Origin of the sequence: Brevundimonas sp. SGAir0440 (assembly GCF_005484585.1) — a bacterium.
In the GTDB taxonomy this organism is placed as follows: domain Bacteria; phylum Pseudomonadota; class Alphaproteobacteria; order Caulobacterales; family Caulobacteraceae; genus Brevundimonas.
Genome location: NZ_CP039435.1, coordinates 2,694,040 through 2,918,159 on the forward strand (window position 1 = coordinate 2,694,040; position 224,120 = coordinate 2,918,159).

A 224,120-nucleotide genomic window follows, 5' to 3' on the forward strand; every position below is an offset into this window, starting at 1 on the left:
GGCTGTTGCCCGTCATCGCGACCGATCTGGGCGTCTCTATTCCATCGGCCGGTCTGCTGATCAGCGCCTACGCTCTGGGCGTCGTCCTGGGCGCGCCCTTGATGACCCTGGCCACGGGCCGTGTTCCGCGCCGCGCCCTGCTCATCGGGCTCGCCGGCATCTTCACGATTGGCAATGCGCTGTCTGCGCTGGCTGACAACTACGCCCTGCTGATGATCGCGCGGATCATCACGTCGCTGAACCATGGCGCCTTCTTTGGCGTCGGCGCCATCGTCGCCGCCGGGCTGGTGCCGCCGGACCGCAAGGCCGGGGCGGTGGCTGCCATGTTCATGGGCTTGACCATCGCCAATGTCTTGGGCGTGCCTCTGGCCACCTGGGCCGGGGAAACCTTGGGCTGGCGGGCCAGCTTCTGGGGCATTGCGATGATCGGCGTCATGGTGATGGCGGCCCTCGCCCTGACCCTGCCGAAAGCCGCCGCACCTGCCGCCGGCGACATGTTGGCTGAACTGCGCGTGCTTGGCCGCAGACGCGTCCTGTCGGCCTTGGCCCTGACAGTTATCGGTTCCAGCGCCATGTTCACCGTCTTCACCTACATCACGCCGATCCTACGCGAACAGACCGGCGCGTCGCTGGGTTTCATCACCGCGATGCTCGTCCTCTATGGGCTTGGCCTGACCGTCGGCAACTGGATCGGCGGCAAGTTTGCTGACCGTTCCGTCGATCGCACGCTGATTGTCACCCTCGCTGGCCTGTCGCTGGTCCTGCTGACCTTCGCCGTTGCCATGCCGTTCGCCAGCGTAAGCGCCGTTCTCATCTTCCTTTGGGGCATCGCCAGCTTCGCGCTCGTGCCGCCGCTTCAGGTTCGTGTGATGGATGCAGCGCGTGACGCCCCGAACCTGGCTTCGGCTGTCAACATCGGCGCCTTCAATCTCGGCAACGCCATCGGGGCCGCTCTGGGCGGCGCCGTCATCGCCGGCGGCCTCGGCTACCCAGCCGTCGCTCTGGCCGGCGCCGGCGCGTCCGCCCTTGGTCTGCTGATGATCATGCTGATGTCACGCCGACCAGCTGTTTTGGTCGCAGCCGAGTAGGCAGCTCCGTCAGTCAGCCGTTGTCATTGCCGGCGCTTTGGCAGCGGTGTTCGAGCGATAGTCGGCGGACGTCGGCGGCGTTTTGAAAGACGGCGCGGCTGATGAAGGCGCCCATGTCGCGCCAAGCATTGGATATGGTCTGGAAGGTCTGTTCGTCGGTCTGGCTGGCGGCCAGGGCTTCGTTCCAGCGCGACGTCAGCGCATTGATCTCGTCGAGCATCAAAAGCCGCCCGCAGGCCAGGGTCATCCGGTAGCTTGCGCTTCCTTGGCTCATTGTCAGAACTCCTCCCAGCCGGCCGTGTCCGCCTCCTCCACGACGGCCAGGGCGGCCGAGCCGGAGGATCGCAGGACGGCCGGACGCATGGGCCGAGGCGCGCTCGGCTTGCGCGGCGCCGGCGCGGCGAGGGCTCGGCTGCTGAGCGCGGTTTCGCGCGTCAGGCTGAAGCGCTGGACCAGATCCGACAGCTGACGGCTTTCAGAGGTCAGGCTGTGGCTGGCCGCCGTCGACTGTTCGACCATGGCGGCGTTCTGCTGGGTCACCTGGTCCATCTGGTTGACGGCGGTGTTGACCTCTTCCAGCGCCGTCGATTGCTCGCGCGTCGAGGCCGTAATCTCGTTCATCAGCTCGTCGATTTCGGCGACGCGCTTGACGATGGACGACAGCGCCTCGCCCGTTTCTGCGACCAGGGTGACGCCGGACTTCACCTGGACGGACGAGGTGGTGATCAGCGACTTGATCTCCTTGGCCGCCTCGGCGGAGCGCTGCGCCAGGGCTCGAACCTCGGAGGCCACCACGGCGAATCCTCGCCCGGCGTCGCCTGCGCGCGCGGCCTCGACGCCCGCATTCAAGGCCAGAAGGTTGGTCTGGAAGGCGATCTCGTCGATGACGCCGATGATCTGATTGATCTGAGACGACGACTGTTCGATCGCGGTCATGGCCTCGACGGCGCGGCTGACCACCTCGCGCGACTGCTCGGCGGATTGACGCGAGGTTTCGACGACCGCGGCGGCGCGACTGGCGCCTTCGGCCGCCCGCTTCACCGTGGCGGTGATCTCGTCCAGCGCGGCCGCCGTTTCCTCCAGCGTCGCCGCCTGATGCTCGGTGCGCCGCGACAGGTCGTCGGCGGCTTCGCTGATTTCGGCGGCGCCCAGTTGCATGGCGCCCGTATTGCCGGCGATCTCGGCCATGGCGTCGTCCAGACGCTGCATGGCGGTGTTGAAGTCGGTCTTCAGCCGCGCGTAGCCGCCGGTGAAGTCCGACGCGATGCGAGTCCGAAGGTCGCCCTGCGCCAGAGCCGCCAGAGCCGCCGCCGTGTCCTCCACCACCCGCGTCTGTTCGGCCTCGGCCTCGGCACGCTTCTGGTCCGCCTCCAGGCGCTTGGCCTCGGAGGCTTCCAAATACAGCGAAATGACGAAATCCATGTCGAGCATGGCGGCCTTGACCACACTGGCCAGCGTCGCCGCCAAGGCCTTGCCGTCGTCGCGCTTTGAAAACAGCGACCGCGTCTTGGCGTGGGATGTGATGATCGCCTCGATCAGCCCTTCCAGGACCAGAGCGTAGCCGCCGATGTACCAGCGCGGCTCCAGCCCTATCCGGGCGTGGGTCTGGCCGATGCGGCGCACGCCCTCGACATAGGCCGGATCAAAGGCGCCCGAGGCGATCAGGCCCCAGTGTCGCGCCTGGGCGTCCTTGGCTCCAGCGATCTGGCTTTCCGCACCGAAGAAGCGGGCCACGTCCGGCGTCGCACGAACCTGGGCGTAAAAGGCTTCAAGGCTGGGCTGAAGCGCCGCCTCGATGACGGGTCTGGCGTCAGCAAGACGGGACCTCGCGGCCTTGTCCAGCTTCAAGAAGCGAAGTCTTTGGTCCAGATTCATTGCGTCCGACATGACGGCCCCCTTGCATGGCGGTAAGTTGGACGAGGTTCGATCTAAAAGCCGGTTGAAGTCTTTTCAGCCTGTAGACTGTTTCACAGCGGAAGCATTGTTTGCGCCGGTCTGGCGTCAGGTCGCGGCGTGACCGACGTCCTTCGCCATGGCCTGCAGCAGCGGGATCAGCTGGGCGGCGGTCTTCAGACCCTCGCTGGTCAACAGTCCGGCAAGACGCCCGTATTGCGACCGCCGATCGTCCAGAACAGCGCGGCCTGCCTCGGTGATTTCCAGCATGGTGACGCGCCGGTCGTTCGGATGGGGCGAACGCTTGACCAGATCGGCGCGAACCAGATGATCGACCAGACGCGACAGCGAGGCCGGCGCCGCCTGAAGCGTCGACCCGAGAGCGCATTGTTTGACGCCGCGACGGCCCTCGCCGGCGATCAGGCTCAAGGCGCGGACGGCGGCATTGCTTTGACCATCGGCGCGCAGGACGCGATCAAGCTGGCGATCGAGTTCGAGCAAGGCGGTGTCGAGCGCATACAACGCCATCGCGGGATCATCGAACGCCCGCACGGTGAACTCGTCCATCGTCCCCCGAACACCCATAAGTCTGGTGTGACAGGATTGGCCGCAACCTGCAAGATAGACGGAGGTCAACCCTTAGGGCTACCGAACTCCTAACAGCGCATCCAGAAGGAAATGATTTCGTACCGGCGCAATCCTAGATTGCCAAGCAAGCCTTTGGAAACAAGGTGGCGAGGCAACAACCGGAAAGAGCCGATGGCGTCGGTCAGAAGACATCCCGCCCACCCAGTCACGGCGACCCGATCGCTGGGGATGAGCATGGGAGGCGCGCCCGATGCTGAACTTCGAAGAGCCCTCGAAGTCGCCGCTATCCTGGTGACGACCGATCGCCATGGGGTCATCACCGACTGCAACGAGAAGTTCGTGGCGGTCAGCGGTTACAGCCGAGAAGAATTGATCGGCTCGACCCATCGGATCGTGAACTCCGGCCTGCATTCCAAGGCCTTCTTCCAGGATCTGTATCGCACGATCCGCAGCGGCAAGGTGTGGACCGGCACGTTGCGGAACCGCCGCAAGGACGGCAGCCTCTATTGGGTCGATACGACCATCGTGCCGGCGCTCAGCGGTCCCGAGGGTCCGGCGTCCTACACGGCCATCCGTTTCGAGGTGACCGAACATGTGCTGGCTCTGGAGGCCCTTTCGGAAGCGCGGCTGGTCGCGGAACGCGCCGCGGCGCTGCGCGACACCTTCCTCGCGACCATGAGCCATGAGGTCCGCACGCCGTTGAACGGCGTCCTGGGCCTGGCGCAGTCCCTGTCAGGCGCCGATCTGCCCGACGACGCGCGCCAGAAGGTCGATCTGATCATCAAGTCCGGCGAGACGCTGAGGCGCATCCTGGACGATGTGCTGGACCTGTCCAGAATCCAGGCCGGCGAGATGAACCTTGTCGACGAACCCTTTGCGCCGTCCGACACCATCTCCGGCGCGGTCGATCTGATGCGGCCGCTGGCCAGCGAAAAGGGACTTGAGCTGATCTCCCGGTTCGACGGTCTTCCAGCCCATCTCATGGGCGACGGGGCCCGCCTGCGTCAGATCGTGCTGAACCTGGTCTCCAACGCCATCAAGTTCACTGCAGCCGGCCAGGTGCTGGTCGATGCGCGCTACTCGAAGCCGTCCAGGCGTCTTCGCATCCGCGTCGCCGATACCGGCATGGGCTTTGACCGATCGACGGCCAAACTGCTGTTCTCGCCGTTCAGCCAGGCCGACGATTCCATCTCGCGGCGGTTCGGCGGCACGGGTCTTGGCCTCTCCATCAGTCGTCGTCTGGCGGAGCTGATGAGCGGCGGCCTCAGGGTGCGTTCAAAGCCCGGTCGGGGAACGCTCTTCGTTCTCGAATTGCCGATGGGTCCCAGCGGCGAGATCACCCGCGAAAGCGAGAGCCATGTGGAGGCGCTGGATCGACTCTATGGCGCGCGGATCCTCTTGGCGGAGGACAATCTCGTCAACCAGCAGGTCGTCCAGGCGCTTCTCGGCGGCTTCGGCTGTCATATCGATGTCGCCGAAAACGGCCAGGAAGCCGTCGATCTGTGGTCGGCGCACGCCTACGACCTAATCATGATGGACATGCAGATGCCGATCATGGACGGCGTCGAGGCCATCCGCAGCATCCGCAGAGGCGAACAGCAGCGCGAGATCAACAGGCTCCCGATCGCCATGCTGACGGCCAACGCCTCGTCCAACCATCGCGACTTGGCCTCACGCGCCGGCGCCGACGTCGTCATCCCCAAACCCCTGTCCGCCGATCACCTGATCTTCGAATCCGCTCGGCTTCTGAACAACGCCGCTCGCTGTCACTGGATATAGGCTCTGACGGAACAGGCTTCCGGGCTAACGCCCGGAAGCCTGCCTTGCATCAGAAGTAGAAGCGCACGGCCGCGGTGACGGTGCGTCCAGGCAGCGCCTGGGCCAGGACCACGCCGCTGGCGGGCAGGCTGTCGGCCGACACTTCCGTTAGGGCGGTTTCGTCGAACAGGTTGTTGGCGGTCACCGACAGCACTACGCGGTCGATGGGGCGCACCTGGACGAAGGCGTTGACGGTCGCGTAGCCCGGCATCTTCAGCTGGTTGACGTCCTGCGTATAGCTCTCGGTCGTGCCGACGACGCTGGCGCCCACCGTGAACAGGTCCGTCTCGTATTGCGGCATGACCTGGAAGATCAGGTCGGCCTGACGGCGCGGCGAGTTGCCGACCAGGGCCGCGTCCTCGGCCTTGGTGATCTCGGCGCTGGTGACGGTGGCGCTGCCGGTCAGGCTGAACGGACCGTGACGCACGCCGGCCTCGAACTCGGCGCCCTTGGCCTCGTAGCTGCGCTGGACCAGAACCAGACGGGTGACGCCGCCGGCATCCGCGCGAATCTGCTGATTGGTCTCGCTGACCTCGGCCCAGAAGCCCGTGACGTTGGCGAACAGGCCGTTGGCCCGGTACTTCATGCCGATTTCGGCCTGGTTCACCGGATCATAGGCCGCGTCGGCCTGCAGCAGGTCGCCGTCGACATTGCTGATAGCCGGCGAACGCAGGATTTTATCCGCTGCGGCGCGCGCGCCCTCGCTGTAGCGGGCGAAGGTCGAGAAGCTGTCCGAGACGCGGTAGTTGGCGCTGAGCGAATACGAAACATAGTCGTAGTCGTAGTCGACCGGAGTGGCGCTGGCGGCCGGCGCAAAGGCGAAGGTGCGCTCCGCTTCCGAGATGACGCCGTCGTTGTCCACGTCGATGGTGCGGACGTCGGTGAGGCCGTTGGCGACCGTGCGGCCGCTGACGTCGCCGCTGTCGAAACGGATCGACCCGCCCAGCGCCAGCTTGCCCAGCCGGTAGTTCAGCGAGGCGTAGGGCGCCAGCACCTTGTACGTCACATCGGTGCGCGAGTTGGACCCGGCGCCCGAGGGACCGAAGAAGTTGACGACGCCGTCCTGCGTGCGGGGCGTGCCATTCGTATTGACGATATCGACCAGGGCCGAGTTTCCGCCGCCCACGACGTCCTGAAGGAAGGGAATGTACTGACGATCGAACTTCAGATCCTGCTGGGCCGAGTAGACGCCAACGGTGGTCGTCAGGTCGCCGCCACCGATCTTCCAGACGCGGTTGGCGCGCAGGTCGTTGGTGAAGTTGTCCAGGCTGTCGATGTCGGTGTGGACCAGGGTCGAATAGGCCAGCAGGCCGTTGCCGTTCAGGGTCGTCGGGCTTGTGATCGCCTGACCGGCGCGCGGTCCCGTCGCGTAAGCCAGGGTTCCGGGACGACGGCCGAACGCCAGCGGCGCCTGGGCCGCGGGCACCACGGCCAGCGGATAGTTGAACGACTGGTCACCCGACTGCTGCGCGTAGCGCATATGCTCGGAAATCGTCCAGCCGTGCAGGTTGAAGCGGGTCTGGAAGCCCAGCGCGCGCACCTGAACCTGATTGCCGTCCTGCAGATTGACGCGCTTCAGGTTGTTGTCGCCGTCCAGCAGCGGGAAGACCGTAGTGTTGCGCGACGTCAGGGTGTCGCGCGTCATCGAGAAGTTCGGAACGTCGCCATAGTTGGGATCGTCGTTCGTGCCGGACACCAGCAGAGGCGTCGGCCCATAGGCGATGACGGTGTCGTCCAGGATCTTGCCGTACAGACGCACGAAGCCGCCGTCGAAGGTCTTGGTGATGTTCGCCTTGATCTGGCCGCCCTTGTTGCCCGTGAAGCCGGCGTCGCGCGGGCCTTCACCCTCGCGATAGAAGCCGCCGACGTGGAAGCGCACGGTGTCGCTCAGGTGACCACCATAGCTGAAGTCGCCGCGATAGGTGTCGTAATCCAGGCCCGAAGACACCTGGACCGAGCCGCCTTCGACCTCACCCGTCTGCGAGATCAGGTTGATCACGCCGCCCGGCGCGTTCGAGGCGAAGGTCGAGGACGACCCGCCCCGGATGGACTCGATCTGGCCGACGTTGAAGTCGTACCGCATGAAGTAGTCGGACGTCAGGGCCAGGATGTCGCCGAACTCCAGAACTGGCAGACCGTCTTCCTGGAACTGCAGATACTTTGCACCGGTGCTGACCATCGGCAGGCCACGGATTGTATAGTTGCCGTTGGTCTCGCCCGTGCTGGCCTCGGCGCGGATGCCGGGGATGGTGCGGAACAGATCGTTGATCGCGAAGGCCCCGATCTTGGCGATCTCGACATCGTTGATCGAGCTGGTGGAAGTCGCGCTGTCCAGCCTGTCGCGCGCCTTGGCCACGCCCGTCACGATCACGTCGTCATTGGCCCGCGTCCGGCTGGCCTCCCAGGCCGTCTGGTGCTGCGGCGCAGGTTGCGTCTGCGCATGAGCAGGCATGGCGAGGATAAGCGGCGCAAACGCGGCCGTGAGGTACAGGGATTTCAAGGAAGCCTCCAAAGCGTTGTCCGGCAGTACAGAGACTGGACAACTGATTTTCGTTCGGAAATTCTTCCATGCAGTTTCTTGCATGGCTGTTATCAATAAAACACGGAAGTGTTTGATGATTTATAATGCCAGACTACGGATTAATACTGACATAACGACGCTTACGAAGTTCGTATTGTTGCGCCGATTTCTTCTACACTCAACTGGATCGATATCTTAGAACGCGTTCCAGTCGTCATCGGCCGCTTCGCTTGACAGGGCGAGCGCACCGACCGTGCGGATGACTTTGGGCGCCGACCTGGGAGCGGACGCGGTGTCCCGGCGAGGCGCCGGTGCGGCCGAGGTCGTTGCATTCAGCCGGAACCTGGAAACCAGGGTCGCCAGCTCGTCGGCTTCGGTCGCCAGGATGCGCGCCGCCGCCGTCGCCTCTTCCGCCATGGCGGCGTTCTGCTGGGTCATGCGGTCCATGCTGCCAACGGCGCTGTTGACCTGCTTCAGGTTTTCCGACTGGACCTGCGCCCCGTGCGCGATGTCCACGATCAGGGTGTTGGCGTCGCCGATCTTGGCCACGACGCGCGCCAGCATCTCGCTGGTTTCACCGACGCGATCGACGCCCAGCCGCACCTCGTCCGACGACTTGCTGATCAGCTGCTTGATATCCTTGGCGGCGTCGACGGTGCGCTTGGCCAATTCGCGCACCTCGCCGGCGACCACGGCAAAACCGCGTCCCGCATCGCCCGCTCGCGCGGCCTCGACGCCGGCGTTCAAGGCCAGAAGATTGGTCTGCAAGGCGATGGCGTCGATCATGTTGATGATCTCGCCGATCTCTTGCGATCCGGCCTTGATGGCGTCCATGGCGACGATCGCTTCTTCGACGATCGCACGACCGTCCGCGGCGTCGCCATTGGCCAGGGTGATGGCGTTGCGGGCGTTGGCCGCGCTGCGCGCCGTGTCGCCGACCATGTCGGTGACATGGTTGGTGGCGGTGGTGGTCTGCTGCAGGCTAGACGCCTGTTGTTCGGTTCGCAACGACAGGGTTTCGGACGCCGAGCAGATCTGGGTGGCGCCCAGGCGAACGCTCTGTGCCGACCCAGCGACGCTGGCCAGGCTCTCTTCCAGACCCTGCACCGCCACGTTGAAGGCCGTGCGCAGACGCTCATACTCCGGGGCGAACGGCGTGCGAATGGTGTGGGTCAGATCGCCGGCGGCCAGAGCTTCCAGCGCTGTGTCCAGCTCCTCGACGACGTGCCGTTGCGCGGCGTCGGCGACGATCTTCTCGCGCTCGGCGGCGTCCTTGGCCAGATCGGCGGCCGCCTTGGCCCGTTCGGCCTCGGCCTTGGCCAGCGCGGTGTCCCGGAACACCAGAACCGCGCGCGCCATGTCGCCCAGTTCGTCGGCATGGCTGGCGTCGACGACGATGTCATTGTCGCCCTTGGCCAGTTGCCCCATGGCCTCGGTCAGGACCGTGATCGGGCGCGCGATCATGCGGCTGAGCATGGCCGACAGCACCATGGCGATCGTGATCAAAGCGATGCCGCCGACGATCAGGGCGATGATCGCGGTGACGATCGCAGCCTGCTGACGTTCCAGATTCTTCTCGGTGACGGCGGCTTCGGCCTCGCGCAGGTCACGCAGAGGCAGGACGGCGTCGCTGACCAGCACCTTCTTGCCCGCGTCGCGCACCTCTTGCTGGGCCTGCTCGCGCTTGCCGGCGCGAACCTCGGCGATCATGCGATCGCCCCAATCGGCCCTCCAGGCCAGGGTGGCCAGGCGCGATTTTTCAAGCAGCGCCTGCTTTTCGGCGTCGCCCAGCTGGCCCTTCAGCTCGACGACGACCTTGTCGAACTCGTCGCGCCCTTCGTAGTAGGATTTCAGATAGGTCTCGTCGCCGGTGACCAGAAAGCCCCGGAACTGGCTGTTCTGACGCAGGATCGCGGTTTCCAGCGACATCGCCTGCGCCTCGATCGTGCGGCTGAGATTGTTGCTCTCGATGGACGCGCGGATCATCATGATCGTGGCGAAGAACACCGCCATCATGACCGCCGCCGAGACGCAGATCAGGGTGAAGGAAAGCCGCAGCTTCCTCGGAATTCGCATCTTCGACATCATGAGCTCGCCCCCGTTACGCACTTATACTTACCTAGGGGCAGCCAATTACTCAGCTGACGCCACTGCGCACAGCCCGATCCGTGTTCGAGCTACGCAAAACACCCTGTTTTTGCAGGTGACTATCCCCCCCTATGACAGAACGACTAAAAAGATAGTTAAGCTGGCGACGCCCGGCCGTTTACATCGAACGGACCTGAACTTCGTGCGATTCACGCGCTGTTAAGCGAGGTGATCATAGGTAAGTCACCCCTCCCGTCGCCGCTTCAAGCAACGCCGGGCTGCAACTTCCGGGCGAATACTGCTTCACGCCGGGACAGATAAGTAACAGTTCGTTTTATTCGGAATGCGCGACGATGCCATCGGTGACTGGATGATCTGCCCCGTCGCCGACCGTTTCACCCAGGAACTCGCGGCCCAGGCCGACCGCTGCCGCGCCATGGGTTCGCCCTTGGTCGCCGGCGTTCTCGAGGCCGCGAGCCGGCAGCTTTCGCACGCGCCGCTCACCGCCGCACGGCTTTATGACTGGCCGGGAGATCAGGCTGCGGCAGCCCTTGCCCTGCGCTTGAATGGCGCCCTGCACGCCCTGGCGCGCGCGGGTCGGTCCTACGCGTTGACCAGCCTCTATCGTCGCGAACACACCGACTTCGACGCGGCCGTGGCCGACGCCCTGGCCCGGAACGATCGATACATCGCCGACTGGATCCTGCATCCGCCACAGACGAACGAAGTGGCGCGCGCCGCCGCGCTGATGAGCGCGCTGATGGCCGCCCCTCTGGATCGCGCCATGCCCTTCGAGTTGCTCGAGCTCGGGTCCAGCTGCGGCCTGAACCTGAATCTGGATCGCTACGCCTATGCTCTGGGGTCGGCGTCAGCCGGCGATCCTTTCTCGGACGTGCAGATCGAGCCCCTGTGGCAGGGTCCATCGCCCAAGGTCGTCCCGGTCTCCATCGCGGCGGCGCGCGGCGTCGATCTGAATCCGCTGAACGCCGCAGACCCGGCGCATCGCGAACGTCTGCTGGCCTTCGCCTGGGCTGACCAACCGGCGCGCACCCGACGCCTCGAGAACGCCCTGCGCATCGCCGCCGATCACCCTCCGCGCATCGATCAAGGCGACGCCGTGCCCTGGCTGGCCGACCGGCTGGCCGAGCCGCAGGCGGTCGGGCGCTGCCGCGTCGTCATGCACACCATGGTGCTGCAATATCTGAGCGACGACGACCGGCGCCAGATCACGGCGCTCCTCTCGACGGCCGGCCGCCGCGCCGACGCCGACCACCCGCTGCTTTGGATCAGCTTCGAATGGACCCGAGACCGCAGCCACGTCGAGCTGCGCCTGACGGCCTGGCCCACCGGCGAAACTCGCGTCCTAGCCCACTGCCATCCCTACGGCGATGAACTGGAATGGCTGGCGTCATCTGCGTCGGCTCTGGCGGCTTAGGAGCGACCTTTGCCCACATAATATGGCGCCGTCGCAGATCAGGCGACGTATCGGCCACGACTCCCACCGGGCGTTCAAAGCAGTCCTATTTGGCCGAAAAGGCTGAAGTGTCGGGTCGTGATTTCTGTGGCGCGCGGCCAGACTCTCATCGCACGGATCCGAAGCTCCTGCGGCCGAGATAGCGTTCGTGCGGAAGCGAGAAGACCCACACCGTTGCGAATGATCTGACGGCGCATGCCCACGCGTCCATTCCCCGCCAGCAGATCGCAAAAAAGACTAATCCGACATCCCACTCTGTCCATCGGTGTCATTTCGCGCAATCCTAGGCGTCGCTTGCCGCTCCAATGACAACAACAACTGGACCGCCCATGAACCCCGTCGACCGCCGCGCCGCTCTGACCGGTCTCTTGGGAGGCGTCGCCGCCGCGGCTCTGCCCGTGCGTTCAACCTTCGCCCAGACGAACGAGGAGGCCGCGCCCCTGGGTCGGGAATGGGCGTCCATGAAATGGCGTCGCGGGATCGAGGGCCAGCGGATGGCCGATCTGGGGAACGGGACCTTCCTCAATCCCGTCATGTCGGGCGACCACCACCATGTTTGACGGCATCGGCCTGTTGGCCCGGATGCTCATCGTCGCACCGAATAGCACGGCGGGAATCCGGTTCTATCAGGAACCCGCCATGAGCACGGATCCAGTGCTGACCGACTATAACAACCGGCTGGCCCATTTGCTCAAACGCTCGTTCGTCACGCGGCCCGATATGCCCGACGCCTTGGACCCGCCACCCATGCGGCTGCATCTCGACGCCAAGGCGGTCTGGATCAAGTTCCACGATGAATGCGAACGGGCCATCGCGCCGGACGGCGGATTATCGACGATCCGCGCATTCGGGGCTAAACTGGCCGAACATGCCGGGCGGCTGGCGGCGGTGTTGACCCTGTATAGCAATGCCGACGCGATGGAGATTCTCGCCATCGCCATGCAATCCGGCGTCACGCTCGCCACCTATTACGCCAATGAAATGTTGCGGCTGAACGGCGGGGCGACGGTTTCGCGCGAACTGCGCACGGCGCAACGGTTGCTGAACTGGTGGCAGGGCCAGCCGAACCCCGTCCTGCATCTCGCGACGATCTATCAATTCGGCCCGTCAGAACTGCGTGAGGCGAAGGCCGCGCGCGCTGCTGTCACAGTCTTGGACGAAAGCGGCTGGGTCGAACGCTTGCCGCCCAACACAGTTGTTGACGGCAAGCCACGCAAGGAAGTTTGAAGACTGGTCCCATGAGCGACAACAATTCCGGCTGGCCCGCTAAGCCTGCTATTCCTGCCAGACCGGACGGCGGATTAGCGCCGTTAGCGCCATTAGCAGGGGGAAAACCTATCTCGCGTGTGCGGCGCTATCGCGGATATTCAGGCGGTATCTCGCCAAGAATACGGGCTTCGTGCTGTGGATCGTGCCCAATGAAGCGATCTACGCCCAAACGCTCAAGGCGCTGAAAGACCGCCAACATGCTTACCGGCAAACGCTGGACCGCGCGGCGGCTGGTCGCGTGCGAATCATGGAAAAAGGCGACCCGCTCAATCGCGCGGATGTGGACGCCAATCTGTGCGTCATGGTGCTGATGCTCCAATCGGCTGTGAGACGCCAAGAGGATCAACTGAAACTCTTTGGCGACCGTGGCGACGTGCATGGGTTCACGCCGGCCGAAGGCGAGCAAGCGGCGCACAAGGCGCTGAAAGACGCCATTCCGAACCTGTCCATCTACGACCTAGCAGACGGTGGACCGGCTTGGCCGATGGTCAAAGATTCGGTGGGCAATGCTCTGCGCATCATCCGGCCCGTGGTTGTGATGGACGAAGGGCATAGGGCCGTTTCTGATCTGGCGTTCCGCACGCTCTACGGCTTCAACCCGCTGTTCGTGCTGGAACTGAGCGCGACGCCCAAAGACGTGGCAGCCCGTGCCGCCACGGCGACCCGTGAAGCTACGCCGGAACGCAAAGCCAACGTGCTGGTCGAAATTTCCGGGCGCGAACTGGAACGCGAAGGCATGTTAAAGATGCCGCTCAACATCGTGCCCATGGCGGGCAGCGATTGGACGGCGACGCTTCAGGCATCCTTGGCCAAGCTGAATGCTCTGGACGTGACGGCGAAAGCCTATCGCGGCGATGGCGGGCACTATATCCGGCCAATCCTGTTGGTGCAGGCCGAACGAACCGGGGCGGAACAGCGCGACGCTGGCTTTATTCATGCCGACGATGTGAAGGCGTGGCTGGTCGCGGCTGGCCTCGACGAAGCCGAAATTGCCCTGAAAACGTCTGAAGTGAACGACCTGGACAAGCCCGAAAACCGGGACTTGCTGAAACCGTCCTGCCGGGTGCGCGTCATCATCACCAAGGCGGCGCTGGCCGAAGGCTGGGATTGCCCCTTTGCCTATGTGCTGTGCTCCTTGGCGGCATCGGACAATGAAAGCGCGATGACACAGCTTGTCGGGCGAATCTTGCGCCAGCCGCACGCAATCCGCACCGGCGTTGCCGAACTCGACGAATCCTATGTGTTCACGCACCGCGCCGAAACGGCGGCGGTGGTCGGGGCGATCAAGCAAGGGCTGCCCAACGATGGCATGAGCGATCTTGTGCAGGACGTGGTGCTGAAGGACACGGGCGGCAGCACCGTCAGCAAGCGCAAGCTAAACCGGCGCGATGCCTTGCGCACGACCGACATTGCCTTGCCGCAAGTGCTGTGGATCGAACAGGGGCAGAACGCACGCTTGCTTGATGCGGAAAGCGACCTGTTCCCGGCGATTGAATGGGCGAAGTTCGATGCTGACGCCTTTGCCGACACCTTGCCTAAGAATGCCCAAGCCGCCGCAAGCCGCCACCGTATTTGGCGAACGTCTGGCTTCTGGCCATATCGAATTCCGGGTTCGTGGTGATGCTGGCGATTGGACCGCGCCGGATCACATTTGGACAAGCGCGCCGGAAACCGTGCCCCAAGTGCCAAGCAAGAGTGGCGGCGCACTGGAACGCAGCCTGTTTTTGCCCGTCTACGCCAGCGACCTGAACGACGACGAAAAGCAGGTTGCCGTCTATCTCGACGCGGAAGCCGTAATCAAATGGTGGCACCGCAACGGCACGGACAAGGGCAGCTACGCGCTTCGCGGCTGGCGTCGCGGCAACGTCTATCCCGACTTCGTGTTCGCAGCCTTGCGCGATGATGCCAGTGAACGACTGGTCGCTATCGAATCCAAAGGCGACCAACTGGCAGGCAATCTCGACACCGAATACAAACGTGAACTTCTGGAAACGCTCACCAAAGCCTACGGCAAGAACGCTGCCGTCAAGGCGGGCGAACTCCCGATGGCGTCAAAGTCGGTCGAATATGAAGCCGCCGTGGTGTTGTTCAGCGACATGAACACCAAACTGCCCGTGCTGATTAGCGGTCAGCGCGTCTATCGAATCAAGGCAGGTGTCCCGCTGAGCGTCTGCTTTTATGCCGAGAAGTTCCTGCCTATGTCGATCTAATATGTTGGGCACAATGTTGGGCGAGAAGCTGCCTATTCTGAATTCTTCTTGCTTTTTAGCCTCTTGCTGAGGGGGTGTGGCGGACAGAGAGGGATTCGAACCCTCGGTAGGCTTTCACCTACACACGCTTTCCAAGCGTGCGCGATCGACCACTCCGCCACCTGTCCGTTTCACGCTGCGTCTTGCGCGCCGCCGGAGGTCGATCCGGCGGGAGGCGGGCCTGATAGAACACACTCGCCCCCTCGGCAAGCGCCTCTCGCATCCCCATATGGACTTCAACGCCATTTTCCGATGAGGGAGCCGCAAATGCTGTTCAAGAAGACCGCCGAAATGCCCACGCCCGAGACCGCCCTGCCCGGCCGCGCCGAGCCGCTGGACACCGATGTGAACCACTATGTCAGCGGCCATCCGCTGAAGGGGCCCTATCCCGACGGCTTCCAGACCGCCATCTTCGGCATGGGCTGCTTCTGGGGCGTGGAGCGCATCTTCTGGCAGTTGCCGGGCGTGTGGGTGACGTCGGCCGGCTATTCCGGCGGGATCACGCCCAACCCAACCTATGAGGAAACCTGCACCGGCCGGACGGGTCATGCCGAGGTGGTCAAGGTCGTGTTCGACCCGAGCGTCATCACCTACGCCGAACTGCTGAAGACCTTCTGGGAGAACCACGACCCGACCCAGGGCATGCGCCAGGGCAACGACATCGGCACCACCTATCGCTCGGCCATCTACACGCTGAACGCCGAGCAGCAGGCGGAGGCGGAAGCCTCGCGCGACGCCTATCAGGCCGCCCTGACCCAGGCCGGGCGCGGGACGATCACCACCGAGATCCAGCCGGCGGGCGACTATTTCTACGCCGAGGGTTATCACCAGGGCTATCTGGCCAAGAACCCAGCCGGATACTGCGGCATCGGCGGGACCGGCGTGGTCTGCCCGATCGGGGTCGGCGTCGACGCCTGATCCTTGCGACGGCCGCCGGGTTTCAACCGGCGGCCAGTCGGCCTATGGATCGGCGAAAAATGGGAGCGCTCATGTCCGCCTTCGTCCATCCTGACGAGATCCGCAGCCGGTTTTCGGCCGCCCTGTCCGCCATGTACCGGGCCGAGGTGCCGCAATACGGCGACCTGCTGACGCTGGTGGCGGACATCAATGCGCAGACGTTGAAAGCCGATGCCGGCGGTGCAGACCGGCTGGCGGCGTCCGGCGAACTGGCGCGTCTGTCCGAGGAACGCCACGGCGCCATCCGCGTCGGCACGGCCGACGAACTGGCCATGATCGCGCGCGCCTTTGCGGTGATGGGGATGGAGCCGGTCAGCTACTACAACCTGGCCCCCGCCGGGGTGCCGGTCCATTCGACCGCCTTCCGCCCCGTCGATCCGGCCGCGCTCGCGCGCAATCCGTTCCGGGTCTTCACCTCGCTGCTGCGGCTGGAGCTGATCGAGGACGAAGCCTTGCGCGCGGAGGCGGCCGAGACCCTGGCCCGCCGCGACATCTTCACCCCCGGCGCGCGTGAACTGATCGAGACGGCGCAGGTCGCCGGCGGTCTGGACGAGGCTCAGGCCGATCGGTTCGTGTCTGAACTGCTGGAGACCTTCCGCTGGCACGCCCAGGCGACCGTCAGCGCCGAGACCTACGAACGCCTGGTCGCCGCCCACCGTCTGATCGCCGATGTGGTCAGCTTCAAGGGGCCGCACATCAACCACCTGACGCCGCGCACGCTGGATATCGACGCGGCCCAGGCCGCCATGCCCGCACGCGGTATTTCGCCCAAAGAAACCATCGAGGGCCCGCCCGCCCGCGCCTGCCCGATCCTGTTGCGCCAGACCAGCTTCAAGGCGTTGCAGGAGGCGATCACCTTCCCCGGCGCCGACGGCCCCACGGCGGGCGCCCACACCGCCCGCTTCGGCGAAATCGAACAGCGCGGCTGCGCCCTGACCCCTACCGGTCGCGCCCTGTATGACGCGGCGCTGGCGAAGAAGGACTTCTCCGCCCTGCCCGACGACTGGGACGCCCTGCGCCGCGCGGACCTCGCCTGGTTCCGTTATCGCGCGACGCCTGAGGGTCTCGCCGCCCGCACCGAGACCGCCGATCTGGACGCCTTGATCGCGGCGGGCCACGTGGTCGCCGAACCCATCACCTACGAAGACTTCCTGCCCGTCAGCGCCGCGGGCATCTTCCAGTCCAACCTGGGCTCGGAGGCCCGCGAAACCGCCTATGCCGTCGATCCCGCCAAGGCCGATTTCGAACAGGCGCTGGGCCGCCCGGTCCAGGACGAGATGGCCCTGTACCGCGCCGAACAGGAGGCCTCGATCACAGCGACGCTCAAGGCCTTGGGCCTGACGGAGACGGTCTAGTCCGTTTAACCGGATGCGGGGCTGGCGGCGCCCCGCGTCCATCCGGCGTCTTGCCTGATGCGCAGACGCGGATCATAGACGCGGCCGTGAACCCGTCCGCTTCCCCGACCCAGCGCCGTTACGATCTCGACTGGATCCGGGTCGGCGCCTTCGGCCTGCTGATCCTGTATCATGTGGGCCTGGTTTACGGGGTCTATGACTGGCACATCCACAGCGCCCACACCTTCGAGTGGATGCGCGAGGCGATCCTGGTCACCAATCCCTGGCGGCTGACCCTGCTGTTTCTGGTGTCCGGCGCCGCCCTGCGGTTCATGACGTTCCGGCGCACCCCGCGCGAGGTCGCTCGCGCCCGGTTCGAGCGGCTGGTCCCGCCCCTGATCTTCGGCGCCCTGGTTCTGGTGCCGATCCAGTCCTGGATCGAGTCGATGGACAAGGGCGGCTGGCCCGGCGGCGTCGCCGGCTTCGTCGCCTGGCTGGGCCATGAGTTCGGCTGGAGCGGCCTCGCCGACGGCGTGCCGGTCAACCATCTGTGGTTCATCGTCTATATCGCCGTCTACAGCCTGGTCGCCGTGGTGCTGTGGCGCCAGCCCGGTCTGATCGACCGACTGGGGAACGGGCTGGAAAAGGCGCTGACCGGCTCGCGTCTGCTGATCCTGCCGATCCTCTATCTGTTCGCCATCCGCTGGCTGCTCTTTCCCTGGTTCGGCCTGACCAACACCCTGCACAACGACTGGTACAACCACGCCCTGTCGCTGGTCGCCTTCCTGTTCGGCTTCAGCATCGTGGGGCGTGAGAGCCTGTGGCGCACGATGGAGCGCTATCGCTGGATCGCCCTGGCCCTGGCGGCCGTCGCCCTGCCGATCCTGATGGTCCAGGTCTGGCATCCCGGCGCGCGGGCCTTCTGGGGCGTGCCCAAGGCCGCCGTGTACGGCATCGACCAATGGGCGGTGATCGTCGCCATCCTGGGCTTCGGCTATCGCCATCTGCGCGACCGGGGCGGCCCTGCGCTCAACTATCTGACCCAGGCGACCTTCCCCCTCTATCTGGCGCACCAGACGGTGCTGGTCGCGGCCGTCTGGATCATCCGCCCGGCGAACCTTCTCGCGCCGGTCGAACTGCTGTCCCTGATCGCCGTCACCTTCGTCGGCAGTCTGGCGATCTATGAGGTCGTGCGTCGCATACCGGCCATTCGCCCGTTGTGGGGGCTGAAGCCGCTGGACGGCCGGCCCTGGCCGCTGGACCTTCACGCCCTGCTGAAGCCGCAGCTTCGCTATCACCGCCGTCGTCGTCTGCTGGGCGTGGGCGTCGCAGCCCCGCTTCTGGCCCTGACGGTGGTCGCCGTGGCCATCCTGGCCTACCCCGGCTTCAACAATGCGACCCAGTATCTGAGCGAACTGGGCGGGGCGACGGCCGAGGCGCCGATCATCTTCAACGGCGGGGTTTTCGTCGCCGGCGTCATGGCCGGGCTGGCGGGGATCGGCTTCGGCCTGGCCATCTACGCCCTGACCGGCGCGCGGGTCGCGGCCTGGGTCATCGCCATCGTCTTCATCCTGGCCGGCGGCGGCATGTCGGCCTCGACGCTGTGGCCCTGGCCCGATCCGCGCCACATGATCATCAATCTGGCCCTGGGCATCCAGCTGGCGCCGATGCTGCTGCTGTGGGGGCTGGCCAAACGCCGGGACGTGCCGCGCCTGAAGCTCTTCCTCGTCGTCACCTTCGTCGTTATGGCGATCCTGACGGTCCTGACCAAGCACCTCGTCTTCCCCGGCACGGTCAATGACGCCAACGTCGGCTGGTGGGAGCGGCTCTACGCCATCGTCCTGGTCTGCTGGGTGGGGGTTGCAGCCTGGGTCCTGGATCGTAAACTGCTGTCGGTCGCCACGGAGTCGCCGCAGGGTCGCCCGGCTGCCGCCCCGTTCGACGTTCCGGCCTGACCTCACCCCCACATTTTTTGGTTTCATCAACATTGCGTGATTGAAAATCGCGCGAATGTGATCGATTATGCAGGTCGTGTTGCAGTGCAGCACTCCGCGTCGTCCCCAGCCCTCGGGACGACATCCGGTTCACTCGGGGGCGTCCAGAGCGGCATGAACAAGCTGGCGATCCGGCCTGTCGAAAAGGCTGAAATCGAGACGACGATCCACGGCGCGCAAACGCCTAGCTGGTCGTGGCTGCCCGACGAGGCGCCTCTGGCCATGCCGGTCCAGTCCCTGTCTGCGCCCGACGCCGTCGCCGACGTAACGCCCGCGACCTCCCCGCGCACGGTCGCGACGCGTCGCCTGGCCCTGCTGGCCGGCACCATCGTCCTGACCGGCCTGTCCGCCATCACCCCCTTCTACCTCTATGCCCGCAAGGGTTGGGACGGCACCGAGATCCTGGCCTTCAGCCTGTTCATGGTCCTGATCACCGCCATCTCCTGCTGGTTCGTCAGTGGCCTGATGGGCCTGTTCGTCATGCTGCGCGGCAAGGATCAGGCGGACCTCGCCTTCTCGCCGCATCCGCCGATGCCGCGGACTCGCACGGCCCTGCTGATGCCGCTGTACAACGAGGACGCCCGTTCGTCCTTCGCGCGCCTGTCCCAGATCGATTCCTGCCTGGCGCGTCTGGGCGCCTCGTCGGCCTTCGACATCTTCGTGCTCAGCGATTCGACCAAGGAAGACGCCGCCGCCGCCGAGCGTTCGGTCTTCCAGGCGGTCCGCATGGCCGCCAACTCCAAGGCCTTCTACCGTCGCCGCACCGACAACGCCGAGCGCAAGGCCGGCAACCTGGCCGAATGGGTCCGTCGTTTCGGCGGCGCCTATGAGAACATGATCGTCCTGGACGCCGACAGCACCATGGCCGGCGAGACCCTGCTGCGCATGGTCGACGCCATGGAGCGCAATCCCGGCGTCGGCCTGATCCAGACCGCACCGGTCATCATCAAGGCCCGCACCATCTTCGCGCGCGTGTCGCAGTATTCGGTGCGCCTGTACGGCCGCGTCGCCGCGGCCGGCCTGGCCTACTGGACCGGTTCGGAATCCAGCTACTGGGGCCACAACGCCATCATCCGCACGCGCGCCTTCGCCGCCTGCTGCGGCCTGCCGCACCTGAAGGGCAGGAAGCCCTTCGGCGGTCACATCATGAGCCACGACGTCGTCGAGGCCGCCCTGATGCGCCGCGCCGGCTGGGCCGTCCACGTCACCGCCTCGCTGGACGGATCGTGGGAAGAGACCCCGCCGTCGATCACCGACTTCATCCGCCGCGACCACCGCTGGTTCCAGGGCAACCTCCAGCACCTGGGCCTGATCACGGCCAAGGGCCTGTCGCCGATGAGCCGCCTTCAGCTGCTGATGGGCTGCATGGCCTATCTGTCGTCGCCCCTGTGGCTGGCGTCGCTGGTGGTCGGCCTGTTCATCCAGATGTTCTATCCGGTTGACTGGACCAGCTTCTTCTACATCCTGAACCCCCAGTTCACGCCCTTCATGCTGGCCTCCTTCCTGTCCGGCGTGCTGCTGATCGGTCCCAAGTTCATGGGCGCCGCCCTGGTCCTCAGCCGTCCGGCCGAGTTGCGCGCCTTCGGCGGCCGTCGCGCCATCGCCAAGGGCATGGCGGCCGAGATCGCCCTGTCGGCCATCCTGGCCCCCATCCTGATGGTCGCCAACACCAAGGCCTTCATCCAGATCGTTTCGGGCCACGACACCGGCTGGTCGACCCAGCAGCGCGAGGCCGACGGCCTGGCCTGGTCGGACGCTTTCCGCGCCATGCGCTGGCAGATGATCGCCGGCGTCGGCTTCCTGGTCCCGCTGGCCGTTCGTCCCGACCTGGCCACCTGGTTCGCTCCGATCGTCCTTCCGCTGCTGCTGGCCGCGCCGATCACCGTCTGGACCTCGCGCGTCCGCTCGGGCGACAAGCTGGCGGCCAAGGGCTATCTGGTCACCCCGGTTCAGGACGGCGTCAGCGTCTCGCCGGCCGTCCTGCACACGCCGCGCTCGCCGCTGCGTGCGGTCGCCGGCGGCGTCCTGGCCCCCGTCGCTGCGCCTGCGATGGTCCCGGCCCGCGCGCCCGAGCGGTAATCCACCGATGCGTGGCGGCCACAGTGCCGCCACAACCGCTACGGCGGCGCTCGACGAAAACGCCAATCGGCCGCACTCTATCTCCCTGACCTTTGCGGGGAGACGTGATTCCATGGCCAAATCCACCGGTTCCGACGCCAAGCCTGACCTGCGGCTCGTCGCGGCCGAGGCCGAGATCTACGACCTGATGAAAGCGCCTGAAACCACCGCCGATCGCGTCAAACGCCTCCAGCTCGAAGCCCATGCCCTGGCGCTGGAAGAGATCGAAGGTCTGGAAAAGCTGTTGCTGGAGGCGGCCGCCAAGGCCAAGGCCATCGCGGACGGCGGCGACGCCTATCCGGTCGGCGCGCGCGAGATCGCCTCGCGCCTTGCCGCCGATCTGCCGACCAAGGCCGAGACCATCAAGACCATCGTCCACCGCGTGGGCTGAAAACCGAAGCGGGGCCGTCGGAACGACCCGCCCGCCCGTCCGCTTTCCTGAAGACCCCATCTTCAGGAGACGACATCCATGGACGACCGGACCCACGCGCGCGCCGAAGACATCGCCGATCAGGAACGCGCCATCCAGCGCGACATCGACGCCAGGGACAAGGCGTCCGGCGATGACAAACCGTCCGGCGCGATGCAGGCCGGCGCCCGCTCCTACCCCGAACCGCCCTTCCCCAAACAGCATCAGACCAAGCCGGGCGACGAGGCAGCTCTGGATCCCGCGCCTCTGTACGACGCCCCCTTCTGGAAGGGATCGGGCAAGCTGGACGGGTTCGCCGCCCTGATCACCGGCGCGGATTCCGGCATCGGCCGTTCGGTCGCCGTCCTGTTCGCGCGCGAGGGCTGCGACGTCGTCATCTGCCATCTGGACGAAGACGCCGACGCCGAAACCACCAAGGCCGCTGTCGAGGCCGAGGGTCGCCGCGCCGTGGTGCTGAAGGGCGATGTTTCGGACCCCGCTTTCGCCGAGATGGCGGTCAAGGCCACGCTCGACGCCTTCGGCCGGCTGGACGTCCTGGTCCCGAACGCCGCCTTCCAGGAGCACGTCCCCGCCTTCGAGGACCTGACGTACGAGCATTTCGACCGCACGCTGAAAACCAACCTCTACGGCTATTTCAACATGACCAAGGCGGCGGTCCCGCACATGAAGGCCGGCGGCGCCATCGTCATGACCGGCTCGGTCACTGGTCTGATGGGCAACAAGGATCTGCTCGACTATTCGCTGACCAAGGGCGGCATCCACGCCTACGCCCGTTCGCTGGGCACGCATCTGGCGCCGCGCGGCATTCGCGTGAACGTCGTCGCGCCCGGCCCGGTCTGGACCCCGCTGAACCCCGCCGACAAGGATGCCGAGGCGACCTCGAAGTTCGGCGCCGACACGGTGATGAAACGCCCGGCCCAGCCCGAAGAGATCGCGCCCGCCTACGTCTTCTTGGCCTCGCCTCAGATGTCCAGCTTCATCACCGGTGAGATTCTTCCGATCATCGGCGGCTACGCCGGCGGTTGAACCGAAACCGCCGCCCTGCGATCACAGGGCGGCGGCATCGCCTAGGCCAGCACGTCGTCGTAATCCGGATGCCGCTTGTGCCAGGCGACGGCATAGCTGCAACGGGGGAATAGCTTCAGCCCCGTCTGGCGCGCATGATCGGCCAGGGACTGCATGAACCGCCCCGCCGCGCCTGATCCGCGCAGCGACGGCTCGGCTTCGACATGCAGGATGATCCGCGCATCGCCCTTGACGGCATAGTCGGCCCAGACCCGGCCCGCGCCCTTGTCGTCGTCGAACGCCTGTTCGAACCGGTTGTCGCCTTCGACGTCCTTGAACTGTCCCATCGGGTTCTCCTTTGACGGATCAACAGCCAAGGCCGTCGGGACGTTCCGAGTTTCAGATCGGCTTGTCGTTCAGCAGGCTTAGCAGGCCGATCACGCTCTTGACCGTGAACCAGACGCTCAGCAGGAACCAGACCAGCAGGAACAGCAGCAGGAACGGAATGCCGATCAGCACGACCGACGCCAGGGCGCTGACGAAGATCCCGACCCAGGCCGCGATGGTCCACCAGAAGACTGACCAGAACAGCCGGATCTGCGCCTCGATATGCTGGCGCGCCACGCCCGTCGCCGTCCCGCGCGTGACATAGGACACCACCAGCCCGATCAGAACCAGCACATTGGCGCTGGGGATCGACAGGATGAACAGGGCCCAGGCGATCAGCGCTCCGACCTTGCCCTCCGAAGGCTGCCCGGCGATGAAATTGGGTTCGTTCGTCATCTTCGATCTTTCAGAACAGCAGGCTGCGGGGGTGAGGAACGGCCTGCCCGCTCTTCAGTTTCAGCACCCCGAACGCGCCGCGCGCCAGAACCCAGATCGCCAGGGCGAACAGCACCAGCACGCCGATGTTGACCACGATCAGAAGAGCCCCGACGACCGCCGCCCCGACCGCGCCCACGATGGTGCGCTGCTGATAGAGGGCGTGGCTGTGCTCCAGCGGATCCGTCGACCCATCACGCCGCATCACCGCCAGCAGGGCCACCAGGCACGACACGCCCAGAGTCGGCACCGCCAGCAGGATCAGCACATAGACCGCATACAGCCGCATCGGCACGACCGGTCCTTCACGACCCGAATCCTGAAGTTTGGGGGCGGTCTCTGCCGTCAGACGCTGGCGCACCGCGCGCACGGCCGGCGCCGACTCGGCCTCGACGGGCTTCGGCTCGGACCGGGGCGGAAACGGCGCCGTCGGCCGGGTCGTCGGGCCAGACCGGTCGAAGGGCCCGGGCTCGGGTGGGTCGAAGAGGTCCGGTTCACGCTCGTCTGTGGGAAACGGCTCCGGTTGCCGCTCGCGCGCACGGCCCGCCAGCGACGCGGGCGAGACAAAGCCGACCTCGGCGTCATGATCGTGGTCGTGATCGCGGGGCGCTGCTGGGTCTTTCGGATCGCCGGGTTCGGCCATGAACAACGCTTCTGTCACGCCGGACGCCCGGCTGGAATCTGCCGACGACAATGGCGGTCGGGCCGTTCGGACGCAACCTAGCTTTCGTCATCCTCCGGACCGCGAAGCGGAACCGGGGGACCCAGCGGCGCGCGAGAGCGCGAACCTGTCGCGGATACTCTGCTCGAAGCATTTGTCCAGCGGACCCATCGCCTTCGGCGCCGCTGGGTCCCCCGGTCTGCGCCGCAAGCGGCTTGCCGGAGGATGACGAAAGAGCGGAAACCCTTACCGTCCCAGTACGATCTCGCAGCCCGGCGCCGCGACCGCCGCCAGGGCGCCCGGCTTTTCGATCCGCACCGTGGCCCGCTGCACGCGGCCGTCCTCCAGGCACGCCCGCGCCAGCCGTTCGGCGAAGGTCTCGACCAGCCCCACATGCCCCTCGGCGGCGATGGCGCGCGCGGCGTCGGCCACGGTCTCATAGTTGATGGTGTCGCCCAGCCGTTCGATCGGACGCGGCGCCAGCTCCAGCGTCACATCGATCACCAGCCGCTGCAGCCGCCCCTGCTCGTGGTCATAGACCCCGATCCCGGCCTCGACCTCCAGCCCGCGCACGAACACGCTCAGCCGCTCGAAACGCAGCGCATCGTCCGCCGCAACCGGCGTCGCCAGAGGAGAGGAAACCACGCGCTACTCCTGGATGTCGGGGGTGCGCCAGGCCAGATGCTGGCCCCCGTCGACGGCGATCATCTGGCCCGTGACCATCCGGGCGTCAATCAGCCACAGCACCGCCTCGGCCACCGCCTCGGGGCTGCCGGGCGTTTCCAGCAGGGTGGCGCGCGCCTCGGCGGCGAACTCTTCGGGCGTCTGGTGGATGGACGGCAGGGTCGGCCCCGGCCCCACCCCATTGACCCGGATGCCCGGCGCCAGCGCCTGGGCCAGCGTCTGGGTCGCCCACCACAGGCCGTTGCGCGACAGGCTGTAGGAGAAGAAGCGCGGATCCGGCTTCAGCACCTTCTGGTCCAGCAGATTGACGATGGCGCCCTCGACAGCCTGGGCGGCGAACGCCTCGGCCAACACGATCGGCGCCCTCAGATTGGTCTCGATATGCAGGTCCCAGCTGTCGCGCGTCAGTTCGCCGATCCGGTCGTCCTCGAACACCGAGGCGTTGTTGACCAGCACGCTGACCGGCCCCAGCGCCTCGACCGCCGCAGGGATCAGCGCCCGCACCCTGGCCTCGTCCGTCAGGTCCGCCTGCAACAGGCACGCGCGCCGCCCCAGACCCGCGATCTCGTCGGCCAAAGTCCGGGCGTCGTCGCCCGACGCATGATGATGGATCGCCACGTCGAAACCGGCCTGGGCCAGCTTCAGACAGATGGCCCGCCCGATCCGCCGCGCCCCGCCCGTGACCAGGGCGACGCCCCGCTCAGAGCGAGCAGCCGCCTCAGTCAACCCGACCGAACTCGAACACGTTGAACGCCGCCAGAACGGCGATGAAGCCGAAGATGATGCCGAGAGCCAGCATGGAATGCTCCTGTTGTGGGTCCTGGCTTAGAGCGGGATGGGGCGGGGTTCAAGCGGGTCGACGGGCAGACGCGATCTTCGTGGCAACGCGCGACGCAAAAGAAAAGGCGGCCGGAACGCTTCCGGCCGCCGCAGGTGAGGTTTGAAGTCAGGCCGGGCGTCGACGGCAAGCCGCGACGCCCGCTCCGACATCCATCAGAAGGTGTAGCGAACACCCAGATAGGCACGACGCGGTTGAACCCACGCATTGGCTTCACCGAAGGCGTACTGACCGCTGCCCGCGACCAGCTTCTGCTCGGCGGTGGCGGCCTGGTTGTCCAGGATGTTGAAGATGTCCAGGAACAGTTCGGCGTTTCCGATCGGCAGCGGCCGCTGATAACGGAAGCGCATGTCGAAGGTGTAATACGACGGACCCGTCGCCGAACCGACGTTGTTCGGCAGCACGAAGGTGTCCTGCACACCGCCCGACGTCGAGCCGTTGTCCATCAGCGGCAGATAGCGACCGCTGATCAACTGCGCCGGCGTATAGAGCGCGCCGCTGTTCCAGTTGAAGACGCCCGACACCTGAAGACCGAAGTTAAAGTCGTACGAGGCATACGCCTTGAACTGGTGTTCGATGTTGCCGGGTTGCGGTCCGTACATATTGGGCGCGCGGGGGTCGAGCGCGATCCAGTCGCCCTGGAAGTCGGCGTTGGAGTCGGAGTTCGAATTCCCTTCGGCTTTGTTGTACGTGTAGGACGCCTGCCCCTGCCAGTTGTCGGTCTTGAACTTGGTGACCGTGACTTCGAAGCCGGTGTAGTTGCGCTCTCCGCCCGGCAGCGTGCCGATGACGTAGTTCGAGTTCGGCTTGGACGCGTAGCCGAAGTACGAATACGGCAGATAGTAGAACGATCCCGGATAGGCGTAACCGAAGGGCGCAGTGGCGGCCGTCAGCGTCGGGTCGGAATACAGCGTCAGATCGAAGTCTTCCAGAATGTCGCGCGTCTCACGACGCGTGACCGTCGCGGTCAGGCCAACGCTGGAGCCCAAGGTGGTCGATGCGCCCAGCATGAACTCATCGGTGTAAGGCGTCTTGGTCGCTGGCGAGAACAGGGCGTCCGGCGTGGTCGCGCCGCCACGGGTGCGGAAGGTGACCCAGGTGCCGTTGATGTTGATCTGCTCTTCATCGACCGGACCGGTCAGGGCGCCTGCGAAGTCCGACATGTTGTTACGGATGGGATCGTAATAGCGGCCCGCGAAACCGAACACCTTCGAACGACCGTCTCCGAGCACGTCATAGACGACACTCAGACGCGGCGCATATTCCCAGTCGAAGGTCGCCGTCTTGGAGCCGTCGGAGGCGAAATGCTCCCACTTCTCGGCCCGAACGCCAGCATTGACGGTCAGTTGGTTGAGGGTCCAGGTGTCCTGCAGATACAGGCTCTGACCTTCGCTCTTGACGGAATACGGCGCGCTGATGGTGCGCAGGGCCCGATAGACGTTGACGTTGCCGTAGGGCGCGCCGGCCGTATTGGTGAAGCGATAGGCGTTCAACTCAGCCTGGGTGACAGTGCCGTCCAGGTTGGTATCGACCGCCGCACGCGCCGTGGCGTTCCCCTGAATGGCGGCCAGAACCCGCGCATTGTCGGCCTGCACGATCGCACGACCAGTCCATGCGTTCGCGCCGCTGGCTGTCGTGTAATCGAGATAGGTCGTGCCAGAATAGATCGGGGCCAGCGACTGATAGGTCACGCCGCCTGGGACGGTACTGTCTTCCTCATACACGTTCTCGGTGTTGATATAGCCGCCTTTGAAGGTGTGGCTGCCAAAAGCGGTGTCGAGATAGTATTCGAAGTTCAGGCCGAACTCGTCGCGGTTGCGATGCGTCTCCACGTTCTGCCCCACGCCGCCAAGCTGGCGCTGAGCCAAGGTCGATCCGGCCGCGTTCCGGAAGGTGACCGTGTCGGCGACGGACTGGTCCGCTGCTGTCGTCGTAACCTCGCCTTCGTGACGGAACCAGTAGGCGCCCAGTTGTAGGTCGCCCCACGTCCGGCCGTATTCTACCTTATAGTTCTTGCCGCCCTGCTCCTGTGCCCGATCCCGGTTATTCAGGGTGGCGGACGAGTTGGAGCCGCTGATGCTGGTCGGATCATCGAAATAGCTGGCCGTCAGACGGTCGTCGTCCGTGATCTGCCAGGTCAGCTTGCCGAAGGTGTATTCGCCGTCATTGGTGACGGTGCGCAGCACATTGCCGCTGTTGACGTCCAGAACCTCATCTTCACGGTGCTTCTTCTGGTACGAACCATAGAACCACAGACGATCGCGGATGATCGGCCCGCCCAGGGTCGCGGCTGTGTCATAGGTAGAGAAACCGCCCGAAGTGGTATGCTCGTCCTTGGCCACCAATCCATCGTTCTGGAAGTAGTAGTTTAGCGAACCGTGGAACTCGTTGCCGCCGGACTTGGTGACGACGCGCGAGATCAGACCGGACCCACCAGCATATTCGGCGGGCACGCCGCTGACGATGACCTGTTGTTCCTGAATGATTTCCGAGTTGAAGTTGGTTCCGAACGTCCCGGTCGACGGGTCGGTCACGTCGACGCCGTCCAGATAGTAGACGTTATCGGTCGAAGTGCCGGTCGCACCGCCGATGTCCGAATAGTTGATGCCGGAGCGCGAGGACGGGTTGCCGCCGCTTGAGGGCTTAACGCCGGGAACCAGTTGCAGATAGCTTTGATAGCTGCGCCCCGTCGGCAGCGACTCGACCACGCCGAGGGTCAACGTCGTTCCAACCGTCGCAGAGGTGACGTCCACCGAGGCCAGCGACGTGCCGGTCACGACGATATCGCCCAGGGTCGAGACGTCGCCCCCTTTAAGGACATAACCGAGAGAGCGCTCTTGACCGCTGACAACGGCGACATTGTTCGCAGTGAAGGCATCATAGCCCGGCGCGACGACATTGACGGAGTAGTTGATTGCAGGATCCAGGCCCGAAAGGCGCACGAAACCGGCAGAGTCCGTCACTCCGCTTCGCGTCACCAAACTGACGGAAGAATTAACGGTCACCGTTGCGCCAGCCACGGGCTGACCACCCGCCTGGATGGAAATGCGAAGCGCGCCCGTCTGAGACTGCGCGTGCGCCACGCTTGGCAGGGCGACCAGCGACATGACGGGAATCGCGGCCAGCAAGGCGCCGCCTACGACGGTGCTGGCCAAAAGGCGTTGACGGATACTGCGACTATTCAAAACGAACCCCTCCTTGAAAAGAGCCCGACGACCGATCGACATCCCCATGCCGATGGCCCCCGGCGCACACCCAGGGCGGGTGTGTGAAAGGGAGCCTAAGCAGACGCGCCGTATTCGCCACGATTATTACAACGCCGTCATAAAACAGCGTCACGCCGTGCCAATATTGCCACGCATAAGACACACTTCGGATTGCGACGTTATAACAGATCGATTTTATGAGGTCGTTTGAGACCCCAGATGGATACGCTAGTGCTCAAACACGTCGAATTTCCACAGTGTTGACCCACCAATGACCTGGCGCATTCACGTCGAACCCTTCACCCGCCCCCTCTTCTTCGCCTGGTCGCGGATGACGCGGGGCAAGACGTTGGGCGTGCGGGCGGTGGCGGTGGATGCGCGCGGGCGGGTGCTGATGGTGCGGCACACCTATCTCAAGGGCTGGTGGCTGCCGGGCGGCGGGGTGGATCGGGGCGAAACCACGCACGCCGCCGTGGTGCGCGAACTGCGTGAAGAGGCCGGTCTGGTCACGCGCGGGGCGCCGCGCCTGATCTCGATCCATTCAAACGAGCGCTTCTTTCCCGGCGATCACGTCGCCGTCTTCCGCATCGACGCCTTCGATGTAGGCGAGCGCACCAGTCACGGCGAGATCGCCGAGATCGGCTGGTTCTCGCCCTCCGCCCTGCCCGACGACGTGAACCGTGGCTGTCGCGCGCGTTTGGCCGAAATCTTCGACGGCGCCCCGATCGATCCGGATTGGTGAGACGGAAACCACCCGTGGCTGCGTTTTAGAATGGTCAAGCCTGTTCGGAAGGATCGCACTATGCCTCTCTCGCGTCGCCTGGCCCTTATCGGCCTGGCCGTCAGCGCCACCCTTCCCGCCCACGCCCTCGCCCAGACCCGCAGCGATCGTCGACAGCGTCGCATGGCGCCCACCGGACCGGCTGTCGCGCCCGCCCACACCTTCACCTTCGGTCCCGACCCGCTTCAGGCCTATGACCTCTATGCGGACAGAGGGACGGGACCGATCCTGATGTTCGTCCACGGCGGCGGCTGGTCACGGGGCGAACGGACCAATGTCGCCGCCCTGCCTGACTATGCTCAGCGCCACGGCTTTACTCTGGCCTCGACCAGCTATCGGCTGGCGCCCGCCGTCAGCGCGCGCGAGTCGGCCTTGGATGTCGCCGCCGCCGTCGCCGATCTGAAGCGCCGCCTGCCCGGACGGCCGATCTATCTGCTGGGCCATTCGGCCGGGGCCCATCTGGCCGCGCTGATCGGAATCGATCCCGAATACCTCGGCGCAGTTGGGGCGAAGCCGTCGGATCTGGCGGGGGTGATCCTGCTGGACGGGGCCGGCTATGACGCCACGGCGCCACGCGGGACCGGCCCGGTCGACCAGTGGCTGGGCCGAACCTATGATCAGGCCTTCGGCGATCAGGCCGCCGCCTTGTCGCCTACTCTGCTTATCCGCCCCGGCGTAACCTACCCGCCCTTCCTCATCTTCCACGTCGCCCGGCGGCAGGATTCAACGACCCAGAGTCGCGGCCTGGCTGAGGCTCTGATCCGGGTCGGCGGCCGCGCAGAGGTCGTCGCCGCACCGGACGACAGCCACATGACCATCAAACGCGACTTCGGCGTCGCCGGCGATCCCGAAGGCGAACGCGCCGCCCGCTTCATCCGGGGGTAACAATCGGCGAGCGCCATGCTAGCCAAGGGCCATGAACCCGTCCCTGCTCGCCATTCTCGTCGTCATCCTGGCCGGCGGCGCCACCGCGCTTCAGGCGCCGACCAACGCCAAGCTGGCGACCGCCGTGGCCTCGCCGGTCAACGCGGCCTTCATCTCGTTTGCGGTCGGCACGACGGTGCTGGGGATATTGGCGGCCATCCTGCACACCCGGCCGGACATGGCCGCGACGCGGGCGCTGCCCTGGTACGCCTGGCTGGGCGGGGCCTACGGCGCCTGTTTCGTGGTCGCGGCCGCTTGGGGCGTGCCGCGCCTGGGCGTGGCCATGACCATCACCCTGATGGTCGGGGGCCAGTTGCTGCTCAGCCTGGCGCTGGATCATTTCGGGGCGCTGGGCGTGCCGCGCCAGCCGCTGAACATCGGCCGCGTCGCCGGGGTGGGGCTTGTTCTGGCCGGCGTCCTTCTGGTCCGGCGCTCTTGACCCTATATCGGGCGCGATGACCGAGGAGACGCCTGATTCCCAACTGAAAGCCGCCGCCCTGATCGCCGACGAGGCGCGCCGGGCGCCGGATAAGCCGGGCGTCTATCGCATGTATGGCGAGGATGGGTCGTGCCTGTACGTCGGCAAGGCCAAGTCGCTGAAGAAGCGCATCATCCAGTATGCGCAGGGGCGTTTTCACACCCAGCGCATCGGCCTGATGGTGTCGCAGACCCGGTCGATGGAGCTGGTGGTCACCGCCACCGAGACCGAAGCCCTGCTGCTGGAATCCAACTTCATCAAGAAGCTGAAGCCCCGCTTCAACGTGGTGCTGCGCGACGACAAGTCCTTCGCCGAACTGATGATCCGCCGCGACCACCGCGCGCCCCAGGTCAGAAAGCATCGCGGCGCCCACACGACGCCCGGCGACTATTTCGGCCCCTTCGCCTCGACCTGGGCGGTCAACCGCACGCTGAACACCCTGCAGAAGGCCTTCCTGCTGCGCTCCTGTTCCGACAGCGTCTATGAGACCCGCACCCGCCCCTGCATGCTGCACCAGATCAAGCGCTGTTCGGCGCCGTGCACCGGCCTGATCAGCCTTGAGGACTACGGCGAACTGGTCACCGAGGCCGAACAGTTCCTGCGCGGCAAGTCCCGCGCCGTCATCGGCCGCCTGTCCAAGGAGATGCAGGCGGCGTCCGACGAGATGGACTTCGAACAGGCCGCCCGCGTGCGCGACCGCATCCGCGCCCTGTCGGCCATATCGATGGAGAACTCGGTCAGCGCCGACAGCGTAGCCGAAGGCGACGTCTTCGCCCTGCATTCCGACGGGGGCCAGGCCTGCGTCCAGGTCTTCTTCTATCGCGCCGGCCAGAACTGGGGCGGCCGCGCCTATTTCCCGCGCGTGGACAAGACCGACACCGATCCCGAGATCCTGGCCGCCTTCCTGGGCCAGTTCTACGAGGACAAGCCGATCCCGCGCCTGATCCTGTCCAACGTGCGCCCGCACGAGCTGGAACTGCTGGAAGAGGCCTTCTCGATGAAGGCGGATCGCAAGGTCGAGATCGTCCGCCCGATGCGCGGCGAGAAGCTGGCGCTGGTCGACCACGCCCTGACCAATGCGCGCGAGGCCCTGGGCCGTCGCCTGGCCGAAAGCTCGGCGCAGGGCAAGATCCTGGACGAGGTGTGCGAGGCCTTCGGGCTGGAGAGCCGCCCCGAACGGATCGAAATCTACGACAACGCCCACATTCAAGGAACGAACGCGGTGGGCGGCATGGTCGTCGCCGGCCCCGAAGGCTTCCAGAAGTCGCAGTATCGCAAGTTCAACATCCGGGGCGAGGATCTGACGCCCGGCGACGACTACGGCATGATGCGCGAGGTGATGCGTCGTCGCTTCTCACGCCTGGTCAAGGACGAGGAAGAGGGCGAAGACGTCGTCCGCCCCGACCTGCTGCTGATCGACGGCGGCGCGGGACAGTTGGCCGAGGTGCTGGCGGTCATGGCCGACCTGGGCGGACTGGATGACATCACCGTCGTCGGCGTGGCCAAGGGGCCCGATCGCGACGCCGGCATGGAGAAGTTCTTCATGCCCGGCAAGGCGCCCTTCATGCTGCCGCTGAAGTCGCCAGCCCTTTACTACCTACAGCGGCTGCGCGACGAGGCCCACCGCTTCGCCAACGGCGCCCACGCCAAGCGCCGCTCTATGGACATCAAGAAGAATCCGCTGGACGAGATTGAAGGCGTCGGCCCCGGCCGCAAGAAGGCCCTGCTGCACGCCTTCGGCTCGGCCAAGGGCGTCAGCCGCGCCTCCCTGGCCGATTTGGTCAAGGTTGACGGCATCAATCAGCCCCTCGCCGAACGCATCCACGCCTTCTTCCGTAAAAGCTGAGCCGGAGCTAAGACACCGACCATGAGCGACATCGAAGACGAACTGACCGCCGGCTATCGCCGCTTCCGCGCCGAGCACTGGCCGACGGCCCGCGCCGAGTACGAAACCCTGGCGACCAAGGGCCAGAAGCCGCACACCCTGATCGTGGCCTGTTCCGACAGCCGCGCCGATCCGGCCCTGATCTTCGACGCCAAGCCGGGCGAACTGTTCGTCGTGCGCAACGTCGCCAACCTGGTCCCGCCCTATGAGCCGGACGGCAAGCTGCACGGCGTGTCGGCGGCGCTGGAGTTCGGGGTCAAGGTGCTGGGCGTCAAGCGGATCGTGGTCATGGGCCACGCCCACTGCGGCGGGGTCAACGCCATGATCAACGGCGCCCCTGAAATCGTCGCCGACTTCGTCGCCCCCTGGATCGCGCAAGGGACGCCCGTCGTCCAGCATGTCGCCGAAACCGTCGCCCCCGACCAACTGGAGCGCGCGGCCGAAGAAGCCATCGTGCGGCTGTCAATCCGGAACTTGCGCACCTTCCCCTGGATCGCCGAGCGCGAAGCCAAGGGCGAACTTCAGCTCAGCGGCCTGCACTTCGGCATCGCCGAGGGCGCGCTGACGGCCCTGACCGACAAGCCCCGGTTCGAACCGTTGGATTGAGCGGCGAACCGTGCCACACCCGGCGCGTTGCAACGGACATGACGATGACCTCCGCCCACCGCGCCAACCCCATCCCCAACATCCTGACCGGGCTGCGTCTGGCGGCCGGTGTGGTGATGTTCGCCATGATGGCCGGGGCCGCCCCCGGGGCTCTGGAGGCCTGGCTGTCGCCGGAAACGCAAGGGAAGTTCAGCGTCTGGGCGTTCTGGATCTTCGTCATCGCCGCCTCGACCGACTGGGTCGACGGCTATCTGGCCCGGCGCTGGAACGCGACCACGCGCTGGGGCGCCATTCTGGATCCCATCGCCGACAAGGTGTTGGTGACCGGGGCCATCCTGGGCGTCCTTGCCTCGGGATCCCTGCCCGGCATCGCCCTGCCCTGCGGCCTGATCCTGTTCCGCGAATTCGCCGTCTCCGCCCTGCGCGAGACGATGGCCGGCCGCATCGAACTGCCCGTCACCCTGGCCGCCAAATGGAAGACCACGGTGCAGATGGTGGCGCTCGCCGCGCTTCAGCTGACCCTGCTGTGGGGCGCCCTGGGCCTGCAGAACGACGACGGATCGCCGCTGGCCTGGCAGCCGGCGTTCGAATCCTTCGCCATCTTCCTGATCTGGTTCGCCGCCATCATCACCCTGTGGACCGGCTGGCAGTATTTCAGCGAAGCCCGTCGCCAGATGCGCGACCTTTAGGGCCGCAGCGTCAGCCCGGCCGGCGTGGCGGAAAAGGCGGAAAGCCGGCCCAGATAGCTCATGCCCAGCAGGGAGTATTCCAGCCCCTGCTCCACCACCAGGGCCTCGACCCGGTCCACCCGCGCGCCCGCGACCGAGATCGTCTTCAGCTGGACCGGCGCCGCGCGCACGACGCCCGATGCGGTCTGGACCTTGCCGGTGAACGCTTCGGGCTCGGGATCGACGCCCAACCGCAGGGCGTCGGCGCGCGTCAGGGCGACCACGCTGGCGCCGGTGTCCACCAGCACCCGCACCGCCTTGCCGTCGATATTGGCCTCGGCCCAGTAGTGGCCGTCCGCGCCCTTGACCACCTGGGCGTCGGTTCCGGAGGCGCCCACCGCCGCCTCGACCACGGGCGTCGCCGCCTGGGCCATGCCGTCGCCTTCCAGATGGCGGATCGTCAGCGCCGTGCCGAACGACGCCATGAGCGCGAAGCCGAGGACCACGACAGACTGGGTATCGATGCGAACCATGCCTCTGTCCTAAAGGCGCGGCGTTGGGATGGGGTGAAACGACGTGGCTGACGAAAGCTTAAGCCGCGAACCGCGCTAGCCCAGCTTGACCGGATCGATCTGACTGCGGCGCGACGGCAGGTCGGCCATGACCGCCGCGCGCTCGGCGTCGCTCAGCGCCCGCCAGCCGGCGATCTCCTTCAGCGTGCGAAAACAGCCCAGACACAGGCCGCTCTCGCCATCGACCGCGCACACCATGACGCAGGGCGTGGCGATGGCCTTGGGCGGTCCGGGCCGGCTCGGGGTCGTCGCGCTCATTGTGACACAGTGGCGAAAATCACTCCGACTCCTGACGAATAAAGTTGCAAATTCACGAAACTGTCTTATATTGGCTGATGACGCGAAACGACTGACGGTGGAATCCCATTGGTACGACGCGTCTCTTTTCATCGTTCTGCGAAAGGAGACGCCAAGATGAACGATAAGGAGCGTAACCTCCAACACGCCATGATGTCCTTCGCCCTTTGGGGCGGGATGCTGGTCAACAGTCGGCATATGCCGTCGAACTCGGGCCGGGTGGTCAGCCATCCGTCCAACTTCGTACCCTACACGATCAAGAAACGTTGACGGCCCGCTCGGCCCTCAGCCTGAAGAAGCCCCGGTCCCGCCGGGGCTTTTGCAATTCCGGGCTTGCCTGACGCGGCGTTGGCGGTCGATGACGGACGTGAAAACGGAGACGATGCATGGGCCTGATCACCGAAGAGAAGCGGGGCGCGATCCTGATCTGGACGCTGGATCGCGAGGCGCGGCTGAACGCCCTGCCCGATCTGGGGGACGGCGACGAGGTCGCGGCGGCGTGCGAGCGGGTCAATGCTGATCCGTCGATCCGCTGCGTGGTCCTGACCGGCGCCGGGCGGGCGTTCTCGGCCGGCGGCGATCTGACGGCGATGCGGGACGGGCGCGACCTGTTCGAGGGCTCGGGCGCCGCCATCCGCGAACGCTATCGCCGCGTCGTCCACCGGATCGTGCGGTCTCTGTATGGGCTGGAGGTTCCGCTGATCGCCGCCGTCAACGGGCCGGCGATGGGGCTGGGCTGCGATATCGCGGGGCTCGGGGACATCCGCATCGCGTCTGAGCGCGCCAGCTTCGGCGTGCCTTTCCTGAAGCTGGGCATCATTCCAGGCGACGGCGGGTCCTGGCTGCTGCCGCGCAACATCGGTTACGCCCGCGCCGCCGAGCTGCTGTTCACGGCCCGCTCCATCGATGCCGCGACGGCGGCCGAATGGGGGCTGGTCAACCGCGTGGTCGCGCATGAGGACCTCATGACCGAGGCCCTGGCTGTCGCCGCCCAGGTCGCGGCCCAGCCGCCCCAGGCCCTGCGCATGGCCAAGACCCTGCTGCGTCAGGGTCGCGACACCACCTTCGACCAGATGCTGGAGATGTCGGCGGCGATGCAGGCGCTGGCCCACCTGACCGAGGACCATCAGGAAGGCGTCGCCGCCGTGCTGGAAAAGCGGCCGGGCGACTTCACCGGCCGCTGATCCGCCGTCCTATTTCGTCTTCATGGCCTCGCTGGGCCCGACGCCGGCGGCGACCGCGCGTTTGGCCCCGGCGGTCTCGCCCGGCTTCATGAACTTGACCAGCACCCGCTGTCCGATCAGCAGGGGCGCATCGCCGGCCGAGGCGACCACTTCCACCACCCGCTCGTCGCTGCGCTGCGAGGGGTCGTCAGAGGCCAGTTTGCGCGCGCCGAACACGGCGGCCCGACGCATGACGGCGCCGATATAGACCTTGCTGGCGTCGCCCTCAGGGCTGATCTCGACGGCCTGGCCGTCGGTCAGGTTCGGCAGGTCGCTCTCGACCACCTCGGCGCGGACGATGCGCGGCGCGTCGGGTTCCAGATCGAACATATTAGAGACGTTCAGGGTCGAGGCGCCGGCGCCGGGGTTGGCGTAACGGCGCACGATCCGGCCGTTGGTCGGGGCGCGGATGACCGTCAGTTCCTGATTGTAGCGGGCCTGATCCAGCTGAGCGCGCGCGGTCTGGACGGCGGCGACCTGCGACCCCAGGCGGGCCTGGGCGGTGGCGATGGCGTCTTGGGCCTGGTCCATGCGCTGGGCGGCGACGAAGTTGGTGGCGACGAGGCGTTGCAGACGCTCCTGCTCGCGCTGGGCGGTGCGGATGTCCACGCGGATCTGGGCCAGTTGGCTTTCGGCCTGGCTGACGGCGGCGGCGGCGGCCTGAACCGCCAGACGCGCCTCGTCGTCTTCCTGACGGGCCAGGATCTGACCGGCGACGACGCGATCGCCTTCCTGAACCAGAACATCACGGACGATGCCGCCGCGACGCGCCGCGATCTGGATGATGCCGCCCTCGACGTCGACCTTGCCGTTGGCGATGGCGGCATAGGGGCTGTCGACCTTGGTCGCCGCCGCCTTCTCCTGCTCGGCCTTCTTGGTCTTGGCGGCGGACTGGAACAGCATGAAGCCGACCGCCAGCACGATCACCAGCAGCAGGCCGATCCAGGTGCGTTTTTTCTTCAGAAAGCCGGGCATTGGCGTGTCGTCCTAAGGGAAATCGTCGTGTCGGTTAGTGGGACGCCAGGATGGCGTTCGGATCGGGGATGCGGCGCTGGTCGTCCAGGATTTTGCCGTCCTCGATGTGGATGACCCGGTCGGCCCAGGCCTCCAGGCGTGGATCATGGGTCACGCAGATGACGGCGGCGCCGTGTTCGGTGGCGGCGCGGCGCAGCAGCTTGATGACCACCTGGCCGTTCTCGCCGTCCAGGGCGGAGGTGGGTTCGTCGGCGAACAGGATCTTCGGGTCCTTGGCCAGAGCGCGGGCGATGGCGACGCGCTGCTTTTCACCACCCGACAAAGCCGCCGGCCGCTGGTGCAGACGGTGGCCCAGGCCGACCTCTTCAAGGGCGATCGTGGCGCGCTTCTTGGCCTGGCCCGCAGTCAGCCCCTGAAACTTCAGCACCGTCTCGACCTGCTGAAGCGCCGTCAGCGCGGGAAACAGGTTGAAGCCCTGGAAGATGAAGCCGCAGTTATCCAGGCGGAATTTATCGATCCGGCCCGAGGACAGCTTCCACAGATCGTCGACGTCCAACGCGTCCACCCGGCCCTCTTCAGGCTTCAGCAGGCCCGACAGGGCTGCGATCAGGGTGGACTTGCCCGAGCCGGAAGGACCCATGACCATGGTCAGGTCGCCATGCCGCGCATCGAAATCGACGCCTTTCAGCACATCCACCCAGGTCTTGCCGGACTTGAACCGCTTGACCAGGCTTTTGGCCTCGATGGCGAAGTCGCCGTGCTTGCCGTGAACCTTTGTATGAACGTTCATCGCAGCAGGTCCGCCGGTTGGCTGTTCTTGAGGATGCCCAGCGACAGCAGGCCGGACACCATGGCGATGGCGATCAGGCCGATGCCGACGATGATCAGCAGCGACAGCGGCAAGGCGATGATCACCGCCCCCATCATCGCCAGCAGCGACACCAGCCAGGTCAGGACAATGGCCGCGATGACGCCGACGACGCCGACCCAGAAGCTCAGCTCGACCACGATCCGACGCAACGACCCCATGCTGACGCCCAGGGCCCGCAGAGAGGCGAACTCCTTGATGTTGGCCATGATGGCGCCGCGCAGGGTCTGCCAGGTGATGGCCACGCCGATGATGATCCCCAAGACGACGCAGCCGCCGATGATGATGACCAGGATGCCTTCCTCGAACATGGCGCCGGCGTTGGCGTCGGCCAGTTGCTGCTTGGTCCAGGCCTTCCACTGACCGGCGCCCATGGCGTTCAGCTGGGCCACCACGATGGGCGCGCGGGCCGGATCACGCAGCTTGACCATCAGCGGACCGACGCGCGGACCCGTGTCGGCCTGGCCCAGCATCCGCAGGGTGTCGCGCGACATGACCACGCCCGGCTGCATCATATTGGGATAGCCGCGCGTCACGCCGACGACGGTGACGGTCTGGCCGTTATACAGGGCCTTGTCGCCCAGCTTCACGCCCAGGGTCGTCAGGGCCGTCTCGTCGACCGCCACGGTGTAGGGTTGGCGCAACGCATCGACCAGTTCCTGCGAATAGTCGGTCGGGATGGTCACCGAGCCAGGACGGGTGTCGATGATGCTGGCCTGGACGAACTTCTGACGCGGCGCGCCCTGCGACGCATTGTCCGCCTGGCTCTTGGTCGGATCGACGTTCTTGATGTTCTGGAAGGTTCCGCCGGCGCCGTCCAGAGGCATGACCTCGACCACCTCGGGGTGATTGTAGGCCAGGGGGATGAATCGGCGCGGCACGCCCGACGGCCCGCCGATCAGGCTCTTGGCGCCGGGCTGCATGATGAAGATGTCGGCGTTCGACCGTTCGATGGTGGCAGTGAATCCCTTGCCGATGCCGATGAAGACGCCGGTCATCGCCAGGACCAGAAGCCCGGACAGGGCCAGGGCCATGACCGCCGCCATATAGCGACGCCACTCGAACAGCAGTGTTGATAGCGCAAGCGACATTGTCGTCGATAAACCCCCGGTACTTGCGCCTATCTGACCGTGCGCCCCCTCACCGCCAAGTTAAATCGGGGTAAGGCTTGTGAACCCTTGTCATTGCGGGTTCGAAATCAGGGGATTAAGGGCCTTACAGCCTCTTGGCGCCCGCCCTTCGTCGGCGCTAGTTACAACATAACAGATGGGACAGGCCGTCCCACGCTCTGGGAAACACGCCTTCATGTCCTTGCCCTCGCTTCGTCTCACCGCCTCTCTGGCCGCGCTCGGCGCCGCCACCGCCGTCCTGTCCGCGCCTGCGACCTCCGCGCGCGCCGACGAGGGCATGTGGACCTTCGACAACTTCCCCATCGCCACGGTGAACGAGAAGTACGGCACCAACATCGATCAGGCCTGGCTGGATCGCGTGCGCAACGCCGCCGTCCGCCTGCAGGGCTGCTCGGCCTCGCTGGTGTCGAACGAAGGCCTGGTGCTGACCAACCACCACTGCGTCGTGTCGTGCGTTCAGGACCTGTCCACGGCCCAGAACGACTACGTCAAGAACGGCTGGATGCCCGCCACCCGCGAGGAAGAGAAGAAGTGCCCCGGCCAGACGGCCGAGATCCTGACCGACATCGTCGACGTCACCGACCGCGTGACCGGCGCCGGCGCCGGTCTTGAGGGCGCCGCCTTCGTCCAGGCCCGCGCCGCCGAGATCGACAAAATCCAGAAGGAGACCTGCGGCGACGATCAGAAGCTGACCTGCCAGGTCATCAGCTTCTACCGCGGCGGCCAGTACAAGCTCTACAAGTTCCGCAAGTATGACGACGTGCGCCTGGTCTTCGCGCCCGAGTTCCAGGCGGCCTTCTTCGGCGGCGACCCGGACAACTTCAACTTCCCGCGCTACGCCCTGGATGCCGGCTTCCTGCGCATCTACGAGGACGGCAAGCCGGTCGCCACGCCGAACCACCTGACCTGGAACGCCAATGCGCCCAAGGAAGGCGACGTCACCTTCGTCGCCGGCAACCCCGGCTCGACCCAGCGCCTGCTGACCGTGGCCCAGCTGGAAACCCTGCGCGACCAGCAACTGCCCATCAGCCTGATCCAGACCTCCGAACTGCGCGGTCGCCTGCTGGAGTATTCGACCACCAACGAAGAGGCCAAGCGCGTCTCGGTCGATCCGATCTTCGGCCTGGAGAACGGCTTCAAGGTCAACTACGGCCAGCAAGGCGCCCTGACCGATCCGGCCTTCATGGCCACCAAGCGCCGTGAAGAGCAGGAGCTGCGCGAGCGCGTCGCCGCCGACCCGGCCCTGGCCCAGCGCATCGGCGATCCGTGGGCCGATCTGGAACGCGCCTCGACCGCCCAACGCGACCTGTATCTGCCCTATCGCCAGCTGGAATCGGCGGCCGGTCAGCGTTCGTCGCTGTACAGCTACGCCAAGGCCATCGTCCGCGCCTCCAAGGAACGCGCCAAGCCCGTCGCTGAACGCCGCGCCGGCTATTCGGACGCCGACATCGCCTCGCTGGGCCGTCGCCTGGCGACCGAGACGCCGATCTCGAACGACCTGGAGAAGATCTATCTCGACTTCTGGCTGTCCAAGACCCGCGAATATCTGACGGTCGACAATGCGAACGTTAAGGCGCTGCTGGGCAAGGAAAGCCCCGAGCAGATCGCGGAGCGTCTGGTAGACGGCACGCGTCTGGCCGATCCCGCCTTCCGCGCCCAGGCCCTGGCCATGACGCCGGAGCAACTGGCCGCCTCGGGCGATCCGCTGATCCAGTTCGTCCTGGCCAATGACGATGCGGCCCAGGCCGTGCGCACCCAGTGGGAATCGGCCGTGTCCGGCCCGACCAGCCGCGCCGGCGAAAAGATCGCCCAGGCCCGGTTCGCGGTTTACGGCACTAACCTGTACCCCGACGCGACCTTCTCGCTGCGCCTGTCCTACGGCCAGGTGAAGGGCTGGACCTATCGTGGCGTGACCGTCGAACCCTTCACCCAGATCGGCGGCCTGTATGAGCGCAACACCGGCGCCGAGCCCTTCAACGCGGCCGAGGACTGGCTGGCGGCCGAGGGCAAGGTCAACAAATCGACCGTCTATGATTTCGTCTCGACCAACGACATCATCGGCGGCAACTCGGGCTCGCCCGTGATCAACGCCAAGGGCGAAGTCATCGGCGCCGCCTTCGACGGCAACATCCACTCACTGGGCGGCAGCTTCGGTTACGACCCCGAGCTGAACCGCACGGTGACGGTCTCGACCGCCGCCATCACCGAGGCCCTGCGCACCGTCTACAACCAGCCGCGCCTGCTGCGCGAACTGGGCGTGCGTCGCTAAGCTGAAAATCCTTCTCCCCTCGGGGGAGAAGGTGGCTCGCGCAAGCGAGACGGATGAGGGGGCTGGTTGACCCAGGCCCCCTTTTTCCATTTTGAATGCGGACAGAGCCCCCTCATCCGAGCCCTTTGGGCTCACCTTCTCCCCCGAGGGGAGAAGGATCAGGAGTTTTCAATGCGCCCTCTTCTCCTCGCCTCCGCCGCCGTTCTCGCTTTCGCCGCCGCCAGCTCGGCCAGCGCCGAGGAAGGCATGTGGACCTACGACAACTTCCCCATCGCCCGCGCCAACCAGACGCTGGGCACGAATATCGACCAGGCCTTCCTGGATCGGGTGCGGCTGTCGTCGGTAAAGTTCGGCGGCTGTTCGGCGGGCGTGGTGTCGGGCCAAGGCTTGGTCATGACCAACAACCACTGCGTCGCCACCTGCGTGGCCAACCTGTCCACGCCGCAACAGCAGTACGGCGAGACGGGCTTTACGCCCAGGACGCGCGAGGAAGAGCGCAAATGCCCCGGCGCCACGGCCGAGATCCTGACCGACATCTCCGACGTCACCGAGCGGATGCACAAGGCCGGCGAAGGGCTTGAGGGCCAGACCTTCACCCAGGCGCGCGAGGCCGAGGCCGGCCGGATCGAGACCGAAGCTTGCGGGAACGATCCCAAAATCCGCTGCCAGGTCGTCAGCCTGTACCGGGGCGGCCAGTTCAAACTCTACAAATACCGCAAATACAGCGATGTGCGCCTGGCCTGGGCGCCGGAAGACCGCGCCGCCACCTTCGGCGGCGATCTGGACAACTTCTCCTTCCCCCGCTTCGCCATCGATGCCGCCTTCATCCGTCTGTATGAGGACGGCAAGCCGGTCGAGACGCCCATCCACTTCGCCTGGAACGCCGACAAGCCCACCGAGGGCGAGGCCGTCTTCATCACCGGCAATCCCGGCGCGACCCAGCGGCTGCTGACGATGGACCAGCTGGCGACAATCCGCGACGTGGTCCTGCCGCTGGATCAGCTGATCGCCTCGGAGCTGCGCGGTCGTCTGATCCGCTATTCCGAAGAGGGCGAGGATCAGGCTTTCATCGCCATGGATCCGATCGTGGGCGTGGAGAACACCTACAAGCGCGGTCTTGGCCGGATGCGCGCCCTGACCGACGCCCAGTTCATCCAGGCCAAGGCGGCGGCCGAGGTCGATTTCATGCAACGCTACGCCGCCGCCAACGGCAATGGTCCCGATCCCTGGGGTGCGCTGGAAGCAGTCCAGCCCATCGCGCGCGAACTCTATGCGCCGACCGCCCTGCTGGAAGGCGGCACGGGCCTGGGCACCACCTCGGTCGCGGGCGGATCGCAGCTGTTCCAGTGGGCCAAGGCCATCGTGCGCGGCGCGCAGGAGCGGGCCAAGCCGTCGGATCAGCGTCTGGCCGAGTTCGCCGACAGCCGCCTGCCGGGCGTCGAATCCAGCCTGTTCGCCGAGCGGCCCACCTATCCCGCGCTGGAGCAGATCCGGCTGGAATGGTGGCTGTCCAAGACGCGCGAATGGCTGACGGTCGACAGCCCCCATGTCCGCACCCTGCTGGGCAAGGAAAGCCCTGAAGCGCTGTCGGCCCGCGTCGTCGCCGGCACTAAGCTGGCCGATCCGGCCGTGCGTCGCGCCCTGTGGACCGGCGGTCTGGCGGCGGTTCAGGCATCGGACGATCCGATGATCCAATATGTGCTGTCGATCGACGCCGACGCCCGCGCCGTCCGCACGGAATGGGAGAACAAGGTCAAGGCCCCGACCGACCGCGCCTCCGAACAGCTGGCCGCCGCCCGCTTCGCCGCCTATGGCGACGCCGTCTATCCCGACGCCACCGGCACCCTGCGCCTGACCTATGGCAAGGTCGAAGGCTCCGACGTGCCGGGCCAGCGCTTCGGCGCCTTCACCACCTTCGCCGGCCTGTGGGACCGCGCGACGGGGGCCGAGCCGTTCAAGGTCGCGCCCAAGCTGATGGCCGCCAAGGACCGGATCGATCCGAACGCGGTGATGGACATGGCCGTCTCGACCGACACGATCGGCGGTTCGTCCGGCTCGCCCGCGGTCAACGCCCGAGGCGAGATCATCGGGGCCAACTTCGATTCCACCGTCCTGACCCAGCGCAACGCCTACGGCTACGACCGCAACACGAACCGCAGCGTGATCGTCACCACCCAGGCCGTCACCGTGGCCCTGCGCGATGTCTATGGGATGGATCATCTGCTGGCGGAGCTGGGCGTCAGCCGGTGACGCCGATCGCCATACGCGCGGCGACGTCCGACGACGTCGCCGCGCTGCATCCCTTGATCGAGCGCGCCTATCGCGGCGACACCGCCAAGGCCGGCTGGACGCATGAGGCCGACCTGCTGTTCGATGATCGCACCAGCGCGTCGGAGCTGTCGGCCCTGATCGGCGATCCTGACCGGGTCATCCTGCTGGCCCATCGCGAGAACGCGCTGATCGGCTGCGTCCAGGTCGCCCGCGCCGGCGACGACCTGGCCTATCTCGGCATGCTGACCGTCGAGCCGACCTTGCAGGCGTCCGGCCTCGGCCGTCGTCTGCTCGCGGCCGCCGAAAGCGAAGCGGTCGCGCGTTTCGGCGCGCGCCGCATGGAGATGACGGTCATCCACCGACGGGCCGAACTGATCGCCTGGTACGAGCGACGCGGTTACGCCCCCACCGGCGAAACCCGCCCCTTCCCCGTCGATCCGCCCCGGCCCGAGCTGGATTTCATGGTGCTGGAAAAAGCGCTCTAGCCGCCCCTTGTAAAACGGACAGTCGTGTCCATTTACGCGCCTCACCATGACGCGCCCTGCCGAAAAACCTGTCCGCAAGGACGCCGCTCTGAACCGAGCGGCGGTGCTGGAGGCCGCGCGCGCGGTCTTCGCCGACCAGGGGCTGGACGCGCCGCTGGATCTGATCGCCGAGCGGGCCGGGGTGGGGCGCGGCACCCTGTATCGGCACTTCTCCGACCGGACGGAACTGGCTCTGGCGGTTCTGGAGGCCGACGTCGCGGACCTGGGTCGACGCACCGCCGAACAGGGCGATGATCCACAGGCTTTCTTTTGGTTTCTGGACCGGCTGGCCGAGGACATGGTGCGCAATGCGGGACTGGCCGGCGTCGTGCGGAACGTGCGGTCGCCAGATGCGCTTACACCGTTGCGGCAGAGCTTGATGGAGGCGGGCGCCGCACCGCTGAAGCGGGCCCAGGCCGCCGGCCTGGTGAGGGAGGATCTGCGGCCGATGGACATCCGTCTGATCGCCACCCTGCTGGGCGCCGGTTTTCAGGGCGCAGACGAAGCCGAGCGCCAGGCTGTATCGCTGCGCACCCGCGCGCTTGTTCTTGACGGCCTGAGACCGCGCGGAGGGCCGCGCTGATGGCCCGCAACAACTGGCACCTGCCCTGGGAACAGTATGTCGAGACGCTGAAGCCGCACGAGCGGCCGATGATGCCCGGCTCGCCCGCCACGCCCGATCACTCCTGGCCGATGCGAATCCAGTACGCCCTGACCGGCCTGCTGGTCGCCATGGTCGGATCGCTCGGCAACGCCGCCGTCACCGCCAATATCCAGAACCTGCAAGGCTCGCTGGGGATCACGATCACCGAGGCCGCCTGGCTGCCGGTCGTCTTCGTCATGACCAACGCCTGCATGAACCTGATCCTGGTCAAGTTCCGGATGCAGTACGGCCTGCGCCTGTTCACCCAGATCTTCCTGGGCGCCTTCGTGCTGGTCTGCGCCGCCCACCTGTTCGTCGACAACTATCAATCGACCCTGCTGGTCCGGGCCATCGCCGGCATGGCGGGCGCGGGTCTTTCCAGCCTGGGCTTTCTTTATATCATCCAAGCCTTTCCGGCGGCGCATAGGCTCAAAGGGCTGATCATCGGCATCGGCCTGGCCAGTTTCGCCGTGCCGATTTCGCGCCTCGTCATGCCCGGCCTGCTGCAGCTGGGGGACTGGCGCGCCTTCTATCTGTTCGAGCTGGGCCTGTGCCTGGTCGCCTGGGGCGCGGTGCAGGTGGTCAAGCTGCCGCCGTCCGAGCGGCTGCGGGTGTTCGACCGGCTGGACTTTTTGACCTTCGCCCTGTTCGCGCCGGGGGTGGCCCTGCTGTGCGCTTCGCTGGGCCTGGGGCGGATCGTTTGGTGGACGCAGGCCGCCTGGATCGGCTGGGCCCTGATCGGGTCCATCATCCTGCTGACCGCCGCCTTCCTGGTCGAGCACAATCGCAAGAACCCGCTGATCAACACCCGCTGGCTGACGGGACCGGACTTGCTGCGCCTGTTCGGGGCGATCCTGCTGATCCGCATCGTGCTGTCGGAACAGACCTCCGGCGCGGTGGGCTTCCTGACCGTCGTCGGCCTGGGACCGGATCAGCTTCACGGCCTGTTCGTCGTCATCCTGCTGTCGATGATCGCCGGCACCCTGGTCAGCGCCTTCACCCTGAACATGGAGAAGCTGAACAAGCCGATCGCCATCGCCCTGGCGCTGATCGCCGTCGGCGCCTGGATCGACAGCCATTCGACCGTGCTGACGCGCCCGGCGCAGCTGTATTTCAGCCAGGCCCTGATCGCCTTCGCCTCGGCCATGTTCATCGGCCCGGCGCTGATGATCGGCATCGTCAAGGTGCTGACCCAAGGCAAGCAGAACCTGATTAGCTTCATCGTCATGTTCAGCGTGCTTCAGAACGTCGGCGGTCTGGCAGGTTCCGCCCTGACCGGAACGCTTCAGATCATCCGCGAGAAATATCATTCCAACCAGCTGGCGGCCGGGATTTCGGCGCTGGATCCGCAGGTCGCCTTGCGGCTGCGCCAACTATCGGGAGCCTATGCCTCGACAATAACGGACCCCGCACTGGCGAACGCCGAAGGCGCCGTCCTGCTGGGCCGACAGGTGACGCAGCAGGCCAATGTGCTGGCCTACAACGACGTCTTTCTGGTCATCGCCGTGATCGCGGCCCTGGGCTCCGCCTGGGTGACCGTCACCCACCTGCGGCCGCGCTGGAAGGCGCGCCGCGACGCCAAGACCAACAATGCAGACGCTGCGGTCCAAAGCGCCGCCGTCGCCGCCGCAGACTGAACCGAGACCCACAATGACCGACGCCGCCCAGACTGCCCCTACCCCGCCCGCCCACGCCTCTTCCGCTCCCGCCGCCCCGCAGGCGCCCGCCGCCGCTCCGCCCGCGCCGAAGAAGAACGTCATGTGGACCGTCATCGCCGCCGGGGTCGCCCTGCTGGGCGTTCTGATGGTGCTGTACGCTTGGCAGCTGCCGCCCTTCCGAGGCGCGATCCAGCGTACCGACAACGCCTATGTGCGCGGCCAGGTGACGATCATCAGCCCGCAGGTGAACGGCTATGTCACGGCCGTGCCGGTCCAGGACTTCCAGACCGTCCAAAAGGGGCAGCTGCTAGCCCAGGTGGACGACCGCATCTATCGCCAGCGGCTGGAGCAGGCTGAGGCCAGCCTGCATTCGGCCCAGGCGGCCCTGTCCAACTCGGCCCAGACCCAGGCGTCGGCGCGCGGATCGGTGGCCCAGCAGCGCGCCTCCATCGCCGCCGCCGAAGCCACGCTGACACGGGCTCAGGCTGACGCCAACCGCGCCCGCACCCTGAAGGCCGGCGGCTGGGTCGCCCAGGCCAATGTGGACGTCGCCGAAGCCGCCCTGCGCAGCGCCCAGGCCCAGGTCGCCCAGGCCCGCGCCGCCGAAGGCATCGCCCAGACCGGGGTCACCTCCGCCGTCGTCGGCCGCGACAGCCTGGCCGCCGCCGTCGAGAACGCCCAGGCCGCCGTGCGCCTGGCCCAGATCGACTTGGCCAACACCCGCATCGTCGCCCCCCGCGCCGGTCGCCTCGGCGAGATCGGCGTGCGCCAGGGCCAGTATGTGACCGCGGGGACCCAACTGATGGGTCTGGTGCCGGACGTGGTCTGGGTCACGGCCAATATGAAGGAGACGCAGATGAGGAATATCCGCGTCGGCCAGCCGGTCGAGATCACCGTCGACGCCCTGCGCGGCCAGACCCTGCGCGGCCATGTCGAAAGGATCGCCCCCGCCGCCGGGTCGGAGTTCAGCGTCATCCGTCCCGACAACGCCACCGGCAACTTCACCAAGGTGGCCCAGCGCATCCCGGTCCGCATCCGCATCGACCCGAACCAGCCCGCCGCCGAGCGTCTGGCCCCGGGCATGTCGGTGGTGGCGAAGGTGAATACGGCCGGCTGACGGAACACGCCGCTCTGCATCGCGCTACCTCTCCCAGCAAGGGAGAGCACCATGGACCGCGAACAGACCAAGGGTCGTGAAGAGAACGGCGCCGATCCGGCCGGCAAGCCGGACGCCCTGACCTCCGACAAGGCGACGAAGGCGGTCGGTCAGGCCGAGCGCCAAAGCGCGGGGCCGGACGGTCCGGACGCCGCTGAGATCGGCGACACCTTCAAGCGCAAGCCCTGACGCCGGATCAGGCCGATCGCGGCGACAGGCTGGCGGCAAGCAGATGCACGTCGTGCGCCCGCATCCGCTCGAAGTTTCCCAACCCCAGGGCCAGGGCGCGCATGATCTCCGTTTGGCGCGTATGTTCGGGATGAGCGGGCAAGGACGGCTCCGCCCGCGCCAGTTCCGCATCCAGTTCGGCCATCATATGGGCCAGGATTCCGTCGTTCATCTGATCCTCCATCACGCCGCCGACCGCCGCAAACGGTTAGAGCATGAATAGAACAAATCCGGAACACGCTGGCCCGAGAAGGCTGTGGATGGTGCGGTCGGACTGCAATATGCGTCCGGCTGACCCTGGCGTTTAATCCACCTTAACCACAAGGATTCACCATAGCGGTCTCACTGTTGCGGGGCCGCGTTCCATGTCCGAGCTTAAGACCGACGTCATTCACCGTGGCGATTGCATCGAAGTGCTGAAAAGCCTGCCCGACGCCTCGGTGGATATGGTCTTCGCCGATCCGCCCTATAATCTGCAGCTGGGCGGCGACCTGCTGCGCCCGGACAATTCCAAGGTCGATGCGGTCGACGACGACTGGGACAAGTTCGCCAGCTTCGCCGACTATGACGCCTTCACCCGCGCCTGGCTGGCGGAATGCCGCCGCGTCCTGAAGCCCGAGGGCTCGATCTGGGTGATCGGCAGCTACCATAACGTCTTCCGCCTGGGATCGGCGATCCAGGATCTGGGCTTCTGGGTGCTGAACGACATCATCTGGCGCAAGTCCAACCCGATGCCGAACTTCAAGGGCACCCGGTTCACCAACGCCCATGAGACCCTGATCTGGGCCGCCAAGTCGCGGGATCAGAAGCGCTACACCTTCAACTATGACGCGCTGAAGGCCTTCAACGAAGACACCCAGATGCGCTCGGACTGGACCTTCGCTCTGTGCACGGGCGAGGAGCGAATCAAGGACGCCGACGGCAAGAAGGCCCACCCGACCCAGAAACCCGAAGCTCTGCTGCACCGCGTCCTGCTGTCGGCGACGCGCCCCGGCGACGTGATCCTGGACCCCTTCTTCGGCACCGGCACCACCGGCGCCGCCGCAAAACGCCTCGGCCGCCACTACATCGGCATCGAGCGTGACGAGACCTATGCCGAGGTCGCCCAAACCCGCATCGCTTCGGTCATCCCTGCCCGCCCCGAAGATCTGATGGTCACAGGCTCCAAGCGCGCCGAGCCCAAGGTGCCGTTCGGCGCCCTGGTCGAGGCCGGCCTGCTGCAACCCGGCGACCGCCTGTATTGCCCCAAGGGCGAGCGCGAGGCGCGGGTTCGCGCGGACGGTTCGCTGGTTCACGGCTCGCTCAGCGGCTCGATCCACAAACTGGGCGCGCTGCTGGAGAATGCGCCGGCCTGCAACGGCTGGACCTATTGGCGCTTCAAGACCGACCAGGGCTTGAAGTCCATCGACGCCCTGCGCTCTGAGGTTCGCGCCGCGATGTGAGCCGCTGCGACCGCGCATCGCACGAGCCACATCAATCACTTAGCTGGCAATGCGTCGCCAATACGTACGATTTCGCACACTCAATATGGGTCAGCGTCGCTGTAACCCCGCGAAACCTATGTGAAAATTCATCAGCTGCGACGGAACTTCGCAGTTGCGAGACCATTGATGTCAACGGCCCGCCAGGATGCGGTGTCGGAGCACATCATCATGAAAATCGCGCAGATCACCCCTCTGTATGAGGCCGTGCCTCCTAAGCTGTACGGCGGCACGGAGCGTGTGGTGGCGCATCTGACCGACGCCCTGGTCGATCTGGGTCATGACGTGACCCTGTTCGCCAGCGCCGATGCCCAGACCAAGGCCCGTCTGGTGCCCGTGCGTGACCAGGCCATCCGTTTGGATCCGGCGCCGCTGAAATCCGACCTCGCCGCCCACCTGTCGATGCTGGGCGAAGTGCTGGACCGCGCCGACGAGTTCGACGTGATCCACTTTCACACCGACATGGTCCACTTCCCGCTGTTCCAGAAATATGCGGACAAGACTTTGACGACCCTGCACGGCCGCCTGGACATGAAGGACCTGCCCGGCGTCTATGCGCGCTGGAGCGAGTTCGGACTGGTCTCCATCTCCGACGATCAGCGCAAGCCGCTGCATTTCGCCAACTGGAAGGCTACCGTTCATCACGGCATGCCCGGCGAACAATACATCTTCTCGCCAATGTCGGAGGGCTATCTGGCCTTCTTGGGTCGCATCTCGCCCGAGAAGCGCCCCGACCGCGCCATCGAGATCGCCACCAAACTGGGCAAGCGCCTGAAGATGGCTGCAAAGGTGGACGCCGCCGACAAACGTTATTGGGAGGAGACGATCCGCCCGCTGGTCGAGGGCAATCCGCTGATCGAGTTCATCGGGGAGATAGGCGACCATCAGAAGTCCGCCTTCCTCGGCGGCGCCGAAGCCCTGCTCTTCCCCATCGACTGGCCGGAGCCGTTCGGTCTGGTGATGATCGAGGCCATGGCCTGCGGCACCCCGGTGATCGCCTTCCGCTGCGGCTCGACGCCAGAGGTAATCGAGGACGGCGCTACCGGCTTCCTGGTCGACACTATGGAACAGGCCATCGCCGCCGCCGGACGCGCGCATCTGCTGGACCGCGAGGCCATCCGCGCGCGCTTCGATCTGCGGTTTTCCGCCACCGCCATGGCGCGTCGTTACTTAGACGTCTACGGCGACCTGCTGGCGCGCCGTCCGTTCGCAGAGGCTGCGCTGGATGACGTGGTCACCCCGCTGCGTCCGCGTGAAGAGCGCAGCTTCGCCGCCACCGCCTAAAACCAGCTCAGTCGGGACATCGTTGCAATCTTGAGTTGGTAACGGCGTTCACCCAAAAGTTAAGCTTATCCATTACGGTCGTCCCAAATCGGGGCGACCACTATGCAATGGACAGCGATGAGGCGGCTGGCGCATCTGCGCCGGAATACCGCAGGCAACATTGCGACCTTCTTCGCCCTGTCCGCCATGGGCCTGACACTGATGGTCGGCCTGGCCATCGACATCAATCGCTATGTCTCGGTCAGGAACCAAGTGCAGGAAGCCCTCGATGCAGCAGCGTTGGGCGCTGCGGCGTCCCGCGCCCAGACGGTCAAGGAGCTGGAAGCGGTCAGCGGTCCCTATCTGGAGGCCAATCTGAAGACCGGCCAATTGATCGACGGCTGGAAGACCGGCACCCAATATGTCGATGGCAAAATCGTCAGGGTGACCTTCAAGGGCGGGGTCAAACCCATCTTCGCGGGTCTGGCCGGCGTCAAACAGTTCGACATCAACGCCCTGTCCGAGGCGACGCGTGGCGTGGCGCAAAAGATCGAGACCGTTCTGGTGCTCGATAACACCTGGTCCATGAGTGAAAAGGACAGTCGGTCGATCAAGCGGATCGATGCGCTGAAGACCTCGGCCAGTTTGCTGGTCAACGAGTTGATGGCGACCGAAAGCGATGAGGTCTCGATCGGCGTCGTGCCTTATGCGGACTACGTCAATGTCGGGATTGCCAATCGCAAGGCCCCGTGGATTTCCGTGCCCGACGACTACGTTCAGGAGCGCACCTGTACGACCAAGACGACCTACAGCGGCGGCACGCCCTATCCTTGCACCACCGTGCGCGACGGCGTCAGCGAGATCGGCACCTGCTACAAGGATCAGGTGGTCAAGACGGTCACCGTCCCGCCCTATGCTTGCAACGTCAGCTACAAGTGGTTCGGCTGCGTCTACTCACGCAATGTCGGCACAACGCGGTTGAACGACCAGTCGCCAGCGACGCCCTACAAGGGTTTCCTGACGACAGGCCAGAGTTGCCTGAATGCGGTCAGCCCCCTGTCCAAGAGCAAATCCAGCGTCCTGAACGCGATCAAAAACCTTGTCATCAATGTCGGCGGCTACAAGCCCGAGACGCACATTCCATCCGGCCTGATCTGGGGCATCAATCTGCTGTCGCCCACCGCGCCGTTCCAGGAAGCCGGGGCCTACGATCCCGCAAACCGCACGCCGCGCAAAATACTGGTGCTTATGACCGACGGTGTGAACACCCTGCGCTACCGCTCGTCCGACGGCGCGCACGTCGCCACGGTCAAACCCAATGAGCTGGCGGCGACGGATTCCGATCTCGATTCGATCTGCACCTACGCCAAGTCGAGCAAGATCGAGGTCTTCACCGTGGGCCTCAACGTTCCCACGCAAAACGGACGCAATCTGCTCAGGACCTGCGCGACCGATTCCGACCACGCCTTCCTGGCCGAGGACAGCGCAGCCCTAGAGGCCGCATTCCGTGAGATCGCGCGCTCCATCGGCGTCGTACGGCTGATCAAGTAATTGTCTCGGGCCGTTTAGCGATGAAAAAGCACAGGTTCGCCTGAACCCGTCGGCGACTCGCCCATTAAAGTCTGCAAGCGGCCCCTGAGCGCCGCATTCGGGTGCGACACGTTCGGCCAAGGCCTCACAACGACGGGGAAGAGACCGCATGGACGACGCCTATTCCACTCAACTGACCGCCGGTGAATCGGTCGAGGCCACGGGTCTCGAGCAGCTGATGGCGCTGAAGGAAGGCGATACCTTCCTGGTCGCCGACGGATGGGGCGATATGAAGGGCGGCGCCGACGGCCTGTTCGCGGGCGACACCCGCGTCCTGTCGCGCTGGGCCATGACCGTCGGCCTGCTGAAGCCGTCACGCCTGTCGTCCGGCGTCAGCCAGGACAACGTCTTCTTCTCCTGCCACACCACCAACCGTCCCCTGCCCCCGATGGGGGGCCGGTCAGCTCCGGCCGGGGTCCTGCATATCGAGCGCCGGCGGTTTCTGTGGAACCGGCGGATGTTCGAGCGCATCCGCATGGTCAACCACGGGGTTGAGGACATCCTGCTGCCGCTGGCCTTCGATTTCGGCGCGGACTTCTTCGATATCTTCCAGGTGCGCGGCACGCCGCGAGCCAAGCGTGGGACCATACACACGCCGACCACCGATGGCCGCCGCGTCACCTTCCGCTACACCGGCCTGGACGACGTGGACCGGTCCAGCTGCATCGCCTTTTCCGAACCGCCCGCGCGCCTGACACATCAACGCGCCGAGTTCATGTTCAGCCTACCCAAGGGCCGCTCGCTGGATCTGTTCATCGAATGCGGCGTCGATGCCTGCGAGACGCCGGACGCCGATCGCTGGCGCCAGAACGCCATCCAGGCCCGCCTGGCCATGCGCGCCAAACGCCGGCGCGGCGCCTCGGTGCGCGGCCCGCGCAGCCCGCGCTTCAACGACTGGCTGGACCAGTCGCGCGCCGACATGGCGCTGTTGACCACAGACCTGCCGACCGGACCCTATCCCTATGCAGGCACGCCGTGGTTCTCGACCCCGTTCGGTCGCGACGGCATCATCTCGGCCTGGCAAATGCTGTGGCTGGATCCGTCGCTGGCCAAGGGCGTGCTGACCTATCTGGCCTCGCGCCAGGCGACCGAGACCTCGCTCTATCGGGACAGCCAGCCCGGCAAGATCATGCACGAGACCCGCGGCGGCGAGATGAGCGCCCTGCACGAGGTGCCGTTCGGCCTCTACTATGGCGGGGTCGACACCACCTGCCTGTTCGTGGCCTTGGCCGGCGCCTACGCCAACCGCACCGGCGATCTGGATCTGATCCGCAAGCTCTGGCCCAATCTGATCGCGGCCGCCGACTGGATGCGCGACTATGGCGACAGCAACAATGACGGCCTGATCGACTATCAGCGCGGCGCCGACACCGGCCTATCCAACCAGGGCTGGAAGGATTCCGAAGACAGCATCTTCCACGCCGACGGTCGCTTCCCCAAGGGTCCGATCGCGCTTTTGGAGGTTCAGGGCTACGCCTTCGCCGCCTGGAAGGCGCTGGGCGATCTGGGCGAGCGCCTGCACGACGACCGCACGACCGAATGGCGGATGCGCGCCGAGCAGGTCCGCTCGCTGGTCGAGGAAAAGTTCTGGATGGAGGACGAGGGCTTCTACGCCGTGGCCCTCGACGGCGACGGCCAGCAATGTCGCGCCATCGCCTCCAACGCCGGGCACCTGCTGTTCACCGGCCTGCCGTCGCTGGAACGTGCGCGGCGCGTCACAAAACGCCTGCTGACCGCCGAGTTCCGCACCGGCTGGGGCATCCGCACGCTGGAGGTTGGACAGGCCCGCTTCAATCCGATGAGCTATCACAACGGCTCGGTCTGGCCGCACGACACCGCCATGGCCGCCGCCGGCATGGCGGCTTACGGCGAGCGCGATGCGGTCGCGGAAATCCTGGCCGAGATCTACGCTGCCGCCGCCCACTTCCACCTGCGGCTGCCCGAACTGTTCTGCGGCTTCCCGCGTGAGCCGGGCGAGCCGCCCATCGCCTATCCAGTCGCCTGTCTGCCTCAGGCCTGGGCGGCGGGATCGGTCTTCCTGATGCTTCAGGCGACGCTGGGCCTGTCGATCGACGCCTGGACCGAGACGGTCGATCTGGCCGATCCGGTCCTGCCGGCCGGTCTGGATCGTCTGAAGATCACCGGCCTGGAAGTCGGCGGCGCCGTCGTGGATCTGAACATCCAGCACGCCGACGGTCGCGCGGTGGTCATCCCGCATCACAAGCGGGGCAAGGTTTCGATCCGCACGTTGCGGTAAGATTCAGCCGAACAGATCAGGCGCGCTCGCTCGGTCCAGCGCCTTGGCGAAGACCGTCGGCAGGGCGGCCCGCGCCGCCTCGATCGGCATCCAGCGATAGGGACCGCCCGCATCGACGCGCGCGGTCATCACCGTCAGCGTCAGGTTAAAGTGGGTGAAGACGTGCTCCACCGTCCCCGCCTCGCGCCAGTCGGCTTCGGTCGGCGCCGCTGCTGAGGGCTCGCCCGTCGCCCAGTCGCTGGTCGGCAGGCCCAGCATTCCGCCCAGCAGCCCCTTTTCGGGTCGCGTCTCGACCGCGACACGCCCCTGGTCGTCAACCAGCACATAGGCGATGCCCCGCCGATGCGGCCGCTCCGCCTTCTTCGTCTTCATCGGGAACCGGGCCGGGTCGCCCGTGGCCAGACCCAGGCATTCGGTGGCTACTGGACAGGTCCCGCACGACGGCGACTTGGGCCGGCAAACCGTCGCGCCCAGGTCCATCAACGCCTGCGCCCAGTCTCCGGGCCGCTCGTCGGTGACGAAAAGACCGGCCAACCGCCTCAGCTCGGGCCGGGCGGCGGGGACCGGCGTCTCGACCGCGAACAGACGCGCCATGACCCGCTCGACATTGCCGTCCACGACATTGGCCGCCCGGTCGAAGGCGATGGAGGCGACGGCTGCGGCCGTATAGGCGCCCACGCCCGGCAGCGCGAGCAGCGCCGCCTCGGTGTCCGGGAACACGCCGTCATGCTCGCCCGCCACCGCCCGCGCGCAGGCCAGCAGATTGCGGGCACGCGCATAGTAGCCCAGCCCCGCCCAGGCCCCCATCACCTCCGCATCCTCGGCCGCCGCCAGGTCCGAGACCGTCGGCCAGCGCGTGGTGAAGGCGTGGAAATACGGCGTCGCATGCGGCACGGTCGTCTGCTGAAGCATGACCTCCGACAGCCAGACACGGTACGGCTCGGTCCGCGGCGCGCCGACGGCGGCTCGCCACGGCAGGCTGCGCGCATGGGCGTCGTACCAGGCCAGCAGCCGGGAGCGGATCAGGTCTATGTCGGGAGAGACGTCAGGCATCGGTCGGGCTATATAGACCCATGCGCCGCACCCTGCCCACAGACGCCGAGGTCCGCGAGATCCTGTCTCGCCGCCGCACCCGTCCGGTCCCCCGACCGGCGCCGCGCGCGGGCAAGGCGCTGACGCCCCTGATCAAGAAGCTGGACGAGCAGTTCGGACGCGGGGCCGGTGCGCTGGAGCCTCGCTGGCGCGAGATCGTCGGCGATCGCCTGGCCCGCGTCACACGCCCGCAGAAACTGACCAAGGGCAAGGGCGGTTCACCTGGCGTGCTGGAGCTGCGCGTCGCCGGCGCCGCCGCCCTGTTGATCCAGCACCAGTCCGAGGACATCTTGGCCCGCGTCAACCTGTTCCTGGGCGCCGGGACGGTGGATCGGCTGCGCATCGCCCAGGGTCCGGTCGCCCCTTTGAAGGAAGCCGCCGCCCGTCCCAAACGCAGCGCCAAGCCGCCGCCCCTCCCCGCCCAGACCGAGGCCGACCTCGCCGCCTCCATCGCCGCAGCCCCCGACGATCTACGCGCCGCCCTGGCGCGCCTCGGCCGCGTCGCCCTGTCGCGCTCCGACATCGACAGCGACTGACCCCTGCGCCTCGGTTGGCAGGTCTTGTCGCCTGCTGTAGGTAGGACGGGAAAGATTAGAACTCCGCACGGCATATCCCGGTCGCGCGCCTGGATTCCGAGCCCGATGAAGCAACAAGACGACTGGCGACTTACCGATCTTGTCGAACACGAGATCGGTCGCGGCGACCCGTTCGCCGCCGCCGTGCGCGGCACACGCATGCCAATGGTCATCACCAATCCGCGCCTGCCCGACAATCCGATCGTCTTCGTCAACAAGGCCTTCCAGGATCTGACCGGCTATGAGCGCGATGAGATCGTCGGCCAGAACTGCCGTTTCCTGCAGGGACCCAAGTCCGACAAGGTGGCCGTGGCCAAGATCCGCGAGGCGATCGAGGCCGGCGAAGACATCCACATCGATCTGCTGAACTATCGCAAGGACGGCAGCACCTTCTGGAACGCCCTGTTCATCAGCCCCGTGCGTAACGCCGAGGGCGAGATCGAGTATTTCTTCGCCTCGCAACTGAACGTCACCGAACGCGTCGAGGCCCAGGTTCTGGTCGAAAAGCAGAAGGCCGTCGTCGAGCGCGAGGTCGCCGCCCGCACCGCCGACCTGCAGGAAGCCCTGACCGCCAAGACCCTGCTGCTTCATGAGGTCGATCACCGGGTCAAGAACAACCTGACCATGATCGGATCGCTGCTGCGGCTGCAGTCGCGCTCCCTGTCCGATCCCGCCCTGACCGCGACCCTGGATTCCATGCTGGAGCGGGTGGACGCCCTGGCGACCGTTCACCGCAAGCTCTATCAGTCCGAGGACGTCACACAGTTCGATGTCGGCGCCTTCACCAACACCCTGGTCGCCGATGTGATTGGATCAACCGGACGCAGCGACATCGAGGTCTCCGTCGATGTCGAGCCGATGTTCATCCCTTCGACCCACGCCTCGTCGATCGGCCTGATCATCAACGAACTGCTGACCAATGCGATCAAGCACGCCTTCGCCGATGATCGCGGCGGCCGATTGATCGTCTCGGCCAAGAAGACGGAACAAGGCGGCCAGGTCGTTGTTCAAGACGACGGCCCCGGCATTCCCGGCGCCGCGCATCAGGGATTGGGCAAGACCTTGATCGGTCGTCTTTCAAAGCAGATCGGCGGCAAGACGCTGTGGCTTCCGGCAGACCCCGGAACACGCGCGGTCGTCGAATTTCCCGTGAGCGGCTAGTTGCGCGCGGCCGGGCCCCACTTCGACATCCTGGTCGTCGAGGACGAGGCCCTGCTTGTGATGGACCTCGAGGCGATGCTTGAGGACGAAGGCCACCGGCTGGTCGGCGAGGCCATGTCCCTGAGCGAGGTGGAGTCGCTGTCGCTCGACACGCCGCCCGACATCGCCTTCGTCGACATCCAGCTGGCCGACGATTCCAGCGGTCTGGACGTGTGTCGCCTGATCAAGGACCGCTGGCCGTCCACCGCCGTCGTCTTTTTAACGGCCAACCCTAAGATGATCCCCGAGGACTTCCTGGGCGCGCATGGCGTGATCCCCAAGCCCTTCTCGCGTTCCGGCCTGCTGTCGGCGATGCGCTTCATCCAGCAGGGCCTAAGCGATCCGCCGCCGCGCCAGGACAGACCGCAAAGTTTCATCCCCGCGCCGGCGATCGATCGGGCCTGGGCGCGCGGATAAGGCGCTGTTGACAAAACTTCGCCGCACCTGTTCCAGACTAGTTCAGGGTTGCGCCATTCCCGGGGAATCGCGCGACCATCGCCAACGATCCGATCCGAGGAACCTTCATGGCCGACACTGAATCCCGCTTCGCCCGCATGAGCCGTCGTGCGGCCATCACCGGCGCCGCACTGGCGACCATGGCTCTGGCGGCCTGCGGCGGCGGCGCCAAGGGTGCGGCCGAGGGCGACATGGGTCTGGGCGCGCCCGAGGGCGCCAAGGTCACTGTGGTCGAATACGCCTCGGTCACCTGCCCCCACTGCGCCCTGTGGCAGAAGAACACCTGGCCGGCGTTCAAGGCCAAATACGTCGACACCAACAAGGTCCGCTACGTCTTCCGCGAACTGCCGACCCCGCCGGTCGATGCCGCCACCGCCGGCTTCCTGGTCGCGCGCTGCGCCGGTCCGGACAAGTATTTCGACGTCGTTCACCAGTTGATGGCGACCCAGCAGGAGATGCTGACGTCCTCGCCGCGCGATTGGCTGCTGCGCACCGCCCAGGCCGCCGGCCTGTCCGAGCAGCAGTTCAACGACTGCGTCACCGACAAGGACGCCGTCGCCGCCATGGAGAAGCGCGTTCAGGCCGCCCGCGCCCAGGGCGTGACCGGCACCCCCGCCTTCTATGTCAATGAGACGCAGGTCATCTCGCCCGGCGGCGAAGGCGCCAGCCTGGCCGACCTGTCCACCGCCATCGACGCGGCCCTGGCCAAGTAACCGAGGCCTAATCAGATGATGCGACGCGCCTTCATCGCCGCCGGTTTCGCCCTCGCCGCCCTGTCCGGCGGTTTGGCGACGCCGGCGCTCGCCGCCGATGCGCCCCCGCCCGTCACGGCTCAGGATCATATCCTGGGTCGGGCGAATGCGCCGGTGACGGTGATCGAATACGCGTCCTTCACCTGCTCGCACTGCGCGGACTTCCACAACACCGTGCTGCCGGCCTTCAAGGCCAAATACATCGACACCGGCAAGGTCCGGCTGGTTCACCGCAACCTGCCGACCCCGCCCGCCAATGTCGCCGCCGCCGCAGCTGCGGTCGCCCTGTGCGCCGCACCCGAACGCTATTTCGACGTGGCGGCCGTCTTCATGCGCGATCAGGCCAACCTGCAGACCACCGGCGCCCAGCCCTGGTTCGCGGCCGGCATCGCCGCCAGCGGCAAGACCCGCGAGCAGATCGAAGCCTGCCTGAACGGCCCGACCATCCGTACGGCCCTCGACGCTCAGATCGAAGGCGCGCGCGCCGCAGGCGTCACCGGCACGCCCACCTTCTTCGTCAACGGGACGATGGTGATGGAGCATTCGCTGGAGGCCCTGTCGGCCGCCGTCGATCCGCTGCTTCGGTAGTCCGTCGGGACGATGCAGTTCCAGCGCCTCCGGCTCGTCGGCTTCAAGTCGTTCGTCGATCCGGCGGAGGTGCACATCGAATCCGGCCTGACCGGCGTCGTCGGCCCCAACGGCTGCGGCAAGTCCAACGTCCTTGAAAGCCTGCGCTGGGTCATGGGGGCCAACTCGGCCAAGGCCATGCGCGGTCAGGGCATGGACGATGTGATCTTCGCCGGGGCCGCCGGGCGTCCTCCGCGCAGCCACGCCGAAGTCAGCCTGACCATCGACAACGCGGCTCGCCGCGCGCCCCAGCCCTTCACCGACAGCCCCGTGCTGGAGGTGTCGCGCCGCATCGACCGGGGCCAGGGCTCGACCTATCGCATCAACGGCAAGGAGGTGCGGGCGCGCGACGTCCAGCTGCTGTTCGCCGACGCCTCGACCGGCGCCAACTCCCCCGCCCTGGTGCGTCAGGGCCAGATCTCGGAACTGATCGCAGCCAAGCCGCAGAACCGCCGCCGCATTTTGGAAGAGGCGGGCGGCGTCGCCGGTCTGCACACCCGTCGGCACGAGGCCGAGCTGCGCCTCAAGGCCGCCGAGACCAATCTGGACCGGCTGGATGACATCGGCCGTGAGCTGGAGACGGCGCTGAACCGGCTGAAGCGCGAAGCCCGCCAGGCCGAGAAATACAAGAAGATCTCGGCCGAGATCCGCGCCCTTCAGGCCGCCCTGCTCTATGTGCGCTGGAACGACGCGCGTCTGGCCGCAGAGGCCGCCGCCGCCGAACTGCGCGAGGCCGACGTCGCTGTCGCCGAAACCACGACCGCCGCCGCCGCCGCCCAGACGGCCGCCCTGTCCGCCCAGGAAGCCCTGAAGCCCGCGCGGGAGGAGGACGCCGTCGCCTCCGCCCTGCTGCACCGCGCCAGCCTGGAGCGCGATCGGCTGGACATGGCCGAACAGGCGGCCCGCGCGGAAGTGGATCGCCTGAAGGCCGAGGCCGCCCGCATCGCCGCCGACGCAGCGCGCGAGGAGGGCATGGCCGCCGACGCCCGGCGCGAGCTGGAGCGGCTGGACCATGAACTGACCCGGCTGAAGGCCGAGATCGCCGCCGCCCCCGAACGCGGCCCCGAACTGGACAAGGCTCTGGCCGCCGCCGAGGACGCCCGCAAGGCCGCCGACGGCGAGGTCGAACGGCTGGCGGGGATGCTAGCCGCCGTCGAGGCCCGCGCCAACGCCGAGACGGCCCGCAAGCGCGACGCCGAGGCGCGACTGACCCGCGTCACCGCCCAGCACGATCAGGCCCGACGCGAACGCGAGGCTTTGGGGCCGCTGGAAACGCCCGAGCTGGAAACCGCCCGCCAGGCGCTGGAAGCGGCGCAGGCCGACCTTAGCGCTGCGCGCGACGCCGTCGAGGCGGCTGAGGCCACGCGCGGCGATCTGGCCCGCGCCGAACAGGAGGCCCGCACCGCCGCCCGCGCCGCAGAGGACCGGTTGGGCCGGCTCCAGACCGAGGCGCGCGGCCTGGCCCAACTGCTGGTCAACGGCAAGCGCGACCATCCCCCCGCTCTGGACAAGGTGCGGGCCGACAAGGGGTTCGAGGCCGCCCTCGCCGCTGCCTTGGGCGACGATCTGGACGCGGCGCTGGACGCCAAGGCCGCCGCCTACTGGGGCGGGGCGGAGGCGCCCTCCCCGTCCTGGCCCGCCGGGATCACGCTCCTGTCCGACCATGTCCAAGCCCCGGAACAGCTGACCGCGCGCCTCGCTCTTTGCGGCGTGGTGCCGAAGGCCGAGGCGGCCCGGCTGGCTCAGGCCCTGCCGCCCGGCGCCCGCCTGGTGACGGTCGAGGGCGATCTCTATCGCTGGGACGGGTTCGTCAGCCGCGCCGAGGCGCCGCGCCCGGCCGCCGTGCGGCTGGCACAGCGCACACGTCTGGCCGAGCTGGAGGCCGAGATCGACAAGGGCAGACCGGCGCTGGATCAGGCGCAGGCGGCCCAGAAGACGGCGACGGAAGCCTTCCGCGCCGCCGAGGAGGCGGTCAAGGCCGCGCGCCTGAAGCCCTTCGCCGCCGACAAGGCCGTGACCGCCGCTCGTGACCGCCTCGAGACCCTGGCCCGCGAGCAGGCCCGCCGCGAGGCGCGCGCCCAGGCGCTGGACGACACCGTAACCCGGCTGGCGGCCGACGCAGCCGAGGCGCAAGCCGCGCTGGACGCCGCCCAGACTCCCGACGCCCCGTCCGAGACGATCGCCGGCCTACGCGACGAACTGACGGCCGCCCGCGCCATGGCCGACGCCGCCCGCACCGCCGCCCAGACCGCCCGGTCGGACCGCGACGCCGAGGCCCGCGATCGTCAGGGCCGCGAGCAGCGGCTGGGCAGCCTGACCCGCGCGCGCGAAGGCTGGGTGACCAGGGCCAAGGACAGCGCCAGCCGCGTCGCCGCCCTGGCCAAGGACGCAGACCGGACGGCCGCCCTGCTGAAGCAGGCCGAGGTCGCGCCTCAGGGCTTCGCCGAACAGCGCGGCAAGCTGCTGGACACCCTGGTCGCCGCCGAACAGAGGAAACAGGCGGCGTCGGACGCCATGGCCGTCGCGGAGACCCAGGCGACCGAGGCCGACCGCGCATCGCGCGCCGCCGAGACCGCCGCGTCGCAGGCCCGCGAGGCTCGCGCCGGCCTGGCCGCCCGCGCCGAGGCCGCCGCCGAGAAGCTGACCGAGGCCGAAGCCACCCTGCGCGAGACGGCGCAGATGTCGCCGCAGGAGCTGGGTCAGAAGCTGACCGACGACGCCATCGCCCGGCCGCCCGACGCCGCCGGGGCCGAAAGCCTGCTCTACGGCCTTGAGCGCGAACGCGAGGCCCTGGGGGCCGTCAACCTGCGCGCCGAGGACGAGGCGGTCGAATACGGCGAGCGGCTGAACAGCATGAAGTCGGAACGGATCGACCTGACCCAGGCGATCGCCAAGCTGCGCGACGGCATCGACGAGCTGAACGCCGAGGGCCGCGAGCGGCTGGTGGCGGCGTTCGACGTGATCAACGCCAACTTCAAGACCCTGTTCGAGGCCTTGTTCGGCGGGGGGCAGGCGGAGCTGAAGCTGGTCGAGAGCGACGACCCGCTGGAAGCGGGGCTGGAAATCTACGCCTGCCCGCCCGGCAAGCGGTTGTCGGTCATGAGCCTGATGAGCGGCGGCGAACAGGCGCTGACGGCGGCGGCCCTGATCTTCGGCGTCTTCCTGGCCAACCCCGCGCCGGTCTGCGTCCTGGACGAGGTGGACGCGCCGCTGGACGACGCCAACGTGGACCGCTTCTGCCGGATGCTGCACGAGATGCGCAGCCGCACCGACACCCGCTTCATCGTCATCACCCACAACCCCGTCACCATGAGCCGGATGGACCGGCTGTATGGCGTCACCATGCCCGAGCGCGGCATGAGCCAACTGGTCAGCGTGGACCTGAAACAGGCGGAGACCCTGGTCGCATGATCGCCCTGCTGCTCGCGCTCGCTGATCCTCAGCTGGTCCCGACCGGCGTGGGGCGGTTCGCCATCTATGCCGACGCCGCCTCGATCGAACGCGAGGGCGACATGGCGCGAATGCGGGAGCTGCAGGTGACCGAGGCGGGGTTCAAGGTCGGAGATGTGACCTATGTCGGGGGCTGGTCGCGGTGGGCGTTCGACTGTCGGGCGAGGACGGCGGATCGGTTGGACTTCTCCTCCTTGAAAGCGGACGGGACGGAAGGGCCGGCGACCCCGGACCCCGCCCCCGCCTACGACGCCGCGCCGGGCGGGGATGCGGCCGAGCTGCTGGCCATCGCCTGCGGGGCCGACCGGCCCACCCAGGCGCTGACGCTGGAGCAGGCCATCAGCCAGGGACAAAGGGCGCTGGCGGACTGACGACCCCCTCGGCGGGCTTGTCCGACCCTTGCGGCCATTCGATGCGGTCGCGCGGCAGGGCCTCGCGGCATTCATCGCGCATGAAGGCCATCAGCTTCTCGCGGATCTCGCAGCGCAGGTCGAAGGCGACCGGGGCCGAGCGGGCGCTGGCCAGGCAGCGCACCTGAAGCACGCGTTCGGTGATGTCGGTGACCTGCATCACCTGCACGTCGCCGTCCCAGTGTTTGGACGCCTTGACGATGCCCTCGAAGGCGGTGCGCAGCCGGTCGATGGGCGCTTCGTAATCGACGTAGAAGAAGGCGACGCCGATCAGGCGGGCGTTCTCGCGCGTCCAGTTCTGGAACGGCTTGGTGATGAAGTAGGACAGGGGCAGCACCATCCGGCGCCAGTCCCACAGCTTGACCACCACATAGGTCGAGGTGATCTCCTCGACATTGCCCCACTCGTTCTCGACGATGACGGCGTCGTCCAGGCGAATGGGCTGGGTCAGGGCGATCTGGATGCCGGCGACCATGTTCGTCAGGATCGGCTGAAGCGCCAGACCGGCGATGATGCCGACCACGCCGGCCGAGGCCAGAAGGCTGACGCCCCACTGACGGAAGCCGGCGATGGTCATCAGGGCCAGGCCCACGGTGACGATGAACAGCACGACCTTGGCGACCCGTTGCAGGATGCGGGTCTGGGTCAGGTGCTTCCTGGCCAGCAGATTGTCCTCGACGGCGATATTGTACCGCTTGAGGTGCATGACCGACCACATGTCGAGCACGCCCGAGGCCATCCAGCCGAGGGTCAGGATGAACAGGAACAGCAGGGCGCTGCGGATATCCTCGGACGGGCCGGGATCCATCGGCGAGACGGTCACGCCGATGCCGATGCCGATGATGATGATCAGAACGCGCAGCTTGACCCGCGCGCGCTCTACCACGCCGCGCCAGAAGAGATCCTTGTTGCGAACGACGCGACGCAGGATGGCGAAGGCGATCTTGTGCGTCAGCCAGCCGCCGCCGACGAAGACCAGCAGCACCAGGCCGATGACCGCCCATTCGGGCAGCCAGTCAAACCGATGCCACAGGGCGCGGATCTGGCGGGTGACGGCGATGATCTCGGGAGGCATGAGCTTCCTAACGCGTCAAGGCCTTTGCGGTTGAGCCGTCGCCTCGACGAGGTCGGCCAGGCGTTGAGCGGCGTCGGGGATGGCGACGCTGCGGGCGGCGGCGGACATGGCCGACAGGCGCGCCGGATCGGACAGGACGCCGGTCAGGGTCGAAGCCAGGCGATCGACGGTCAGGTCGTCTTCCAGAATGACCTCGGCCGCGCCCGCATCGGTCAGGGCCTTGGCGTTCAGGCGCTGGTGGTCGTCGGTGGCGATCTTTAGCGGGATGAGGACGGACGGCAGGGCCGCGACCGCCAGTTCGGCGCAGGTCGAGGCGCCGGAGCGGCCGACGACCAGGTGCGCCCTGGACAGTCGGTCAGCCATGTCGCGGAAGAAGGGGGCGACCTCGGCCTCGATCCCCGCCTCCAGATAGATCTGGCGCGCGGTCTCCAGCGTCTCGGGGCGGGACTGCTGCTGCACCTTAAGGCGGCGGCGCAGGGCCTCGGGCAGGGCGGCCAGGGCGCGGGGCGTGGTCTCGGAAAGGATGCGGGCGCCCTGGCTGCCGCCGGTGACCAGCAGATGGATCGGGCCGTCGGCGGCGGGCGCGACATAGGGGCGGTCGAACAGGGCGCGGATCTCGGACCGCACCGGCGAGCCGACGACGTGGGAGCGGCCCTGGACCTTGGCCGGCGCGCGTTCCAGCGTCGGGAAGGACGAGGCGACCTGACCGACATAGGGGGCCAGGATGCGATTGGTGCGGCCCAGGACCGCGTTCTGTTCATGGATCACCGTCGGTCGCTGGGACGTGACGGCGGCGACCAGGGCCGGGGCGGACGGATAGCCGCCGAAGCCGACGACGATGTCGGCGCCCAGCCGGTCGAAGGCCGTTCGCGCCTGGACCACGCCCTTGAAGATGGCGACGCCGGCCTTGATCAGACCCAGGGGGCCGGAGCCGGTGGCGGCGTCCAGCGCCAGCCGTTCCTCGGCGGGGAAGGCGTGGGCGTATTGTTCGCCCCGGTGATCAGTCGCCAGCACCACGCGCCAGCCGCGCGCCGCCATCTCGCGCGCCAGGGCCTCGGCCGGGAACATATGGCCGCCGGTGCCGCCGGCGGCGACGACGCAGAGCTGGGTCATGGGCGAGGCTCCGAAAAAGAGGGTCTGAATAGTCTGAAGTTCAGACGGTGGGCAGGCAAAAACACCGTCTAATTCGTCTAATCTGTCTAATGTCGGCGGGGAATGGCGCGGCGAGGAATGGGGCGGCGACAGGATCGCACGGTTTTACGGCGTGGGCAGGAGACGGTCGCTGGTCGGCTCTAGGCGTTTGATATTGCTGGGGCGCCGCTTTCCAAATGCGTTGTATGCCTCGTTCTTTCGTCATCCTCCGACGAGCGGAGCGAGATCGGGGGACCCAGCGGCGCCGGAGGCGATGCGTCCGCCACGAGATGTTCGACTTGCTTAGTCCGCGACAGTTTCGCGCTCGCGCGCGCCGCTGGGTCCCCCGATCTCGCTTCGCGCCGGAGGATGACGACGTCAAAGCAACCGCCGCCCCAGGGTCAGGCTGGCGCCGGGTTCGTAGGCGCCGGGGCGGCGTCGGGTCAGGGCGAGCGCAAAGCCCATGGTCAGGCCCATGGCCAGCATGGAGGAGCCGCCATAGCTGATGAAGGGCAGGGTCATGCCCTTGGTCGGGATCAGGTTCAGGTTCACCGCGACGTTGATGCAGGCCTGTAGCCCGATCAGCATGAACAGGCCCGCCGCCGCCGTCTGTTCGAACGGATCGGTCAGCTTCATGGCCCGGCGCATGCCGCGAATGACGATGAAGGCGTAGAGGCCGATCATGATCAGGCTGAGGATCAGGCCGAACTCCTCGGCGCCGACGGAATAGATGAAGTCGGTGTGCAGGTCGGGCACGCGACGCTTCATCACGCCCTCGCCGATGCCCCGACCCAGCAGGCCGCCGGCGCGGATGGCCTCGGAGGCGCTGTCGATCTGGTGGGTGTCGGTCGTCTCGGGCGAGAAGAAGCGGCTGAGGCGGTCGCGCATGTGTCCGAAGACGAAATACAGCGACACCAGCCCCGCCATGCCCAGGCTGGCCAGAACCGCCATCCATTTGAACGGCACGCCCGCCATGAAGAAGACGGCCATGAAGGTGGTGGTGATCAAAAGCGTCTGGCCGATATCGGGCTGGATCAAGAGCAGGGAGACGGTCAGGGCGTAGAAGCCGAAAGCGATAGTCACGCCGGGCACCCCCTGCCCCTTTTGCGCCTCGGCGAACATCCAGGCGGCGAAGACGATCAGGCCGGGCTTGGCGAACTCGGACGGTTGCAGGCTGAAGGGGCCGAAGTTCACCCAGCGGGCGGCCCCCTTCACCGTGTCGCCGATGAAGGGCAAGGCCATCATCACGACGATGGCGCCGAACAGGGCCAGGACCGCGATGCGTCGCACGCCGCGCGGCGACATCAGCGAGGTCGTCAGCATGATGCTGAGCCCCACGCCCGAAAAGACCATCATCCGCCAGGAATAGTGGAAGGGGTCGGTGATCGACTCATCGGCCAGGATGGCGGCGGGGCTGGAGGCGAAGCTGAGCGCGACGCCAAGCCCCATCAGCGCGAGCGCCGCGCCCAGTAAGCCTCGATCCACGGTCCAGAACCACTGGGCCACATGGCTTTGGTCGTTGCGGGAAAAGGCGGGGGTGTAGGGAGCGCTCATGACGCGGTTTCCGGGACGGCGCCGAGAGCCAGAACGGCGGCGCGGAAGGCCTCGCCGCGCGCCTCGAAGTCCTTGAACTGATCGAAGCTGGCGCAGGCGGGGGACAGGAGGACGATCTGGTCGCCGCCGGCAAAGGCCGCATCGGCGGCGGCGGCGGCCACGGCGTCGTCGAGGGTGCGGGCGATGACGTGAGGCGTGTCAGCCAAGGTGGCGGCGAAGGCCGGGGCCGCGTCCCCGATCAGATAGGCCTTGGCGATGCGGGGGAAGAGGTCGGCGAGGTCCGCGATGCCGCCGGCCTTGGGCACGCCGCCGGCGATCCAGAAGACGGAACGGTAGGAGGCCAGGGCCTGACGCGCGGCGTCGGCGTTGGTGGCCTTGGAATCGTTGATGAAGCGCACGGAGCCCAGGCGGCCGACCGCCTCCATGCGATGGGCCAGGCCGGGGAAGGACAGCAGGCCGGCGACGGCGGCGTCGTGGGTGACACCCAGAGCGCGGGCGGTCGCATAGGCGAAGGCGGCGTTCTGGGCGTTGTGGCGGCCGGGAAGGGAACGGGCGGCGGTGAGGTCGGCGATGATTTGGCCGTCCTTCAGAACAGCGCCGGGCAGCGCCACGTAGCCTTCTCCCCTCGGGGGAGAAGGTGGGCGGCGGAGCCGCTCGGATGAGGGGGCTGTATCCTCCGGCTGGCCGCCAGCCGACGAGGGTCCGACAAACCCCTCATCCGTCTCGCTCCGCGAGCCACCTTCTCCCCCAAGGGGAGAAGGATTGGACGAGATAGCGATCACACGTTGGGAAAGTCGGGACGCAATCCCCTGCCCCCAGGTATCGTCCACGCCGACCAAGGCCACGCCGTCTGCCCCCTGCCCTGCGAAGATGCGCGCCTTCGCCGCGACATAGCCGTCCATGCCGCCGTGGCGGTCCAGGTGGTCGGGGCTGATGTTGGTCAGGATGGCGACATCGGGGGCGAAGGTCGTGGTCAGGTCCAGCTGGTAGCTGGAGACCTCGATGACATAGACGGCGTCGGGCGTCGGCTCGGGCAAGGCGAGGACGCCGACGCCGATATTGCCGCCGACGTGGACCGTCAGGCCCGCCGACTTCAGCACCCAGCCGATCAGGGCGGTCGTCGTGGACTTACCGTTGGTGCCGGTGATGGCGACGACGCGCGGCCGCTGATCCTTCGGTCGGGCGGCCAGGGCTCGGGCGAACAGTTCGATGTCGCCGAGGACGGGCACGCCGGCCGCGCGGGCCAGGTCCACGGTCCAGTGCGGCCTGGGATGGGTCAGGGGCGCGCCGGGCGACAGGACCAGGGCGGCGAAGTCGGACCAGTCGGCGGCGGCCAGATCCTCGACCGTGAAGCCCTCGCCTATCGCCTGCGCCCGGCCGGCCTCGCCGTCGTCCCAAAGGATCGGGGTCGCGCCCCCGGCCTGAAGGGCGCGCGCGGCCGTGATCCCCGAACGTCCCAGGCCAAAGACCGCGACCCGCCTGCCTTCAAAGCCGGGAACGGAGATCATCGGATCAGCGCAGCTTCAGCGTGGAGAGGCCGAGCAGGGCCAGGGCGCCGGCGATGATCCAGAATCGGATGACGACGGTGGATTCCGGCCAGCCCATCTTTTCGAAATGGTGGTGGACCGGCGCCATCAGGAAGATGCGCTTCTTGGTCAGCTTGTAATAGCCGACCTGGATCATGACCGAGGCGGCCTCCATGACGAACAGGCCGCCGACGATGCCCAGGACCAGTTCGTGCTTGGTGGTGACGGCGATGGCGCCGAGCGCCCCGCCTAGAGCCAGCGAGCCGGTGTCGCCCATGAAGATCTTGGCCGGGGGGGCGTTGTACCACAGGAAGCCCGCGCCGCCGCCGATCATGGCCGCGCAGAAGATGGCCAGTTCGCCCGCGCCAGGCACGTGGTGGACCTGAAGATATTGGGCGAAGACGAAGTTGCCGGCGAGGTAACTGATCACGCCGAACGCGCCCGCCGCCATCATCACCGGCACGGTCGCCAGTCCGTCCAGACCGTCGGTCAGGTTCACCGCATTGGAGAAGCCGACGATGGTGAAGGCCGCAAACGCCACATAGAACCAGCCGATGTTCAGCAACACGGCCTTGAAGAAGGGAAAGGCGATAGACGTCTCGAGCCCCGGCGAGGTCGGCGAGACGGTCATCCACAGCACGGTCAAAATGCCGGCGACGACGGCGACGACGGTCTGGGCCAGGAGTTTCTGTTTGGACGTCAGGCCGGCCGAGGTCTGTTTGGTCACCTTGGCGTAGTCGTCGATGAAGCCCAGCACGCCGAAGGCCGCCGTCACGAAGCTGACGATCCAGATGTAGGGATTGGTCAGGTCGCCCCAGAGCAGCACCGCCACGCCGATGCCGGCCAGGATCATCAGACCGCCCATGGTCGGGGTGCCGACCTTGGACAGGTGGGACACCGGGCCGTCGTCGCGGATCGGCTGGCCCCGGCCCTGTTTGGCGCGGATCCAGTTGATGAAGCGGCTGCCCATGGCGACGGCGACGATCATGGCGGTAGCCATGGCGAGGGCCACGCGCACCGTCTGGTACTGAACCAGGTTCAGCAGCGGATACTGGTGCGCCACGTCGGCGTAGTAGAGATAGAGCAGGTAAAACATGTTTCTTCCCTACCGCGATGCCCGCGGGGCGTCACTGCTTGAGGGGACCCCTTCGGCGCCGTTCAGGTCCGCCAGCGCCTTGGCCACCAACGAGGCCTTGGAGCCGTTCGAGCCCTTGACCATGACGATGTCGCCGGGCGCCACCAGCAGGGCCGCCTCGGCCGCCAGTTCCGCCGCCGTCGCGCGCCAGACGCCGCGTCGCGAGACCGGAAGCGCGTCGTAGAGCCAACGCATCTCCGGGCCGGCGGCGTGGACAAGGTCGAGGCCGGCGGCGTCGATGGGGCCAGCGAGGCCTTCATGCAGGACGCGGCTCTGCTCGCCCAGTTCCAGCATGTCGGTCAGCACGACCACGCGGCGGCCCGAGGTCGAGCGCGCGCCCAGGGTCTTGAACCCGGCGGCCATGGACAGCGGATTGGCGTTGTAGCTTTCGTCGATCAGGGTGAAGGCGCCGTCCGGCGTCGTGACCGTGCGGGTCTGGCCGCGTCCGGCCAGAGGCTGGAACCCGGCGAGGGCTTCGAGCCCCGTCTCCAGCGGCACGTCCAGCGCGTCGAGCATCAAGAGGACGCACAGGCTGTTCAGGCCCCAGTGGGCGCCGGACTGGGCCAGGCGATAGTCGATGCGTCGCCCGAACAGTTCGGCGGCGACCGCCGCGCCCTCGGCGTCCGGCCGGAAGTCCAGCAGACGGGCGTCATGGCCGGCGTCGGATCCGAACGTCAGCAGGCGCGCGCCGACCGCCTTGGCCGCGTCGCAGAGGACGGCCGAGAAAGCGACGTCGCCGTTCGCCACCGCCGCGCCGCCGGGGACCAGACCCTGGAAGATGGTCGCCTTTTCACGCGCGACCCCGGCCTCGCCGTCCGCGAAGGCCTCGATATGGACCGGACCGACCGTGGTGACGCAGGCGGCGTGGGGGGCGACGAAGCGCGACAGGGGCGCGATCTCGCCCGGCGCATTCATGCCGATCTCGAACACGGCGCGCCGGGTCTCGACCGGCATCCGGGCCAGGGTCAGGGGCACGCCGATGTGGTTGTTGTAGCTCTTGATCGAGCCGTGAGCGGGACCGGCGAGGTCGAGGCCCGCCTTGATCGCCTGGGTGACGCTGGTCTTGCCGACGCTGCCGGTCACGGCGCCGCGCTTCGCATGGGGCGCGCGCTCGCGGGCGGCGACGCCCAGGGCTTCGAGGCCACGCAAGGTATCGGGCACGACGACGCAAGGGCCGCCCTCGACCGGATGTTCGACCAGGGCGGCCGCGGCGCCCGATGCGAAGGCGCCGCTGGCGAACTGATGTCCGTCGCGTTCGCCCTTCAGCGCCAGAAACAGGTCGCCGGGGACGATCTCGCGGCTGTTGTAGGTCAGGCCCGTGATCGGGCGATCATCGCCCTGCAGCACGCCGCCCGTGGCGGCGGCGACTTCGGCGGCCGACCAGAGCGGGCGGGCGGAGTGTTCAGGCATAGAGAGACAGGGCCTCGGACGCGACAGTGGCGTCGTCGAAGGGGTGGGTCACGCCCGCGACGATCTGACCCTGTTCATGCCCTTTTCCGGCGATGACCACCACATCCCCGTCACGCATCATTTCGACGGCGGCCTCAATGGCGGCGCGGCGGTCGCCGATCTCGATCCCGTCCGGGCAGCCGGCGCGGACCTGGGCGCGGATGGCGGCGGCGTCTTCGGATCGCGGATTGTCGTCGGTGACGATGGCGATGTCGGCCAGACGCCCGGCGATCTCGCCCATCAGGGGGCGTTTGCCGCGATCGCGATCGCCGCCGGCGCCGAAGACGACGATCAGGCGGCCGGTCGCGTGGGGACGCAGCGCGTTCAGAACCGTCTCGAGCCCGTCGGGGGTATGGGCGTAGTCGACATAGACCTCGCCCCGGCCTTCCTGGCCGCCGTCGATGCGTTGCAGGCGGCCTTGCGCGCCGGTCAGGCCTTCCAGCGCGCCGATGACGGCGTCGGCGGGATCGCCGGCGGCGATGCACAGACCGGCCGCCACAAGGGCGTTGGACGCCTGAAACGCGCCGGCCAGGGGCAGCAGGATTTCGCGGATGTCGCCGCGCACGTCGATCGTCAGACGCTGACCCTCGGGCGTCGCGCGACGGCCGATCAGGGTCAGGTCGCGACCGCGCTCGCCCACGCCCATGACGCCCAGACCCGCCATGATCGAGGCGGAGGCGAAGACGGAATAGGCGTCGGAATCGGCGTTCAGCACGGCGGTGCGGCCGCGCGGCAGCAGGGTCTCGAACAGGCGCATCTTTGCGGCGCGGTAGTCCGCCATGGTGCCGTGATAATCGAGATGGTCCTGGGTCAGGTTGGTGAAGGCGGCGGCCTTTAGAGCAACCCCGTCGAGGCGGCGTTGGTCGATGCCGTGGGACGAGGCCTCCAGCGCGACGTGCGTCACCTCCTTGGCGGCCAATTCGGCCATCAGGCGCGCGGCCTCGGCGGCGTCGGGGCTGGTCAGGCCGGGGCCGGTCAGGGCGTAGGTCTTGGCGCCCTTCTGGCCGATGACGCCCAGCGTGCCCATGCTGGCGGACTTGTGGCCGATCCCCGCCCAGATCTGGCGGCAGAAGGTGGCGACCGAGGTCTTGCCGTTGGTGCCGGTCACGGCGACGCAGGTCTTGGGCTGGGCGCCGTAGAAGCCGCGCGCGGCGATGGCGTAGGCCCGACGCACGTCGCCCGAGGTGACCAGAACGGGCGCCGCGCCATCCGGCGTGTCGGTCGGCGCCAGAACTGCAGCGGCCCCTTGCGCCAGGGCCTGGGGGATGAAGGCGCGGCCGTCGGCGGCCGTGCCCGGCAGGGCGACGAACAGAGCGCCGGGCGAGACCTTGCGGCTGTCGGCGGTGACGCCGGTGATGACGGGGTCCGAGGACACGTCGCGGCGCAGCAGGTCGGACAGGTGAAGCGCGCTCAAAGCCCGTCCCCCGCCACGTCCTGATACTGCGGGATCTTCTCGCCCGAGGCCGTGCGCCAGCGGTCGTCGCGACGTTCGACGCCCAGGAAGCCGGCGATGCGGTCGGCAATATTGTGCACGGCCGGCGCAGCGACATAGGCGCCGGTCTTGGGATAGGTCCCCGGCTCGTCCATCACGATCAGGATGGCGTAGCGCTTGCCGTTCAGCGGGCCGTCGACGGGGAAGACCGCCGCGAAGGAGCCCAAGGCGTGGCTGGGGTCATAGCGACCGCCGACCAGTTTGTTGGCCGAGCCGGTCTTGCCGCCGACCCGCAGGCCCGGCGCGTCGGCGAAGCCGCCCGAACCCTTGACCACGTTGCGACGCAGCAGGTCGAGAATGGCGCGCGAGGTCTCTTCGGTCACGACCTGTTGCGGCTGAACGTTGCGGGCGCCGCCCTTGCGCAGCGACAGCGGGATCATCCGACCGCCGTTGGTCAGGGCGCCCATGGCCTGAACCATCTGGGCCGGGGTGATCATGATGCCATAGCCGAAGGACAGCGACGCCAGGGTCGAGTTGTCCCAGCGACGCGGCACGACGGGCCTGGCCGATTCCTTCAGCTCGATCTTGGCCGCGTCCAGCAGGCCCAGGCGGCGGAAATAGTCCCGCATGGTGTTGGGGCCCATCTGCACCGCCAGTTGTGACGTGCCGATGTTGGAAGAGTGCAGATAGACCTCTTCCAGGGTCATCACCCGGTTCTGAGCGTGGAAGTCCTTGATCTTGCGATCGCCGATCTGGAAGGCCTGGGAGGCGTCGAACAGGGTGTTCATGTCGGCCCGGCCGGTGTCGAGGCCGGCGGCGACGGTGAAGGTCTTGAACACCGAGCCCATCTCGTAGTGGCCCGAAACCGCGCGGTTCAGGGTGGCGCCGTCGGGCGCTGCGCCGCGATCGGCCGAGTTGAAGGTCGGCCAGGACGCCATGCCCAGCACCTCGCCGGTCTGGACGTCGGTGACGATGCCGACGGCGCCCTTGGCCTGGTTCTTGATCGCGGCGGCGGCCAGTTCGTTTTCCAGCACGCCCTGGACGCGCAGGTCGATGGACAGGGGGAAGGCCTCGCCGCGCTGACCCGCCGCGCGGATCTCGTCGTTGAAGGCCAGTTCGGCGCCCGAGACGCCCTGCCCGCCCGTGTCGGCGTCGCCGATCAGATGGACGGCCGAGGTTCCCAGCGGATAGGCGCGGCGGTCTTCGGGCTCGAAGGTGACGCCGCCCAGCGCCAGGTCGTGGACGGCGGCCTTTTCCTGGGGCGTCAGGCCGGTCAGGGCGATCAGACGACGGTCGCCGCCCAGCACCTTCTTGAGACGCTCGGCCGAGATGCGCGGCAGGGCGCGGCGGATCTGGCGATAGGCCAGGTCGCGATCCCAGATCTCGGCCGGGTCGATGTAGAGGCCGTAGTGAACAATGTTGGTGGCCAACAGCTCGCCATTGCGGTCCGTCAGGTCGCCGCGCACCAGGGCGTTCGGATTGACGCCGCGTCCCAGGCCGTTGGCCGGGGCGAACAGGGCCTTGTACGACGCGCCGATGGCCAGGCCGCCGAAGACGCAGGAAAAGACGATCAGGATCAGGAAGATGCGGACGCGGGTGTCCTCTTCCGGGCGGGCGTCGGCGCGGGCGCGCTCGAAGCCATGCTCCAGCCGCCAGACCAGTTCGGTCAGCCAGCGCCAGAAGGGCGACAGGCGGCCTTGCAGTCGTTCCTGGAAATCGGCGCCCGGCGCGGGACGGTGGTAGCGATGGTCCTGAACGCTCATTGCACCGGCTCCGGCGAAGGCGTGGGGACCGGCGCGTCATCGGCGACGGCGGCGGGCGCCGGCGCGGCCTCTGCTGCGGGCGCGGCGGGTTGAGCGGGGACGGGCTTCAGGGCGGTCAGCTGACCTTCCTTGGCCTGACGGGCGACGGCGACGGGCGCCATGCCGATCTGGCGCGACAGGCTTTCCAGACGCGCGGGCTGCTCCAGGCGGGCGACCTCGGCGCGAAGCAGGCGGACGCGCTGGCCGTTCTCGCGGATGTCCTGTTCGATCTGAGCGATGCGGCTGCTTTCGCGCGCCGCGGCGGCCTTGGCGGCATAGACCGAGACGATCATGATCGCGACCAGGGCCACGCCGATGATCTCGACCCAGCGCACGCCGCGCACCTTCCAGTCGAACAGACGCTGAAGGGCGGTGCGGGAATAGGTGAAGAAGGGCGCCGTGGTCATGCCGCTGCTCTCCCATCGATCCGACCCCAGGCCGGGGCGTCGGTGCGCACGGCGGCGCGCAGCTTGGCCGAGCGGGCGCGGGGGTTGGTGGAACGCTCTTCGTCGCCCGCCTCGCGCGCGCCCTTGAACTGCAGCGTGAAGCTGGGCTTGCGCGGATCGACGGCCATCGGCGCATGACGCGAACCGGCCGGGCTGTTGCCCGTGCGCTCGGTCAGGAAGGCCTTGACGATGCGATCTTCCAGCGAATGGAAGGTGACGACGGCTAGACGCCCGCCGGGGGCGAGCGTCGCCTCGGCCGCCTCCAGACCGCGTTCCAGCTCGCCCAGTTCGTCATTGACCGCGATGCGCAGGGCTTGGAACACGCGGGTCGCCGGATGGATGGGCGCGCCGCGACGGCCGCCCAGGGCCTTTTCGACCACCTCGGCCAGATCCAGGGTGCGAGTGAACGGCTGTTCGGCGCGACGACGCAGGATGGCGGTGGCGACGCGACCCGACTGGCGCTCCTCGCCATACAGTTTGAAGATGTGCGCCAGGGGACCGTGGTCCCAGGTGTTGACGATGTCGGCCGCGGTCGCACCCTCATCGGACATGCGCATGTCCAGCGGACCGTCGCGCATGAAGGAGAAGCCGCGCTCGGCCTGATCCAGCTGCATCGACGAGACGCCGATGTCGAAGACCGCGCCGTCCAGCTTCGCCTTGCCGCTGTCGGCGAAGGCCTGGGCCAGACCCGAGAAGGGGGTGCGGATCAGTTGGAACTGGCCGGGGAAGTCGCTGGCGACGGCGTCGGCGTGCGGCTGAACCGTCGGGTCGCGATCCAGTGCGACGACCTGGGCGCCGGTCTTCAGGATGGCGCGGGTATAGCCGCCGGCGCCGAAGGTGGCGTCGATCACGACATCGCCGGGCGCGGGCGCCAGGGCCTCGATCACCTCGGCCAACAGGACGGGGGCGTGGGGAGCGCCGGGCAGAACGTCGGTCACGATCCGCCTCCCGCCAGCTTCATCTGGGCCGCCAGCTTCAGGGCGCCGATCTGGGCCATGCCGGCCTTGGCCAAGGCGCGCTGTTCGGCGCGGCGCGCCGCCCATTTCTCGCGCGACCAGATCTGGAAACGATCGTTCAGGCCGACGATGACGACGGTGTCGCCCAAACCCGCCTCGGCGCACAGCGCCTCAGGCAAGGTGATCCGACCGCCGGAATCGTAGGCCAGGCGCACCTGCTCGCCCATCACCTGCCACTCCAGCGCCGAACGCTCCTCGGAGCCGAACGGCAGGGCTTCGATCATCTCGGCATAGACGGCGAACAGGCGGTCGCCGCCCGCTTCCAGACAGTCGGCCTCGATCGAAGGGAAGATGAACACGCCGCCAGCGGCGCCGTTTTCGGTCGTGCGGAAATCGTTGGGGATGAGGAGACGGCGCTTGCCGTCCAGCTGCTTCTCATAGGTCGAGAGAAACACGCCCTGTCCAATCGAGCCCTTCGGCCCGTCCCTAGATGCCCTGACGAACGCCCGCCGCGCCCGCCTCTCAGCCCCAAATCATGAAGCTGGGATAGCATGGGATGAAATGGGCCTCAATGGGATCGAAGCCAAGATTTAACCATGTTTTGACGTGTGACGACTTAAGCACGCTCGAACAGCTGGAACATACACGGAACAAACGAAGTATTCACAGGCTGTGAGCCGTTCTAACCTTCCATTGCCAGACAATAGGTTAACGCTCGCCAGCACGCGGGACCGCCGCCAGAACGCTGAAATGCGGGGATAATCCCAACGCGGACCGAAACATCACGCGAGCCATCACCGGCTGGGCGGGCGGGAAGCCCGCTAACGGGCCACAAGCAGGCCGAAGGGCGATAGGCCCGGAGAAAAAAGCCGGCCTCAAGCAGCGCAAAGCGCGGTAGGCCAAGAAAAATGCCAGACGGCCTGTAAGCCGGGTTTTGTTCCGCTCCGAAGCCGAGGCCCGGATCGGCGACGATCATTCCTCTGGACCGACCATTGCTGATCGGTTCTCGCGACCTACCCGGACATCTGAGGCGGTGAGCCCCGCGAGCGAGCCCGCGCGATGTCCCTATTTGGTCTTGCTCCAGGCGGGGCTTGCCATGCCGTCCCTGTTGCCAGGTCCGCGGTGGGCTCTTACCCCACCCTTTCACCCTTACCGGCCTCGCAAGGCCGGAGGTTTGCTTTCTGTGGCGCTATCCCTCGGGTCACCCCGGGCGGAAGTTATCCGCCGCCTTTTCACCGTGGAGCCCGGACTTTCCTCGACGGACGCGAAGTCCGCCGCGACCGCCCAGCCGTCTGGCGCGCGCTAGATGCGCGTTAGCGGCGCGAACGTCAATTCAATACGCCCGTGACGCTCTCGGCGCTGGCCAGCTGGAGCAGGCCGACCAGGCGGGCGCGGGTTTCGCCGTCGGCGACGCCGTCGACGCGGGTCGGGCGCCAATGACGCTGGAAGGCGCGCACGGCGGTTTCCACGGCGGCGTCGTAGTCGCCGCCGGCTTTCAGGCCGTAACCCAGCCGATGCAGGCCGGCGCTGAGCACCATCGGGCCGATGCCCTGATCGCCCTTCTGCAACAGGCCGCCCAGGGCCTGCACGCGCTCGGCGGCCGGTTCGAACCACAGGCCGTGCCCGGCCTCGGCCAGACGCTTCCAGGGGAAGAGCTCGCCCGGGTCTTCCTTGCGATCCGGCGCCAGGTCGGAATGGGCGATGATGCGGTTGTCGGCGATCGTCCAGCGGCTGCGAATGTCGGAAATCAGGGCGATGACGGCCGCGATCTGGGCTTCGGGGAAGGCGCGATAGCCGAACTCATGGCCCGGATTGACGATCTCGATGCCAATGGAGGCGGCGTTGCAGTCGTCCTCGCCCTGCCAGACGCCGCGACCGGCGTGCCAGGCGCGACGTTCCTCGGGCACCAGTTGGAAGACGCGGCCGTCTTCCTCGACCAGATAGTGGGCCGAAACCTTGGCCTCCGGGTCTCGCAGGCGGGCAAGAGCAGCCTCGCCGGTCTGCATGCCGGTGTAGTGCAACACCAGCATGTCCGGCGGCGCACGGCGCGCGTCGAAGTTGGGCGAAGGCGCGTCGATGTAGGACGTCATGGGCGGCGTCGGCTCAGCGGCCGTTGCGCTCCCAGCCATAGGCGACCCAGGCGCCGTCCACCTTGTGGGCCTCGATCAGGTCGGGATCGCTGTTGCGGCGACGCGGCGCGATGTTGCGGCGGGTGCGCATGACCAGACCGACCAGAAAGACCAGAACGCCGGCGAACAGGGCGATGACCGCCACGGCCGCAGCGGTGAAGACGGCGAGGACGGCGCCGACCGCCATGGCGCAGACGGCGGCGATCATGCCGGCGACCCACATGACGGACGCCACCAGGCCGTTGGGACGGCGGCGGGCGGCATGGCCGATGGCGGCGAGACGTTCAGGCTGGAACATGGATCATCCTTTCAGGCGATCCGGGGAACGCCTGACACGCAATGTCGGTCCATCGGGGCCTGCGGTCAATGGACCGCGACGCACGGTCGCGTGCGTCGCGGTCCGTCAAAAGATCGGCTGGTCGGCCAGAACCACCGCGCCCTGGCTGCGCATGCGGTCGCTGTCGATCCGGCGCATCACGGCCTGGGCCTGGGGATCGGCCATGACGCCGCCCAGCATGACCAGGGCCTTGGCGGCCTCGGTCTGGACGCCGAACATTGCCGACAGGGCCTCGAACGGCGACTGCTGCTTGGGGAAATGCTTGAAGCGGACGGGCTCGTTGTCGGGGATCTTGGCCAGTTGGCGGGCCTTGTTCACCGCCTCGGTCATGCCGCCAAGCTGGTCGACGAGACCCAGCGGCAGGGCCTGGGCGCCGGTCCAGACGCGCCCCTTGGCGATTTCGCGCACCCGGTCCGGCGACAGTTTGCGGCCCGTCGCCACACGGGCGATGAAGTCGTCGTAGATCCGGTCCATCGAACCGGCGAAGGCCGCGCGCTGCTGGGGGGTGAACTCTTGAGTCGGCGAGAAGGCGTCGGCGTATTCCCCGCCCACCGTCAGCTCACGCATGTCGACGCCGAACCGGCCCAGCGCATCAGCCAGCACGAACTTGCCGCCGAACACGCCGATCGAGCCGGTCAGGGTCGTGGGCTGGGCCACGATCCAGTCAGCCTCGGAACTGATCCAGTAACCGCCCGAGGCCGCATAGGCGCCCATGGACACCACCACCGGCTTGCCCGCCGCCCGCGCCGCGCGCACGGCGGCCAGGATCTGCTCGGACGCTTCAGGCGAACCGCCCGGCGATGAGACGCGGAAGACGATCGCCTTGACGCTCTTGTCCTCGATCGCGTCGTAGATGGCCTCGGCCGTGTCGTCGGAATGGATGGACGAGCCGCCGCCGAAGCTGGCGCCGCCGCCGCGCCCGGTGACGATGGCCCCCTCCCCGCCAACGATGGCGATGGCGTTCTTGCCCGAACCCGTGCGCTCGCCCTTCTGGCTGGCGTATTTGCCGAACTCGACGATCTCGGCGCCCTTGCCGGCGCGGGTCTTGATGGCGATCTCAGCCTCTTCGACCTGGCCCACCTTGTCAATCAGCCGGTTGCTGAGCGCCTGCTCGGCCGAATAGGGGCCGGCCTCGATCACCGTCTTCAGCGCCGGGGCCGTCGTCTTGCGATCCTTGGCCGCGTTGGCCAGGGCGGTGTCGTAGATCGACGTCATCCAGGCCGTCATCGCCTCGCGGTGCGGGCCGGTGTAGTCGCTCTGGGTGTATTCGTTGACGGCGTTCTTGTACTCGTAGCGCTGTTCGAACTCGGGTTTGACACCGTATTTCTGGAAGGCGCGGCCCAGGAACAGGCTGTCGGCCGAGAAGCCCGCGGCCTGGAAGCCGGCGGTGTTCTGCATCCACAGCTCCGACGCCGAGGCCCCGACCATATAGGTGGACATCACCGCGCCCGACGGGGCGAAGCCCTGGCTGTGGGCGATGACCGGCTTGCCTGCGTTGCGGAAGCGGTGGATGGCCTGGCGCAGTTCGTCGGCGGTGGCGGGCGTCATGCCGCTTTCCGGCAGGCGGATCAGCAGAGCCTTGACGCTGCTGTCGCTCTGGGCCTGATGCAGGCCGTCGACCACGTCCGTCAGGGCCAGGCCGGAACTGCCGAAGGCCGCGAACGGATTGGACGACGGCTGGTCGCTGACGCCGCCGCGCAGGTCCAGCTCCAGCACGGTGGTCGCCGGCGTCGTCGGCTTGGACGACGAGGCGACGGCGACCGTCAGCAGCACCACGGGAATGACGACGACGAACAGGATCAGCCCGGTGAAGACACCAAGGACCGTCAGGAAGAATTGCTTCATTGGAAGGAAAACGCGCGCTCGCAGGCCGAAAATGGCGTCGCCAGCATAGGGGGACGCAGGCCGTCGTCAAATGACGTGCGTGCAATTCGTCGGATCACCTAGGGTCCAAACTCGATTAGCAAGTTGGGGCGCGCCGGGTTTTCTGATCCAGCGTTGTGGGGCGGGGGCCGATCGATGTTACGCATGGCATTGTTCTGGCTGTCGGACGAGGCGTGGGCGGCGGTGGAGCCGCACCTGACCAGGAACCAGTCGGGAGCGGAGCGGGTAGACGACCGGCGCGTCGTCTACGGCACCTTGCACGTTCTGAAGGTCGGTTGCCGTTGGTTCGACTGCCCTGTCGAATATGGGCCGGCGACCACGATCTATAATCGGTTCAACAGGTGGTTAAACTGCTGGACGCTCTCGTCGACGCTGGCGCGGTGACGCGCAGCACCAGCATCGATAGCACCTATGTGAAGGCGCAACGTGCAGCCCTTGGCGGTAAAAGGGGGCTAAAGCGCAGACTGAAGGACTACCGCCGCGTCGCCACACGCTAAGACAAGCTCGCCAGGAACTACCTATCAGGTGTGACGCTCGCCGCCCTGACGTTCTGGATGAGAGTTCTATCTAGCAGGCCGAGGGCATTCGGCTATGGTCTCGCTATGCCTCACCTTGTTCCTTTCGCTCCGGAGCACTTTCAGATCCTGTCCAGTTGGTTCATGAGCCAGGCGGACGTGGTGCAATGGGGCGGTCCCTTCCTATCGTTCCCGCTTGCCGACGAGCAGCTACGGCTCATGACAGCCGAAGCCGACATAGTCCCGCCGAGCCGGCTGTGCTGGATGGCGGAGCATGAGGGCGTGCTTGTTGGTCATGCGCAGTTAAGCTTCGATTGGCGCAACGGGAATGCCCGTCTATCGCGTGTTGCAGTTGCTCCTCGCGCTCGCGGCCGCGGACTAGCCGTTCCCATGTTGCGCCCCGTCCTTCAGAAGGCTTTCTCCCGGCCGGAGATTGAGAGGGTGGAGCTTAACGTCTACACTTGGAATACGCTGGCCATCAGCGCCTACGAGAAGCTCGGATTCAAGGCCGAAGGCGTTCGCCGGTCCTCCGCATTGGTGGAGGGCGAGCGGTGGGATACGGCTATCATGGGTCTCCTGCGGCACGAGTGGCAGTTCCAGGCTGGTTGAGTCTGGGCCCTAGCGTTCGCATCCGCACCCGATTGCTGCGGCGCAGCGTGCGGATTGATGCGGGGGCCGGAAATCCCTATATGAGCCGCCTGTGAGCGAGGGCCTGCGCCCCGCGTTTTTCTTGCTGGAGACCGCTCGATGCTGGTCACCCTGATGAAGTCGAAGCTGCACCGCGCCACGGTGACCCAGGCCGATCTCGATTACGAGGGATCGATCGCCATCGACATGGACCTGCTGGACGCCGCCGGCATCTATCCGCACGAGCAGGTCGATGTGCTGAACATCACCAACGGCGCGCGCTTCACCACCTATGCGATCGAGGCGCCGCGCGGCTCCAAGGTCATCGGCGTCAACGGCGCCGCTGCCCGACTGGTGCAGAAGAACGACAAGGTGATCGTGGTCACCTACGGCCAGTTGCCGCAGGAAGAGGCGCGCCAGTGGAACCCGAACGTGGTCCTGCTGGACGACGCCAATGTGATCAAGACCGCCGGCTAAGACGCTTTACTTCCCAGAATGCAAAAAGGCCCGCCGGCGACGGCGGGCCTTTTCTTCATCCGGTCGATGCGATCAGCGGGCGATGTCGTAGACGCCCGTGATGTCGATCCGCACCGTCAGTTCGCCGGCGGAAACCGGGGTGCTTTCGGCCCGGTCCATCGACACGGCGCGGGCAGCGAACATCGGCATCGGCGGCTGGGGCGCATAGCCGCCGCCCTCGGTCAGGTTGCGGATGCCCGACAGTTGGACGTTCAACGACTGGGCGTACAGTTGGGCCTTGGCCTGCAGGTTGCGCACGGCCAGCTGGCGCGCCTGGTTTTCGGCGGCGGTCGGATCCTTCAGGCCGAAGCTGATGCCGTCGATCTGGTTGACGCCGGCGGCGACCACGGCGTCGGCCGTCGTGCCGACCTTGCTCAGGTCATTGATGACCACCGTCACGCGGTTGACCGCCTGATAGCCGCGCAGCTTGGGCGGTTCGTTCTGGACGTAGTCGTATTGCGCCGACAGGTTCAGACCCGACGTCTGGATGTCGCGTTCGGCCACGCCCGCGCGGCGCAGGGCGGCGACGACGCGCGTCATCTGCGCAGCATTGTCGCGCATGGCTTGCTGAGCCGTGACGGCCTCAGTCTGAACGCCGAAGGTGATGGTGGCCATGTCCGGCGCGGCCTTGACCTCGCCATAGGCCGACAGGTTCAGCGACGGCGCGGGCTGCATCATGTGCATGGCTCCCATCGAGGGTTCAGCGGTCTGAGCCATGGCGCGCGGCGTGGCGGCGGCCAGGAAGGCGGCGGCGGCGACGGCGCCGCCGAAAGCGACGGTCTTCAGCGAAACCGTCTTCAAGGGAGCGGCGGCCAGGGTGCGGGTCATGCAGTCTTCTCCGTAAGCGATCCAGGACCGGCGCGCTCGCCGATCCGTTGCAACGACCTTGGCCGTTCTCGCCTGAACCAACGCCCGCACCCCCTTGGCAGTTTCCGTTCATCTTCGTGAAATCGCCGAAAGGCCGTCTTCTTGACCGCCCCCGCTTGGCAAGCCGCGCCCGCGCCTGCTAGGCGAAACCCCTACCGCCGAGGCGCGCCTTGGGGGCCTGTAGCTCAATGGTTAGAGCCGACCGCTCATAACGGTCTGGTTGGGGGTTCGAGTCCCTCCGGGCCTACCACACCCATATCGCGCGACCTTGACAGATCAGTCGGTCGTGAACGTGATGGCCTATGGCGATCTCTTTACGGTCTGTGGAGCTTGTGGCGCTGATTGCGCTGGGTCAGGCGTCGGGCGCTCAGGCTCAGTCCGAGCAGGCCGATCGGCACAGCATCGATCAAGCCTATGCGATTGTGGATTTCCAGACGTTGCGCAGCGGTCGTGAAATTGCGCAAGCCCTCCAGCGCCATCTCGATCGCCAGCCGATGCAAGTGACCTATCGTCAGCTGAGCATGGCCGATGCGCCGCGGTCGCCCGGGCGCTTCAGCCTGGTCGATCCGACAGCGCAGAGCGCCTTTGGCTTGCAAGGGCCGGCGACACGCGCGCCGGCCGGGTGGCTGAGCGCGCCGCGAACGGTGGTGTGCACGGGCGCGAGTTGGCGCGCCGAGGCGGTTCAGTCTGTGCAGGCGCGGATCGAGCAGCACTACACACTGTGCCTGTTTCCCTATCGCGATGGGCGGCGTCGGGGGCACCAGTTGAACGTCTATGCCTCGACCCTGCTGGAGGGCGATCCGGCGATACCCGTTCGACGCTCCAATGAAGCGGAAAGCCCGGCCGCCTTCATTCGCGGCACCATGGAGGCGGTGGAGCGGGTGACGGGACGCAGGGGTGTCTGGATCGAAAACCGCACGGCCGAGCGGGATCGACCGTTTACCCAGGACAACGACGCCCTGTCCGCCCAGACGAACTAGGCCCAAACAGCAACGGCCCCGATCGAAGATCGGGGCCGCCGCCGTCTTATCCTGCGGTCAGATCAGAACTTGACGCTGAACCGGCCATAGATGCGGTTATCGCGATACTCGTCCTTATAGAGGCCGGTATAGCCCAGCTCGATCGCGGTGCGTTCGGTCGCCTGGATGTTGAAGCCCAGGCCGCCCGAGATCACGTCGTCGCCAGGATTGGCTCCATCGATCAGGAAGCGCGGACCGTCGGCGAAGGCGGCGTCGAAGACCGGCCCGTCCCCGTTCAGGTCGTGGGTATAGGCCAGGTGGGTCACGGCCGACAGACGCGCACGCCCCTCGCCACCCGCCAGCACGGTGCGGGTGCGGAAGCCGGCGGTCAGCAGATCGGCCTTTTGCTTCACATTGCCCGACAGCGCGGCGTCGCCGCCCGTCTCAACGACGTCGGCGTCGTATTCGACGTGGCTGTAGCCGGCGTAGGGCTCGAACATCGTGCCGCCCACAGCGCGGCTCCACGCCACCTCGCCATAGGCCTGCCAGACGTCGCCGTCGTAGTCGCCGACCAGGGCGTTGGTGAAGGCGTTCAGCTGGGCCGTACGATCCGTGCGGACATCGGCGCTGGCCCACGATCCGCCGACGCGGAGCTGGAAGTCGCCGACGCCGGCGCCGCCATAGACGCCGATCTGCTCGCTGGTGACCCGGCCGGTCGAGCTGAGACGCGGCGAGCGGAGTTCCGAGCGGGTTTCGCCCAGCGCCACGCCGACATGGACGTCGTTTGCCAACGCCTTTTCGGCCCCGACCAGATAGCCGGAGGCTTCGTTGCGGAAGCCCGCGAGGCCGTCATGCGCCGAGCCCCGGCCGTTGCCGAAGACGCCGCTGCCCCAGACCGACACGCCGTTGCCGACGTAGGTGGCCGCGCCGCCCTGGCTGCGTCCGCGCTCGGACATGGCGTCGCGGATGACGCGGGCATCCGAAACAGCCAGGCCGCCCAGGGTGGCGTGGACCTCGCCCGTCAGGCCGCTGAGCGCGCCCTGAACCGCAGGCACGCTGGCGTCCAGCAGGGTGTTTTCCAGCGACAGATCGCGATTGGTCCCGGTCGCGGTGTTGTTGATCATGACATCCAGCGCGCCGCCGACCGACTGCTGATTGTCCGTGCGGCCCAGCGAAGCCACGGTCACGTCGTTGCGCCGCACCGTCAGGACCACGCCGTTGGTCGAATAGGTCAGCACCGGGGCCAGGAAGGCCAGATCGCTCTGGGCGCCGCTGAACGTGCCCGTCACCGCACCGGTCGAGTTGATGATGTTCATCCGCGTGCGCAGATTCCATTCACCATTGTCGGCCTTCAGGATCACCTGGCCGCCGTCGATCTTGGTCGTGCCGCCCACGTTCAGGCGAGAATAGGCCGCGCCGTTCACGCTGGAGCGAATCCACAGGAAGGAGCCCGGCTTGAAGTTCAGGTTGCCGGCGACCGTCAGGGTTCCGAACGGATTGACGCCGTCGCCGGGCGACACCACGCCGCCGCTTTCCGCCGTCAGGTTCGCCAGACGACCGGTGCCGCCGATCATGCCGACGCCGCCGACGGTGGCGCTGGATCGCAGCAGGCTGCCGTTGACCGTCAGAAGGCCGCCCTCGACCCGGGTCGGGCCGCTGTAGTCGTTGGCGCCCGTCAGGATCAGCTGACCGCCGCCCTTCTTGACCAGACCGCCGATGTCATTGCCGAAGCTGGCCTTGACCTCGGCCGAATAGCGGTCGCGCGCATCGCCGATATTGTTGCTCCAGATATCAACCGTGCCCACGGCGACGGTGACGTCGCGGGTGTCGCGCAGCGCCGTCGGTCCGCGCAGGGCCACGTCCATCTGCGGCGCCCCCCAGCCCGAGCGCAGATCGACGCCGGGCGTGTCCAGATCCTTGGAGCTGGATACCAGAATGTCCGAGATCAGCGCCGTCGAATATTCGGGGAAGTTTTCCATCAGCAGGGCCGCGAAGCCCGAGATGTTCGGCGCCGCCATCGACGTGCCGGTATAGGCCGCATAACCGCCGCCCGTATATTTGATGTACTGGTTCAGCACGCGCTGAAGCTCGTCATTGGCGTACTGCAAAACCGCGCCGGAGAAGGCCGGGGTCAGCAGCGCCATGTTGTTGGTCGAGGTCAGTAGCCCTGCCAGAACGGAGGTGAAGCCGTCCGGATCACCCAGCCGCGCCCCCGAAACCAAGGTGATGGCGGCCGCCTGACGTCCGACTTCGCGGCGCCATGCGTCTTCATTGTAGGTCGGGCCACCAGCGGCGCGAGCGGCCAAATAGGCGTTTAGAACGCCGATGAACTGGTTCACCGACGCGGTTTGAAGGGCGGTAACCGTAGTCGCGGAATACAGGCTGGCGTAGTTGGCGCGCGGATAGAGGGCCAGGATGCCCGCCCGGTCCATCGTATAAGCGGGCACCGACGAGACGACGGCCGAACCCGGTCCAGCGACGCACCAGGTCGCCGTCTGACCGCAGAAGCTGGTCGAGGGGTCGGCGGCGGTGAAGCTGGAATAGTTGGCGACCGACAGCCAGTTGGAGCGCAGGCGCGGATCATTCAGCGGTGCGGCCGCATCGATCCCGGCGTGGACGCCATAGCCGTTGCCGGCCGAGAAGACGACCAGAACGTCCTTGTCCAAAACCGGTTTGTAGAAGTCGCCGTAGTTGCGATTGAACGACGCCAGCACGGTCGGCAGCGAGGCGTTGAACGGCAGGGAGTTGCCGCTGCCCCAGCTGTTGTTGATGATGCGCACCTGGCCGGTATTGGCCAGGTCGACGATGTTCTGGTTCTGGGTGGCGACGATCTTTCCGTCGATGATCGCGTCCTTGTACCAAAGGAAGTCACCGGCCGAGAAGTTGGCGGTGGCGGCGTAAAGCTTGGCGTTGAAGGCGTTGCCGAACATCGGCTGGCCCGCCACGCGATCGCCGGCGATGGTGCCGGACACGTGGGTGCCGTGACCTTCCCACTGGCGACGCGGATTGATCATGCCGTCGTTGCCATAGCCGGCGACCGCCTGGCTGCGCAGGCCTGTCACCTTGCCCGCCGATCCGAACAGGGGGTGGGCCATGTAAACGCCGGCGTCATTGACCCCCACGGTCTGTCCGCGCCCGCTCAGGCCCATGGCGTAGGCGTGTTCCAGCCCCAAGAAGCCCTTGGAATAATCGACCGCGAACTGGCTGTCCGCGCGCCAGGACGCGATGGCCGTTTGATAGTTCGTCGTGCGCGTGCCGTTGGCCATGTAAAAGCCGCCGGCCGGGGCCGTGGGCGCCGGAGCGGTCTGCGCCGCCGCCGTCGTGCCCACCATGATCGCGACGCCCGCCGCTGCGGCCAGCAGACCGCCCTTGAAACTGAAACTCAAAACCTACCCCCTGCGGCCTGCGGCCGACGACACTACTGCGCCCCCGCGACGCAACTCCGACGCACAAATCGAAGGTGTTTCGCGTTGTCGTCAACCACATTTTAGCCTTGGGACGTTTCGTCCCAGCCGGATTGTTTGGGATAAACCAATCCCTTGCGCTCAAGCTTGAGGCGCCGGGCGCGCCTTCGGCAGGTGGCGTGGCGCGTGATTACCGCACGCAGATGCGCGCGCGGTCGTTGATCCAGCAGTCGCCGTCCAGGCGCACGGTCCCCAGGCGATCGCCGGCCTTGTTGTCGTCGGGGTCGGCGTTCCAGGTGGCGTCGGCCGAGCCGTCGGCCATGAGGACGACGACGGCGAAATGGGAGTTCTTGGGCTTGCCCTCGGACCAGGCGTTCATCGTATAGCCGCCGTCGCCGAACGGATAGACGAGGCACGGCTCGTCGAGCAGAACCTTGCCGTCGACCGAGAGATAACAGGACTTGCGCGAGGCCGCCGGCGTCGCTGACGCTGACGACGAGACCGCAGGGTTCGTGTTGATCTTCGCCGGTTCCGGAGGCGGTGCTGTCGGCTCTGGCGCGGAAGGCGCGGGGGCCTGCGTCGCGTCAGCGGGCCCAGGCGCGCCGGCGTCTTGACCGCAGGCGGCCGCGGCGGCCGACAGCATCAGGGCGGCGATCAGGCTGAGCGATCGTGAAGGGGTGGATGTCACGGGAGCCTCCGTCGTTGTCTCCCAGCGCCAACACGGCCGCGCATGGAAGCGTTCCCGGCGAAGCGGCGGCGAATGACGGCGCCCCTCCCCTTCGGGCAAGCGCTCGCCTATATCGCCAGCCTGTCCCGCTCCGGAGGTTTTCCATGGCCTATGTCGCCCGCAACGATCGTCCCGCCGACAAGGCGGCGCGCTATCTGGAGGTCGAGGCGGAAGTCCTGGCTGTGCTGGACGGCGAGCCGAATGTAACGGCGCGAATGGCGACGGTGGCGTCGATGCTGGCGGATGCGTTCGAGCACTATTTCTGGACCGGCTTCTATGTCGTGGCGCCGGACAAGGCGGACGAGCTGGTGGTCGGGCCCTATCAGGGCACGCTGGGGTGCCTGCGCATTGCGTTCGGGCGCGGAGTATGCGGCGCGGCGGCGGCCACGGGCCAGACCCAGTTGGTCGAGGACGTGCATGTCTTCCCCGGCCACATCGCCTGCGACAGCCGTTCGGCCAGCGAGATCGTGGTGCCCGTGCGCGACGCTTCGGGCGCGCTGATCGCGGTGTTCGACGTGGATGCGACGACGCCGGCCGCCTTCGATACGGACGATCAGGAGGCGCTGGAGCGGTTGATGGCGAAGGTGTTCGCCGACGCTTGATCGGGGCCGGTTGATCCGGCCGCAGCCGGCTCTATGGTCCCCGGCGACATGGAGGATCGGATGACGCAGCGAACAGTCGCAATCACGGGCGGACACGGCGTCCTGGGCCGGGCGGTGCTGGAGGCGGCGCTGAAAGCCGGCTGGCAGGTCGCGGTCATCGACCATGCCGAGGGCCATACCGTGCCCGACGGCGTGCTGGAGGTCGGCGGGGTCGATCTGACGGACTCCGGCCAGGCGCAGAAGGCCGTCGACGCCGTGATCGCGCGGTTCGGGCGGCTGGACGCCCTGCTGAACATCGCCGGCGGCTTCGTCTGGCAGACGACCGACGATGCGGAACCGGCCTGGGACCGAATGCATGCGCTGAACGTCACGACCGCCGTCAACGCCAGTCGCGCGGCGCTGGATGCGCTGAAGGCCTCGCCCGAGGGTCGGATCGTCAATGTCGGCTCGGCCGCCGCGCTGAAGGCCGGCGCGGGCATGGGGGCATACGGCGCGGCCAAGGCCGGAGTCCACGCCCTGACCCAGGCGCTGGCCGAGGAGCTGAAGACGACAAACGTGACGGTCAACGCCGTCCTGCCCTCCATCATCGACACGCCGACGAACCGCAAGGACATGCCCGACGCCGACCCGACGGCCTGGGTCGCGCCGGCCGATCTGGCGGCGGTGATCCTGTTCCTGGCCTCGCCCGAGAGCCGAGCCATGACCGGCGCCCTGGTGCCCGTGACAGGCCGCGTCTGATGCGCAGCGACCGGGTCCGCAGCGTCCTTTATCTGCCCGCCTCCAACGCGCGGGCGATCGAGAAGGCGCGGACGCTGGATTGCGATGTCGCCGTGCTGGACCTGGAAGACGCCGTGGTGCCCGAGGCCAAGGCTGACGCCCGCGACGCCGCCGTCGCGGCGGTTCGGGCTGGCGGGTTCGGGCCGCGCCTTGGCGTGCGGATCAATGGGCTGGACACCGACTGGGGGCTGGACGACCTGGCGGCGATGAAGGCGTCGGGGGCCACGCTGGTCGTTGCGCCCAAGGTCGAGACGCCCGAGGCCGTGCACGCCCTGTCCGCCGGCCTGGCCAGGGGCTGCGCCCTGTGGGCCATGATCGAGACGCCGCGCGCGCTGATGGCCCTGGCCGACATCGCGACGGCGGACGGGGCGCTGGACGGGCTGATGCTGGGGGTCAACGACCTGGCCAAGGCGCTGGGGACCGGGGCGTCGCCGGATCGCGAGCCGTTCAAGCCGTGGCTGGCGATGTTGGTCGCCGCCGCGCGGGCCAATGGCTTGCTGGCCATCGACGGGGTGTTCAACCGGATCGAGGATGCCGAAGGCCTGGCGGCCGAGGCACTACAGGGGCGACTGTACGGGTTCGACGGCAAGAGCCTGATCCACCCGTCGCAGATCGCGGCCGCCAACGCCGCCTTCTCGCCGTCCGATGCCGAGATCGCCGATGCGCAAGCGATCGTCGCCGCCTTCGACGCGCCTGACGCCGAGGGGCGGGGCGCGATCCGCGTGAACGGGGCGATGGTCGAACGGCTGCATCTGGAGCAGGCGAAGGCCTTGCTGGCGCGGGCGGATCGGGCCTAGTCGCGCTGACGCAACCGCCGTAAAGCTCGCGTCGAACCTCAGCGGACCCGCCTTGCCCCTACCCTCCGACACGCCTTCGAAAATCCCGGCCTGGGTCTGTGCGCCCGGCGTGCTGAAGGTGCCTTTCCTGGACGTGTTTCTGGCCGACTACGACCTGCGTCGCCTGCCGGGGGAGGACGTGCAGGCGGTGCTGGGCTGGGGGATGAAACCGACGGCGGCGGCGGGGCGACGGTGGGCCGAGAGGAACGGGCGGGCCTATGTGGCGCTGGAGGACGGGTTTTTGCGTTCGGTCGGCATCGGTGAGGCGGGTGCGACGAGCCTCAGCCTGATCGTCGACGATCTGGGCGTCTATTATGATGCGACGCGGGTCAGCCGGCTGGAGCAACTGATCCAGACGGCCGACGAGTGGTGCGATGCGGCCATGATCGCGCGGGCGCGCGGGCTGATTGACCGGATCGTGGCGTCGGGCGTGTCCAAGACCAATATGGGCGGGCCGCTGGATTCGGGCCTGCTGAAGCCCGGCCGGCGTGTGCTGATCGTGGACCAGACGTTCGGCGACGCGTCGATCGCCTGTGGCCTCGCCACGGCTCAGAGCTTTGACGAGATGATCGCCGCCGCCCGGCGCGACGAACCGGATGCCCAGCTGATCGTCAAACGCCACCCGGCGGTAGCGGCGGGCAAGAAGCGCGGCTGCGTGACGGACCTGGCCGGCGTCACCCTGGTCGATACGGATGTACGGGCCGCCGACCTTCTGGCGGCGGTGGATGCGGTCTATTGCGTGACCTCGGCCCTGGGGTTCGAGGCCCTGTTACGCGGGCTGCCGGTGCGGTGTTTCGGGGCGCCCTTCTATTCCGGCTGGGGCCTGACGACCGATGCGGTCCAGACGGGACGGCGCGACGTCGCGCGGTCGATCGAACAAGTCGCGGCGGCCGCCCTAATCGCCTACAGCCGCTATGTCGATCCGGTGACGGGCGACAGGTGCGAGGCCGAACAGGCGCTGGAGCGGCTGATCGCCCTGCGCGACCGGGCCGACCGACTGGCGGGTTCGTGGTCGGCGGTGGGGTTCGCGCCGGCCAAGCGTCCGCCGGTGCGTCGCCTGCTGAACTCGCCCAAGGCGTCGATGCGATATTTCATGTCGCCGTCGCGCTCCGCCGCCCACGCGAAGGCGACCGATGGGCGGCTGATTTGGTGGGCGGGCAAGGAGAGCGAGGCGACGCGTCAGGCGGCGGCGGCTTTTAGCGGCCCGACCGTGCGGATGGAGGACGGCTTCATCCGTTCGCGGGGCCTGGGGTCCGATTTCGTCGGCGCCCTGTCGGTCGCCCTGGACGATCAGGGGGTCTATTATGATCCGTCGCGGCCCTCGCGGCTGGAGACCCTGATCGAGACCTCGGACCTGTCGCCGATGCAGTTGGCGCGGGCCGCCGCCCTGCGGACGCGCGTGGTCGATGCCGGTCTGTCGAAATACAATCTGAGGGGTCAGGCGCCGACGGACTGGCCCGTTGATCGCGACATCCTGCTGGTCGTCGGCCAGGTCGAGAACGACAAGTCGATCCTGCTGGGCTGTGCGCCGGATCTTAACACCAATTCGGCCCTGGTGGAGGCGGCGCGGCGCGATCATCCGGACGCCTTCCTGGTCTATCGCAATCACCCCGATGTGCTGGCGGGCAACCGGCCGGGGCGGTTGGACGCCGGGGCCATGGCTTCGGTCGACGCCGTGGGCGACGGGCTGGATATCGTGGACTGTCTGAACGCCTGTCGCCGGGTGGCGACCCTGACCTCCCTGACGGGCTTCGAGGCCCTGATGCGGGGCAAGGCGGTGTCGGTCTATGGCCGGCCCTTCTATGCCGGATGGGGACTGACCGACGACCGGCTGACGTTTGAGCGCCGCAGCCGCCGCGCCGGCGTCGATCACCTGGTCCACGCCGCCCTGATCGCCTATCCCCTGTATGTCACGCCCGAGGGCTGGCCCTGCGAGGCCGAGGATCTGGTGGACCGGCTGATCGCCGCGCGCGACCAGCCCACGCCCAAGGCGCCGCGCGGTCAGGTGCAGCGCTGGGCCGCCGGGATCATCGCCAGTCTCGACCGCAGGTCGCCGCCGTCCTATTGACGCGTTCTGATAGGAAACGGACTGTCCTCAAGCAGCGAGGCCCCAAGGGCCGAGCGATAGGAACAAAAACCAAAGTGACCCACGCCGTCATCGCCTCAACCGGCCTCTTCACCCCCGAACAATCGGTCTCCAACGCCGAACTGGTCGACAGCTACAACACCTGGGCCGACGGCTGGAACGCCCGCCACGCCGCCCAGATCGAGGCCGGCGAGCTGGAGGCCAAGTCGCACTCCTCGCCCGAGTTCATCGAGAAGGCGTCGGGCATCAAGAGCCGGTTCGTGCTGGACAAGGCCGGGATCATCGACCCCGAGCGGATGGCGCCGAACCTGGCCGAACGCTCAAACGACGAAATCTCGATCCTGGCCGAGATGGCGGTCAAGGCGGCGCGTCAAGCGATCGAGGCGTGGGGCAAGCCGGTCAGCGAGATCGGAGCCGTCCTTTGCGCCGCCTCGAACATGCAGCGCGCCTATCCGGCCATGGCGATCGAGGTTCAGCAGGCCCTGGGCATCGAGGGCTTCGCCTTCGACATGAATGTGGCGTGCAGCTCGGCGACCTTCGGCATCAAGACGGCGGCGGACTTCATCGCCGGCGGCTCGGTCAAGGCGGTGCTGATGGTCAATCCGGAGGTCTGTTCGGCCCACCTGAACTTCACCGATCGCGACAGCCATTTCATCTTCGGCGATGTGGCGACGGCGGTGATCGTGGAGTCGTCGGATACGGCGGGACCGGGCGGCTGGGACGTCCTGGGCACGCGGCTGAAGACGACCTTCTCCAACAACATCCGCAACAACTTCGGCTTCTTGAACCGCAACGCGCGCGACACCGCACATCTGGACAGCCCCGAAGCCGACGACAGCGTCCAGAACGACAAGCTGTTCATCCAGCAGGGCCGCAAGGTCTTCCGCGACGTGGTGCCGATGGTGTCGGACATGATCGTGGATCACGCCGGCGAACTGGGCCTGGATCCGCACGAGCTAAAGCGGCTTTGGCTGCACCAGGCCAACATCAACATGAACACGATGATCGGCAAGAAGGTGCTGGGTCGCGAACCCTCGGCGGATGAGAACGTCATCATCCTGGACGAATACGCCAACACCTCCTCGGCCGGGTCGATCATCGCCTTCCACCTGCACAACGACGGGTTCGAGGCGGGCGATACGGGCCTGATCTGCAGCTTCGGCGCCGGCTATTCGGCCGGGACGGTGTTCGTCAGGAAGCGCGCCGCCTGAAGCCCTAAAGCCGGGGCAGGAACAGGACGAAGTCCAGGCTCCACAGCCCCGGTCCATTGGCGATCAGCCAGATCAGGATGACCATCAGCAAGGTCTCGGGCAGGTCGAAATAGCTGGAGAGGCGATAGCCGAGGCTGGTCCCCTCCACCGACTTTGACGCCACGGTCACCAGGGCGACCAGGCTGATGATCAGCAGCACCAAGGCCGCCAGGCTGGTGAACAGGCCCATGATGAGCAGGGCGCCAAAGGCGAACTCGCACACCGAAACGAAGTTCGCGGTCTGGCGAGGGGCGGCGATGCCGGCCTCGACCATCGTCTTGCTCATCTTCTCGGCCTGGGCCGGGGTGAACAGCTTGTAGAAGCCGGACAGGAAAAACATTCCTCCGACCACGACCCGCGCGATCAAGGGCGCGACGTCCATCAGGGCCGGAACGCCAAGGCCGAGGCCGCGATAGAGGTCGATCATGGGGCGAAGGCTCCGCTTGGAATGGCGAAGCCTTCAATGCCTTACGGGCGCGTCGGTTGCTCGGCCCCGTCGCGTGGCGGATGCGTCGCCTTCCATTCCATGGCGCGGCGAATGCGGTTCTCCACGCTGGGGTGGTCGTAGAACAGGAACTCCTCGATCGCCGATGGCGACGGGGCACGGTATTCGGCGGTCTTGATCAGGGCCTTGGACAGACCGTCCGGTTCATTGGCGTGAACCAGCGAGAAGTGGTCGGCGTCCTCCTCCATCGTGCGGGTCATGGTGGCGAAGACGGGGGTGCCCAGCACGCCCAGGAAGGCCAGCAACAAAGCCAGGACCGGCAGGCCGGCAGGGTCGGAGATGTCGCCCACGCGATCCGCCCTCAAAAGACGATGCGCCACGGGATACAGCCGGTCGGTCAGCCAGAAGGCCAGCACCGACAACAGGACCAGAATGCCGACGGTCCAGAGAATGTGCGCCCGGACATAGTGGCCCATCTCATGGCCGACCACGCCGCGCACCTCGGCCAGATCCGCGCCCTGTTTGAACATGGTGTCGCTCATCGCCACCCGCGCCGTGCCGAACAGGCCCGAGACATTGGCGGTGTAGCGGTCGGACTGTTTGGAGCCGTCGTAGATGAAGATTTTGTCCGAAGGCGTGCCGGTCTGTTTGGCCAGGGTCACGACGGCGTCGCGCACCGGCCCGTTCGGCGCGGGCGTATAGGTGTTGAAGATCGGTTCGATCACCAGGGGTGCGAGCACCAGGCCGATGACGATGAAGGCCGCTGTCACGCCGGCCGCCCAGGCCCACCAGAACCGACGCGTGCGCCGGATCAGGGCATAGATCGCCACCAGCAGCAGCGCGGTCGCCACCATCGAGATGGCCGCGCCGATCACGGCCTCGCTCAGCCAGCCGCCAAACGCCTGGCTGGTCAGTCCATACTGTTTCTCTCGCCACCAGCCCTGATAGATCGCCCACGGCAGCGTCAGCGCCCAACTCATGGCCGAATAGACCAGGGCGACGGCGAAACTGGCCAGGATCGGCCGACGACGGCGACGTTCGATCCGGCTGCGGATCGCGACCAGCAGGCCGGTGCGCACGATGATCCAGGCGACCAGGGCCGAGACCAGGAAACTCCACAGGATCAGCCAGTGCGAACCGTGGGTATAGGCGATGGCGCGGGCCGTTTCCTGGGGTGACAAGGTCGCCAGCCACTGGGCCGTCGCGACCGCCGGATCGAAATTCGTCATGGTTTTCTCCCTTGCGAGAACCAAATCGCGCGACCCGCGTTATGTCAGGTTAATTCGCATCCATGATGATTCTCGCCCGGCCACGCTTGAATCTTTCACGACTTTTTGTCACCCATTCTCCTGTCGAGAACAGGGGATGTCCCAGATGGCTCACAAGACGCCCAAGCAGGTCCTGGAAAGCTTGGCTCATGATATCGCCACCGTGTTGAAGAGCATGGGTGGCTCGGCGCACCAGAACATGGTGGTGGATTGCGTGGCGGCGATGAAGCGCCAGCGCGGCGAGGCGGTCAACCCGCCCGATCTTCGCCAAAAGATCATCGAGACCTTCGAATACTATCGCGACTGGTTCGTTCGCCCATTCGGCGAAGGCTCGCAGCGCTGGGCGCTGGCCGGCGACTTCGGCTGATTTCACTCTCCTGAACGAAAAAGGCGCGCTCCCTGCGGAGCGCGCCTTCGTCGTTAGGACTGATCGATTAGATCAGAAGCGACGGATGTAGCTGACCGAATAGGCGTCGGCTTCACCACCGTTGTCGCGGTAGTCGCGACGGGTCCAGTCGGCGCGCACGCCGTTGACGCCGTCCAGGTAGTAGTTGGCGCCGGCGCCGTAGTTCCAGCTGTCGCCGCCCACGTCGGTGTTGGCGCCGGGGAACTTCTGCTTCAGCTCGGTGTGGCCGTAGCCGCCGCGTGCGAACAGTTCCAGCTTGTCAGAGACCGGCACCTTGCCGACCACGTAACCAGCGGCGTCCCACTCGTGCTTGATCTCGCCATCGACGCCCGCGACGGTGAAGTCGTCATGCTTCACGCCGACCGAGGCTTCGGTTTCCACAGCGATGTAACGGTTGAGGTTGACGCCAAGACGACCGGTGACAGCGCCCGTCGTTGCATTGTCACCTTCAAGATGAGTGTAGCCCAGCGAGCCGTAACCGCGCGGCTCAGGATTGGTTTGAGCAAAGGCCGGGGCGGCGATGGCGGAAACGGCGACAGCAGCGAGAAGAATGTTACGCATTGTTTCTTATTAACTCCTAGATGTGATGACCAGACCGATCATCTGCCCCATCCAGCGAGTGCTTAAATAGGTCAGCGCCTCATCTGTTCCAGAGGTACGAAAACACGACGAATGCCTGTGGGCGCCGGGACACATACGGCGTTCCGTCAAGATCGGCGACTTTGTGGCGCCGCAGCAAAAAGGGCGGCCTCGACCGAGACCGCCCTTCTTGGGTTCGTCCTGGTGAGAAGGCCTAGCGGTCCTTCTCACGCTCCACGTTCAGCGCGGCCTGGGCCGCCGCCAGACGGGCGATCGGCACGCGGTAGGGCGAGCAGGAGACGTAATCCAGCCCGGCCTGTTCGCAGAAGGCGATCGACGACGGGTCGCCGCCATGCTCGCCGCAGATGCCCAGCTTGACCTCGGGCCGAACCTTGCGCCCGCGCTCGGCGGCGATCTCGATCAGGCCGCCCACGCCGTCCTGGTCCAGACGCACGAAGGGATCGGTCTCGAAGATGCCCTTGTCCAGATAGGCCTGCAGGAACCGGCCGGAGTCGTCACGCGAAATGCCGAACGTCGTCTGGGTCAGGTCATTGGTGCCGAAGCTGAAGAACTGGGCATATTCGGCCAGGTCGCCGGCGCGAATGGCGGCGCGCGGCAGTTCGATCATCGTGCCTACCAGATAGTCGAGGCTCTGGCCCGTTTCCTCGAACACCGCCTTGGCCGTGCGGTCGGTCAGCTCGCGCAGATATTTCATCTCCAGGCCCAGGGCGACCAGCGGGTGCATGATCTCCGGCAGGGGCGCGGCGCCCGACTTCTGCTTGACCTCCAGCGCCGCCTCGATGATGGCGCGGACCTGCATCTCGTAGATTTCGGGATAGGCGACGCCAAGCCGGCAGCCGCGGTGGCCCAGCATGGGGTTGGTCTCGTGCAGCTCCTTGGCGCGACGCTTCAGCTTCTCGGCGTCGATGCCGGACGAGGCGGCCAGGGCGTCGATGTCTTCCTCGGTGTGGGGAATGAACTCGTGCAGCGGCGGGTCCAGCAGGCGCACCGTCACCGGCAGGCCGGCCATGATCTCGAACAGTTCGACGAAGTCCGACTTCTGGAACGGCGCGATCTTGGCCAAGGCCGCGCGACGGCCCTTCTCGTCGTCGGCCAGGATCATCTCGCGCACGGCGGCGATCCGGGTGTCGTCGAAGAACATATGCTCGGTGCGGCACAGGCCGATGCCCTCGGCGCCGAAGCCGCGCGCGGTCTTGGCGTCCAGCGGGGTCTCGGCGTTGGCGCGAACCTTCAGGCGGCGCACCTTGTCGGCCCACCCCATCAGGGTCTGGAAGTCGCCGGTCAGTTCGGGCTCGATCATCGGCACGGCGCCGTCCAGCACCTCGCCCTTGGAGCCGTCGATGGTGATGACCTCGCCGGCCTTGAAGGTGCGGCCGCGCGCGGTGAACACGCCCTTGGCCTCGTCGATATGGATCTCGCCGGCGCCGGAGACGCAGGCCCGGCCCATGCCGCGCGCGACGACGGCGGCGTGGCTGGTCATGCCGCCGCGGGCGGTGACGATGCCGCGGGCCGCATGCATGCCGTGAATATCCTCGGGGCTGGTCTCTTCGCGCACCAGGATGACCGCTTCGCCCAGACCCGACATGCGCTCGGCCTCGTCGGCGTCGAAGACGATCTTGCCGGTCGCAGCGCCGGGCGAGGCCGGCAGGCCGGCGGCGACCACGGTGCGCGCCGCATCGGGGTCCAGCGTCGGGTGCAGCAGTTGGTCCAGCGCCGACGGCTCGACACGACTGATGGCCTCTTCCTGAGAGATCACGCCCTCGGCGGCCAGATCGACAGCGACCTTCAGCGCCGACTTGGCCGTGCGTTTGCCGTTGCGCGTCTGCAGCATCCATAGGCGGCCCTGTTCGACCGTGAACTCGATGTCCTGCATGTCGCGGTAGTGGCTTTCCAGCTTGCCGACGACGTCGACGAACTGGGCGAACACCTCGGGCATGGCCTCTTCCATCGAGGGGGCGGTCTCGCCCATCTCCTCGCGGCCGATCTTGGTCAGGGACTGCGGGGTGCGGATGCCGGCGACGACGTCTTCGCCTTGGGCGTTGATCAGGAACTCGCCGTACAGGCGCGCCTCGCCGGTCGAGGGGTTGCGGGTGAAGGCCACGCCGGTCGCCGACGTCTCGCCCATATTGCCGAACACCATCGACTGGACGTTGACCGCCGTGCCCCAGCTTTCGGGGATGTCGTGCATGCGGCGATAGAATTTCGCCCGGTCGTTCATCCAGCTTTCGAACACGGCGCCCACGGCGCCCCACAGCTGGTCCTTGGGATCCTGCGGGAAGGCGTGACCCAGTTCACGCTCGACCACGGCCTTGTAGTCGGCGACCACCTTCTCCCAGTCGGCGGCGGTCAGGTCGGTGTCGACCGAAACGCCCAGGCGATCCTTGTGCTGGTCCAGCACCTCTTCGAAATCGTCGTGGCTGAGGCCCAGAACCACGTTGGAATACATGGTGATGAAGCGACGATAGCTGTCGAAGGCGAAGCGACGATCGCCCGACAGCTTGGCCAGACCCTCGACCGTCTGGTCGTTCAGACCCAGGTTCAGCACCGTGTCCATCATGCCCGGCATGGACGCCCGCGCGCCCGACCGCACCGACACCAGCAGCGGGTTATCGACATCGCCGAAGGTCTTGCCGACCACGCCCTCGACCTTGGCCAAGGCGGCCTGGACCTGGGCGTCCAGATCGGTCGGATAGGTCTCGTTGTTGGCGTAATAGTGGGTGCAGACCTCGGTGGTGACGGTGAAGCCCGGAGGAACCGGCAGACCCAGCGACGACATTTCCGCCAGATTGGCGCCCTTGCCGCCGAGAAGGTTCTTCATCGACGCGTCGCCGTCGGCGGAGCCTCCGCCGAAGCCGTACACCCACTGAGTCATCATGCAGTCCCTGAGCTTTTCGGATCGTCCGGCGGGTTGGCCCCGCTCGCACATGCAGCATGATCTAGCGCGTGTGAGCGGCCTTGACCATTGCGGATGTAACAATGCGTGAGGGGGTGGGCGGTTTCCATGCGACGTGCGCACAACCTTGACGTTATCGTCTCCTCCCCATGCAATGGGGAGGGGGACCGCGAAGCGGTGGAGGGGCTCTTGACGCATGAAGGCTCCGTCTCGCGCGCCCGCATCCTGCGCCGCGCCCTGACCCCGCCCGAAGCCCGACTGTGGGTCCACCTCCGCCGCCGCGCGCTGAATGGGCTCAAATTCCGCCGTCAGCATCCGGCGGGCGTCTATGTGCTGGACTTCTATTGCGCCGAGGCGATGCTGGCCGTCGAGGTGGATGGCGAAAGCCATGAAGGCCGAGGCGAACATGACGCCCGTCGCACACGCTGGCTTGCGACCCAGGGCATTGCGGTCATCCGCGTCCCCGCCGAACAGGTGCGAACGGACCTAGGTGAAGTGCTCGATTTCATCGCCGACAGGGCGAGACACCGAATCCGAAGCTGAACCACCTTATCTCATCCCCATGAAATGGGGAGGTGGCGCGGCGTGCTTGCGCCGTGACGGAGGGGTTCTTCGCCACATCGCAGCCGTGTGACGTCAAGAGCCCCTCCACCGCTACGCGGTCCCCCTCCCCACAAGTGGGGAGGAGACAATGCGGCCCCTACCCCGCGATCTGGCCGAAGTCGGCGACCTGGCCCATGACATCGCGGACCTGGCCCAGCAGTTTCAGGCGGTTTTCGCGTTCGGCGGGGACGTCGGAGTTGACCAGAACGTCGTCGAAGAAGCGGTCCACGGGCGCGCGCAGGCGCGCCAGGGCCGTCATGGCGGCGGCGAAGTCCTCGGTCTCCAGCGCGGCCTCGACGGCGGTGCGCGCGGCGCCGACGGCGAAGGCCAGGGTGGTCTCGGCCTCGGGCTGGTTCGGGAGGCCGGTCTGGACCATGCCGGTGGGCAGCGGCCCCTTCTTCTCCTCGGCGCGGAGGATGTTGGAGGCGCGCTTGTAGCCGGCCAGCAGATTGGCGCCGTCGTCCGTGGCGAGGAAGGCGGCCAAGGCTTCCACCCGACGCACGATGCGGACGAGGTCGTCGTCGCCTAGGGCGAAGACGGCGGCGACGAGATCGTGGCGCTGGCCTTGGTCGCGCAGGAGGACGGTCAGGCGGTCGGCGAAGAAAGGGATGAGACCATGAAGTCCCGCTATCGCAGCGTCACCAGCCAAGCCGCTAGGGTAGCCACGTATCATCGCCGGCTGAAGATCAACCAAAGACAGTCGCGTTTGATTCTCCAGCAGCAACCGGATCACGCCCAGCGCCGCTCTCCGCAGCGCGAACGGATCCTTTGAGCCCGTGGGCTTTTCGTCGATGGCGAAGAAGCCGACCAGGGTGTCCAGCTTGTCGGCCAGGGCGACGGCGACCGTGACCGGTGCGGTCGGGACCGTGTCGGCGGGGCCTTGGGGCTTGTAGTGGTCGCGCACGGCGTCGGCGATCGCGTCGGAATGGCCGGCGAGGCGGGCGTAATAGCCGCCCATGATCCCCTGCAGTTCCGGGAATTCGCTGACCATGCCCGACAGCAGATCGGCCTTGGACAGGCGGGCGGCGGTTTCGGCCTCGTCGGCGTCGGCGCCGACCAGCGGTGCGATCTCGCGCGCCAGGGCGGCGATGCGCTCGATGCGCTCGGCCAGGGTGCCCAGTTTGGCGTGGAAGGTGACGCCGGACAGTTTGGCGTTCCAGGCGTCGAAGCCGACCTTCTGGTCTTCTTCCCAGAAGAAGCGGGCGTCGTTCAGGCGGGCGGACAGAACCCGGCTGTTGCCGGCGGCCAGGGCCTTGCCCCCGTCGGTCGCCTCGACGTTTGCGACCACCAGGAAGTTGGGGGCCAGGCCATCCTTGGACGGATCGCGGACGGCGAAATACTTCTGGTGCACCTTCATCGACAGGCGCACGACTTCCGGCGGCAGGGCCAGGAACTGCGGGTCCATGTCGCCCAGGATCGGGGTCGGCCATTCCGCCAGACCCGCCACCTCGTCCAGCAGGCCGTCGTCATCGACCAGGGCGAGGCCGCGTGCGGCGCAGGCGGCCTTGGCCTGTTTCAGTATCCGCAACTTGCGATCGGCGACGTCCAGCAGGACGAAGTTCTTTTCCAGTTGGGTGCGGTAGTCGACGAAGTCGCTGACGCGCAGCAGCTCGCCGGAACCCAGGAAGCGGTGGCCCTCGGTGATCGCGTCACTCTGAATCCCGTCGATCTCGAACGGGACCACCTTGCCATCGAAGAGGCACAGGATGCGCTTGATCGGACGCACCCAGCGCAGGGTGCCGGAACCCCAGCGCATCGACTTGGGCCAGGGGAAGGTGCGGATGACCTGATCCACCGTCTCGGCGACCAGATCGGTCGTGGCGCGCCCCTTGGACGACAGGACGGCGAACAGGACGCCGTCGCGCTCGGTCAGTTGATCGCGCGTCAGGCCGGTCTTGCGCAGAAAGCCTTCCAGCGCCTGTTCCGGGGCCGAGGCGCGCGGGCCCTTGACCTCTTCCTCACGGTCCGGCGTGGCCGTGGGCAAGCCGTCGATCACTAAAGTCAGGCGGCGCGGACCGGCATAGGTCGTCAGCGCGTCCCACGTCAGGCCGGCGACCTTCAGCCGGTCGGAGACCATCCGCTGAAGGTCGCGCGCGGCGCCCTGCTGCATCCGGGCGGGGATTTCTTCGGAGAAGATTTCGAGAAGCAGCTGGGGCATCAGGCGGTCTTGTGTTGGAGCGTTAACATCAGCGTCTCGACCTGTTGGTCGCGTGCGCCGAAGATCACGGTGAGTTCAAGGTCTGCCGCCGAAAGCGCGGCCTGCTGCAGCAAATCAAAATAGGCAGGTTCAAAGTAGAACTCGCCGTTCAGACCATGCTCGTTCTCCCAAAGGCTACCGAGCGTGCCGTTATGCGATTGGACAAGGGACTCGAAGCTGGCGTGGATGATGCTAGGCGCTCGACCATTCAAGGTCACAGGCTGCGGATTCATCTGCCACACTGGCCCACGCTGACTGAGTCCAGCTGTCAAACGCAGCAGGCGGTTCGAAAACGCCATACTGCCGCTCACGAGCTCAGAAGAATGATCAACGCTCACGCCGTTTTCCGCTCTTGTTCGACGTAAGCGAGAGCGCAGGCTTTGCAGAGTTCGCGGATGCGGCCGATGTAGCTCTGGCGTTCGGCGACGGCGATGGCGCCGCGGGCGTCCATCAGGTTGAACAGGTGGCTGGCCTTCAGCACCTGGTCATAGGCGGGCAGGACCAGCGGCTGATCCTGCGGCCCGCGCATGTCCAGCAGGCGCTGGACCTCGCCCACCATATCCTCGAACCGGCGCTTCAGACCGTCGACGTCATAGCCGTGGAAGTTGGCTTCCGACTGCTGGCGCTCGTTCTCCAGGAAGACCTCGCCGTAGGTCAGCCCCTCCTTGGTGAACTTCAGATCATAGACGTTGTCCACGCCCTGCACGTACATGGCCAGACGCTCCAGCCCGTAGGTCAGCTCGCCCGACACCACATCGACCTCTATGCCGCCAACGCCCTGGAAATAGGTGAACTGCGTCACCTCCATCCCGTCGCACCAAACCTCCCAGCCCAGGCCCCAGGCGCCGACGGTGGGATTTTCCCAGTCGTCCTCGACGAAGCGGATGTCGTGCAGTTTCGGATCGATGCCGATGGCCGCCAGCGATCCGAGATAGAGTTCCTGAAGGTCAGCCGGGTTCGGTTTGAGCAGAACCTGGTATTGGTAATAGTGTTGGAGGCGGTTGGGGTTTTCGCCATAGCGGCCGTCGCCGGGGCGGCGGCTGGGCTGCACATAGGCGGCCTTCCACGGCTTGGAACCGAGGGCGCGCAGGACGGTGGCGGGATGCAGCGTGCCGGCCCCGACCTCAATGTCATAGGGCTGGAGGATGGCGCAGCCCTGCTCGCCCCAATAGCGGTGGAGCGTCAGGATCAGGTCCTGAAACGCAAGCGGCTCGGTCGAGGTGGTCAAATCGGGCTCGTGGGGAGGGGCTGCAAAAAAGACGGCGGACCATAGGGCCCGCCGCCTTCCGCTTCAACACGCTACCGAGCGAGCGCGTGGATGACCCTGATCAGTTCGGGGTCGGCTTGGCCTCGGCCGCGCCGTCGGCGGCGGGATCAGCCGCATCGACCGGCGGGGTGGCGGGAGTGTCGACCTGACCATCGGTCGGGTTAACGACCGGCGACGAGGACGTGGTCGTCGTCATCGCGGCGGGCTGGCCGTTCGGCGCGGTCGGGGCCGGGGTCGCTTCAGCAGCCGGGGTCGCCTCAGCGGCAGGAGCGGCGGCCTCGGCGGGCGCGGCGGCCTCTTCATCGCCCATGGCGGCCATGGAGTTCGCCGGGTTCAGGACCTTGTCGATCGGGAAGATGGCGCCGTTCGAGGCGTCCAGCTCGGCGCTGACGACGGTCGCGCCGTCAGCCTTGATGGCCGAACCCGTGCCGTCCAGCAGGACCTGGCTCTCGGCGGCCGTCTCCACGCCGCCCTTCTTGCCCATGATCTGGTCGGGCGTCACGTCGGCCACGATGACGTGATACAGCAGCAGCTGGCGCAGTTCGGCGGCGTTGGCCGGGTCCATCAGACGCGTACGCTCTGCCTCGGGCACGGCGGCGAAGGCGGCGTCGGTCGGGGCGAAGATCGAGATGGCCGGGCGGCTGGCCAGGGTGTCGGTCAGCTGGGCGGCGTCCAGCGCGGCCAGCAGGGTGGTGAACTGACCGCTGGCCTTCAGCTTGTCGACAACGGTTTCACCGGCGACGGGCGTGGTCGCTTCTGCAGTCGTGGTCGTGGTGGCGGCGGCTTCAGCCGTAGGCGCCGGCGTCTGCGGCATGGCCGGCGTGGCCGGATCGTTTTGCGGCATGGTCGCCGGGGCGGGCGTCGTCGTGGTCGCCGGAGCAGTCATGTCCTGGGCGAACGCGGGGGCGGCCATCAGGCTGACGACGGCGGTGGCGGCAAGCAGTTTTGCGCGAAGCATGGCGATTTCCTTTTTCCTGTTTGAGGATCGCCACGGGGGAGACGGCGACCCGTTCCAGACATCGGAACTGCCGACTCAAATCAGAACGCCGTGATCTGGTTCCGAGATTTCGAAACAATGCGTAACGTTTGTGATGATCTGGGCGAGACCTGGGCGAAATCGCCGGTTTCGCAGCCTGATCGCCGGTATTCGGCCACAAAGCTTCAGCGTTGCTGTACGGACAGCTGTGTTGCTTTGACCCAGCCCTCGGGATGTGCAGCGGACAGAGCGCGCGCAGCGGATTGGGCCGCGTCGTCGCTGGGATACAAACCGAACACCGTCGCGCCTGAGCCAGACATGCGGGTCAGAGCGACCTGATCGGTCGCCGCCACCGCCGACAGGGCTGCGCCGATCGCCGGCGTCAGCGCCAGCGCAGGCGCTTCAAGATCGTTGCGCTGCGCCGACAGCCAGTCGATGACAGCGCCGATGGACCACTCGTGTGGAGGCGAGGGTCTGTCGGCGGCCCGCACCGGCCCTGCATCATAGGCGCGATAGACGGCGCCGGTCGGCGAGGGGACGCCGGGGTTGAACAGCACGGCCGGCAGCGGCGCCAGCCGGGGCTCGTCCGTCAGCACGTCTCCCCTCCCCTCGGCCCAGGCCGTGCGCATCCGCAGACACATCGGCCCGTCCGCGCCGACGACGCCCGCGACCGCCTCAAGCGCGTGGTCGTCGAGATCGAGCGCCAGGACGTCGCGCGCGAGCTTCAGCGCTGCGCCCGCATCGGACGACCCGCCGCCCAGCCCCGCCGCGATGGGCAGGCGCTTGTTCAGCGTGACCTTCAGTTTCGGCGCTCCGATATCGCAGGCGTCGCCCAGTCGGCGCAGCGCGCGCAGGATCAGATTGTCGTCCGTCGCGCCCAGCCCGGCGCCGAAAGGCCCGTTGACCGTCAGCGACAGGCAATCCGCCTGCTCGACCGACACGCGATCCCCGACATCGGCGAACGCGACTAGGCTGGACAGCGGATGATAGCCGTCGGCGTCCACCGCGCCGACATGCAGGAACAGATTGATTTTGGCCGGCGCCAAGGCGGTCAGGGCGGGCATGACCTATTGCGCGACGCCTTGGGCGCTCGGCGCGCTGTCCAGCCCATTGGCGATCTTGCGTTCGACCTTGGCCCGACGTTCGGGTTCGGGCTCCAGCACCAGGACGCGGTTCCACAGCCAGACGGCTTCGCGTTGACGGCCGACCTTCCAGTAGGCGTCGCCGAGGTGATCGTTGATCTCGGCGTTGGACGGCTCCTTGTCGACAGCCTCTTCCAGCGTGTTGACAGCCGTTTCGTACTGGCCCTGTTTGAACTGCGCCCAGCCCAGCGAATCCTGGATGTTGCCGTTGTCGGGCTCCAGCGCATGGGCGCGGGCGATCATCTCGGCGCCTTCCTGAACCCGCAGCCCCTTATCGACCCAAAGATAGCCGAGGTAGTTCAGCATGTCGGCGTCGTTCGGTGCGGTCTGAAGCGCGGCCCACAGTTCGGCCTCGGCCTCGGGAACACGACCCAGCGCCTCATAGGCGGCGCCGCGCAGGAAGTGAACGCTGGCGCCCTGATCAGCGGTGTTCAAAAGCGGCCCGTCCAGCAACGCCAGCGCCTCGTCATGCTGTTTCAGCTGCATCAGCTGACCCGCCAGCACCAAGGCGATCTGCCGATCGTCGGGGCTGGCGGCCGCAGCGCGGCGTAGCTCGGTGAGCGCCTCCTGCGACTGGCCGTCTTCTTCCAGCGCCACGGCCAACTGGGCGCGGGCGGCGGCATAGAGTTTTGGATCGGCGGTCCCGACCCGCGACAGGGCGTTGCGGGCGGCGGATTTCAGACCGGCGCGCGAGAGCACCTGGGCCAGCTGATATTCCGTCTCGTCATCGTCGTGCAGGTTCTGGGCGAGGCGCAGATAGACGGCGGCGAATTCGTTGCCGCGCTCGGCCGAAGCCTGGGCGGCGGCTGTAATCAAGCCCTGGGCGGCGCCTTCGCGGAAGTCGGGCAAGGCAGGCGGGCGGCCGCCGTCTTTCAGCCGTTGCAGCGCGCGGGCCACACCTGGATCGACGGGTTGCACCGCCATGGCGGCTTCATACAGAGCGACGGCGTCGTCGCGGCGACCGCGCCGTTCCAGAAACTCGCCATAGGGGCGTTTGAACAGGGCGCCGACGCCGGCGACCTCGGAAGCGGCCTTCAGCTCCACCTCGGCCTCGGCATAGTCGCGGCGCTTCTCCAGCAGGGCGGCGCGATTGATGCGGGCGAAGGCCAGGGTCAGGGGATCTCCGGCGGTCGGGACCGGCTGAAGCGCCCGGGTCCAGTCGCCAGCCGCAGCCGCGATCCACGGCGCGACCAGAAGACCGACGCGGGCGTGCGGGGCGCCGACGGGCTGACGGGCCAGTTCGGCGTTCGGCGTCCTGGCGTCTCCGCGCACGAAATGCTGGACCAGACGCACCAGCCGTCCGCCCTCGACGAACGCGGGAGACGCGGTCGCATCGGTCGGGGCCAGGGCGGCCGCCACGTCCAGATCGCCGGTCAGCAGGGCGGAGGTGAAAGCCTGTTCGCGCACGCGCGGCTGTTCCGGCGTCAGCCGTTCCGCCTGGGCCAGATAGTCCGAGCCGGTCGCCCCCTCGCCCTGCATCAGGGCCAGCTTGCCCGCCAGATACAGGCCATAGGCGCTGCGGCCCTCGGCGTTCGTCGGGATCGGCGCCCAGACGGCCGGGATCGCCGGCGTCGCGGGCGTATCGGTGATGATGATGTGAGGATCGGGCGCGGCCTCGGTCGGCGCCTGACCTGGTGTGGCCTGGCCCGGCGCCGTCTGGCCCGGCTCCAGGATGACGGCCGGCGGATGGGTGTCCGGCGTCGGGGCGGGCGGGGTCGTTTCCTGAGCCGAGGCGTGGCCGGAAAGCGCCACGGCGAGGACGGTCAGGGAGGCGGCGAACAGACGAGAACGGGAGGCGATCATGCCCGGACCCTTCACGCTTTTGCAGCGGCGGGCAAGGGCGGAACACCGCCCCTGCCCCCTTCAGTCACATGTTCGGATAGTTGGGACCGCCGCCGCCCTCGGGCGTGGTCCAGACGATGTTCTGCGACGGATCCTTGATGTCGCAGGTTTTGCAGTGGACGCAATTCTGGGCGTTGATGACGAAGCGCGGATCGGCCTTGGCCGCCTCGTCGCCATAGACGACCTCATACACGCCTGCCGGGCAGTAAAGCCGCGCCGGCTCGCCGTATTTGGGCAGGTTGACGCGGATCGGGATCGACGGATCCAGCAGCTTCAGGTGGGCCGGCTGGTCCTCGGCGTGGTTGGTGTTGGAGATGAACACCGACGACAGCTTGTCGAACGACAGCTTGCCGTCCGGCTTCGGATAGGCGATCGCCTTGTGGTCGGCGGCCAGACCGGTCGAGGCGGCGTCGGTCTTTTCGTGCTTCAGCGTCGGGATCGGCGACAGACCGCCGAACAGGGTGCGGCACCACATGTCGAACATGCCCAGCGCCCCGCCCAGCGTGGTGCCGAACTTGGACAGCAGGGGCTTGGCGTTGCGGACGACCGACAGCTCCTTATAGACCCAGCTCTTTTCAAAGGCGGTCTGGTATTCGACCAGTTCATCGCCCGCGCGCCCGGCCTGAACAGCGTCGTAAGCAGCGTCGGCGGCCAGCATGCCGGTCTTCATCGCATTATGGCTGCCCTTGATGCGGGGCACGTTCACGAAGCCGGCCGAACAGCCGATCAGCACGCCGCCGGGGAAGCTCAGCTTCGGGATCGACTGCAGGCCGCCCTCGGTGATGGCGCGCGCGCCGTAGGAGATGCGTGTTCCGCCCTCCAGGTGCTGGGCGATCTCGGGGTGGTGCTTGAAGCGCTGGAACTCGTCGAACGGCGACAGGAACGGGTTCTTGTAGTTCAGGTGAACCACATAGCCGACGGCCACGTAGCGATCGCCGAAGTGATACAGGAAGCTGCCGCCGCCGGTGTGTTCATCGAGCGGCCAGCCGGTCGTGTGCTGGGCCAGGCCGGGCTGATGCTTGTCGGCCGGCACCTGCCACAGCTCTTTCAGGCCGATGCCGTATTTCTGGGGCGACTTGCCGTCCTGAAGCTTGTGCTTGGCGATGATGGTCTTGGCCAGGGAGCCGCGCACGCCCTCGGCGATGAAGACGTATTTTCCGTGCAGTTCAATGCCGGGCTGGAAATCGCCGGTCGGTTTGCCCTCGCGGTCGATGCCGAAGACGCCGGCGACGACGCCCTTCACCTGACCCGTCTCTTCTTCCCAGACGACGTGGCTGGCGGCCATGCCGGGATAGACCTCGACGCCCAGGGCCTCGGCCTGCTCGCCCAGCCAGCGCGTGACGTTGCCCAGCGAAGCGATGTAGCAGCCGTGATTGTGCATGAAGGGCGGCATCAGCGGCATCGGCAGCGACGCAGACCCTTGCGGACCCAGAAGCAGGAACTTGTCCTTGGTGACCGGCGTCTCCAGCGGCGCGCCGCGTTCCTTCCAGTCGGGGAACAGCTCGTTCAGCGCCTTGGGATCGATGACCGCGCCCGACAGGATATGACCGCCGACCTCCGCCGCCTTTTCCAGAACGGCGACGGTGATTTCCTTGCCGTCCTTTTCCGCGCGCTGCTTCAGGCGGATGGCCGCCGACAGGCCGGCCGGGCCGCCGCCGACGATCACGACGTCATATTCCATGATCTCGCGCTCGACGCCGTTCAGCGCCTCCAGCGGCGGCAGATTGTCGATGATGGCGTCCTGACGGGCGTTTTCCGCGCCGCCTTCGATGGCGTCTTCGGCCATGGTTTCCCCTGAATCCCGGTTATCTGTGTGGTTATGCCGCTTATCGGAAGGTGACGCGAGGGCGGTCAAGGCTTATCGGTGGTTCGAGACATGAACGCGCAACCCCATGACATCGCTGCAGTCGAAAGCCTGCTCGCCTTCTGGCGGGATGCGGGGGTCGACGCCTGCTATGGCGATGCGCCCGTCGATCACACCCACATCGCCCCGCCGCCGGCCGTCAAGGCGGTGCAGAGGGCGACGGCCTCGGTCGTCATGCCCCTGGCCGGCGTCAACGCCGATGACGCCCTGGCCGAGGCGCGGCGGCTGGCCGCCGGCGCCGCGACGCTTCAGGATCTGGCGGCAGCGGTCGCGGCGTTCGAGGGCTGTCCGCTGCGCGGCATGGGCGCGACGCAATCGGTGTTCGGACGCGGCAACCCCAACGCCTCGGTCCTGATTATCGGCGAAGGTCCAGGCGGGGATGAGGACCGGGCGGGCCAGCCCTTCGTCGGCAAGGCCGGGCAGTTGCTGGACCGGATGCTGGCGGCGGCGGGCCTGACCGACAAGGTGTTCATCACCAACACGGTCTTCTGGCGCCCTCCCGGCAACCGCACCCCCAGCCCGCAGGAACAGGCGGTGTGCGCACCCTTCGTCGAGCGCGCCTTCGCCCTGCTGAAGCCCAAGGCCGTGCTGCTGCTGGGCGCAGCCTCGGCCAAGTCGGTGCTCGGCGCCGAGGAAGGCATCATGAAGCTGCGCGGCGTCTGGAAGGAATGGCGCCTGCTGGAGGGAGCGGTGTCGGCGCCCGTCATGCCGACCCTGCATCCCGCCTTTCTGCTGCGTCAGCCACAAGCGAAACGACAGGTGTGGAGCGACCTGCTTTCGCTGGCCGTTCGCCTTGAAACGGACTCGGTTGAAGAACAAGGCTAATCGCGGCATGTTCGCATGCTGACGACCGATCGCCATACACGCGCCTGTATCTTACGCGCGTCGCCAACGAGGGGGCCGCCGCTTATGTTTCTGTTCCGCCGCGCGATCCTCGCGTCGACGATCGTCCTTGCGTTCTGCGCCGCCACGACGGCCGCGACCGCCGAGACGCCCTACGGGTCAACCGCCGAGGCCGGAGCCGGGGCCGGTTCCGGACGTCCCACCGCGCTGAGTTCGGCCGACAGAATCTCCTACACCACCGCCTTCGACGCCCTGCGACGCGGCGACATCGAGACGGCCCGCATGGCGGCCCGGCAGGCGCAGGACCGCGTGCTGCTGGGTCAGGTCGAGTTCGAAAGCCTGTTCCATCCCGATCATGTCGCCACCTACGAAGAGCTGACGGCCTGGCTTGAGACCTATTCGGATCTGCCGTGCGCGGACCGGGTCTATACGCTGGCGCTGCGTCGTCGCCCCGACGGCGCGCCCGAGCCGGTGCGTCCCGGCGGCGTGCTGGGCCGCACCTGGAACAGTCTGGTCAGCGCCGTGTCCGGCGACGGCGGCGTCACCGATCCGGCCAAGGCGGCGCGCGTCGCCTACAACAACGACGACCTGACCGGCGCCTCGGCCCTGGGTCGCCAGATCGGCGACTGGTGGACGGTCGGCCTGGCGGAATGGCGTCTGGGCCAGTTCCACGAATCCTTCGCCGCCTTCGAACGCGTCGCCAACGATCCGACCGAGGATGCCTGGGTCCGCGCCGGCGCCGCCTTCTGGACCGCGCGCGCCGCCGCCCAGTCGGGTCGTCAGGATCGCGTGACCGACTATCTGCGCCTGTCGGCTCAGTGGCCCGCCACCTTCTATGGTCAGATCGCCCTGCGTCAGCTGGGAGAAGAGCCGACGATCGAGAACATGGGGCCCCGCCCCTACGAGGCCGAGCCCCGCCTGCGCCGCGCCGCCTATGTGCCCCAGAGCGCCGCCGTCGAACCGACCGCCCTGGAAGCCTTCGTTCAGGCCGACGCCCGCGCCAAACGCACCGTCGCCTTCTATGAGGTCGGGCGCAACGCCGACGCCGAGACCGAGCTGCGGTCCGGGCTGCGCACCGCCGTCGGCGATGCGGCCAAGATGTGGACGGCCCTGGCGCGCGCCATCCTGCCAGTCAACAACGGCGACGCCACGCGCATCGACGCGACGCGCTATCCCATCCCGGACCTTACGCCCGAAGGCGGCTTCGTCATCGAGCGGGCGCTGGTCTACGCCCTGGCGCGCAAGGAAACCGACTTCAATCCCAACGCCCGCTCCAGCGTCGGCGCCTATGGGCTGATGCAGGTCATGCCGACGACGGCGGCCGAGATGACCGGCGATCGCACCTTCATCTCGGACCCGACCAAGCTGCTGGTTCCGGCGGTCAACATGCGTCTGGGCCAGGCCTACATCAACAAGATGCTGGCCCTTGCGGCTTTCCAGGGCGATCTGCTGCGGGCCGTGGCCTCCTACAACGCCGGGCCTGGGCCGATGCTAGCGGCGGTCAGGAAGTTGGGCGCGGACGCCGATCCCCTGCTGCTGATCGAAACGATCGACGTGCCCCAGGCGCGCGACTACGTCGAAAAGGTCATGGCTAGCTACTGGATCTATCAGCGGCTGTTCGGCGGCCCGCTGAAAACGCTGGACGCCGTCGCGTCAGGCGCGCGCGCCGTGCCGATGGCGCTGGATTACGTCGCCCCGCCGCCGCAGGCCGAGCCGGTCCTGATCGCCGAAACGACGCCGGTCGCCGGCGTGCGCTAACCTCTCAGAAGACCGCGAACAGCAGGCTGGCCCAAAAGGCCGCCCCGACCAGCGCCGCTAGCCCATAGGCCATGACGGGATTGAGGCCGCGCGCAGCGACTTGGGTCGGAGGGCTGGGCAGGACCGGGCTCGTCATCCCCGTCGAAATAACAGCGTCCGCTTAATACGGCGTCAGCCGGGATGGTTGCCGTGTGTTAAGCCCAGCGCGTCGGCTTCCCACTCAAGAAAATGCGGATGAGCGAGCAAGGTCTCGGCATAGGCCCGGGCCGTGCCGTCGTCTCCGTGCACTGAGAGGTCCAGCTGGAAATGGCGGATGCGGGCGGCGACCGGCGTGAAGAAGGCGTCCGGCACGGACCAGTCGCCGAACAGATAGGGGCCGCCCGCGCCGAACCGCTCACGCAGGCTCCGCCACAGTTCGACGATCCGGCGCAAATCCTTGGCCAGTCCCGGATGGTCCGGCGCGGGCGCCCGGCTGGGGCCGACCATCCAGTGATCAGGGCCGGTGGAACAGGCCGTGCGCAAGGCGGTAAAGCCGCCATGCATCTCGCACGCCGCCGAACGCGCCAGCCAGCGCGCATGGGCGTCCGAAGGCCAGAGGCGGGCTTGCGGATAGCGTTCGGCCGCCCAGACGGCGATGGCCATCGAATCCCAGATCACCTCCCCTTCGACCTTAAGCACAGGGACGAGACCGGACGGCGAATGCTCACGGATGCGCTGATCGGTGTCGGGCTGGTTCAGCGGCACGACGATCTCGTCGAAGGCCGCGCCGCAATGTTTCAGCACCAGCCACGGCCGCAGCGACCACGTCGAATAGGCCTTGTCGCCGATCACCAGTTCCATCACGCGTCTCCTGTCGCCGCCATCAATGGCTCGCCGCCAGCTTCAGCACAACCAGGCCCGATGCGACCAGGGCGACGCCCGCGATCCTGAGCGGCGTCAGCGGCTCGCCCAAAAAGACCGCGCCCACCACAAACGCGCCGACCGCGCCAATGCCGGTCCAGATGGCGTAGGCCGTGCCCAGCGGCAGGGTCTTCATCGCCAGCGACAGCAGACCGAAAGAGCCGATCATGAAGACGATCATCCCCACCGTCGGCCACGGTCGCGTGAAGCCGGCCGACGCCTTCATCAGGAACGCCCAGACGACTTCGAGCAGACCGGCGAAAAGAAGGAATACCCAGGCCATGACATTCTCCCTGCATGGCGTCGGGTCGTCCCGGCGTTAGTCCCATGTGGGGGAGGTCGTCCTCCTGAAAGCGCGCTGAATCTGGGACAACGGCCGGCAAAGTCAACCGCGCCGTCCCGCAAACCTTGACTCCGCGCCGCCCACGACCGACACGACCCGCCCATGATCACGCGCTACTCCCGCCCCGTCGCCGCCGCCATCTGGTCCCAGGAAACCAAGTACAAGATCTGGTTCGAGATCGAGGCCCACGCCGCCACGAAGATGGCCGAACTGGGCGTGATCCCCAAGGAATCGGCCGACGCCATCTGGGCCAAGGGCAAGGATGCGACCTTCGACGCCGACCGCATCGACGAGATCGAACGCACCACAAAACACGACGTCATCGCCTTCCTGACGCACGTCGCCGAGATCGTCGGCGAGGAAGCGCGCTTCCTGCACCAGGGCATGACCTCTTCGGACGTGCTGGACACCTGTTTCGCGGTTCAGCTGGCGCGGTCTTCGGACCTGCTGATCGAGGGCGTCGACCGGGTTCTGGCCGCGCTGGAGACCCGCGCCAAGGAGCATAAATACACCCCGACCGTGGGCCGTTCGCACGGCATCCACGCCGAACCCGTCACCTTCGGCCTGAAGCTGGCCGGCTATCACGCCGAATTCCAGCGCGCCAAACGCCGCCTGATCACCGCCAAGGAAGAGATCGCCACCTGCGCCATTTCGGGCGCCGTCGGCACCTTCGCCAATGTCGACCCGGCCGTCGAACAGTACGTGGCCGACCAGATGGGCCTGACCGTCGAGCCGGTCTCGACCCAGGTCATCCCGCGCGACCGTCATGCCGCCTTCTTCGCCGCCCTGGGCGTCGTCGCCAGCTCGGTCGAGCGCCTCGCCGTCGAGATCCGCCACCTGCAACGCACCGAAGTCCTCGAAGCCGAGGAATTCTTCGACAAGGGTCAGAAGGGCTCGTCGGCCATGCCGCACAAGCGCAATCCGATCCTGACCGAGAACCTGACCGGCCTGGCCCGTCTGGTCCGCTCGGCCGTGACGCCCGCCATGGAGAACGTCGCCCTGTGGCATGAGCGGGACATCAGCCACTCGTCGGTCGAGCGCGGCATCGGCCCGGACGCCACCATCCACCTGGACTTCGCCCTGCACCGTCTGGCCAATGTGGTCGAGCGGCTGAACGTCTACCCAGAGAATATGCAGAAGAACATCGACCGCCTGGGCGGTCTGGTGCACTCGCAACGGGTCATGCTGGCCCTGACCCAGGCCGGCGTGTCGCGCGAAGACGCCTATGCCGCCGTTCAGGAAAACGCCATGAAGGTCTGGCGCGGCGAAGGCGCCTTCCTGGATTTCCTGAAGGCCGACGACCGCGTCACCCTGCCCGCCGACCAGCTCGAGGCCCTGTTCGACCTCGGCTACCACACCAAGAACGTGGACGTGGTGTTCAAGCGGGTGTTCGGAGACTGACCCCATGAGCGAGCGCACGATCCGGCTCAATCCCCGGCTCGATCCCCGCGATTATGCGGCGGCCTATGCGCGCGACGGCATGGTGCAGGTTCCCGATCTGTTGGACGCCGCAAGCGCCGAATGGCTTGAGCTCGCGCTCGAACACGACACGTCTTGGCATCTGTCCTTGAAGACGCCGGAAGGCGGTAAGCTGCTGTCGCCGCAAGAGATGCAGGTCATGGGCCGCGATGCGATCGGGGCACAGATGCAGCGCGCGCTGGCGGAGGGTCGCGACGGCTTCTCTTTCATCTATCTGGCTTATCCGATCATCACGACCTTGCTGACGGGCAAGGACGAAGGCCATGCGACGCACGCCCTTGTGCAGTTCTTCAACGACACGCCCTTCACCACATTCGCCAAGGCCGTGACCGGCGAAGCGAGCGTGACCAAAATCGACGCGCAAGCCACCTGGTTCCGATCCGGCGACTTCCTGACCCAGCACGACGACACGGGCGTCGGCGAACGACGGGCGGCCTATACTTTGGGCCTGTCTCGCGATTGGCGGCCGGACTGGGGCGGCCAGTTGCTGTTTCACGACGCCAACGGCGATATCGAGCGCGGCTTCAAGCCGGGTTTCAACGTCTGGACGGTGTTCAAAACGCCCCGCCAGCATTCTGTCGCACCAGTCGCCGCCTACGCCGGCGGCAAGCGCCGCTCGATCACCGGCTGGCTGCGCGACGACCCGCCGGTCAAGTGACGGACCATACCGGCGATCGCAGGCTGGGGTTCGCACCCGTCGTCGATACGGAAACCCGGCTGCTGATCCTGGGCAGTTTGCCTGGCGACGCCTCGTTGAAGGCGGCGCAGTACTACGCCCATCCGCGCAACGCCTTCTGGCCGCTGATCAGCGGGGTGCTGGGTGAAGACCTGGCGACACAACCCTATGAGCAGCGGCTGGATCGATTGAAGGCGCGCGGCGTGGGGCTGTGGGATGTGATTGCGTCGGCGGAACGGTCGGGCAGTCTGGATGCGGCGATCCGCTCGCCGGAGGCCGCCGATCTGCGCGGACTGATCGGCGGCTTGCCGCGGCTGAGGGCGGTCGCCTTCAACGGAAAGCTGGCGGCCAAGCTGGGACGGCGCATTATCGGCGACGTCGCAGGGGTTGGCCTTATCGACCTGCCTTCATCCAGCCCGGCTCATGCGATTCCACTGGCAGGCAAGGCGAACATCTGGAATTCGTTGACTGATCTGATCGAACGATAGGTCTCTTGCTGCAAAGCAGCTTAGAAGTGCGCGCGAAAACTGAATGGTGAAGCTGCGATGTCTTGTCGCGCGGCATGCATCCATTGTGCGGTGTCGCGCGTAACGTTCCCGTTACCGCCTTGAGAGCGGCCCAAAGGGAACGAAACACATGACCAAACTTCGCAATCTTATGCTCGTCGCCGTGTCCGGCGGCGCGCTGATGGCGCTCGGCGCCTGCGGCAACAACGAGCCGGCCGCCACGACGCCGGCGGAATCGACTGCCATGGCCCCGGCCGACGGCGCCGCCATGGCCCCCGCGACCGACCCGATGGTGGGCGGCGCGGCCATGAGCCCGAACGAGACGATCGTCGCCAACGCCTCCAAGGCCTCCAACCTGACGACCCTGGTCGCCGCCGTGAAGGCCGCCGGCCTGGTCGACACCCTGCAAGGCGCGGGTCCGTTCACGGTCTTCGCCCCTGACAACGCCGCCTTCGACAAGATCCCCGAGGCGACGCGCACCAGCCTGATGCAGCCGGCGATGAAGGCTGATCTGACCAAGATTCTGACCTACCATGTGGTCGCCGGTCGCCTGACGGCCGCCGATATCGCCGCCCAGGCCGAGGCCAACGGCGGCACCGCCACGCTGAAGACGGTTCAAGGTGAAGAACTGAAGGTTTCGGCCGGCCCGAACAATACCTGGGTCATCACCGACGCCAAGGGCGGCAAGTCCACGATCACGCAAGCCGACGTGGGCCAATCGAACGGCGTCGTCCACATCGTCGACACGGTTCTGATGCCGTAAAAAATATTTGGTTTCAGGCGGCGACGCCTGAAACCAAATCTCGGCCCTGGTGTTCTTCAGGGGCGCGAGACGCACAGTACGCCGGGTGAGACATCCCCCCAACGTCCCCGGCAAGAAGAAAGGGCCGCACTTTCCCCCGGGTGCGGCCCTTTCGAATTCTCAGATCAGTCCGAAGACCGAAGCGATTACTCGCCGGCGCGGATCTGCTCGCGGGCTATTGAGGCCAGCTCGTCGATCTTGGAGCGAATCTCGCCCTCCGACACCGACAGGCCCGAGGCCTTGAAGTCGCCGGCGACCTTGCGGAACACGTCCTCGTCTCCCGGCTGTTCGAAATCGGCGCGCACCACGGCGGCGGCGTACTGGTCCGCGCTTTCGCTCGACAGGCCCATCTTTTCCGCAGCCCAAAGGCCCAGCATCCGGTTGCGCCGGGCGATGGCCTTGAACTCCTGCTCCTGATCGAGGGCGAATTTGGCTTCGAAGGCCTTTTCCCGATCGTCGAAGGTCGTCATTTCGCTCAGCAAAGCTCCGTCCACCCCGGTAACGTCGGGGCAAGCGCCGTCTATAGACCGACCGCCCGCGAACGCAACCTGACTTCCGTCGCATGGACATCCTGTCCCCAATGAATGCGCCGCCGGCCATCCTCATTTGTATCGAGGGCCGCCTTCGGCTAAGGAGACCCCGAACGAGATTGACTGCCCGAACGATTCCGAAACGCGCCGCCAGGACCGGGTCTTCCCCCTCCACACATGGCCGCGCGATTTTTGTTTCTGGAGGGCGCCCGTAAGCCGGGACCGGACCATGAACAGCAAGCGCAAGAAGATCTACGAAGGCAAGGCCAAGATCCTGTACGAAGGACCCGAGCCCGGCACTCTGATCCAGTACTTCAAGGACGACGCCACCGCCTTCAACGCACAGAAGAAGGCCGTTCTCGAAGGCAAGGGCGTGGTGAACAACCAGATCAGCGAGTTCATCATGTCGCGCCTGAACGGCATCGGCGTGACCAACCACTTCATCAAGCGGCTGAACCTGCGCGAACAGCTGATCCGCGAAGTCGAGATCATTCCGCTGGAAGTCGTGTGCCGCAACATCGTCGCCGGCTCGATGAGCCAGCGCCTGGGCATCGAGGAAGGCACGCCGCTGCCCCGCTCGATCATCGAATTCTACTACAAGAAGGATGAACTCAACGACCCGATGGTCACCGAAGAGCACATCACCGCCTTTAACTGGGCCTCGACCCAGGAGCTGGACGACATGCTGGCGATGACGGTGCGGGTGAACGACTATCTTTCCGGCTTGTTCAGCGCCGTCGGCATCACCCTGGTGGACTTCAAGATCGAGTTCGGCCGGGTGTGGGAAAACGACTTCAGCCGCGTGCTTCTGGCCGACGAGATCAGCCCCGACAGCTGCCGCTTGTGGGACGCCTCGACCGGTGAGAAGCTGGACAAGGACCGCTTCCGCCGCGACCTGGGCAATGTGATTGAAAGCTATACCGAAGTCGCGCGTCGCCTGGGCATCATGAAGGGCATGCCGACAGTCATCCAGGGAGGACTGCACTGATGGCCCCAACCGCTTCAAGCAAGGTCAAGGTTCACGTCTTCCTCAAGCCGGGCGTCCTGGACGTTCAGGGCAAGGCCGTGGAAGGCGCGCTGCAGGGACTTGGTTGGTCGGGCGTCTCCAACGCCCGCGTCGGCAAGCTGATCGAGTTCGACCTCGCCGGCGCCGAGGACCCGCAAGGCGAAGCCAAGAAGATGTGCGAGCAGCTGCTCGCCAATACGGTGATCGAAAGCTACCGCATCGAGGCTGTGTGAGGTGATTGTCAGGCCCGAAGCGGCTTCGGACGCCGCGGCGATCCGCGCCGTGATCGACCAGGCGTTCGAAGGGCATCCCCACAGCGACGGCTCAGAATCCGACATCGTCGAACGGTTGCGAACAACCGGACGGCTTTCGCTGTCATTGGTGGCGGAGGTGGACGATCCTTGTCGGCCACATCGCCTTCTCACGCGTGACCTGGGATGGCGCGGGCGATTGGTACGGCCTCGGCCCCATCGCGGTGTCGCCAAGGTCACAAGCTCGCGGCGTCGGTAAGGCTTTGATCGACGCAGGCCTGGGCCGTCTGCGCGCCGCCGATGCGGCGGGGTGTGTCGTATTCGGCGACCCAGACTACTATGGCCGCTTCGGCTTTAGGACCGACGAGCGTCTCGTCTACGAAGGCGCTCCAGCGGGATATTTCATGGCGCTGGCTTTCGGTCCCGTCGAAGGCTGCGGCGCCGTCCGCTATGACCCGGCCTTTGGATGAAGCGGAGCCTATTGGTCAGGGCGTGCGTTCTGGCTTCGTCGCAAAGGAAGCTCTCATGACCTTTACCCTTACCTCCACCGATATTCACGACGGCGGCGTGCTGCCGGACGCCCAGGTTCATGCCAAGGGCAACACTTCGCCGCAGCTCTCCTGGTCCGGCGCGCCGGAAGGGACCAAGAGCTATGCGATCACTTGCTATGATCCCGATGCGCCGACCGGCTCGGGCTTCTGGCATTGGACGGTGGCCAATATTCCCGCGGATGTGACCGAGCTGCCGGCCGGCGCCGGCTCGCCAGGCGGGCATCTGCCCCACAGCGCCATCCAGGGCCGCACCGACTATGGTCAACCCGGCTTCGGCGGCGCCGCACCGCCTCCCGGTCACGGCCCGCACCGCTACATCTTCACCGTCTTCGCCGTGGACGTTGAGAGCCTGGACGTGACGGCCGACAACTCCGGCGCCGTGTTCGGCTTCAACCTGCATTTCCACACCCTGGCCAAGGCGTCGATTACGGCGACCTACGAAAACAAAGCGTGATCGATGCCGGGCGGCGTCGCCCTTGTGGCGTCATGAACGCTGATTAGTTTGCAGCGCAACATGACCGACGCCGCCCTCGACACTCCCCTTCCCGTCCGCTCGCGCGGGGCGGTGGCCCTCGTGCTGATCGCCTTGGCCATGGGCGGGTTCGCGATCGGCGTGACCGAGTTCGCGGCCATGAGCATCCTGCCGGACTTCGCCGCCGGGCTCGGCGTCGATGCACCGACCGGCGGGCATGTCATCAGCGCCTATGCCGCCGGCGTCGTGGTCGGCGCGCCGATCCTGGCGGTGCTAGGCGCACGCTACCCACGCTGGCTGCTGCTGATCGCCTTCATGGCCCTGTTCGCCATCGGCAATGTGGCCAGCGCCCTGGCTCCAACCTATCACTGGATGCTGGTCTTCCGCTTCCTCAGCGGCCTGCCGCACGGGGCCTATTTCGGCGTGGCGGCCCTGGTCGCGGCCTCGATCGTGCCGTTGCATTTCCGCACCCGGGCGGTTTCGGCCATCCTGATGGGGCTGACGGTGGGGACCGTTCTGGGGGTGCCCGTCGTCAACATCATCAGCCACGCCCACGGCTGGCGCTGGACCTTCGCCATCGTCGGCATGCTGGCGGTTCTGACCATGGCGCTGGTGGCCCTGTTCGCGCCGCGTGATCCGGCCCATCCCGACGCCAGCCCTTGGCGCGAACTGGGCGCCCTGAAGCGCAGCCAGGTCTGGCTGACGCTGGGTGTCGGCGCCATCGGTTTTGGCGGCATGTTCGCGGTCTACGCCTATCTGGCCTCGACGCTTGAGGCGGTGACGGGCGCCAGCCCCGCTGTCCTGCCCTGGGTCTTCGCCGTATTCGGCGTCGGCATGTTCCTGGGCAATATCCTGGGCGCCTGGGCGGCGGATCATCTGGGGTTCAAGGCGGCCGGCGGCCTGTTGCTGTGGAGCGCGGCGGCGTTGGCCCTCTATCCGCTGGCGGCGTCTCACCTATGGGCCGTGATGGTCGTGGTCTTCCTGATCGGCGGCGGAGGCGGCCTGGGTTCGATCCTGCAGACGCGGCTGATGGACGTCGCCGGCGATGCCCAGACCCTGGCGGCGGCGCTGAATCACTCGGCGTTCAACACGGCCAACGCCATCGGCCCGCTGCTAGGCGGGATGGCGATCGCGGCCGGCTACGGCTGGGCCTCGACCGGCTGGGTCGGCATGGGCCTTTCGCTGGGCGGCTTCGTCATATTCATGATCGCCTGGCTGACCGGTCGGGCGCGCACGACGGCCTGACAAGGCGAAAGAACCCTGCTAAAGGCCCGCGCCATGAGCGCAGCCGTCATCGTCTTCCCCGGTTCCAACTGTGATCGCGACTGCAAGGTCGCCGTCGAACGCTCCACCGGCGAGCCGGTCTCCATGGTGTGGCACGCCGAGACCGAACTGCCCCAGGGCCTGGACCTGATCGTCATCCCCGGCGGCTTCTCCTACGGCGACTATCTGCGCTGCGGCGCCATGGCGGCCCAGTCGCCGGTGATGCAGGCGGTCAAGAAGGCCGCGGACGACGGCGTCGCCGTGGTCGGCATCTGCAACGGCTTCCAGATCCTGTGCGAGGCCGGAATGCTGCCCGGCGCCCTGCTGCGCAACAAGGGTCTAAAATACGTCTGCAAGCCCGTCGCCCTGACCGTGGCCAACGGTCAGAGCCGCTTCACCGCAGGCTATCAGGGCCAGCGCGAAGTGACGATGACCCAGGGCAACGGCGACGGAAACTTCTTCGCCGACGCCGAAACCCTGGCACGGATCGAGGGCGAAGGTCAGGTGGTCTTCCGCTATGTCGACAACCCCAACGGCTCGGTCAACGACATCGCCGGCATCCAGAACGCGCGCGGGAACGTCTTGGGCATGATGCCCCACCCGGACCGCGCCTTCGAAACCGAACTGGGCTCCGCCGACGGCGCGACCCTGTTCCAGAGCATCTATGCGGCCGCTTGACGCAGCCCCGCTTCGCGTCTGAGCGCCAGGGGACGATCATTGCTCGCCCACGTTGACAACCTCCCCGCGCCGCGCCATCCAACCGGCATTGGGGGAATTCAAAATGATCAAGAAGTTCGTCGTCGTCGCATCCGCGATGCTCGTCACCGCATGCGCCACGCCTTACGTCGCGACGCCGTATGAGCGCGCGGCCTCGAACGTGCGCACTATCACCGTCCTGGACGATTCGGCGGAAGACCAGGCGATCGCCTACGAAGTCGCGTCCATGGGTTCGAACTTCGGCCTGATCGGCGCGCTGGTCGACGCCGGCATCCAGGCCGAGCGCCGGGCCGCGTTGAATCGCACGCTGCAGACGGCGTCCTTCGATGGCGAAACTCTTTTCGAGACGCGGCTGGCCGAAAGACTCGGCTCGCAGGGCTATCAGGTCAAGGTTCAGAAGACGGACGCGCCGCGCGGGAAACGCGATTTCCTGGTCAGCTATCCGACGCCGGAGGGGCCGGTGGACGCCTATATCGACGTCGTCGTCACCCACTACGGCTATCTCTCGGCCGGCGCTTTCCAACCCTTCCGGCCGTCCGTTGGGGCCAAGGTTCGCCTGGTGGCCGCCAATGATCCGACCAAGATCCTGATGGACAACCGCATCGTCTACAACATGATGAACACCGAGGGCTCTGGCGTCATCACCCTGTCGCCGAACCCTGCCTATGAGTTCAAGAACCGCGAGGCCTTGCTGGAAGACCCGGTGCGCACGGCGGCGGGCATCCAGGACGCCCTGTATCAGGTCGCCGACACCGCCGCCCAGCTGCTGCGCTAGGCTCGTCATGCGTTTCGTCTTCGCATCCGTTATCGCCGCGGGCGTCGTGGGCTTGGCCGGTTGCGTGACTGTGGCCCCGCCCGCGCCCGCCACGCTGACGTTCGACCGCACAGACTGCACGGCAGTGGACCTGACCAAGGCGGTCAGCCTGACTCCTCCCAAGGAACAGGCTGTCCACTATGTCTCGGCGCCCGTCGACCATACTGCGCTCTGCGCGGCCATTGACGGCGTGTCCTCGACCTATGCTCTGTTCGCCATTCCGGCCGACAGCGAGGACAAGACCCTCACGGTAGGGGCTTATCTGGAGCCTTTGCGCGTTCTGTCGCCGGCCGTGAAGATCCTCGACGCCGAGGGTCGCGAAACCCGCCGCTTCAAGCCCGATGAGTTCATGTATCGCGGCATGAACTATTCGATCTTGTTCAGACCACGCGCCAATGAGCGCTTCGTGATGGTGTCAAGCGATCCGTCACGTGTGGGCCAGCGATATGACTCCATCATCATCGGAACCAGCGCGACAACGGCGTACACCGGTTACGGAACCGCGACCTTCGTAGGCGGGGTCGACAGCACGCAGTCACGGGTCTTTTCCTACGACGGGCTGGCGCAGGTGACGGTGAACGACGCCGACACCAAGGAAGAGAACGCCGCAGCCAAGCCCTGACGATCAGGCGGTCTCTTCATCCGCATCCGGCGCTTCGTCCGGCGTGACCACGCCGCCCGGATCGCGCTGGGCGGCCAGTTCGCGGGCGCCGACGCCGAGGCCTTGTTCGATAGCGCGGTTGGCGGCGACTTCGTCTTCGAGCGAGGGCTGGGTGTTGTCGGTATCGGCCATGATGGGCTCCTAAGTGTGGATTGCATCTGACAACCATGCGGTCGGGCCGATTGTTCCTAACGACCGAAAAACGGCTCCAGGCTGGCGCGGGATAGCGGACGGAAGATTAAGAACTGACCGTCCACCGTCACCGTGACCTCATGCGCCTGAGGGCGCTGCAACAGCGCGGGATCATCGAGCGACACGGCGCGGCCCGAGGCGATATCGCGCGCATCCAGCGCCGGGATCGTCGGCCGCCGGTTCTCGTTGGCGAGCGCCGACAGGAAACCCCGCACCTCATTGGCCTGCTGCTGGGGCGTCAGGGCCGCGCGAACGCGTGACCAGGCGGTCTGGATTGAGGTCGGCAGAGGCGCTCCGCTCGTCTGGGCGGACGCCTGGCCCGCTGCCACGACGATCGCGATCAACAGAGCCGGCAGGGAGGCTTTGAGCGTCATGCCGGGCAGGATGAAGCCGCCGGCGGCCAATGCAAGCTTCACTTTTCTGGCGCTCGCGGTGAACCTTCTGGCGTGGCGAGGCGTAAAGGCGGGAACAAGCGTCGCACTGGAAATCGAATGTCCTCCATAATCCGTCCCACGCCCCGCCAACGCACTCGTCGCCTGGTCGTTTTGGCCGCCGCACTCTTCGCCATCATCGTGCCCCTGGTTCAGAACCTGGCGGGCCTGGGTCTGAACCAGGCCGAGTTCGCCGCCGACGGCAACAGCACCCTGCGCGTTGCGGGCTACGCCTTCTCGATCTGGGGCCTGATCTATATCGGCATTCTGGCCTATGCGATCCGTCAGGCCCTGCCTCAGACGGGTGAAAGTCCGCTGCTGGGCCGAATGGGCCTGCCGTCCGCCGTCGCCTTCTTCGGCATCGGGTTCTGGATCATTGTCGCGGCCCTGAACCTGAAGGCCGCCAGCGTGGGCGTGATCTTCGCCTCGCTGATCGCGCTGTTGCTGCCGATGCTGGCCGTATCAGGCCATATCCGCGCGCTGCGGATGTTCGATCGCGAACGCATCCTGCTGGTCTGGCCTCTGGCGGCCCTGGCCGGCTGGCTGACGGTGGCTGCGCCGTTGAACCTGATCACGACGGCGACCGCGTTCAACGCCCTGCCCGCCGCCCTGTCGCCTGACCTGTGGGCCATCGTCGCCATTGTCGCCGTCACGCTCGTCGCCCTGGCGGTGACCGCCGTGCTGCGCACCCTCGCCTATCCGCTGCCGACCGCCTGGGGTCTTCTGGGCGCCTTCGTCGCCGAACAGGCGGACAAGCCGGCCGTCGCCTTCACGGCCTTGGCCGGCGCGATCGTCCTGCTGATCGGCGGCCTGCTGCTAACCTTCCGCCTGAGACCCGGCGTCGAACGGGCTCGCTAAGCCTCAAGGCTTGTCGGTGACTGCGTCGTCCTGAGGCGCGTGGTCATCGGCGCCCACGTCGAAGGCGCCGGTTTCGTCGAAGCCGACGCTGCCGACCCCGACGGCCGAGCCGGTCAGCCCCTGACGACGGCTGGTCAGAGCCGCTTCAGGCGCTGCGGCGTCCATCTCTGCGGTCGTTTCAGGATCGTTGGAACGATCCATCTGCTGGCCCGAGGCCGGGACGATGCGGTCGGTGTGCGGTTTGCTCACGCCTCGCCCTCCTCGGCGTCATCGGCCTGTTTCTGAGCCCGTTCAGCCAGGGCGGAGGTGCCGGCGTCGTCGGCGGCGATCTCGGGCAGATCGTCGTCCTCGGGGGTGGCGGCGGGGTCAATGGGCGTGTCGGTCATGGCGGCTCCTTTGGCTGTCGGGGCAATCAACCACATGCGATGGACGATGTTCCCCGATGTTGCGCCGCGCGGGCTGACATTCGGCCCATCTGCGGCTAGAAGCGCCGCCCATGAGCGCTCCTGAAAAGACCCCCCAGAAGTCGATGGCCGAACTGGCCGCCGAATACGGCCTGGCCCCTAATGAATATCAGGTCGTTCTCGACCGGCTGGGGCGCGAGCCCAACCATGTCGAGCTGGGCGTCTTTTCGGTCATGTGGTCCGAGCACTGCTCCTACAAGTCCTCAAAGATCCACCTGGGCAAGTTCCCCACGACCGGAGAGCGCGTCATCTGCGGGCCGGGCGAGAACGCCGGGGTGATCGACATCGACGACGGCGACGCCTGCATCTTCAAGATGGAGAGCCACAACCACCCCTCCTACATCGAGCCCTATCAGGGTGCGGCGACGGGCGTGGGCGGCATCATGCGCGACGTCTTCACCATGGGCGCGCGCCCGGTGGCCCTGCTGAACGCCCTGCGTTTCGGCGATCCCAGCCATGAGAAGACCAAGCGCCTGGTCAAGGGCGTGGTCTCCGGCATCGGCGGCTATGGCAACTGCGTCGGCGTGCCGACGGTCGCCGGCGAGACCAACTTCCACAAGGGTTACAACGGCAACATCCTGGTCAACGCCATGTGCGTGGGCCTGGCCCGCGCCGACGAAATCTATTATTCGGCCGCGCCGGAAGCAGGCCATGACGTCGTCTATTTCGGCTCCAAGACCGGCCGCGACGGCATCCACGGCGCCACCATGTCCTCGACCGAATTCGACGACGAGTCGGAGGCCAAGCGCCCCACGGTTCAGGTCGGGGACCCCTTCGCCGAAAAGCTGCTGATCGAGGCGACGCTGGAGCTGATGGCCTCGGGCGCCGTCGCCGCCATTCAGGACATGGGCGCGGCGGGCTTGACCTCCTCCTCCGTCGAAATGGCGGGCAAGGGCGGCGTCGGCATCGAACTGAACCTCGATAAGGTGCCGCAGCGCGAAACCGGCATGACGGCCTATGAGATGATGCTGTCGGAAAGCCAGGAGCGGATGCTGGCGGTGCTGAAGCCCGGCTATGAAGATGTCGGCTATCGCATCTTCCAGAAGTGGGGCCTGGACTTCGCCATCATCGGCAAGACCACCGACACCGGCCATCTGGTGCTGAAGCATCACGGCGAAACCGTCTGCGACGTGCCCTTGGCGCCGCTGTTCGACGACGCGCCCTTGTACGACCGCCCGTGGGTTCAGCCGGAGCTTCAGCCCAAGCTGAATCACGCCGACATTCCCGCGCCCGAAAATTGGGCCGATGCGGTGATGAAGGTCGTCGCCTGCCCCGACATGGCCTCCAAGCGGTGGATTTGGGAACAATACGACCGCCACGTCATGGCCGACACGCTGCAGGACTCCTCGACCGGCGCCGACGCCGGCGTGGTGCGTGTGCATGGCACGGACAAGGGTCTGGCCGTCACCTCGGACTGCACCCCCCGCTATGTCCAGAACGACCCCTATGAGGGCGGCAAGCAGGCGGTGGCCGAGGCCTGGCGCAACCTGACCGCCGTGGGTTCGCGCCCCATCGCCATCACCGACAATCTGAACTTCGGCAACCCGCAGCGCCCGGAGATCATGGGCCAGATCGTGCGCGCCATCGACGGCATGGCCGAGGCCTGCCGCGAACTGGTCTTCCCGGTCGTGAGCGGAAACGTGTCGCTGTATAACGAGACCAACGGCGTCGCCATTCCGCCGACCCCGACCGTCGGCGCCGTTGGTCTGCTGCCCAACTACGACGTCGTGACCGGCTTCTCGACCATGGCCGAGGGCGATGCGCTGGTTCTGATCGGCGAGACCCAGGGCGAACTGGGCGCGTCCATCTATTTGCGCGAGGTCCTGGGCCGCGAGGACGGCGCCCCGCCGCCCGTCGATCTGAAGCTCGAAAAGAAGACCGGCGACTTCGTGCGCGACTTGATCGAGGCGGGCGAGCTGACGGTGGTTCACGACCTCTCGGACGGCGGCCTGATCGGCGCCGCCGCCGATCTGGCGCTGGCCTCCGACGTCGGGGTCACCCTGGACGCCTCCAGCGCGGCCCACGCCCACATCTTCCTGTTCGGCGAGGACCAGGCCCGCTACCTGGTCGCCGTGCCGGACGCCGACGCCATCATCGCCAAGGCGCGCGAGGCGGGTCTGCACGCTTCGGTCGTCGGTCATGCGGGCGGAACCGCCTTCGCCTCCAAGGGAGAAAAGGGCGAACTGTTCAGCATCCCCCTCGCCCACCTGCGCGAATGGCACGAAGGCTGGATGCCGGGTTGGCTGGGCGACGCCGCATGATCCGCGTTTTGGCGCCGCTCGCGCTGCTGGGCTTGCTGAGCGCCTGCGACGGCGGCGGCGATCCGGTGGAGCAGGCGCTGCGCGACACCTCGGCCGCCCATCAGGCCGCGGCGGCGCGCACGACCGAACAGATGCAGGCCGCCGGTCATGCCGGTCACGCCATGGGCGGCCCTACGCCCGGCGTCACCCCTGGAGATCGGGCCTTCGCCGCCTCCGAGGCCGAGATGCTCCGGAAGATGGCCGCCGCCTCGGGTCAGACGATCGAGCAGGCCTATGTCGCCAAGATGATCGCCCACCACGAAGGCGCTGTCGCCATGGCCAAGGTCGCCCTGCGCGACAGCCGCGACCCCGAAATCCGCCGCATGGCCCAGAGCGTCGTCGACACCCAGACGCGCGAGATCGCCGAGATGAAGGCCTGGGCGCCGACCGCGCAATAGTGCGCTAAAGGTCTTTCGAAGGCTGCACACAGCGCTTAACTGTTGCGCATGGCCGACGGAACGACACCCTTCCGCCCTGCGATACCGCCCCGGCGCGCGGGCAAGCCGCTGTCGCTGCTGCCCTTCCTGTGGATCAGCTGGCGCGATCCGATCCAGATGTGGTCCGAGCGGCATTTCACCGAGCCGCAACTGCATGGGTCCTCGGCCTTTGGCGAAATCCTGGTGGTCAGCCATCCCGAGGGGGTGCGTCATGTCCTGACCGAGAACGCCGCCAACTATGTGAAAGGCGATCTGCAACGTCGTGTGCTGGGGCCGATGCTGGCTGAGGGCCTGCTGCTGACCGAGGGCGAGGTCTGGCGTCGCGCTCGGCGTATCCTCGCGCCGCTGTTCACCCCCGCCAAGATGGCGACCCTGAACGCCCGGATGGCCGAAGTCTGTCATGCGCGCGTGGCCGCCTGGTCGCTGTCGGCGCGCGGGCGGGTGCTGGATATCGACAGCGAGATGTCGGGCCTCACCTTCGACATTCTGTCGGCGACCATGTTCTCGGACGAGCTGGGCGGCGAGGCTCGCGGGTTCGAGCGGGCGTTGAACCAGTTCCTGGCCAATGGCGCGCGCATCGATCCGCTGGACGTGCTGGGCGCGCCGGACTGGGCTCCGCGCCTGGGTCGCCTGGCCAGTTTCCGCTCCGCCCGCTTCTTCGAACAGCGCGTGACCCGGCTGGTCGAGGCCCGCCGCGCCCGGATGGAGAGCGGCGACGCGCCGCCCGACGACCTGCTCAGCGCGCTTCTGTTGGCGAAGGATGAGAACGGCGGTCCCGGCCTGACCGACGAAGAGGTCGCGGCCAACATCCTGACCTTCATCCTGGCGGGACACGAGACCACGGCCCGCGCCCTGGGCTGGACCCTGCATCTCCTGTCGCGCCAGCCCGAGTATCTGGCCCGGCTCCAGGCCGAGGCGGACGCCTTCGACGCCTCCGATACCAAATGGGCCGAGGCCCTGCCCTGGACCCGCGCCGCGCTGGAGGAGACGATGCGCCTGTTTCCGCCCGCTCCGACCATGGCCCGCAAGGCCCTGGCCGACGACGAGATCGGCGGACAGACGATCAAGGCCGGCGCCACCGTCATCATCTCGCCCTGGATTTTGCAACGTCACAAGCTGCTGTGGGACGATCCCGACGCCTTCCGGCCCGAGCGCTTCCTGCCCGAGAACCGCAAGGCCATCGATCGCTACGCCTACATCCCCTTCAGCGCCGGACCCCGCGTCTGCATCGGCGCCGCCTTCGCCCTGCAGGAGGCGATGATCGCGCTCGCCGCCATCCTTCGCGTCGCCGATGTCGAAGCCCTGACCACGGTCGAACCCCGCCCGGTCCACCAGATCACCTTGCGCAGCCGCGACCCCATGCGATTGCGGCTGCGGGCGCGGCGCAAGGGCTGACCGAGCGGCGCCGTCGCTGTTCCGCCACGAACCGTCTTTAGGTCGCGCCGACCTTTCCACTGGAGGCGACCTTTGCGCACCGCCGTCCTGCTCCCTCCGGGATGCCTGTTCTCCGAAGCCCAGCCGAACTCTATGGAGACGGTGGTGCGGACGATGGCGGGCGTCGATCAGGACGGCGAGACTCGCATCTTCTGTTGTCAGGGCGCGGACGACGGCGTGTCGACGGCCGTGGACGCCCTGCCGGCGGGGCGCACCCGCATGCGCACCCTGATCGAGCGGATGCGCGCCTTTCGGCCCGATGTGATCGAACATCATCAACAGGTGAAACAGGCGCTGGCGGTGCAGCAGGCCCTGCCCGACACGTCCCACCTGCTCTATCGCCACAACGCCCTGCGCCTGCCCCGCCACCCCATCGACCGCTGGCGTTATCGGGCGCGCTATGAGCGGCTGGACGGCCTGGTCTTCGTCAGCGTGGCGGAGCGGGACGCCTTCGTGCGCACCTTTCCCGATCTGCACGACCGGGCGTTCGCCGTGCCCAACCCCATCGACGCCGGCGCCTGGCTGGCGTCGCCCGAGGATCGACAGCCGGTCATCGCCTTCGCCGGGCGCGCCATGCCGGAGAAGGGCGTCGATGTGCTGTGCATCGCCCTGCCCGCGGTTCTGGAAGCCCACCCCGACTGGCGCGCCGTGCTGATGCTGAACGACTGGGACGACCACGAGCGCTGGGCGGCCCGGCATGTCGCGCCGTTGGCGAGGTATGGCGACCGGGTGGAGGTGCTGAAGTCCGCGCCCTTGGGCGAAGTGCGGCGACGAATGCAGACGGCGGCCATCGCCCTGACGCCGTCCGTCTGGGACGAGCCGTTCGGCCTGACGGCGATCGAGGCCCACGCGGCAGGCGCAGCCCTGATCTCGTCCGGCCGCGGCGGCCTGCGCGAAGCCAGCGGGCCGCACGCCCTCTATGTCGATGCGGTGACGCCGAAGACATTGGCGGCGGCGATGGATCGGCTGATCTCGTCGCCCGAGGAGCGGCTGGCTCTGGCGCGATCCGCCCAGGCCTATGTGCTGGCGAACCATACGCCCGAGCGCCGCGCGGCCGAGCTGAAGGCCGTCCGTCAGACCGTGATCGACCGTCGCCGGGCGCGTCAGACGACCGGGATCGTCTGAGACAACCGCCCGCCGACCCGGATCGGCTCGACCCGCACGGCCAGACCCGTCCGGTCGTCCGTCTCGACGAAGACCCCGCATACCGTCGCCGGGCCGGAGGCCGGCATGTAGCGGCCGCCGGAAATCCGGGTGGTGAAGCGGCGAAGCGGCTCTTCCTTTTCGTTGCCGATCACACTGTCGTAGTCGCAGCAACCCCCGGCATCGGTCTGATAGGCCGTGCCGCCCGGCAGGATCTGGCAGTCGGCGGTGGGCACATGGGTGTGGGTCCCGACGACCAAGCTGGCGCGCCCGTCGCAGAAATGGCCCATGGCCATCTTCTCGGACGTGACCTCGGCGTGCATGTCCACGATCACGGCGTCCGCCACCGCGCCCAGCGGCGCTGCGGCCAGTTCGCGCTCCACCGCCCCGAACGGATCGTCCATCGGGTCCATGTGCACCCGGCCTAGCACATTCATGACCAGGACGGTGCGCCCCGAATGGGTCTCGAACAGATTGGCCCCGGCGCCCGGCGCATCCATCAGGCGCGGATAGTTGGCCGGCCGGATCAGGCGCGGCTCGCGCACGATATAGGTCAGGGCCTCACGCTGGTCCCAGCTGTGGTTGCCCAGCGTCAGGCAGTCGGCGCCCGCCATGAACAGCTCGCCCGCCGTGTTCTCGGTGATGCCGAATCCGCCAGCGGCGTTCTCCGCATTCACGACCACGAAGTCGAGCTTCAGGTCCCGCTTCAGGCCCGGAAGATGATCGCTGATGCCGTCACGACCGGACTTGCCGATGACGTCGCCGAAAAATGCCAGTCTCATACGAAAAGTCTCATTCGAAAGCCGTATAGCCGGTCTCGGTCAGAACGCCATGCAGTCGAATGTCGTGAGGCTCCAACGCCAGCGGTTCGACCCTTTGGCCGGCATAGGCGAAACCGATGCGGATGGCGTCGGGTCGCGCGGCGAAGGTCCGGTCATAATAGCCGCCGCCCTGCCCCAGGCGTCCGCCCTGATCGTCAAAGGCCAGCAGCGGCGTCAGGATCAGGTCCGGCAGGACGACCTCGGCCAACGGCAGCGGCGCGGGGCATCCGGCGGCGTCCAGTTCCAGCGGCTCGCCGGGCGACCAGGCGCGGAACGCCATCGGCGCGTCGCGCTGGACCACGACCGGCAGGCACAGCCGCCGGCCTGCCGCTTCCAGCGCCGCGGCCAGGGCGTCGGTGTCCAGCTCCGACCCCATGGCGCGATAGAGCGCGACGACCTGGGCGGTGGGAAGCGCATCGGCATGGTCCGCCGCCCGGCTGGCGGCCAGCGGATCGGCCTGGGCCAGACGCTTGCGCAAGGCGCGGGCGGCCGATCGAAGTTCGTGCTTGTCCTGGATCATCGAACCGCCCCTACGAACGCGTGCTGATGCAGCGAGCCGCCGCGCGGCGAGCGATAGCACATCACAGGGAGAGGGTGGCGGCGCCGCGCGAACCGTGAAGAACGTTTAAATCCTCTCGACCTGGGTAGCCAGGTGGGCTCCGTATGCCCAAGCCCTCGAGCCCGGACAGGGACAGATCCCGTAGAGTGAATTAAGGTCAGAAGGATATGTTGTCTTCGACGTGAGCCGCAGCATGACCCGCCGTCAATCAAGATAGGCCTTCGCCGGCCCCGACGCCAGCATCCGCAGACGAATAATCGACTAGAGGTTTTGGGCGATCTTTTCGATCCGCGCGGCGACGGCGTTCAACGCCTCGGCGACCCCGTCCGTCGAAGCCGCCGCTGGGGCGGCCGCTGACGAAGGTCCCGCCTTGCCGGCGTTCAGCCTCGCCTCATGCAGTTCGTCGGCCAGGATCAGCGCCGACATCAGAAACAGCCTCAGATCGCCGACATGGCCCACGTCGCCTGCGACCTGGCGCACCTGGTTGTCGAACTGTTTGGCCAGGATGCGGACCCGCTCTTCCTGCCCGTCGGCGCAGCCCACCGCATAGGGGCGTCCATTGACCTCGACCGTCACCGTCGCCATCAGCCCGCCTCGCTTTCGGCCAGGACTTCGCGCACGGCCTGGGCGGCGCGGCCCAGCGCCTCGGACGCCTCGCGCCCGGCGGCCTCCAGTTCGGCCACGCGCTGATCTGTGGCGCGCGGTGCGAACAGATCGTCGTCCGCGATCGCGGGCGCCGAGGCGGGCCGCGCCTTCAGCTCCAGAATCTTGCGTTCCAGTTCGGCCAGGGCGCGGTCGATACGCGCCCGTGCGGCCGTGGTGGCGTCTGCCATCGGTCGCTCCTTTAGATTCCGTATAGAAGCCGAGGACGCGCCGGGGTAAAGGGGCGCGCCCCCTTTTTCCGCCTTCCCAACAGAGGTCTCCACAGTGACCGACGCCAAAACCGCACCAAAGGCCACGCCCGAGCAGATGGCGAACGCCATTCGCGTCCTCGCCATGGACGGCGTCGAAAAGGCCAAGTCCGGCCACCCCGGCATGCCGATGGGCATGGCCGACGTCGCCACGGTGTTGTTTTCCCGCTTCCTGAAGTTCGACGCCTCCCGCCCCGACTGGGCTGACCGCGACCGCTTCATCCTGTCGGCCGGCCACGGCTCGATGCTGATCTACGCCCTGCTGCACCTGACGGGCTACAAGGGCGCGACGAAGGAAGAACTGTCTAACTTCCGTCAGTGGGGCTCCAAGACCGCCGGCCACCCGGAGTACGGCCACATGCCGGGCGTCGAGGTCACCACCGGCCCGCTGGGCCAAGGTCTGGCGACCTCGGTCGGTTTCGCCATGGCCGAGCGCCATCTGGCGGCGAAGTATGGCGACGATCTGGTCGATCACCGCACCTGGGTCATCGCCGGCGACGGCTGCCTGATGGAAGGCGTGTCGCAGGAGGCCATCGCGCTGGCCGGCCGTTACAAGCTGAACAAGCTGCACGTTCTGTGGGACGACAACGAGATCACCATCGACGGCAAGGTCTCGCTGTCGGATGCGACCGACCAGAAGGCCCGCTTCAAGGCCGCCGGCTGGGCGGTCAAGGCCATCGACGGTCACGACATGAACGCCATCAAGGGCGCGATGAAGTGGGCCATGCGTCAGGACAAGCCGACCCTGATCGCCTGCAAGACCAAGATCGGCAAGGGCGCCGCCACGATGGAAGGCAGCCACAAGACGCACGGTGCGGCCCTGGGCGCCGCCGAGATCGCCGCCACGCGCCTGGGCCTGGCCTGGGATCACGAACCCTTCGAAATGCCCCAGACCATCGCCGACGCCTGGAAGAAGGTCGGCCGTCGCGGCGCCAAGGACCGCAAGAAGTGGGAGGCCCGCCTCGCCGCCTCGGCCCAGGCCGCCGACTTCACCCGCGCCATGAAGGGCGACCTGCCCGAGGCCGCCTTCGACGCCCTGAACGCCAAGATCGCCGAGTTGGTCGAGACCCAGCCGGCCCAGGCGACGCGCCAGTCGTCGGGCGCGGCGCTCGACGAACTGTTCGCCGCCATTCCCGAACTGGTCGGCGGCTCGGCCGACCTGACCGGCTCGAACAACACCTTCGTCAAGGGCACGCCGATCCTGGATGCGCCGACCTATGAAGGTCGCTACGTCAACTGGGGCATCCGCGAGTTCGGCATGGCCGCGGCCATGAACGGCCTGGCCTTGCACGGCGGGGTCATCCCCTACGGCGGCACCTTCATGGTGTTTTCGGACTACAGCCGCCCGGCCATCCGCCTGGGCGCCCTGATGGGGGTCCGCGCCATCCATGTCCTGACCCACGATTCGATCGGCCTGGGCGAAGACGGCCCGACGCACCAGCCGGTCGAACACCTGGCGGCCCTGCGCGCCATTCCGAATCTGCTGGTCTTCCGCCCCGCCGATACCATCGAGGCCATGGAATGCTGGCAGGTCGCCCTGCAGACCAAGACCGCGCCGTCGGCCCTGGCCCTGTCGCGCCAGAAGACCCCGGCCGTCCGCACCGCCGCCGCGACCGAAAACCTGTCGGCAAAGGGCGCCTATGAGATCAAGGCCGCCAATGGCGAGGCCAAGGCCACCCTGTTCGGCACCGGCACGGAATTGGCCCTGGCGCTGAAGGCCGCCGAAACCTTGGAGGCCGAAGGCGTGGCGACCCGCGTCGTCTCGGTCCCCTCGTTCGAACTGTTCGAACAGCAGGACGCCGCCTACCAGGCCTTTGTGATCGGTCGCGGCACGGTCCGCGTCGCCGTGGAAGCCGCGATCAAGCAAGGCTGGGAACGCTTCATCGGCGAGGACGGCGCCTTCATCGGCATGACCGGCTTCGGCGCCTCCGCCCCGGCCGAGGTTCTGTACGAGAAGTTCGGCATCACCTCGGACGCCATCGTCGCGGCGGTCAAGGCGCGGCTGTAAAACCCGGGTCACTCCCCCGTGCGCGACGCTTCACGGGGGAGGATTTTTTTGAAAGCAGAAGCCATGAGCCGCATCGGCGCGATCAGCCTGCTTGTTCACGACTATGACGCGGCCGTCGCCTTCTATGTCGGCAAGCTGGGTTTCGATCTCAGCGAAGACACCGACAGGGGCGGGGGCAAACGCTGGGTGCGTGTCACCCCCAAAGGCGGCGAGACCAGCCTGCTGCTGGCGCGCGCCACGACCGACGCCCAGAAGGCCCAGGTCGGAAACCAGGCCGGCGGCCGGGTCTGGCTGTTTCTGGAGACGGACGACCTGATGCGCGACCACGACGCCTGGCTTGCCGCCGGCGTCCGCTTCCGCGAAACCCCGCGACATGAAACCTATGGCAAGGTGGTGGTTTTCGAAGACCTCTACGGCAACGCCTGGGACCTGATCGAACCCGCTACCGGAGCCTGACGCCATGAAACTCGGCACCCCGCTTTCCGACACCGCCGTGCGCGTGATGCTGCTGGGCTCGGGCGAACTGGGCAAGGAGGTCGCCATCGAGCTTCAGCGGCTCGGCGTCGAGGTCATCGCCGTCGATCGCTATCCCAACGCGCCGGCCATGCAGGTGGCGCACCGCAGCCACGTCATCCCCATGACCGACGCCCAGGTGCTGAACGGCGTCATCCTCGCCGAGGCCCCGCACTTCATCGTGCCCGAGATCGAGGCCATCGCCACCGAAGTTCTGGCCGATATCGAGGCCGCCGGCATGGCGACGGTCATCCCGACCGCCCGCGCCGTGCAGCTGACGATGAACCGCGAGGGCATCCGCAAACTGGCCGCCGAAGAGTTGGGTCTTCCCACCAGCCCCTACGCCTTCGCCGGCTCGGCCGAGGAACTGGCCGCGGGCGCGCAGGCCGTCGGCTATCCCTGCTTCGTCAAGCCGGTCATGTCCTCGTCGGGCAAAGGGCAATCCTTCGTCGAAAGCGCCGATGAAATCGCCGACGCCTGGACCTACGCCCAGGACAGCGGCCGCGTCGCCGGCGCCCGCGTCATCGTCGAGGGCCGGATCGACTTCGACTTCGAGATCACGCTGCTGACCGTCCGCTCGCGCGACGCCGACGGCTCGACCCGCACGGACTTCTGCGCGCCCATCGGCCACCGCCAGGTCAAGGGCGACTATGTCGAGAGCTGGCAGCCGCAGGCCATGACGCCCGCTGCGCTGGCCGCCTCCCAGGACATCGCCGCCAAGGTCACAGAGGCCCTGGGCGGTTACGGCGTCTTCGGCGTCGAACTGTTCGTCAAGGGCGACCAGGTCTGGTTCTCCGAGGTCTCGCCCCGCCCGCACGACACCGGTCTGGTCACCCTGGCCAGCCAGACGATGAGCGAGTTCGCGCTGCACGACCGCGCCATCCTGGGCCTGCCCGTCGACGTGACCCAGCGCGAGCCCGCCGCCAGCGCCGTCATCTACGGCGGCATGGATGCGCAAGGGATCGCCTTCGAGGGCGTCGCGGAAGCCCTGTCGGTCCCGACGGCCGACCTGCGTCTGTTCGGAAAGCCCGAGGCCTTCGAGCGCCGCCGCATGGGCGTGGCTGTCGCGCGCGGCGCCGACGTCGACCAGGCCCGCGACCGCGCGCGTGAAGCTGCAGGCTGTGTGAAGGTCGTCCGGAACTGACGCCGCCGTCTCCTCCCCGCTAGCGGGGAGGGGGACCGCGAAGCGGTGGAGGGGTTCCTTCAGTCCCATTGGCGCTCGTGAAGCGTCGCAGAAACCCTCCGTCACGACGCGAAGACGCGCCGCGCCACCTCCCCGCTCCGCAGGGAGGAGACTTCTGATCCCTCATTTCTACGACTTTAGTCGATTGGCCTTGTCCGGGATTGTGGTGCAAACCAAGCGCGAGGGTCGCAGTCAGCCGGCCGGGAGGGATCTGTCGTGGGCAAACTCAGCACACCCATAATCTTCGGCGCCATCGCCATCCTGGGGGCGGTGTCCCTCGGCATCATCGCCCTGCATCAGGGCGAAAGCATCAGCGCGGTCTGGATGGTGGTCGCCGCCGTCTGCACCTATGCGATCGCCTATCGGTTCTACAGCCGCTACCTGGCCAACAAGGTCATGCAGCTGAACCCCGCGCGCCTGACCCCGGCCATGCGCCGCAACGACGGGCTGGACTATGTGCCGACGCCCAAGAACGTGCTGTTCGGCCACCACTTCGCCGCCATTGCCGGCGCAGGCCCGCTGGTCGGGCCGGTGCTGGCCGCCCAGATGGGCTATCTGCCGGGCGTCCTGTGGATCCTGGTCGGCGCCGTGTTGGCCGGCGCGGTTCAGGACATGATGGTCCTGTTCATGTCCACGCGTCGCGACGGCAAGTCGCTGGGCGACATGATCCGCACCGAAATGGGCAACATCCCCGGCATCATCGCCCAGGTCGGCGTCCTGATGATCATGGTCATCATCCTGGCGGTTCTGGCCCTGGTTGTGGTCAAGGCCCTGGCCGAAAGCCCGTGGGGCACCTTTACCGTCGCCGCCACCATTCCCATCGCCATCTTCATGGGCCTGTACACCCGCTTCCTGCGGCCGGGCCGCGTGGGCGAGGTGTCGGTGATCGGCGTCGTCCTGCTGATCCTGGCCATCATCGGCGGCGGCCATATCGCGGCCGATCCGTTCTGGGGTCCGGCCTTCACCCTGACCGGCCCGACCCTGGCGATCCTGATGATGGTCTATGGCTTCATCGCCTCGGTCATCCCGGTGTGGCTGCTCCTGGCGCCGCGCGACTATCTGTCGACCTTCCTGAAGATCGGCGCGATCGTGGCCCTGGCCGTGGGCATCCTGATCGTGCGTCCGCATCTGCAGATGCCGGCCGTCACCCCCTTTATCGACGGCACCGGCCCGGTCTTCGCCGGCGCCCTGTTCCCCTTCCTGTTCATCACCATCGCCTGCGGCGCCGTGTCGGGCTTTCACGCCCTGATCTCTTCGGGCACCACGCCCAAGCTGCTGGAGAACGAGGCCCAGATCCCGATGATCGGCTATGGCGCCATGCTGTGCGAAAGCTTCGTCGCCGTCATGGCGCTGATCGCCGCCACGGTTCTGGATCCGGCCGTCTATTTCGCCATGAACAGCCCGGTGGCCGTCATCGGCAAGGATGCGGCCTCCGCCGCCGCCGCCGTGGCCCAGTGGGGCTTCCACATCACGCCTGGAGAGCTTGAGCAGCTGGCCCGCGACGTGGGCGAACATTCCATCCTGTCACGCGCAGGCGGCGCCCCGACCTTGGCGGTCGGCATGGCGCACATCCTGTCCGGCGTGATCGGCGGCAAGGCCATGATGGCCTTCTGGTATCACTTCGCCATCCTGTTCGAGGCCCTGTTCATCCTGACCACCGTGGACGCCGGCACTCGGGTCTGCCGCTTCATGATCCAGGACCTGCTGGGCGTGGCCGTGCCCAGGATGCGCGAGACCAAGTCGTGGGGCGCCAATGTCGTCGCCACGGCCCTGACGGTCGGTCTGTGGGGCTATTTCCTATATACCGGCGTGGTCGATCCGCTGGGCGGCATCAACAGCCTGTGGCCCCTGTTCGGCATCGCCAACCAGATGCTGGCCGCCGTCGCCCTGATCCTGGGGACCGTCGTCCTGTTCAAGATGAAGCGCGAGAAGTTCGCCTGGGTCATGGTCGTTCCCGCGACCTGGCTGCTGATCTGCACCCTGACGGCGGGCTTCCAGAAGCTGTTCCACCCGGACGTCCGGATCGGCTTCCTGTCCCACGCCCGCAAGTATCAGGAGGCGTTGGGCGCCGGCGAACTGATCGCCCCGGCCAAGAGCATCGGCGACATGCACCGCATCGTGGTCAACGACTACGTCAACTCGACCCTGACGGCGGGCTTCCTGTTCGTGGTCGTCACCATGGTCGTCTATGGCGTCCTGGCGTGCCGCAAGGCCTATGCGCACAACCGCCCGACGGTGCGCGAATATCCGGAAAGCCACCAACTGACGGCGGCTGACGAGGCGGCGGATGCGGCCCGTGCCTGAGGTCCAGGACGACCTGCTCTGCCTGTGCCGCGACACCGCCCTGCGGTGGGGTCGCGGCGTTCGGCGCACGGCCGGCGCCATGATCGGCCAGCCGGATTATCAGGCCTATGTCGATCACGCGGCGGCGACCCATCCCGACCAGCCGCCGCTGGACAAGACCGCCTTCTTCCGCCTGCACGAGCAGCGCCGCTTCGGCGGCGCCGGCGGGTTCAAATGCTGCTGATCTAGAGGCCGCTGGCGGGGGTCGAAGCCCTCGCCCGCTCCTCCGCTCGAAGCGCGGCGATCGCCGCCTCCAGCGTCGGGTCGTCGCCCGCGCGGCGCTGGGCCACGGTGCGCGGCGCGGCGATGTCCGGCGTGACCCCCCGCTTCTCCAGCCGAACCCCGCCCGAGGTCACGAAGTCCGCCCGGCTCAGCGTCAGCCGCCCGCCGTCCGGCAGATTGGTCTCTTGGGCGATCAGCACCGATCCGCCGGTCTTCTCGCCCACGACGATGCCGCGCCGCGCCTCCTGCAAGGCGGCCGGCGTCAGTTCGGCGGCGCTGCGGCTGCCCTGATCCACCAGAACCGCCACATCATTGGCCAAGGGATCGCGCCGATCGCCGCAGTCGCCCGCCGCCCTCAGCACCACCGGCCGACCGCTGCGTCCCGTCCGCGTCGCCCAGACCTGATCGCGCGGCAGGAAACAGGTCAGGACCGATTCCGCCTCCATCAGCCGCCCGCCGGGATTGCCACGCAGGTCCAACACCACGTCCACATCCGGCGGCAGGCCTTCCAACTCGCTGCCCATCCAGGCGCCCAGGCCTTTGTCGAACTGCTCGACGCGCAGCACCAGCACCCCCGGCCGCGACTTGTCGGCTGTGAACGGCTCGATAGCCTCCATCACCCGCGGCGTCAGGGCGATCTCGCGCCGCTGTCCCTCTTCGTCGGTCAGGACCAACTGCACCGGGACCCCGTCATAGGTCTCGACGTCCGGTCCCCAGGGCTTGCCGTCGACCGAGTTCAGGGCCCAGCCCATCTGCACCCCCGCCGCCTCGGCCGGTGACCCGGGTCGGACACGTTCGACGGTCCAGTCGTCCGGCGTCTCGCCCCGCATCAGGGTCAGGCCCATCACGGCGCGCCGGGCGAACTGCGCCTCCTGACGTCGCACCGCCGCCGGCGGACTGGCCGCCGCATGACCGTCGTCCAGCAGATCCAGCATCGCATTGATGACGCGGTACAGCCCGCGCTCGTCACTCGCCGCCAGGGCCTGGGGCCGGAACGTCGCCCGCGCGGCGTTCCAATCCACACCGTGCAGGGTCGGATCGTAATAGCTCCGCCGCACTTCGCTCCACACCCGGTCGAACACGCGCTGATTCAGCCTCACGCGGTCACGCGAAGGCGCTGTGGCGACCACCGGATCGACAACCGGCGAATCGATCGGTTGGGCCACGGCCGGAACGCTCAGCGGCAGGCCGAGCAACAGAAGGCTGAAAAGCCGGGCGGAAACGCTCAGACGCATGACCACCATCTGACGCCAGTCGGCCGTCTCGCTCAAGTCACGACTGCGCGCTATTCGGGCACCCGCACCCCGTCCCAGGCGAAGACGCCGCCGCTGTCGGCCGGGGTCAGGTTCGACAGCACGGACAGCAGCCGCTCGGCGGAATAGTCGGCCGTGAACAGCTTGCCCTCGGCCACCCCCTTCTGAAACGGCGCGCTCAGGTCCGTCGCCACCGTGCCGGGATGCAGACCGGCGATCACCGCCTGCGGATGGCTGCGCGCCATCTCGACCGACAGATTGCGCAGGATCATGTTCAGCGCCGCCTTGGATGCGCGATAGGCGTGCCAGCCGCCAAGTCGGTTGTCGGCGATCGACCCCACCCGCGCCGACAGGGCCGCGAACACCGCCCGTCGGTCGCGCGGCATCAGCGGCAGCAGATGTTTCGCCGCCAGCGCCGGCCCCACCGCATTGACGCTGTAGTCCCGTAACAGGTGTTCCGCATCCAACTGGCGAAACGACCGCTCCGGCTGAAGTCCGTCGTGCAGCACCCCTGTCGCCACGACGATCAACCTCGGCGCCGGCCCCTGGCCGATCCGTTCGGCGGCGGACGCCAGACTGGCCTCATCCTCCAGATCCGCCGCCAACCCTAGCGCGCCCGCCAAATCCGCGCCTGAGCGCGACACGGCCCACACCGTCTCGAACGCGCCGTCCGCCACAATTCGCTCGACCATCGCCCGGCCGATGCCGCCCGTCGCCCCGATCACCACCGCCGATCCGTTCATCGCGTCTCCCCTCCGCCTTCGTCCCATGATAGGGGCGCGGCATGAGCATCACCACGGTCGGCCTCGATGCCGACGACACCCTCTGGCACAACGAGACGATCTTCCGCCTGACCCATGCGCGGTTCGTCGATCTTCTGGCCGACCACGGCGACGAGGCGACCATCGAGGCGCGCCTGGCTGAAACCGAGCAACGCAACCTGCGTCTCTATGGCTACGGCATCAAGGGCTTCACCCTGTCGATGATCGAGACGGCGATGGAGCTGACGAACGGCGCCGCCCCGCCCCATGTCGTGCGCGAGATTTTGGCCGCCGGTCGCGAGATGCTGGCCCACCCGGTCGAGACCCTGCCCGGCGTGGATGCGGTCGTCGCCGAACTGTCCGAAAAATACCGCCTTGTCCTGATCACCAAAGGCGATCTCCTGGATCAGGAGCGCAAGCTGGCGGCCTCGGGTCTGGGCGACCTGTTCAGCGCCGTCGAGATCGTCTCCGAAAAGGATCGCGCCACCTACGAGCGGGTCTTCACCCGCCACGGCACGGGCCCGGCCGAGGCCGTCATGGCCGGCAATTCCATGAAGTCCGACGTCCTGCCCGCCATCTCCGCCGGCGCCTTCGGCGTCCACATCCCCTATCACATCACCTGGGCCCACGAACTGGCCGACGCCCCGGTAGATGAGCCGCGCTACGTCTCCCTGGCCCGCATCGACGAACTTCCCGACTGGATCACGACGATCGCGGCATAGAAAAAGGGCGGCTCTTCCGAGCCGCCCTTTCTTTTTTCAGCCTTGGCTCGCGCCTTAGAAACGAGCGCGGATGCCGCCGAAGAACTGACGACCATAAAGGTCGTAAGCGGAAGATTCGCCGTTACCGCTCAAGCCATAAGGCAGGGTTTTGTCGAAGGCGTTCTTGACACCGCCGAACACCTCGAAGCCGCGCGTGTAGGGCACGTTGTCGAAGGCGTACCGCACGGTGAAGTCATGATACATCTGCGCACGGACGTAGGAAGGGTAGACGCGCTCCGGTCCGCTGACCCCCGGCGTCGGGGTAGTTTCGAATCTGGCGACCTCGTCCTGGAAGCTGGCTTCCCAGCTCAAGGACAGCGGGCCGTTAACGTAGCCGACGCGCGACTTGAACGACCACTCTGGATTGCCGATCTCGCCCTTGTTGTTATCGATCTCGTCAGGACGATCTGCGAAGGCGAAGAAGTTCAGTTCTTCGAGATAGTTCGCCGTCAGTTGGGCCGTGATACGACCGCGCAGGCCGCCGAACATTTGCGGATGATCCTCAGCCAGTTGCTCCAGGTTCTTCGTGTAGGCCACTTCGAAATCCCAGCCTTTGGTCGTTAGGGCCGCAGCGTTCACATAGGTCGTGGAGACCGAGTTGATGTTGCCGTCGGCGCCGCGCGTGAACAGCGAGCAGAAGCTGCCGTCCAGACCGCCGCTGGCATCATAGCAGTTGTCGATGATGTCCTGAGCACCGATCAGAGCAATCGCGTTGTCGATCTGGATGTCATAGTAGTCAGCCGTGAAGCTGAAGCCCGGCATCCACCGCGGTTGGAGCACAACGCCTGCCGTCCAGCTTTCGGCCTCTTCGGCATCCAGATTGGGGTTGCCGCTGGAAACGCCCTCGATCGATGCATTGGTGTTCGAGTTGAAGCCCGCCGGCACGCCCGCCGCAGCGCAGTTCGCGACGCGATCCGGGTCCAATTGAATGTTGTCGACGTCGCACGGATCGGTAACCGAGAAGAAGCCCGCCGTCGCCGGCAGGAAGGCCTCGGTGATGTTCGGCGCACGAACGGCGCGCGAATAGGTTCCGCGGAAGGTGATGTCGCGAACCGGTGCATAGACGCCACCGACCTTCCATGCCTCTGCACCGCCGACGGTCGAATAGTCGGCGTAGCGATAGGCGCCGTCGATCGATAGACGATAGGCGAACGGCATATCGGCCAGCAACGGCGCGTTGAACTCCAGGAAGCCTTCGGTGACGTCAAACTCGCCATAGGCGTCAGGCTGCGGAGCCGTTTCCGACAGGCCCGATTTCACGAACGGGTCATTGATATTCTCGCTGGTTTCCTTGCGGTACTCGAAGCCCCCGGCGAAGGCCAGCGGGCCGCCCGGCAGGTTGAAGAACTTCGACGTGTCGAAGTTGAACAGGCCCGAAACCACCTCCTGAGTGATGGTGTGAGTGCGGATCGAGTCGTGGCTGACATAGTCGATTGCCGCTGCGCTGTTCTGACGGCCGAAGACGTTGAACGGCACGCAGGTTTCGCCAGTCATGCCTTCGGGCGCTTGATAGCCTGCGCCTTGAGCCGAAGGTACGTTGACGCGGCACTGGATGGAGCCATCCGGCGCGCGCACAGCGTCGATAGCGGCAGCATAGTTGCCCGGGATGGTGTTGCCCGTGCCCTTGAAGGTGTTTTGCGTCTCACCGTAGTTGTAAGACAGATCCCAACCGAAATCGGCCAGACCGGTCTCGAACTTGCCTTTCAGACCCGCCACACCGCGATAGGTTTCACGCGTGATGTCGTTGGTACGAACGCCGATGTCTTCGTTGAAACGGCCGAAGGTCACATCGCGACCGGCGATGACTGTCGCGATCTCGGGCGTGATATAGGCGTTGTCCGGCTCGATCAGGTACTCACCGAAGGTGAAGGACGGCTGGACGAAATCTTCAATCTCCGAACGCACGTACTTGGCGTCTACATAGGCGGTGACATTGTCCGTAATGTCGAAACGACCCCTGACGTTGGCGCCGTAGCGATCCGTCTTGGGCACCAGCACGACATAGTCGTCCAGTGATGCGCAGGTTTCGCAATCGGCGAACTGCCCGAAAGCGAAGCTGTTTTCACCAAGGCGGGGCTGCTGTGCGACCGGCCGACCGTCGCGAGTGAATGCGCTGATGATCTGCGAAGTGTTAGCGTCGAAGATGACGCCGTTCTCGTCTAGATAGTCGGTCAATACATTGGGAACCAGGAAGCGGTTCGGGATGCCGTCGTTCGGGCCGGTGTCGTCTGGGTTAAGAATTGTGCCCCAGTTCTTGATGGCGTCGATGTCTGACGCCAGCACTTGGTCGGAATGATCGTAGAAAGCGGTCGCCGTAAGGTTCAAACGGCCGTCCAGGAAGTTGCGACCATAAACGCCGTTAACCGACCAGGCCTTGCCGTCGCCAGTTTCCGCGCCGCCGTACTGAGCGGTCATTTCGCCGCCTTCGTAGTCGTCCTTCAGGATGATGTTGACCACACCGGTCACAGCGTCCGAACCGTAGACGGCCGAGGCGCCGCCCGTAATGACTTCGACACGGTCCACCAAAGCGGCGGGAATGGCGTTCAAATCAACGGCCGCGCTGCCCGCATCGCCACCGACGTGACGCTTTCCGTCGACTAGGGTCAGAGTACGCGAGGCGCCGAGGCTGCGAAGGTTGGCGAAGTTCAAGCCGCCCGCATCGCCGAAGCTGTCGGAGTTGCCACGAACCGTGGCGTTGGCGCTCAGCGCCGGCAATTGGGCCAGGATATCGCCTAAATTCTGTGTGCCAGCGTTGTCGATCGTCTCACGGGAAACCGTCGAAATCGGGGTGGGTTGCTCCAAATTCGGACGCGGAATGCGCGAACCGGTCACGACGATTTCGTCAACCGTCGTCGCCTCCTGATCAGCGGCGGGAACCTGTTGAGCAACGGCGGGAAGCGCCGCCATTAGGCCAAATGCAGACAGCATGCTGCCGGCCAGCAAACGAGAACGACGATACGTCAAATCAAGACCTCTCAAAGTCATCACGCAGCAACTTCGAACAAGCCGCAGCGTTAATACTCGCGCGGGGGAACGCGAGTTTGGGGGGCAATCCTAGAGCCATTGCATCGCCCGATCCAAGCCCTTAATGTGTCCATCGCGCAACATAATGGCCACAAACCTGCGGACACTTCGATAATCTTTTGAGGGCGCCGGTCCTTTGCGGCGTCTTTATGTCCCTGCCATGTTGATCTCTTGATCATGCACTCGCTGCCAATGTTTCCGGTTGCCCCCTCGCCCCTCCCTCTCTAAACGGGCCGCTTAACCGACAAGCAGACGTGAGCGTCGCAGGGCCAGGCTCTGCGGGGACTTCTCGCGCGCCCAGAGAACGACAGAGAACGAAGGACGACGCACTCCCTTGGACGCCTCGGACATCCGTCATGACGAACGCGACGCCATGGTGCGCGCGGCGCTGGCCGAACAGGGCGACAGCGGCGTGACGCCGCGCCATACGTTGTTCTACTTCTATGGCGAGGGCGACCACGGCGACCTGAACGAGGTCGCCCGGCGCGCCGGCTTTCTGACGCGCGGCGCCGACGACATGACGGTGCTCGAAACGACCATGGCGGTGGACGAGGCGTCGTTTGCGGCGACCTCGGCCATGATGCAGACCTGGGCCGCGGCCTTCCAGCTGGAGTATGACGGCTGGGAATGCGCGGTCGTGACCCACTAGCGTTCAATAAGAAGAGCTGGCGATGCCCAAGCGCACAGACATCAAGTCCATCCTCATCATCGGCGCCGGGCCGATCGTCATCGGCCAGGCGTGCGAGTTCGACTATTCCGGCGTCCAGGCCTGCAAGGCGCTGAAGGCGGAAGGCTACCGGGTCATCCTGGTCAACTCGAACCCCGCCACCATCATGACCGACCCGGAGGTGGCCGACGCCACCTATATCGAGCCGATCACGCCCGAGATGGTCGAGAAGATCATCATCAAGGAAAAGCCCGATGCCCTGCTGCCCACCATGGGCGGCCAGACCGCGCTGAACACCGCCCTGGCCCTGCATGAATCCGGCGCCCTGGCCAGGCACGGCGTCGAGATGATCGGCGCCAAGGCCGAGGTCATCGACAAGGCCGAGGATCGCCAGAAGTTCCGTGACGCGATGGACAAGCTGGGCCTGGAATCGCCCCGCTCCAAGGCCGCCCATTCGATGGAAGAGGCGCTGGAGGGGCTGGAGTTCGTCGGCCTGCCCGCCGTCATCCGACCGTCCTTCACCCTGGCCGGCACCGGCGGCGGCATCGCCTTCAACCGCGAGGAGTTCGAGGAGATCGTCCTGCGCGGCCTGGACCTGTCGCCGACCACCGAGGTGCTGATCGAGGAGTCGGTCCTGGGCTGGAAGGAATACGAGATGGAGGTCGTCCGCGACACGGCGGACAACTGCATCATCATCTGCTCGATCGAGAACGTCGATCCGATGGGCGTCCATACGGGCGACTCGATCACCGTCGCCCCCGCCCTGACGCTGACCGACAAGGAATATCAGCGGATGCGGACCGGCTCGATCAATGTGCTGCGCGAGATCGGCGTGGAGACGGGCGGATCGAACGTCCAGTGGGCCATCAACCCCGCCGACGGCCGCATGGTCGTGATCGAGATGAACCCGCGCGTGTCGCGCTCGTCGGCCCTGGCGTCCAAGGCCACCGGCTTCCCCATCGCCAAGGTCGCGGCGCGTCTGGCGGTCGGCTACACCCTGGACGAACTGACCAACGACATTACCCAGGTCACGCCGGCGTCGTTCGAGCCGTCGATCGACTATGTCGTCACCAAGATCCCGCGCTTCGCCTTCGAGAAGTATCCGGGATCCGAGCCCCTACTGGGCACCTCGATGAAGTCGGTCGGCGAGGTCATGGCCATCGGCCGCACCTTCCAGGAATCGATGCAGAAGGCCCTGCGCGGGCTTGAGACCGGCCTGTCGGGCTTTGACGAGGTCGAGATCGAAGGCGTCGCCGGCGCCGAGGACGACGCCACCGCCCGCGCCGCCGTTGTACGCGCCCTGGGCGTTCCGACCCCCGACCGCATCCGCGTCATCGCCCAGGCCTTCCGCCACGGCCTGACGGTCGAGGAGGTCAACGCCGCCTGCGCCTACGAACCCTGGTTCCTGCGCCAGATCGCCGACATTGTGCGCGAGGAAGGCCATGTGCGAGTCAAAGGCTTGCCGACCGACCCGACCGAGTTCCGCCGCCTGAAGTCCAAGGGCTTCTCCGACGCCCGTCTGGCTCAGCTGACCGGCCAGAGCGAAAAATCCGTCCGGACCGCCCGTCGCGGCCTGAATGTCCGCCCGGTGTTCAAGCGGATCGACACCTGCGCCGCCGAGTTCGCCAGCGCCACCGCCTATATGTACTCGACCTATGAGACCGGCGCTCTGGGGCAGGTCCCCGAGTGCGAGTCCGAGCCGTCGGACAAAAAGAAGGCCATCATCCTGGGCGGCGGTCCAAACCGGATCGGCCAGGGGATCGAGTTCGACTACTGCTGCTGCCACGCGGCCTTCGCCTTCGACCAGATCGGCGTGGAGAGCATCATGGTCAACTGCAACCCCGAGACCGTCTCGACCGACTACGACACCTCCGACCGCCTGTATTTCGAGCCGCTGACGGCCGAGGACGTGCTGGAGCTGATCGAGGTCGAGCGCTCGAACGGCGAGCTGATCGGCTGCGTCGTCCAGTTCGGCGGCCAGACCCCGCTGAAACTGGCACACGCCCTGCAAGAGGATGACATCCCCGTCCTGGGCACCAGCGTCGACTCCATCGACCTGGCCGAGGATCGCGAACGCTTCCAGCAGATGCTGGAGGGCATCGGCCTGCGGCAGCCGCCCAACGGCCTGGCCCGTTCGGCCGAGGAAGCCGCGCAGAAGGCCGAAGAGGTCGGCTATCCCGTCGTGCTACGCCCCTCCTACGTTCTGGGCGGACGCGGCATGATGATCGTCCACGACCGCGAGCAGCTGGACCGCTATGTCCACGAGGCCATGCGCGTCTCGGGCGACGATCCGGTCCTGATCGACCACTATCTGAACCGCGCCACCGAAGTCGATGTGGACGCCCTGTGCGACGACGAGACGGTCTTTGTCGCGGGCGTGCTGGAACATATCGAGGAAGCCGGCGTCCACTCGGGCGACAGCGCCTGCTCCATGCCGCCCTTCTCGCTGCGGCCCGAGATCGTGGACGAGCTGAAGCGCCAGACCACCGAAATGGCCAAGGCCTTGAAGGTGCGCGGCCTGATGAATGTGCAGTTCGCCATCGAGGAGCCGCACAGCGAAAACCCGCGCATCTTCGTGCTGGAGGTCAATCCGCGCGCCAGCCGCACGGCCCCCTTCGTGGCCAAGACCATCGGCCAGCCCATCGCCTCCATCGCCGCCAAGGTCATGGCCGGCGTGCCGCTGAAATCGTTCGGTCTGACGGACAAGCCCTACGACCATATCGCGGTCAAGGAAGCGGTCTTCCCGTTCGCCCGTTTCGCCGGGGTGGACACCGTCCTGGGCCCGGAGATGCGTTCGACCGGCGAGGTCATGGGCCTGGACTTCAAGCGGCCGGGAGAGGCCGACATGGCCCCCGCCTTCGCCCGCGCCTTCGCCAAGTCCCAGATCGGCGGCGGCGCCAAACTGCCGACCTCGGGCTGCGCCTTCATCTCGGTCAAGGATGAGGACAAGCCCTTCATCGTCGACGCCGCCAAGACCCTGCTGGCCGAAGGTTTCAGCCTGATGGCCACTGGCGGCACCCACGCCTACCTGGTCGAACAGGGGCTGGAGGTGAAGCTGGTCAAGAAGGTGCTGGAAGGCCGCCCGCACATCGTGGATGCGATGAAGAACGGCGAGGTCCAGCTGGTCTTCAACACCACATCGGGCAAGCAGTCGCTGCAGGACAGCTTCAGCCTGCGCCGCACCGCCCTGATGATGAAGATGCCCTACTACACCACCACCGCCGGCGCCCTGGCGGCGGCCCAGGCCATCGGCGCCATCAAGGCTGGCGACCTAGACGTGAAATCAATACAATCTTACGGTTGAGGCAGTGAGGGCGAATTAAGATGAAGATAAAGGCCATGCTGACGGCCGCCTCGTTGCTCGCAGTCGCATCCCCAGCGATCGCGCACGACGAACGTACGCCGATGTCTGCGGACTCTATCGCTGAAGCCAAACCCTTGGTCGAAGGCTTCTTTCGCACGCTGCAAGCCGGAGACGCCGCAAAAGCGTACAATGACTTGTTTTCCAATACCTTGATGGCCAACAAGGCACTCGAGGTTCAGAATCTTGTCGCACAGACAAACTTCATATTCCAAACCTACGGTTCGATCGTGGGTTGGTCGCTGGCGAAGTCTGATTGCCTCACGCCTACGCTTTGCCGAGTGATCTACCAAATCGACACGAACAACGGGCCGGTCATTCTGCTGCTCACACTCTATCGAAGAACGTCAGGTTGGATGCCCACGACCATTTTCGTGACGGATCAGACGCAAACGCTCTTCGATTGACGCTGCTGCCGCAGCTCGGCCCTAGGCAGAACGCCGGAGCCACGACGATGTCCAATCTCGACCTCGCCCTGATCGCCATCCTGTGCGGCGAAGTGCTGGGGTTTCTCGCCTTCGCCAGGGACAAGCGGCGCGCCAAGGCCGGCCTGTGGCGCACGCCAGAATCCACATTGTTGATGTTCGGCCTGATCGGCGGGCTGGGCGCCTGGATGGGTCAGCACATCCTGCGCCACAAGACGCGCAAGGAGCCGTTCAGGACCCGGTTCGGCATGATCGTCCTGCTCCACCTGATCCTGCTGGCGGGCGCCGCCGCCTGGGTCATCCTGTAGCGCGATCGCCCTCGCCCGCCCCATCCTCGCCCGCCACGATCCGCGTCGCGGCCAGGTCGGCGGTGACGTTGCCGACGGTGCGGAAGATGTCGGGGATGACCTCGACCGCCAGCAGCAGCGGCAGCACGCCCAGCGGCAGGCCCATGGCCAGACAGATGGGGCCGATGGCGGCGAAGAAGCTGACCTGACCTGGCAATCCGACCGAGGCGATGGACACGGCGATGGCCGTCAGACCGCCGGCGATCAGCACGCCGAGGCCCAGCTCCACCCCGTGCAACTGCGCCACGTACAGGCAGACCGCCAGGTTGGCGACCGGGCTGGTGATGCGAAAAACCGCCACCGCCAACGGCAGAACGAGGCCGGCGGATGTCTGCGGCACGCCCAGCCAGTCGCGCGCCCGTTCGATCATCACCGGCAGGCTGGCCAGCGACGACTGGGTCGAGACGGCGACGACCTGGGCCGGGGCCACGGCGCGCGCGAAACGGGCCAGCGAAATCCGCCCCCACACGATCGCCACGACATAGATGATCAGGATCAGGCCGATCTGGCTGAGGCAGACGATGGCGACGTAGTGGGCCAGCGTCCCCGCCACCCCCAGGCCCGCGCGCAAACCCACGCCCAGCGCCAGGGCGAACACGCCGAACGGCGCCGCCAGCAGCACCCAGTGGACGATGACCACCATGGTCTCGGCCACCGCCTCGAAGAAGCCCGCCAGGGGCCGTCGCAGCTCGGCCTTGATCCGCGTCGCGGCGAAACCGAAGGCGACGGCGAAGACCACCACCGCCAGCACCCCGTCGTCGGACGCCGCCTTGATGACATTGGCCGGCGCAAGACTGGCCAGGAAGGCGCGCAGGCCGTCGGTGCGCGCCGCCTCGCCCACCGTCGCCAGGGATTCGGCGCTGACGCCCGCCAGCAGCCCACGCCCCGCCCCCGGATCGATCGGCCAGACCGCCAGCAGGCCCAGCCCCGCCAGGATCGCATAGAGCGTCGCCCCGACCAGCAGGACGGCGAACACCACCAGCGACCGCACCGCGATCCTTCCCGTCGCCGCCGCATCGGCGATCGAGACGATGCCGGTCACCAGCAGGCTGAACACCAGCGGAATCACGGTCATGCGCAGGGCGTTTAGCCACACTTGTCCCAGGCTCTCGACCACGCCCAGAGCGCCGGTCAGCCAGGCGGCCTGCGACCCTTGCGCCAGGGCGCCGACGACGACGCCGGCGACCAGGGCCGCGATGACGAAAAAGCTCAAGGAGGTGAAGAAGGCGGCGATGCGGGATTGGCTCATACCCTAGCGCTAGCACCGCTTGGCGCATTGCGCGCGCCAAACCTTCTGTCGGTCGCTGACAGTTCATGTCGTCGCAGGGCGAACCCCGGTCGCACACCGCGCGTTGATGGGACGAAAGGAACTCACTCATGTCCCGTCTGCACAAGCTCGTTCCCCTCCTCGGCAGCCTGCTGCTCTCCAAGGGCGGCCGTCGTGTCGCCGGTCGTCACGCCGGCAAACTGGCTTTGGCGACCCTGGCCTACGAGGTCTGGCGCAACCGCCGCGAAGGCGCCAAGGCCAAGGTCGCGCCGCAACCGCGCGGACGCTGGAGCGGTCGCCGCCCGCGCTGAGGCCGCAATCGCCGCTCGACTTCTCGGGCGGCGTTGCGAATAGTCACGCCTCGCCGCCCGGAGCCGACCCATGATCAAAGTTCACCACCTGAACGACAGCCGCTCGCAACGCGTCCTGTGGCTGCTCGAAGAGCTGGGCCTAGACTACGAAGTCGTTCGCTACGAACGAAACCCCGGAAACCGGCTGGCGCCCCCAGAACTGCTGGCGATCCACCCGCTGGGTAAGTCGCCTGTCATCGAGGACGGCGCGGTCAAGGTCGCTGAGACCGGGGCCATCGTCGAATATCTGCTCGATACCTATGGCCAAAGTCGCCTGCGTCCGGCGACGGGAACCGAGGACGGCCGTCGCTTCACCTATTGGCTGCACTATGCCGAGGGGTCGGCCATGCCGCCCCTGCTGCTGAAGCTGGTCTTCAGCATGTTGCCGCGCCGCGCGCCTGCCCTGCTGAAACCCATCGTCCACGGCGTCGCCAACAAGGCGATCGCCAGTTTCGTAGACCCGCAACTGCGCACCCATGTCGGCTTTTGGGAAAGCGAGCTGGGCCGCTCGGAATGGTTCGCGGGCGATCAATTCACCGCCGCCGACATCATGATGAGCTTTCCGGTCGAGGCGGGCGCCGACCGCGCCTTCGACCCCGAGACCAAGCCTCGCCTAAAGGCCTTTTTGAACCGCATCCATGCACGGCCCGCCTATCAGCGCGCGCTCGAACGCGGCGGTCCCTACAGCTACGCGTGATCGGATCGTGATCGCGACGGCGCAACCCGCCGTGGTCGAGGGCGTTAAGGTCTCATGCGCCTTCAAACCATTCAGATCGTGGCCGGACTGGCTGCGGCCGTCGCCTTCGTCCTCGCCTTCATGGCGGCAGGAGCCGCCTTGATTTCGGGCGTCTTCATGCTCGCCGGCCTCGCCGCCGTGGGTTGGCTGGCCTATAGCCTCATAAAGGGTGTCCTGCGCCGTGACCACAAGCCCGAACCGCCGGCCCGCGCCTGAGGGGTCAACCGGGGCGGGCGTTACGCTCTTGAATTGCTGAGCGAGAAACCCTAGTCTTGATGCCCGGCCGCGCCCGCCCCGCGGCCTTTTGTGTGCTTATCTCGCGTCTTTCCAGTCTCCGGGCGAACCAGAAAAATCACGACACAATGGAAAAAGTGCCGATGACGGCCGAGGGCTACCGCGTCCTCGACGATCAACTGAAGCAATTGAAGTCGGTCGAAAGGCCGAGCGTGATCGCCGCCATTTCTGAGGCGCGTGAGCACGGCGACCTGTCCGAAAACGCCGAATACCATGCCGCCAAGGAGCGTCAGGGCTGGATCGAAGGCCAGATCGCCGAGATCGAGGACAAAATCAGCCGCGCCCAGGTCATCGACGTGTCCAAACTGTCGGGCAGCCAGGTCAAGTTCGGCGCCACGGTCACCGTGGTGGACGAAGACACCGAGGAAGAGGCCACCTATCAGATCGTCGGCGAACACGAAGCCGATGTGAAGAAGGGCAAGATCTCGATCGCCTCGCCGATCGCGCGCGCCATGATTTCCAAGGAGGTCGGCGACGTCGTGGAGGTCAACACCCCCGGCGGCGTGAAGGCCTACGAGATCCTCAAGGTCGAGTGGAAGTAACAGTGATGGCGGGGGCAGCGTCCGCGCGCCCCCTCTCTCCCGATCCCTTGGCCATCTGGGTCGTCTCCGACGGCCGCGCCGGCATCGAGAATCAGGCGCTGGGTCTCGCCGAGGCCGTTCAGCGCCTGACCCCGGCCGAAATCACGATCAAACATATCCGCTGGCGGCCGATCTTCGACCGCCTGCCGTCGGCGTTGAAGACCCCGGCGATGTTGGAGTCCGCGCCGCTGACCGCCCCCTGGCCTGATTTTTGGATCGCCACGGGTCGCGCGACCCTGCCGCTGTCGACCCGCATCAAGGCCTGGAGCGGCGGCAAGACCTTCGTCGTTCAGACCCAGGATCCCCGCTGGGCCAACGACCGCTACGACCTGATCGTCGCCCCCGCCCATGACGGTCTGTCGGGCGACAATGTCTTTGAAATCACCGGCTCGCCGCACCGCATCACGCCCCAGCGCATCGCCCAGGCCGCACCCGCCTTCGCCGACCGGATCGCCCCCCTGCCCCATCCCCGCATCGCGGTGCTGATCGGCGGCAAGTCCAAGGCCTTCGACCTGCCCCCCGCCCATGCGGCCGACCTGGCCGACCAGATCGCGGAGGCCGTGCGAGCATCCGGCGGCGCACTGATGCTGACCTTCTCACGCCGGACGCCCGATGCGGCCAAGGCCGTCATTACCGCGCGCCTTTCGGACCTGCCGGGCTGGATTTGGGATGGGACAGGCGAAAATCCCCTGTTCGGCTTCCTGCATTTCGCCGACCACATCCTGGTCACCGAGGACAGCGCCAATATGGCGGCCGAGGCCGCCTCCACCGGCAAGCCGGTCCATGTCCTGCCGATGATCCCGCTGAAGGCCGGCGACAAGTTCGCCCGCCTGCACGACGACCTGCAATCGCGCGGCGCCACCCGTCCGTTCGACGGCGCGCTGGACGGCTGGACCTACGAGCCGCTGGCCGAGACCGACCGCGCCGCGCGCGCCGTTCTGGAAGCGATGCGGACCCGATAGCGAAACCCACGTCCGTTCCTGACGCCGTCACGCCCCATGGTGACGACCGTCATAAAGAGGCTTCCTAAGAGCGGTTCGCAAAAATCTGCACGAAAGTGCACTAAAAAATTCTGGAGTGGCCTTTTCAGTCGCCGCCACCCCCGCCGCCGCCGTCACAGCCGCTGTCCCCGCTTCAGTCAGAGCCGCTGGGCTGGGACGTATCTGATGACGGCATGACGGCGCCGCCGTCTGATCCGCCGCCCTTTTTGGCCTTCATGTTCGCCGCCCCCATCAGAGCCACGCCGAACCCTGATCCGATGGCCGTGCCCAGAGCGAGACCCAGGCCAACGTTGTCCAACGCCACGCCCAGCGCCACGCCGATCGACAGGCCCAGACCGATCCCGATCGGCAGGAAGGCCGCGTTCTTGTTCGTCATCCCCATCTCCCCTTCATGTCGGGCGAGACTAGCATCGCGCAAACGGGAATCACCGCCTAAATAGGGGCCATGACCCAAGCTCGTACCGTTCGCGTCGCCATCATCGGTTCCGGTCCCGCCGGCTGGACCGCCGCCATCTACGCCGCCCGCGCCTCGCTGAACCCCGTCGTCATCGCCGGCATCCAGCCGGGCGGCCAGCTGACCATCACCACTGACGTCGAAAACTATCCCGGCTTCGCCGACACCATCCAGGGCCCGTGGCTGATGGAGCAGATGCAGGCCCAGGCCCTGCATGTCGGGACCGAGGTCATCCACGACATCGTGGTCTCCGCCGACCTGTCGCAACGCCCGTTCCGCCTGAAGCTGGACAGCGGCGAGGAGTTGCTGGCCGAAACCGTCATTATCTCCACCGGCGCCCAGGCCAAATGGCTGGGGCTTGAGAGCGAGGCCGCCTATCAGGGCTTCGGCGTCTCGGCCTGCGCGACCTGCGACGGCTTCTTCTATCGCGGCAAGGAGGTCGTGGTCGTCGGCGGCGGCAACACCGCCGTCGAAGAGGCGCTGTTCCTGACCAACTTCGCCTCCAAGGTCACGGTCGTTCACCGCCGCGACGAGTTCCGCGCCGAGAAGATCCTGCAGGACCGGCTGTTCGCCCACCCCAAGGTGGAGGTGATCTGGAACTCGGCGATCGAGGAGATCGTAGGCGTTGTGGACGGCATGGCCAAGAACGTCACCGGCGTTCGGCTCAAGAACGTCCAGGACGGCTCGACCCGGAAAATCCCCGCCGACGGCGTCTTCATCGCCATCGGTCACGCCCCGTCGTCGGAACTGTTCAAGGGCCAGCTTGAAACGAACGCCGGCGGCTATCTGCGGGTGAAGCCCGGCACGGCCTCGACCGAGATCGAGGGCGTCTGGGCCGCCGGCGACGTGACGGACGACGTCTATCGCCAGGCGGTGACCGCCGCCGGCATGGGCTGTATGGCCGCACTGGAAGTCAGCCGCTTCCTCGCCGAGGAAGATCACGCCAAGGCCCACCACCCCATCAGCCACGCCGAGGCGGAGAAGATCGGGGTCTGGTGACCCCGATCCTGCGCGATCAGTAGGCCGAGGCCTCCGTCAGTTCCGCCAGATCCTCATCTGACAGCTTAAGCGTCGCCGCCTTCAGCGTGTCGGCCAGTTGTTCGGTCGAGGTGGCGCTGACGATCGGGGCGGAGACGCCCGGCTGGGCCAGCAGCCAGGCCAAGGCGACCTGGGCGGAGGTGGCCTCGTTCTTCTGCGCCACGGCGTCCAGGACCGCCAGAATACGCACGCCACGCTCGTCGAACTTGTCCTTCAGCATGCCCTCGCGCTTGGTCCCGGCGATCTGATCGACGGTCTTGTATTTGCCGGTCAGGAAGCCGCTCTCCAGGCTGAAATAGGTGATGATGCCCAGGCCCTTCTCGACGGCCAGATCCTGCAACCCGCCCTCGAAGGTGTCGCGGCTGTAGAGGTTGTAGTGCGGCTGGATCGTCGCATAGGCGGCCAGATCCTCGCGCTGCGAAATGTCCAAAGCCTCGGACACCTGCTCGGCCGAATGGTTGGACGTGCCGATGGCGCGCACCTTGCCGGCCTGCACCAGCTTGTCCAGCGCGCGCAGCGTCTCCTCCTGCGGCGTCTTCGGATCGGGCCAGTGCGTTTGATACAGGTCGATGTAGTCGGTCTGGAGCCGGCGCAGGGACGCCTCGACCGCCGTCTCGATCCAGCCGGGCGACAGGTCGTTGTGGCCCTGCCCCATGTCCGATCCGACCTTGGTCAGGATCTTCACGTCGTCGCGCCGGCCGCGCGCCTTCAGCCACTTGCCGATGATCGTCTCGCTTTCCCCGCCGGAGTGGCCCGGAACCCAGCGCGAATAGGCGTCGGCGGTGTCGATGGCGTCAAAGCCGGCCTCGACAAAGGCGTCCAGCAGAGCGAATGACGTCGCCTCGTCCGCCGTCCAGCCGAAGACGTTGCCGCCGAACACCAGGGGGGCGATGTCCAGGCCGCTGGAGCCGAGCTTGTGTTTGGGAAGGGTCGTCATGGAGAGGTTTCCTCTGGGGGAGCCCTCGACATATGCCGCATCGCTGCGACCGCAACCGCCTCTGCGGAGGTCAGCCGAAGAGTTGAAGACCCGGAGGCGCGTAATCGACCGGTTGGCCCTGACGCCGACGCAGCGCGTAATCCACGGCCGTCTGCACCGCATGTTCGTCGGTCGGCTTGGACAGCACGCCGATGGTGCCGGCCACGCCCTCGCGCACCATGCCGGGATTGGCCGTCATGAATAGGACGGAAACGCCCATGTCCTGGCCCAGTTCGCGACCCAGATTGATCCCTGTCGGACCATCGGAAAGGTGGATGTCGACCAGCGCCAGATCGACGTCGTTCTCGCGCACCAGATCGCGCGCGGCCTGTGCGGTCGCGGCGACGCCCAGAACCTCGTGACCGAGATCCTCCAGGACGAACCTGAGCTCCATCGCAACGAGAGCTTCGTCTTCGATGATGAGGATACGCGCAGTCATGGCTCGATCGGGAGTTCGGGAACGTACATAACGTCAGTGTGAGGGATAGGTTTCAATAGAGGACTAATTTGAATATCCGCCTGCCGCGCGTCGCCTGGACAAGGCCGTCGCCGGCAGATCCACGATGACCTGAAGGCCCTCGGGTCGCCACTCGCGCGAAAGCCGACCGCCCAGCTGTCCCTCGACCGACAGACTGGCCAGGGAGGAGCCGAAGCCGGTGCGCTGCGGCATGCCCTGGATGACCGGACCGCCCGTTTCCGACCAGGTCAGGACGAAGCGATCCTCCTGTCGTTCTGTGTCGAGCGTCACGACGCCTCCGCGTTCGGACAGGGCGCCGTATTTGGCTGCGTTGGTCGCCAGCTCATGGAACAGCAGAGCCACGGAAGTCGCCGCCTGGTCGTCGAAGACGGCGTCCTCGCCCCGGATGACGACGCGCGCGCCGCCCGTCTCGTCCGCATAGGCCTTAAACAGGTCGGACAGGAAGGAATGCAGCGTCGTCGCACCGATCGTGGTCTTGGACGTCTCCGTATGCGGCCGCACGAACTCATGCGCACGGGCCAAGGCGGCGATGCGTGTGCGCAGCGAGGCCGCAAACGCCTTCGCCTCCGGATACTGGCGCGCCGAAAGGGCGATCAGGGCGGTCACCACGGCGAAGATATTCTTGATCCGGTGGCTCAACTCCTGGCTGACCAGCTCGCGGCCCTGCTCCAGCCGCTTCAACTCGTCGATATCGGTCAGGGTGCCGAACCAGCGGGTGATCTCACCCGCCTCGTCGCGGATCGCCACCGCGCGGCCCAGGGTCCAGCGATAGACGCCGCTGTGATGCTTCAGCCGGTATTCGATCTCATAGGGCTCGCCGGTTTCCAGCGAGTTGCGCCACACCGCCCACGCCCGCTCGCGGTCGTCGGCATGGAACATGTCGTTCCAGCCCTCGCCGTCCGTCGATCCCAGAGGCACGCCCGTGAACTCGTACCAGCGCGCATTGTAGTAGTCGTGGAAACCGTCCGGCAGAGTGGACCACACCATCTGCGGCATGGCGTCAGCCAAGACCCGGAACCGGCTCTCGCTTTCGCTCAGGGCCACGGCGGTTTCGGCGAGGTCCGTCTCGATGGTCTTGCGTTCGGTGATGTCCACCGCGACGCCGGGGAAGCGGATCGGCTTGCCCTCCGCGTCGAAATAGACCTGACCGCGCGCCAGAACCCAACGCACGTCATCGCCCTGGCCCAGACGATATTCGCTGACGAAGGCGCCGTCGCCCGTCATGGCTCGGTCGATCTCGTCGGCGACGCGCTGGGCGTCGTCGCGATGGACGTTGCTTGTGAAAACCTCGATGGCCGCGCCCTCGCGCGCCGCTTCGGGATCCACGCCATACATCCGCGCAAAGCGTTCGTCGGCGATCACGCGATTCTCGGGAATGTCCCAGTCCCAGGCCCCCACATAGGCCGAGGCCTCCATCGCCAACCGCGCCGTGCGGTCGCTGAGGTCCCGGTCCAACAGGGCGCGACGCAGCTCCAGTTGCGTCATCACCTGATGCGCCAAAGTCTTGAGCGCCATCAACTGGAGCTCGGTCAAACCTTGCGGGCGCGGCTTGTCATCCAGAACGCACAGGGCGCCCAGCGGCACGCCGTCGGGCGTCCTCAACGGATAGCCGGCATAGAAGCGGATGTGCGGCGCGCCCGTCACCAGGTCATTGTCGATGAAGCGCTCATCCTGCATCGCGTCGGGGATGACCATGACGTCGTCGCGCAGCATGGCATGGGCGCAGAACGACAGCGGGCGCGGCGTTTCGCGCACGCCCAGACCGACCTCGGACTTGAACCATTGACGCTGGGAATCGACCAGACTGACGGCGGCCATCGGCGCTTCGCAAATGCGCGCGGCGAGCGACGCCAGATCATCGAACGACCCTTCAGGCGTCGTGTCCAGCACGCCGTAGCTCGTCAGGGCCTTCAGACGGTCGGCTTCGTCCCACCTCGGACAATCGACTTCGGGGTGGGTCAAGCAGGCGTCCTCGCAGAGCCGGTCAGGCCCGGCCATCGACATCAATGCTCGGAGTGGCGAAGCGTTGCAATGCTGGATGTCAGTTCGCGGGGCGACCGACTTCCTCCACATCCATTGTCGTGACGCCAGCCGGCGCCGGAGCGGACGGCTTTTCGGCGGCAGCGGGCCGGTCCAGGGCATTCAGGCGCGCGTTGATGGCGGCGACTTCGTCACGCGTCGGCAGGCGGCGACCGCCCAGGCTGACCACGCCGACGACCCGCTGCTGGCCATCGATCTCGACCGTCTTCAACGGCACGTCCTTCACCGGCGCATCGGGATCGGCGCCGCCGGTTGCGGAGCCGGCCGCGATCGTCATGCGGGGACGCGAGAAGCGCGCCTCGTCGATCGCCGGCTCACGCCCAGTGTAGGTTTTGCGGAAGGCGGCCGTTTCGCCATAGACGCCTTTCCAACGATAGAAGATGTGCGCGCCGATCTGCGTCACCTTGGCCACCGTCGGCGCCCACCAGGGATGCACATAGTCCGCGTGATAGTGGGTGGCCGTGCCGACGTCCTGAGCCACGGCGCCGTTCAGCGCGCGCTCCGCCACCTTGCGCGCCCGCTCCCACGCCCAGCCGACGGGCGCTTGGCCCAGCGAGCCGTCGCAGGTGAAGCTGAACTGACAGCCCGTGACGCGTTCGGCGCCTTCGAACACCACCCCGCAGACGGTGTTGGCGTAGTTCGGATCGCGCACGCGGTTCAGGACCACCTGCGCCACGCCCGCCTGGCCGTTGTCCGGCTCCAGCGCCGCTTCGTAATAAACCGCCTGGGTCAGGCAGCGCAAAGCCCGCCTGCGATCCTCGGCGCTGCCCTTGAACACGAACGGCAAGGCGGGACGCAGCGCGCCGGACGCCGGCGCCATGGCGGCATTCAGCCGCTGGGCCTCAAGGCCGCTCTTGCCCGGTTCCAGTCCCGGCTTGCCAGCCAGCGTCAGGCTCTCCCAACCCGGCGTCAGTCCGTAGAGCGCAGGCTGCAGAAGGTTGGGATCATGCCGCATGGCGACGGCCAGCTGCGACGGGGTCAGACGCTCCTTGATCGCCGCCAAACCGCCCGCGCCGAGATCGCCGCCGGTGATGCGCGAGACCGCCTCAGCGGTCCGATCCATGTCGGGCCGCACGCTGGACCCCGCCGCCATGGCGACGCCCAGCACCGCGCCAGCCGCGGGCAAGGCCGCCGCCGAACGCCGCAGCGCCTTCCACATCGTTTTCCAGGGCAACCGGGTCATTCAGGGTCCAACAGCCGCGATCGGCGCACCGGCCTTTCGCTGAGATCGCGCGTCTAGTCCGACTTATAGGCCATTTTCCGGCGCCACGACGACCGCCGTTATCGCACCCCTTTGCGCGTCAGGGGTGGTCGCCCCAAACGCAAGGTGTAAAGCTATGTTCCAGCGGCGCAAACGCGTCGCTGGTGGGGCGAACCGACGATATGAGCGCAGGCGGATCGAAAGGGCGGATCGCAGGCATGGATCGCTGGCTGGTCGGCCTGGCGCGCTTACCCGCGACCTCTGCGTCGCGTCGTCTTTTGATCGGAGCCGGGATCGCGCTTGCCGGGCTGGTGATCCGGGCGGCGGCGGCGCCGCTGTACGGCGAGGTCACCGGCTTCACCATCCTGCTGCCGGCGGTGACCCTGGCCGCGCTCGCGGCCGGCTGGTCCGGCGCCCTGGCGGCGCTTTTGGTGTGCACCGGCGGCGGCTGGGCGATTGTCGCGCTGACGGCCACCGGCCGGGATGGCGTGCTTGACGCCATCGGCGGTGCGGCGACCTGGAACTTCGTTCTCGTCAGCCTGTTCATCGCCGCGGTGGGGGCGTCGCTGCGCAAGGCCCTGTTGCGGCTGAGTGAAAGCGAGACCCGGTTCCGCGAACTGGCCGATACCGCCCCCTCCCCGATCTGGCTGCTGGACGCCAAGGGCGAGTTCGAGTTCGTCAACGCCGCCGTTTTCACCCTGCATGGGCTGAACATCGAGGCGTTGCGCGAAGGCGGCTGGAAGACGGCCGTTCACCCCGACGATCTGGAGACTGTAAAGGCGGCCGAGAAGGCCGGCGCCGCTGATCGCAAGCCGTTCCAGATGGAGGCGCGCGTTCAGGGACAGGACGGCGTCTGGCGCTGGATGCGGGCCGTCGTGCGTCCGCGCTTCGACGGCCAAGGCGTCTTCGTCGGCTATGCCGGCATTTCGTTCGACGTGACCGAAACCCGTGAGGCGCTGGATGCCGCAGCGCGCGCAGGGCGACGTCAGGCCTTCCTACTGGATCTCAGCGACCGACTGCGCGACCTGAGCGATCCCGAAGACATCATGGCCGATGTGGAGAGCACGCTCGGCGCGCTGCTGGACGTCGACCGGGTGGGCTATGGCGAGGTCGATCAGGCGGCAGGCGTCGTCTCCATGAGCCGCGACTGGACCGCCGGCGTCGAAAGCGCCCAGGGTCAGTTCAGCCTGAACGCCTTTGGCGAGGGTCTGATCGCGGACCTGAACGCAGGCCGCACCATCCAGATTTCGGATGTGCGCGAGGATCCTCGCACGGCGGCGGTCGCCGACGCCTTCGACGCCATCCAGACCCGCGCCCTGGTGCGCGCGCCGCTGATCCGCACCGGACGCTTGCGCGCATTTCTCTATGTCCATTCCGCGACCCCGCGCGACTGGACCGAGGCCGAGGTCAGCCTTGTCGAGGAAGTCGCCGCGCGCACTTGGGCCGAGGTCGAGCGCGCCCGCGCGGAAAACGAGACCCGTGAGAGCGAGCAGCGGTTCCGCGCCATCGCCGACACCGCCCCCGTGCTCATCTGGGTCACCAAACAGGATCGCACGCGCGCCTTCGTCAACCGCGCCTATGTCGATTTCCATGGCTCGAACTATCAGACCGTCCTCAACCTGGATTGGCGCGACGTGCTGCATCCTGAGGATCAGGCGCGCATCCTGGCGGAATCGCTGAGCGGCGAGGCGACGCGCGAGCCCTTTTCGATGGAGGCGCGGTATCGCCGTCACGATGGCGAATGGCGCTGGCTGAAATCCTTCTCCCGCCCCCGTCTGGCCGGTCAGGAGGTTGTCGGCTTCGTGGGCGTGGCGTTTGACGTGACGGACATGCGCACGGCCCAGGCGCGACTGGAGGAATCCGAGAACCGCTTCCGCACCGTCGCCGACAGCGCGCCCGCCCTGATCTGGATGAGCGACGACGCCGCCCAGATGGTGTTCGCCAACAGGCGCTATCGCACCTTCTTCGGCGTCGAGGCGGACGCGCATTTGCCAGACAGCTGGCGACGTCTGATCCACCCGGATGACGAAGGCGTGTTCGCCGCCGCCTTCATGCGCGCCTTCGAGGCGCGGGATCGGTTCGAGGCGCTGACCCGGATCAACCACCCGACGCTCGGCCCGCGCTGGCTGCGAACCGAAGGCGTACCGCGCTTCGACGCCTCGGGCCTATTCCAGGGTTATGTCGGCGCCTGCCTTGATGTGACCGACGCCAAGCGGGCCGAAGACGACCTCAAACGCATCAATGAACTGCTGGAAGAACGGGTCGACGAGGCCCTGATCGAAAAGGCCCAGGCCGAGGCGCAACTGGTCCACGCCCAGCGGATGGAGGCGGTCGGGCGGCTGACCGGCGGGGTCGCGCACGACTTCAACAACCTGCTGACCGTCGTGATCGGGGCGTTGGACATCATCCTGCGTAGCGAGGATGCGGCCAAGCGCAAGAAGCTGGGCGAGGCGGCGCTGGCGGCGGCGCGTCGGGGCGAGAGCCTGACGCACCAGTTGCTGGCCTTCTCGCGTCGTCAGGCGCTGCGGCCCGAGCCGATCGATCTCAACGCCCTGATCCGCGAGAGCGAACCGCTGCTGCGTCGGGCCGTCGGCGAGGCCGTGGACTTCAAGGTCAAGCTGAAACGCGGCGGCGCGCCCGCCAATGTCGATCCGGCCCAGTTCGAAGCCGCCCTGCTGAACCTGATCGTCAATGCGCGCGACGCGCTGGGTGATGTGACCGGGGCCAAAGGTCGCCAGGCCCGCATAACCGTGCAGACGCGGGCCTGCACCGTCGAGGCCGGACAGATCGCCGAACTGTCGGCCGGCGACTACGTCTGCGTCAGCGTCGCCGACAACGGCGAAGGCATGTCGCCGGACATCCGCGACCGGGTGTTCGAACCCTTCTTCACCACCAAGGGCGTCGGCAAGGGGACGGGCCTGGGGTTGAGCCAAGTCTATGGGTTCGCGCGCCAGTCGGGCGGCGGCGTCCAGATCATCTCCGAGCCGGGCCGCGGGGCCGAGATCTGCATCTTCCTGCCGCCGCTGTCGGCGGAAGACGCCGCAGTGACGTCGAGCCTGGTCGCCGCCGATGGCGCCGCCTTGGTCGAGGGCGGGCGGATGTTGCTGGTGGAGGACGACGCCGGCGTCGCCGCCATCGCGCTCGAAATCCTGGAAGGCTTCGGATTGGAGGTCGATTGGGCCGAGACGGGCGACGATGCGCTGAAGTTCCTTCAGGCCCACGACTTCGATCTTATGCTGACCGATGTGGTGATGCCCGGCGGCATGAGCGGTATCGATTTGGCGCGCGAGGCGGCGGCGCGCTGGCCGGACCTGCGGATCGCCCTGACCTCGGGCTACGTCGGCGAAGACGTGGATGCGGTGCTGGCCGACACGGTCTGGCCGCTGCTGCGCAAACCCTATTCGTCGGACCAGTTGCGCGCCCTGCTGGAACGCCTAAGCGCTGCTCCGGCGCTCTGACGGCCAAAGAAAAACGCGCCGCAGCGATGCGACGCGTCGATCTGTCTGGAGCTGCAGCTGGGTTAGCGGCGGGCCTTGCGGGCGGCGTAACGGGCGTCGCGCTTGGCCTTCTGCTCTTCCTTGGTCAACTGCTTGCGCGCCTTGCGGTCGGCGCGCTTCTCGGCGTCGATCTCTTCCTGGGCGGCCAGTTCGGCGGCCAGACGCGCGGCTTCTTTTTCGGCCTTCTCGCGACGCAGCTCGGCCTTGGCCAGTTCGTGCTGCTGCCGCAGGGCTTCCTTCTCGGCGGCGCGCTTTTCGGCCAGGCGGTCGAACTCGGGATCGGGCGCGGCGGCCTTGGGCTTGAATTTGGCGAGCAGGGCCTTTTTGGCCTCTTGCTGGGCGGTAATGCGGTCGGAGAATCCGGTCTTCAGATCTTTCATGCGAAAGCGTCAGGGTTCCTTGTGAGCGACCAGGGCGGTCGTCGGGGGTCAGGCTGCGCCACGCACGGCCCGAAGCGGGGCGCACAAAGCCGATACGCGCGCGAAAATCAAGGTTCGCAGCCCGCAAATCGGCCTGATGCGTCATTTGAAGCGTCGCGGCGGCGTGGCCGCAACACTCTACTTAAATATGCGACGCGGCCCGCATCGCAAGTGCGGCGATAAGAGCTTGCGTCGATCAAGGCGGTCTTAGTTCGGCTTTTGCGCCTGGCCGACAGCCGTTCCGGCCGCGCCGCCCACGGCGGCGCCGACGGGTCCGCCGACGACCGCACCGGCGATGGCGCCGCTGGCGGCCTTCTGTTCGATGGTCGCGCCGCAGGCGGACAGGGCGAGCGCCGTCGCAGCGGCTGCGGTCAGGGTGATGATTTTCGTCATGGGCTTCTCTCCAAAGGCCACGCTTGAACGCGAATGCCGCACAGCGGTTCCTGGCTTGAGCTCTAGTTGCACCGACGGCTCACGCCATAATTTTAAACAGATTTGATCAACGCATTTAGTTTGTCGCGCTGCAACATATCTATAAATAACAAGTCCAACTGTAGTTGGATGCAGTATTCAGACGATCGATTTGCCGCCTCTCGCCGTTTTGCAGCCACACAGGCCGTCGAGACTAAAAAATGCCTATCGAATCCGACGCGTTAACCATCGGATTGCGAATCGAACACATTGAGGCCATAAAGGGCTGGCTAAAGGCCCGTCCTCGACGCCCGGGCCAGTGAGCCGAGCGCCGGAATTTGCAGGCTGGACCGCGACCGCAATGGGTCGCCTCGCCGGCAAGACTACCCCGGGGGCCGCGTTTCTCGCCCTGCTGAACAGGACTACCTCGTTGTCGCATTCCTCGCAGACGCGCGCCATTTTGCGCGCCGATCGTGTGGCCAAGATCAAGCCCATGACGGCTGCTGCAGCCTTTGGCGGTCTGTTGGGACTGGCGATCGGATGCGCCTATCTGGGCGGCACGACGGCGCGCGCGACGACGCTGCGCGCCCAGGCCGAACGGATTCAGGGCGCCACCGCCGCCGGTTTCACGGAAGAAGCCCTTGCCGCCGCCGCCGGCGGCCTCGACGCCAGCGCCCTGACCATTGCGCGTCGACACGATCCCTACACCAGCGCGGGCTCGGCCCAGCGCGATCGCCAGGCCGAACTGCTGGCCGCCCGTCTCGAACAGCTCCGCGCGCCGGGCGATCCGCATCTTCGCCGCGCCAGCCTGACCGCACCGACCGCCGCGCCCGCCTTCCGCGTGGCCAACGCCCTAGATGCCAGCCGCGATCTCGATTGCCTGACCCAGGCCGTCTACTATGAGGCCCGTGGCGAGGGCGCCGACGGCATGAAGGCCGTGGCCCAGGTCGTTCTGAACCGCGTTCGCCACCCCGCCTTCCCCAAGACCGTCTGCGGCGTCGTCTTCCAGGGTGCGGCGCGCAGCACCGGTTGCCAGTTCTCCTTCACCTGCTCGGGCGCGATGCGCGGCCGCGTCAACCCGGCCGCCTGGAACCGCGCCAGGACCGTGGCCTCAAACGCAATGTCGGGGTCGGTCTTCTCGCGCGTCGGCAATGCGACCCATTTCCACACAACCGCCGTGACTCCGGGCTGGCGTTCTTCGCTGGTGCAGGTCAGCCAGGTCGGCAGCCACCTGTTCTATCGCTTCGGCGGCCGTTCGAGCACCGGCGGGACCTTCACCTACGCCGCCCGTCGCGCGGCGCCGGCGGATCAGCCGCGCCTGATCCAGGCCGGCCTCAACCCGGTCGAAACCGCGCGTCAGGCCGGACAGGCGGTCGCCTATTCGATGGTATTGGCGCAGGAAGGTCGCGCCCTGCCCGCGCCGGCGGCCCAGTCGACGACGTCTTCGCCTGCCGCCACGCGCGCCGCCGCGGCCCAGCCGGCTTCGCGCCCTGCGCGAGCGAACGAGACCTCGGCCAAAACCGATGTGGCCGAGACGGCCTCCAGCCCCGCTTGATCGGCGGAGGTCTGGAAGCGATCAGAGCGCATCCAGGCCGATATCAAGAACGGGCGCCGAATGGGTCAGGGCGCCGACCGAGATGACGTCTACGCCCGTCTCGGCGATGCCGCGCACCGTCGTCAGATCGACCCCGCCCGAGGCCTCCAGCACGATCCGCCCTGCGACGCGCGCCACGGCGGCGCGCAGGTCGTCGAGGCTGAAGTTGTCCAGCATGATGACATCGGGCGCCGCGCCCTCCTCGATCAGGGCCAATACGGCGTCCAGCTGATCCAGCCCATCGACCTCGACCTCGACCTTCATCAGATGCGGGGCGAAAGCCTTGGCCCGCCGCACAGCCTCGACGACGCCGCCGCAGACGGCGACGTGGTTGTCCTTGATCAGGATGGCGTCATCCAGACCGAAGCGGTGGTTGATCCCGCCACCGCAGGCCACGGCGTGCTTCTCCAGCGCGCGCAGCCCCGGCGTGGTCTTGCGCGTATCCGCGATCCGCGCCTTGGTCCCGGCGACGGCCTCGACATAGGTGCGAGTCAAGGTCGCAACGCCGCTGAGCCGTCCGACCAGATTGAGCGCCGTCCGCTCGGCCGAGAGGAAGGCGCGCGCGTCGGCCTCGACAACCGCCAGCACGGCGCCCGTCTCAAAGGCAGCGCCATCGCTTAGCCGCAGATCGACCGAGGCCTTGGGGTCCATGGCCAGCACGGCCAGGCGCACGCAGTCGATACCCGCCAGCACGCCAGGCTTCCTGGCCGCAAAAGCCGCCTTCATCCGCGCATCCTCTGGGATGCAGGCCATGGCGGTCACATCGCCGGCCCGACCCAGATCCTCGGCCAGCGCCAGACGCACGACGGGCTCGACCAGCACTTCAGGAAGTCGTCTCATTCCGCCGCCTCCAGCGCCGCCTGGTGAGGGATCCGCACCCGCGTATGCACCGCCGCCCCATCCGTCTGCGGATAGTCCGAGCGATAGTGCCCGCCCCGGCTCTCACGCCGGTCCAGAGCCGCCCGGGCGATGAGCCTCGCCGCCAACAGAACGGCCGCAGGCCCGTAGTTGCTTTCCAGCCGGTCAATCAGGGAGATCAAGCCCGACAGCCCTTCCGCATCACGCACCACGCCCGCATGCGCCGTCATGGCGGTCCGCAGTTCGGCCATCGCCGCATCCGGCAGGTCAGGCGAGATATCAGCCGCCAAGGGGCGGCCGCCGCCGACTTCCTGGGCCGCCGACCGGCCCGCGCGCCGACCGAAGGCCGCCGCTTCCAGCAGGGAGTTGGACGCAAGCCGGTTGGCGCCGTGCACGCCGGTCGCCGCGCACTCTCCGACCGCATAAAGGCCCGCGACCGTCGTGCGGCCGTCGGCATCGGCGGCGATCCCGCCCATGTGATAGTGGCAGGCCGCCATCACCGGGATCGGGCTGATGCGCGGGTCCAGCCCGGCGCGCATACAGGCGGCGAAGACGGCGGGAAACGCGTGCGGAAACTCGTCCCCGATCGCTGTGCGTGCATCCAGAAAGGCCCCGCGACCGTCCACGCGAGCCGCATGAACCGCGCGCGCCACCACGTCGCGCGGTTTCAGATCGGCGTCGTCCGCCTGGCCCAATAGAAAGCGTCCCTGACCATCGATCAGTCGCGCGCCCTCCCCCCGCAAAGCCTCTGTCGCCAGCGGCGCGGGGTCCAGTCCCACGTCGATGGCGGTGGGGTGGAACTGCACGAACTCCGGATCAAGGATTTCCGCGCCGGCGCGCGCGGCCAGGGCCATACCCTCGCCCTTCAACGCGGCCGGGGTCGTGGTCGCCGCGAACAGACCGCCCGCCCCGCCAGTGGCCAGCACCACCGCCTTCGCCGTGATCTCGACCAGGCGGTCGCCGCGCACGACCACCGCCCCGACCACTCGGCCGTCGGCATCCTGCGACAGCGCCTTCAGCCGCGCGTCTTCCCAGATCTCGATCAACGTCTCGGCTCGCACCGCTGCAACGACGGCCGACAGGATGGCTCGGCCGGCGCCGTCGCCGCCGACCCGCGCCACGCGAGCAACGGAATGGGCCGCCTCCAGGCTGACGACGAAACCGCCGTCCGCATCCCGGTCGAACGGCGCGCCCAGGGCCGCCAGCCACTCCACCGTCTCACGCCCGGCGTCGGTCAGGGCGCGCGCCGCGACCGGCTCGACCAGACCCGCGCCCGCCGCCTCGGTATCCCTGGCGTGCAATGCGGCCGAGTCTTGTGCCGTCAGCGCCGCCGCCATCCCGCCCTGCGCCCAGGCGGACGAACAGGCGTTCAGCAAGGGCTCGGGCGTCACGACCAGCACCTTCGCGCCAGCCTTGGCCGCCTCAAGCGCGGCCGACAGCCCCGCCAGCCCCGCCCCGACGATCACAGGTCCGTCATGCCGCGTTCGGTTCATCGTCCAAAGCCCAAATAGTTGAGGCCCAACTGCACCGCGCCGGACGGATCGCCCCCGGTCATCGGCATCAGGGCGCCGACGGCCGCCGCCGCGCACACCGCCAGGGTCAGCAGATAGAGCGCCAGGCTCTTGCCCGCCTCGGACCAGCTCAGCGTGCCCCACGCCGCACGCCAGACGCCGCGCTTCAAATGGCTGAACACCGACAGAGCCAGGAAGGCGGCCAGGATGAACCGCCCGGTCGTCAGGCCCCACCAGACCACCGCCACGCCGATGACCAGCAGCACGATCTGCTCCAGACGCGGATGCACACGCGTCAGCACCGGCCCTAGAGCCTTGGATCCATCCAGAGGCGGGGCCGGCACGAGGTTCACCAGATTGAGCATGGCGATGAAGAAGGCGCCCATCAGCCATTCGCCCTGCCCCAGAACCATCCAGACCCCGACGAACGGGATCATCGCCAGCAGGCCGAAGGCCGGTCCGGCCAGCGACACCAGAACCCCGTCCCACTCGCTCTTCGGCTCCCGCCGCGCCTTGGCCAGACCGCCCAGGAACGGGATGATGTAGATGCGGGCGGGCCCCATGCCGAGCTTGTTCATCGCCAGGGCGTGGCCCGCCTCATGGACGAACAGGCCGATCAGCACCGCGCCCGCCACGATGGCGCTGCCCGTGATCCACCACAGGAAGCCGCCCATCAGCGCCGTGGACAGCATCGCCCAGACCAGGCTCTGGTCCTTTTCGGCCGGTACTTCCGCCGAGGGCGCGGGCGCGGCTCCACGCGCCGATGTCGGTTCGGGCTTGGCGTCCCAGGGGCCGGGCGCGCGGCCCAGAGGACGGTCAGGCGTCTGATCTGTGGTGTCGGTGTTGCTCATGGCGTCCAGATGGGCGCAAGGACCCGCCCCGTCGCCGGGACCGATCGCCGCGTCACGCTCAGATCAGCTCCACATCGACGTGGTGGCGCGCCTTGACCAGGTCGTAGCGCGCCGGAACGGCGGGCGGCGGCAGGTCGATCATTCGCTGCACCGCCAGGCGTCCACGTTCGATCATGTCGGCCGGCACCGTCACCTCGAACTGCATGTTCAGAAGGCAGTCGTGGATGTTCTGCAGCGTGATCCGCTTCATGTGCGGGCACAGGTTGCACGGGCCGATGAACTGCACGCCCGGCACGTCGCCGGCCACGTTCGAGGCCATCGAACATTCGGTGATCATCACCACCTGTTTGGGCCGTCGCGCCTCGACATAGTCGGTCATCGCCGCCGTCGATCCGGCGAAATCCGCCGCCGCCAGCACGTCTTCGGGACATTCGGGGTGGGCCAGGATTTCCGCGCCGGGATAGGCGGCGCGCATCTCGACGATGTCGTCCACCGTGAACCGTTCATGCACCTCGCAACGGCCCTTCCAGGCGATGACGCCCACCGTCGTCTGGGCCGCGACGTTGCGCGCCAGGAACTCGTCCGGGATCAGGATGACGCGGTCCACGCCCCATTCCCTGGCCGCCCATTCGACCACCTGAACGGCGTTGGCGCTGGTGCAGCAGATGTCGGTCTCGGCCTTCACATCGGCGGTGGTGTTCACATAGGTCACGACCGGCAGGCCCGGATAGCGCTGCTTGATCAGCCGCACGTCCGCCCCGGTGATCGACGAGGCAAGCGAGCACCCGGCGCGCAGGTCGGGGATCAGCACGGTCTTCTCGGGCGACAGGATCTTGGACGTCTCGGCCATGAAGTGAACGCCCGCCTGAACGATCACCTTCGCATCCGACCGCGCGGCCTCCTTGGCCAGGCCCAGGCTGTCGCCAACATAGTCTCCGACCCCGTGGAAGATCTCGGGCGTCATATAGTTGTGGGCCAGGATCACGGCGTCGCGTTCGCGCTTTAGCCGGTTGATCTCGCTGATCAGCCGCGCCTGCGCGGGCCATTCCAGCGGCGTGACGTGGTCCTTGACCTTGGCCCACACCCCGGCGGTTTCCCGCTCCAACTCTTTCGTCAGACCAAAGGCGCCGTCAGCCATGATCATCTCCATACCCTTATGCTCACATTTAGCATAAGCAGGCGCAATGTAGGCCGATGCGGGCGCTGTGCAAGAGGAAACTCATTCCTATTCCCGCAACTCACCGACGACTGCGATGTGCAAAAACCGTTCCCAACAGTGCGGATATCGCCTAGATGGCAGCCTACTTCTTTGCCTTTAAGCGCCTATCCACGACATTTCCATGCAGGACACCATCCGCCGCATCCTCACCGCGCGCGTCTATGATGTGGCGGACGAAACGCCTCTCGACCCGCTGCGCCGCCTGTCGGCCCGGCTCAAGCGGCCCGTTCTGCTAAAGCGGGAAGACTTGCAGCCGGTCTTCTCGTTCAAAATCCGTGGCGCCTACAACAAGATCGCTGGCCTGTCTGAGGATGAGTTGTCCAAGGGCGTCATCTGCGCCTCTGCCGGCAATCATGCGCAAGGGGTGGCCCTAGCGGCCGCTCGCCGCAATACGCTTGCGACCATCGTGATGCCCACCACCACACCCGGCATCAAGGTGGCGGCTGTGCGGGCCCTGGGCGGCGAGGTGGTTCTGCATGGCGACAGCTTCGACGAGGCCTACGCCCACGCCCGTGAACTGGAGGGCCGGACCGGCGCGGCGTTCATCCACCCCTTTGATGACCCCGACGTCATCGCGGGCCAGGGCACGGTGGGGCTCGAGATCGCCCGTCAGCACGCCGATCCGATCGAAGCCATCTTCGTGCCCATCGGCGGCGGGGGCCTGGCCGCCGGGGTCGCGACCATCGTCAAATTCCTGCGGCCCGAGACCCGGATCGTTGGAGTCGAGCCGGTGGATGCGCCGACGATGAAGTCCGCCATCGACGCGGGGCAAGTCGTGACCTTGAACGAGGTCGGCCTGTTCGCCGACGGCGTCGCCGTGCGTCGAGCCGGGACCGAGACCTTCCGCCTCTGCAAGGATCTGCTGGACGAGATCGTGCTGGTGGACACCGACGCCATCTGCGCCGCGATCAAGGACATCTTCGACGATAGCCGCGCAGTCGCCGAACCCTCCGGAGCCGTCGCGCTGGCGGGGCTGAAGGCCTGGGCCGCCGCTCATCCCGGAACCGGCAGTCTGATCGCCATCAACTCCGGCGCCAACCTGAACTTCGACCGTCTGCGTCATGTCGCCGAACGGGCCGAGATCGGAGAGGGCGCTGAGGCTCTGCTGGCCGTGGCGATGAAGGACGACCGCGACGACTACCGTCGATTCCTGGACAGTCTGGACGGTCGTTCAGTCACCGAGTTCAACTATCGCTGGTCCGGCGACGGGCAGGCGCAAATCTTCGTCGGCGTCGCCCTGCGAAACGGTCCGCCCGAGCGGGACGACCTGATCGCGGCGCTTCGTTCCGGCGGCTATGCGGTCGAGGACATGAGCGACAATGAGACCGCCAAGCTGCACGTCCGCTACATGGTGGGCGGCCGCACCGTCGGCCTGCACCACGAGCGTATCCTGCGCTTCCAGTTCCCCGAACGCCCCGGCGCCTTCCTGCGGTTCCTAAACAGCCTGCAACCCGCCTGGGCCCTGACGCTGTTTCACTATCGCAACCACGGCGACGACGTCGGCCGGGTGCTGGCGGGCATCAGCGTTCCGCCCCAGGAGCAGGCACAGCTAACCGCCGCCCTGGCCGATCTGGGCTACCCCTACGTCGACGAAACCGCCAATCCGGCGTGCCGCCTGTTTCTGGACGGCGCGTAACTACGTAGTGCGACCTTAACCGGGCGTTTGCGGGCTCTGGTGCATAGAGACAGGCCTACGGAGCCCGTCATGTTCTCGTTCAATCGCCTGTCCATCGCCTTAAAGCTCGCCGTGGTGGCGGGGCTCGCCATCGGCGCCTTGATGATCGTCGCGGCCATCGGCGTGACGGCCTATTCCGGCGCGATCGTCCGCGACATGGCCGGCCGATACGCCGAAAGCGCTGCGCTAGAAGCCTCGCAAGAAATCCGCAACGAGATCGTCTCGGCCGGCACGGGCGCCAAGACCCTGGCCGCGACCTTGGGCGCCGCACGACAGACGGGACTGACCGACCGCGCCGCCTATATGGCGCTGGTCAAGCCGAACGCCGAAGCCACCGATCAGGTGATGGGCGCCTGGTTCATGGCTGCCCCGGACGCCGTCGGCGCCGACGCCGCCCACATCAGGGATGCGGCGAGCAGTTCGAACGTCAACGGACGACTTTCCATCTATTGGGTGCGTCGTGACGGTCAGATTTCCCTGGAGCCCGAGGCTGACGGCTCCGACTTCGAACAGGCCTATTATACCGAGCCGATGGCCAGCGGCGCGCCGGTCGTGGTCGAACCGTACGAAGAGAACATTGGCGGCGGCAAGGTCGCGATGACCTCGGTCGCCTATCCGGTGCGCGCCAACGGCCGCATCATCGGAGTCGCGGGCTTGGACATCACCTTGGCCAACCTGTCGCAGCGCTTGGCGGCGATGAAGCCGCTGGGCACGGGCCGCGTCACACTGGTGTCGAACAAGGGCGTCTGGGTCGCCCATCCGGACGCCGCCGTGCGAGGCCAAGCCTATGCGGACGCTGGCGCGGACATCGTGCGCAACGTCATCGCCGAACGCCAGGCCCAGGCGGTCGAGGGCGTCAGCGTAAACGGCGAGCCGGTTCGGCGTCTGGTCCAGCCTGTCATCCTGCCCGGTCAAAAGGCGACCTGGGCCGTCGTGCTGGACATTCCTGTCGCGACGATCGAGGCCCCGGCGCGGCAGTTGGCCTTGATGCTTCTGGTCGGCGGCGTTCTGATCATCGCCGCCATCATCGTCGCCCTTCTGATCACCAGCGACCGTCTGATCCGACGCCCGCTTGCGCGTCTGACGGCCGATGTGCGGACCATGAGCGACGGACGCTATGACATTCCCGTCGCCGGTGCGGACAAGGCCGACGAACTGGGCCAGATCGCGCGGGCGCTCGAAGGGTTCCGGCTTGAGCTTGCGGACGGTCTGGCGCGGCGCGACCAGCAGCAGCGCGAACGTGCGGCCGCCGAGACCGATCGTCGCCGGCACGCCGAGGAGACGGAGCTCTTCGCCGCCTCGCAAACGCGCGCCGTCGAGACGTTGGGAGAAGGTCTGTCGCGTCTCGCCGCCGGCGACCTGGCCTGGCGGATGCCGGAGGCGGGCTTCACCGCCGACACGCGTCGCATCCCAGAAGATTACAACGCCGCGCTGCATCAGCTGCACACGACGATGACCGGCATCTGGACCACGGCCCAGTCGATGCGCGGCGGATGTCAGGACATCGCCGCAGCCGCCGACAGCCTGTCGCGCCGCACCGAGCAGCAGGCCGCCGGTCTGGAACAGACCGCCGCCGCGTTGGACGAGCTGACGCAGACCGTGCGCAGCAGCGCCGAAAACGCCGAGCGCGCCCGAGACATCACTCAGGCCGCTCAGGCGGCGGCCGACAAGGGCGAGGCCGTGGTGCAGGACGCAATCGGCGCCATGTCGGAGATCGAGCAGTCCTCGACCCAGATCAATCAGATCGTCGGCGTCATCGACGAGATCGCTTTCCAGACCAGCCTTCTGGCCCTGAACGCCGGCGTCGAGGCCGCTCGGGCCGGGGAAGCCGGACGCGGTTTCGCCGTCGTCGCCTCCGAGGTGCGGAGCCTGGCCGAGCGGTCGGCCAGCGCCGCCAAGGAAATCAAGGCGCTGATCGCCCTGTCGCAAAGAAATGTGCAGCGCGGATCCGATCAGGTGTCGCTGACGCGCGACAGCCTCAGCGCCATTGCTGTCCAGGTGGCGGAGGCCAACGCCCTGGTTCGCACCATCGCCGCCGCGACGCGCGAACAGTCGGTCGGCATCGGTGAGATCAATGTGGCGATCAATCAAATGGACCAGTTCACCCAGCAGAACGCCGCCATGGTCGAGGAATCCACCGCCGCCAGCCACGCTCTGACGAGCGAGGCCGGCGAACTGGAGGGTCTGATCAGTCGCTTTGATCTGGGTCAGACGGCGCAGTCCAGACGCGCCGCCTGATCAGGGAACGGGCGCCACGCACAGCGCCCGTCTGTCTTCACGCCTTATCGATGGCTGCGGCGATCTGATCGCTGGAATGGCCCGTAAGGTCCTTGGCGATCTCGCCGACCAGCTTGGCTTGAAGGTCCTTGTGCCAATGCTTGCGCAGCTCGCCCAGCGTCTTGGGCGCGGCGATCACCAGCAGATCGTCGATCTTGTTGGTGACCGACCATTTGTTCAGCACCTCGGCGACGCCCATGGCGAAACCGTCCTCGGCCTGGGTGTCATTGTCTGGGTTCGCCTCATTGGATCGGCGGCCGGCCGAACCCGACACCCGATCCGCGATGGCCGGCGTTTCCAGCGGCGTCAGCTTGATGTCCGAGGCGTTCGTGTTCTTGAACAGGGCCAGCTTCTCGCCATCGACCACCGCCACCAGCGCGCCATTGGAAAGTTTCATCGTCGATACTCCAGTCTGTAGGGATCGAGACAACGAACCGGGACGCAGGCCGTTGCCTCGCGCCACCGATCCCATAGTGTCGCGCGAGAAAACCGCCGGGAGATGAACCATGCCTGACGTCCTGCCGCTGGACCGCCGCCGCCTGATGGCCTTGGTCGCATCGGGCGCCGCGGCTACGATGCTGCCGGGGTGCGCGACCATGACGGCTGCATCGCCGCGCCAGACGGTATGGACCTTCGATCGCCTGGCCGACATCGGGGGAATCGAGACCCGCGTCGAGGGCGCGCCGGGCCTGATCGACAGCCCCTTTGGCCGAGCGGTTCAGTTCGACGGCGTGGACGACGCCCTGTTCATCGATCAGCATCCGTTGGCCGGGGCCGAAACCTTCACGTTCGAGGCCCTGTTCCGACCCGACGGCGGCGCCTTCGAGCAACGCTGGTTTCATCTCGCCGAAGAGGCGCCGGCCGATCAGCCGCCGTCGCAGACGCGCTTCCTGTTCGAGATTCGCGTGGTTCAGGACCGCTGGTACCTGGACGCCTTCACGCGCGGGCCCGGCTACAACCACACCCTGATTTTCCCCGAGCGGCTCCATCCGTGCGGACAGTGGTTCCACGTCGCGCAAACCTTCGACGGCGTCCTGTACCGGGCCTATGTCGACGGGGTCCTGCAGGGCGAACACCCGGTGCCGTTCAAGCCGCAAGGGCCAGGCCGCGCTTCGGTCGGTTGCCGCATCAACCGCGTGAACTACTTCAAGGGCGCGGTGCGTCAGGCCCGCTTCACCCACGCCGCCCTGCCGCCCGAACGATTCACACGGAGCTAAAGCAGCCGACCGCCCGCTTCATGCCCCAACAGCCAGCGTTTGCGCTCAAGGCCGCCCGCATAGCCGGTCAGCGTCCCGTTCGCTCCGATCACGCGATGGCAGGGCACAATGACGCCGACCGGATTGGCGCCGTTGGCCAGACCCACGGCGCGGACGGCCTTGGGCGCGCCGATGGCCGCAGCAAGCTGACCATAGGTGCGGGTCTCGCCGGTCGGGATGTCGCGCAAGGCCTTCCACACCGCGCGTTGGAACTCCGTGCCGCCGGTGCGGACCGTGATGGCGTCGAAGGCGGTCAGGTCGCCGCCGAACCAGGCTTCGACCGCCCGGCGCACTGGCTTCGGCGCGCGGCCTTCGGTCAGCACGACCTCACCGTAATGTCGGCGCAGCAGCAGGCGCAGACGGGCCTCGTAGTCGTGGAAATCAAGCGCCCGCACCGCTCCGTCGGCGTCGGTGACGACCAGCACCTCGCCGACCGGGGACGGGATGCGATCCAGGGTCAGATGCATGTCAGGCTGCTTGGTCATCTCGCCGTTCCTCGCTCAGGGCCCAATAGAGTGCGCCGTAGGCCCGCCACGGCCGCCACCGCTCGGCGCGCGCCAGCAGCGCGGCGTCCGTCGTCGCCAACCGGTCGCTGGGCGCATCCTCGCCGGCGTCGATCCAGTCGCCCGCAAGCCTTAACCCCGAGCTCGCCCTGATTGCGGCGTGCAGAACGGGATCGGCCGACAGGTCGCGCGTGATCGCCTCGGGATCGGCGGCGAGGTCAAACACGCGCCGCACCCGCGCCAGCACGCCCGGCAAGGCTTTCAGATTGTCGATCCGCGCCTCGACCGCCGCCTTGCCCGGCTCGGCGGGGCGCACCGTCACCGCACCCTCCGCGCCATCCACGTCGGGGCGCAGCCGCCGGGTCCAGACGTCATCGACAACCGCCTCGCCCGCGACGCCGCGCGTCGCCAAGGTCAACATCATGGCGTCCCAGTCATAGGGCGGGCGGTAGGACAGACCGATCTTGATTACCCCGCCCGCATCCGCATCGACCTTGCGACGCCGCAGGTCGGACGGTGCGCGACCATACAGGGCCTGAAACGTCTCATTAAATCGTCTCACGCTGCCGAAGCCCGACGCCATCGCCACCTCGGCCATCGACAGGTCGGTCTCGTGGATCAACTGTTTGGCCAGGAAGACACGCCGCGTCTGGGCCACGCTGACCGGGGCCGCGCCCAGATGCTGACGGAACAGGCGGCGCAGCTGTCGCTCGCCCATGCCCAGCCGTGTCGCCAGAGCGTCCGTGTCGCCGACATCCAGCGCACCCGCCTCGATCAGCGCCAAGGCCCGGCTCACAGTATTGGACGTGCCTCGCCAAGCGCCCATTTCCGGCGCCGTCTCCGGCCTGCATCGTAGACAGGCCCGCAAGCCCGCAGCCTCGGCCGCTGCGGCGCTGGGGTGAAAGACCACATTCTCGCGCTTCGGCGTCCGCGCCGGGCAGACGGGCCGACAATAGATGCCGGTCGAGGTGACGCCGGTGAAGAAACGCCCGTCGAAACGGGCGTCCCGCGCCACGACGGCGCGCCAGCAAGCCTCCTGATCCAACGACTGATCCATGCCCGCAGGATGCGCCGCCCGCCCGACGATGTCTCGCGGTTTTCGGACATGAATCGGATCAGTCTCTCAGGAAGAACAAGGCCTCGACCGTCGTATCCAAGGCCCGGGCGAGTTCAAGGGCCAGAACGGTCGAGGGTACGAAGACGCCGTTCTCGACCGTATTGATGGTCTTGCGCGAGACGCTGGCCTTGTCGGCCAGCCCCTGCTGCGTCAGGCCTGCGGCGGTTCGCGCCTCTTTCAACCGCGAGCCGAGCCTGGGATCACCCATCGCGACCGGCCTCGCGATCCAGCCAGGCGAACCGGAGGCCTGCCGACGCCCCGCCCAGCGCCAGGACATAGGGCAGAGCCAGCACGCCATAGTCCGCGCGCCACAAGCCCAGACCCAGCGCCACGGTGACCCCGCCCATCAGCACGACGAAGGCCAGGATCATCGACCGCGCCCGCAGAACCTGCGTCAGCTCGTCTTCCATCAGACGGCGGTTCTTCTGTGCATTCCAATCCCAGCCCATGACGAGCACAGGGATCAACCAGCCGTACAGAACCGGCAGCAGGATCTGCACATAGGCGCCCAGGTTGTGGTCCCCGCCCAGAACCCGCTGCATGGCCAGATGCGCCTGAGCCATGAACAGCAGCAGCACAAGGGGAAAGAGCACCAGCTGTCGGGTGCGCTCCCGCTGCAGCTTTTCGCGGCGGGCGCCCTCCCGGCTCTCCGCAACATCGATGGGCTGACCGGGTCGGCCGCACCACGCCATCATGGCCCCGATGATCATCAGCCCAAAGCCGAAGCCCGCCGCCACGCCCGCCGTCGTCGCCTGATCGCCCTCTGTGCCATGCATGAGCGCGAAGCCCGCGCCGCCCGCCAGGGCGGCGGCGCCGATGACCAGCATAGCGACGCCGCCCCACCAGTATCTACGCCGGCTCGACTGCACCCGCAGAACCGCGGCGTTTTCATCCTTGTTCACGACGTCCTCCTGAAGTAACCTTGAGGTGACATATCACCTATAGGTTACACGCCGTCAAGAGGGGGCGTCGCATTTATCGACCGACCACCAGGCGCGCCGCCGCGCGGATGACCCGCACCACCTCCGCGGCGAAGGCCCAGACGACCACGACCATCAGGATCGTCGCCACCCCGCCGACGTCCTCGCCGGAGCGGCCGATCAGAACCCGAATCCGGTCCACGAAATCGGTGACGCTGCCGACCCAGATCACCGGCGACAGCGCCGACCAGAACCAGACCCACAGCAGGCCCCAGGCGGCGGCGATCCCGAACGCCAGGTCGCCCAGCGCCGTCAGCCGTACATTGCCGCCCGACGCCGCCCGCATCAGGTCGAAGCCGATGCGACAGGCGGCGAACAGAGCAACCGGCCAATAGGCGACCCGCACCATGTCCGCCAGAATGCGCCCGTAATCGACGCCGTCGACAACGCCTGCCAGTTCCTCCGGCCGGATCGGCGCCACCTGCAACAGACCCGTCCACCACAGCAGCACCACGGTCCAGCCGATGGTGCTGGCCACCGCACGCGCCACGGGCGACATCTCGGCGCTCTTGCGCACGGCGCGGCCGGACTTGGCCTGACCCGCGCTTCCGCCCGACCAGTCGCCGTTCGCCAGCTTCTGCCCCCACTGTTCGGCGTCGAAATCGCCGCCCAGCTCGAACATACCCAGGTCCTTGACGCGCCATTTGGCGATGAAGTCCGGCTTCTTCGACTGACGCTCCAGCACGAAGCCGACCGCGGTCAGGAGACCCACGACCGTGATCGCGCCGCTGATTAGGCTGGAAATGCCCTGCCCGATCGCCTGGCCCACATAGACGTCGCCGACCAGGACCCGCACGGCCAGGCCGATCAGGGTGACGGCGGCCATGACCGTCAGCCCGACCTTCAGCCCAAACATCCACCACGGATAAAGCTCAGGCCCGATCAGCGCCTGCGGTCCTGCGCGATAGCGAGCCGCCACGCTCAGCGGATGACCGACCTCGCGCAGCAGGGTTTCGGCCTCGTCGTCGGTCGGCGCCCGGCCCAGACGCGCCTCCAGCGCCTCCAGACGGCCCATGATCTCGTCACGCAGCTCGGCGACGATGTCGTCGCGGCTCTCCTTCGGCAGCTGGGCCGCCACGGCCTTCAGATAACGTTCGACTAGGTCCATGCCGGCCTCTCCCTCTTTCCCGATGTTCACAGCATCTTCTCCAGCGAGGCCGACAAGCCGCGCCATTCCACGGCGAGCCGTTCCAGCATCGCCTCCCCGCGCGGCGACAGGCGGTAGAAGCGCTTCTTGCGCCGCTCCTCTTCGCGCCATTCGCTGTCCAGCAGCCCCTGGCTCTCCAGCCGGCGCAGCAGCGGATAGAGGGTGCTCTCCTCCATCTCGACCCCGACCTCGCCCAAGGCGACCCGCAGCGAATAGCCGTATTGCTCGCGCCGCAGGCTCGCCAGCACGGCTAGGATCAACGACCCCCGCCGCAGCTCCAGCCGCAGACTCTCGAACAGCAACGCCTCGTCGTTCTCGCTCACCCGCCACCTCCGTGCGTCACATAGTGTGTGGTATACAGTGTATGGGACATACTGTGTGAGGGAGTCAAACTAGGCCGACCGCAACTAGGCGCAGGTCAGCGCGCTATGGCGAGAGACTTCCTCACGCACTAAGTTCTGTTCATGAACCGTTCTTCGACGCCGAAGCCCGCCGCCGCCAAGCCGGCCAAGCCCGTTCACGTCCCCAATCCAGGGGTGCAGGAGGCCTCGGCCGCCTTTATCCGCGATACGGGCAAGATGCCGATGTTCGCCCCGGTCGCCGGCCCGCGCCTGACGCCGGAGGAGCCGGTCGCTGCGCCCGCCGATTGGGTGCCGCACCGCCCCTCGCACGAGGGCAAAAAGAAAGGGGGCCGCTTCCGGCTGGAGACCAAATACACGCCCGCCGGCGACCAGCCCGCCGCCATCGCCGAACTGGTGGCCCAGGCCCAGGCCGGGGACCGCGACCAGGTCCTGCTGGGCGTCACCGGCTCGGGCAAGACCTTCACCATGGCCAAGGTGATCGAGGAAACCCAGCGCCCCGCCCTGATCCTGGCGCCGAACAAAACGCTGGCGGCCCAGCTCTATTCCGAATTCAAATCGTTCTTTCCCGACAACGCAGTCGAATACTTCGTCAGCTACTACGACTACTACCAGCCAGAAGCTTATGTTCCGCGTACGGATACGTACATTGAGAAGGACTCAAGCATAAATGAGCAGATTGACCGGATGCGGCACTCTGCCACGCGCGCTATACTAGAACGCGAAGACGTCATTGTTGTGGCGTCGGTGTCCTGCATTTACGGCATCGGGTCGGTTGAGACCTATACGGCGATGACGTTCACGCTGAAGGTGGGGGACCAGATCGACGAGGCGAAGCTGCGGGCGGATCTGATCGCGCTGCAGTACAAGCGCAACGACCTGAACTTCGACCGGGGGATGTTCAGGAAGCGTGGCGATGTGATCGAAATCTTCCCGGTCCACCTGGAGGATCGGGCCTGGCGGATCAGCCTGTTTGGGGACGAGCTGGAGGCGATCCAGGAGTTCGATCCGCTGACGGGCAAGAAGACGGCCGATCTGAACGAGATCACCGTCTATGCGGCCAGCCACTATGTGACCCCGCGCCCGACGCTGAACCAGGCCGCCGCCGGCATCAAGGCGGAGCTGAAGGAGACGCTGGACTGGATGGTCGAGAACGGCAAGCTGCTGGAAGCGCAACGCCTGGAGCAACGCACCCGCTTCGACCTGGAGATGATGGAGGCCACCGGCAGCTGCGCCGGCATCGAGAACTACAGCCGCTGGCTGACGGGCCGCGCGCCGGGCGAGCCGCCGCCGACCTTCTTCGAATACATCCCCGACAACGCCCTGCTGTTCGTGGACGAGAGCCACGTCACCATCGGCCAGATCAACGGCATGTTCCGGGGCGACTACCGCCGCAAGTCGACGCTGGCGGAATACGGCTTCCGCCTGCCCTCCTGCATCGACAACCGCCCGCTGAAGTTCGAGGAATGGGAGGCCATGCGCCCCCAGACGGTACACGTGTCAGCCACCCCCGGCCCGTGGGAGATGGAACAGGCGGGCGGCGTCTTCGTCGAGCAGGTGATCCGCCCCACCGGCCTGATCGACCCGCCGGTCGAGATCCGCCCCGTCTCGGGCAAGACCCGCAACCAGGTCGACGACGTGATCGACGAGGTCAAGGCGACGACGGCCAAGGGCTATCGCAGCCTGGTCACCACCCTGACCAAGAAGATGGCCGAGGACCTGACCGAATATATGCATGAGCAGGGCATCCGCGTCCGCTACATGCACTCCGACGTCGACACGCTGGAGCGGATCGAGATTCTGCGCGACCTGCGGCTGGGGACCTTCGACTGCCTGATCGGCATCAACCTGCTGCGCGAGGGTCTGGACATCCCCGAGTGCGGCCTGGTCGCCATCCTGGATGCGGACAAGGAGGGCTTCCTGCGCTCGGAGACCTCATTGATCCAGACCATCGGCCGCGCCGCGCGCAATGTGGACGGCCGCGTCATCCTGTACGCCGACCGCATGACCGGCAGTATGGAGCGCGCCATCGCCGAGACGGACCGCCGTCGCGAACGGCAGATGGCCTATAACGCCGAACACGGCATCACGCCCGAAACGGTCAAGCGCGACATCAAGGAGATCATGGACAGCCCCTATGAGTCGCGCGAGATGGATCGCCTGACCAAACCGGGCGTGGCCGAAGCCTCCAAACCCTTCGTCGGCTCCAACTTCCAGGCCGCCCTGCGCGACCTGGAAGGCCGCATGCGCGAGGCCGCCTCCAACCTGGAGTTCGAGGAAGCCGGCCGCCTGCGCGACGAGATCAAGCGCATGAAGCTGATGGACCTGGAGTTCGCCAACGAAGCCCTGACCGGCGCCGGCGAAGCCGTCGACAAGTCCGCCCCCAAACGCTGGCGCGCCGAGGCGGCGGCGGAGGCGCAGGAGCGGTTCAGGAAGGGACGGCTGTAAGGGGCCTAGGAATCATCAGCGATCGTCTGATTGCCGACCTTTCGTAATCCAGTCGAGCAAATCCTCTCCATAACGCTCCTTCATTTTTCCGATATACTCTGGCTCAATGTCAGCAGCGAAGGCTATGTGACCGGATAACGTCTGCAACTCCTCTCGGCTCAATTGACCAAGCTTAGCTTGGTGAAGACCTGCACGTATATTTCGCTTTCTGAGCTGTCCAATCGTAACTCGATTATCCAAAGACAGCGTCAAACCCGTCACATCACGATGGTATTTCTCAGTGACAAATCGTGTTTTCTGATGATTTAGCTCGAGTTTGGGATAACTCATTTCTCTAATTATAGCCGATACTCTCGTCTGAACTCCTTGCAGAAATCCAGTCCGGGCAGCGGAGAACGTCATATCATCAGCGTATCTAGTATAAGTTACAAAGCGCTCGCCAACTGACGCCCACACCGCTTGATCGAAGTTATACATCAGTATGTTAGATAAGGCTGGCGAAGTCGGCGCTCCGACAGAAAGTCGGAGAACCGATTCTCCCTTGGGCCTACGAAATAGGAGTAGAGCACTAAGCTCCGCATCATGGTCGTTCGAAAACACCCTGTGTTCCCGCGCATAGGCGATCCAGTCCTTTGCGCGGATTGATGGAAAGAAATCCCTGAAGTCCATTTTTAATATTGGACCCGCGCCCACATGTGGAAGCGCATTATCTTTCAGAGATTTACCTTTAATGTAAGCAGTTGCCGACACATGAACAGGAAGATCTTCTAAGACCGCATCAAGAAAAGCCCTTTGGAGCAACTTAAGCTCCCTAGCTGGATGTGCGATCTCTCTTTTTCCACCCGACCTTTTATCAATATAATAGACTTTATAGCGGCGAGGAGCTGACAGAATGATACGGCGGACCGCTGAGGGCGGCAGCCCAGTCATCCTCGAAAGCAGGCCGATTAGGTCATCGATCATCCGAGCGCTCTCGCTGCATCGATAGCGCGCGCACGACTTTTTTCGTGGCGCCGCCAGTGAGCCAATACATCGGCCCGCCATCTCGCTCGATCAATGTAGGCAGCATTCGGCAAAAAATCATATCGGATAGCCTCACGCCCCCCACGGGCAGCGAAGTAAGTTTCGAAACCTTCTCGCTTTTTGAAGACCCAGCTGAGGAATTCCGCTGATGTCATATATTCCTGCACGCGATCCACTGCGATCGATAACCCACAAGCTTCAGCGCAGAGATGCATTTCGTCCAGAGTAAGGGCACCGTAGTCCTGAAGGAGACCGGTTAAAAACCTAATGACGTGACCTGTTTTAGAAGGATCGAATTTGGAAGAACCAGCCGAGGATCTGATTCGTCTTTTGATGGCACCAAGTATTTGTTCAGAAAATTCTACAGGGTCTATATCTGTCACTCGTCCGTCGTGCATCATTCCTACGGATTCACGGTTTAAAACAAATACGGACTCATCCCCCCTCGATTTTTCTAGATACTCGATTGGACCCCATTTTATAAAGGAGTCGTCTACATAATATACGTCATCCACGATAACCAAAAGCCGGTCGGCAATGTCATCTACCATGGCAAATGCCCCCAGCTCCGTGAAGCTGCCAGCACTCTCTGCAAATAAAAGTACTAATGCCGATATTTGAGCTATATCAGCCTCAAAAGTAAGAAATTCCTTATATGAAGCATTCTGTCCAATTTCGGTTAAACTTTCCGCGCGCACGAAGCGGAACTTTTTAAGCTCTCCCCGTACACTCTCTCGAAGTATTATGTCGCGACGCGATTTAACTGCACTGGGCGGATCCCCCCATGGGCCGCCGCATATAAATATCACGTCTTTCGGCGCCGCCACCCGAAGGGTGGCAACGTTCCACAACTCAAAAATATTCGGAATTTGCCCGCTAAACACTTACCTAGGACACGGAAGATCGCGCCATTTCCGCGAGCGCAGCGGACATGAGAACACGAATGACGCGGAAATGGCGCGATCTTCCGTGGCCCATAAAACCTGCCAATCAACTTAGATCTCAGCGATAGCGCTGGACCAAGCACAACGAGTGCTAATCACGTAAGTGTTCGGTGATTGTGGCGACTCAGCGCTTTCGTGTCAACATGCGATAGGTGGACCCGCCAAAATCACTGGCTTTTTGAGAAGCTGCTGCCGATAAGATTCGACGGACAGCTGAAATGAGCGGGCCGGTTATGATCGCGTCCTGATAGCCCTTCCCATTTAGACCTGCTTTCTCTGCGGATTCTAGCAGCCAGCGGCTCTCACAACTCATCCAGCGTCTTCTCCCATTCCTCCATCGTCACTCTCCCCCGCAGGGGGCCAAGGAAGAGGTCGATGCCCTGGGAGATGCGGCGGTCCTGTTCGCGTTCGATGACGGGGTCGAGGCCGGCGGCGCGGAGTTGGTCTTCGAGGGCGGCGATACGGCGGTCCAGCTGGACGCGGCGGGCCAGTTGGGCGTGGCCCCATTCGGTGTTGGCGCGCTCCAGCTTCTGCTTCGCCTGCCAGTACTGGCCGCGCAGTTCCCAGTCGCTCTTGTCGCTGGTGTTCATGGCGAAGCGGCGCTCGGCCTCAGCCTCATTGGTCAGAATGTCGAAGACCAGTTGCAGGGGCGCGTTCTTCACCGTCAGGCGGGCGGCGCGGCCGGGGCCGTCGCGGTCGGCCAGTTTGCGATAGGTCTCGGCCAAGGCCGCCAGGGCGCGGGCCTGGGCGAAGTCCTGGGCGTGCAGGGCGCGGCCCGAGGCCTGGGCGGCGGCGCGGGCCAGGGCTGCGGGATCATTGGGGTCGTCCGGCGACAGGTCGGCCGCGTCGTCTGGCGACAGGGGCTGGGGCGCAGGCGTCGCGGCCTCGCTGCGCGGATGGCGGGACCAGCCCTCCTTCGTCGCGCGGGCGCGGATGGAGGCCTCGGTCACGTCGTGGCGGGCGGCGACGGTCTTGGCGTCGAGGCCGGACAGATAGTCCTTTCGGACCTGGGTCCAGACCTCGGGCGGTTTGATCTTGTAGCGGCGTTTTTCCATGCGGGCATTATGGGGCGGTCTCTACCCCAGGCCGGAAGAAGGCCGATTTTCGAGGCTAGAGATTTGATTTTCCACATCGCGACATGTCAGGGGTCACGCGCCAGCTGTGCATAGGGCGCGGGTGCGACCGATGATGACGCAGGGGCGTGCGACACCCCTGTCCCATGAGCCAGGGCATACATCGCAAGATCCGGCCGGACGCCGTCTGGGCCGAGGTTCGTAAGGCGTGGGAGGACGGCGAGACCGCGCGGTCGGTCGCCGCGCGCTATGACGTCGGGGTTCACGCCCTGTGGAAGCGGCGCGAGGCTGAAGGCTGGAAACGGCCCGAGCCGACGCTGGCGCCGATCGAGCCGGCCGAGGGCTGGGACCGCCATATCCAGGCGCGGCGCGACGCCTTCAACGCCCAGCTGGAGGACGCGCGGGCGCTGGCGGAATGTCTGGCGGCGGCGATGACGGACGAGCGGCTGACGCAGGCGCCGCACTGGCATATTCCGTGGCTGTATCACTGGCGCGCGACGCATCTGGGGCCCGAGGCGACGGCGCGGGACCGGGCGCGGGCGATCGAAACGGGCCAGCCGTGGGCCGAGCGGTTCTGGGACGAGAACGGGGCGCTGAAGCCGCTGGCGTGGCTGGATCTGGAGATGGCGCGGCTGCATCCCGAGGACTGGCGCGCGGCCATCGGCCTGCCCGACGGCCTGCCCGAGGCGGCGACGCGATACGCGCCCTGAGCGGCGCCGCAGTTGACTTATCGGCGATAAGCGCCCATTTGCGCGGCGTCGCACACTCGCGATCTCCGGCGTCTCCAGCGCGTGTGGGTCCCACCCGGACCTGTCTGTAGAAGCCGCCGGCCCCTCATATCCATTCGCTGCCCGGACACGCGGGGCGGCGCCCGATCCACCCCGCAGGCCTCCTCCCCGAGGCTCCGTCGGGACTGGCGGTGCGCGGCCCGACGGCGTCATGCCATGGCTGATCGCGCCCTGCCGCTACGCGAAAGACATTGCTGTGAGCACCACATTCGAATCCATGGGCCTGAACAAGGCCCTGCTGCAGGCGCTGGCCTCGACCGGCTATACCAAGCCGACCCCGATCCAGGAAAAGGCCATCCCCGACGTCATGGCCGGCAAGGACCTGTTGGGCATCGCCCAGACCGGCACCGGCAAGACCGCCGCCTTCGCCCTGCCGATCCTGCATCGCCTGGCCGAAAACCGCATTCCGCCCCGGCCGCGCACGACGCGCGTGCTGGTCCTGAGCCCCACGCGTGAGCTGGCCACCCAGATCGGCGACAGCTTCAAGGCCTACGGCGCGCACCTGGGCTTCCGGGTCGCCGTGATCTTCGGCGGCGTGAAATACGGCGCCCAGGAGCGGGCCCTGCAACAGGGTCTGGACATCCTGATCGCCGCGCCCGGCCGCCTGCTGGACCACATCCAGCAGAAGAACCTGGACCTGTCCTCGACCGAGATCTTCGTGCTGGACGAGGCCGACCAGATGCTGGACCTGGGCTTCATCAAGCCGATCCGCCAGATCGTCTCCAAGATTCCGGCCAAGCGTCAGAACCTGTTCTTCTCGGCGACTATGCCCGGCGAGATCGGCAAGCTGGCGGGCGAGCTGCTGAAGGACCCGGTCAAGGTCCAGGTCACGCCGCAGTCTACCACGGTGCAGCGCATCAGCCAGTCGGTCGTCTATATCGAACAGGGCCGCAAACGCGCCCTGCTGACCGAGATGTTCTCGGATCCCGAATACACGCGCTGCCTGGTCTTCACCAAGACCAAGCACGGCGCCGACAAGGTCGCGGCCTATCTGGAAGCCGGCGGCGTCGAGGCCGGGGCAATCCACGGCAACAAGAGCCAGCCCCAGCGTGAACGCACCCTGGAAGCCTTCAAGAAAGGCAAGCTGCGCGTCCTGGTCGCCACCGACATCGCCGCGCGCGGCATCGACGTGGACGGCGTCTCGCACGTCGTGAACTTCGAACTGCCGCACGTGCCGGAAAGCTATGTCCACCGCATCGGCCGCACCGCGCGGGCGGGCAAGGACGGCACCGCCGTCAGCTTCGTCGCCGGCGACGAGATGAAGCTGTTGCGCGACATCGAAAAGGTCACGCGCCAGAAGATCCCGGCCATCGACCGCCGCAACGACAAGGCCCTGGGCCAGCTGGACGCCACCATCATGGCCACCGGCGTCGGCAAGAAGGCGACCCTGCCCGAGCGCGAGGGCGGCGAGCGCAACGAAGGCGGACGGGGTGGTCGCGGCCGTCGCAATCCCCACCGCGACGGCGTGCGTCCGGAAGGCGGCGGCCAGCCGCACCGCCAGCGTCGCAACCGCCCGGGCGAAACCCCGGCGGCCCCGCGTCCCGAGCGCGCCTACAACCCCCTGGCCGGCGAGCGCGTGCCGTCGATCAATGACAACGCCAAGCCGGCGGAAGGTCAGATGAAGCGCCGCCCGCGTCGCCGCCCGTCGAACGGCGGCAAGGGCTACGGCGGCGCCGCCAAGGGCTGAGCTTGAGGATCGGGGAGCGTTTGCTCCCCGACACCATCATGTTGAGACAATAAAAAACGGCGGCTCCTGCGAAGGAGCCGCCGTTCTCATATCAACCGGGGCTGAGCGGAACTTAGAAGTTCCAGGTCGCGCCCAGCGAGAAGCCGACGCCCGAGCCTTGCGCTTCGCCGCGCAGGTTCGAGACGACCAGGCCGTTGCCATAGACGTCGCGGGTGTCGTTGATCGTCGCGGTGCTGATGTCGATGTAGGTCACGGCGCCGTCGAAGGTCATGTTGCCGATCGTCTTGGACAGACCGGCGGCGTAGAGCCAGCGATCGCCGTCCGGGATACGGGCGGTGCGGTGATCGTCCGGCGTCGGGGTCGGGTCGTAGCCCAGGCCGGCGCGGAAGGTCATGGACGGATCGATCTTGTAGTCGAAGCCGATCGCACCGGTGGTGACGTCGTCATAGTCCTGAACGATGGTCGAGCCGCCGCCGGTGTAGGAGACGCGGATGGCGTCGAACTCGCTCCAGCCGATCTGATTGACCTGGGCGTTCAGGGTCAGGCGGTCGTTGACGGCGTAGCGGGCCGAGACGGTGGCGTACCAAGGCGTGGTGAAGGAGGCGCCGCCATCGGTCGAGACGTTGGCGCCGGCCAGGACGCCGGTCAGGCCCGAGATGTTCACCGAACCTTCCAGCTCGTGCTCGATCTTGGAGCGGTAGGACAGCCCCAGGTCCAGCTTGCCGAAGTGCATCTGGGCGCCGGCGTTCCATCCGTAATCCCAGCCGTCGCCTTCCAGCTGGTTGCGACCGTCGGTCGACGGCGAGACGACATAGGCCGGCGACAGCACGGCCGGGATCGGCACGTTCGGCAGGGCCGACGACAGGGTCGCCTTGGCGTACTGGGCGTCGAAGCCGGCGCCGATGTCCAGCCAGTCGGTGACCGTCATGGCGGCGACCAGGCTGACGTTGGCCGAGCGCAGTTCCGACGTCAGGGCGTCGTAACGGGCGAAGTCGGTCGGCTCATATTTGGTGGTGAAGTTGTAGGGCGCCTGGACGGCCAGGCCGACATTGAAGCGGTCGCCGATCGGCATGGAGACGGCGAAGTTCGGCACGATGCCGCTTTCGACCACGTCATGCACGTGCGGGTCGCCGTTGACGGCGGCCGAGCGGCTGACGACGCCGACGCCCGGAACCGGAACGTTGTAGGTCAGGGTCGAACCGGTGTTGTCGACATCGGAGTCCAGGATCAGGCCGTGGGCGCCGAGGTAGACTTCGCGCTGGGTTCCGGCGATGGCGGCGGGGTTCCACCACAGCGACTGGACGCCTTTGTCGGCGCCGACGCCGGCGTTGGCGCGACCCTGGCCGCGGGTCGATTGTTCCTGGACATAGAAGGAGCCGGCCATGGCCGGGGCGGCGACGCCGGCCAGCAGGGCGGTCGTCAGGGCGATCCCGCCCATGCGGGCGAAGTTCCTGGAGGTCATTTCATACACCTAAGTAAGCGCCGGCCGCATTACGCGCGGTCGATCAGGGGAGGAGCCCTCTCAGCGTTCGCGGCGCGAAAGCGTTGCGGGCAAGGCCCCCATCGGACCGGAAACAGGCGAAACCGTGGCGCCTGAGCCGCACATGATCACGGCTTTGCGAGGTTACGCAGCGGCAACGTCGATGCTTAGATTACGCAGTTCTGCGATCAAATCATGCGCCGCCGCATCGACCTGATCGGCATCGCGGCCACGAATGACCAGCTGGGTTCCGATCTCGCCGATGCTGCCATGGCCAAACGGATAGCTGCCGAAGGACAGCTCCCGACGCTGATTGGCCGCCGCCCGCAGCACATCGGCCACCGCCCCCTCGCCTACGCCGGTGACCTTCAAGGTCCGGGCATGAACGATGGCGCCGGTGCGCAAGCGCGGGGCCACATCCTCCAGCATCGCCTGCATGATCTTGGGCACGCCGGCCATGACGAAGACATTGCCGATCTGGAAGCCGGGCGCGTCGGTGACCGGATTGGCGATCAGAACGCCGCCCTCGGGAATGCGCGCCATGCGACGGCGCGCGGCGTTGAACTCGTCGCCATAGCGGCGCGACAGGATGGCTAGCGCCTGGGGATGTTCGGGCAGGGCCACGCCGAAGGCGGCGGCCACGGCGTCGGCGGTGATGTCGTCATGGGTCGGACCGATGCCGCCGGTGGTGAAGACATAGTCCCAGCGTGAGCGCAGCGCGTCCAACGCCTCGACGATCCGGCCGTGATCGTCGCTGACGACCCGCGCCTCCATCAGATCGATCCCCAACGCCGCCAGAAACCGGGCGATGGTGTTGGTGTTGGTGTCCTGGGTCCGGCCCGACAGGATTTCGTCGCCGATGACCAGAACGGCGGCGGTCGGCGCAGAGGCGATTGAGGCGGCGTCGGTCATGCGGGAATCCGGGGGCAGGCTTGAGGTTTCATGCTATAACGCCCATCTGCGGCGAACGGATTGCGCCGTATCCCGCCTTTTGCAGACCGATCGCCCCCATGTACGAAACGCCCGAACTCGAAACCGACGTCCTGGTCCGCTCCAGCGCCATCCGCATCCATGAGGCGGAAGACTTCGAAGGCATGCGCAAGGCCGGACGTCTGGTCGCCGAGGCGCTGGACATGATCGCGGCGCATGTGAAGCCGGGCGTCCTGACCAGCACGATCGACGATCTGGTGCGCGAATTCACCCTGGACAACGGCGGCCTGCCCGCCTGCCTGGGCTACAAAGGCTACGAGAAGACCGTCTGCACCTCGATCAACCACGTCGTCTGCCACGGCATTCCCGGCGACCGGGTGCTGAAGGACGGCGACATCGTCAACATCGACCACACCGTGATCGTGGACGGCTGGCACGGCGATTCCAGCCGCATGTATGCGGTGGGCGAGATCAATGCGCGGGCCAAGAAGCTGATCGACGTGACCTATCAGTCGCTGGATCTGGGCCTGGAGCAGGTCAAGCCGGGCAATACGTTCGGCGACATCGGCTATGCGATCCAGAAGTTCGTCGAGGCCCAGCGCATGAGCGTGGTGCGCGACTTCTGCGGCCACGGCATCGGCCGCGTCTTCCACGACAGCCCCAATGTCCTGCACTACGGCCGTCGCGGCGAGGGCGCGGTGCTGAAACCCGGCATGTTCTTCACCGTCGAGCCGATGGTGAACCTGGGCAAACCGCACGTGAAGGTGCTGTCCGACGGCTGGACCGCCGTGACGCGCGACAAGTCCCTGTCGGCCCAGTGCGAGCACACCATCGGGGTGACGGAAGACGGACTGGAAATCTTCACGGCGTCGCCGGCGGGGCTGTTCCGACCGAATTGAACCCTTGATCCCCAATCGCAATACGCACAGGTTGCGTTGAGCGGGAGGGATCATGCTCGACGACAAGGCGTCCGAAGTCGGGGACAAGCCCAAGCCGCGCCACAGCGGTCATCGCGACCGGCTGCGTGAGCGGGCGGCGAAGGGGGGCTTGGGCGCCCTGCCCGACTATGAGCTGCTGGAACTACTGTTGTTTCGTAGCGTGCCCTACAAGGACACCAAGCCGCTGGCCAAGGATCTGCTGGCGCGGTTCGGAGGGCTGGAGGGGATCGGGGCAGCCAGCCATGAGGCGATCGAGGATCAGGTGGCGCGGTCGATGGGATATGCCGTCGGCAAGGCGACGCGGGCGGTGGCGCTGGACCTTCAGCTGATCTTCGACGTGACGCGGCGGATCGCGCGCGAGCCGACGGCCAAGCGGCCGGTGATCTCGTCGTGGACGGCGCTCCTGGCCTATGTCCGCGTCGCCTTGCAGCACGAGCCGCGCGAGCAGTTCCGGGTCCTGTATCTGGACAAGAAGAACCAGCTGATCCTGGACGAGGTGCAGAACCGCGGCACGGTCGATCATGCGCCGGTCTATCCGCGCGAGGTCGTGCGGCGCGCGCTGGAGCTGTCGGCCAGCGCCCTGATCCTGGTGCACAACCATCCGTCGGGCGACCCGACCCCCAGCCGCGCCGATATCGAAATCACGAAACAGGTTGTGCAGGCCGGCCGCGCCCTTAACGTCGAGGTTCACGACCATCTGGTCGTCGGCCGCGACGGGGTGGCCAGCTTCAAGCAACTGGGCCTGATGTGAACGACAGGATTCTGACGACCGAGCGACTGGTGATGAGCCCCGTCTCGACACAGGATTTCGACGATCTGCTGACCCTCTGGGCCGATGAGGATTTCACGCGCCACATCATGGGTCGGGCGCTGGGCCGCGAAGAGGTGTGGTTCCGGCTGCTGCGCGATCTCGGCCATTGGTCGGCGATGGGCTATGGCAACTGGACGATCCGGCTGCGGGACGACGGAACCTATCTGGGCAGCGTCGGGGTGTTGGACTATCGCCGCGAGCTGGAGCCGCCGTTCGACGCGCCAGAGCTGGGCTGGGGCGTGGCGCCGGGGTTTCAGGGGCGGGGCTATGCGGCCGAGGCGCTGACGGCGGCCCTGGACTGGACCGACCGGAGGCTGGAGCGGCGAACCGTCTGCATGATCGCGCCCGAGAACCTGGCCTCGCTGAAGCTGGCGGCGCGGGTCGGCTATCGCCCCTATGCGCGCGCGACCTACAAGGATCATCCGGTGCAGTTGTTCGAACGGCCACGGCGCGCGCCGTAGGTCGGCATTAAGGATTACCGGGCAAACTGGCGCTGAACGAAGTGTGAGTGCCCGTCATGCCCATGTCCGTGGAAACGCTGCGCCAGCATCTGGTCGAAGCCTTCGCCGACGCCGAGATCGAGATCGAGGATCTGGCGGGCGACGGCGACCACTATCGCGCGCGGATCGTGTCGAGCGCCTTCGCCGGCCTGCCGCGCGTACGTCAGCACCAGATGGTCTATGCCGCGCTGAAGGGTCAGATGGGCGGCGAACTGCACGCCCTGGCGCTGGAGACCTCCGCGCCGGCCAAGGAGGGCTGAGGGCCATGCGCTATCGCCCCTTCGGCGTCTCCGGCTCCGCCATCTCGAACCTGACGCTGAGTTTCGGCGCCGGCGTGCTGAAGCGCGGGCGCGAGGCCGGGTTGGACCTGCTGTACTCGGCGCTGGAAGCGGGGGTAAACAGCTATCGGCTGGAGACCGCCGACCCGGTGGCGGCCGAGGTGCTGGGCGAGGCCCTGTCGCATGTGGATCGCAAGCTGGTCTATGTCAGCCTGACCCTGGGCGCCGGCGACGGCCGCGACCAGCAGCGCGACTTCTCCGCACAAGGCATGACGGCGGCCATCGACCGGGTGCTGCACTTCTCGGGCCTGGGGTGGATCGACGTGGCGGTGCTGCACGAGCCGGGCGAGACCGAACTGGCGCAATCGTCGCTCAGCGCGCTGAAGGCCATGCGCGCCACCGGACGGATCAAGCTTCTGGGCATCGCCGGCGGCGGCGACGTCATGGACGCCTATGTGTCGACAGGGGCGTTTGACGCCCTGCTGACGCCGTTCGACATCAACGCCGACTGGAAGATCCGAAACCGCATCCGCTCGGCGCGCGAGCAGGACATGGCGGTCTTCGCCTACGATTTCTACGCCGACCGGCGCGCGCGGGCGCCGGATGCGCCGATCTTCAAAAAGGGGCTGTTCGGCTTCGGCAAGGACAAGCGTCCCGTCGATACGCCCAAGAAGGACGCCTTCGGCTTCCTGTACCGCACCCAGAACTGGACGGCCGAGGCGATCTGCCTGTCCTACGTGCTGACAGACCCGTCGGTGTCCAGCGTGATCGTCACTCCGACCGACACCGATCGACTGGCGACACTGGCCGCCGCGCCCGAGCGGGACATGCCGCCGGGCCTGGCCGCGCAGATCGAGATGGCGCGCGTCGTGGCCAATCAGGCGGCCTGACCGGCCTAAGCGGTTGTGCAGAACGTCGCGGACGCCTTGACCGCGACCGTTCGGCTCCCTAGCTGACGGGCTTCACGAAAGGCCCGTATCCGTGACCGACACCGCCCAAGCCGCCGATCCCGTCCACGCCTTCATCGGCGAAACCGTCGCCCAGAACGACGTGGTTCTGTTCATGAAGGGCACGCCGGACCAGCCGCGCTGCGGCTTCTCGTCTCTGGCGGTGCAAATCCTGGATCATGTCGGCGCCGGCTTCGTGGGCGTGGACGTGCTGCAGGACGAAGCCCTGCGCGAAGGCATCAAGAGCTTCACCGACTGGCCCACCATTCCGCAGCTCTATGTGAAGGGCGAGTTCGTGGGCGGATCGGACATCATCCGCGAAATGTTCCAGGCCGGTGAACTTCAGGCCCTGATGGTCGAGAAGGGCGTGCCGCTCGGCGAGGCCTGATGGCCAGAAAGACCCTCACGCCGCGCGAGGACCGCGAAGTCTTCGTCGTGCCGCTGGACGTGCGGCCCGAGCACATCGACGCCAACGGTCACGTCAACAACGTCGTCTATGTCGGCTGGCTGCAGGATGCGGGCACGGCCCACTGGAATGCGCGCTTCGACGAGGCGACGCGGGCTAAATGGTCGTGGGTAGCGACCCGGCATGAGATCGACTATCTGCGCGGCATCGAGCCGGGCGCCGAGGGCGTGGTCGCGCGCACCTGGGTCGGCGATCCGCAGGGACCGCGCTTCACCCGCTACGTCCGTATCGAGGACGCCCAGGGCCGCGTCTGCGCCCAGGGCGTCACCGAATGGGTGCTGGTGGACGCTGCGACCCTGAGACCGCAGCGCATTCCGCCAGACATGCTGATCGTGTTCGAGACGCCTACTTCAGCGGATTGAGGATGCGGGCCGCCGTGCCGGGCTCCAGGCCCAGGTCGGCATAGGTCCAGCGCAGTTCGACGCCGTCCGGGACCAGGGCCTTGCACAGGTCCTGTTTGGTGCGGCGAAGCGTGATCTCAACCGGCGCGCCGTCCGACACCGACACTTCGAAATCCGACGCCTGGGTGCAGCCGTTGGAATCGACGCGCGCGACCAGGGCGCCGTCGGCGAACCGGGCTTCGCGGATGGCCTCGGCCGGCGGGGCGTCGTCGCGGCGCAGGTTCACCGAGACGTTCTCGCCCGCGTCGCTGTCATAGATGACGCAGGCCGACAGCAGCGGCGCGATCAGGGCCGCGACCGCCAGACCTTTGACAAGGCTGCGCATCACTGGCCCGAGGCCGGCGCGGTGATGACGCGCGTGGTCGGCTTTTCGGTCGAGACGATGATGCAGCCCGACAGCAGCGGGGCGGCGATGGCGATGGCGAGAGCGAGACGAAGCATTGGTGTGTTCCCCAGTTGAAGCTTGACCCTTTTGTGCCGCGTGGGCCGGGCGCGCACACGTGAATAATCGGAAAGCTGGGTGAACAATCGGAAAGGATCGGGGTTGAACGTGACCGCAACCGCCATAGCTACAGTCCCCCTCTCCTGCCCCACGGATCGTCCTTCATGAGCCAGTTGTTCTCACCTCGCGCCGTCGGCCCCCTGACGCTGAAGAACCGCGTCGCCATCGCGCCCATGTGCCAGTATTCGGCCATCGACGGCGTGCCCCAGCCTTGGCACGTGCAGCATCTGGGACGACTGGCGATCTCCGGCGCGGGATTGGTCATCGTCGAGGCGACGGGGGTCGAGGCGGCGGGACGGATTACGCCGGACGACACCGGCCTGTGGAACGACGCCCAGGAAGAGGCTTTCGCCCGGATCATCCGCGACATTCGCACCTACAGCGACACCCCGATCGGCATCCAACTGGCCCACGCCGGGCGCAAGGCCTCGACCAGCGCGCCGTGGAAGGGCGGCGGCGCCCTGAAGGCCGAAGACGGCGCGTGGGAAACCTTCAGCGCCTCGGCCGAACCGTTCAAGGATGACTGGCACACGCCGACCGCCATGACCCCGGCCGACATGGACCGGGTGGTCGCCGCATTCGAAGACGCCGCGCGGCGCGCGGACCGGGCCGGGTTCGACCTGGTCGAACTGCACGCCGCCCACGGTTATCTGCTGACCCAGTTCCTGTCGCCGGCATCCAACCACCGCACCGACGAGTTCGGCGGATCCTACGAGAACCGGGCGCGCTTCCCGCTGCGGGTCGCCCAGGCCCTGCGCGACGCGTGGCCCCGAACCAAGGCGTTGGGCGTTCGCTTCAACGGCTCGGACTGGGTCGAGGGCGGCATCGCCCTGGACGAGGTGACGGCCTTTGGTCAGGCGCTGCACGACATGGGCTATGACTATCTGCACCTGACGTCGGGCGGGAACGTCGCCCAGGCGAAAATTCCGGGCGGCGAGCCGGGCTATCAGTTGCGGTTCGCCCAAGCCGTGAAGGCGGCGACGCCTGAGGCCAATGGGATGGCCGTCGGCATGATCTTTGATCCGAAGCAGGCCGAGGACATCGTGGCGTCCGGTCAGGCCGACTTCATCGCCATCGCGCGCGCGGCGCTGGACGATCCGCACTGGGCGCACCATGCGGCCGTCGCCCTGGGTGAGGAGGAAGGCCTGCCGGTCCAGTATCGCGGCGCCGGCACGGGCGTTTGGCCCGCCTATGATCGCGTTAACAGCCCGGCCTGATCAGGCGGCCTTTTCCATCGACGGATCGACGGCCCACAGAACGCGTGCGGCGGCTTGAACCTCGGCATCGGCCGTCTTTTGCGGGCGGCCGAGCAGATAGCCCTGAACCTCGTCACAGCCCTGGTCACGCAGGAAGGCCAACTGCTCCAGCGTCTCTACGCCCTCGGCCAGGACGGGGATGTGCAGGCTCTCGCCCAAGGCCAGGACAGCGCGAATGATGGCGGCTGACTGAGGTCCGCCGTCCAGTTCGGACATGAAGGAGCGATCCAGCTTGATCTTGTCGAACGGGAAGGCGCGCAAGGTCGACAGCGACGAATAGCCGGTGCCGAAGTCGTCCATGGCGATGGAGACGCCCAGCAGCTTCAGCTGGCGCAGGACGTGGGTCGTGCGCTCCATGTCGGTGATCATGGCCGTCTCGGTGATCTCCAGCTCCAGCCGCGACGGCGACAGGCCAGTCTCGACCAAAACCTGATGCACCAGGCGCGGCAGGTCGACGTGACCCAGCTGCACCGGCGACAGGTTGACGGCGATCTTGTGCGGTTCGGTCCAGCTGGCGGCCTCGGCGCAGGCGGTGCGCAGCACCCACTCGCCGATCGGCAGGATCAGGCCGTTTTCTTCGGCCAGAGGAATGAAATCGGCCGGCGAGATGAAGGTCCCGTCCGGCTGGATCCAGCGCAGCAGCACCTCATAGCCGGTGATGTCGCCGGTATCGACGGCGGCCTGCAGCTGCCAGTTCAGGCTGAACTGGCCCTGATCCAAGGCCTCGCGCATCTGCTGGGCCATGCGACGGCGATTGCGCACCGCCTCGTCCATCTCTTCTTCGTAGAAGCAAACGTCGGTGCCCAGCGAGGCCTTGGCGCGGTACATGGCCAGGTCCGCGTCATTGATCAGGGCGGACGGGTCGTGGGCGTCGTCGGGCCAGATCGCGATGCCGGTGCTGAGGCCGCAGGCGACCTCGGCATGGTCCAGCACGACCGGGGCGGTGACGGCGTCGCGCAAGCGCGCGACCAGATCCAGGGCGTCGTCCTTGTGCTGGATCGGCACGACGGCGACGAACTCGTCCCCGCCCAGGCGCGCGATGAACTCGTCGTGGCGCAGGCAGCCGCGCATCCGTTCGGCGATCTGGATCAGAAGCTGGTCGCCGGCGGCATGGCCGTGAACGTCATTGACCTCCTTGAACCGGTCCAGGTCCATGGCCAAGAGGGCCACCTTGTTCGAAACGGTCAGGTCGGCGGTCTGGCGCGTCAGCCATTCCAGGAAGGACGAGCGGTTGGGCAGGCCGGTCAGGCCGTCGTTGCGCGCCATATGGGCGATGCGACGCTCCTGCGCCTGACGCATGCGCAGATCACGCACGGCGTAGATCATGACGTGATCCACACCGCAGTCGCGGCGCACGGCGATCTCGACGGGGATGTCCGCCCCGCCCTCGGCGACCAGTTTGGACTGGCTGAGGCCGTTGACCGCCAGATCGGCGACGCCGGCGATCCAGCGCGACAGCGGCTCGCCGACCAGGGCGTGGTGGGCGACGCCCGCCAGATCGGCGAAGGCGGCGTTGGCGGCCAGGATGACGCCGTCCTGTTCGACCACCATGCCATCGACGCTGCCCTCGATCAGATGATCCAGGCGCGCCTTGGCCTGAAGCCGTGACTGGACGTCCAGGGCGTGGCTGGCGACGCCGGTGCCCAGCATCATCAACCCAACGGCGGCGACGGCGAAGGCCAGGACCAGGTTGGTCGATCCGACAGCGCCCATATCCACTAGTGCGCCGACCGGCACGATCGTCATGGCGGCCATGCCGGTGAAATGCAGGGCCACGATGCTCAGGACCATCAGCACGACTGGAACGACCTTGCCGGACTGCCGGGCGCGATTGAACGCCAGGGCGCCCAAGACGACCGCCCCCGCCACCGATGCCGCGACATAGGCGGCCGACCAGTGGATGACGGCGTCGGTCGCAAAGGCCGCCATGCCGGTATAGTGCATGGCCACCACGGTCAGGCCGAACAGCACGCCGCCGATCTCGGCCGAGGCGGGCATCCGGCGCGAGGCCACCCACAGCGCCAGTGCGCTGCCGGCGATGGCGACACCCAGGGACAAGCCGGTCAGCACGGGGCCGTAGCTGATGGTGACGCCGGGCTCATAGGCGATCATCGCCACGAAATGGGTGCACCAGATTGTCGCTCCCGTCGCCACTGCGCCCATGAAGGCCCAGGCCAGGCGTGTGCCCTTTTCAGCGGCGCGCAGGCGGCGGTAGAGGCGGAAGGTGATGATCGAACCGATCAGGCACAGGCCGGCGGCTAACGCGACGAGCCAGAGATTATGGTCGTCGGTCAGGCAGGTGAGAAAGCGCATGAAGCTACAGACCTTGGGGGGACGGTCTGTCGTCGTAGCGGACGTTGCTTAATCAGACGCGCTCGAACAGGCTTAACGAAACGCTACGGCCGTTTTCAGGAGCGGGGCATCTGATAGGGGTTGTTGACGCTGACGGGCGAGCCGGGCGTCAGGCCCAGCTCCTCGAACGACCACTTCAGCTCGACGCCCTGGACCAGGTCCTGCTTGCACTTGTCCTCGTCGATGCGGCGCAGGGTGATGACGGCGCTGCCGCCCTGCAGGCTGACGATCGGGATCAGGTCTTCCTTGGCCGTGCAGCCGTTCGAACTGACCCAGAAGACGGCCTGGTCCTTGGTGAAGGTGGCGGCATGGATCGGCTCCAGCGCGCCGGGCATGCCCGCGGTGGACACGGTGGGCTCGCCGCGGCTGGCGCAGGCGGCCAGGCCCGCCGATGCGGCGGTGATCAAAGCCAAGCGTTTCATGATGGAGTCGCGCAACTGACGACCTCCCCTGCCTCAAAGCCTGAACCGGCCGAGAATGCGCCTGTTCGCCCCTGGAGGGAACAGGATAAAAAACGAAAGGCCTCGGACGAATCCGAGGCCCTCCAAACTGAACACTTCAAAGGGACCGCCACAGGGCTCAAGCAGCCCGAAGGCCGATAGCCCCCTTGAAGAACGCTTCGTAAGCTTCGCTTACGAAGCGTAGTATTCGACGACCAGGTTCGGTTCCATCTTCACGGCGTACGGCACGTCCGACAGTTCCGGCACGCGGACGTAGCGAACCGAGAACGAGCGGTCCGACAGTTCCAGGTAATCCGGCACGTCGCGTTCCGACGACTGCTGGGCTTCGAGCACCAGAGCCATGTTGCGCGACTTTTCCTTCACGGTGACGACGTCTTCCGGCTTCACGCGGTAGGAGGCGATGTCGACCTTCTTGCCGTTAACCAGGACGTGGCCGTGGTTGACGAACTGGCGGGCGGCCCAGACGGTCGGGACGAACTTGGCGCGGTAGACGATGGCGTCCAGGCGCGATTCCAGCAGACCGATCAGGTTTTCCGAGGTGTTGCCCTTGCGACGAGCGGCCTCGTCATAGGTCTTGGCGAACTGCTTTTCGGTGATGTTGCCGTAGTAGCCCTTCAGCTTCTGCTTGGCCTTCAGTTGCAGACCGAAGTCCGAAACCTTGGACTTGCGACGCTGGCCGTGCTGGCCGGGACCGTAAGAACGCTTGTTGACCGGCGACTTGGAGCGGCCCCACAGGTTCTCACCCATGGCCCGGTCGATCTTGTACTTGGCGCTGTGGCGCTTGGACATTTTATTCTCTTTTCGACGATACGGCCCGGCATCCCCTGGATTGGGAATGCGATCTCAACGGCGGTCCACGCATCTTCCGTCATTCATCCCGGCTCCGCCGAAGCGGACCCATGGAAGGCGGCGCTTATGGCCAGCGAGGGCGCCGGAGTCAAGCACGGCGGGCTGTTAAGCACGATGGAATGGAACGATCCCGTCGCCCCGCCCTTCCCTTGACGCAACTGAGCCACGCAAGAGGACAAGGAGGAGTGGAATGCAGACCGAACCCAACAGCTTTCAGACCGGCCTGTCCGACGAGGCCATGCAGACGCTGAAGACGCACCTGGTCGATCTGGTCGAGCCGTTGAGCGACCACCAACTGCTCGATCTCGCCGACGGCATCCATGAGATGCTGCGCCAGCGCCGCATGGTTCGCCAGCACCATGCCGAGCGCATGAACGCGCGCACCCGGCACGGCGTGGACCTTCGCATCTAGTCCTTCGCAGACTGCGCTTCTGAGATGAACATGGCGCGGCCCTCTCGGGTCGCCACCTTGCCCAGGCCGGGGAACGGGAAGTGATAGGCATAGATGTGGGCGCCGGAGTTGCGCAGCGCCGTCACCTCGTCCAGCCGCGCCTTCAGGCCCGCCGCCTGATCGTCGTCATAGCCGACCTTCCAGTCCGGATGTTCGACCGACAGAATCCAGTGGTGCATCAGGTCGCCGGTGTAGAGCAGCTGGTTCTGGCCGTCGGCGATCAGATAGGCGACGTGCCCCGGCGTATGGCCAGCCGTGTCCTGAGACTGGACTCCCGGCGCGACCTCGCCGCCCGGCTCGAAAGCCTGGACCTTGGGCGTGATGATCCGCACAAGATCGGCAAGCTCAGGATTAGCGCGGATGGATGCCCATTCCGCGTGTGACATCCGGATCGCCGCATTGGGGAAGGCCAGGCCGCCATTGCGGATCAGGCCGCCGACATGGTCCGGGTGGCCGTGCGAGATCAGCACATCGGTGATCGACGCCGGATCGACGCCCGCCTTTTGCAGGCTGTCCATCAACTGGCCCTTGCCCTCGCCCAGGCCCGTGTCGAACAGCATCGTGCGGGCGCCGTTCCTGACCAGAAGCGGATGGATTTCCAGCATGATCGGATCGGCCGGCTGTCCGGCGGCGGTAAGCGGGGCTGCGACCGCCTGCGGCGTCAGGCCGACGCCGAAAGTCTGGTTGTCGTTCTTGACCGGGTTTTCGCCATCGAACAGGGCGATGGCGTCCAGCGCACCGATCTTGAAGCGATAGACGGGCTTCTCGGCCGGGGCCGCGACGGTCTGGGTGGGGTTGGGCGGCGCGGGTTCGCCGGACTTCTGCGCATTCTCTTGAGGGTTACAGGCCGCCAGTATCAGGGCCGCGAAAGCAGCCCCCGTCATCATCATCCGCATCGCTCGATCTCCGTTTGCGATGACGCAATCGAAAACGCCCGCCGGAGGTTCCGGCGGGCGTCGTCATCTCTCGATCTCTGGGCTGGACCGGCCTTATTTGGCGGCCGCGTAGAGTTCGTTGACCTTGTTCCAGTTCACCACCGTCCAGAACGACTTCAGATAGTCGGCGCGGCGGTTCTGGTATTTCAGATAGTAGGCGTGCTCCCACACGTCGGCGCCCAGGATGACCTCGCCGCGCTCGTCCACGACGTCCATCAGAGGATTGTCCTGGTTCGGGGTCGAGGTGATCTTCAGCTTGCCGTTCTGCACGATCAGCCAGGCCCAGCCAGAACCGAACTGCGCAGCGCCGGCGGCGTTGAAGTCTTCCTTGAACTTGTCCATGCCGCCCAGATCGGCGTCGATGGCGGCCTTAAGCTCGGCCGACGGCTCACCCGCCTGATCGGCCGGGGCCAGCAGTTCCCAGAACAGGCTGTGGTTCCAGTGACCGCCGCCGTTGTTGCGCACGGCCTTGGGCGCGGTGGAGATGCTGGTGAAGATTTCCTCCAGCGACTTGCCCTGCAAGCTCTCATCGGCGTCGACGGCCTTGTTCAGGTTGTCGACATAGGTCTGGTGGTGCTTGTCGTGGTGGAAGGTCATCGTCTCCTTGTCGATGGCCGGCTCCAGCGCGTCATAGGCGTAGGGCAGCGGGGGCAGGGTGAAGGCCATGGGAGGTTCCTCTCGCGACAAGTTTCCGATGCGCCTCATCTAGGCGCCCGTTCATGAAACCCAAGCGACAGCGCCTGGATTTGTTCCGACTTATCGACCCGTAACGGTCAAGCTGGCAAGTTCGCCTTTAGGCAATCGCGAACGGCGCGCTTCACATCACCCGGCGCATTGGGTTCATCCACGCCCTCGGCCGCGAAGACGGCGCGCACGGCGGCGTCCAGCCCCTTGGGCAAGGCCTCGATCACCCGCTTCTGCCCCTTGGCGTGCAGGCAATAGCCCACCTCGCGGCAAAGGGCGGAAAACATCGGTTCGTAGGGATCGGAAGCGCTCATGCCGGCCCTGTAGCATCAGGGGAGCAGACGCGACAGCCAGTGCATCAGGTTCAGGACGAACTGCTGATCGTCATGACCAGTCGTATTCAGCCCCATGCGGACAGGCTCGCGATCCGGCTGGTCGGGAAAACGCACGACCTGGGCCGTGAGCATCCCCGCCTCTCCCAGCACGACCACCCGCCCTGTACCAAGGCGCAAAGCCAGACCTTGGGCGGGTAAGGCGGGCCGCGACAACTCGGCAAGGACGACGGCTGGATCTTGGCCGGCCCGAAGCCGAGTTCGGATCGCTTGCAAGGCTTCGAGATCGGGAGCCTCTCGCGCATCTGCGCTCATTGCCAGCAATACGGTTGCGTCTGCCGGCCCCGACAGCGACTGCCCGGTGAAGCTCTTGACAACCCTCAGGCGCTCGCTTTGGTCGCGGCCCTCGATGATCGGATGATCCGCAAGCGCCGGGCGCGGAAAGACCAGATTGGCCGTAACGTCGTCGCCCGCGGGCTGGAAGGCGTAACCCGTGCCCATCGCCACCCCGAACTTGGCAGCCAGAGCTTCGGCGGCGGAACCATGGGGCGCGTGATCTGCGGCCAGAAGCAACGCCCCGCCCTGCTCCACCCATCGGCGGATCGCCTCGATCTCGGCGTCGTCGAAAGCCGAGGCGCGCGAGCCGTCCACCGGTCGCGCCGGATTGGCGATAACCAACACCGCCACGCCATTAAGCGCGCCGGGCGCATCGAGACGCCCCCGGCTGGCTTCGATCCGATATCCATCGGCCCGCAACAGCGCGGCGAAGGCGGCATAACGACCTTCGATCGTCTGCTCGCTGCCGTGGCCCTGATCGACAAGCGCGACAGGTCCATTCGTCGCATAGGCCTGCGAGGCCAGCTTTGGTCGCCAATCCAGATCGCCGACCTGCTCTTGCGCCAAGGCTGGCCCTGCCAGAAGCAGGACTGCGACAGCGATCCAAGCCCGGCGTCCCATCTGGCGCCTAGACCTTCAAGCGTTCGGCATGGAAGGCGATGTGGTCGGCGATGAAGCTGGCCATGAAGAAGTAGGAGTGGTCGTAGCCGGGCTGCATCCGCAAGGTGAGCTTCTGGCCGGCGGCGTCGGCGGCGGCTTGGAGCAACTCGGGCTTCAGCTGGTCGGTCAGGAAGTTGTCGGCGTCCCCCTGGTCGATCAGGATGTCGTCATAGACGCCGCGCGCTGCGCCGGCGGCGATCCGCTTGGCGGCGTCATGGCGGTCCCAGACGTCGCGGTCCTCACCCAGATAGGCGGTGAAGACCTTTTCACCCCAGGCGCACCGGGTGGGCGAGCAGATCGGCGCGAAGGCGGAGACCGAACGGAACAGGTCGGGATGGTTCAGCGCCAAGGTCAGGGCGCCATGGCCGCCCATCGAATGGCCGCTGATCGAGCGGACGCCCGTGGTCGCAAACTCGACGTCGATCAGGGCGATCAGTTCCTCGGTGACATAGGTCTCCATGCGGAAATGCGGCGCCCAGGGCGCCTGCGTCGCATCCAGATAGAAGCCCGCGCCCTGGCCCAGGTCATAGGCCGGATCGTCGGCGACATCGTCTCCGCGCGGGCTGGTGTCAGGTGCCACGACGATGACGCCGTGTTCGGCGGCGGCCTGATAGGCTCCCGCCTTGGTGGTGAAGTTGTCCTCGGTGCAGGTCAGGCCCGACAGCCAGATCAGCACGGGAAAAGGCCCCTCGCCCGCCGGCGTGAAGACCGACAGCGTCATCGGCGTGCCGGTCGCCGTGCTGTCGTGCTTCAGATAGCGCAGGGTTCCGCCGTGGACGGCGTGGGTCTTGGTGGTCTGCAAGGTCATGCTAGATTTCCGGCGAGCTTAGAAGACGAACGTCCATGTCCCTGACCGCGTGCAGCTTGCGAGCAAGCTTGGCATCGGCGGTGACGAGAGGCAGACCTCGCCGCCGCGCCATCACGGCATACAGGCAGTCGGTCATCGAATGATTGAGATCACAAGCAAGATCGAAGGCTTCAGAGATCAGCTCTCGATGATCGGCCAAATCAACGACTTGCGGGATGACGGACAGGTTTTCCGTCGCGGACGAAGCCTCCAGTTCGCCACGAACCACGTAGCGGCGAAAGACATTGGCCGCTTCGATCAACATCAGATCCGGAGCAACGGCAGAGCCATGGATTTTACGGGCCTCGATCGCGGCGTCAGCCAGTGGATCGTCGATGAACCATTTGACGACGACGCTGGCGTCGAAAACCGCACTCACCGATCGCGATCTTCGCGGATAAGGGCCGTCGAATCGAGAGACGAGCCTCGCGTCTGCTCGCGAGATCGTCGAGACGCGGCTTCAAAGCGAGCCTCGACATCCATCGCCTCACGCACGGCCATGTCCCTGAACTTCTGCTCGAGAGAAATGTTCTGAGCCTTCGCCATCACCTTGAGGCGGGCGACGACGCCATCATCCAGATCGCGGACAAGAACCTGAGCCATGCGTCATGATAGCACAACGCTAGCATGACCACAACGCTTCACCCCACCCGGTGCATGGCGCAGATCTTGTTGCCGGACGGATCGCGCAGATAGGCCAGGATCATGGGGCCGAAGGGGCCCTTGCGTTCGCCGGGCGGGTCCTCGATGGCGCGACCGCCGGCGGCGACGCCCTCGTCATGGAAGGCCTGGACCATCTCGGCCGTCTTGGCGTGAAAGCCGATGGTGCCGCCGTTGGCGTGGCAGGCCGGCTCGCCGTCGATCGGCGCGCCGATCGCAAAGGCGCCCATGCGGGTGCGCCACCAGTAGCGGCCCTTGGGGTCCGGCCCCTGGCCCGGCTCGACGCCAAGGGCGCCGAGCGCGGCGTCATAGAACCGGCGCGACGCCTCGATGTCGTTGGCGCCGACGGTGACGTGGGTGAACATGATCAGACCTCCCTCTTTCGGTCCGTTTCCTTAAACAACGAACCGAGCGACGCGCAAGGCGTCAGAACACCACGACCGAACGGATGCTCTTGCCCTCGTGCATCAGATCGAAGGCCTTGTTGATGTCGTCCAGGGCGAAGGTGTGGGTGATCATCGGATCGATCTCGATCTTGCCGTCCATATACCAGTCGACGATCTTGGGCGTGTCGGTGCGGCCGCGCGCGCCGCCGAAGGCCGAACCGCGCCAGACGCGGCCGGTCACCAGCTGGAACGGGCGGGTGGCGATCTCCTTGCCGGATTCGGCGACGCCGATGACGACGCTCTCGCCCCAGCCCCGGTGGCAGGCCTCAAGCGCCTGGCGCATGACGACGGTGTTGCCGGTGCAGTCGAAGGTGTAGTCCGCGCCGCCATCGGTCAGCTGGACCAGATGGGCCACGACATCGGAAACCTCCTTCGGATTGACGAAATGGGTCATGCCGAAGCGACGGCCCCATTCTTCCTTGTCGCCATTGATGTCCACGCCGACGATCATGTCCGCGCCGACCATCTTCAGCCCCTGGATGACGTTCAGGCCGATGCCGCCCAGGCCGAAGACGACGCAGTTAGCGCCCGGCTCGACCTTGGCCGTGTTGACCACGGCGCCGACGCCGGTGGTCACGCCGCAGCCGACGTAGCAGGCCTTGTCGAAGGGCGCGTCCTTGCGGATCTTGGCCACCGCGATCTCGGGCAGGACGGTGTAGTTCGAGAAGGTCGAGCAGCCCATATAGTGGGCGATGGCCTGACCCTTGTAGCTGAAGCGGCTGGTGCCGTCGGGCATGACGCCCTTGCCCTGGGTGCCGCGAATGGCGGTGCACAGGTTGGTCTTGCGCGACAGGCACGACTTACACTGGCGGCATTCCGGCGTGTATAGCGGAATGACGTGATCGCCGACCGCGACCGAGGTCACGCCCGGCCCCACCTCGACCACCACGCCCGCGCCCTCGTGCCCCAGGATCGATGGGAAGACGCCCTCGGAGTCCAGCCCGTCCAGCGTATAGGCGTCGGTGTGGCAGATGCCGGTGGCCTTGATCTCGATCAGCACCTCGCCGGCGCGCGGCCCCTCCAGATCGACCTCGACGATCTCCAACGGACGTTTGGCCTCGAAGGCGACGGCGGCGCGGGTTTTCATGGCGGGGGCTCCTTGGTTTGACGCCTGTGTGTCACGAGCGGCGCGGCAAGCGCTAGTCCGTGCTGGAATGCATGACGATTTTTCGCATCCGTCCGCAGACTGGGCGCCATCGAGACACACGACAGACTTGCATCACCCACTCGCGCCAATAGTCTGGGCCGGCAACGAAGAGACACCGATTATGCTGGCCTGGTTCCTTGCAGCCGCCCTGAGCTTGACCGATCTATCACCTGCCGTCGAAGCGGCGCTTCGTCCCCTGACGGAGGCGATTGCGAGCGCGCGAGCCAAACAGGCGGCGTTGCCCGACAATCCTACGCCGCGCGAACAGTTGGAGTTGGCGCTGGCCCTGGATCAGGAACCGCTCAAGGCGATGCACAGCGTTGATCTCTCCACCCTTTCGGAGGCGGATCGACGGACCGCGCGTGCTGCGGCCGAAGCGCGGCTCGACGCCCTCAGTGAAGAGACCGTCGCCACCGTCCTGTCACTCGTTCCGGCGGAAGGTTGGTTCTCCAACGCCGTCTATGGCCAGGATGCGGCGACTGGGGCCTTTCTGGTCATCCAACATGCCGACACCGCATTACAGAAGCGCTTCCTGCCCGCCCTGGAAGCGATGGCTGACCATGGCGAGGCGCTGAAGTGGCAGTACGCGATGATGTACGACCGCATCGCCGTGGCCGAAAACCGTCCGCAAAGGTATGGCACCCAGATGCAACGCGTCGCCGGTCGAATGGTCCCCGCCCCTACGGAAGACCCGGAACGGCTGGAACAACGCCGCGCGCCAATGGGGTTCCGCTGGACCAACTATAACGCTTATCTGGCGAACTTCGGCGCTTGCTGAACGCCGAATAGAGCTGGCACACAGTCAGATCATGAACCTCGTCGTCCTGACCGGGGCCGGCATATCGGCCGAGAGCGGCGTGCCCACGTTTCGGGCGTCGGACGGGCTGTGGTGCGGGCATCGGGTGGAGGATGTGGCGACGCCCGAGGGCTATGCGGCCGATCCGGCGCTGGTGCAGGACTTCTATAATCAGCGACGGCGGCAGTTGGCCGAGGTCCAGCCGAATGCGGCGCACCGGGCGCTGGCGGCGTTGGCGGCGCGGTGGCGTGGCGACTTTCTGCTGGTGACGCAGAACGTGGACGATCTGCACGACAGGGCGCTTGAAGAGACGCCGCCGGCCGCCGGGTTCGCGCTGATCCATATGCACGGCGAACTGCTGAAAGGCCGCTGCACCCGGTCCGGCGTCGTGATGGACTGGGCCGGGGACATGGCGGCGGACGAAGCCTCGCCGCATCATCCCGACGGCGTCATGCGGCCGCACATCGTCTGGTTCGGGGAGATGCCGCTTCAGATGGAGCGGATCGAGCGGGCGCTGGAGGCCTGCGACCTGTTCGTGTCCATCGGCACGTCCGGCGCGGTCTATCCGGCGGCGGGGTTCGTGCAGGCGGCGCGGTATGCCGGGGCGCGGACGGTCGAGATCAACCTGGAGCCGACGTCGGGGGCGCGCCTGTTCGACGAAGGCGTTTACGGGCCGGCGACGCAGGCCGTGCCGGCCTTCTTCGACACGCTGTAGAGACGAAAACGGCGGCCGCTGCGAAGGCGGCCGCCGTTCCGGCGTTCGAGGTCGAGGCGGCTTAGGCCAGGACGACGATGGTCACGCGGCGGTTCTGCGAACGGCCTTCCGGCGTGTCGTTCGAGGCCACCGGCTGTTCCTGGCCATAGGAGATGGTGGCCATGCGGTTCAGGGCGACGCCCTGACGATTCAGGAAGCGACGCACGGCCTCGGCGCGTTGCTCGCCCAGCTGGTCGTTATGCTCAGGCGTGCCGGTCGAGTCGGTATAGCCCTGGATTTCCAGATAGACGTTCTTGTTCTCGCCCTGCAGACGCTGGGCGAACTGGGCCAGGCGCTGCTCGGCCTCGGGCGACAGGGCCGCCGCGTCGGTGGGGAATTTCACGGAATCGTCCGACAGCACGACCTGATAGAGGAACTTGCCCTCGGCCAGTTTGTGCGCGTCGTTGGCGCGTTGCAGGGCCTGGCCTGCGGTGCCTTCGACGGTGGTCACGCGGTTGTCGACGACTTCGACCTGATCACGCACGAAACGATGGCTGGCGCAGCCGCTGGCCGCAAAGCCGAGGGCGATGAGGGCGCCGCCGACGACCGCCGTCCTGAGTTTCGATCTGCTCAAGTTCTGTCTCCTTCTTGCCGGGAGCGCCACACCCAGTTCATGCGCAAGATGAAAATGGCGTATGAGACAAGGCGGAGTAATGACGCGCTTTGGGCGGCATCGTGTCAGCTTGACCATAAGCCAATCGAATACTCGCGTTATTCTTGCAGAAGGACGGAACCATCGCCTCAGTGAAGGCGTTGCGCCGCCGACGGCCGATGTCGGAAGGCGGACACGCTCATCTATCGCCGCTCTGCGCCGTCGCACGGTTGTATTCACGCCGACGCCACTTTCCTGACGCGACCGAATGTTTTCAACGGGGCCTGTCGGTTTTTTACAGGCGTTTTGTCCCGATGACCATGCGGCGGCGTGTTCAACTCCCATCACGGATCGGCGATTGAGCGCGGCGCGCACACGGCGCTGGGCGCTGGCGGCGACGCCGATCCTGGCCGCGCATCTGGGACTGGCGCTGCTGATGCGCGGCGGTGCGGAGCCGATCGTCGAGGCGCCGCAGACGCCGCCGATGATGGTCGAACTGGTCGAGCCGCCCCCGCCGCCGCCGCCGCCCGCGCGCGTGATTGCGCCTGATCCCTCGCCCAAGCCCGATGCGCCGGCCGCCGCCGCCCAGGCGGCCGCGCCGCCCAAACCCGCACCCCAGCGGCGACCGCCGGCCGTGGCGGCGGCGCGACCGCGACTGGTTGTCACCAAACGCCCGCCCGACGTCGAACCCCTGCCCGCCGCGCCCGCCCCGCCGGGTCCGCCCCTGCCCCTGCTGGGCGCAGCCCAGATCGCCGGCGCCATGACTGTGGGCGCAGGCCCGGGCGGCGGCGGCGGAACCGGCGTGGGCGGATCGAGCGGATCGGGCGGGACCGGCGCCGGTTCAGGCTCCGGCGGAGGGTCTTGCGACATGGTGCGCTGGGTCCAGGACGCCGTGCGCGATGACCAGGCCGTGCGCCGCGCCGTCATCGCCGCATCCCAGGACATGGACGCGAACGGCCGCGCCATCCTGGTCTGGAACGGCGACTGGCTGCAAAGCCGTAACCAGGCCGGCAAGGGTCTGGCGGGCGTGCGCCAGGCCATCGCCCTGGAAGTCGCCTTCGCCCCGGCCGAGTGCAAGCGCCAGCGCATGACGGGCCTGGCGGTCCTGAAGCTGGAAGACCGCCCCGGCGGCGCGCAACTGGCCTTGGGCAAGGGCAGCTGGCGCTGGTCGGACCTGCTAGGCGCGGGCTGATACCCCAAACGTCCATTCAGACGGTCGCCTGCAAAAACACCGTCTACTTCGTCTAATTCGTCTGATTTCTCCCTCCCAGACCGTGCGATGCGTTTCGTGCGGACGAACCGAGACAGGATCGCACGGCTTAAAAGCGTGGGCAGGAAGATGACGCCGGCGGGCGATAGAAGATTGAAAATATTGGACTGACCTCAAGCGAATAGGATGGCCGGCCTCTTGGCGATCGTGCGGCGAGCGGAGCGAAACTGGAGGATCACGAAAGAAAGACGCGCGCGCGGTTGCGCTCCCCTCGCCGGACACGCACCTAGCCTGCCATGCCCGTCTCTCCCGACTATCGCCCCGAACCGCGCTTCTTCGATTTGGGCGCGGACTATGCCGATGCGGTTCAGGCCGCGGATTTTCCGCAGACGATACTGCGGTTTCGCAACGACCGCGCGGCGGCCGAGGTCGGGCTGGAGGGGCTGAGCGAGGCGAAATGGATCGCCGCGTTCGGGCGGTTCGAGCCCCTGCCGGGGCAGCCCGGTCCGATCGCCATGCGTTATCACGGGCACCAGTTCCGGCACTACAATCCCGATCTGGGCGACGGGCGCGGGTTTCTGGCGGCGCAGATGCGCGCTCAAGCAACGAGCGACCGCGTCGCGAGTGATAGCGCTCAAGGCCGGCTGCTCGACTTGGGCACCAAAGGCTCTGGCCAGACGCCCTGGTCGCGGGGCGGCGATGGGCGGCTGACGTTGAAGGGCGGGGTGCGCGAGGTTCTGGCGGCGACGATGCTGGAGGCGCAAGGCGTCCCGACCAGTCGCGCCTTTTCGCTGATCGAGACCGGCGAAGCGCTGGAGCGTGGGGACGAGCCGTCGCCGACGCGGTCGGCCGTTCTGGTGCGGCTGTCGCACAGCCATGTGCGGTTCGGGACGTTCCAGCGCGCGGCCTATCTGGGGCGCAAGGACCAGATCGAAGCGCTGATCGAACATGTGCGCAGCCTGTATCATCCGGGCGTCGCCGCCGGCGATGCGCCCGCCCTGCTGACCGCCATCGTCGAGTCCTCGGCGAAACTGACGGCGCGGTGGATCGCGGCGGGCTTCGTGCACGGGGTTCTGAACACCGACAATCTGAACGTCACCGGCGAGAGCTTCGACTACGGCCCCTGGCGGTTCCTGCCCGAATACGACCCGGCCTTCACCGCCGCCTATTTCGACCAGACGGGCCTGTACGCCTTCGCGCGTCAGCCCGAGGCCGTGTTCTGGAACCTGACGCAGTTGGCCGGGTGCCTGAAACTTGTCGCCGAGGTCGAACCGTTGGCGGATGCGCTGAACGGCTTCGGTCCCGCCTATATCCGTGAACTGCGCGCCGCCTTCCTGATGCGACTGGGCGTCCACAGCCTGGGCGAGGCGGCGGATCAGCGGCTGGTCGATACGACGCTGGCCCTGTTGCGTGAGGGCCGCGCGGCGCTGCGGTGGGAGCCGCTGTTCTTCGACTGGTTCGGCGGCTTCGCCTCCTCGGCCCGCGCCTTGTCGGGACCGCGCGCGAAACTGTACCAGGGCGAGGCCTTCGACGCCTTCCGCTTTGCTTTGATGGAACACGAACCCGACCGGATCGAGCGTCTGGAGCATCCGATGTTCGCCGCGCGCGAGCCGGAAGAGATGCTGATCGACGAGGTCGAGGCGATCTGGGCCGCCGTCGCCGACGCCGACGACTGGGCGCCCTTCCAGGCCAAGCTGGATCGGCTGGAGGCGGCGCGTCTGGCCTGGGGCTTTACGGCCTGACGCCGAACCTTACGAAAGCTTCATCTCGTTTATCGATAATGGTATTGCCCGTTTATCGATAAATGCATATCGATAGTCACCAAGGCGGTCGCGGAGGGCGACCCGAAGGGAAGGGCTTTCGAGATGAAACTGATCGGCAAATATTCAATCGCAAGCGCCCTGCGCTGGTGCTTAGGGTTCGCAAACGTCTTCGTCATGCTGGCGACGATCGTCATGGCGATCTGTTTGCTGGGCAGCGTCATATCGCCGGACTTCGCAGCAGGCTTCATCGACGGAATGAAGGATCTGGACAACAGCACAGCCCGCGATCTGCACTGGCCGGAGCGTCTGACGCTGTTGGGCGCCTTCATGGCCTGCGGCTTCACCTGGTGGATCATCAACCGGCTGCGGCGCATCCTGCTGTCGGTCAATCAGGGCGACGCCTTCGAGTTCGCCAACGTCAAACGGCTGCAAGGCGTGGGCCTGGGCCTGATCGGCATTCAGCTGACGGCGCTGCTGCTGGTCTTCGTCGCTCCGCAGAGCATCGGCCAGTCGCCATCCGACTATGACTTCGACCTGGGGTCCTGGCTGGGCATTCTGGTGGTCTTTATCCTGGCCGAGGTGTTCCGGCAGGGGTCGGCCATGCGCGACGAACAGCTAACCACGGTCTGAGGAGCGCGCGCCATGATTATGATCCAACTGGACCGGCTGCTGCTCGAACGCCGGATGTCCCTGACCGAACTGTCCGACCGCGTCGGCGTCACCCTGGCCAATCTGTCGATCCTGAAGACCGGCAAGGCCCGCGCGGTGCGCTTCTCGACCCTGGACGCCCTGTGTCGCGAACTGGATTGCCAACCCGGCGACCTGATCGTCCAGACGCCGGGGCCGCAGCCCGAAGACTGAGTTCGCGCGTCGCAAAGCCTTGTGGGGCATTGGGAATCGGCCCAATGCCCCCGGCCCGTAACAGAAAGTCATCAACTGATGTCATCAGTTGATGTCATCGCATGATGACAACCGACTGAAGCGCCGCTATATAGGCTTCAGCGAACGGCTCTCCGGGGAACGCCCCCAGGACCGGATCGCAGCCGTTCATGACCTTCAGGCGTCCTCCCCGATGACCACCTCGACCTTCACCCCCGCGCCGTCGCGCAACCGCGCCGCCTACGCCAACATCGCCCTCTGGACGCTACAGGGCTGGATCGCGATGTTCTTCATCGCCGCCGGTTACGCCAAGCTGACCGAGCCGATGACCAACCTGATCAATCTGATGGGCTGGCCCGCCGTCGCGCCCGAGAACATGGTGCGCGGCCTGGGCGTGGTCGAGATCGTTCTGGCCATGGGCGTGTTGAGCCCGCTGATCTCGTGGCGGGTGGGTCGCCCCCTGCTACTGACGGCGGCGGTCGGCCTGATCATCATGGAAGCGACCATGATGATGATCCACGCGTTGAGCCAGGACTTCGGCCTGGCGGCGGTCAACGCCGTCCTGCTGGCCATAACGGTTCCGGTGCTGCTGGGCCGCCGCAAGGCCTGATTTGAACGAGATCGAACGCTGGGCCCCTCTCCCCCCTGCAGTCCGGCGTTTGCGCCCGGAGCTTCCCCCCAGGCTCCGGGCTTTTTCATGCCTGATCGTCAGCAAGAGAGAAAAGCTTACCCTTACGTGCGCGTAAGCCTCTTCCCTTTACGCGCACGTCAAGTTATGAAGGCGTATGGCCACCGCCGACGACCACCGCACCTATTCCATTCGCCAGCTGTGCCGCGAGTTCGGCGCCACGGCGCGCGCCCTGCGATTTTATGAGGACAAGGGCCTGCTGACGCCCGCGCGCAAGGGCCAGACCCGCGTCTATGACGCGCGCGACCGCGCCCGGCTGAAACTGATCCTGAGAGGCCGCCGCATCGGCTTCACCCTTCAGGAGATCCAGGACATGATGGATCTCTATGATCAGAAGGATCACAACGTCCACCAGATGGCCGTGGCCCTGGTGCGGCACCGCGCCCAGATCGCGGCGCTGAAACAGCAGCTTGAAGACATCGAAGGCGCCATCGAGACGGCCGAACAGGCCTGCGCCTGGATGGAATCCAAACTGTCCGAACACCGCCCCGACCTGCTGCCAGGCGCCGAAGACTATGAGAAGCTGCTGCGCGCGCGTCTCAACCACGACCACCACCACCCCTTCAAAGCAAGAGCGTAATCCATGGCCTACAAGGCGCCTGTCCGCGACTTCACCTTCATCCTGAATGAAGTGCTGGAGATCGACCGCTACACCAACCAGCCGGGCTTCCAGGACGTCTCTTCGGATCTGGTCAGCCAGATCCTGGAAGAAGGCGCCAAGTTCGCCGACGAGGTCATCGCCCCGATCAACAATCCGGGCGACAAGGAAGGCTGCCATTGGGCCGAGGGCGGCGTGGTGACGGGACCCAAGGGCTGGAAAGAAGCCTACAAGGCGATGTCCGAAGCCGGCTGGATGGCGCTGGCCGCCGACCCGGCCTACGGCGGTCAGGGCATGCCCAGCGTGGTGGCCTCGGCCTTCGGTCAGATGACGGCCGGCGCCTCGGCCGCCTTTTCGATGTATCCGGGCCTGACCGCCGGCGCCTATGCCGGCATCCACGCCAATGCCTCCGAAGAGCTGAAGCAGAAATATCTGCCCAAGATGGCGACCGGCGAATGGTCGGGCACGATGAACCTAACCGAGCCGCAGTGCGGCACGGATCTGGGCATGGTGCGCACCAAGGCCGTGCCGAACGGCGACGGCTCCTATTCGATCACCGGCCAGAAGATCTGGATCTCGGCGGGCGAGCACGACTTCGCCGACAACATCATCCACACGGTGCTGGCCCGCGTCGAAGGCGCGGTTCCGGGCATCAAGGGCCTGTCGCTGTTCGTCGTGCCGAAGTTCCTGGTCAATGAGGACGGCTCGCTGGGCGAGCGCAACAGCCTGGAATGCGCCGGCCTCGAGCACAAGATGGGCATCCACGGCAACGCCACCGCCGTCATGCAGTACGACGGCGCCAAGGGCTGGCTGATCGGCGAAGAAGGCCGCGGCATGAACAATATGTTCGTGGTGATGAACGAGGCCCGCCTCGGCACCGGCCTGCAAGGCCTGGCCATCGGCACTGCCGCCTATCAGGCCGCCGTCGAGTTCGCCAAGGACCGCCTGCAAGGCCGCTCGCTGACCGGACCGAAGAACCCGGACGGCCCGGCGGACAGCATCATGGTTCACCCCGACGTGCGCCGCATGCTGCTGGAATCGAAGGCCTTCGTCGAAGGCGGCCAGGCCTTCATCCTCTGGACCGCGCTTCACGCCGACCTGGAGAAGTCCGAGGACGCGGCCGTGGCCCAGAAGGCCAAGGATTACATGGGCCTGCTGACGCCGGTGCTGAAGGCCTATCTGACCGACAAGGGCTTCCATGTCGCGTCGCTGGGCATGCAGGTGCACGGCGGTTCGGGCTACACCGAACACTTCACCGCCTCGCAGTATCTGCGCGACGCCCGCATCACCATGATCTACGAGGGCACCAACGGCATCCAGGCGCTGGATCTGGTCGGCCGCAAACTGCCCGCCAACGGCGGTCGCGCCATCATGACCTGGTTCGGCGAGATCGACGCCTTCGTCGCCGAGAACAGCGGCAATGAAGCGATCAAGCCGTTCGTCGACGGCCTGGCCGACGTAAAGGCCAAGCTGCAGGACGGTACCATGTGGCTGATGCAGAACGGCATGGCCAATCCGGACAACGCCGGCGCCGCTTCGACCGACTATCTGAACGTCTTCGGCCTGACGGCGCTGGCCTATATGTGGGCGCAGATGGCCAAGGTGGCTCAAGCGCAGGTCGAGGCCGGTTCGACCGACCCCTATTACGCCAACAAGCTTCAGACCGGCCGCTACTTCGTCGAGCGCATCCTGCCCGACGCGGAAGCCCATCTGAAGAAGATGAAGACCGGCGCCGACGTGCTGATGGCCATGCCGGCCGAGGCGTTCTGATCTCAGACTGACGACGAAACGGGTCGGCGATCTCGCCGGCCCGTTTTTCTTATCAACCAGACGGGCAAAAGCCCGCAAACCTCAGGGACGAAACCGATGAACGTGCTGGGCAGCCCCGATCCCGATTTCATGCGTGAAGAAGAGATCACCCTCTTTTCCGACAGCGTCGGCAAATGGATCGACGAGCACGCGCCGCTTGAGAAGGTGCAGCAATGGATCGCTGACTCCTCGGTGCCGCGCCAGCTGTGGAATGACGCGGGCGAGGCGGGTCTGCTGGGCCTGTCGCTGCCGGAAGAGGACGGCGGTTTCGGCGGCGACTATCGGCACGAGGTCGTCTTGATGCGTCAGCTGGGCTGGAAGGGCGCGGACCACTTCGGCATTTCGCTGCACAACGCGATCGTCATGCCCTACATCTGGCATTACGGCACCGAGGAACAGAAGCAGCGCTGGCTGCCGCGCCTGCAATCGGGCGAACTGGTCGGCGCTATCGCCATGACCGAACCGGGCGCGGGCTCGGACCTGCAAGGCGTCAAGACCACGGCGGTAAAGTCGGGCAACGGCTATGTCGTCAACGGCTCCAAGACCTTCATCACCAACGGCCAGCTGGCCAACTTCCTGATCGTGGTCGCCAAGACCGATCCGGCCGAGGGCGCCAAGGGCACCTCGCTGATCGTGGTCGAGACCGACGGCGCGGAAGGGTTCGAACGCGGCCGCAACCTGCACAAGATCGGCATGGAGGCCAACGACACCTCCGAACTGTTCTTCAACGACGTGAAGGTCCCCGGCGACAACATCATCGGCGGAACCGAGGGCCAAGGCTTCGTCCAGCTGATGCAGCAGCTGCCCCAGGAGCGGCTGAACATCGCCGTCCAGGGCGTCGCCGCCGCCGAGCGCGGCCTTGAGGCGACGCTGTCCTATGTCAAGGAGCGCAAGGCGTTCGGCAAACGCGTTATCGACTTCCAGAACACCCAGTTCAAACTGGCCGAGGTCAAGACCAAGCTGACCGTCGCCAAGGTCTTCACCGACCACTGCATCGGCCTGCATCTGCAAGGCAAGCTCGACGCCGCCACCGCCTCCATGGCCAAATACTGGGTCACCGACATCCAGGGCGAGACCATCGACGAGATGCTGCAGCTCCACGGCGGATACGGCTACATGAACGAATATCCGATCGCCCAGCTGTACAAGGACGCCCGCGTCCAGCGCATCTACGGCGGCACCAACGAGATCATGAAGCTGCTGATCGCGCGGACGCTCTGACAGCCTAATACTCACCACTTGCGACAATGTACGATACTTCGTACATTGTCGTCATGAACGCGATGTCCGTCACCGATCTCCGCAAGAACCTCGCATCGGCCATCGACCGGGTGACGGCGGATCATGACTACACCATCATCACGCGCGAAGGCGGAAAGCCGGCGGCGGTGCTGATGTCGCTGGAGGATTTCGCCTCGTGGCAGGAGACGGAGTATCTGCTGCGCAGCCCGGCCAACCGCGAAGCGCTGCGAGCCTCGATTGCCGAACTTGAAGCGGGTGGCGGCCAGGTGCGCGAACTGATCGAAGAATGAACGTCCTCTTCACGGCCCGCGCCTGGTCTCAATATACCGAGTGGCAGGATACGGACCGCAAAGCGCTCAAGAAGCTGAACACGCTCATCAAGGAATGCCAACGAACCCCGTTTACAGGCTCCGGCAAGCCCGAGCCATTGAAGGGTGAATTGGCGGGATTTTGGTCGCGACGTATCGATCAGGAGCATCGCCTAGTCTATCGCGCGACCCAGACCGGCTTGGAAATCGTCCAATGCCGCTTTCACTATTGAAGCCATGGTCCGTTTGCATGCTCACGGCGACCTGAAAGCCGCCGCTCCCGTCGCGCCCACGCTGGACCAGTCGCGCTATCTGACCCAGGTCATGCGGCTGAAGGCCGGGGATGATCTGCTGGTGTTCAACGGGCGCGACGGGGAGTGGCGCTGTACGGTCGCGGAGGTGCTGAAGAAGGGCGTGATCCTGCGCGCCGAGGAACGGGTGCGGCCCCAGACCTTCGGCCCCGATCTGGAACTGATCGTGGCGGTGGTGAAGAAGGCGCGGGTCGAGACCATCGTGGAAAAGGCCGCAGAACTGGGCGCGCGCCGGGTGCGGCTGGTCCTGACGAAACGCACCAACGCCGACCGCATCCGCCTGGACCGGCTGGACGCCATCGCCGAGGAAGCCGCCGAACAGACCGGGCGGATGGACGTGCCCGCCGTCGATGATCCGATCAAGCTGGACGCCCTGCTGGACGGCTGGGAGACTGGACGCCGGCTGATGTTCTGCGACGAGACGGGCGGGGCGCCCGCCGTCTCGGCCCTGCGCAACGCAGGCGAAGGCCCCTGGTCCATCCTGATCGGGCCGGAGGGCGGATTCTCGCCGGAAGAGGGCGAGCGGCTGCGGTCCCTGCCCTTCACCACCGCCGTGTCGCTGGGCCCGCGCATCCTGCGCGCCGACACCGCCGCCATCGCCGCCATGACCCTGTGGCAGGCGGCCGTCGGTGATTGGGCGCGATAGAATACTCTGCTCGCCCCCTTGAGGAACTTGGCTTTAGCCGCCATCTAGCCGCGACAGCAGGGGTTACAGATGGCCGAGAACGCGCCGCTTTCCAGAGACGCTCTGATCGAGGCCATGTCCAAGGGGATCAAGCCCAAGGACCAGTGGCGCATCGGGGCCGAGCACGAGAAGTTCGGCTTCGACAAGACCACACTGGCGCGCCCCGCCTATGACGGCCCGAACGGCATCAAGGCCATGCTGGAGGGGCTGCAACGCTTCGGCTGGTCGCCCGTCGAGGAAAACGGCTTTCTGATCGGACTGGAGCGCCGGAACAGCGAAGGCTTCGTCGCCTCCGTCAGCCTGGAGCCCGGCGGTCAGTTCGAGCTGTCGGGCGCGCCGCTTCTGACCATCCACGACATCTGCAACGAGACCGGCCAGCATCTGATGGAGGTCAAGCAGGTCGCCGACCAGATCGGCGTCGGCTTCCTGGGCGCCGGTTTCGACCCGCTGTGGACCCGCGAACAGGTGCCGGTCATGCCCAAGGGCCGCTACGACATCATGCGCGCCTATATGCCCAAGGTCGGGACCCTGGGCCTGGACATGATGCTGCGCACCTGCACCATCCAGGCGAACCTCGACTTCGATTCAGAAGCCGACATGGTGATGAAGTTCCGCACCTCCCTGGCGCTGCAACCCATCGCCACCGCCCTGTTCGCCTGCTCGCCCTTCACCGAGGGCCGTCCCAACGGCTTCCTGTCGGCCCGCGCCAATGTCTGGACCGACACCGATGCCGACCGCACCGGCATGCTGGGCTTCGTGTTCGAGGACGGGTTCGGCTTCGAGCGCTACGCCGACTACGCGCTGGACACGCCGATGTATTTCGCCAAGCGCGACGGCCGTTATATCGACGCCTCGGGCCAGTCGTTCCGCGAATTCCAGGCCGGCAAACTGCCCGCCCTGCCCGGCCAATATCCGACCCTGAAGGACTGGAACGATCACCTGACCACCCTCTTCCCCGAGGTGCGGCTGAAGGCCTATCTGGAAATGCGCGGCGCCGACGGCGGACCGTGGAGCCGGATCTGCGCCCTGCCCGCCCTGTGGGCCGGGGTTCTGTACGACACCCCGTCGCTGGCCGCCGCCTGGGACCTGGTCAAGGACTGGGACATCGCCGACCACGAACGCCTGCGCCGAGATGTGACCCGCCTGGGTCTGAAGGCCGAGGTGGCGGGCCGGTCGGTGCGCGACATCGCCGTCGATCTGGTGAACATCGCCAAACAGGGGCTGAAGAACCGCGCCAAATTCTCGGGCGGGATGGTGGACGAGCGCGGCTATCTGTCGGAACTGGAAGACATCGCCGACAGCGGGATCACGCCGGCTGAGCGCCTGCTGGACCTGTATCACGGCGCCTGGCAGGGCGACGTGAAGCGCATCTACGCCGACTTCGCCTACTAGGGGACGGTGTAGTCCGAGCAGTCAGGCAGCGGGCTGTCCGGTTTGTATTCGCCGGCCTTGGCGTCGAAGGTGAACCGACGGCTGAAGCTGCATTTCGGATCGCGCGCGGCGACCAGGTCGGCGGGCTTTAGCGGCGGCTTCTCCAGCGAATCCTCGGAGCGCGAGGCGCCGCGCGGATAGGCCGTCGCCGTCGTCTCATAGGTCAGGACCGGCATCGCATCCGCTGCGTCGCTCGCGGTCAGGGTCGCAGCGAAACTGTATTCGTCGTGACAGGCGCCGGCGCGCTGAGTCATGTCCTCCTCGCTGAAACAGGCGCGGATCATCAGCGAACCCTGGATCGGCACGGTCAGCACCGGTGCGGCGTCGGCCTCGCCGTCGGCATCCAGCCGATAGAGCCGCAACTCCGTCGCCTGCCCCCCGCCGCCCGAATACAGGCTGTGGCTTTCCATCTCGACCCCGGCCAGGAATCCGCCGTCCGCCAGCCGGAGCAGGCCATTCCAGGGCTTGTAATTCTCGACCTCACCCGACGCTTCGTTCGGCGCGGCCGGCAGGGCGTCAGGCGCTCGGACAACCGGAGTGAAGACCGGCTCGCCGTCACGCGTCTGCGGGTGCAGACCGACGCACAGGGACCCGTCGGCTGTGCAGGCCCGATCCTCAGCCAGGGTCAGGGGTTCGATCCCGTCCCCGGATGGCGGGGATTGGAGCATGGCGATCGCGGCGAGGAGCAAGATCATGCGCCGACCCTAACCCAGACGGCGCACGACGCCATCGGCTCTTTTCGACCCGCCGCAAAGGCGAGCTTAACGGATGCGCCGTAACATGGGTTTGAGTTCGAGAGAGTGCGCAATGACCTGTTCGCCCGTTGCGGCCCTGGCCTTCCCCACAGCCGATGTCGATCTGGACACCTTCTTCGATGTGTCGCTGGATTTGCTGGTGGTGCGCGAGTTGGACGGGCGCGTGGTCAAGGCCAGCGCTTCGTGGTTTACGGTGCTGGGCTATCGTCCCGACGAGATCGAAGGCCAGGGCCTGCTGCGCCTGATTCATCCAGACGACCACGCCGCGACCCGCCAGAGCATCGTCGAGGTCGAAAACCGGCGGCCGGGCGATCCGGTCATCGGCCAGATCAACCGCTATCGCCACAAGGCCGGTCATTACGTCACCGTCGAGTGGCGCGCCCATCGCCAGGGCGACCGCATCTATGGCATCGCGCGCGACGTGACCGAAAAGGTCGCCGCCGAACGCGCCCTGCGCGAGGCCACCGCCGCCGCCGAGGCCGCCAACCGCGCCAAGTCCGATTTCCTGGCCAATATGAGCCATGAGATCCGCACGCCCCTAAATGGCGTGATCGGCATCGTCGACGCCCTGTCGCGCACCGAGCTGACGCCCGAGCAGGCCGAGATGGTGGCCCTGATCGCACGATCCGGTGTGACGCTGGAGCGGCTGGTGTCCGACATTCTGGACGTGTCCAAGATCGAGGCGGGGCATCTGCACCTGGAAAGCCGACCCTTCGATCTGGACGAGGCCGTCGCCGCCCCGCTGGACGTCATGCGCCTGAAGGCCGAGGCCAAGGGACTGACCTTCGACATCCGCCGCGACGCCGATGCGCGCGGCATGTTCGTCGGCGACAGCACCCGCATCCGTCAGGTGCTCGACAATATGCTGTCGAACGCCATCAAATTCACCCACCAGGGCTCGGTCGGCGTTGTCATTGCGGTGGACGAGGATTCCGATGGCCTGACCCAGCTGACGCTGCGGGTCGAGGATACCGGCGTCGGCTTTTCTTCCGAACACGCGGCCCGTCTGTTTGATCGGTTCAGCCAGGCGGACAGCACCATCACGCGCCGGTTCGGCGGCACCGGCCTGGGTCTGTCGATCTGTCGTTCGCTGGTCGAGCTGATGGGCGGGTGGATTTCCGCAGCCTCCACGCCGGGCGTCGGCAGCCGGTTCACCGTCGAGATCCCCCTGACGCGCGCCGCATCCCTGACCGAACACGATGCCCAACGACGCGCGCGTGCGGCCGAGGCCGATCGCCCCCTGGCGCCGCTGCGCGTGCTGCTGGCCGAGGATCACCCGGTCAACCAGCGCGTCGTGCAGTTGATCCTGGCGGCCCACGCCATGCAGGTCGTCACTGTCGCGGATGGCGAACAGGCCCTGGCCGCCTTCCAGTCCGAGACCTTCGACCTGATCCTGATGGACATGCAGATGCCGGGCATGGACGGCCTGACCGCCACCCGCGCCATTCGCCAAGTCGAGGCCGCCCGTCCCGATCAGGCTCGCACGCCGATCATCATGCTCAGCGCCAACGCCATGAGCGAGCACCGTGACCAAGCGCGCGACGCCGGCGCAGACCTGCACGTCCCCAAGCCCATCACCGCCGCCAGGCTGCTGGCCGGCATCCAGGCGGCGACCGCGTCCTGATCCGACGTTGACAAAGTTTGCCAAGCGCCCATTCTTCTTTAGAGGAGGCCGACCATGGCGACGATGAACATCTCCCTGCCCGATCCGATGAAGGCCTGGGTCGAGGAACAGGCGAAGTCCGGGCGCTACGCCAACACCTCGGACGTGGTGCGCGACCTGATCCGCCGCGAGCAGGTCAAGGCCGAGAAGATCGCCAACATGCAGCGCCTGATCGACGAAGGCCGGGCCAGCGGGATCAGCGACCGCACACCTCGACAGGTGATCGACGAATTGCGCGCCGAACTCCGCAAGACCGCCTGATCCGTGGGCTATTTGCGGCTCACCGCAGACGCGGATCATGACCTCGCCAACATCTACGTTCAGGGCGTGCAAACGTTCGGCGCGACGCAGGCCGACCGCTACATCGACGACCTTCTGCGGGCGCTCGACCGCATTCAGGATTTCCCAAAGATCGCCCGACTGCGCGACGACATCACGCCCGCCGTCAGAGCCTATATCTTCAGGTCTCATGTAATCCTCTACGATGTGGAAGACGGCGATGGAGTGGTCGTCGTTCGCATTCGACACGCCCACGAAGACTGGCTGAGCCCGGTTCAGGAGATCGACCAACGATGACCCATTCCATCCATGTCGGCATCGGCGGCTGGACGTTCGAGCCTTGGCGCGGGGTCTTTTATCCAGAGGGGTTGGTTCAGAAGCGCGAGCTGGAATATGCGGCGTCGAAACTGACCTCGATCGAGATCAACGGCACCTATTATTCGACCTTCAAGCCCGACAGCTGGAAGAAATGGCGCGACGAGACGCCGGACGGCTTCGTGTTTTCGGTCAAGGCCAGCCGCTACTGCACCAATCGCAAGGTGCTGTCCGAAGGCGCCGAGAGCTTCGACAAGTTCCTGAGCCAGGGCCTGACCGAACTGGGCGACAAGCTGGGACCGATCAACTGGCAGTTCATGGGCACGAAGAAGTTTGATCCCGAGGACTTCGAGGGCTTCCTGAAGCTGTTGCCCAAGGAGAAGAACGGGGTGCGGCTGCGGCACGCGCTGGAGGTTCGCAACCCGACCTTCGCCACCGAACAGTTCTATGACCTGGCCCGCAAATACGGCACGGCCATCGTCTATGCGGTCGATGACGAGGAGCCGACCTGGCCCCAGATCGACGAGGCGACCGCCGATTTCAGCTACGCCCGGCTGATGTCCAGCCGCGAGGACGAGCCGACCGGCATGACGGCGGCCGAGCTGGAGGCGGTGGCGGATCAGGCGAAAACCTGGGCCAAACGCGGCGAGGTCTTCGCCTATTTCATCTCGGGCGCGAAGGTGCGGAACCCCGCGGCGGCTCAGGCGCTGATCGCCAAGCTGAAATAGCGGTCCGTACGCTTGCGGACCTGGAGTCGTCCCCACATCTGAGGCCGGCTCAATGCAAAGCCTGAAGGACTATTCCAATGCCGATCGCCACACGCGCCTTCGCCGCGACCGCCGCCGACAAGCCGCTGACGCCCTACAGCTTCGAGCGCCGCGATCCGGGTCCGGACGATGTGCTGATCGACATCAAATACTGCGGCGTCTGCCACTCCGACCTGCACGCCGCGCGCGGCGAGACGGGCGGCACGGCCTTCCCCCTGGTGCCGGGTCATGAGATCGCGGGCGTGGTCAAGGCGGTCGGATCGAACGTCACCCGCTTCAAGGAAGGCGACCGCGTCGGCGTCGGCTGCATGGTCGACAGCTGCCGCGAATGCGCCTCCTGCCAGGAAGGCGTCGAACAATATTGCATCCCCGGCTTCACCGGCACCTACGGCGGCAAGGACAAGAAGGGCGGCACATCGGAAGCCATCACCCAGGGCGGCTATTCCGATCACATCACCGTCGATCAGCATTTCGTCCTGTCCATCCCCGACAGCCTGGCGCTGGACGTCGCCGCCCCTCTGCTCTGCGCCGGCATCACCACCTATTCGCCGCTGAAGGAATGGGGCGTGGGACCCGGTTCCAAGGTCGCGGTCATCGGCCTGGGCGGCCTGGGCCACATGGCCGTCAAGTTGGCGGCCGCGATGGGAGCGGAAGTCACCGTCCTGTCCACCTCTGACCGCAAGAAGGCCGACGCCGAACGGATGGGCGCCAAACACTTCCTGATCAACTCCGACAAGGATGCGATGAAGGCGGCGGCGGAAAAGTTCGACCTGATCATCAACACCGTCTCGGCCACGCACGAGATCGCCAGCCACATCCAGTTGCTGGCGCGCGACGGCACCATGATCATGCTGGGCCTGACCACCGAGGGCCTGCCGGTCTTCGCCCTGCCGCTGCTGTGGCGTCGCCGCCGCATCGCCGGCTCGCTGATCGGCGGCATCAGGGAGACGCAGGAGATGCTGGACTTCTGCGCCGAGCACGGCATCGCCTGCGACATCGAGACGATCGCTCCGGATCAGATCAACGACGCCTACGAGCGGATGCTGAAATCCGATGTCCGCTACCGCTTCGTCATCGATATGGAAAAGCTGGCCGCCTGATCGCCTAAGGCGAAGATCAACGAAACGCGACGGAGGCATGAAACTTCCGTCGCGTCAGATTCTCGCCTTGCGCGCTCGCGCTCGCACGTTAATCCTGAACCGCGACAAGGCCTTCTGAAGGGTCTGCACAGGGACAGGAGACGAGATGGCGCGCGTAGCTTTTGTGACGGGCGGGACCCGGGGCATCGGCAAGGCGATCGTTCAGCGCCTGCATGAGGACGGCTTCAAGGTCGCCGCCGGCTATTCCGGCAACGACGAGGCGGCCAAGGCCATCGCCGATGCGCTGGACGTCATGGTGGTGAAGGGCAACGTCGGCAGCTTCGACGACTGCGCCCGCGCGGTGAAGGAGGTCGAGGAACAGCTCGGCCCCATCGACATCCTGGTCAACAACGCCGGCATCACCCGCGACGGCTTCTTCCACAAGATGAGCCACGACCAGTGGTCCGACGTCATCCGGGTCAACATGGACAGCGTCTTCAACATGACGCGCCAGGTCATTAACGGCATGCGCGAACGGGGCCACGGGCGCATCGTCAACATCTCCTCGATCAACGGCCAGAAGGGTCAGATCGGCCAGACCAACTATTCCGCC

General features: G+C 66.6%; 222 protein-coding genes, 2 tRNA genes, 2 other RNA genes and 2 pseudogenes (2 of these 228 only partly in view). 125 read left to right on the top strand and 103 right to left on the bottom strand.

The annotated features are described in order from the left end of the window. On the top strand, positions 1-1,088 hold the 3' portion of the coding sequence (locus tag E7T10_RS13250; RefSeq protein WP_137722167.1) for an MFS transporter. It extends 76 nt beyond the left edge of the window; only the last 1,088 of its 1,164 coding nucleotides appear in the window; its start codon lies off the left edge, out of view; it ends in the stop codon at positions 1,086-1,088. Between the two features lie 13 nt (positions 1,089-1,101). On the opposite strand, the gene E7T10_RS13255 is transcribed toward E7T10_RS13250, so the two are convergent. The 3 genes from E7T10_RS13255 to E7T10_RS13265 form a co-directional block, all read right to left on the bottom strand. Then, positions 1,102-1,362 (bottom strand): hypothetical protein, encoded by a 261-nt coding sequence (locus tag E7T10_RS13255; protein WP_137722168.1) that lies wholly within the window; start codon positions 1,360-1,362, stop codon positions 1,102-1,104. A 2-nt stretch (positions 1,363-1,364) separates the two neighbouring features. Continuing rightward, positions 1,365-2,975: a globin-coupled sensor protein gene (locus tag E7T10_RS13260; protein ID WP_137722169.1), complete on the bottom strand. Its 1,611-nt coding sequence runs from the start codon at positions 2,973-2,975 to the stop codon at positions 1,365-1,367. A gap of 114 nt (positions 2,976-3,089) precedes the next feature. Beyond that, positions 3,090-3,548 carry a MarR family winged helix-turn-helix transcriptional regulator gene (locus E7T10_RS13265; protein ID WP_168189946.1) on the bottom strand — a complete coding sequence of 153 codons (459 nt, stop codon included), beginning with the start codon at positions 3,546-3,548 and terminating at the stop codon, positions 3,090-3,092. A gap of 249 nt (positions 3,549-3,797) precedes the next feature. Between E7T10_RS13265 and E7T10_RS13270 the strand changes: the two genes are divergently transcribed. Beyond that, the gene (locus tag E7T10_RS13270; RefSeq protein ID WP_168189947.1) at positions 3,798-5,348 is read left to right on the top strand and encodes an ATP-binding protein; all 1,551 of its coding nucleotides are present in this window, start codon (positions 3,798-3,800) and stop codon (positions 5,346-5,348) included. Positions 5,349-5,397: 49 nt separating this feature from the next. Here E7T10_RS13270 and E7T10_RS13275 read toward each other — a convergent pair whose 3' ends face one another. Beyond that, complete coding sequence (locus E7T10_RS13275) at positions 5,398-7,887, bottom strand: TonB-dependent receptor domain-containing protein (RefSeq protein WP_137722172.1); 2,490 nt, start codon at positions 7,885-7,887, stop codon at positions 5,398-5,400. Positions 7,888-8,103: 216 nt separating this feature from the next. Beyond that, on the bottom strand, positions 8,104-9,996 hold the full coding sequence (locus E7T10_RS13280; RefSeq protein WP_137722173.1) for a methyl-accepting chemotaxis protein: 1,893 nt from the start codon (positions 9,994-9,996) through the stop codon (positions 8,104-8,106). Positions 9,997-10,339: 343 nt separating this feature from the next. Between E7T10_RS13280 and E7T10_RS13285 the strand changes: the two genes are divergently transcribed. The 5 genes from E7T10_RS13285 to E7T10_RS13305 all read left to right on the top strand — a co-directional run bounded on the left by E7T10_RS13285 (position 10,340) and on the right by E7T10_RS13305 (position 14,949). Next, positions 10,340-11,431, top strand: coding sequence for a DUF2332 domain-containing protein (locus E7T10_RS13285; RefSeq protein WP_246846033.1), 1,092 nt, complete (start codon positions 10,340-10,342; stop codon positions 11,429-11,431). A 368-nt stretch (positions 11,432-11,799) separates the two neighbouring features. Further along, positions 11,800-12,030 carry a hypothetical protein gene (locus E7T10_RS13290; RefSeq protein ID WP_246846034.1) on the top strand — a complete coding sequence of 77 codons (231 nt, stop codon included), beginning with the start codon at positions 11,800-11,802 and terminating at the stop codon, positions 12,028-12,030. Continuing rightward, complete coding sequence (locus E7T10_RS13295) at positions 12,023-12,697, top strand: DUF3987 domain-containing protein (RefSeq protein ID WP_137722174.1); 675 nt, start codon at positions 12,023-12,025, stop codon at positions 12,695-12,697. The genes E7T10_RS13290 and E7T10_RS13295 overlap by 8 nt, the downstream gene beginning before the upstream one ends. A gap of 136 nt (positions 12,698-12,833) precedes the next feature. After that, entirely contained in the window at positions 12,834-14,360 is a 1,527-nt protein-coding gene (locus E7T10_RS13300) for a DEAD/DEAH box helicase family protein (protein ID WP_246846159.1), read from the top strand. Beyond that, positions 14,281-14,949: a hypothetical protein gene (locus E7T10_RS13305; RefSeq protein ID WP_137722176.1), complete on the top strand. Its 669-nt coding sequence runs from the start codon at positions 14,281-14,283 to the stop codon at positions 14,947-14,949. Before E7T10_RS13300 ends, E7T10_RS13305 begins: the two co-directional genes overlap by 80 nt. Positions 14,950-15,026: 77 nt before the next feature. Here E7T10_RS13305 and E7T10_RS13310 read toward each other — a convergent pair. Further along, a tRNA-Ser gene (locus E7T10_RS13310) sits at positions 15,027-15,116 on the bottom strand. Positions 15,117-15,255: 139 nt separating this feature from the next. On the opposite strand from E7T10_RS13310, the gene msrA reads away from it, so the two are divergent. The 6 genes from msrA (at position 15,256) to E7T10_RS13340 (ending at position 22,847) form a co-directional block, all read left to right on the top strand. After that, positions 15,256-15,906, top strand: a complete 651-nt coding sequence (gene msrA, locus E7T10_RS13315) for a peptide-methionine (S)-S-oxide reductase MsrA (RefSeq protein WP_137722177.1) — start codon at positions 15,256-15,258, stop codon at positions 15,904-15,906. Between the two features lie 71 nt (positions 15,907-15,977). Continuing rightward, positions 15,978-17,300, top strand: a complete 1,323-nt coding sequence (locus E7T10_RS13320) for a VOC family protein (protein WP_137722178.1) — start codon at positions 15,978-15,980, stop codon at positions 17,298-17,300. 86 nt (positions 17,301-17,386) lie between these two features. Next, positions 17,387-19,234, top strand: coding sequence for an acyltransferase family protein (locus tag E7T10_RS13325; RefSeq protein ID WP_246846035.1), 1,848 nt, complete (start codon positions 17,387-17,389; stop codon positions 19,232-19,234). 153 nt (positions 19,235-19,387) lie between these two features. Then, positions 19,388-21,352 (top strand): glucans biosynthesis glucosyltransferase MdoH, encoded by a 1,965-nt coding sequence (mdoH, locus tag E7T10_RS13330; RefSeq protein ID WP_137722180.1) that lies wholly within the window; start codon positions 19,388-19,390, stop codon positions 21,350-21,352. 112 nt (positions 21,353-21,464) lie between these two features. Then, positions 21,465-21,782: a hypothetical protein gene (locus tag E7T10_RS13335; RefSeq protein WP_039248149.1), complete on the top strand. Its 318-nt coding sequence runs from the start codon at positions 21,465-21,467 to the stop codon at positions 21,780-21,782. 78 nt (positions 21,783-21,860) lie between these two features. Continuing rightward, positions 21,861-22,847: an SDR family oxidoreductase gene (locus E7T10_RS13340; RefSeq protein ID WP_137722181.1), complete on the top strand. Its 987-nt coding sequence runs from the start codon at positions 21,861-21,863 to the stop codon at positions 22,845-22,847. 41 nt (positions 22,848-22,888) lie between these two features. Here the strand turns inward: E7T10_RS13340 and E7T10_RS13345 are convergent, their stop codons facing one another. From E7T10_RS13345 to E7T10_RS13370, 6 genes are all read right to left on the bottom strand, one after another. Beyond that, positions 22,889-23,173 carry a GNAT family N-acetyltransferase gene (locus tag E7T10_RS13345; RefSeq protein WP_137722182.1) on the bottom strand — a complete coding sequence of 95 codons (285 nt, stop codon included), beginning with the start codon at positions 23,171-23,173 and terminating at the stop codon, positions 22,889-22,891. 52 nt (positions 23,174-23,225) lie between these two features. Further along, positions 23,226-23,609 carry a hypothetical protein gene (locus tag E7T10_RS13350; RefSeq protein WP_137722183.1) on the bottom strand — a complete coding sequence of 128 codons (384 nt, stop codon included), beginning with the start codon at positions 23,607-23,609 and terminating at the stop codon, positions 23,226-23,228. 10 nt (positions 23,610-23,619) lie between these two features. Then, on the bottom strand, positions 23,620-24,291 hold the full coding sequence (locus E7T10_RS13355; RefSeq protein WP_210416108.1) for a hypothetical protein: 672 nt from the start codon (positions 24,289-24,291) through the stop codon (positions 23,620-23,622). 264 nt (positions 24,292-24,555) lie between these two features. Then, positions 24,556-24,954, bottom strand: coding sequence for a dihydroneopterin aldolase (folB, locus tag E7T10_RS13360; protein WP_371275644.1), 399 nt, complete (start codon positions 24,952-24,954; stop codon positions 24,556-24,558). A gap of 3 nt (positions 24,955-24,957) precedes the next feature. Continuing rightward, entirely contained in the window at positions 24,958-25,719 is a 762-nt protein-coding gene (locus E7T10_RS13365) for an SDR family oxidoreductase (protein WP_137722184.1), read from the bottom strand. Positions 25,720-25,986: 267 nt separating this feature from the next. Continuing rightward, positions 25,987-29,064: a carboxypeptidase regulatory-like domain-containing protein gene (locus E7T10_RS13370; protein ID WP_371275646.1), complete on the bottom strand. Its 3,078-nt coding sequence runs from the start codon at positions 29,062-29,064 to the stop codon at positions 25,987-25,989. Positions 29,065-29,308: 244 nt separating this feature from the next. Between E7T10_RS13370 and E7T10_RS13375 the strand changes: the two genes are divergently transcribed. Genes E7T10_RS13375 through pgsA form a run of 6 tightly spaced genes read left to right on the top strand, consistent with a single transcriptional unit; the run spans position 29,309 to position 34,400 of the window. After that, entirely contained in the window at positions 29,309-29,779 is a 471-nt protein-coding gene (locus E7T10_RS13375; protein ID WP_137722185.1) for an NUDIX domain-containing protein, read from the top strand. Between the two features lie 60 nt (positions 29,780-29,839). Further along, positions 29,840-30,703 carry an alpha/beta hydrolase gene (locus E7T10_RS13380; protein WP_137722186.1) on the top strand — a complete coding sequence of 288 codons (864 nt, stop codon included), beginning with the start codon at positions 29,840-29,842 and terminating at the stop codon, positions 30,701-30,703. A 31-nt stretch (positions 30,704-30,734) separates the two neighbouring features. Next, complete coding sequence (locus tag E7T10_RS13385) at positions 30,735-31,181, top strand: DMT family transporter (RefSeq protein ID WP_066624324.1); 447 nt, start codon at positions 30,735-30,737, stop codon at positions 31,179-31,181. 16 nt (positions 31,182-31,197) lie between these two features. After that, positions 31,198-33,066, top strand: a complete 1,869-nt coding sequence (gene uvrC / locus E7T10_RS13390) for an excinuclease ABC subunit UvrC (protein ID WP_137722187.1) — start codon at positions 31,198-31,200, stop codon at positions 33,064-33,066. 21 nt (positions 33,067-33,087) lie between these two features. Then, entirely contained in the window at positions 33,088-33,711 is a 624-nt protein-coding gene (locus tag E7T10_RS13395; protein ID WP_039248134.1) for a carbonic anhydrase, read from the top strand. Positions 33,712-33,755: 44 nt separating this feature from the next. Further along, positions 33,756-34,400 (top strand): CDP-diacylglycerol--glycerol-3-phosphate 3-phosphatidyltransferase, encoded by a 645-nt coding sequence (gene pgsA, locus E7T10_RS13400; protein WP_371275650.1) that lies wholly within the window; start codon positions 33,756-33,758, stop codon positions 34,398-34,400. On the opposite strand, the gene E7T10_RS13405 is transcribed toward pgsA, so the two are convergent. Beyond that, a complete protein-coding gene (locus E7T10_RS13405; RefSeq protein ID WP_017505111.1) occupies positions 34,397-34,912 on the bottom strand; it encodes a TIGR02281 family clan AA aspartic protease in 516 nt (171 codons plus the stop codon). The two genes, pgsA and E7T10_RS13405, sit on opposite strands and share 4 nt — an antisense overlap. A gap of 75 nt (positions 34,913-34,987) precedes the next feature. Next, entirely contained in the window at positions 34,988-35,209 is a 222-nt protein-coding gene (locus tag E7T10_RS13410) for a DUF1289 domain-containing protein (RefSeq protein WP_137722189.1), read from the bottom strand. Between the two features lie 156 nt (positions 35,210-35,365). On the opposite strand from E7T10_RS13410, the gene E7T10_RS15785 reads away from it, so the two are divergent. Beyond that, on the top strand, positions 35,366-35,518 hold the full coding sequence (locus E7T10_RS15785) for a hypothetical protein (protein WP_017505113.1): 153 nt from the start codon (positions 35,366-35,368) through the stop codon (positions 35,516-35,518). A gap of 116 nt (positions 35,519-35,634) precedes the next feature. Next, complete coding sequence (locus tag E7T10_RS13415) at positions 35,635-36,432, top strand: crotonase/enoyl-CoA hydratase family protein (RefSeq protein ID WP_137722190.1); 798 nt, start codon at positions 35,635-35,637, stop codon at positions 36,430-36,432. Positions 36,433-36,441: 9 nt separating this feature from the next. Here the strand turns inward: E7T10_RS13415 and E7T10_RS13420 are convergent, their stop codons facing one another. The 3 genes from E7T10_RS13420 to E7T10_RS13430 are packed head-to-tail and all read right to left on the bottom strand — an operon-like array spanning position 36,442 to position 39,405. Continuing rightward, positions 36,442-37,446, bottom strand: coding sequence for an HlyD family secretion protein (locus E7T10_RS13420; RefSeq protein WP_039248126.1), 1,005 nt, complete (start codon positions 37,444-37,446; stop codon positions 36,442-36,444). 34 nt (positions 37,447-37,480) lie between these two features. Next, positions 37,481-38,236 carry an ABC transporter ATP-binding protein gene (locus tag E7T10_RS13425; protein ID WP_137722191.1) on the bottom strand — a complete coding sequence of 252 codons (756 nt, stop codon included), beginning with the start codon at positions 38,234-38,236 and terminating at the stop codon, positions 37,481-37,483. Then, entirely contained in the window at positions 38,233-39,405 is a 1,173-nt protein-coding gene (locus tag E7T10_RS13430; RefSeq protein ID WP_055805778.1) for an ABC transporter permease, read from the bottom strand. Before E7T10_RS13430 ends, E7T10_RS13425 begins: the two co-directional genes overlap by 4 nt. Positions 39,406-39,619: 214 nt before the next feature. On the opposite strand from E7T10_RS13430, the gene E7T10_RS13435 reads away from it, so the two are divergent. The 7 genes from E7T10_RS13435 (at position 39,620) to E7T10_RS15790 (ending at position 48,154) form a co-directional block, all read left to right on the top strand. Continuing rightward, complete coding sequence (locus E7T10_RS13435; protein WP_137722192.1) at positions 39,620-41,713, top strand: S46 family peptidase; 2,094 nt, start codon at positions 39,620-39,622, stop codon at positions 41,711-41,713. 171 nt (positions 41,714-41,884) lie between these two features. Then, entirely contained in the window at positions 41,885-43,963 is a 2,079-nt protein-coding gene (locus tag E7T10_RS13440) for a S46 family peptidase (protein WP_137722193.1), read from the top strand. Beyond that, positions 43,960-44,469: a GNAT family N-acetyltransferase gene (locus tag E7T10_RS13445; protein WP_137722194.1), complete on the top strand. Its 510-nt coding sequence runs from the start codon at positions 43,960-43,962 to the stop codon at positions 44,467-44,469. The genes E7T10_RS13440 and E7T10_RS13445 overlap by 4 nt, the downstream gene beginning before the upstream one ends. Positions 44,470-44,515: 46 nt before the next feature. Then, positions 44,516-45,091, top strand: coding sequence for a TetR/AcrR family transcriptional regulator (locus tag E7T10_RS13450; protein WP_137722195.1), 576 nt, complete (start codon positions 44,516-44,518; stop codon positions 45,089-45,091). Next, entirely contained in the window at positions 45,091-46,788 is a 1,698-nt protein-coding gene (locus E7T10_RS13455) for an MFS transporter (RefSeq protein WP_137722196.1), read from the top strand. Before E7T10_RS13450 ends, E7T10_RS13455 begins: the two co-directional genes overlap by 1 nt. A gap of 13 nt (positions 46,789-46,801) precedes the next feature. Continuing rightward, positions 46,802-47,926, top strand: a complete 1,125-nt coding sequence (locus E7T10_RS13460) for an HlyD family secretion protein (protein WP_137722197.1) — start codon at positions 46,802-46,804, stop codon at positions 47,924-47,926. A gap of 51 nt (positions 47,927-47,977) precedes the next feature. Continuing rightward, on the top strand, positions 47,978-48,154 hold the full coding sequence (locus E7T10_RS15790; protein ID WP_017505124.1) for a hypothetical protein: 177 nt from the start codon (positions 47,978-47,980) through the stop codon (positions 48,152-48,154). Positions 48,155-48,161: 7 nt separating this feature from the next. Here E7T10_RS15790 and E7T10_RS13465 read toward each other — a convergent pair whose 3' ends face one another. Next, positions 48,162-48,365: a hypothetical protein gene (locus E7T10_RS13465; RefSeq protein WP_228763748.1), complete on the bottom strand. Its 204-nt coding sequence runs from the start codon at positions 48,363-48,365 to the stop codon at positions 48,162-48,164. A gap of 193 nt (positions 48,366-48,558) precedes the next feature. On the opposite strand from E7T10_RS13465, the gene E7T10_RS13470 reads away from it, so the two are divergent. The 4 genes from E7T10_RS13470 to E7T10_RS13485 all read left to right on the top strand — a co-directional run bounded on the left by E7T10_RS13470 (position 48,559) and on the right by E7T10_RS13485 (position 54,784). Beyond that, entirely contained in the window at positions 48,559-49,635 is a 1,077-nt protein-coding gene (locus E7T10_RS13470) for a site-specific DNA-methyltransferase (protein ID WP_137722198.1), read from the top strand. A 210-nt stretch (positions 49,636-49,845) separates the two neighbouring features. After that, positions 49,846-50,958 carry a glycosyltransferase family 4 protein gene (locus tag E7T10_RS13475; RefSeq protein WP_137722655.1) on the top strand — a complete coding sequence of 371 codons (1,113 nt, stop codon included), beginning with the start codon at positions 49,846-49,848 and terminating at the stop codon, positions 50,956-50,958. Positions 50,959-51,060: 102 nt separating this feature from the next. Next, a complete protein-coding gene (locus E7T10_RS13480) occupies positions 51,061-52,488 on the top strand; it encodes a VWA domain-containing protein (protein WP_137722199.1) in 1,428 nt (475 codons plus the stop codon). A 148-nt stretch (positions 52,489-52,636) separates the two neighbouring features. Next, complete coding sequence (locus tag E7T10_RS13485; RefSeq protein ID WP_137722200.1) at positions 52,637-54,784, top strand: amylo-alpha-1,6-glucosidase; 2,148 nt, start codon at positions 52,637-52,639, stop codon at positions 54,782-54,784. A gap of 3 nt (positions 54,785-54,787) precedes the next feature. Here E7T10_RS13485 and mutY read toward each other — a convergent pair whose 3' ends face one another. Beyond that, the gene (gene mutY / locus E7T10_RS13490; RefSeq protein WP_137722201.1) at positions 54,788-55,837 is read right to left on the bottom strand and encodes an A/G-specific adenine glycosylase; all 1,050 of its coding nucleotides are present in this window, start codon (positions 55,835-55,837) and stop codon (positions 54,788-54,790) included. Positions 55,838-55,857: 20 nt separating this feature from the next. Here mutY and E7T10_RS13495 point away from each other — a divergent pair, with 20 nt between their 5' ends. The 7 genes from E7T10_RS13495 to E7T10_RS13525 all read left to right on the top strand — a co-directional run bounded on the left by E7T10_RS13495 (position 55,858) and on the right by E7T10_RS13525 (position 63,307). Beyond that, positions 55,858-56,412 carry a DUF721 domain-containing protein gene (locus E7T10_RS13495; RefSeq protein ID WP_039246876.1) on the top strand — a complete coding sequence of 185 codons (555 nt, stop codon included), beginning with the start codon at positions 55,858-55,860 and terminating at the stop codon, positions 56,410-56,412. A 105-nt stretch (positions 56,413-56,517) separates the two neighbouring features. Further along, on the top strand, positions 56,518-57,612 hold the full coding sequence (locus E7T10_RS13500; RefSeq protein ID WP_137722202.1) for a PAS domain-containing protein: 1,095 nt from the start codon (positions 56,518-56,520) through the stop codon (positions 57,610-57,612). Continuing rightward, complete coding sequence (locus tag E7T10_RS13505; protein ID WP_137722203.1) at positions 57,613-58,068, top strand: response regulator; 456 nt, start codon at positions 57,613-57,615, stop codon at positions 58,066-58,068. 107 nt (positions 58,069-58,175) lie between these two features. Continuing rightward, positions 58,176-58,820: a DsbA family protein gene (locus E7T10_RS13510; RefSeq protein ID WP_039246870.1), complete on the top strand. Its 645-nt coding sequence runs from the start codon at positions 58,176-58,178 to the stop codon at positions 58,818-58,820. 15 nt (positions 58,821-58,835) lie between these two features. Beyond that, the gene (locus E7T10_RS13515) at positions 58,836-59,447 is read left to right on the top strand and encodes a DsbA family protein (protein ID WP_137722204.1); all 612 of its coding nucleotides are present in this window, start codon (positions 58,836-58,838) and stop codon (positions 59,445-59,447) included. A gap of 12 nt (positions 59,448-59,459) precedes the next feature. Beyond that, positions 59,460-62,897, top strand: a complete 3,438-nt coding sequence (gene smc / locus E7T10_RS13520) for a chromosome segregation protein SMC (RefSeq protein ID WP_137722205.1) — start codon at positions 59,460-59,462, stop codon at positions 62,895-62,897. After that, positions 62,894-63,307, top strand: a complete 414-nt coding sequence (locus E7T10_RS13525; protein ID WP_137722206.1) for a surface-adhesin E family protein — start codon at positions 62,894-62,896, stop codon at positions 63,305-63,307. The genes smc and E7T10_RS13525 overlap by 4 nt, the downstream gene beginning before the upstream one ends. Here E7T10_RS13525 and E7T10_RS13530 read toward each other — a convergent pair. The 11 genes from E7T10_RS13530 to E7T10_RS16130 form a co-directional block, all read right to left on the bottom strand. After that, on the bottom strand, positions 63,276-64,421 hold the full coding sequence (locus tag E7T10_RS13530; RefSeq protein WP_137722207.1) for a mechanosensitive ion channel family protein: 1,146 nt from the start codon (positions 64,419-64,421) through the stop codon (positions 63,276-63,278). The genes E7T10_RS13525 and E7T10_RS13530 overlap by 32 nt on opposite strands. 15 nt (positions 64,422-64,436) lie before the next feature. Beyond that, positions 64,437-65,534, bottom strand: coding sequence for an undecaprenyldiphospho-muramoylpentapeptide beta-N-acetylglucosaminyltransferase (gene murG, locus E7T10_RS13535; protein WP_137722208.1), 1,098 nt, complete (start codon positions 65,532-65,534; stop codon positions 64,437-64,439). Positions 65,535-65,930: 396 nt separating this feature from the next. Further along, complete coding sequence (locus E7T10_RS13540) at positions 65,931-67,106, bottom strand: FtsW/RodA/SpoVE family cell cycle protein (RefSeq protein ID WP_137722209.1); 1,176 nt, start codon at positions 67,104-67,106, stop codon at positions 65,931-65,933. Next, positions 67,103-68,614 carry a UDP-N-acetylmuramoyl-L-alanine--D-glutamate ligase gene (gene murD / locus E7T10_RS13545; protein ID WP_137722210.1) on the bottom strand — a complete coding sequence of 504 codons (1,512 nt, stop codon included), beginning with the start codon at positions 68,612-68,614 and terminating at the stop codon, positions 67,103-67,105. Before murD ends, E7T10_RS13540 begins: the two co-directional genes overlap by 4 nt. A gap of 4 nt (positions 68,615-68,618) precedes the next feature. Continuing rightward, positions 68,619-69,728, bottom strand: a complete 1,110-nt coding sequence (mraY, locus tag E7T10_RS13550) for a phospho-N-acetylmuramoyl-pentapeptide-transferase (RefSeq protein WP_137722211.1) — start codon at positions 69,726-69,728, stop codon at positions 68,619-68,621. Positions 69,729-69,737: 9 nt separating this feature from the next. After that, positions 69,738-71,177 (bottom strand): UDP-N-acetylmuramoyl-tripeptide--D-alanyl-D-alanine ligase, encoded by a 1,440-nt coding sequence (murF, locus tag E7T10_RS13555; protein ID WP_137722212.1) that lies wholly within the window; start codon positions 71,175-71,177, stop codon positions 69,738-69,740. Continuing rightward, a complete protein-coding gene (locus E7T10_RS13560; RefSeq protein WP_137722213.1) occupies positions 71,170-72,630 on the bottom strand; it encodes a UDP-N-acetylmuramoyl-L-alanyl-D-glutamate--2,6-diaminopimelate ligase in 1,461 nt (486 codons plus the stop codon). The genes murF and E7T10_RS13560 overlap by 8 nt, the downstream gene beginning before the upstream one ends. Further along, positions 72,627-74,411, bottom strand: coding sequence for a penicillin-binding protein 2 (locus tag E7T10_RS13565; RefSeq protein ID WP_137722214.1), 1,785 nt, complete (start codon positions 74,409-74,411; stop codon positions 72,627-72,629). Before E7T10_RS13565 ends, E7T10_RS13560 begins: the two co-directional genes overlap by 4 nt. After that, the gene (locus tag E7T10_RS13570; protein ID WP_137722215.1) at positions 74,408-74,857 is read right to left on the bottom strand and encodes a cell division protein; all 450 of its coding nucleotides are present in this window, start codon (positions 74,855-74,857) and stop codon (positions 74,408-74,410) included. The genes E7T10_RS13565 and E7T10_RS13570 overlap by 4 nt, the downstream gene beginning before the upstream one ends. Further along, a complete protein-coding gene (gene rsmH, locus E7T10_RS13575; RefSeq protein ID WP_137722656.1) occupies positions 74,854-75,822 on the bottom strand; it encodes a 16S rRNA (cytosine(1402)-N(4))-methyltransferase RsmH in 969 nt (322 codons plus the stop codon). Before rsmH ends, E7T10_RS13570 begins: the two co-directional genes overlap by 4 nt. 8 nt (positions 75,823-75,830) lie before the next feature. Further along, the gene (locus tag E7T10_RS16130; RefSeq protein ID WP_350224834.1) at positions 75,831-76,079 is read right to left on the bottom strand and encodes a division/cell wall cluster transcriptional repressor MraZ; all 249 of its coding nucleotides are present in this window, start codon (positions 76,077-76,079) and stop codon (positions 75,831-75,833) included. On the opposite strand from E7T10_RS16130, the gene E7T10_RS16135 reads away from it, so the two are divergent. Beyond that, positions 76,078-76,146: a hypothetical protein gene (locus E7T10_RS16135; RefSeq protein WP_350224835.1), complete on the top strand. Its 69-nt coding sequence runs from the start codon at positions 76,078-76,080 to the stop codon at positions 76,144-76,146. The two genes, E7T10_RS16130 and E7T10_RS16135, sit on opposite strands and share 2 nt — an antisense overlap. Positions 76,147-76,759: 613 nt before the next feature. Here the strand turns inward: E7T10_RS16135 and rnpB are convergent. The 4 genes from rnpB to sppA form a co-directional block, all read right to left on the bottom strand. Then, an RNA gene (gene rnpB, locus E7T10_RS13585) (RNase P RNA component class A) lies at positions 76,760-77,148 on the bottom strand. 32 nt (positions 77,149-77,180) lie between these two features. Beyond that, positions 77,181-77,942, bottom strand: a complete 762-nt coding sequence (locus E7T10_RS13590; protein WP_137722216.1) for an N-acetylmuramoyl-L-alanine amidase — start codon at positions 77,940-77,942, stop codon at positions 77,181-77,183. 13 nt (positions 77,943-77,955) lie between these two features. Beyond that, positions 77,956-78,279 (bottom strand): hypothetical protein, encoded by a 324-nt coding sequence (locus E7T10_RS13595; RefSeq protein WP_017504540.1) that lies wholly within the window; start codon positions 78,277-78,279, stop codon positions 77,956-77,958. Positions 78,280-78,384: 105 nt separating this feature from the next. Then, positions 78,385-80,163 carry a signal peptide peptidase SppA gene (gene sppA, locus E7T10_RS13600; protein ID WP_137722217.1) on the bottom strand — a complete coding sequence of 593 codons (1,779 nt, stop codon included), beginning with the start codon at positions 80,161-80,163 and terminating at the stop codon, positions 78,385-78,387. A gap of 183 nt (positions 80,164-80,346) precedes the next feature. Here sppA and E7T10_RS16140 point away from each other — a divergent pair. The 3 genes and pseudogenes from E7T10_RS16140 to panD form a co-directional block, all read left to right on the top strand. Continuing rightward, a pseudogene (locus tag E7T10_RS16140) lies at positions 80,347-80,660 on the top strand (transposase); the annotation flags it as partial. A gap of 69 nt (positions 80,661-80,729) precedes the next feature. Beyond that, positions 80,730-81,326 carry a GNAT family N-acetyltransferase gene (locus E7T10_RS13610; protein WP_371275663.1) on the top strand — a complete coding sequence of 199 codons (597 nt, stop codon included), beginning with the start codon at positions 80,730-80,732 and terminating at the stop codon, positions 81,324-81,326. A 138-nt stretch (positions 81,327-81,464) separates the two neighbouring features. Continuing rightward, positions 81,465-81,821, top strand: coding sequence for an aspartate 1-decarboxylase (panD, locus tag E7T10_RS13615; RefSeq protein WP_137722218.1), 357 nt, complete (start codon positions 81,465-81,467; stop codon positions 81,819-81,821). 72 nt (positions 81,822-81,893) lie between these two features. On the opposite strand, the gene E7T10_RS13620 is transcribed toward panD, so the two are convergent. Continuing rightward, positions 81,894-82,688, bottom strand: coding sequence for an SIMPL domain-containing protein (locus E7T10_RS13620; RefSeq protein WP_137722219.1), 795 nt, complete (start codon positions 82,686-82,688; stop codon positions 81,894-81,896). A 213-nt stretch (positions 82,689-82,901) separates the two neighbouring features. Between E7T10_RS13620 and E7T10_RS13625 the strand changes: the two genes are divergently transcribed. Next, positions 82,902-82,977, top strand: a tRNA-Ile gene (locus tag E7T10_RS13625). A gap of 52 nt (positions 82,978-83,029) precedes the next feature. Then, entirely contained in the window at positions 83,030-83,707 is a 678-nt protein-coding gene (locus E7T10_RS13630) for a hypothetical protein (RefSeq protein WP_137722220.1), read from the top strand. A 62-nt stretch (positions 83,708-83,769) separates the two neighbouring features. Here E7T10_RS13630 and E7T10_RS13635 read toward each other — a convergent pair whose 3' ends face one another. Further along, positions 83,770-87,072: a S8 family serine peptidase gene (locus tag E7T10_RS13635; RefSeq protein ID WP_137722221.1), complete on the bottom strand. Its 3,303-nt coding sequence runs from the start codon at positions 87,070-87,072 to the stop codon at positions 83,770-83,772. Between the two features lie 208 nt (positions 87,073-87,280). Then, complete coding sequence (locus E7T10_RS13640; RefSeq protein ID WP_137722222.1) at positions 87,281-87,778, bottom strand: hypothetical protein; 498 nt, start codon at positions 87,776-87,778, stop codon at positions 87,281-87,283. Between the two features lie 143 nt (positions 87,779-87,921). Between E7T10_RS13640 and E7T10_RS13645 the strand changes: the two genes are divergently transcribed. The 5 genes from E7T10_RS13645 (at position 87,922) to E7T10_RS13665 (ending at position 93,329) form a co-directional block, all read left to right on the top strand. After that, positions 87,922-88,419: a GAF domain-containing protein gene (locus E7T10_RS13645; protein WP_137722223.1), complete on the top strand. Its 498-nt coding sequence runs from the start codon at positions 87,922-87,924 to the stop codon at positions 88,417-88,419. A gap of 60 nt (positions 88,420-88,479) precedes the next feature. Beyond that, positions 88,480-89,157 (top strand): SDR family NAD(P)-dependent oxidoreductase, encoded by a 678-nt coding sequence (locus E7T10_RS13650; protein ID WP_137722224.1) that lies wholly within the window; start codon positions 88,480-88,482, stop codon positions 89,155-89,157. Then, positions 89,157-89,993 carry a CoA ester lyase gene (locus E7T10_RS13655; RefSeq protein WP_137722225.1) on the top strand — a complete coding sequence of 279 codons (837 nt, stop codon included), beginning with the start codon at positions 89,157-89,159 and terminating at the stop codon, positions 89,991-89,993. The genes E7T10_RS13650 and E7T10_RS13655 overlap by 1 nt, the downstream gene beginning before the upstream one ends. A 52-nt stretch (positions 89,994-90,045) precedes the next feature. Then, positions 90,046-92,100: a capsular polysaccharide biosynthesis protein gene (locus E7T10_RS13660; RefSeq protein ID WP_246846036.1), complete on the top strand. Its 2,055-nt coding sequence runs from the start codon at positions 90,046-90,048 to the stop codon at positions 92,098-92,100. A gap of 74 nt (positions 92,101-92,174) precedes the next feature. Continuing rightward, entirely contained in the window at positions 92,175-93,329 is a 1,155-nt protein-coding gene (locus E7T10_RS13665) for a beta-ketoacyl-ACP synthase III (protein ID WP_137722226.1), read from the top strand. A 4-nt stretch (positions 93,330-93,333) separates the two neighbouring features. On the opposite strand, the gene E7T10_RS13670 is transcribed toward E7T10_RS13665, so the two are convergent. Then, positions 93,334-93,795, bottom strand: a complete 462-nt coding sequence (locus tag E7T10_RS13670; protein WP_137722227.1) for a DoxX family protein — start codon at positions 93,793-93,795, stop codon at positions 93,334-93,336. 41 nt (positions 93,796-93,836) lie between these two features. Further along, positions 93,837-95,042, bottom strand: coding sequence for a M48 family metallopeptidase (locus tag E7T10_RS13675; protein WP_137722228.1), 1,206 nt, complete (start codon positions 95,040-95,042; stop codon positions 93,837-93,839). Positions 95,043-95,178: 136 nt separating this feature from the next. On the opposite strand from E7T10_RS13675, the gene E7T10_RS13680 reads away from it, so the two are divergent. Continuing rightward, positions 95,179-95,448: a hypothetical protein gene (locus E7T10_RS13680; protein ID WP_017504786.1), complete on the top strand. Its 270-nt coding sequence runs from the start codon at positions 95,179-95,181 to the stop codon at positions 95,446-95,448. Between the two features lie 72 nt (positions 95,449-95,520). Here the strand turns inward: E7T10_RS13680 and E7T10_RS13685 are convergent, their stop codons facing one another. Both E7T10_RS13685 and ppdK read right to left on the bottom strand, forming a co-directional pair. After that, positions 95,521-96,048: a porin family protein gene (locus tag E7T10_RS13685; RefSeq protein WP_039244441.1), complete on the bottom strand. Its 528-nt coding sequence runs from the start codon at positions 96,046-96,048 to the stop codon at positions 95,521-95,523. Between the two features lie 232 nt (positions 96,049-96,280). Next, the gene (gene ppdK, locus E7T10_RS13690; protein ID WP_137722229.1) at positions 96,281-98,962 is read right to left on the bottom strand and encodes a pyruvate, phosphate dikinase; all 2,682 of its coding nucleotides are present in this window, start codon (positions 98,960-98,962) and stop codon (positions 96,281-96,283) included. 207 nt (positions 98,963-99,169) lie between these two features. On the opposite strand from ppdK, the gene E7T10_RS13695 reads away from it, so the two are divergent. Next, entirely contained in the window at positions 99,170-99,523 is a 354-nt protein-coding gene (locus tag E7T10_RS13695) for an endonuclease domain-containing protein (RefSeq protein ID WP_246846038.1), read from the top strand. Positions 99,524-99,680: 157 nt separating this feature from the next. On the opposite strand, the gene glyS is transcribed toward E7T10_RS13695, so the two are convergent. The 7 genes from glyS to E7T10_RS13730 all read right to left on the bottom strand — a co-directional run bounded on the left by glyS (position 99,681) and on the right by E7T10_RS13730 (position 108,688). Then, entirely contained in the window at positions 99,681-101,741 is a 2,061-nt protein-coding gene (gene glyS / locus E7T10_RS13700) for a glycine--tRNA ligase subunit beta (protein WP_137722231.1), read from the bottom strand. After that, complete coding sequence (locus tag E7T10_RS13705) at positions 101,741-102,118, bottom strand: hypothetical protein (RefSeq protein WP_137722232.1); 378 nt, start codon at positions 102,116-102,118, stop codon at positions 101,741-101,743. The genes glyS and E7T10_RS13705 overlap by 1 nt, the downstream gene beginning before the upstream one ends. Then, entirely contained in the window at positions 102,115-103,008 is an 894-nt protein-coding gene (locus tag E7T10_RS13710) for a glycine--tRNA ligase subunit alpha (RefSeq protein WP_039244438.1), read from the bottom strand. The genes E7T10_RS13705 and E7T10_RS13710 overlap by 4 nt, the downstream gene beginning before the upstream one ends. 100 nt (positions 103,009-103,108) lie before the next feature. Next, positions 103,109-104,005, bottom strand: a complete 897-nt coding sequence (locus tag E7T10_RS13715) for a fasciclin domain-containing protein (protein WP_137722233.1) — start codon at positions 104,003-104,005, stop codon at positions 103,109-103,111. A gap of 203 nt (positions 104,006-104,208) precedes the next feature. Next, on the bottom strand, positions 104,209-105,087 hold the full coding sequence (locus E7T10_RS13720) for a 4-(cytidine 5'-diphospho)-2-C-methyl-D-erythritol kinase (protein ID WP_137722234.1): 879 nt from the start codon (positions 105,085-105,087) through the stop codon (positions 104,209-104,211). 3 nt (positions 105,088-105,090) lie between these two features. Then, the gene (locus tag E7T10_RS13725; protein ID WP_137722235.1) at positions 105,091-106,968 is read right to left on the bottom strand and encodes a tetratricopeptide repeat protein; all 1,878 of its coding nucleotides are present in this window, start codon (positions 106,966-106,968) and stop codon (positions 105,091-105,093) included. A gap of 64 nt (positions 106,969-107,032) precedes the next feature. After that, the gene (locus E7T10_RS13730; protein WP_137722659.1) at positions 107,033-108,688 is read right to left on the bottom strand and encodes an electron transfer flavoprotein-ubiquinone oxidoreductase; all 1,656 of its coding nucleotides are present in this window, start codon (positions 108,686-108,688) and stop codon (positions 107,033-107,035) included. A 195-nt stretch (positions 108,689-108,883) separates the two neighbouring features. Here E7T10_RS13730 and E7T10_RS13735 point away from each other — a divergent pair, with 195 nt between their 5' ends. After that, a complete protein-coding gene (locus tag E7T10_RS13735) occupies positions 108,884-109,696 on the top strand; it encodes a uracil-DNA glycosylase family protein (protein ID WP_137722236.1) in 813 nt (270 codons plus the stop codon). 84 nt (positions 109,697-109,780) lie between these two features. Continuing rightward, a complete protein-coding gene (locus E7T10_RS13740) occupies positions 109,781-111,472 on the top strand; it encodes a lytic transglycosylase domain-containing protein (RefSeq protein WP_137722237.1) in 1,692 nt (563 codons plus the stop codon). A gap of 4 nt (positions 111,473-111,476) precedes the next feature. Here the strand turns inward: E7T10_RS13740 and E7T10_RS16055 are convergent, their stop codons facing one another. From E7T10_RS16055 to E7T10_RS13750, 3 genes are read right to left on the bottom strand one after another with little or no spacing between them, the layout of a single operon-like run. Then, the gene (locus tag E7T10_RS16055; RefSeq protein ID WP_256371841.1) at positions 111,477-111,608 is read right to left on the bottom strand and encodes a hypothetical protein; all 132 of its coding nucleotides are present in this window, start codon (positions 111,606-111,608) and stop codon (positions 111,477-111,479) included. Between the two features lie 35 nt (positions 111,609-111,643). Then, the gene (locus E7T10_RS13745; protein ID WP_137722238.1) at positions 111,644-112,312 is read right to left on the bottom strand and encodes a glutathione S-transferase family protein; all 669 of its coding nucleotides are present in this window, start codon (positions 112,310-112,312) and stop codon (positions 111,644-111,646) included. A 22-nt stretch (positions 112,313-112,334) separates the two neighbouring features. Beyond that, complete coding sequence (locus E7T10_RS13750; RefSeq protein WP_055752969.1) at positions 112,335-112,655, bottom strand: multidrug efflux SMR transporter; 321 nt, start codon at positions 112,653-112,655, stop codon at positions 112,335-112,337. Between the two features lie 162 nt (positions 112,656-112,817). Between E7T10_RS13750 and purB the strand changes: the two genes are divergently transcribed. From purB to E7T10_RS13770, 4 genes are all read left to right on the top strand, one after another. Next, positions 112,818-114,116: an adenylosuccinate lyase gene (gene purB / locus E7T10_RS13755; protein WP_137722239.1), complete on the top strand. Its 1,299-nt coding sequence runs from the start codon at positions 112,818-112,820 to the stop codon at positions 114,114-114,116. 4 nt (positions 114,117-114,120) lie between these two features. Further along, entirely contained in the window at positions 114,121-114,852 is a 732-nt protein-coding gene (locus tag E7T10_RS13760) for a 2OG-Fe(II) oxygenase family protein (protein ID WP_137722240.1), read from the top strand. After that, on the top strand, positions 114,849-115,358 hold the full coding sequence (locus tag E7T10_RS13765) for a DNA-deoxyinosine glycosylase (RefSeq protein ID WP_210416110.1): 510 nt from the start codon (positions 114,849-114,851) through the stop codon (positions 115,356-115,358). Before E7T10_RS13760 ends, E7T10_RS13765 begins: the two co-directional genes overlap by 4 nt. 148 nt (positions 115,359-115,506) lie before the next feature. After that, a complete protein-coding gene (locus tag E7T10_RS13770; RefSeq protein WP_137722241.1) occupies positions 115,507-116,139 on the top strand; it encodes a fasciclin domain-containing protein in 633 nt (210 codons plus the stop codon). 185 nt (positions 116,140-116,324) lie between these two features. Here the strand turns inward: E7T10_RS13770 and E7T10_RS13775 are convergent, their stop codons facing one another. Beyond that, positions 116,325-116,648: a DUF1476 domain-containing protein gene (locus E7T10_RS13775; protein WP_205682776.1), complete on the bottom strand. Its 324-nt coding sequence runs from the start codon at positions 116,646-116,648 to the stop codon at positions 116,325-116,327. Positions 116,649-116,937: 289 nt separating this feature from the next. On the opposite strand from E7T10_RS13775, the gene purC reads away from it, so the two are divergent. The 9 genes and pseudogenes from purC (at position 116,938) to E7T10_RS13815 (ending at position 122,404) form a co-directional block, all read left to right on the top strand. Continuing rightward, positions 116,938-117,696, top strand: coding sequence for a phosphoribosylaminoimidazolesuccinocarboxamide synthase (purC, locus tag E7T10_RS13780; protein WP_039244425.1), 759 nt, complete (start codon positions 116,938-116,940; stop codon positions 117,694-117,696). Continuing rightward, a complete protein-coding gene (gene purS / locus E7T10_RS13785) occupies positions 117,696-117,947 on the top strand; it encodes a phosphoribosylformylglycinamidine synthase subunit PurS (protein ID WP_137722243.1) in 252 nt (83 codons plus the stop codon). The genes purC and purS overlap by 1 nt, the downstream gene beginning before the upstream one ends. Positions 117,948-118,126: 179 nt before the next feature. Then, positions 118,127-118,210 (top strand): annotated as a pseudogene (locus E7T10_RS16145) (hypothetical protein); the annotation flags it as partial. 18 nt (positions 118,211-118,228) lie between these two features. Then, complete coding sequence (locus E7T10_RS16150) at positions 118,229-118,435, top strand: hypothetical protein (protein WP_246846039.1); 207 nt, start codon at positions 118,229-118,231, stop codon at positions 118,433-118,435. A 55-nt stretch (positions 118,436-118,490) separates the two neighbouring features. Then, positions 118,491-118,970 (top strand): YbhB/YbcL family Raf kinase inhibitor-like protein, encoded by a 480-nt coding sequence (locus E7T10_RS13795; protein ID WP_137722244.1) that lies wholly within the window; start codon positions 118,491-118,493, stop codon positions 118,968-118,970. Between the two features lie 60 nt (positions 118,971-119,030). Then, a complete protein-coding gene (locus E7T10_RS13800) occupies positions 119,031-120,233 on the top strand; it encodes an MFS transporter (protein ID WP_137722245.1) in 1,203 nt (400 codons plus the stop codon). 33 nt (positions 120,234-120,266) lie between these two features. Then, positions 120,267-120,929: a phosphoribosylformylglycinamidine synthase subunit PurQ gene (purQ, locus tag E7T10_RS13805; protein ID WP_137722246.1), complete on the top strand. Its 663-nt coding sequence runs from the start codon at positions 120,267-120,269 to the stop codon at positions 120,927-120,929. Positions 120,930-121,032: 103 nt separating this feature from the next. Further along, positions 121,033-121,743: a hypothetical protein gene (locus E7T10_RS13810; RefSeq protein ID WP_137722247.1), complete on the top strand. Its 711-nt coding sequence runs from the start codon at positions 121,033-121,035 to the stop codon at positions 121,741-121,743. Positions 121,744-121,750: 7 nt separating this feature from the next. Then, positions 121,751-122,404, top strand: coding sequence for a MalM family protein (locus E7T10_RS13815; RefSeq protein WP_168189949.1), 654 nt, complete (start codon positions 121,751-121,753; stop codon positions 122,402-122,404). A gap of 3 nt (positions 122,405-122,407) precedes the next feature. On the opposite strand, the gene E7T10_RS15795 is transcribed toward E7T10_RS13815, so the two are convergent. Together E7T10_RS15795 and E7T10_RS13820 are read right to left on the bottom strand one after the other, a co-directional pair. Next, positions 122,408-122,575: a hypothetical protein gene (locus E7T10_RS15795; RefSeq protein WP_168189950.1), complete on the bottom strand. Its 168-nt coding sequence runs from the start codon at positions 122,573-122,575 to the stop codon at positions 122,408-122,410. A gap of 56 nt (positions 122,576-122,631) precedes the next feature. Further along, entirely contained in the window at positions 122,632-123,051 is a 420-nt protein-coding gene (locus E7T10_RS13820; RefSeq protein ID WP_210416112.1) for a hypothetical protein, read from the bottom strand. Positions 123,052-123,126: 75 nt separating this feature from the next. Here E7T10_RS13820 and E7T10_RS13825 point away from each other — a divergent pair, with 75 nt between their 5' ends. Then, positions 123,127-123,924 (top strand): hypothetical protein, encoded by a 798-nt coding sequence (locus tag E7T10_RS13825; RefSeq protein WP_137722249.1) that lies wholly within the window; start codon positions 123,127-123,129, stop codon positions 123,922-123,924. 3 nt (positions 123,925-123,927) lie between these two features. On the opposite strand, the gene E7T10_RS13830 is transcribed toward E7T10_RS13825, so the two are convergent. Together E7T10_RS13830 and E7T10_RS15800 are read right to left on the bottom strand one after the other, a co-directional pair. Continuing rightward, a complete protein-coding gene (locus tag E7T10_RS13830) occupies positions 123,928-124,173 on the bottom strand; it encodes a Tat pathway signal protein (protein ID WP_137722250.1) in 246 nt (81 codons plus the stop codon). Further along, the gene (locus E7T10_RS15800; RefSeq protein ID WP_168189951.1) at positions 124,170-124,310 is read right to left on the bottom strand and encodes a hypothetical protein; all 141 of its coding nucleotides are present in this window, start codon (positions 124,308-124,310) and stop codon (positions 124,170-124,172) included. Before E7T10_RS15800 ends, E7T10_RS13830 begins: the two co-directional genes overlap by 4 nt. A gap of 110 nt (positions 124,311-124,420) precedes the next feature. Here E7T10_RS15800 and purL point away from each other — a divergent pair, with 110 nt between their 5' ends. The 4 genes from purL (at position 124,421) to E7T10_RS13850 (ending at position 129,684) form a co-directional block, all read left to right on the top strand. Next, positions 124,421-126,649, top strand: a complete 2,229-nt coding sequence (purL, locus tag E7T10_RS13835) for a phosphoribosylformylglycinamidine synthase subunit PurL (protein ID WP_137722251.1) — start codon at positions 124,421-124,423, stop codon at positions 126,647-126,649. Beyond that, the gene (locus E7T10_RS13840) at positions 126,646-127,086 is read left to right on the top strand and encodes a DUF305 domain-containing protein (protein ID WP_168189952.1); all 441 of its coding nucleotides are present in this window, start codon (positions 126,646-126,648) and stop codon (positions 127,084-127,086) included. The genes purL and E7T10_RS13840 overlap by 4 nt, the downstream gene beginning before the upstream one ends. A gap of 48 nt (positions 127,087-127,134) precedes the next feature. After that, entirely contained in the window at positions 127,135-128,520 is a 1,386-nt protein-coding gene (locus E7T10_RS13845) for a cytochrome P450 (protein ID WP_137722253.1), read from the top strand. A gap of 72 nt (positions 128,521-128,592) precedes the next feature. Further along, a complete protein-coding gene (locus E7T10_RS13850) occupies positions 128,593-129,684 on the top strand; it encodes a glycosyltransferase family 4 protein (protein WP_246846040.1) in 1,092 nt (363 codons plus the stop codon). On the opposite strand, the gene E7T10_RS13855 is transcribed toward E7T10_RS13850, so the two are convergent. The 5 genes from E7T10_RS13855 to E7T10_RS13875 all read right to left on the bottom strand — a co-directional run bounded on the left by E7T10_RS13855 (position 129,663) and on the right by E7T10_RS13875 (position 131,915). Next, positions 129,663-130,484 (bottom strand): TIGR00282 family metallophosphoesterase, encoded by an 822-nt coding sequence (locus E7T10_RS13855; RefSeq protein WP_137722254.1) that lies wholly within the window; start codon positions 130,482-130,484, stop codon positions 129,663-129,665. The two genes, E7T10_RS13850 and E7T10_RS13855, sit on opposite strands and share 22 nt — an antisense overlap. Positions 130,485-130,494: 10 nt before the next feature. After that, positions 130,495-131,043, bottom strand: coding sequence for a 5-formyltetrahydrofolate cyclo-ligase (locus E7T10_RS13860; protein WP_137722255.1), 549 nt, complete (start codon positions 131,041-131,043; stop codon positions 130,495-130,497). Between the two features lie 76 nt (positions 131,044-131,119). Continuing rightward, positions 131,120-131,280, bottom strand: a non-coding RNA gene (gene ssrS, locus E7T10_RS13865) — 6S RNA. A 63-nt stretch (positions 131,281-131,343) separates the two neighbouring features. After that, positions 131,344-131,667, bottom strand: a complete 324-nt coding sequence (locus tag E7T10_RS13870; protein ID WP_137722256.1) for a cell division protein ZapA — start codon at positions 131,665-131,667, stop codon at positions 131,344-131,346. After that, positions 131,667-131,915 (bottom strand): hypothetical protein, encoded by a 249-nt coding sequence (locus tag E7T10_RS13875; protein WP_045809849.1) that lies wholly within the window; start codon positions 131,913-131,915, stop codon positions 131,667-131,669. Before E7T10_RS13875 ends, E7T10_RS13870 begins: the two co-directional genes overlap by 1 nt. A 94-nt stretch (positions 131,916-132,009) precedes the next feature. On the opposite strand from E7T10_RS13875, the gene tkt reads away from it, so the two are divergent. The 5 genes from tkt (at position 132,010) to E7T10_RS13900 (ending at position 138,224) form a co-directional block, all read left to right on the top strand. Next, positions 132,010-134,001, top strand: a complete 1,992-nt coding sequence (gene tkt, locus E7T10_RS13880; protein ID WP_137722257.1) for a transketolase — start codon at positions 132,010-132,012, stop codon at positions 133,999-134,001. A 63-nt stretch (positions 134,002-134,064) separates the two neighbouring features. Further along, positions 134,065-134,457 carry a VOC family protein gene (locus E7T10_RS13885; RefSeq protein WP_137722258.1) on the top strand — a complete coding sequence of 131 codons (393 nt, stop codon included), beginning with the start codon at positions 134,065-134,067 and terminating at the stop codon, positions 134,455-134,457. Positions 134,458-134,461: 4 nt separating this feature from the next. After that, positions 134,462-135,658: a formate-dependent phosphoribosylglycinamide formyltransferase gene (gene purT, locus E7T10_RS13890; RefSeq protein ID WP_137722259.1), complete on the top strand. Its 1,197-nt coding sequence runs from the start codon at positions 134,462-134,464 to the stop codon at positions 135,656-135,658. A gap of 255 nt (positions 135,659-135,913) precedes the next feature. Continuing rightward, positions 135,914-138,001 carry a carbon starvation CstA family protein gene (locus tag E7T10_RS13895; RefSeq protein ID WP_137722260.1) on the top strand — a complete coding sequence of 696 codons (2,088 nt, stop codon included), beginning with the start codon at positions 135,914-135,916 and terminating at the stop codon, positions 137,999-138,001. Then, the gene (locus E7T10_RS13900) at positions 137,985-138,224 is read left to right on the top strand and encodes a YbdD/YjiX family protein (RefSeq protein ID WP_066549975.1); all 240 of its coding nucleotides are present in this window, start codon (positions 137,985-137,987) and stop codon (positions 138,222-138,224) included. The genes E7T10_RS13895 and E7T10_RS13900 overlap by 17 nt, the downstream gene beginning before the upstream one ends. 1 nt (position 138,225) lies before the next feature. Here E7T10_RS13900 and E7T10_RS13905 read toward each other — a convergent pair whose 3' ends face one another. Further along, complete coding sequence (locus E7T10_RS13905) at positions 138,226-139,533, bottom strand: S41 family peptidase (RefSeq protein ID WP_246846041.1); 1,308 nt, start codon at positions 139,531-139,533, stop codon at positions 138,226-138,228. A gap of 14 nt (positions 139,534-139,547) precedes the next feature. Beyond that, a complete protein-coding gene (locus E7T10_RS13910) occupies positions 139,548-140,258 on the bottom strand; it encodes an SDR family NAD(P)-dependent oxidoreductase (RefSeq protein WP_137722261.1) in 711 nt (236 codons plus the stop codon). A 41-nt stretch (positions 140,259-140,299) separates the two neighbouring features. On the opposite strand from E7T10_RS13910, the gene E7T10_RS13915 reads away from it, so the two are divergent. Next, positions 140,300-140,998, top strand: a complete 699-nt coding sequence (locus tag E7T10_RS13915) for an HAD family hydrolase (RefSeq protein ID WP_137722262.1) — start codon at positions 140,300-140,302, stop codon at positions 140,996-140,998. Positions 140,999-141,052: 54 nt separating this feature from the next. Here E7T10_RS13915 and E7T10_RS13920 read toward each other — a convergent pair whose 3' ends face one another. Then, on the bottom strand, positions 141,053-143,944 hold the full coding sequence (locus E7T10_RS13920; RefSeq protein ID WP_210416113.1) for a TonB-dependent siderophore receptor: 2,892 nt from the start codon (positions 143,942-143,944) through the stop codon (positions 141,053-141,055). A 451-nt stretch (positions 143,945-144,395) separates the two neighbouring features. Between E7T10_RS13920 and E7T10_RS13925 the strand changes: the two genes are divergently transcribed. Genes E7T10_RS13925 through E7T10_RS13940 form a run of 4 tightly spaced genes read left to right on the top strand, consistent with a single transcriptional unit; the run spans position 144,396 to position 148,822 of the window. Continuing rightward, positions 144,396-144,710 (top strand): ribonuclease E inhibitor RraB, encoded by a 315-nt coding sequence (locus E7T10_RS13925; RefSeq protein ID WP_038293704.1) that lies wholly within the window; start codon positions 144,396-144,398, stop codon positions 144,708-144,710. A 22-nt stretch (positions 144,711-144,732) separates the two neighbouring features. Beyond that, positions 144,733-148,032 (top strand): carbamoyl-phosphate synthase large subunit, encoded by a 3,300-nt coding sequence (gene carB, locus E7T10_RS13930; protein WP_137722264.1) that lies wholly within the window; start codon positions 144,733-144,735, stop codon positions 148,030-148,032. Positions 148,033-148,067: 35 nt separating this feature from the next. Further along, positions 148,068-148,496, top strand: coding sequence for a hypothetical protein (locus E7T10_RS13935; RefSeq protein WP_137722265.1), 429 nt, complete (start codon positions 148,068-148,070; stop codon positions 148,494-148,496). 47 nt (positions 148,497-148,543) lie between these two features. After that, positions 148,544-148,822, top strand: coding sequence for a DUF1294 domain-containing protein (locus E7T10_RS13940; protein ID WP_137722266.1), 279 nt, complete (start codon positions 148,544-148,546; stop codon positions 148,820-148,822). Here E7T10_RS13940 and E7T10_RS13945 read toward each other — a convergent pair. Then, complete coding sequence (locus E7T10_RS13945; protein ID WP_137722267.1) at positions 148,812-150,110, bottom strand: dicarboxylate/amino acid:cation symporter; 1,299 nt, start codon at positions 150,108-150,110, stop codon at positions 148,812-148,814. The two genes, E7T10_RS13940 and E7T10_RS13945, sit on opposite strands and share 11 nt — an antisense overlap. Positions 150,111-150,238: 128 nt before the next feature. Between E7T10_RS13945 and E7T10_RS13950 the strand changes: the two genes are divergently transcribed. The 5 genes from E7T10_RS13950 (at position 150,239) to E7T10_RS13970 (ending at position 153,051) form a co-directional block, all read left to right on the top strand. Next, positions 150,239-150,439, top strand: coding sequence for a cysteine protease (locus E7T10_RS13950; protein WP_137722268.1), 201 nt, complete (start codon positions 150,239-150,241; stop codon positions 150,437-150,439). 70 nt (positions 150,440-150,509) lie between these two features. After that, positions 150,510-151,175 (top strand): glutathione S-transferase family protein, encoded by a 666-nt coding sequence (locus E7T10_RS13955; protein WP_137722269.1) that lies wholly within the window; start codon positions 150,510-150,512, stop codon positions 151,173-151,175. Positions 151,176-151,229: 54 nt separating this feature from the next. Next, complete coding sequence (locus tag E7T10_RS13960; RefSeq protein ID WP_055752934.1) at positions 151,230-151,430, top strand: hypothetical protein; 201 nt, start codon at positions 151,230-151,232, stop codon at positions 151,428-151,430. Between the two features lie 146 nt (positions 151,431-151,576). Then, on the top strand, positions 151,577-152,050 hold the full coding sequence (gene greA / locus E7T10_RS13965; protein ID WP_017504734.1) for a transcription elongation factor GreA: 474 nt from the start codon (positions 151,577-151,579) through the stop codon (positions 152,048-152,050). A gap of 5 nt (positions 152,051-152,055) precedes the next feature. Beyond that, entirely contained in the window at positions 152,056-153,051 is a 996-nt protein-coding gene (locus E7T10_RS13970; protein ID WP_137722270.1) for a mitochondrial fission ELM1 family protein, read from the top strand. Between the two features lie 172 nt (positions 153,052-153,223). Here E7T10_RS13970 and E7T10_RS13975 read toward each other — a convergent pair whose 3' ends face one another. Next, positions 153,224-153,466 (bottom strand): hypothetical protein, encoded by a 243-nt coding sequence (locus E7T10_RS13975; RefSeq protein WP_210416114.1) that lies wholly within the window; start codon positions 153,464-153,466, stop codon positions 153,224-153,226. Between the two features lie 69 nt (positions 153,467-153,535). On the opposite strand from E7T10_RS13975, the gene trxB reads away from it, so the two are divergent. After that, entirely contained in the window at positions 153,536-154,543 is a 1,008-nt protein-coding gene (gene trxB, locus E7T10_RS13980; protein WP_137722272.1) for a thioredoxin-disulfide reductase, read from the top strand. 16 nt (positions 154,544-154,559) lie between these two features. Here trxB and E7T10_RS13985 read toward each other — a convergent pair whose 3' ends face one another. The 4 genes from E7T10_RS13985 to E7T10_RS14000 all read right to left on the bottom strand — a co-directional run bounded on the left by E7T10_RS13985 (position 154,560) and on the right by E7T10_RS14000 (position 159,259). Next, entirely contained in the window at positions 154,560-155,519 is a 960-nt protein-coding gene (locus E7T10_RS13985) for an aldo/keto reductase (protein ID WP_137722273.1), read from the bottom strand. A 70-nt stretch (positions 155,520-155,589) separates the two neighbouring features. Beyond that, entirely contained in the window at positions 155,590-155,997 is a 408-nt protein-coding gene (locus tag E7T10_RS13990; RefSeq protein ID WP_039244394.1) for a response regulator, read from the bottom strand. 63 nt (positions 155,998-156,060) lie between these two features. After that, a complete protein-coding gene (locus E7T10_RS13995) occupies positions 156,061-157,998 on the bottom strand; it encodes a PAS domain-containing protein (RefSeq protein ID WP_246846042.1) in 1,938 nt (645 codons plus the stop codon). Positions 157,999-158,077: 79 nt separating this feature from the next. Next, the gene (locus E7T10_RS14000; RefSeq protein WP_137722275.1) at positions 158,078-159,259 is read right to left on the bottom strand and encodes a cell wall hydrolase; all 1,182 of its coding nucleotides are present in this window, start codon (positions 159,257-159,259) and stop codon (positions 158,078-158,080) included. Between the two features lie 236 nt (positions 159,260-159,495). Here E7T10_RS14000 and E7T10_RS14005 point away from each other — a divergent pair, with 236 nt between their 5' ends. Beyond that, on the top strand, positions 159,496-162,735 hold the full coding sequence (locus E7T10_RS14005) for a PAS domain S-box protein (RefSeq protein WP_246846043.1): 3,240 nt from the start codon (positions 159,496-159,498) through the stop codon (positions 162,733-162,735). Between the two features lie 62 nt (positions 162,736-162,797). Here E7T10_RS14005 and E7T10_RS14010 read toward each other — a convergent pair whose 3' ends face one another. After that, positions 162,798-163,154, bottom strand: a complete 357-nt coding sequence (locus E7T10_RS14010) for a DUF6481 family protein (protein ID WP_017504725.1) — start codon at positions 163,152-163,154, stop codon at positions 162,798-162,800. Between the two features lie 246 nt (positions 163,155-163,400). Further along, positions 163,401-163,586: a hypothetical protein gene (locus E7T10_RS14015; RefSeq protein ID WP_137722277.1), complete on the bottom strand. Its 186-nt coding sequence runs from the start codon at positions 163,584-163,586 to the stop codon at positions 163,401-163,403. Positions 163,587-164,097: 511 nt separating this feature from the next. Between E7T10_RS14015 and E7T10_RS14020 the strand changes: the two genes are divergently transcribed. Then, positions 164,098-165,159, top strand: a complete 1,062-nt coding sequence (locus E7T10_RS14020; protein WP_210416115.1) for a cell wall hydrolase — start codon at positions 164,098-164,100, stop codon at positions 165,157-165,159. 21 nt (positions 165,160-165,180) lie between these two features. Here the strand turns inward: E7T10_RS14020 and nadC are convergent, their stop codons facing one another. Genes nadC through nadA form a run of 4 tightly spaced genes read right to left on the bottom strand, consistent with a single transcriptional unit; the run spans position 165,181 to position 169,568 of the window. Continuing rightward, a complete protein-coding gene (nadC, locus tag E7T10_RS14025; protein WP_137722279.1) occupies positions 165,181-166,038 on the bottom strand; it encodes a carboxylating nicotinate-nucleotide diphosphorylase in 858 nt (285 codons plus the stop codon). Further along, complete coding sequence (locus E7T10_RS14030) at positions 166,035-167,549, bottom strand: L-aspartate oxidase (protein WP_137722280.1); 1,515 nt, start codon at positions 167,547-167,549, stop codon at positions 166,035-166,037. Before E7T10_RS14030 ends, nadC begins: the two co-directional genes overlap by 4 nt. Further along, the gene (locus tag E7T10_RS14035; RefSeq protein ID WP_137722281.1) at positions 167,546-168,418 is read right to left on the bottom strand and encodes a metalloprotease; all 873 of its coding nucleotides are present in this window, start codon (positions 168,416-168,418) and stop codon (positions 167,546-167,548) included. Before E7T10_RS14035 ends, E7T10_RS14030 begins: the two co-directional genes overlap by 4 nt. A gap of 58 nt (positions 168,419-168,476) precedes the next feature. Further along, positions 168,477-169,568, bottom strand: coding sequence for a quinolinate synthase NadA (gene nadA / locus E7T10_RS14040; RefSeq protein ID WP_246846044.1), 1,092 nt, complete (start codon positions 169,566-169,568; stop codon positions 168,477-168,479). Between the two features lie 190 nt (positions 169,569-169,758). Here nadA and ilvA point away from each other — a divergent pair, with 190 nt between their 5' ends. Together ilvA and E7T10_RS14050 are read left to right on the top strand one after the other, a co-directional pair. After that, a complete protein-coding gene (ilvA, locus tag E7T10_RS14045) occupies positions 169,759-171,273 on the top strand; it encodes a threonine ammonia-lyase, biosynthetic (RefSeq protein WP_137722283.1) in 1,515 nt (504 codons plus the stop codon). A gap of 69 nt (positions 171,274-171,342) precedes the next feature. After that, on the top strand, positions 171,343-173,550 hold the full coding sequence (locus tag E7T10_RS14050) for a methyl-accepting chemotaxis protein (RefSeq protein WP_137722284.1): 2,208 nt from the start codon (positions 171,343-171,345) through the stop codon (positions 173,548-173,550). 37 nt (positions 173,551-173,587) lie between these two features. On the opposite strand, the gene E7T10_RS14055 is transcribed toward E7T10_RS14050, so the two are convergent. Next, on the bottom strand, positions 173,588-173,986 hold the full coding sequence (locus tag E7T10_RS14055) for a host attachment protein (RefSeq protein WP_137722285.1): 399 nt from the start codon (positions 173,984-173,986) through the stop codon (positions 173,588-173,590). A gap of 109 nt (positions 173,987-174,095) precedes the next feature. Here E7T10_RS14055 and E7T10_RS14060 point away from each other — a divergent pair, with 109 nt between their 5' ends. Beyond that, positions 174,096-174,806: a LamG-like jellyroll fold domain-containing protein gene (locus E7T10_RS14060; RefSeq protein ID WP_137722286.1), complete on the top strand. Its 711-nt coding sequence runs from the start codon at positions 174,096-174,098 to the stop codon at positions 174,804-174,806. Here E7T10_RS14060 and E7T10_RS14065 read toward each other — a convergent pair. The 6 genes from E7T10_RS14065 to E7T10_RS14090 form a co-directional block, all read right to left on the bottom strand. Then, entirely contained in the window at positions 174,803-175,330 is a 528-nt protein-coding gene (locus E7T10_RS14065; protein ID WP_137722287.1) for a methylated-DNA--[protein]-cysteine S-methyltransferase, read from the bottom strand. The two genes, E7T10_RS14060 and E7T10_RS14065, sit on opposite strands and share 4 nt — an antisense overlap. Beyond that, positions 175,314-176,405 carry a bifunctional transcriptional activator/DNA repair enzyme AdaA gene (locus E7T10_RS14070; RefSeq protein WP_137722288.1) on the bottom strand — a complete coding sequence of 364 codons (1,092 nt, stop codon included), beginning with the start codon at positions 176,403-176,405 and terminating at the stop codon, positions 175,314-175,316. Before E7T10_RS14070 ends, E7T10_RS14065 begins: the two co-directional genes overlap by 17 nt. A gap of 58 nt (positions 176,406-176,463) precedes the next feature. Beyond that, positions 176,464-176,673, bottom strand: coding sequence for a helix-turn-helix transcriptional regulator (locus E7T10_RS14075; protein WP_017504712.1), 210 nt, complete (start codon positions 176,671-176,673; stop codon positions 176,464-176,466). Beyond that, the gene (locus tag E7T10_RS14080) at positions 176,666-177,367 is read right to left on the bottom strand and encodes a hypothetical protein (protein WP_137722289.1); all 702 of its coding nucleotides are present in this window, start codon (positions 177,365-177,367) and stop codon (positions 176,666-176,668) included. The genes E7T10_RS14075 and E7T10_RS14080 overlap by 8 nt, the downstream gene beginning before the upstream one ends. Before the next feature lie 73 nt (positions 177,368-177,440). Next, on the bottom strand, positions 177,441-178,553 hold the full coding sequence (locus tag E7T10_RS14085; protein WP_137722290.1) for a hypothetical protein: 1,113 nt from the start codon (positions 178,551-178,553) through the stop codon (positions 177,441-177,443). 26 nt (positions 178,554-178,579) lie between these two features. Next, positions 178,580-178,915: a PadR family transcriptional regulator gene (locus E7T10_RS14090; protein WP_091749647.1), complete on the bottom strand. Its 336-nt coding sequence runs from the start codon at positions 178,913-178,915 to the stop codon at positions 178,580-178,582. A gap of 141 nt (positions 178,916-179,056) precedes the next feature. On the opposite strand from E7T10_RS14090, the gene uvrB reads away from it, so the two are divergent. Continuing rightward, positions 179,057-181,399, top strand: coding sequence for an excinuclease ABC subunit UvrB (gene uvrB / locus E7T10_RS14095; RefSeq protein WP_137722291.1), 2,343 nt, complete (start codon positions 179,057-179,059; stop codon positions 181,397-181,399). Positions 181,400-181,414: 15 nt separating this feature from the next. Here uvrB and E7T10_RS14100 read toward each other — a convergent pair whose 3' ends face one another. From E7T10_RS14100 to E7T10_RS14110, 3 genes are all read right to left on the bottom strand, one after another. Continuing rightward, positions 181,415-182,362: a retron St85 family RNA-directed DNA polymerase gene (locus tag E7T10_RS14100; RefSeq protein WP_168189954.1), complete on the bottom strand. Its 948-nt coding sequence runs from the start codon at positions 182,360-182,362 to the stop codon at positions 181,415-181,417. After that, on the bottom strand, positions 182,359-183,306 hold the full coding sequence (locus E7T10_RS14105) for a retron St85 family effector protein (protein WP_371275696.1): 948 nt from the start codon (positions 183,304-183,306) through the stop codon (positions 182,359-182,361). The genes E7T10_RS14100 and E7T10_RS14105 overlap by 4 nt, the downstream gene beginning before the upstream one ends. Before the next feature lie 362 nt (positions 183,307-183,668). Beyond that, a complete protein-coding gene (locus E7T10_RS14110) occupies positions 183,669-184,421 on the bottom strand; it encodes a hypothetical protein (protein ID WP_137722294.1) in 753 nt (250 codons plus the stop codon). 164 nt (positions 184,422-184,585) lie between these two features. Between E7T10_RS14110 and E7T10_RS14115 the strand changes: the two genes are divergently transcribed. Both E7T10_RS14115 and E7T10_RS14120 read left to right on the top strand, forming a co-directional pair. Further along, entirely contained in the window at positions 184,586-185,149 is a 564-nt protein-coding gene (locus tag E7T10_RS14115) for a hypothetical protein (protein WP_137722295.1), read from the top strand. Positions 185,150-185,423: 274 nt separating this feature from the next. Continuing rightward, positions 185,424-186,914 carry a DEAD/DEAH box helicase gene (locus E7T10_RS14120; RefSeq protein WP_371275698.1) on the top strand — a complete coding sequence of 497 codons (1,491 nt, stop codon included), beginning with the start codon at positions 185,424-185,426 and terminating at the stop codon, positions 186,912-186,914. A gap of 112 nt (positions 186,915-187,026) precedes the next feature. Here E7T10_RS14120 and E7T10_RS14125 read toward each other — a convergent pair whose 3' ends face one another. Together E7T10_RS14125 and E7T10_RS14130 are read right to left on the bottom strand one after the other, a co-directional pair. Then, entirely contained in the window at positions 187,027-188,376 is a 1,350-nt protein-coding gene (locus E7T10_RS14125) for an OmpP1/FadL family transporter (protein WP_246846045.1), read from the bottom strand. Between the two features lie 162 nt (positions 188,377-188,538). Next, on the bottom strand, positions 188,539-189,306 hold the full coding sequence (locus E7T10_RS14130) for a competence/damage-inducible protein A (protein ID WP_137722296.1): 768 nt from the start codon (positions 189,304-189,306) through the stop codon (positions 188,539-188,541). 98 nt (positions 189,307-189,404) lie between these two features. Between E7T10_RS14130 and map the strand changes: the two genes are divergently transcribed. The 7 genes from map (at position 189,405) to E7T10_RS14165 (ending at position 193,626) form a co-directional block, all read left to right on the top strand. Continuing rightward, complete coding sequence (gene map, locus E7T10_RS14135) at positions 189,405-190,223, top strand: type I methionyl aminopeptidase (RefSeq protein ID WP_017504701.1); 819 nt, start codon at positions 189,405-189,407, stop codon at positions 190,221-190,223. Positions 190,224-190,275: 52 nt separating this feature from the next. After that, complete coding sequence (gene radC, locus E7T10_RS14140; RefSeq protein ID WP_137722297.1) at positions 190,276-191,013, top strand: DNA repair protein RadC; 738 nt, start codon at positions 190,276-190,278, stop codon at positions 191,011-191,013. Then, a complete protein-coding gene (locus E7T10_RS14145; protein WP_137722298.1) occupies positions 191,010-191,534 on the top strand; it encodes a GNAT family N-acetyltransferase in 525 nt (174 codons plus the stop codon). The genes radC and E7T10_RS14145 overlap by 4 nt, the downstream gene beginning before the upstream one ends. A 56-nt stretch (positions 191,535-191,590) precedes the next feature. Continuing rightward, on the top strand, positions 191,591-191,833 hold the full coding sequence (locus tag E7T10_RS14150) for a BolA family protein (RefSeq protein WP_055752906.1): 243 nt from the start codon (positions 191,591-191,593) through the stop codon (positions 191,831-191,833). Positions 191,834-191,838: 5 nt separating this feature from the next. Beyond that, on the top strand, positions 191,839-192,741 hold the full coding sequence (locus tag E7T10_RS14155) for an aldo/keto reductase (RefSeq protein ID WP_045809807.1): 903 nt from the start codon (positions 191,839-191,841) through the stop codon (positions 192,739-192,741). A gap of 91 nt (positions 192,742-192,832) precedes the next feature. Further along, a complete protein-coding gene (gene grxD, locus E7T10_RS14160; RefSeq protein WP_017504696.1) occupies positions 192,833-193,186 on the top strand; it encodes a Grx4 family monothiol glutaredoxin in 354 nt (117 codons plus the stop codon). Further along, complete coding sequence (locus E7T10_RS14165; RefSeq protein ID WP_137722299.1) at positions 193,186-193,626, top strand: thioesterase family protein; 441 nt, start codon at positions 193,186-193,188, stop codon at positions 193,624-193,626. The genes grxD and E7T10_RS14165 overlap by 1 nt, the downstream gene beginning before the upstream one ends. Here E7T10_RS14165 and E7T10_RS14170 read toward each other — a convergent pair. Next, complete coding sequence (locus E7T10_RS14170; RefSeq protein ID WP_246846046.1) at positions 193,610-193,990, bottom strand: hypothetical protein; 381 nt, start codon at positions 193,988-193,990, stop codon at positions 193,610-193,612. The genes E7T10_RS14165 and E7T10_RS14170 overlap by 17 nt on opposite strands. Positions 193,991-194,271: 281 nt before the next feature. Here E7T10_RS14170 and E7T10_RS14175 point away from each other — a divergent pair, with 281 nt between their 5' ends. Beyond that, complete coding sequence (locus E7T10_RS14175; protein WP_137722301.1) at positions 194,272-195,384, top strand: NADH:flavin oxidoreductase/NADH oxidase; 1,113 nt, start codon at positions 194,272-194,274, stop codon at positions 195,382-195,384. Here the strand turns inward: E7T10_RS14175 and E7T10_RS14180 are convergent, their stop codons facing one another. From E7T10_RS14180 to rpsD, 3 genes are all read right to left on the bottom strand, one after another. Then, positions 195,385-197,736 carry a bifunctional diguanylate cyclase/phosphodiesterase gene (locus E7T10_RS14180; RefSeq protein ID WP_137722302.1) on the bottom strand — a complete coding sequence of 784 codons (2,352 nt, stop codon included), beginning with the start codon at positions 197,734-197,736 and terminating at the stop codon, positions 195,385-195,387. 95 nt (positions 197,737-197,831) lie between these two features. Further along, complete coding sequence (locus E7T10_RS14185) at positions 197,832-198,212, bottom strand: hypothetical protein (protein WP_137722303.1); 381 nt, start codon at positions 198,210-198,212, stop codon at positions 197,832-197,834. A gap of 195 nt (positions 198,213-198,407) precedes the next feature. Further along, the gene (gene rpsD / locus E7T10_RS14190; protein WP_137722304.1) at positions 198,408-199,025 is read right to left on the bottom strand and encodes a 30S ribosomal protein S4; all 618 of its coding nucleotides are present in this window, start codon (positions 199,023-199,025) and stop codon (positions 198,408-198,410) included. 250 nt (positions 199,026-199,275) lie between these two features. On the opposite strand from rpsD, the gene E7T10_RS14195 reads away from it, so the two are divergent. Beyond that, positions 199,276-199,497 (top strand): hypothetical protein, encoded by a 222-nt coding sequence (locus E7T10_RS14195; RefSeq protein ID WP_137722305.1) that lies wholly within the window; start codon positions 199,276-199,278, stop codon positions 199,495-199,497. On the opposite strand, the gene E7T10_RS14200 is transcribed toward E7T10_RS14195, so the two are convergent. From E7T10_RS14200 to E7T10_RS14240, 9 genes are all read right to left on the bottom strand, one after another. Continuing rightward, on the bottom strand, positions 199,494-200,432 hold the full coding sequence (locus E7T10_RS14200) for an MBL fold metallo-hydrolase (RefSeq protein WP_137722306.1): 939 nt from the start codon (positions 200,430-200,432) through the stop codon (positions 199,494-199,496). The genes E7T10_RS14195 and E7T10_RS14200 overlap by 4 nt on opposite strands. Positions 200,433-200,525: 93 nt before the next feature. After that, positions 200,526-201,137, bottom strand: coding sequence for a superoxide dismutase (locus tag E7T10_RS14205; RefSeq protein WP_137722307.1), 612 nt, complete (start codon positions 201,135-201,137; stop codon positions 200,526-200,528). A gap of 107 nt (positions 201,138-201,244) precedes the next feature. Then, on the bottom strand, positions 201,245-201,469 hold the full coding sequence (locus E7T10_RS14210) for a hypothetical protein (RefSeq protein WP_039244260.1): 225 nt from the start codon (positions 201,467-201,469) through the stop codon (positions 201,245-201,247). Positions 201,470-201,484: 15 nt separating this feature from the next. Continuing rightward, positions 201,485-202,444, bottom strand: a complete 960-nt coding sequence (locus E7T10_RS14215; RefSeq protein WP_137722308.1) for a DUF4350 domain-containing protein — start codon at positions 202,442-202,444, stop codon at positions 201,485-201,487. A gap of 7 nt (positions 202,445-202,451) precedes the next feature. Then, positions 202,452-203,291, bottom strand: a complete 840-nt coding sequence (fghA, locus tag E7T10_RS14220; RefSeq protein ID WP_210416117.1) for an S-formylglutathione hydrolase — start codon at positions 203,289-203,291, stop codon at positions 202,452-202,454. A 1-nt stretch (position 203,292) separates the two neighbouring features. Beyond that, a complete protein-coding gene (locus E7T10_RS14225) occupies positions 203,293-203,709 on the bottom strand; it encodes a type II toxin-antitoxin system VapC family toxin (protein WP_168189956.1) in 417 nt (138 codons plus the stop codon). Further along, entirely contained in the window at positions 203,706-203,933 is a 228-nt protein-coding gene (locus tag E7T10_RS14230; RefSeq protein ID WP_112863594.1) for a hypothetical protein, read from the bottom strand. The genes E7T10_RS14225 and E7T10_RS14230 overlap by 4 nt, the downstream gene beginning before the upstream one ends. 38 nt (positions 203,934-203,971) lie before the next feature. Next, positions 203,972-204,355 carry a VOC family protein gene (locus E7T10_RS14235; protein ID WP_137722310.1) on the bottom strand — a complete coding sequence of 128 codons (384 nt, stop codon included), beginning with the start codon at positions 204,353-204,355 and terminating at the stop codon, positions 203,972-203,974. Between the two features lie 61 nt (positions 204,356-204,416). Then, positions 204,417-205,523 carry an S-(hydroxymethyl)glutathione dehydrogenase/class III alcohol dehydrogenase gene (locus E7T10_RS14240; RefSeq protein WP_055752893.1) on the bottom strand — a complete coding sequence of 369 codons (1,107 nt, stop codon included), beginning with the start codon at positions 205,521-205,523 and terminating at the stop codon, positions 204,417-204,419. Between the two features lie 67 nt (positions 205,524-205,590). Between E7T10_RS14240 and E7T10_RS14245 the strand changes: the two genes are divergently transcribed. Further along, positions 205,591-206,361, top strand: a complete 771-nt coding sequence (locus tag E7T10_RS14245) for a DUF6624 domain-containing protein (RefSeq protein WP_246846047.1) — start codon at positions 205,591-205,593, stop codon at positions 206,359-206,361. A 31-nt stretch (positions 206,362-206,392) separates the two neighbouring features. Further along, positions 206,393-207,094 carry an NAD-dependent deacylase gene (locus E7T10_RS14250; protein WP_137722311.1) on the top strand — a complete coding sequence of 234 codons (702 nt, stop codon included), beginning with the start codon at positions 206,393-206,395 and terminating at the stop codon, positions 207,092-207,094. Positions 207,095-207,155: 61 nt separating this feature from the next. Here the strand turns inward: E7T10_RS14250 and E7T10_RS14255 are convergent, their stop codons facing one another. After that, complete coding sequence (locus E7T10_RS14255; RefSeq protein ID WP_039244254.1) at positions 207,156-207,707, bottom strand: OmpA family protein; 552 nt, start codon at positions 207,705-207,707, stop codon at positions 207,156-207,158. 376 nt (positions 207,708-208,083) lie between these two features. Here E7T10_RS14255 and E7T10_RS14260 point away from each other — a divergent pair, with 376 nt between their 5' ends. From E7T10_RS14260 to E7T10_RS14315, 12 genes are all read left to right on the top strand, one after another. Further along, entirely contained in the window at positions 208,084-208,917 is an 834-nt protein-coding gene (locus tag E7T10_RS14260) for a hypothetical protein (RefSeq protein ID WP_137722312.1), read from the top strand. 314 nt (positions 208,918-209,231) lie between these two features. Then, positions 209,232-210,677: a protein adenylyltransferase SelO family protein gene (locus tag E7T10_RS14265; RefSeq protein ID WP_137722313.1), complete on the top strand. Its 1,446-nt coding sequence runs from the start codon at positions 209,232-209,234 to the stop codon at positions 210,675-210,677. A gap of 123 nt (positions 210,678-210,800) precedes the next feature. After that, positions 210,801-211,328, top strand: coding sequence for a DUF2975 domain-containing protein (locus tag E7T10_RS14270; RefSeq protein WP_137722314.1), 528 nt, complete (start codon positions 210,801-210,803; stop codon positions 211,326-211,328). A 12-nt stretch (positions 211,329-211,340) separates the two neighbouring features. Further along, positions 211,341-211,559, top strand: coding sequence for a helix-turn-helix transcriptional regulator (locus tag E7T10_RS14275; protein ID WP_039244779.1), 219 nt, complete (start codon positions 211,341-211,343; stop codon positions 211,557-211,559). A 211-nt stretch (positions 211,560-211,770) separates the two neighbouring features. Then, positions 211,771-212,187 carry a DoxX family protein gene (locus E7T10_RS14280; protein ID WP_137722315.1) on the top strand — a complete coding sequence of 139 codons (417 nt, stop codon included), beginning with the start codon at positions 211,771-211,773 and terminating at the stop codon, positions 212,185-212,187. A gap of 175 nt (positions 212,188-212,362) precedes the next feature. Beyond that, positions 212,363-212,845, top strand: a complete 483-nt coding sequence (locus E7T10_RS14285; RefSeq protein ID WP_039244783.1) for a MerR family DNA-binding transcriptional regulator — start codon at positions 212,363-212,365, stop codon at positions 212,843-212,845. Positions 212,846-212,848: 3 nt separating this feature from the next. Then, positions 212,849-214,633 carry an acyl-CoA dehydrogenase C-terminal domain-containing protein gene (locus tag E7T10_RS14290; RefSeq protein ID WP_045809789.1) on the top strand — a complete coding sequence of 595 codons (1,785 nt, stop codon included), beginning with the start codon at positions 212,849-212,851 and terminating at the stop codon, positions 214,631-214,633. 96 nt (positions 214,634-214,729) lie between these two features. Further along, positions 214,730-215,893: an acyl-CoA dehydrogenase family protein gene (locus tag E7T10_RS14295; RefSeq protein ID WP_137722316.1), complete on the top strand. Its 1,164-nt coding sequence runs from the start codon at positions 214,730-214,732 to the stop codon at positions 215,891-215,893. Between the two features lie 53 nt (positions 215,894-215,946). Further along, positions 215,947-216,204 (top strand): type II toxin-antitoxin system Phd/YefM family antitoxin, encoded by a 258-nt coding sequence (locus E7T10_RS14300; protein ID WP_066626962.1) that lies wholly within the window; start codon positions 215,947-215,949, stop codon positions 216,202-216,204. Beyond that, positions 216,201-216,455, top strand: a complete 255-nt coding sequence (locus tag E7T10_RS14305) for a Txe/YoeB family addiction module toxin (RefSeq protein ID WP_066626960.1) — start codon at positions 216,201-216,203, stop codon at positions 216,453-216,455. The genes E7T10_RS14300 and E7T10_RS14305 overlap by 4 nt, the downstream gene beginning before the upstream one ends. Positions 216,456-216,459: 4 nt before the next feature. Then, positions 216,460-217,179, top strand: coding sequence for a 16S rRNA (uracil(1498)-N(3))-methyltransferase (locus E7T10_RS14310; protein ID WP_137722317.1), 720 nt, complete (start codon positions 216,460-216,462; stop codon positions 217,177-217,179). A gap of 69 nt (positions 217,180-217,248) precedes the next feature. Next, a complete protein-coding gene (locus E7T10_RS14315) occupies positions 217,249-218,610 on the top strand; it encodes a glutamate--cysteine ligase (protein ID WP_137722318.1) in 1,362 nt (453 codons plus the stop codon). On the opposite strand, the gene E7T10_RS14320 is transcribed toward E7T10_RS14315, so the two are convergent. Then, positions 218,607-219,344, bottom strand: a complete 738-nt coding sequence (locus E7T10_RS14320; protein ID WP_137722319.1) for a hypothetical protein — start codon at positions 219,342-219,344, stop codon at positions 218,607-218,609. The two genes, E7T10_RS14315 and E7T10_RS14320, sit on opposite strands and share 4 nt — an antisense overlap. A 112-nt stretch (positions 219,345-219,456) precedes the next feature. On the opposite strand from E7T10_RS14320, the gene E7T10_RS14325 reads away from it, so the two are divergent. From E7T10_RS14325 to phbB, 6 genes are all read left to right on the top strand, one after another. Further along, complete coding sequence (locus E7T10_RS14325; protein ID WP_137722320.1) at positions 219,457-221,028, top strand: ATP-binding protein; 1,572 nt, start codon at positions 219,457-219,459, stop codon at positions 221,026-221,028. Positions 221,029-221,082: 54 nt separating this feature from the next. Next, a complete protein-coding gene (locus E7T10_RS14330) occupies positions 221,083-221,328 on the top strand; it encodes a type II toxin-antitoxin system ParD family antitoxin (protein ID WP_137722321.1) in 246 nt (81 codons plus the stop codon). Positions 221,329-221,340: 12 nt separating this feature from the next. Beyond that, entirely contained in the window at positions 221,341-221,643 is a 303-nt protein-coding gene (locus E7T10_RS14335) for a type II toxin-antitoxin system RelE/ParE family toxin (protein ID WP_137722322.1), read from the top strand. Continuing rightward, positions 221,640-222,389, top strand: coding sequence for a DUF72 domain-containing protein (locus tag E7T10_RS14340; RefSeq protein WP_137722323.1), 750 nt, complete (start codon positions 221,640-221,642; stop codon positions 222,387-222,389). The genes E7T10_RS14335 and E7T10_RS14340 overlap by 4 nt, the downstream gene beginning before the upstream one ends. Positions 222,390-222,466: 77 nt before the next feature. After that, positions 222,467-223,528 (top strand): NAD(P)-dependent alcohol dehydrogenase, encoded by a 1,062-nt coding sequence (locus E7T10_RS14345; RefSeq protein WP_066549790.1) that lies wholly within the window; start codon positions 222,467-222,469, stop codon positions 223,526-223,528. Positions 223,529-223,673: 145 nt separating this feature from the next. Further along, positions 223,674-224,120: the 5' portion of an acetoacetyl-CoA reductase gene (gene phbB / locus E7T10_RS14350; protein ID WP_137722324.1), read on the top strand. Its footprint extends 279 nt past the window's final position; the window shows 447 of its 726 coding nt (coding positions 1-447); the start codon lies at positions 223,674-223,676; its stop codon lies off the right edge, out of view.

Bases quoted from the DNA above. Each gene is read 5' to 3' on its own strand.
- E7T10_RS13255 (WP_137722168.1), bottom strand. From the start codon at position 1,362: ATGAGCCAAGGAAGCGCAAGCTACCGGATGACCCTGGCCTGCGGGCGG.
- E7T10_RS13260 (WP_137722169.1), bottom strand. From the start codon at position 2,975: ATGTCGGACGCAATGAATCTGGACCAAAGACTTCGCTTCTTGAAGCTG.
- E7T10_RS13265 (WP_168189946.1), bottom strand. From the start codon at position 3,548: ATGGACGAGTTCACCGTGCGGGCGTTCGATGATCCCGCGATGGCGTTG.
- E7T10_RS13270 (WP_168189947.1), top strand. From the start codon at position 3,798: ATGAGCATGGGAGGCGCGCCCGATGCTGAACTTCGAAGAGCCCTCGAA.
- E7T10_RS13280 (WP_137722173.1), bottom strand. From the start codon at position 9,996: ATGATGTCGAAGATGCGAATTCCGAGGAAGCTGCGGCTTTCCTTCACC.
- E7T10_RS13285 (WP_246846033.1), top strand. From the start codon at position 10,340: ATGCGCGACGATGCCATCGGTGACTGGATGATCTGCCCCGTCGCCGAC.
- E7T10_RS13290 (WP_246846034.1), top strand. From the start codon at position 11,800: ATGAACCCCGTCGACCGCCGCGCCGCTCTGACCGGTCTCTTGGGAGGC.
- E7T10_RS13295 (WP_137722174.1), top strand. From the start codon at position 12,023: ATGTTTGACGGCATCGGCCTGTTGGCCCGGATGCTCATCGTCGCACCG.
- E7T10_RS13305 (WP_137722176.1), top strand. From the start codon at position 14,281: ATGCCCAAGCCGCCGCAAGCCGCCACCGTATTTGGCGAACGTCTGGCT.
- msrA (WP_137722177.1), top strand. From the start codon at position 15,256: ATGCTGTTCAAGAAGACCGCCGAAATGCCCACGCCCGAGACCGCCCTG.
- E7T10_RS13320 (WP_137722178.1), top strand. From the start codon at position 15,978: ATGTCCGCCTTCGTCCATCCTGACGAGATCCGCAGCCGGTTTTCGGCC.
- mdoH (WP_137722180.1), top strand. From the start codon at position 19,388: ATGAACAAGCTGGCGATCCGGCCTGTCGAAAAGGCTGAAATCGAGACG.
- E7T10_RS13335 (WP_039248149.1), top strand. From the start codon at position 21,465: ATGGCCAAATCCACCGGTTCCGACGCCAAGCCTGACCTGCGGCTCGTC.
- E7T10_RS13340 (WP_137722181.1), top strand. From the start codon at position 21,861: ATGGACGACCGGACCCACGCGCGCGCCGAAGACATCGCCGATCAGGAA.
- E7T10_RS13345 (WP_137722182.1), bottom strand. From the start codon at position 23,173: ATGGGACAGTTCAAGGACGTCGAAGGCGACAACCGGTTCGAACAGGCG.
- E7T10_RS13350 (WP_137722183.1), bottom strand. From the start codon at position 23,609: ATGACGAACGAACCCAATTTCATCGCCGGGCAGCCTTCGGAGGGCAAG.
- E7T10_RS13355 (WP_210416108.1), bottom strand. From the start codon at position 24,291: ATGGCCGAACCCGGCGATCCGAAAGACCCAGCAGCGCCCCGCGATCAC.
- E7T10_RS13370 (WP_371275646.1), bottom strand. From the start codon at position 29,064: ATGGGGATGTCGATCGGTCGTCGGGCTCTTTTCAAGGAGGGGTTCGTT.
- E7T10_RS13375 (WP_137722185.1), top strand. From the start codon at position 29,309: ATGACCTGGCGCATTCACGTCGAACCCTTCACCCGCCCCCTCTTCTTC.
- E7T10_RS13380 (WP_137722186.1), top strand. From the start codon at position 29,840: ATGCCTCTCTCGCGTCGCCTGGCCCTTATCGGCCTGGCCGTCAGCGCC.
- E7T10_RS13385 (WP_066624324.1), top strand. From the start codon at position 30,735: ATGAACCCGTCCCTGCTCGCCATTCTCGTCGTCATCCTGGCCGGCGGC.
- uvrC (WP_137722187.1), top strand. From the start codon at position 31,198: ATGACCGAGGAGACGCCTGATTCCCAACTGAAAGCCGCCGCCCTGATC.
- E7T10_RS13395 (WP_039248134.1), top strand. From the start codon at position 33,088: ATGAGCGACATCGAAGACGAACTGACCGCCGGCTATCGCCGCTTCCGC.
- pgsA (WP_371275650.1), top strand. From the start codon at position 33,756: ATGACCTCCGCCCACCGCGCCAACCCCATCCCCAACATCCTGACCGGG.
- E7T10_RS13405 (WP_017505111.1), bottom strand. From the start codon at position 34,912: ATGGTTCGCATCGATACCCAGTCTGTCGTGGTCCTCGGCTTCGCGCTC.
- E7T10_RS13410 (WP_137722189.1), bottom strand. From the start codon at position 35,209: ATGAGCGCGACGACCCCGAGCCGGCCCGGACCGCCCAAGGCCATCGCC.
- E7T10_RS15785 (WP_017505113.1), top strand. From the start codon at position 35,366: ATGAACGATAAGGAGCGTAACCTCCAACACGCCATGATGTCCTTCGCC.
- E7T10_RS13415 (WP_137722190.1), top strand. From the start codon at position 35,635: ATGGGCCTGATCACCGAAGAGAAGCGGGGCGCGATCCTGATCTGGACG.
- E7T10_RS13420 (WP_039248126.1), bottom strand. From the start codon at position 37,446: ATGCCCGGCTTTCTGAAGAAAAAACGCACCTGGATCGGCCTGCTGCTG.
- E7T10_RS13425 (WP_137722191.1), bottom strand. From the start codon at position 38,236: ATGAACGTTCATACAAAGGTTCACGGCAAGCACGGCGACTTCGCCATC.
- E7T10_RS13430 (WP_055805778.1), bottom strand. From the start codon at position 39,405: ATGTCGCTTGCGCTATCAACACTGCTGTTCGAGTGGCGTCGCTATATG.
- E7T10_RS13435 (WP_137722192.1), top strand. From the start codon at position 39,620: ATGTCCTTGCCCTCGCTTCGTCTCACCGCCTCTCTGGCCGCGCTCGGC.
- E7T10_RS13440 (WP_137722193.1), top strand. From the start codon at position 41,885: ATGCGCCCTCTTCTCCTCGCCTCCGCCGCCGTTCTCGCTTTCGCCGCC.
- E7T10_RS13450 (WP_137722195.1), top strand. From the start codon at position 44,516: ATGACGCGCCCTGCCGAAAAACCTGTCCGCAAGGACGCCGCTCTGAAC.
- E7T10_RS13455 (WP_137722196.1), top strand. From the start codon at position 45,091: ATGGCCCGCAACAACTGGCACCTGCCCTGGGAACAGTATGTCGAGACG.
- E7T10_RS13460 (WP_137722197.1), top strand. From the start codon at position 46,802: ATGACCGACGCCGCCCAGACTGCCCCTACCCCGCCCGCCCACGCCTCT.
- E7T10_RS15790 (WP_017505124.1), top strand. From the start codon at position 47,978: ATGGACCGCGAACAGACCAAGGGTCGTGAAGAGAACGGCGCCGATCCG.
- E7T10_RS13465 (WP_228763748.1), bottom strand. From the start codon at position 48,365: ATGAACGACGGAATCCTGGCCCATATGATGGCCGAACTGGATGCGGAA.
- E7T10_RS13470 (WP_137722198.1), top strand. From the start codon at position 48,559: ATGTCCGAGCTTAAGACCGACGTCATTCACCGTGGCGATTGCATCGAA.
- E7T10_RS13475 (WP_137722655.1), top strand. From the start codon at position 49,846: ATGAAAATCGCGCAGATCACCCCTCTGTATGAGGCCGTGCCTCCTAAG.
- E7T10_RS13480 (WP_137722199.1), top strand. From the start codon at position 51,061: ATGCAATGGACAGCGATGAGGCGGCTGGCGCATCTGCGCCGGAATACC.
- E7T10_RS13485 (WP_137722200.1), top strand. From the start codon at position 52,637: ATGGACGACGCCTATTCCACTCAACTGACCGCCGGTGAATCGGTCGAG.
- mutY (WP_137722201.1), bottom strand. From the start codon at position 55,837: ATGCCTGACGTCTCTCCCGACATAGACCTGATCCGCTCCCGGCTGCTG.
- E7T10_RS13495 (WP_039246876.1), top strand. From the start codon at position 55,858: ATGCGCCGCACCCTGCCCACAGACGCCGAGGTCCGCGAGATCCTGTCT.
- E7T10_RS13500 (WP_137722202.1), top strand. From the start codon at position 56,518: ATGAAGCAACAAGACGACTGGCGACTTACCGATCTTGTCGAACACGAG.
- E7T10_RS13510 (WP_039246870.1), top strand. From the start codon at position 58,176: ATGGCCGACACTGAATCCCGCTTCGCCCGCATGAGCCGTCGTGCGGCC.
- E7T10_RS13515 (WP_137722204.1), top strand. From the start codon at position 58,836: ATGATGCGACGCGCCTTCATCGCCGCCGGTTTCGCCCTCGCCGCCCTG.
- smc (WP_137722205.1), top strand. From the start codon at position 59,460: ATGCAGTTCCAGCGCCTCCGGCTCGTCGGCTTCAAGTCGTTCGTCGAT.
- E7T10_RS13525 (WP_137722206.1), top strand. From the start codon at position 62,894: ATGATCGCCCTGCTGCTCGCGCTCGCTGATCCTCAGCTGGTCCCGACC.
- E7T10_RS13530 (WP_137722207.1), bottom strand. From the start codon at position 64,421: ATGCCTCCCGAGATCATCGCCGTCACCCGCCAGATCCGCGCCCTGTGG.
- murG (WP_137722208.1), bottom strand. From the start codon at position 65,534: ATGACCCAGCTCTGCGTCGTCGCCGCCGGCGGCACCGGCGGCCATATG.
- E7T10_RS13540 (WP_137722209.1), bottom strand. From the start codon at position 67,106: ATGAGCGCTCCCTACACCCCCGCCTTTTCCCGCAACGACCAAAGCCAT.
- murD (WP_137722210.1), bottom strand. From the start codon at position 68,614: ATGATCTCCGTTCCCGGCTTTGAAGGCAGGCGGGTCGCGGTCTTTGGC.
- mraY (WP_137722211.1), bottom strand. From the start codon at position 69,728: ATGTTTTACCTGCTCTATCTCTACTACGCCGACGTGGCGCACCAGTAT.
- murF (WP_137722212.1), bottom strand. From the start codon at position 71,177: ATGCCTGAACACTCCGCCCGCCCGCTCTGGTCGGCCGCCGAAGTCGCC.
- E7T10_RS13565 (WP_137722214.1), bottom strand. From the start codon at position 74,411: ATGAGCGTTCAGGACCATCGCTACCACCGTCCCGCGCCGGGCGCCGAT.
- E7T10_RS13570 (WP_137722215.1), bottom strand. From the start codon at position 74,857: ATGACCACGGCGCCCTTCTTCACCTATTCCCGCACCGCCCTTCAGCGT.
- E7T10_RS16130 (WP_350224834.1), bottom strand. From the start codon at position 76,079: ATGGGCGAGCAGGTGCGCCTGGCCTACGATTCCGGCGGTCGGATCACC.
- E7T10_RS13590 (WP_137722216.1), bottom strand. From the start codon at position 77,942: ATGACGTCCTACATCGACGCGCCTTCGCCCAACTTCGACGCGCGCCGT.
- E7T10_RS13595 (WP_017504540.1), bottom strand. From the start codon at position 78,279: ATGTTCCAGCCTGAACGTCTCGCCGCCATCGGCCATGCCGCCCGCCGC.
- sppA (WP_137722217.1), bottom strand. From the start codon at position 80,163: ATGAAGCAATTCTTCCTGACGGTCCTTGGTGTCTTCACCGGGCTGATC.
- panD (WP_137722218.1), top strand. From the start codon at position 81,465: ATGCTGGTCACCCTGATGAAGTCGAAGCTGCACCGCGCCACGGTGACC.
- E7T10_RS13620 (WP_137722219.1), bottom strand. From the start codon at position 82,688: ATGACCCGCACCCTGGCCGCCGCTCCCTTGAAGACGGTTTCGCTGAAG.
- E7T10_RS13630 (WP_137722220.1), top strand. From the start codon at position 83,030: ATGGCGATCTCTTTACGGTCTGTGGAGCTTGTGGCGCTGATTGCGCTG.
- E7T10_RS13645 (WP_137722223.1), top strand. From the start codon at position 87,922: ATGGCCTATGTCGCCCGCAACGATCGTCCCGCCGACAAGGCGGCGCGC.
- E7T10_RS13650 (WP_137722224.1), top strand. From the start codon at position 88,480: ATGACGCAGCGAACAGTCGCAATCACGGGCGGACACGGCGTCCTGGGC.
- E7T10_RS13655 (WP_137722225.1), top strand. From the start codon at position 89,157: ATGCGCAGCGACCGGGTCCGCAGCGTCCTTTATCTGCCCGCCTCCAAC.
- E7T10_RS13670 (WP_137722227.1), bottom strand. From the start codon at position 93,795: ATGATCGACCTCTATCGCGGCCTCGGCCTTGGCGTTCCGGCCCTGATG.
- E7T10_RS13675 (WP_137722228.1), bottom strand. From the start codon at position 95,042: ATGACGAATTTCGATCCGGCGGTCGCGACGGCCCAGTGGCTGGCGACC.
- E7T10_RS13680 (WP_017504786.1), top strand. From the start codon at position 95,179: ATGTCCCAGATGGCTCACAAGACGCCCAAGCAGGTCCTGGAAAGCTTG.
- E7T10_RS13685 (WP_039244441.1), bottom strand. From the start codon at position 96,048: ATGCGTAACATTCTTCTCGCTGCTGTCGCCGTTTCCGCCATCGCCGCC.
- ppdK (WP_137722229.1), bottom strand. From the start codon at position 98,962: ATGATGACTCAGTGGGTGTACGGCTTCGGCGGAGGCTCCGCCGACGGC.
- glyS (WP_137722231.1), bottom strand. From the start codon at position 101,741: ATGCCCCAGCTGCTTCTCGAAATCTTCTCCGAAGAAATCCCCGCCCGG.
- E7T10_RS13715 (WP_137722233.1), bottom strand. From the start codon at position 104,005: ATGCTTCGCGCAAAACTGCTTGCCGCCACCGCCGTCGTCAGCCTGATG.
- E7T10_RS13720 (WP_137722234.1), bottom strand. From the start codon at position 105,087: ATGCCCGCCCTGACCGCCTTGGCGCCGGCCAAAATCAATCTGTTCCTG.
- E7T10_RS13725 (WP_137722235.1), bottom strand. From the start codon at position 106,968: ATGATCGCCTCCCGTTCTCGTCTGTTCGCCGCCTCCCTGACCGTCCTC.
- E7T10_RS13730 (WP_137722659.1), bottom strand. From the start codon at position 108,688: ATGGAATATGACGTCGTGATCGTCGGCGGCGGCCCGGCCGGCCTGTCG.
- E7T10_RS13735 (WP_137722236.1), top strand. From the start codon at position 108,884: ATGAACGCGCAACCCCATGACATCGCTGCAGTCGAAAGCCTGCTCGCC.
- E7T10_RS13740 (WP_137722237.1), top strand. From the start codon at position 109,781: ATGTTTCTGTTCCGCCGCGCGATCCTCGCGTCGACGATCGTCCTTGCG.
- E7T10_RS16055 (WP_256371841.1), bottom strand. From the start codon at position 111,608: ATGACGAGCCCGGTCCTGCCCAGCCCTCCGACCCAAGTCGCTGCGCGC.
- E7T10_RS13745 (WP_137722238.1), bottom strand. From the start codon at position 112,312: ATGGAACTGGTGATCGGCGACAAGGCCTATTCGACGTGGTCGCTGCGG.
- E7T10_RS13750 (WP_055752969.1), bottom strand. From the start codon at position 112,655: ATGGCCTGGGTATTCCTTCTTTTCGCCGGTCTGCTCGAAGTCGTCTGG.
- purB (WP_137722239.1), top strand. From the start codon at position 112,818: ATGATCACGCGCTACTCCCGCCCCGTCGCCGCCGCCATCTGGTCCCAG.
- E7T10_RS13760 (WP_137722240.1), top strand. From the start codon at position 114,121: ATGAGCGAGCGCACGATCCGGCTCAATCCCCGGCTCGATCCCCGCGAT.
- E7T10_RS13770 (WP_137722241.1), top strand. From the start codon at position 115,507: ATGACCAAACTTCGCAATCTTATGCTCGTCGCCGTGTCCGGCGGCGCG.
- E7T10_RS13775 (WP_205682776.1), bottom strand. From the start codon at position 116,648: ATGACGACCTTCGACGATCGGGAAAAGGCCTTCGAAGCCAAATTCGCC.
- purC (WP_039244425.1), top strand. From the start codon at position 116,938: ATGAACAGCAAGCGCAAGAAGATCTACGAAGGCAAGGCCAAGATCCTG.
- purS (WP_137722243.1), top strand. From the start codon at position 117,696: ATGGCCCCAACCGCTTCAAGCAAGGTCAAGGTTCACGTCTTCCTCAAG.
- E7T10_RS13795 (WP_137722244.1), top strand. From the start codon at position 118,491: ATGACCTTTACCCTTACCTCCACCGATATTCACGACGGCGGCGTGCTG.
- E7T10_RS13800 (WP_137722245.1), top strand. From the start codon at position 119,031: ATGACCGACGCCGCCCTCGACACTCCCCTTCCCGTCCGCTCGCGCGGG.
- purQ (WP_137722246.1), top strand. From the start codon at position 120,267: ATGAGCGCAGCCGTCATCGTCTTCCCCGGTTCCAACTGTGATCGCGAC.
- E7T10_RS13810 (WP_137722247.1), top strand. From the start codon at position 121,033: ATGATCAAGAAGTTCGTCGTCGTCGCATCCGCGATGCTCGTCACCGCA.
- E7T10_RS13815 (WP_168189949.1), top strand. From the start codon at position 121,751: ATGCGTTTCGTCTTCGCATCCGTTATCGCCGCGGGCGTCGTGGGCTTG.
- E7T10_RS15795 (WP_168189950.1), bottom strand. From the start codon at position 122,575: ATGGCCGATACCGACAACACCCAGCCCTCGCTCGAAGACGAAGTCGCC.
- E7T10_RS13825 (WP_137722249.1), top strand. From the start codon at position 123,127: ATGTCCTCCATAATCCGTCCCACGCCCCGCCAACGCACTCGTCGCCTG.
- E7T10_RS15800 (WP_168189951.1), bottom strand. From the start codon at position 124,310: ATGACCGACACGCCCATTGACCCCGCCGCCACCCCCGAGGACGACGAT.
- purL (WP_137722251.1), top strand. From the start codon at position 124,421: ATGAGCGCTCCTGAAAAGACCCCCCAGAAGTCGATGGCCGAACTGGCC.
- E7T10_RS13840 (WP_168189952.1), top strand. From the start codon at position 126,646: ATGATCCGCGTTTTGGCGCCGCTCGCGCTGCTGGGCTTGCTGAGCGCC.
- E7T10_RS13845 (WP_137722253.1), top strand. From the start codon at position 127,135: ATGGCCGACGGAACGACACCCTTCCGCCCTGCGATACCGCCCCGGCGC.
- E7T10_RS13855 (WP_137722254.1), bottom strand. From the start codon at position 130,484: ATGAGACTGGCATTTTTCGGCGACGTCATCGGCAAGTCCGGTCGTGAC.
- E7T10_RS13860 (WP_137722255.1), bottom strand. From the start codon at position 131,043: ATGATCCAGGACAAGCACGAACTTCGATCGGCCGCCCGCGCCTTGCGC.
- E7T10_RS13870 (WP_137722256.1), bottom strand. From the start codon at position 131,667: ATGGCGACGGTGACGGTCGAGGTCAATGGACGCCCCTATGCGGTGGGC.
- E7T10_RS13875 (WP_045809849.1), bottom strand. From the start codon at position 131,915: ATGGCAGACGCCACCACGGCCGCACGGGCGCGTATCGACCGCGCCCTG.
- E7T10_RS13885 (WP_137722258.1), top strand. From the start codon at position 134,065: ATGAGCCGCATCGGCGCGATCAGCCTGCTTGTTCACGACTATGACGCG.
- purT (WP_137722259.1), top strand. From the start codon at position 134,462: ATGAAACTCGGCACCCCGCTTTCCGACACCGCCGTGCGCGTGATGCTG.
- E7T10_RS13900 (WP_066549975.1), top strand. From the start codon at position 137,985: ATGCGGCCCGTGCCTGAGGTCCAGGACGACCTGCTCTGCCTGTGCCGC.
- E7T10_RS13910 (WP_137722261.1), bottom strand. From the start codon at position 140,258: ATGAACGGATCGGCGGTGGTGATCGGGGCGACGGGCGGCATCGGCCGG.
- E7T10_RS13915 (WP_137722262.1), top strand. From the start codon at position 140,300: ATGAGCATCACCACGGTCGGCCTCGATGCCGACGACACCCTCTGGCAC.
- E7T10_RS13920 (WP_210416113.1), bottom strand. From the start codon at position 143,944: ATGGCGGCGCTTCCCGCCGTTGCTCAACAGGTTCCCGCCGCTGATCAG.
- carB (WP_137722264.1), top strand. From the start codon at position 144,733: ATGCCCAAGCGCACAGACATCAAGTCCATCCTCATCATCGGCGCCGGG.
- E7T10_RS13935 (WP_137722265.1), top strand. From the start codon at position 148,068: ATGCTGACGGCCGCCTCGTTGCTCGCAGTCGCATCCCCAGCGATCGCG.
- E7T10_RS13940 (WP_137722266.1), top strand. From the start codon at position 148,544: ATGTCCAATCTCGACCTCGCCCTGATCGCCATCCTGTGCGGCGAAGTG.
- E7T10_RS13945 (WP_137722267.1), bottom strand. From the start codon at position 150,110: ATGAGCCAATCCCGCATCGCCGCCTTCTTCACCTCCTTGAGCTTTTTC.
- E7T10_RS13950 (WP_137722268.1), top strand. From the start codon at position 150,239: ATGTCCCGTCTGCACAAGCTCGTTCCCCTCCTCGGCAGCCTGCTGCTC.
- E7T10_RS13955 (WP_137722269.1), top strand. From the start codon at position 150,510: ATGATCAAAGTTCACCACCTGAACGACAGCCGCTCGCAACGCGTCCTG.
- E7T10_RS13960 (WP_055752934.1), top strand. From the start codon at position 151,230: ATGCGCCTTCAAACCATTCAGATCGTGGCCGGACTGGCTGCGGCCGTC.
- greA (WP_017504734.1), top strand. From the start codon at position 151,577: ATGGAAAAAGTGCCGATGACGGCCGAGGGCTACCGCGTCCTCGACGAT.
- E7T10_RS13970 (WP_137722270.1), top strand. From the start codon at position 152,056: ATGGCGGGGGCAGCGTCCGCGCGCCCCCTCTCTCCCGATCCCTTGGCC.
- E7T10_RS13975 (WP_210416114.1), bottom strand. From the start codon at position 153,466: ATGACGAACAAGAACGCGGCCTTCCTGCCGATCGGGATCGGTCTGGGC.
- trxB (WP_137722272.1), top strand. From the start codon at position 153,536: ATGACCCAAGCTCGTACCGTTCGCGTCGCCATCATCGGTTCCGGTCCC.
- E7T10_RS13985 (WP_137722273.1), bottom strand. From the start codon at position 155,519: ATGACGACCCTTCCCAAACACAAGCTCGGCTCCAGCGGCCTGGACATC.
- E7T10_RS13990 (WP_039244394.1), bottom strand. From the start codon at position 155,997: ATGACTGCGCGTATCCTCATCATCGAAGACGAAGCTCTCGTTGCGATG.
- E7T10_RS14000 (WP_137722275.1), bottom strand. From the start codon at position 159,259: ATGACCCGGTTGCCCTGGAAAACGATGTGGAAGGCGCTGCGGCGTTCG.
- E7T10_RS14005 (WP_246846043.1), top strand. From the start codon at position 159,496: ATGGATCGCTGGCTGGTCGGCCTGGCGCGCTTACCCGCGACCTCTGCG.
- E7T10_RS14010 (WP_017504725.1), bottom strand. From the start codon at position 163,154: ATGAAAGATCTGAAGACCGGATTCTCCGACCGCATTACCGCCCAGCAA.
- E7T10_RS14015 (WP_137722277.1), bottom strand. From the start codon at position 163,586: ATGACGAAAATCATCACCCTGACCGCAGCCGCTGCGACGGCGCTCGCC.
- E7T10_RS14020 (WP_210416115.1), top strand. From the start codon at position 164,098: ATGACGGCTGCTGCAGCCTTTGGCGGTCTGTTGGGACTGGCGATCGGA.
- nadC (WP_137722279.1), bottom strand. From the start codon at position 166,038: ATGAGACGACTTCCTGAAGTGCTGGTCGAGCCCGTCGTGCGTCTGGCG.
- E7T10_RS14030 (WP_137722280.1), bottom strand. From the start codon at position 167,549: ATGAACCGAACGCGGCATGACGGACCTGTGATCGTCGGGGCGGGGCTG.
- E7T10_RS14035 (WP_137722281.1), bottom strand. From the start codon at position 168,418: ATGAGCAACACCGACACCACAGATCAGACGCCTGACCGTCCTCTGGGC.
- nadA (WP_246846044.1), bottom strand. From the start codon at position 169,568: ATGGAGATGATCATGGCTGACGGCGCCTTTGGTCTGACGAAAGAGTTG.
- ilvA (WP_137722283.1), top strand. From the start codon at position 169,759: ATGCAGGACACCATCCGCCGCATCCTCACCGCGCGCGTCTATGATGTG.
- E7T10_RS14050 (WP_137722284.1), top strand. From the start codon at position 171,343: ATGTTCTCGTTCAATCGCCTGTCCATCGCCTTAAAGCTCGCCGTGGTG.
- E7T10_RS14055 (WP_137722285.1), bottom strand. From the start codon at position 173,986: ATGAAACTTTCCAATGGCGCGCTGGTGGCGGTGGTCGATGGCGAGAAG.
- E7T10_RS14060 (WP_137722286.1), top strand. From the start codon at position 174,096: ATGCCTGACGTCCTGCCGCTGGACCGCCGCCGCCTGATGGCCTTGGTC.
- E7T10_RS14065 (WP_137722287.1), bottom strand. From the start codon at position 175,330: ATGACCAAGCAGCCTGACATGCATCTGACCCTGGATCGCATCCCGTCC.
- E7T10_RS14070 (WP_137722288.1), bottom strand. From the start codon at position 176,405: ATGGATCAGTCGTTGGATCAGGAGGCTTGCTGGCGCGCCGTCGTGGCG.
- E7T10_RS14075 (WP_017504712.1), bottom strand. From the start codon at position 176,673: ATGGGTGATCCCAGGCTCGGCTCGCGGTTGAAAGAGGCGCGAACCGCC.
- E7T10_RS14085 (WP_137722290.1), bottom strand. From the start codon at position 178,553: ATGGACCTAGTCGAACGTTATCTGAAGGCCGTGGCGGCCCAGCTGCCG.
- uvrB (WP_137722291.1), top strand. From the start codon at position 179,057: ATGAACCGTTCTTCGACGCCGAAGCCCGCCGCCGCCAAGCCGGCCAAG.
- E7T10_RS14100 (WP_168189954.1), bottom strand. From the start codon at position 182,362: ATGATCGATGACCTAATCGGCCTGCTTTCGAGGATGACTGGGCTGCCG.
- E7T10_RS14110 (WP_137722294.1), bottom strand. From the start codon at position 184,421: ATGGAAAAACGCCGCTACAAGATCAAACCGCCCGAGGTCTGGACCCAG.
- E7T10_RS14115 (WP_137722295.1), top strand. From the start codon at position 184,586: ATGAGCCAGGGCATACATCGCAAGATCCGGCCGGACGCCGTCTGGGCC.
- E7T10_RS14125 (WP_246846045.1), bottom strand. From the start codon at position 188,376: ATGACCTCCAGGAACTTCGCCCGCATGGGCGGGATCGCCCTGACGACC.
- E7T10_RS14130 (WP_137722296.1), bottom strand. From the start codon at position 189,306: ATGACCGACGCCGCCTCAATCGCCTCTGCGCCGACCGCCGCCGTTCTG.
- map (WP_017504701.1), top strand. From the start codon at position 189,405: ATGTACGAAACGCCCGAACTCGAAACCGACGTCCTGGTCCGCTCCAGC.
- radC (WP_137722297.1), top strand. From the start codon at position 190,276: ATGCTCGACGACAAGGCGTCCGAAGTCGGGGACAAGCCCAAGCCGCGC.
- E7T10_RS14150 (WP_055752906.1), top strand. From the start codon at position 191,591: ATGCCCATGTCCGTGGAAACGCTGCGCCAGCATCTGGTCGAAGCCTTC.
- E7T10_RS14155 (WP_045809807.1), top strand. From the start codon at position 191,839: ATGCGCTATCGCCCCTTCGGCGTCTCCGGCTCCGCCATCTCGAACCTG.
- E7T10_RS14165 (WP_137722299.1), top strand. From the start codon at position 193,186: ATGGCCAGAAAGACCCTCACGCCGCGCGAGGACCGCGAAGTCTTCGTC.
- E7T10_RS14170 (WP_246846046.1), bottom strand. From the start codon at position 193,990: ATGCGCAGCCTTGTCAAAGGTCTGGCGGTCGCGGCCCTGATCGCGCCG.
- E7T10_RS14175 (WP_137722301.1), top strand. From the start codon at position 194,272: ATGAGCCAGTTGTTCTCACCTCGCGCCGTCGGCCCCCTGACGCTGAAG.
- E7T10_RS14180 (WP_137722302.1), bottom strand. From the start codon at position 197,736: ATGCGCTTTCTCACCTGCCTGACCGACGACCATAATCTCTGGCTCGTC.
- rpsD (WP_137722304.1), bottom strand. From the start codon at position 199,025: ATGTCCAAGCGCCACAGCGCCAAGTACAAGATCGACCGGGCCATGGGT.
- E7T10_RS14195 (WP_137722305.1), top strand. From the start codon at position 199,276: ATGCAGACCGAACCCAACAGCTTTCAGACCGGCCTGTCCGACGAGGCC.
- E7T10_RS14200 (WP_137722306.1), bottom strand. From the start codon at position 200,432: ATGCGGATGATGATGACGGGGGCTGCTTTCGCGGCCCTGATACTGGCG.
- E7T10_RS14205 (WP_137722307.1), bottom strand. From the start codon at position 201,137: ATGGCCTTCACCCTGCCCCCGCTGCCCTACGCCTATGACGCGCTGGAG.
- E7T10_RS14210 (WP_039244260.1), bottom strand. From the start codon at position 201,469: ATGAGCGCTTCCGATCCCTACGAACCGATGTTTTCCGCCCTTTGCCGC.
- E7T10_RS14215 (WP_137722308.1), bottom strand. From the start codon at position 202,444: ATGGGACGCCGGGCTTGGATCGCTGTCGCAGTCCTGCTTCTGGCAGGG.
- fghA (WP_210416117.1), bottom strand. From the start codon at position 203,291: ATGACCTTGCAGACCACCAAGACCCACGCCGTCCACGGCGGAACCCTG.
- E7T10_RS14230 (WP_112863594.1), bottom strand. From the start codon at position 203,933: ATGGCTCAGGTTCTTGTCCGCGATCTGGATGATGGCGTCGTCGCCCGC.
- E7T10_RS14235 (WP_137722310.1), bottom strand. From the start codon at position 204,355: ATGTTCACCCACGTCACCGTCGGCGCCAACGACATCGAGGCGTCGCGC.
- E7T10_RS14240 (WP_055752893.1), bottom strand. From the start codon at position 205,523: ATGAAAACCCGCGCCGCCGTCGCCTTCGAGGCCAAACGTCCGTTGGAG.
- E7T10_RS14245 (WP_246846047.1), top strand. From the start codon at position 205,591: ATGCATGACGATTTTTCGCATCCGTCCGCAGACTGGGCGCCATCGAGA.
- E7T10_RS14250 (WP_137722311.1), top strand. From the start codon at position 206,393: ATGAACCTCGTCGTCCTGACCGGGGCCGGCATATCGGCCGAGAGCGGC.
- E7T10_RS14265 (WP_137722313.1), top strand. From the start codon at position 209,232: ATGCCCGTCTCTCCCGACTATCGCCCCGAACCGCGCTTCTTCGATTTG.
- E7T10_RS14270 (WP_137722314.1), top strand. From the start codon at position 210,801: ATGAAACTGATCGGCAAATATTCAATCGCAAGCGCCCTGCGCTGGTGC.
- E7T10_RS14275 (WP_039244779.1), top strand. From the start codon at position 211,341: ATGATTATGATCCAACTGGACCGGCTGCTGCTCGAACGCCGGATGTCC.
- E7T10_RS14280 (WP_137722315.1), top strand. From the start codon at position 211,771: ATGACCACCTCGACCTTCACCCCCGCGCCGTCGCGCAACCGCGCCGCC.
- E7T10_RS14285 (WP_039244783.1), top strand. From the start codon at position 212,363: ATGGCCACCGCCGACGACCACCGCACCTATTCCATTCGCCAGCTGTGC.
- E7T10_RS14290 (WP_045809789.1), top strand. From the start codon at position 212,849: ATGGCCTACAAGGCGCCTGTCCGCGACTTCACCTTCATCCTGAATGAA.
- E7T10_RS14295 (WP_137722316.1), top strand. From the start codon at position 214,730: ATGAACGTGCTGGGCAGCCCCGATCCCGATTTCATGCGTGAAGAAGAG.
- E7T10_RS14300 (WP_066626962.1), top strand. From the start codon at position 215,947: ATGAACGCGATGTCCGTCACCGATCTCCGCAAGAACCTCGCATCGGCC.
- E7T10_RS14305 (WP_066626960.1), top strand. From the start codon at position 216,201: ATGAACGTCCTCTTCACGGCCCGCGCCTGGTCTCAATATACCGAGTGG.
- E7T10_RS14310 (WP_137722317.1), top strand. From the start codon at position 216,460: ATGGTCCGTTTGCATGCTCACGGCGACCTGAAAGCCGCCGCTCCCGTC.
- E7T10_RS14315 (WP_137722318.1), top strand. From the start codon at position 217,249: ATGGCCGAGAACGCGCCGCTTTCCAGAGACGCTCTGATCGAGGCCATG.
- E7T10_RS14320 (WP_137722319.1), bottom strand. From the start codon at position 219,344: ATGATCTTGCTCCTCGCCGCGATCGCCATGCTCCAATCCCCGCCATCC.
- E7T10_RS14325 (WP_137722320.1), top strand. From the start codon at position 219,457: ATGACCTGTTCGCCCGTTGCGGCCCTGGCCTTCCCCACAGCCGATGTC.
- E7T10_RS14330 (WP_137722321.1), top strand. From the start codon at position 221,083: ATGGCGACGATGAACATCTCCCTGCCCGATCCGATGAAGGCCTGGGTC.
- E7T10_RS14340 (WP_137722323.1), top strand. From the start codon at position 221,640: ATGACCCATTCCATCCATGTCGGCATCGGCGGCTGGACGTTCGAGCCT.
- E7T10_RS14345 (WP_066549790.1), top strand. From the start codon at position 222,467: ATGCCGATCGCCACACGCGCCTTCGCCGCGACCGCCGCCGACAAGCCG.